Annotated in this window: 184 protein-coding genes and 13 pseudogenes (1 of these 197 cut by a window edge); 102 read left to right on the forward strand and 95 right to left on the reverse strand. The window is 72.3% G+C overall.

Features of this window, described 5'->3' with window-relative positions:
• A partial coding sequence (locus VE614_RS24150; RefSeq protein ID WP_324941970.1) for a sigma-70 family RNA polymerase sigma factor occupies positions 1-141 on the forward strand: 141 nt, incomplete at its 5' end.
• A 223-nt stretch (positions 142-364) separates the two neighbouring features.
• On the opposite strand, the gene VE614_RS24155 is transcribed toward VE614_RS24150, so the two are convergent.
• The 5 genes from VE614_RS24155 to VE614_RS24175 all read right to left on the reverse strand — a co-directional run bounded on the left by VE614_RS24155 (position 365) and on the right by VE614_RS24175 (position 3,689).
• Positions 365-844, reverse strand: coding sequence for an ATP-binding protein (locus VE614_RS24155; RefSeq protein ID WP_324940939.1), 480 nt, complete (start codon positions 842-844; stop codon positions 365-367).
• A 153-nt stretch (positions 845-997) separates the two neighbouring features.
• Positions 998-1,342 carry a MerR family transcriptional regulator gene (locus VE614_RS24160; RefSeq protein WP_324940942.1) on the reverse strand — a complete coding sequence of 115 codons (345 nt, stop codon included), beginning with the start codon at positions 1,340-1,342 and terminating at the stop codon, positions 998-1,000.
• 411 nt (positions 1,343-1,753) lie between these two features.
• Positions 1,754-2,281 (reverse strand): hypothetical protein, encoded by a 528-nt coding sequence (locus VE614_RS24165; protein WP_324940945.1) that lies wholly within the window; start codon positions 2,279-2,281, stop codon positions 1,754-1,756.
• A gap of 61 nt (positions 2,282-2,342) precedes the next feature.
• Positions 2,343-3,179, reverse strand: coding sequence for a hypothetical protein (locus tag VE614_RS24170; RefSeq protein ID WP_324940947.1), 837 nt, complete (start codon positions 3,177-3,179; stop codon positions 2,343-2,345).
• Between the two features lie 9 nt (positions 3,180-3,188).
• Complete coding sequence (locus VE614_RS24175; protein ID WP_324940949.1) at positions 3,189-3,689, reverse strand: hypothetical protein; 501 nt, start codon at positions 3,687-3,689, stop codon at positions 3,189-3,191.
• A 259-nt stretch (positions 3,690-3,948) separates the two neighbouring features.
• Between VE614_RS24175 and VE614_RS24180 the strand changes: the two genes are divergently transcribed.
• Together VE614_RS24180 and VE614_RS24185 are read left to right on the forward strand one after the other, a co-directional pair.
• Positions 3,949-4,311, forward strand: coding sequence for a hypothetical protein (locus VE614_RS24180; RefSeq protein ID WP_324940951.1), 363 nt, complete (start codon positions 3,949-3,951; stop codon positions 4,309-4,311).
• A gap of 301 nt (positions 4,312-4,612) precedes the next feature.
• Positions 4,613-5,449: a hypothetical protein gene (locus VE614_RS24185; RefSeq protein WP_324940954.1), complete on the forward strand. Its 837-nt coding sequence runs from the start codon at positions 4,613-4,615 to the stop codon at positions 5,447-5,449.
• Positions 5,450-5,627: 178 nt separating this feature from the next.
• On the opposite strand, the gene VE614_RS24190 is transcribed toward VE614_RS24185, so the two are convergent.
• Entirely contained in the window at positions 5,628-6,011 is a 384-nt protein-coding gene (locus VE614_RS24190; RefSeq protein ID WP_324940956.1) for an STAS domain-containing protein, read from the reverse strand.
• Between the two features lie 221 nt (positions 6,012-6,232).
• Between VE614_RS24190 and VE614_RS24195 the strand changes: the two genes are divergently transcribed.
• From VE614_RS24195 to VE614_RS24220, 6 genes and pseudogenes are all read left to right on the forward strand, one after another.
• Positions 6,233-6,712, forward strand: coding sequence for an ATP-binding protein (locus tag VE614_RS24195; RefSeq protein WP_324940958.1), 480 nt, complete (start codon positions 6,233-6,235; stop codon positions 6,710-6,712).
• A gap of 374 nt (positions 6,713-7,086) precedes the next feature.
• Positions 7,087-7,911: a hypothetical protein gene (locus VE614_RS24200; protein ID WP_324940961.1), complete on the forward strand. Its 825-nt coding sequence runs from the start codon at positions 7,087-7,089 to the stop codon at positions 7,909-7,911.
• A 61-nt stretch (positions 7,912-7,972) separates the two neighbouring features.
• Positions 7,973-8,338 (forward strand): phage holin family protein, encoded by a 366-nt coding sequence (locus tag VE614_RS24205; protein ID WP_324940964.1) that lies wholly within the window; start codon positions 7,973-7,975, stop codon positions 8,336-8,338.
• Positions 8,314-8,394, forward strand: a pseudogene (locus VE614_RS24210) (DUF3618 domain-containing protein); the annotation flags it as partial. The gene VE614_RS24205 and the pseudogene VE614_RS24210, both read left to right, overlap by 25 nt.
• A gap of 81 nt (positions 8,395-8,475) precedes the next feature.
• On the forward strand, positions 8,476-9,027 hold the full coding sequence (locus VE614_RS24215; protein ID WP_324942031.1) for a hypothetical protein: 552 nt from the start codon (positions 8,476-8,478) through the stop codon (positions 9,025-9,027).
• Between the two features lie 445 nt (positions 9,028-9,472).
• On the forward strand, positions 9,473-12,298 hold the full coding sequence (locus VE614_RS24220; RefSeq protein WP_324940967.1) for a SpoIIE family protein phosphatase: 2,826 nt from the start codon (positions 9,473-9,475) through the stop codon (positions 12,296-12,298).
• Between the two features lie 107 nt (positions 12,299-12,405).
• Here VE614_RS24220 and VE614_RS24225 read toward each other — a convergent pair.
• Positions 12,406-12,876 (reverse strand): annotated as a pseudogene (locus tag VE614_RS24225) (TetR/AcrR family transcriptional regulator); the annotation flags it as partial.
• A gap of 4 nt (positions 12,877-12,880) precedes the next feature.
• On the reverse strand, positions 12,881-13,360 hold the full coding sequence (locus VE614_RS24230; RefSeq protein WP_414719635.1) for an ATP-binding protein: 480 nt from the start codon (positions 13,358-13,360) through the stop codon (positions 12,881-12,883).
• Positions 13,361-13,515: 155 nt separating this feature from the next.
• On the opposite strand from VE614_RS24230, the gene VE614_RS24235 reads away from it, so the two are divergent.
• A complete protein-coding gene (locus tag VE614_RS24235) occupies positions 13,516-13,893 on the forward strand; it encodes an STAS domain-containing protein (RefSeq protein WP_324940970.1) in 378 nt (125 codons plus the stop codon).
• Between the two features lie 174 nt (positions 13,894-14,067).
• On the opposite strand, the gene VE614_RS24240 is transcribed toward VE614_RS24235, so the two are convergent.
• The 7 genes from VE614_RS24240 to VE614_RS24270 all read right to left on the reverse strand — a co-directional run bounded on the left by VE614_RS24240 (position 14,068) and on the right by VE614_RS24270 (position 57,993).
• Positions 14,068-14,583 carry a GNAT family N-acetyltransferase gene (locus tag VE614_RS24240; protein ID WP_324940973.1) on the reverse strand — a complete coding sequence of 172 codons (516 nt, stop codon included), beginning with the start codon at positions 14,581-14,583 and terminating at the stop codon, positions 14,068-14,070.
• A 98-nt stretch (positions 14,584-14,681) separates the two neighbouring features.
• On the reverse strand, positions 14,682-14,885 hold the full coding sequence (locus VE614_RS24245) for an MbtH family protein (RefSeq protein ID WP_132785699.1): 204 nt from the start codon (positions 14,883-14,885) through the stop codon (positions 14,682-14,684).
• Between the two features lie 104 nt (positions 14,886-14,989).
• Positions 14,990-34,918, reverse strand: a complete 19,929-nt coding sequence (locus tag VE614_RS24250) for a non-ribosomal peptide synthase/polyketide synthase (RefSeq protein WP_324940980.1) — start codon at positions 34,916-34,918, stop codon at positions 14,990-14,992.
• Between the two features lie 13 nt (positions 34,919-34,931).
• Positions 34,932-53,567 carry a non-ribosomal peptide synthase/polyketide synthase gene (locus VE614_RS24255; protein ID WP_324940983.1) on the reverse strand — a complete coding sequence of 6,212 codons (18,636 nt, stop codon included), beginning with the start codon at positions 53,565-53,567 and terminating at the stop codon, positions 34,932-34,934.
• A gap of 152 nt (positions 53,568-53,719) precedes the next feature.
• Positions 53,720-55,072 carry a serine hydrolase domain-containing protein gene (locus VE614_RS24260; RefSeq protein ID WP_324940986.1) on the reverse strand — a complete coding sequence of 451 codons (1,353 nt, stop codon included), beginning with the start codon at positions 55,070-55,072 and terminating at the stop codon, positions 53,720-53,722.
• Between the two features lie 84 nt (positions 55,073-55,156).
• A complete protein-coding gene (locus VE614_RS24265) occupies positions 55,157-56,365 on the reverse strand; it encodes a cytochrome P450 (protein WP_324940988.1) in 1,209 nt (402 codons plus the stop codon).
• An 875-nt stretch (positions 56,366-57,240) separates the two neighbouring features.
• A complete protein-coding gene (locus VE614_RS24270; RefSeq protein ID WP_324940990.1) occupies positions 57,241-57,993 on the reverse strand; it encodes a thioesterase II family protein in 753 nt (250 codons plus the stop codon).
• A gap of 254 nt (positions 57,994-58,247) precedes the next feature.
• Here VE614_RS24270 and VE614_RS24275 point away from each other — a divergent pair, with 254 nt between their 5' ends.
• A complete protein-coding gene (locus VE614_RS24275; RefSeq protein ID WP_324940992.1) occupies positions 58,248-58,964 on the forward strand; it encodes a S1 family peptidase in 717 nt (238 codons plus the stop codon).
• A gap of 125 nt (positions 58,965-59,089) precedes the next feature.
• Here VE614_RS24275 and VE614_RS24280 read toward each other — a convergent pair whose 3' ends face one another.
• Complete coding sequence (locus tag VE614_RS24280) at positions 59,090-59,968, reverse strand: NAD(P)-dependent oxidoreductase (protein ID WP_324940995.1); 879 nt, start codon at positions 59,966-59,968, stop codon at positions 59,090-59,092.
• A gap of 103 nt (positions 59,969-60,071) precedes the next feature.
• On the opposite strand from VE614_RS24280, the gene VE614_RS24285 reads away from it, so the two are divergent.
• On the forward strand, positions 60,072-60,662 hold the full coding sequence (locus VE614_RS24285) for a TetR/AcrR family transcriptional regulator (RefSeq protein ID WP_324940998.1): 591 nt from the start codon (positions 60,072-60,074) through the stop codon (positions 60,660-60,662).
• A gap of 93 nt (positions 60,663-60,755) precedes the next feature.
• On the forward strand, positions 60,756-60,911 hold the full coding sequence (locus VE614_RS24290) for a DUF6131 family protein (RefSeq protein WP_324941000.1): 156 nt from the start codon (positions 60,756-60,758) through the stop codon (positions 60,909-60,911).
• 103 nt (positions 60,912-61,014) lie between these two features.
• On the opposite strand, the gene VE614_RS24295 is transcribed toward VE614_RS24290, so the two are convergent.
• Both VE614_RS24295 and VE614_RS24300 read right to left on the reverse strand, forming a co-directional pair.
• Complete coding sequence (locus VE614_RS24295; protein ID WP_324941003.1) at positions 61,015-61,620, reverse strand: phosphatase PAP2 family protein; 606 nt, start codon at positions 61,618-61,620, stop codon at positions 61,015-61,017.
• 77 nt (positions 61,621-61,697) lie between these two features.
• Positions 61,698-62,753, reverse strand: a complete 1,056-nt coding sequence (locus VE614_RS24300) for a YihY/virulence factor BrkB family protein (protein ID WP_324941006.1) — start codon at positions 62,751-62,753, stop codon at positions 61,698-61,700.
• A gap of 369 nt (positions 62,754-63,122) precedes the next feature.
• Here VE614_RS24300 and VE614_RS24305 point away from each other — a divergent pair, with 369 nt between their 5' ends.
• The gene (locus tag VE614_RS24305; protein ID WP_324941009.1) at positions 63,123-64,133 is read left to right on the forward strand and encodes a hypothetical protein; all 1,011 of its coding nucleotides are present in this window, start codon (positions 63,123-63,125) and stop codon (positions 64,131-64,133) included.
• A gap of 299 nt (positions 64,134-64,432) precedes the next feature.
• Here the strand turns inward: VE614_RS24305 and VE614_RS24310 are convergent.
• Positions 64,433-64,651, reverse strand: a pseudogene (locus VE614_RS24310) (allantoin permease); the annotation flags it as partial.
• Between the two features lie 264 nt (positions 64,652-64,915).
• Here VE614_RS24310 and yidD point away from each other — a divergent pair.
• Positions 64,916-65,356: a membrane protein insertion efficiency factor YidD gene (yidD, locus tag VE614_RS24315; protein ID WP_324941012.1), complete on the forward strand. Its 441-nt coding sequence runs from the start codon at positions 64,916-64,918 to the stop codon at positions 65,354-65,356.
• Between the two features lie 13 nt (positions 65,357-65,369).
• Here the strand turns inward: yidD and VE614_RS24320 are convergent.
• Positions 65,370-65,768, reverse strand: a pseudogene (locus tag VE614_RS24320) (GNAT family N-acetyltransferase); the annotation flags it as partial.
• 18 nt (positions 65,769-65,786) lie between these two features.
• On the opposite strand from VE614_RS24320, the gene VE614_RS24325 reads away from it, so the two are divergent.
• From VE614_RS24325 to VE614_RS24335, 3 genes are all read left to right on the forward strand, one after another.
• Positions 65,787-65,993, forward strand: a complete 207-nt coding sequence (locus VE614_RS24325) for a hypothetical protein (RefSeq protein ID WP_324942034.1) — start codon at positions 65,787-65,789, stop codon at positions 65,991-65,993.
• 580 nt (positions 65,994-66,573) lie between these two features.
• The gene (locus VE614_RS24330) at positions 66,574-68,061 is read left to right on the forward strand and encodes an amino acid permease (RefSeq protein WP_324941015.1); all 1,488 of its coding nucleotides are present in this window, start codon (positions 66,574-66,576) and stop codon (positions 68,059-68,061) included.
• Between the two features lie 96 nt (positions 68,062-68,157).
• On the forward strand, positions 68,158-68,919 hold the full coding sequence (locus tag VE614_RS24335) for a ZIP family zinc transporter (protein WP_324941018.1): 762 nt from the start codon (positions 68,158-68,160) through the stop codon (positions 68,917-68,919).
• A 252-nt stretch (positions 68,920-69,171) separates the two neighbouring features.
• Here VE614_RS24335 and VE614_RS24340 read toward each other — a convergent pair whose 3' ends face one another.
• The 3 genes from VE614_RS24340 to VE614_RS24350 form a co-directional block, all read right to left on the reverse strand.
• Positions 69,172-70,341 (reverse strand): LacI family DNA-binding transcriptional regulator, encoded by a 1,170-nt coding sequence (locus VE614_RS24340; RefSeq protein WP_324941021.1) that lies wholly within the window; start codon positions 70,339-70,341, stop codon positions 69,172-69,174.
• A 42-nt stretch (positions 70,342-70,383) separates the two neighbouring features.
• Entirely contained in the window at positions 70,384-71,256 is an 873-nt protein-coding gene (locus VE614_RS24345; RefSeq protein WP_324941024.1) for a PfkB family carbohydrate kinase, read from the reverse strand.
• A 210-nt stretch (positions 71,257-71,466) separates the two neighbouring features.
• Entirely contained in the window at positions 71,467-72,468 is a 1,002-nt protein-coding gene (locus tag VE614_RS24350; protein ID WP_324941027.1) for an SIS domain-containing protein, read from the reverse strand.
• Positions 72,469-72,828: 360 nt separating this feature from the next.
• On the opposite strand from VE614_RS24350, the gene VE614_RS24355 reads away from it, so the two are divergent.
• The 4 genes from VE614_RS24355 to VE614_RS24370 are packed head-to-tail and all read left to right on the forward strand — an operon-like array spanning position 72,829 to position 76,775.
• Positions 72,829-74,148 (forward strand): ABC transporter substrate-binding protein, encoded by a 1,320-nt coding sequence (locus tag VE614_RS24355; protein WP_324941030.1) that lies wholly within the window; start codon positions 72,829-72,831, stop codon positions 74,146-74,148.
• Between the two features lie 28 nt (positions 74,149-74,176).
• Complete coding sequence (locus tag VE614_RS24360; RefSeq protein ID WP_324941033.1) at positions 74,177-75,064, forward strand: sugar ABC transporter permease; 888 nt, start codon at positions 74,177-74,179, stop codon at positions 75,062-75,064.
• Positions 75,058-75,894: a carbohydrate ABC transporter permease gene (locus VE614_RS24365; protein ID WP_324941036.1), complete on the forward strand. Its 837-nt coding sequence runs from the start codon at positions 75,058-75,060 to the stop codon at positions 75,892-75,894. The genes VE614_RS24360 and VE614_RS24365 overlap by 7 nt, the downstream gene beginning before the upstream one ends.
• A 29-nt stretch (positions 75,895-75,923) precedes the next feature.
• On the forward strand, positions 75,924-76,775 hold the full coding sequence (locus VE614_RS24370) for a sugar phosphate isomerase/epimerase family protein (RefSeq protein ID WP_324941039.1): 852 nt from the start codon (positions 75,924-75,926) through the stop codon (positions 76,773-76,775).
• Positions 76,776-77,421: 646 nt separating this feature from the next.
• Here the strand turns inward: VE614_RS24370 and VE614_RS24375 are convergent.
• Both VE614_RS24375 and VE614_RS24380 read right to left on the reverse strand, forming a co-directional pair.
• On the reverse strand, positions 77,422-78,408 hold the full coding sequence (locus VE614_RS24375; RefSeq protein ID WP_324941042.1) for an aldo/keto reductase: 987 nt from the start codon (positions 78,406-78,408) through the stop codon (positions 77,422-77,424).
• Positions 78,409-78,612: 204 nt separating this feature from the next.
• Entirely contained in the window at positions 78,613-79,017 is a 405-nt protein-coding gene (locus VE614_RS24380) for an STAS domain-containing protein (protein WP_324941045.1), read from the reverse strand.
• Between the two features lie 106 nt (positions 79,018-79,123).
• Here VE614_RS24380 and VE614_RS24385 point away from each other — a divergent pair, with 106 nt between their 5' ends.
• From VE614_RS24385 to VE614_RS24405, 5 genes are all read left to right on the forward strand, one after another.
• Positions 79,124-79,453 (forward strand): helix-turn-helix domain-containing protein, encoded by a 330-nt coding sequence (locus VE614_RS24385; RefSeq protein WP_324941049.1) that lies wholly within the window; start codon positions 79,124-79,126, stop codon positions 79,451-79,453.
• A gap of 155 nt (positions 79,454-79,608) precedes the next feature.
• Positions 79,609-80,019, forward strand: coding sequence for a hypothetical protein (locus VE614_RS24390; protein ID WP_324941052.1), 411 nt, complete (start codon positions 79,609-79,611; stop codon positions 80,017-80,019).
• Between the two features lie 414 nt (positions 80,020-80,433).
• On the forward strand, positions 80,434-80,649 hold the full coding sequence (locus tag VE614_RS24395; RefSeq protein ID WP_324941055.1) for a hypothetical protein: 216 nt from the start codon (positions 80,434-80,436) through the stop codon (positions 80,647-80,649).
• A 150-nt stretch (positions 80,650-80,799) separates the two neighbouring features.
• The gene (locus tag VE614_RS24400; protein ID WP_324941058.1) at positions 80,800-80,979 is read left to right on the forward strand and encodes a hypothetical protein; all 180 of its coding nucleotides are present in this window, start codon (positions 80,800-80,802) and stop codon (positions 80,977-80,979) included.
• Between the two features lie 243 nt (positions 80,980-81,222).
• Positions 81,223-81,636, forward strand: coding sequence for a hypothetical protein (locus VE614_RS24405; RefSeq protein WP_324941061.1), 414 nt, complete (start codon positions 81,223-81,225; stop codon positions 81,634-81,636).
• Between the two features lie 70 nt (positions 81,637-81,706).
• Here the strand turns inward: VE614_RS24405 and VE614_RS24410 are convergent, their stop codons facing one another.
• Both VE614_RS24410 and VE614_RS24415 read right to left on the reverse strand, forming a co-directional pair.
• Positions 81,707-82,894, reverse strand: a complete 1,188-nt coding sequence (locus tag VE614_RS24410) for a phospholipase D-like domain-containing protein (protein WP_324941063.1) — start codon at positions 82,892-82,894, stop codon at positions 81,707-81,709.
• A 242-nt stretch (positions 82,895-83,136) separates the two neighbouring features.
• Positions 83,137-85,095, reverse strand: coding sequence for a PA14 domain-containing protein (locus VE614_RS24415; protein WP_324941067.1), 1,959 nt, complete (start codon positions 85,093-85,095; stop codon positions 83,137-83,139).
• Positions 85,096-85,533: 438 nt separating this feature from the next.
• On the opposite strand from VE614_RS24415, the gene VE614_RS24420 reads away from it, so the two are divergent.
• Together VE614_RS24420 and VE614_RS24425 are read left to right on the forward strand one after the other, a co-directional pair.
• Entirely contained in the window at positions 85,534-86,076 is a 543-nt protein-coding gene (locus VE614_RS24420; RefSeq protein WP_324941069.1) for a GNAT family protein, read from the forward strand.
• Between the two features lie 188 nt (positions 86,077-86,264).
• Positions 86,265-86,972 carry an AAA family ATPase gene (locus VE614_RS24425; RefSeq protein ID WP_324941072.1) on the forward strand — a complete coding sequence of 236 codons (708 nt, stop codon included), beginning with the start codon at positions 86,265-86,267 and terminating at the stop codon, positions 86,970-86,972.
• A gap of 348 nt (positions 86,973-87,320) precedes the next feature.
• On the opposite strand, the gene VE614_RS24430 is transcribed toward VE614_RS24425, so the two are convergent.
• Both VE614_RS24430 and VE614_RS24435 read right to left on the reverse strand, forming a co-directional pair.
• Positions 87,321-88,010 (reverse strand): adenosylcobinamide amidohydrolase, encoded by a 690-nt coding sequence (locus tag VE614_RS24430; RefSeq protein WP_324941075.1) that lies wholly within the window; start codon positions 88,008-88,010, stop codon positions 87,321-87,323.
• 169 nt (positions 88,011-88,179) lie between these two features.
• A complete protein-coding gene (locus VE614_RS24435) occupies positions 88,180-89,052 on the reverse strand; it encodes a trypsin-like serine protease (RefSeq protein WP_324941078.1) in 873 nt (290 codons plus the stop codon).
• A 154-nt stretch (positions 89,053-89,206) separates the two neighbouring features.
• On the opposite strand from VE614_RS24435, the gene VE614_RS24440 reads away from it, so the two are divergent.
• The 3 genes from VE614_RS24440 (at position 89,207) to VE614_RS24450 (ending at position 92,618) form a co-directional block, all read left to right on the forward strand.
• Positions 89,207-91,168, forward strand: a complete 1,962-nt coding sequence (locus VE614_RS24440; protein WP_324941082.1) for an SMI1/KNR4 family protein — start codon at positions 89,207-89,209, stop codon at positions 91,166-91,168.
• A 111-nt stretch (positions 91,169-91,279) separates the two neighbouring features.
• Positions 91,280-91,504 (forward strand): hypothetical protein, encoded by a 225-nt coding sequence (locus VE614_RS24445; RefSeq protein ID WP_324941085.1) that lies wholly within the window; start codon positions 91,280-91,282, stop codon positions 91,502-91,504.
• A gap of 532 nt (positions 91,505-92,036) precedes the next feature.
• A complete protein-coding gene (locus tag VE614_RS24450; protein WP_324941088.1) occupies positions 92,037-92,618 on the forward strand; it encodes a GNAT family N-acetyltransferase in 582 nt (193 codons plus the stop codon).
• 115 nt (positions 92,619-92,733) lie between these two features.
• On the opposite strand, the gene VE614_RS24455 is transcribed toward VE614_RS24450, so the two are convergent.
• The 6 genes from VE614_RS24455 to VE614_RS24480 form a co-directional block, all read right to left on the reverse strand.
• Positions 92,734-93,240, reverse strand: coding sequence for a DUF6584 family protein (locus tag VE614_RS24455; protein ID WP_324941091.1), 507 nt, complete (start codon positions 93,238-93,240; stop codon positions 92,734-92,736).
• Positions 93,241-93,381: 141 nt separating this feature from the next.
• Positions 93,382-94,938 (reverse strand): serine hydrolase, encoded by a 1,557-nt coding sequence (locus VE614_RS24460; protein ID WP_324941094.1) that lies wholly within the window; start codon positions 94,936-94,938, stop codon positions 93,382-93,384.
• Between the two features lie 331 nt (positions 94,939-95,269).
• The gene (locus VE614_RS24465; RefSeq protein WP_324941097.1) at positions 95,270-96,334 is read right to left on the reverse strand and encodes a Gfo/Idh/MocA family oxidoreductase; all 1,065 of its coding nucleotides are present in this window, start codon (positions 96,332-96,334) and stop codon (positions 95,270-95,272) included.
• A gap of 95 nt (positions 96,335-96,429) precedes the next feature.
• On the reverse strand, positions 96,430-96,840 hold the full coding sequence (locus VE614_RS24470) for a hypothetical protein (RefSeq protein ID WP_324941100.1): 411 nt from the start codon (positions 96,838-96,840) through the stop codon (positions 96,430-96,432).
• 191 nt (positions 96,841-97,031) lie between these two features.
• Entirely contained in the window at positions 97,032-97,658 is a 627-nt protein-coding gene (locus VE614_RS24475) for a tryptophan 2,3-dioxygenase family protein (RefSeq protein WP_324941104.1), read from the reverse strand.
• A gap of 242 nt (positions 97,659-97,900) precedes the next feature.
• On the reverse strand, positions 97,901-98,704 hold the full coding sequence (locus VE614_RS24480; RefSeq protein ID WP_324941107.1) for a helix-turn-helix transcriptional regulator: 804 nt from the start codon (positions 98,702-98,704) through the stop codon (positions 97,901-97,903).
• A 110-nt stretch (positions 98,705-98,814) separates the two neighbouring features.
• On the opposite strand from VE614_RS24480, the gene VE614_RS24485 reads away from it, so the two are divergent.
• A complete protein-coding gene (locus VE614_RS24485) occupies positions 98,815-99,294 on the forward strand; it encodes a hypothetical protein (protein ID WP_324941109.1) in 480 nt (159 codons plus the stop codon).
• Positions 99,295-99,425: 131 nt separating this feature from the next.
• Here VE614_RS24485 and VE614_RS24490 read toward each other — a convergent pair whose 3' ends face one another.
• Complete coding sequence (locus VE614_RS24490; RefSeq protein WP_324941111.1) at positions 99,426-100,307, reverse strand: SDR family oxidoreductase; 882 nt, start codon at positions 100,305-100,307, stop codon at positions 99,426-99,428.
• A gap of 608 nt (positions 100,308-100,915) precedes the next feature.
• Between VE614_RS24490 and VE614_RS24500 the strand changes: the two genes are divergently transcribed.
• Positions 100,916-102,367 carry a phosphatase PAP2 family protein gene (locus VE614_RS24500; protein ID WP_414719651.1) on the forward strand — a complete coding sequence of 484 codons (1,452 nt, stop codon included), beginning with the start codon at positions 100,916-100,918 and terminating at the stop codon, positions 102,365-102,367.
• Positions 102,368-102,713: 346 nt separating this feature from the next.
• Here the strand turns inward: VE614_RS24500 and VE614_RS24505 are convergent.
• A pseudogene (locus tag VE614_RS24505) lies at positions 102,714-102,860 on the reverse strand (ABC transporter ATP-binding protein); the annotation flags it as partial.
• 126 nt (positions 102,861-102,986) lie between these two features.
• Between VE614_RS24505 and VE614_RS24510 the strand changes: the two are divergent.
• Both VE614_RS24510 and VE614_RS24515 read left to right on the forward strand, forming a co-directional pair.
• Positions 102,987-103,925: an aldo/keto reductase gene (locus tag VE614_RS24510; RefSeq protein ID WP_414719638.1), complete on the forward strand. Its 939-nt coding sequence runs from the start codon at positions 102,987-102,989 to the stop codon at positions 103,923-103,925.
• 20 nt (positions 103,926-103,945) lie between these two features.
• Positions 103,946-104,293, forward strand: coding sequence for a MerR family transcriptional regulator (locus tag VE614_RS24515; protein ID WP_324941117.1), 348 nt, complete (start codon positions 103,946-103,948; stop codon positions 104,291-104,293).
• 184 nt (positions 104,294-104,477) lie between these two features.
• Here the strand turns inward: VE614_RS24515 and VE614_RS24520 are convergent, their stop codons facing one another.
• Positions 104,478-105,290, reverse strand: coding sequence for a restriction endonuclease (locus VE614_RS24520; RefSeq protein ID WP_324941120.1), 813 nt, complete (start codon positions 105,288-105,290; stop codon positions 104,478-104,480).
• Between the two features lie 425 nt (positions 105,291-105,715).
• On the opposite strand from VE614_RS24520, the gene VE614_RS24525 reads away from it, so the two are divergent.
• Positions 105,716-106,225, forward strand: coding sequence for a DUF1772 domain-containing protein (locus VE614_RS24525; protein WP_324941123.1), 510 nt, complete (start codon positions 105,716-105,718; stop codon positions 106,223-106,225).
• Between the two features lie 26 nt (positions 106,226-106,251).
• Here VE614_RS24525 and VE614_RS24530 read toward each other — a convergent pair whose 3' ends face one another.
• The 5 genes from VE614_RS24530 to VE614_RS24550 form a co-directional block, all read right to left on the reverse strand.
• The gene (locus VE614_RS24530) at positions 106,252-106,479 is read right to left on the reverse strand and encodes a DUF6059 family protein (RefSeq protein WP_324941125.1); all 228 of its coding nucleotides are present in this window, start codon (positions 106,477-106,479) and stop codon (positions 106,252-106,254) included.
• Between the two features lie 136 nt (positions 106,480-106,615).
• The gene (locus VE614_RS24535; protein WP_324941128.1) at positions 106,616-108,220 is read right to left on the reverse strand and encodes a multicopper oxidase family protein; all 1,605 of its coding nucleotides are present in this window, start codon (positions 108,218-108,220) and stop codon (positions 106,616-106,618) included.
• Positions 108,217-108,660, reverse strand: coding sequence for a hypothetical protein (locus VE614_RS24540; protein ID WP_324941131.1), 444 nt, complete (start codon positions 108,658-108,660; stop codon positions 108,217-108,219). Before VE614_RS24540 ends, VE614_RS24535 begins: the two co-directional genes overlap by 4 nt.
• A gap of 211 nt (positions 108,661-108,871) precedes the next feature.
• On the reverse strand, positions 108,872-109,714 hold the full coding sequence (locus VE614_RS24545) for an AfsR/SARP family transcriptional regulator (RefSeq protein WP_324941134.1): 843 nt from the start codon (positions 109,712-109,714) through the stop codon (positions 108,872-108,874).
• Entirely contained in the window at positions 109,711-110,238 is a 528-nt protein-coding gene (locus VE614_RS24550) for a flavin reductase family protein (RefSeq protein ID WP_324941137.1), read from the reverse strand. The genes VE614_RS24545 and VE614_RS24550 overlap by 4 nt, the downstream gene beginning before the upstream one ends.
• Positions 110,239-110,684: 446 nt before the next feature.
• On the opposite strand from VE614_RS24550, the gene VE614_RS24555 reads away from it, so the two are divergent.
• The 14 genes and pseudogenes from VE614_RS24555 (at position 110,685) to VE614_RS24620 (ending at position 121,277) form a co-directional block, all read left to right on the forward strand.
• On the forward strand, positions 110,685-111,011 hold the full coding sequence (locus VE614_RS24555; protein WP_324941140.1) for a TcmI family type II polyketide cyclase: 327 nt from the start codon (positions 110,685-110,687) through the stop codon (positions 111,009-111,011).
• An 82-nt stretch (positions 111,012-111,093) separates the two neighbouring features.
• Positions 111,094-111,501 carry a cupin domain-containing protein gene (locus VE614_RS24560; protein ID WP_324941143.1) on the forward strand — a complete coding sequence of 136 codons (408 nt, stop codon included), beginning with the start codon at positions 111,094-111,096 and terminating at the stop codon, positions 111,499-111,501.
• Complete coding sequence (locus VE614_RS24565; RefSeq protein WP_324941146.1) at positions 111,498-112,775, forward strand: beta-ketoacyl-[acyl-carrier-protein] synthase family protein; 1,278 nt, start codon at positions 111,498-111,500, stop codon at positions 112,773-112,775. The genes VE614_RS24560 and VE614_RS24565 overlap by 4 nt, the downstream gene beginning before the upstream one ends.
• Positions 112,768-114,015, forward strand: coding sequence for a ketosynthase chain-length factor (locus VE614_RS24570; protein ID WP_324941149.1), 1,248 nt, complete (start codon positions 112,768-112,770; stop codon positions 114,013-114,015). The genes VE614_RS24565 and VE614_RS24570 overlap by 8 nt, the downstream gene beginning before the upstream one ends.
• A 56-nt stretch (positions 114,016-114,071) precedes the next feature.
• Positions 114,072-114,248: pseudogene (locus VE614_RS24575) on the forward strand (acyl carrier protein); the annotation flags it as partial.
• A 57-nt stretch (positions 114,249-114,305) separates the two neighbouring features.
• Positions 114,306-114,791, forward strand: coding sequence for an SRPBCC family protein (locus VE614_RS24580; protein ID WP_324941980.1), 486 nt, complete (start codon positions 114,306-114,308; stop codon positions 114,789-114,791).
• A gap of 5 nt (positions 114,792-114,796) precedes the next feature.
• Positions 114,797-115,534 carry an SDR family NAD(P)-dependent oxidoreductase gene (locus VE614_RS24585; RefSeq protein ID WP_324941152.1) on the forward strand — a complete coding sequence of 246 codons (738 nt, stop codon included), beginning with the start codon at positions 114,797-114,799 and terminating at the stop codon, positions 115,532-115,534.
• Between the two features lie 17 nt (positions 115,535-115,551).
• Positions 115,552-115,866, forward strand: a complete 315-nt coding sequence (locus VE614_RS24590; RefSeq protein ID WP_324941156.1) for an antibiotic biosynthesis monooxygenase family protein — start codon at positions 115,552-115,554, stop codon at positions 115,864-115,866.
• A 5-nt stretch (positions 115,867-115,871) separates the two neighbouring features.
• Positions 115,872-116,192, forward strand: a complete 321-nt coding sequence (locus VE614_RS24595; protein WP_324941159.1) for an antibiotic biosynthesis monooxygenase family protein — start codon at positions 115,872-115,874, stop codon at positions 116,190-116,192.
• Between the two features lie 14 nt (positions 116,193-116,206).
• On the forward strand, positions 116,207-117,442 hold the full coding sequence (locus tag VE614_RS24600) for an FAD-dependent monooxygenase (protein ID WP_324941162.1): 1,236 nt from the start codon (positions 116,207-116,209) through the stop codon (positions 117,440-117,442).
• A 9-nt stretch (positions 117,443-117,451) separates the two neighbouring features.
• Positions 117,452-117,916, forward strand: coding sequence for an anthrone oxygenase family protein (locus VE614_RS24605; protein ID WP_324941165.1), 465 nt, complete (start codon positions 117,452-117,454; stop codon positions 117,914-117,916).
• 46 nt (positions 117,917-117,962) lie between these two features.
• The gene (locus tag VE614_RS24610; protein WP_324941167.1) at positions 117,963-118,793 is read left to right on the forward strand and encodes an SDR family NAD(P)-dependent oxidoreductase; all 831 of its coding nucleotides are present in this window, start codon (positions 117,963-117,965) and stop codon (positions 118,791-118,793) included.
• A gap of 140 nt (positions 118,794-118,933) precedes the next feature.
• Positions 118,934-119,449, forward strand: coding sequence for a cupin domain-containing protein (locus VE614_RS24615; protein WP_324941170.1), 516 nt, complete (start codon positions 118,934-118,936; stop codon positions 119,447-119,449).
• A gap of 121 nt (positions 119,450-119,570) precedes the next feature.
• Positions 119,571-121,277, forward strand: coding sequence for an NAD(P)/FAD-dependent oxidoreductase (locus VE614_RS24620; RefSeq protein ID WP_324941173.1), 1,707 nt, complete (start codon positions 119,571-119,573; stop codon positions 121,275-121,277).
• Between the two features lie 205 nt (positions 121,278-121,482).
• Here the strand turns inward: VE614_RS24620 and VE614_RS24625 are convergent, their stop codons facing one another.
• Positions 121,483-122,268: an SDR family oxidoreductase gene (locus VE614_RS24625; protein ID WP_324941175.1), complete on the reverse strand. Its 786-nt coding sequence runs from the start codon at positions 122,266-122,268 to the stop codon at positions 121,483-121,485.
• Positions 122,269-122,524: 256 nt separating this feature from the next.
• Between VE614_RS24625 and VE614_RS24630 the strand changes: the two genes are divergently transcribed.
• The 4 genes and pseudogenes from VE614_RS24630 to VE614_RS24640 all read left to right on the forward strand — a co-directional run bounded on the left by VE614_RS24630 (position 122,525) and on the right by VE614_RS24640 (position 125,805).
• Positions 122,525-123,763, forward strand: a complete 1,239-nt coding sequence (locus tag VE614_RS24630; RefSeq protein ID WP_324941178.1) for an acyltransferase — start codon at positions 122,525-122,527, stop codon at positions 123,761-123,763.
• A 106-nt stretch (positions 123,764-123,869) separates the two neighbouring features.
• Positions 123,870-124,085, forward strand: a pseudogene (locus tag VE614_RS33795) (methyltransferase family protein); the annotation flags it as partial.
• A gap of 135 nt (positions 124,086-124,220) precedes the next feature.
• Positions 124,221-124,850: pseudogene (locus VE614_RS33800) on the forward strand (methyltransferase); the annotation flags it as partial.
• 307 nt (positions 124,851-125,157) lie between these two features.
• Positions 125,158-125,805, forward strand: coding sequence for a response regulator transcription factor (locus tag VE614_RS24640; RefSeq protein WP_324941184.1), 648 nt, complete (start codon positions 125,158-125,160; stop codon positions 125,803-125,805).
• On the opposite strand, the gene VE614_RS24645 is transcribed toward VE614_RS24640, so the two are convergent.
• The 6 genes from VE614_RS24645 to VE614_RS24670 all read right to left on the reverse strand — a co-directional run bounded on the left by VE614_RS24645 (position 125,786) and on the right by VE614_RS24670 (position 131,731).
• Positions 125,786-126,211 (reverse strand): ester cyclase, encoded by a 426-nt coding sequence (locus VE614_RS24645; RefSeq protein WP_324941186.1) that lies wholly within the window; start codon positions 126,209-126,211, stop codon positions 125,786-125,788. The genes VE614_RS24640 and VE614_RS24645 overlap by 20 nt on opposite strands.
• Before the next feature lie 11 nt (positions 126,212-126,222).
• Complete coding sequence (locus tag VE614_RS24650) at positions 126,223-127,887, reverse strand: NAD(P)/FAD-dependent oxidoreductase (protein WP_324941188.1); 1,665 nt, start codon at positions 127,885-127,887, stop codon at positions 126,223-126,225.
• 137 nt (positions 127,888-128,024) lie between these two features.
• Positions 128,025-130,256, reverse strand: coding sequence for an MMPL family transporter (locus tag VE614_RS24655; RefSeq protein WP_324941983.1), 2,232 nt, complete (start codon positions 130,254-130,256; stop codon positions 128,025-128,027).
• A 244-nt stretch (positions 130,257-130,500) separates the two neighbouring features.
• Positions 130,501-131,178 carry a permease prefix domain 1-containing protein gene (locus tag VE614_RS24660; RefSeq protein ID WP_324941191.1) on the reverse strand — a complete coding sequence of 226 codons (678 nt, stop codon included), beginning with the start codon at positions 131,176-131,178 and terminating at the stop codon, positions 130,501-130,503.
• Positions 131,178-131,501 (reverse strand): PadR family transcriptional regulator, encoded by a 324-nt coding sequence (locus tag VE614_RS24665; RefSeq protein ID WP_324941194.1) that lies wholly within the window; start codon positions 131,499-131,501, stop codon positions 131,178-131,180. Before VE614_RS24665 ends, VE614_RS24660 begins: the two co-directional genes overlap by 1 nt.
• Before the next feature lie 11 nt (positions 131,502-131,512).
• On the reverse strand, positions 131,513-131,731 hold the full coding sequence (locus VE614_RS24670; RefSeq protein WP_324941197.1) for a hypothetical protein: 219 nt from the start codon (positions 131,729-131,731) through the stop codon (positions 131,513-131,515).
• Between the two features lie 820 nt (positions 131,732-132,551).
• Here VE614_RS24670 and VE614_RS24675 point away from each other — a divergent pair.
• Positions 132,552-133,637 (forward strand): AraC family transcriptional regulator, encoded by a 1,086-nt coding sequence (locus tag VE614_RS24675; protein ID WP_324941200.1) that lies wholly within the window; start codon positions 132,552-132,554, stop codon positions 133,635-133,637.
• Between the two features lie 284 nt (positions 133,638-133,921).
• On the opposite strand, the gene VE614_RS24680 is transcribed toward VE614_RS24675, so the two are convergent.
• From VE614_RS24680 to VE614_RS24705, 6 genes are all read right to left on the reverse strand, one after another.
• Positions 133,922-135,739 carry a PQQ-binding-like beta-propeller repeat protein gene (locus VE614_RS24680; protein WP_324941203.1) on the reverse strand — a complete coding sequence of 606 codons (1,818 nt, stop codon included), beginning with the start codon at positions 135,737-135,739 and terminating at the stop codon, positions 133,922-133,924.
• A gap of 25 nt (positions 135,740-135,764) precedes the next feature.
• Entirely contained in the window at positions 135,765-136,634 is an 870-nt protein-coding gene (locus VE614_RS24685) for a hypothetical protein (RefSeq protein WP_324941206.1), read from the reverse strand.
• A 215-nt stretch (positions 136,635-136,849) separates the two neighbouring features.
• Positions 136,850-138,232: a cellulase family glycosylhydrolase gene (locus tag VE614_RS24690; protein WP_324941209.1), complete on the reverse strand. Its 1,383-nt coding sequence runs from the start codon at positions 138,230-138,232 to the stop codon at positions 136,850-136,852.
• 180 nt (positions 138,233-138,412) lie between these two features.
• Positions 138,413-139,171, reverse strand: coding sequence for a methyltransferase domain-containing protein (locus VE614_RS24695; protein ID WP_324941212.1), 759 nt, complete (start codon positions 139,169-139,171; stop codon positions 138,413-138,415).
• A complete protein-coding gene (locus tag VE614_RS24700) occupies positions 139,168-141,042 on the reverse strand; it encodes a prenyltransferase/squalene oxidase repeat-containing protein (RefSeq protein WP_324941215.1) in 1,875 nt (624 codons plus the stop codon). The genes VE614_RS24695 and VE614_RS24700 overlap by 4 nt, the downstream gene beginning before the upstream one ends.
• Before the next feature lie 48 nt (positions 141,043-141,090).
• Positions 141,091-142,341, reverse strand: a complete 1,251-nt coding sequence (locus VE614_RS24705; RefSeq protein WP_324941218.1) for a cytochrome P450 — start codon at positions 142,339-142,341, stop codon at positions 141,091-141,093.
• Positions 142,342-142,609: 268 nt separating this feature from the next.
• Between VE614_RS24705 and VE614_RS24710 the strand changes: the two genes are divergently transcribed.
• From VE614_RS24710 to VE614_RS24740, 7 genes are all read left to right on the forward strand, one after another.
• The gene (locus tag VE614_RS24710; protein WP_324941221.1) at positions 142,610-143,539 is read left to right on the forward strand and encodes a prenyltransferase; all 930 of its coding nucleotides are present in this window, start codon (positions 142,610-142,612) and stop codon (positions 143,537-143,539) included.
• A gap of 70 nt (positions 143,540-143,609) precedes the next feature.
• Positions 143,610-144,653, forward strand: a complete 1,044-nt coding sequence (locus VE614_RS24715; protein WP_324941224.1) for a type III polyketide synthase — start codon at positions 143,610-143,612, stop codon at positions 144,651-144,653.
• Positions 144,650-145,561 carry an SDR family NAD(P)-dependent oxidoreductase gene (locus tag VE614_RS24720; RefSeq protein ID WP_324941227.1) on the forward strand — a complete coding sequence of 304 codons (912 nt, stop codon included), beginning with the start codon at positions 144,650-144,652 and terminating at the stop codon, positions 145,559-145,561. Before VE614_RS24715 ends, VE614_RS24720 begins: the two co-directional genes overlap by 4 nt.
• A 101-nt stretch (positions 145,562-145,662) precedes the next feature.
• On the forward strand, positions 145,663-146,820 hold the full coding sequence (locus tag VE614_RS24725) for a nitroreductase/quinone reductase family protein (RefSeq protein ID WP_324941230.1): 1,158 nt from the start codon (positions 145,663-145,665) through the stop codon (positions 146,818-146,820).
• Positions 146,821-146,833: 13 nt separating this feature from the next.
• Positions 146,834-147,535 carry a class I SAM-dependent methyltransferase gene (locus VE614_RS24730; protein WP_324941233.1) on the forward strand — a complete coding sequence of 234 codons (702 nt, stop codon included), beginning with the start codon at positions 146,834-146,836 and terminating at the stop codon, positions 147,533-147,535.
• A gap of 523 nt (positions 147,536-148,058) precedes the next feature.
• Entirely contained in the window at positions 148,059-148,469 is a 411-nt protein-coding gene (locus VE614_RS24735) for a helix-turn-helix domain-containing protein (RefSeq protein WP_324941236.1), read from the forward strand.
• A 65-nt stretch (positions 148,470-148,534) separates the two neighbouring features.
• Positions 148,535-149,353 (forward strand): metalloregulator ArsR/SmtB family transcription factor, encoded by an 819-nt coding sequence (locus VE614_RS24740; protein ID WP_324941239.1) that lies wholly within the window; start codon positions 148,535-148,537, stop codon positions 149,351-149,353.
• Between the two features lie 98 nt (positions 149,354-149,451).
• Here VE614_RS24740 and VE614_RS24745 read toward each other — a convergent pair whose 3' ends face one another.
• Positions 149,452-150,693 (reverse strand): MFS transporter, encoded by a 1,242-nt coding sequence (locus tag VE614_RS24745; protein ID WP_324941242.1) that lies wholly within the window; start codon positions 150,691-150,693, stop codon positions 149,452-149,454.
• A 100-nt stretch (positions 150,694-150,793) separates the two neighbouring features.
• Here VE614_RS24745 and VE614_RS24750 point away from each other — a divergent pair, with 100 nt between their 5' ends.
• Complete coding sequence (locus tag VE614_RS24750; protein WP_324941244.1) at positions 150,794-151,879, forward strand: helix-turn-helix domain-containing protein; 1,086 nt, start codon at positions 150,794-150,796, stop codon at positions 151,877-151,879.
• Positions 151,880-152,110: 231 nt separating this feature from the next.
• On the opposite strand, the gene VE614_RS24755 is transcribed toward VE614_RS24750, so the two are convergent.
• Positions 152,111-152,791 carry a response regulator transcription factor gene (locus VE614_RS24755; protein ID WP_324941985.1) on the reverse strand — a complete coding sequence of 227 codons (681 nt, stop codon included), beginning with the start codon at positions 152,789-152,791 and terminating at the stop codon, positions 152,111-152,113.
• Between the two features lie 139 nt (positions 152,792-152,930).
• Positions 152,931-154,112: a sensor histidine kinase gene (locus tag VE614_RS24760; protein WP_324941246.1), complete on the reverse strand. Its 1,182-nt coding sequence runs from the start codon at positions 154,110-154,112 to the stop codon at positions 152,931-152,933.
• 264 nt (positions 154,113-154,376) lie between these two features.
• Here VE614_RS24760 and VE614_RS24765 point away from each other — a divergent pair, with 264 nt between their 5' ends.
• The 3 genes from VE614_RS24765 to VE614_RS24775 all read left to right on the forward strand — a co-directional run bounded on the left by VE614_RS24765 (position 154,377) and on the right by VE614_RS24775 (position 157,540).
• Positions 154,377-156,593 carry an MMPL family transporter gene (locus VE614_RS24765; protein ID WP_324941249.1) on the forward strand — a complete coding sequence of 739 codons (2,217 nt, stop codon included), beginning with the start codon at positions 154,377-154,379 and terminating at the stop codon, positions 156,591-156,593.
• Between the two features lie 66 nt (positions 156,594-156,659).
• A complete protein-coding gene (locus tag VE614_RS24770; RefSeq protein WP_324941251.1) occupies positions 156,660-157,202 on the forward strand; it encodes a VOC family protein in 543 nt (180 codons plus the stop codon).
• Between the two features lie 119 nt (positions 157,203-157,321).
• Positions 157,322-157,540, forward strand: a complete 219-nt coding sequence (locus VE614_RS24775; protein ID WP_414719640.1) for a helix-turn-helix domain-containing protein — start codon at positions 157,322-157,324, stop codon at positions 157,538-157,540.
• Between the two features lie 118 nt (positions 157,541-157,658).
• Here VE614_RS24775 and msrA read toward each other — a convergent pair whose 3' ends face one another.
• Together msrA and VE614_RS24785 are read right to left on the reverse strand one after the other, a co-directional pair.
• Complete coding sequence (gene msrA / locus VE614_RS24780) at positions 157,659-158,174, reverse strand: peptide-methionine (S)-S-oxide reductase MsrA (protein ID WP_324941254.1); 516 nt, start codon at positions 158,172-158,174, stop codon at positions 157,659-157,661.
• A 223-nt stretch (positions 158,175-158,397) separates the two neighbouring features.
• Positions 158,398-159,393: a peptidase gene (locus VE614_RS24785; RefSeq protein WP_324941257.1), complete on the reverse strand. Its 996-nt coding sequence runs from the start codon at positions 159,391-159,393 to the stop codon at positions 158,398-158,400.
• Positions 159,394-159,634: 241 nt separating this feature from the next.
• Here VE614_RS24785 and VE614_RS24790 point away from each other — a divergent pair.
• A pseudogene (locus tag VE614_RS24790) lies at positions 159,635-159,799 on the forward strand (cholesterol oxidase substrate-binding domain-containing protein); the annotation flags it as partial.
• Positions 159,800-159,974: 175 nt separating this feature from the next.
• Positions 159,975-160,028, forward strand: a pseudogene (locus VE614_RS24795) (hypothetical protein); the annotation flags it as partial.
• A 94-nt stretch (positions 160,029-160,122) separates the two neighbouring features.
• On the opposite strand, the pseudogene VE614_RS24800 reads toward VE614_RS24795, so the two are convergent.
• Both VE614_RS24800 and VE614_RS24805 read right to left on the reverse strand, forming a co-directional pair.
• A pseudogene (locus tag VE614_RS24800) lies at positions 160,123-161,052 on the reverse strand (DMT family transporter); the annotation flags it as partial.
• Complete coding sequence (locus tag VE614_RS24805; protein ID WP_324941259.1) at positions 160,962-161,525, reverse strand: GNAT family protein; 564 nt, start codon at positions 161,523-161,525, stop codon at positions 160,962-160,964. The gene VE614_RS24805 and the pseudogene VE614_RS24800, both read right to left, overlap by 91 nt.
• Positions 161,526-161,575: 50 nt before the next feature.
• Between VE614_RS24805 and VE614_RS24810 the strand changes: the two genes are divergently transcribed.
• Both VE614_RS24810 and VE614_RS24815 read left to right on the forward strand, forming a co-directional pair.
• On the forward strand, positions 161,576-162,220 hold the full coding sequence (locus tag VE614_RS24810) for a TetR/AcrR family transcriptional regulator (protein ID WP_324941262.1): 645 nt from the start codon (positions 161,576-161,578) through the stop codon (positions 162,218-162,220).
• 124 nt (positions 162,221-162,344) lie between these two features.
• A complete protein-coding gene (locus VE614_RS24815) occupies positions 162,345-163,514 on the forward strand; it encodes a serine hydrolase domain-containing protein (protein WP_324941265.1) in 1,170 nt (389 codons plus the stop codon).
• A 44-nt stretch (positions 163,515-163,558) separates the two neighbouring features.
• Here the strand turns inward: VE614_RS24815 and VE614_RS24820 are convergent, their stop codons facing one another.
• The 4 genes from VE614_RS24820 to VE614_RS33805 all read right to left on the reverse strand — a co-directional run bounded on the left by VE614_RS24820 (position 163,559) and on the right by VE614_RS33805 (position 167,061).
• Positions 163,559-164,272, reverse strand: coding sequence for a cation transporter (locus VE614_RS24820; protein ID WP_324941268.1), 714 nt, complete (start codon positions 164,270-164,272; stop codon positions 163,559-163,561).
• On the reverse strand, positions 164,269-164,607 hold the full coding sequence (locus VE614_RS24825; protein ID WP_324941271.1) for a metalloregulator ArsR/SmtB family transcription factor: 339 nt from the start codon (positions 164,605-164,607) through the stop codon (positions 164,269-164,271). Before VE614_RS24825 ends, VE614_RS24820 begins: the two co-directional genes overlap by 4 nt.
• 98 nt (positions 164,608-164,705) lie before the next feature.
• Positions 164,706-166,370 (reverse strand): sigma-70 family RNA polymerase sigma factor, encoded by a 1,665-nt coding sequence (locus VE614_RS24830; RefSeq protein WP_324941274.1) that lies wholly within the window; start codon positions 166,368-166,370, stop codon positions 164,706-164,708.
• Entirely contained in the window at positions 166,312-167,061 is a 750-nt protein-coding gene (locus VE614_RS33805) for a helix-turn-helix domain-containing protein (RefSeq protein WP_414719641.1), read from the reverse strand. The genes VE614_RS24830 and VE614_RS33805 overlap by 59 nt, the downstream gene beginning before the upstream one ends.
• Positions 167,062-167,156: 95 nt before the next feature.
• On the opposite strand from VE614_RS33805, the gene VE614_RS24840 reads away from it, so the two are divergent.
• The 6 genes from VE614_RS24840 to VE614_RS24865 all read left to right on the forward strand — a co-directional run bounded on the left by VE614_RS24840 (position 167,157) and on the right by VE614_RS24865 (position 174,137).
• Positions 167,157-168,335, forward strand: coding sequence for a S1 family peptidase (locus VE614_RS24840; protein WP_324941277.1), 1,179 nt, complete (start codon positions 167,157-167,159; stop codon positions 168,333-168,335).
• 183 nt (positions 168,336-168,518) lie between these two features.
• A complete protein-coding gene (locus VE614_RS24845) occupies positions 168,519-169,841 on the forward strand; it encodes a lipase family protein (protein ID WP_324941280.1) in 1,323 nt (440 codons plus the stop codon).
• 407 nt (positions 169,842-170,248) lie between these two features.
• Positions 170,249-172,240 carry a flavin monoamine oxidase family protein gene (locus VE614_RS24850; RefSeq protein ID WP_324941283.1) on the forward strand — a complete coding sequence of 664 codons (1,992 nt, stop codon included), beginning with the start codon at positions 170,249-170,251 and terminating at the stop codon, positions 172,238-172,240.
• A gap of 344 nt (positions 172,241-172,584) precedes the next feature.
• Positions 172,585-173,046, forward strand: coding sequence for an SPW repeat protein (locus tag VE614_RS24855; protein ID WP_324941286.1), 462 nt, complete (start codon positions 172,585-172,587; stop codon positions 173,044-173,046).
• 74 nt (positions 173,047-173,120) lie between these two features.
• Positions 173,121-173,282, forward strand: a complete 162-nt coding sequence (locus VE614_RS24860; protein WP_324941289.1) for a hypothetical protein — start codon at positions 173,121-173,123, stop codon at positions 173,280-173,282.
• Between the two features lie 120 nt (positions 173,283-173,402).
• Positions 173,403-174,137: a DUF2071 domain-containing protein gene (locus VE614_RS24865; protein ID WP_324941292.1), complete on the forward strand. Its 735-nt coding sequence runs from the start codon at positions 173,403-173,405 to the stop codon at positions 174,135-174,137.
• Here VE614_RS24865 and VE614_RS24870 read toward each other — a convergent pair.
• From VE614_RS24870 to VE614_RS24905, 8 genes are all read right to left on the reverse strand, one after another.
• Positions 174,056-174,892 (reverse strand): alpha/beta hydrolase, encoded by an 837-nt coding sequence (locus VE614_RS24870; RefSeq protein WP_324941295.1) that lies wholly within the window; start codon positions 174,890-174,892, stop codon positions 174,056-174,058. The two genes, VE614_RS24865 and VE614_RS24870, sit on opposite strands and share 82 nt — an antisense overlap.
• A complete protein-coding gene (locus tag VE614_RS24875) occupies positions 174,889-175,866 on the reverse strand; it encodes an SDR family oxidoreductase (RefSeq protein WP_324941297.1) in 978 nt (325 codons plus the stop codon). Before VE614_RS24875 ends, VE614_RS24870 begins: the two co-directional genes overlap by 4 nt.
• Before the next feature lie 205 nt (positions 175,867-176,071).
• Entirely contained in the window at positions 176,072-176,941 is an 870-nt protein-coding gene (locus tag VE614_RS24880) for an MBL fold metallo-hydrolase (RefSeq protein WP_324941300.1), read from the reverse strand.
• 109 nt (positions 176,942-177,050) lie between these two features.
• Positions 177,051-177,797 (reverse strand): phosphodiesterase, encoded by a 747-nt coding sequence (locus VE614_RS24885; RefSeq protein ID WP_324941303.1) that lies wholly within the window; start codon positions 177,795-177,797, stop codon positions 177,051-177,053.
• The gene (locus VE614_RS24890) at positions 177,794-178,105 is read right to left on the reverse strand and encodes a hypothetical protein (RefSeq protein ID WP_324941307.1); all 312 of its coding nucleotides are present in this window, start codon (positions 178,103-178,105) and stop codon (positions 177,794-177,796) included. Before VE614_RS24890 ends, VE614_RS24885 begins: the two co-directional genes overlap by 4 nt.
• Positions 178,106-178,182: 77 nt before the next feature.
• Entirely contained in the window at positions 178,183-179,886 is a 1,704-nt protein-coding gene (locus tag VE614_RS24895) for a RecQ family ATP-dependent DNA helicase (protein WP_324941310.1), read from the reverse strand.
• Between the two features lie 160 nt (positions 179,887-180,046).
• Positions 180,047-180,637, reverse strand: a complete 591-nt coding sequence (locus VE614_RS24900) for a hemerythrin domain-containing protein (protein WP_324941312.1) — start codon at positions 180,635-180,637, stop codon at positions 180,047-180,049.
• An 11-nt stretch (positions 180,638-180,648) separates the two neighbouring features.
• Entirely contained in the window at positions 180,649-181,848 is a 1,200-nt protein-coding gene (locus tag VE614_RS24905) for a hypothetical protein (RefSeq protein ID WP_324941313.1), read from the reverse strand.
• 262 nt (positions 181,849-182,110) lie between these two features.
• Here VE614_RS24905 and VE614_RS24910 point away from each other — a divergent pair, with 262 nt between their 5' ends.
• Both VE614_RS24910 and VE614_RS24915 read left to right on the forward strand, forming a co-directional pair.
• A complete protein-coding gene (locus VE614_RS24910) occupies positions 182,111-182,338 on the forward strand; it encodes a DUF5133 domain-containing protein (RefSeq protein ID WP_324941315.1) in 228 nt (75 codons plus the stop codon).
• A gap of 35 nt (positions 182,339-182,373) precedes the next feature.
• Entirely contained in the window at positions 182,374-182,892 is a 519-nt protein-coding gene (locus tag VE614_RS24915) for a DUF2716 domain-containing protein (RefSeq protein WP_324941318.1), read from the forward strand.
• 214 nt (positions 182,893-183,106) lie between these two features.
• Here the strand turns inward: VE614_RS24915 and VE614_RS24925 are convergent, their stop codons facing one another.
• On the reverse strand, positions 183,107-183,724 hold the full coding sequence (locus tag VE614_RS24925; protein WP_324941320.1) for a TOPRIM nucleotidyl transferase/hydrolase domain-containing protein: 618 nt from the start codon (positions 183,722-183,724) through the stop codon (positions 183,107-183,109).
• A gap of 194 nt (positions 183,725-183,918) precedes the next feature.
• Between VE614_RS24925 and VE614_RS24930 the strand changes: the two genes are divergently transcribed.
• Both VE614_RS24930 and VE614_RS24935 read left to right on the forward strand, forming a co-directional pair.
• The gene (locus tag VE614_RS24930; RefSeq protein ID WP_324941321.1) at positions 183,919-184,116 is read left to right on the forward strand and encodes a ferredoxin; all 198 of its coding nucleotides are present in this window, start codon (positions 183,919-183,921) and stop codon (positions 184,114-184,116) included.
• Between the two features lie 207 nt (positions 184,117-184,323).
• Positions 184,324-185,190 (forward strand): AraC family transcriptional regulator, encoded by an 867-nt coding sequence (locus tag VE614_RS24935; protein WP_324941324.1) that lies wholly within the window; start codon positions 184,324-184,326, stop codon positions 185,188-185,190.
• Positions 185,191-185,666: 476 nt separating this feature from the next.
• Here VE614_RS24935 and VE614_RS24940 read toward each other — a convergent pair whose 3' ends face one another.
• Positions 185,667-186,632 carry a helix-turn-helix domain-containing protein gene (locus VE614_RS24940; RefSeq protein WP_324941326.1) on the reverse strand — a complete coding sequence of 322 codons (966 nt, stop codon included), beginning with the start codon at positions 186,630-186,632 and terminating at the stop codon, positions 185,667-185,669.
• Between the two features lie 357 nt (positions 186,633-186,989).
• Here VE614_RS24940 and VE614_RS24945 point away from each other — a divergent pair, with 357 nt between their 5' ends.
• Positions 186,990-188,294 carry a phospholipase D-like domain-containing protein gene (locus tag VE614_RS24945; protein WP_324941328.1) on the forward strand — a complete coding sequence of 435 codons (1,305 nt, stop codon included), beginning with the start codon at positions 186,990-186,992 and terminating at the stop codon, positions 188,292-188,294.
• 58 nt (positions 188,295-188,352) lie between these two features.
• Here the strand turns inward: VE614_RS24945 and VE614_RS24950 are convergent, their stop codons facing one another.
• From VE614_RS24950 to VE614_RS24960, 3 genes are read right to left on the reverse strand one after another with little or no spacing between them, the layout of a single operon-like run.
• Positions 188,353-188,802 carry a response regulator gene (locus VE614_RS24950; RefSeq protein WP_086169979.1) on the reverse strand — a complete coding sequence of 150 codons (450 nt, stop codon included), beginning with the start codon at positions 188,800-188,802 and terminating at the stop codon, positions 188,353-188,355.
• Positions 188,799-190,394, reverse strand: coding sequence for a sensor histidine kinase (locus VE614_RS24955; protein ID WP_324941988.1), 1,596 nt, complete (start codon positions 190,392-190,394; stop codon positions 188,799-188,801). Before VE614_RS24955 ends, VE614_RS24950 begins: the two co-directional genes overlap by 4 nt.
• Positions 190,395-190,440: 46 nt before the next feature.
• The gene (locus VE614_RS24960; protein WP_324941332.1) at positions 190,441-191,667 is read right to left on the reverse strand and encodes a fused response regulator/phosphatase; all 1,227 of its coding nucleotides are present in this window, start codon (positions 191,665-191,667) and stop codon (positions 190,441-190,443) included.
• A 779-nt stretch (positions 191,668-192,446) separates the two neighbouring features.
• Here VE614_RS24960 and VE614_RS24965 point away from each other — a divergent pair.
• Complete coding sequence (locus tag VE614_RS24965) at positions 192,447-192,908, forward strand: ATP-binding protein (protein ID WP_324941335.1); 462 nt, start codon at positions 192,447-192,449, stop codon at positions 192,906-192,908.
• A 145-nt stretch (positions 192,909-193,053) separates the two neighbouring features.
• Entirely contained in the window at positions 193,054-193,374 is a 321-nt protein-coding gene (locus tag VE614_RS24970; RefSeq protein ID WP_324941338.1) for an ANTAR domain-containing protein, read from the forward strand.
• Between the two features lie 46 nt (positions 193,375-193,420).
• Here the strand turns inward: VE614_RS24970 and VE614_RS24975 are convergent, their stop codons facing one another.
• On the reverse strand, positions 193,421-194,377 hold the full coding sequence (locus VE614_RS24975; protein ID WP_324941341.1) for a helix-turn-helix transcriptional regulator: 957 nt from the start codon (positions 194,375-194,377) through the stop codon (positions 193,421-193,423).
• Positions 194,378-194,589: 212 nt separating this feature from the next.
• Between VE614_RS24975 and VE614_RS24980 the strand changes: the two genes are divergently transcribed.
• From VE614_RS24980 to VE614_RS25030, 10 genes and pseudogenes are all read left to right on the forward strand, one after another.
• Entirely contained in the window at positions 194,590-195,471 is an 882-nt protein-coding gene (locus VE614_RS24980) for a hypothetical protein (RefSeq protein ID WP_324941344.1), read from the forward strand.
• 639 nt (positions 195,472-196,110) lie between these two features.
• Positions 196,111-196,448: pseudogene (locus VE614_RS24990) on the forward strand (MerR family transcriptional regulator).
• A 227-nt stretch (positions 196,449-196,675) separates the two neighbouring features.
• Positions 196,676-196,879: a cold-shock protein gene (locus VE614_RS24995; protein ID WP_007383480.1), complete on the forward strand. Its 204-nt coding sequence runs from the start codon at positions 196,676-196,678 to the stop codon at positions 196,877-196,879.
• Positions 196,880-197,054: 175 nt separating this feature from the next.
• Complete coding sequence (locus VE614_RS25000; RefSeq protein ID WP_414719652.1) at positions 197,055-198,461, forward strand: DEAD/DEAH box helicase; 1,407 nt, start codon at positions 197,055-197,057, stop codon at positions 198,459-198,461.
• A 105-nt stretch (positions 198,462-198,566) separates the two neighbouring features.
• Positions 198,567-198,965 carry a CBS domain-containing protein gene (locus VE614_RS25005; protein ID WP_324941361.1) on the forward strand — a complete coding sequence of 133 codons (399 nt, stop codon included), beginning with the start codon at positions 198,567-198,569 and terminating at the stop codon, positions 198,963-198,965.
• 54 nt (positions 198,966-199,019) lie between these two features.
• Positions 199,020-199,310, forward strand: a complete 291-nt coding sequence (locus VE614_RS25010) for an SCO5918 family protein (RefSeq protein WP_324941364.1) — start codon at positions 199,020-199,022, stop codon at positions 199,308-199,310.
• 29 nt (positions 199,311-199,339) lie between these two features.
• The gene (locus VE614_RS25015; RefSeq protein ID WP_324941367.1) at positions 199,340-199,714 is read left to right on the forward strand and encodes a hypothetical protein; all 375 of its coding nucleotides are present in this window, start codon (positions 199,340-199,342) and stop codon (positions 199,712-199,714) included.
• Between the two features lie 128 nt (positions 199,715-199,842).
• Positions 199,843-200,319 (forward strand): DUF5994 family protein, encoded by a 477-nt coding sequence (locus VE614_RS25020; protein WP_324941371.1) that lies wholly within the window; start codon positions 199,843-199,845, stop codon positions 200,317-200,319.
• A gap of 80 nt (positions 200,320-200,399) precedes the next feature.
• Positions 200,400-201,020: a DUF7691 family protein gene (locus tag VE614_RS25025; RefSeq protein ID WP_324941374.1), complete on the forward strand. Its 621-nt coding sequence runs from the start codon at positions 200,400-200,402 to the stop codon at positions 201,018-201,020.
• 86 nt (positions 201,021-201,106) lie between these two features.
• Positions 201,107-202,624 (forward strand): hypothetical protein, encoded by a 1,518-nt coding sequence (locus tag VE614_RS25030; protein ID WP_324941377.1) that lies wholly within the window; start codon positions 201,107-201,109, stop codon positions 202,622-202,624.
• Positions 202,625-202,693: 69 nt separating this feature from the next.
• On the opposite strand, the gene VE614_RS25035 is transcribed toward VE614_RS25030, so the two are convergent.
• The gene (locus VE614_RS25035) at positions 202,694-203,110 is read right to left on the reverse strand and encodes a hypothetical protein (RefSeq protein ID WP_324941383.1); all 417 of its coding nucleotides are present in this window, start codon (positions 203,108-203,110) and stop codon (positions 202,694-202,696) included.
• Between the two features lie 405 nt (positions 203,111-203,515).
• Here VE614_RS25035 and VE614_RS25040 point away from each other — a divergent pair, with 405 nt between their 5' ends.
• Positions 203,516-204,544, forward strand: coding sequence for a bifunctional class I SAM-dependent methyltransferase/NUDIX hydrolase (locus VE614_RS25040; RefSeq protein ID WP_414719642.1), 1,029 nt, complete (start codon positions 203,516-203,518; stop codon positions 204,542-204,544).
• Between the two features lie 35 nt (positions 204,545-204,579).
• Here the strand turns inward: VE614_RS25040 and VE614_RS25045 are convergent, their stop codons facing one another.
• Positions 204,580-206,058, reverse strand: a complete 1,479-nt coding sequence (locus tag VE614_RS25045; protein WP_324941386.1) for an MFS transporter — start codon at positions 206,056-206,058, stop codon at positions 204,580-204,582.
• 279 nt (positions 206,059-206,337) lie between these two features.
• On the opposite strand from VE614_RS25045, the gene VE614_RS25050 reads away from it, so the two are divergent.
• Positions 206,338-207,000 (forward strand): maltokinase N-terminal cap-like domain-containing protein, encoded by a 663-nt coding sequence (locus tag VE614_RS25050; RefSeq protein ID WP_324941389.1) that lies wholly within the window; start codon positions 206,338-206,340, stop codon positions 206,998-207,000.
• 77 nt (positions 207,001-207,077) lie between these two features.
• On the forward strand, positions 207,078-208,754 hold the full coding sequence (locus VE614_RS25055; RefSeq protein ID WP_324941392.1) for a hypothetical protein: 1,677 nt from the start codon (positions 207,078-207,080) through the stop codon (positions 208,752-208,754).
• A 56-nt stretch (positions 208,755-208,810) separates the two neighbouring features.
• On the opposite strand, the gene VE614_RS25060 is transcribed toward VE614_RS25055, so the two are convergent.
• The 7 genes and pseudogenes from VE614_RS25060 to VE614_RS25090 all read right to left on the reverse strand — a co-directional run bounded on the left by VE614_RS25060 (position 208,811) and on the right by VE614_RS25090 (position 219,010).
• Positions 208,811-210,211 (reverse strand): NAD(P)/FAD-dependent oxidoreductase, encoded by a 1,401-nt coding sequence (locus VE614_RS25060; protein ID WP_324941395.1) that lies wholly within the window; start codon positions 210,209-210,211, stop codon positions 208,811-208,813.
• Between the two features lie 6 nt (positions 210,212-210,217).
• A complete protein-coding gene (locus VE614_RS25065) occupies positions 210,218-211,441 on the reverse strand; it encodes an MAB_1171c family putative transporter (RefSeq protein ID WP_324941398.1) in 1,224 nt (407 codons plus the stop codon).
• Entirely contained in the window at positions 211,438-212,052 is a 615-nt protein-coding gene (locus tag VE614_RS25070) for a toxin (RefSeq protein WP_324941400.1), read from the reverse strand. The genes VE614_RS25065 and VE614_RS25070 overlap by 4 nt, the downstream gene beginning before the upstream one ends.
• Positions 212,049-212,621, reverse strand: coding sequence for a hypothetical protein (locus VE614_RS25075; RefSeq protein ID WP_324941403.1), 573 nt, complete (start codon positions 212,619-212,621; stop codon positions 212,049-212,051). Before VE614_RS25075 ends, VE614_RS25070 begins: the two co-directional genes overlap by 4 nt.
• Positions 212,622-212,870: 249 nt before the next feature.
• Positions 212,871-214,640 carry a ThuA domain-containing protein gene (locus VE614_RS25080; RefSeq protein ID WP_324941406.1) on the reverse strand — a complete coding sequence of 590 codons (1,770 nt, stop codon included), beginning with the start codon at positions 214,638-214,640 and terminating at the stop codon, positions 212,871-212,873.
• Positions 214,641-214,642: 2 nt separating this feature from the next.
• The gene (locus VE614_RS25085; RefSeq protein ID WP_414719643.1) at positions 214,643-217,483 is read right to left on the reverse strand and encodes a carbohydrate-binding protein; all 2,841 of its coding nucleotides are present in this window, start codon (positions 217,481-217,483) and stop codon (positions 214,643-214,645) included.
• Positions 217,484-217,740: 257 nt separating this feature from the next.
• Positions 217,741-219,010 (reverse strand): annotated as a pseudogene (locus tag VE614_RS25090) (alginate lyase family protein).
• A 677-nt stretch (positions 219,011-219,687) separates the two neighbouring features.
• Here VE614_RS25090 and proP point away from each other — a divergent pair.
• Entirely contained in the window at positions 219,688-221,070 is a 1,383-nt protein-coding gene (gene proP / locus VE614_RS25095; RefSeq protein ID WP_324941409.1) for a glycine betaine/L-proline transporter ProP, read from the forward strand.
• A gap of 109 nt (positions 221,071-221,179) precedes the next feature.
• On the opposite strand, the gene VE614_RS25100 is transcribed toward proP, so the two are convergent.
• Positions 221,180-221,638 carry a nuclear transport factor 2 family protein gene (locus tag VE614_RS25100; RefSeq protein WP_324941411.1) on the reverse strand — a complete coding sequence of 153 codons (459 nt, stop codon included), beginning with the start codon at positions 221,636-221,638 and terminating at the stop codon, positions 221,180-221,182.
• 289 nt (positions 221,639-221,927) lie between these two features.
• Here VE614_RS25100 and rox point away from each other — a divergent pair, with 289 nt between their 5' ends.
• From rox to VE614_RS25120, 4 genes are all read left to right on the forward strand, one after another.
• The gene (gene rox, locus VE614_RS25105) at positions 221,928-223,364 is read left to right on the forward strand and encodes a rifampin monooxygenase (protein ID WP_324941414.1); all 1,437 of its coding nucleotides are present in this window, start codon (positions 221,928-221,930) and stop codon (positions 223,362-223,364) included.
• A gap of 255 nt (positions 223,365-223,619) precedes the next feature.
• Entirely contained in the window at positions 223,620-224,288 is a 669-nt protein-coding gene (locus VE614_RS25110; RefSeq protein WP_324941416.1) for a hypothetical protein, read from the forward strand.
• A 133-nt stretch (positions 224,289-224,421) separates the two neighbouring features.
• Positions 224,422-225,243 (forward strand): MerR family transcriptional regulator, encoded by an 822-nt coding sequence (locus tag VE614_RS25115; protein WP_324941420.1) that lies wholly within the window; start codon positions 224,422-224,424, stop codon positions 225,241-225,243.
• Between the two features lie 94 nt (positions 225,244-225,337).
• A complete protein-coding gene (locus VE614_RS25120) occupies positions 225,338-226,858 on the forward strand; it encodes a carboxylesterase/lipase family protein (protein WP_324941423.1) in 1,521 nt (506 codons plus the stop codon).
• A gap of 15 nt (positions 226,859-226,873) precedes the next feature.
• On the opposite strand, the gene VE614_RS25125 is transcribed toward VE614_RS25120, so the two are convergent.
• From VE614_RS25125 to VE614_RS25140, 4 genes are all read right to left on the reverse strand, one after another.
• Positions 226,874-228,316 (reverse strand): GH1 family beta-glucosidase, encoded by a 1,443-nt coding sequence (locus VE614_RS25125; protein WP_324941426.1) that lies wholly within the window; start codon positions 228,314-228,316, stop codon positions 226,874-226,876.
• A gap of 42 nt (positions 228,317-228,358) precedes the next feature.
• Positions 228,359-229,282 carry a carbohydrate ABC transporter permease gene (locus VE614_RS25130; protein ID WP_324941429.1) on the reverse strand — a complete coding sequence of 308 codons (924 nt, stop codon included), beginning with the start codon at positions 229,280-229,282 and terminating at the stop codon, positions 228,359-228,361.
• Positions 229,283-229,295: 13 nt separating this feature from the next.
• Positions 229,296-230,237, reverse strand: coding sequence for a sugar ABC transporter permease (locus tag VE614_RS25135; RefSeq protein ID WP_324941431.1), 942 nt, complete (start codon positions 230,235-230,237; stop codon positions 229,296-229,298).
• 90 nt (positions 230,238-230,327) lie between these two features.
• On the reverse strand, positions 230,328-230,686 hold the 3' end of the coding sequence (locus VE614_RS25140; protein ID WP_324941434.1) for an ABC transporter substrate-binding protein. 955 nt of this gene lie beyond the right edge of the window; only the last 359 of its 1,314 coding nucleotides appear in the window; the start codon falls outside the window, past its right edge; the stop codon is at positions 230,328-230,330.

The raw sequence follows: 230,686 nt of genomic DNA on the forward strand, positions 1-230,686 counted from the left end.
CAGATCATCCACTGGCGCTTCGTCGAGGAACTCACCCAGAAGGAGATCGGCGAACGCCTCGGCGTCTCGCAGATGCACGTCTCCCGCCTGATCTCCCGCCTGCTGGCCCGCCTCCGCGAGGGCATGCTCACCAACGCCTGAGCGCGGACGTCCCGGACCGATGAAGGCCCTGCCGCCGCCCGCGATCTCGGGCGGCGGCAGGGCCTTCATCGGTCCGGGTGAGACCACAGCGCGTCGACGGCGCTCAGGGCGGCTCTCACCGGGACCCGCCGCCTGTGGTCGTCCGGCACAAGCGGGCTTCCGTCCAGCCGGAGGATCCAGGTAGCGCAGTGCCTCGGGGCGGCGTTCAAAGCCGCTGATCGTTCTACAGGGGCTGGCGTCCGGTGATGGCGCCGCCGGGATCGTCGGCCAGGGCGATGCGGGCGGTGATGCGTTTGCCGACCGGCTCGCGCTGCGCCTCGAAGCCCTGGGCGACGGCCATCACGATCTCCAGGCCGTGCTGACCCACCCGGCCGGCGTCCGCGGCCCGGGCGATGGGCAGCGCCGGGTCGGAGTCCCACACCACGACCTCGACGGTGCCGCGGGTGACGCGCAGGACCAGCAGGATGGGGCCGGGGGCGTACTTGCGGGCGTTGGTGACCAGTTCGCTGACCACCAGCCGTGTCACGTCCATGGCGCGCTGCGACACGGGCAGACCGTGCTCGGACTGGAGACGGGTGAGGAAACCCGCGGCCAGGTGACGGGCCCGGGCGATGTCGGTGCCGCCTCCGTCCAGGGCCACCGTGGTCTGTATGGCCTGCTCGTCCGGCGCGGTGCCGACCTCGTCCAAGCGCCCTGATTCCATCGCAGCCGCCTTTCCTACCCCATTCACACCCACCGCTTACCCCCATATCCACGGGGAACGCCTCTTCCCCGCCACCGGCCCTCTCGCTCGAAGGGAGGTGGCGGATTCCGAAATGGCCGAGGGTGAGCGGCGTTCAGGTCGGGCCCGGCGCCATCAGGCCGAGGTCTTCGGCTGGGCCTGGGTGCCCTGGGTGCGCAGTTGCTCGTTGATGCGCTGGGCTTCTTCGAGCTGGTCTTCGAGGATGATGATGCGGCAGGCGGCCTCGATGGGGGTCCCCTGGTCGACGAGTTCCCGGGCGCGGGCGGCGATGCGCAGCTGGTAGCGGGAGTAACGGCGGTGGCCACCTTGCGAGCGCAGGGGCGTGATCAGGCGGTGTTCGCCGAGGGCGCGGAGGAAGGCGGGCGTGGTGCCGAGCATCTCGGCGGCCCGGCCCATGGTGTAGGCGGGGTAGTCGTCGTCGTCGAGGTTGTCGACGGGGCGGGTACTGCGAGGGTGCATAGACCTCTTCTTCCGGGGGGATGCGTCGGGGGGCCCGAGTGCCGTTCCGGCACCCGGGCCCCGAGCTTTCAACACCATCTACCGGCCGACAGCGCCGGCCTTGTATGTCCGCAGGTTCCGCCTGGGAGGGCGGGGCTGCGGGGATCGCGGATGCGTGACCGGGGACCACCTTCCAATCCGGGGCCTTGCGGTACCCGGGCGGACGTCCTTCCTCGCCCGGGCGATCCTGATGGCGTCTGCTCCTTACCTTCGGTTACTCGGTTGTACTGCTGGTTACCGCGGGTACTGCTCACGGCCCCTGGGGCCGTGTCCTGCTTGTCCTGCTCGCACGGGCAGTTCGTGTCTGCCGTGCCCACTTCGACTTCCTGAGTACAGAGAAAGAGTAACCCTGCTACGAGTCAATGTCTACTGTCATCGCGACAGATTTCCTTCATGGCTGATCACTGGCTGGGCGCGGGACATCTCCCCGGGCGCCGGACCTCGCCGGTCTCCAGCAGGCATCTGAGGTTCCAGGATGTCGATCGCTGTCTCGCGCTCGCCCGAGACGGCTTCCCGAAGGATCACCGCGAGGCCTTCCCGGGCCCGGAGCTGGCACTCGCGGTCCAGGTGCGTGCGGCCGTGCGCCTCCTCCACCGGGTGCGGGTCGCCCGCGACGAGATGCCAGAGGAACGTCACGAGGTACTCCCGTACGGCGTCCGGCAGTGGTCCCGCGAGTGCGGCGAGGATCACGCTGACGCCGGGCACCGCGGCCTCGAAGAGCCCGCCCCGGTCGATGAGGTGGCCCTCCAGGTCCGCCCCGGGCAACTCGTCGCCGGTCTCCGCCTCCAGCAGGCGCCGGAACAGGTCGGGAACGTGCTCCGCGCTGCCGCCGCACGCGCATCGCAGCCGTCCCCAGTCGAAGCGGTCCAGCTCCGCTCGCACCGCCCTGGCCATTCGCACAGAGCGCCTTCCCTTCTTCGGGTCCCGGCCGGTAACCGGTCGGTGACCGGCCGGGCGTCCGTCACCTGTCGAGCTGTACACCGTCCACGACATTGTCCTCCGGGAAGATGCGCTGGCAGGTGGAGCAGACCGGCTTGTCCTGCGGGATCCTGCCGAGTCCGTCCTTGTGGTTCACCCACTCCAGGGCCCGGGTGAAGATGGTCTCGTCGACCGTCCAGCCGGTGCCCACCAGGACGTTGACCTCGGCGCAGTTGCCCCGCCCGAGCAGGTGACGGCCACCTCGCCCGTCCTGGTGTTGACGGCCCACCCAGGTCTTGTCCTTGAGCTTGCCGGTGGCGCCGCGCATGGTGTCCGACAGCAGGCCCTGGGCCTCCGAGATGCGGTCGCCCAGGGACCAGGGCCCCTGCGGCGCGTCGATCTGATGGCGGACGAATACCTCGCAGGTGCCGTTCCGCGGGATGTGGAGCTGCCAGGAGAACGACGAGGTGCCGTCGCCGGCGGGGTGCGAGTAGGTGTCGTAGCCGTACTGCTCCTCGGCCTGGGTGTGCGACCAGCTGCCCTGTGTCGCCCGGCTGTTGAAGTCCGAGCTGTCGGCCAGCACGACGTGCCGGCCGACCGGGACGCCGTCGTCGGAGCGCGCCTTGAGGTTGCCCGACTGGTAGTACTCCCAGGTCATGGTGCGCTTCTGGGAGCCGCCCGCCGAGGTGAGGGTGTTCTCGGTCTGCTGGCCTAGCTCGTTGTACGTGTAGGACGTGGTGATGTCCCACGGGTCCTCGGCCGTCTCCGTCAGACCGTTGTCGTAGTACGTGTACTTGGTGCCGTTGCGGACCGACTGCCCGTCCGACGGCGGCGCCGAGACCTCGCTGAGGTTCCCGACCTCGTCGTAGAAGTAGAGCATGGTGTCCGGCTAGCGCGGGTCGTCCTTGTCGAAGGGCGAGCGCTCCTCCTTGACCCGGTTCAGCCCGTCGTAGACGGTCTCCGCGACGAAGTCGGTGTCGTCGTCGGTGGTGGCGACGCCGCGCGGGGTGATGCTCTTCGTCCGGTTGCCGACCTGGTCGTAGGCGTAGCGGGTGGTGCGGTAGGTGATGTCGCCGGAGGCGTTCTCGCTGACCGGGACCCTGGACTCCACCAGGGTGCCGCGCTCGTCGTAGGCGGCGAGCGACTCGTTGCCCTCCGCGTCCGTCTGCGCGATCTTCAGGCCGTCCTTGTCGTAGCGGACGGAGGTGGCCCATTCGAGCGCGTCGATGGTGCGCACGACCCGGTGGTTCAGGTCGTACTCGTAGCGGGTGGTGTAGTCGTCGGGGCTGGCCGTGGCGTTCTTGCGCGGGTCGACGACCTTCACGATGTTGCCGACCTTGTCGTACGCGAAGGACGCCTTGTTGCCTTCGGAGTCGACCGCCTCGGTCATCTGGTCACCGTCACGCCGCTCACCCGGGAAACGGCGGCTCGGCCCGGCGACAGCTTCACCACACAAACGGTGCCGGACCGTGTTGCGGCTTGCTGGAGGCATGTCATCCTGGAAGAGGTGAGCGACGCCCGCCGTCAGGCAGGGCCAGCGGACTCACCGCGTGACGACCGCGCTCCGCCCCGCCGCGAAGGCCAGGGCCGGGCCGGCGTCCGAGGTCTGCGGACCCCTCCCTGCGCACAGCGTCCGACAGGGGACTGTCATGCACTTCGACTTCAATGTGGACGTGCGGCTGACGGATGCGAACAATCCGGGCAGCGTGCAGTCCATCAACATGACCATCGGGTCCGCCCCCGCGGGCTCCGATCGCCTCCGCGGGGACTGGCGGGGCGTCCCGGGCTTCCTCCCCTCGTCCTCGGGTGAGTTCGACTGGGACGGACGCCAGGGGCATCGAGTCGTGTTCGCTTTCGACGGCCCGTCCGCCGGGTCCCGGCTGGTCCTGGGGCTGAACGACTTCGCCGCACCCGGCGGCGGCCTCCCGGGACGGGGCGCACGAGGAGGCGGGGCGGTGACGGATCCGGACAACCCGCAGTTCCTCGGGACCGTCCGATGGGAAATCACGTGAGCGAACCGAACGGGCCGCCCGGGCAAGCGGATCCGGTACGGCCCGGTCCGGGGCGGAACCCCAGGACAGCCTGAGGCAGTCAGGACCTGCCGGGTGTTCTGCCTCCGCGTGTTCTGCCCCCGCGTCCCACCGGTCCGGCCACCGGCCGGCACGTCGATCGCGCGGCTCACCGTGGGTACGCCCGTACCGCCCCGCACCCGGCGCAGGGTGTTCGGCCCCGCGCCCGCCCAGTAGCTGCCGGCGGACGTCCCCGCATACCGCGAACGGCCGGTGTACGCCTGACGGTCCGAGGAGGTGAGCCGTGACCATCACGGTGACGCAGACGAACTCACTGGACCGGGTGCTGCCGCATCCCGTCACCAACCCGGTGGTGAAACCGGTGCTGGTGGGCGGCTTCCTGGAGGAGGAGCCCCTGACGACGACGATCCACGACCTGCTGATGAGAGTGGAGAAGAACGGCCGGGTGTTCTGGGTCGGGGCGGCCGTGCCGTTCGGGACGCTCGACTTCACCCGGGCGCAGGTCGCGTTCCACCCCACCGTCATCCAGAACGGTCACGTCCACGCGGCCGACGCCGACTACCCCGCCTTCGCCAACGGCTGGCGCAACCACATGCAGCACCATGTCGCCGTCCTGGGCGGCCAGCTGGCCGGGGCGCGGCGCATGCCGCTGCTCATGCCGTTCACCACGATGGCAGCGCTCGGCGACCCGGCACAGAACGTGTTCGGCAGCGCGCCGGTCGACACCCTGAACGCGCTGCTGACCGCCGTACGGAACGCGTTCTCGCCCATCCCCCTGGGCCCGGTCCGGGCCACGGCGGTGGGAGTGTCCAGCTTCAGTTCCGGCATCGACGCGATGCGGTTGTTCATCCACGCGTTCGCCTCCTCGGGACTGCTGCGCGAGGTCATCGACTTCGACAGCCCCTTCCTCCTCTCCGAGAAGAGGAAGACGCTGACGCACGCGCCCGGAGCGGTCTCCAGCTGCTACTCGCAGGTGCCTGCCGACACGTCCCCGCCCCCGGCGGGCTACCGGTTCCTGCCGGCGCCGAGCTTCGCGCACATCACCAGCCAGCCCTCACCGCACATGGTCATCGGCCGGATGATGTACTACACGGCCATGATCACCAGCCAGATCACCTGAGGGCGGTCGAGGCCGGCGCATCAGGACGTCGGGACGGCAACCGAGCGCATGTCGACCGAGGGCGGTGCCGTGCCGGGTGAGAAGGGAGCCTGGCGGTGCGGATCGTCGTTCGTGCGCTCCTACCCCTTGACGGGGGCGAACCGAGCCACCGCCGCGTCCCCGGAGCCGACGAAGCCGATCAGACGCCAGGACCGGTCCGGGACGCCTGTGCGGCGTTCCCGGCAGCGAGGGCCTGGTTCAGGGTGGCGTACAGCGGGATGACGTCGTCGAGGCCGACGATGCGCAGGACATCGCGTACGGGCGAAGGGACCTCGGCCAGGCGCAACCAGCCGCCGCGGGTGCGGTTCGTGTTGTTCGCGGCGACGAGGACGTTGATGCCGCTGGAGTCCATGAACGTGACGTGGCCGAAGTCGACGACCGCGCAGGGGGCGGATTCGTGCTGAGCGGTGAGCGTCCGGCGGAAGGTGTCCGCCGTGGTGTGGTCGATCTCTCCGACCAGGGCGAGGACGTGGACGCCGTCGGCGGTGGTGTACTGGGAGATGGTCAGACGGGCCTGGGTCATGCCATCTCCTGTCCGGTGGAGGTGAGGTCTCGCTGCTGAGGTCACCGGCTCCACGCAAACCCACGCAGCGCCATGATGTCAACCGCGCTCCGAAGGGCGGGCTGAATCGGATATGCGGGGGTATCCGGCCGGTGGCCGTGCGATGCTCCGCGAACACAGCATGGGTTTCCTGCGGTGACCGGGTGAGGCAAGACAAGGCACGACAAGGCGAGGCGGGCCACATGGGGCTGACCGCGGGGGATGAGGGCCGAAAGGCCGAAGGCAGCGACCGGACGCAGGTGTCGGCCGCCTATGACGGCGGCTCCTCGTGCATCGGTGACGCCCGGCATCTGGCCACCGGCTTCCTTGCCGAGGTGCAGGCCGTGCATGGGCTGCCGGTGTCGGAGCGGGCGATGGGCATGACACAGCTGGTGGTCAGCGAGCTGGTCACCAACGCGGTGAAGTACGCGCCCGGCCCGGTCATGCTCGATCTGCAGATCGTCGACGGCGCTGTGCGGGTTTCGGTGTGGGACAGCGATCCGGTCCTGCCGGACGTCGCCGCGGCCGACCCGCGGCGAGTCGGGCGGCATGGCCTGGAGATCACGCTCGCCGTCAGCCAGGCGTACGAGGTCCGCCGTGAACCGGTCGGCAAACGCGTCACGGCGGTGATCGCGCTCACTGACGATCCGGGCGGGAACATCGCCGGCCGCACCGCCCTGTAGAGGGAACGGGTACCGCGCGAGCATGTCCAGGGGGTCTCGCCGCAGGACCGCGTCAACGTCGTGCTTCATACGGCGGTCGTCGACCGCGACATGACGCACTGGTCGACGGTCACCGGCGTCATGGGCCGCCCCGGCACCGGCTTTTGCCCGCCCGCAGCGCAAGCCGCCCTCACGAAGCGACCCATCGGACATTTTGTGTTGTTTCGATGGTGTGGTGATGGTTAGCCGGGGGGCTGGGAGGGACGCAGAGGCGCGAAGGACGGGTGTTGAGCTTCGTTCACGGCGCAGCGCGTTGTGGTGGGGATATCGACAAGGGTCCTCGGCCCGCGCGAAGGCTCCGCGGGCCCGGGGCGTGCCCCGAGGAGGAGCGATCCATGAGCGACAGTGACTACGGTGGCGCCGGGCGTGCTCAGCAGGTCGGGCAGACCGCACGGCAGGAGGCATCGGCCACGGCCCACCAGGCCAAGCAGGCCGGCGGTGAGGTTGTGGACACGGCTACCGAGCAGGTAAAAGCCGTAGCCGGCGAAGCGAAGGACCAAGCTCGCACGGTGGCTCGCGACCTGCGAGAGCGTCTCAGCGATCAGGCACAGAGTCAGACTCAGCGCGGAGCGGACACACTGCGGCAATGGGCGGACGACCTGGCCGGCCTGGCGAGCAATGCCGGGTCCGATTCCCCGGCCAAGAGCATGGTGGAACAGGTAGCGGACCGGGGTCACCGTGTCGCCGACTACCTGGACCAGCACGGCGCGGGGGGCGTTGTCGGGGACGTACAGGACTTCGCTCGTCGGCGGCCGGGCGCGTTCCTCGGCGGAGCGGCTTTGGCCGGGTTCGTCGTCGGACGGCTGGCCAAGGCCGGCAGCAAGGCGGCCGGCTCGGAACCGGGCCAGCCGATGCCGGGCGAGGGCGGCCGGGCGGTCGAGACGCTGCCGCGAGGCTACGGGATCCAGGCGGAGCCAGAGCCAGCGCCGGGTTATTCGCCGCCGGAGCCCTCGGTGTATCCGCCGCCGGAGCGGTCGGTGTATCCGCCGCCGGAGCGGTCGCCGTACGCGCAGGAGCCCTCGGCGTACCCGCAGCAGGAACGGTCGGCGTACGCGCCCCAGGAGCCCTCGGCGTACCCGCGGCAGGAACGGTCGGCCTATCCGCCGCAGGAGCCCTCGGCGTACCCGCCGAAGCCGCAGAGCCCGCCGCCGGAGGTGTGAGATGTCGTCGGTCGCACCGCAGCCTCCGCAGCGACGGAGGCAAGACGGCCAGGACAGCTCCATGAGCGAGCTGATGTCGGCAGTGACATCCGACATGCAGACGCTGTTCCGGCAAGAGGTCGAGCTGGCCAGGGCCGAGCTCCGCCAAGAGGCGTCGAAGGCAGGCAAGACCGCCGGGATGTTCGGCGGCGCGGGGCTGGGCGGTTACATGGTCGCCCTCTTCCTCTCGCTGACGGCGATGTTCGCACTGGACAACGTCCTGGATCTCGCCCTGGCCGCGCTCATCGTCACCGCGATATGGGCGCTGATCGGCGCCGTCCTGTACCACAAGGGGCGGCAACGAATGCGGACCATGTCCCCCAAACCGGAACAGACCCTGGAGACACTGAAGGAGGATGCGCAATGGGCACGGCACCCGACCGGATAAGGGCCGACATCGACAGCACCCGGGAAAGGCTCTCCCAGGACGTTTCCCGACTGGCAGATCACGCGCGACCGCGCCAGATGGTCCGGCGTCGCACCCGGCGCTTCCGCGGGGCGCTGTCCGGGGTGAGGAACCGCGTGATGGGCACCGCTTCGGAGATCACCGGCCAGGTCACCGACCGCACGCGCCAGGCCACCGGGGCGGTGCAGGAGACCACAGGGCAGGCCGCCGGCACGGCGCGCGAGATGGCCGGTCAGGCCACGGACACCGGCCGGCACGCCGCCGAGCAGGCCGGACAGGCCGTACGGCAGGCTCCGGAGCAGGCGGTGCGGCAGACCCAGGGCAACCCGCTGGCCGCCGGGCTGATCGCCTTCGGCGCCGGGCTGCTGACCGCATCCCTGATACCCGCCTCCCAGGCGGAGCAGCGGATGGCGGCGCAGGTGGCCGAGCAGGCCGGCGAGACGCTCGAACCGGTCAAGCAGGCCGCGGTGGAGTCCGCGCAGCAGCTGAAGGAGGAGACCGCCCAAGCCGGCAGGGAGGCAGCCGAAGAGGTCAAGAACGCCGCGGCCGAGGCCGCCCGCACCACCGCGGAAGAGACCAGGGCGCAAGCCGAGCCGGTCACCGAACAGGCCCGGCAGTCCGCGCAGACCACGGCTGAGGAAGCACGCGGGCAGACCCGCCCCGGCCCATAGGAGGTAGGAGGGATGCCGCCACACGGGCAGGACATCCAGTTGCCGCCCACGCGGCGTGCGGACCGCAGCAGCAGCGGGCCTGTACGCAGGCCCGCACCCGCCACACCATCAGGCCGGTCCTGCGCCTCGCCCGCCTTGCGCGCCTCGTCGCCGTGGGTCTCCCCCACGTCCGCGCCCGCGCGGCGGGCGAGCGCGCGACGAGCCGAGCGCCGCGGTGACGCCGGCCGCCTCGTCGGGGGCGGGGGCGGGCATGAGCGCGACCGGTTCCGCGGCCAGCCCTCCACCGCCCTGGACCGGACCGTCACCGCCTCCACCCTCCCCTTCACCGGACCGACGCCGGGAGATCCCGCCCGCGACCGCGCCGAGCGACACGCTCGCCCCGCCCATGCCCGCGGCTGAGCACCCACCGAAGCGGGCGTCCCATTTGTCCGATTATCCTAGTTCCGTGGAGTCGTATCCCCCTCCTCCGGGCAGCGACCACGGCGACCGGGTGCCGCCGGCTGCCGGAGTGCGCCCGGAAATTCTCGCTTCCTGGAAGCGCTCGCAGTCGCTCGGGATCGACCGCGAGCAGGCGGCCCTGCCGATCGAGAGTGACCTGGATCCCGACTCCCGGCTCATCAGGGCTGCCGCGCCCGTGCTGGCCCGCCTGTACGAGCGGTTCTCGGGCGTACCGGTGACCGTGGCGCTGGCCGACTCACGGGCGCGCATCGTGGACCGGTGGGGCGACGCGGCGGGGATACAGCTGATGGACGCCGCCTCCCTGGTGCCGGGCGCCAATGTCGACGAGCGGTTCATGGGGACCAGCAGCGTCAGCATGGTGCTGAGCACCAGGTCGCCGTTCGTGGTCGTGGGCCACGAACACTTCCTGCACGACCTCAAGGACCTGACCTGCATGGCAGCCCCGGTGCGCGACCCGGTGGGCGGTACCGTGCGGGGCGCGGTCAACCTCTCCGTACCCCGGACGCTGGCCGACCCCGGCATGGCGCTGGTCCTGCAGGACGCCACCGAACGCATCGGGGAACGCCTGCTGGAGCTGAGCACGGCCCGCGAGCTCGAACTCACGCACTCCTTCCGCCGGGCCATGGAGCGCGGCGGGCATGCCGAGCTGGATCTCGGCTCGGGCGAACTGTCCCGGCTCGGCGGACCACCGCCCCGGCTGGCCTCGCAGGAACGGCTGATACTGCTGGAAAGGGCCGTCGAGCTGATCTCCTCGACCGGTGAGGCATTCGCCGAGGTGCCGCTCGCGGGCAGTCGCGTGGCCGTACTGCGCCGACGGGAGTTGCACCACGGCGACGCGGAGGGGGCTGCGGTGGAGGTCAGCTTCGAGGACGCCGGCGGTGCGGGTACACCGAGCCCGGCCACCGCGACCGCCTCCGACGGCCGTCCTGTGCCGCTCCTGAACCGTCCCGCCGGGGCGGCGGGGGCGGGTGCCCCCCGTGCGACGGCGGAACCGCACGCCGCCGGAGCGACCGACGCGTGGCTGCTGCTGGTGGGCGAGCCGGGCGTCGGCCGGCTCGCCGCCGAGGCACGCGGGCGGCTGTCCCTGCTGAACGAGGCAGGCGTGCGGCTCGGCACCACCCTGGACCTGTGGCGTACCGCCGAGGAACTGGCGGAGATCGCCGTGCCGCGCTTCGCCGACCTGGTCGTCGTCGACCTGGCCGAAAGCGTCCTGGCGGGCGAAGAGCCACCGCCCGGCCCTCTGCGCCCCGACGTGGCACTGCGCCGGGTGGCCGCCTGGTCCGGCGAGGAGTCCCGTGACAGCCCGGCCGGCGGCGTGAACGAGCCGGCCGGCTACCCCGCCGGTACCCCCCAGGCACGGTGCCTGGAGACCGGACAGCCGGTCACGGACTCGGTCGTGACCGCCGCCCTGGCCGGGCGCCCGGTCGACGAGGTGCACCCCGTCGGCTTCCTCGGCGAGGGCGTGCACTCCTACCTCGGCGCTCCGCTGTCCGCGCGGGGCTCCGTGCTCGGCCTGGCAGGGTTCTACCGCCGCGGCAGGACGAGGCCGTACGAGCAGGACGACCTCACGCTGGCGGGCGAGCTGGCGGCCCGTACCGCGATCAGCATGGACAACGCCCGCCGCTACCGCCGGGAGCACCAGGCCTCCCTCACCCTGCAGCGCAGCCTGCTGCCGCACGCCCTGCCCCGGCTGAGCACCGTCGACCTCGCCTCCCGCTATCTGCCGGCGGACGCCCGGACGGGTGTGGGCGGCGACTGGTTCGACGCGATCCCGCTGTCCGGCATGCGCGTGGCGCTGGTCGTCGGTGACGTGCCCGGAAACGGGCTGCAGGCGGCGGCGACCATGGGCCGGCTGCGCACGGCGGTACGGACGCTGGCCGGACTGGACCTGATGCCCGAGGAGGTGCTGGCCCATCTGGACGACCTGGTCAGCCGCACCCCCGACGAATCGGCCGGCGAACAGGACCCGGCGACGGGGACGACCTGCCTGTACGCGATCTACGACCCGGTGTCCTCCCGCTGCACGGCCGCACGTGCCGGTCATCCGCCGCCCGCTCTGCTGACGCCGGGCGGGGAGGCGAAGCTGATCGGCCTCCCGGCCGGTCCACCTCTCGGGCTCGGCGGGATCCAGCCGTACGAGTCCGCCACCGTCGACCTGCCTGCGGGCAGCCTGCTGACGATGTACACCGACGGCCTGCTCAAGGAGAGCCGCGGGTACGAGGACACCGACGCGCGCACCGGGCAGCTGCTGGCCTCGCTGAACCGTGCCGGTCCGGAGCTGGAGGCCATCTGCGACCGCGTCGCGGACACCCTCCTGCCCGGCGGCCCGCACGACGACGTGGCCCTCCTGCTGGCCCGGGTGCACGCGCTGCCCGCTGACCGGGTGGCGTCCTGGGAGTTTCCGCCCGAGCCCGCGGTCGTGGCCCGGGCCAGGGCCCTGACCCGTGCGCAACTCGCCGCCTGGGGCATGCCGGAGCTGGAATTCAACATCGGGCTGGTGGTCAGCGAGTTGGTGACCAACGCCGTGCGGTACGGCGGCCGGGGCCCGGTGGGCCTGCGGTTGCTGCGCGACGACTCACTGATCTGCGAGGTGTCCGACCGCAGCAACACCTCTCCGCGCATCCGGCGGGCGGCCACGACCGAGGAGGGCGGGCGCGGCCTGTTCCTCGTGGCGCAGTACACCAAGAACTGGGGTGCCCGCTACATGCCGCAGGGCAAAACGGTGTGGGCCGAGCAGATTCCCCAGCGGGAGCAGCCCGCGCCGGAGACCGACGAGCAGGCACTGCTGGCCATGTTCGACGACCTCGGCTGACCCCCCGGTCCCGCCGTCGGCACGTACCGCATGGGCCGCATGCGCCGATGGGCCGTGTGGTCCGTCCGACGCTCCGCGGTTCGACGGTGTCGCGCCGCGTGCAGTCCGGCCGCGGCGACAGGTCGGCGTCCGTGCGGCTCGGTGGCCAGGGCGCGGTGGAGGGTGAGGCCTTCGATGAGGGCGTCGAGCCGGCGGGCGGTGTCCGGGTCGAAGTGCTTCTCCAGGTGGACGCGGCTGCGGCGCATCCACTCGTGGGTGAGTTCGCGGCAGGCGGGCTGGCGGGCGGCGAGGGTGTACAGCTCCTGGGTCAGCGCCAGGTCGCGTCCGCCTTCCTCGGACAGGGCGTGGACGAGGTCGGCGACGGCTTCACGGGCCTGGTCGGAGTCCGCCGGGACGGCCAGGTGGGCGTCGAAGACGGCGACGATGTGGTCGGTGAAGTGGCGGAAGGCTTCCCGCAGCGGGTCGTCCATGCCGCCGACGTGGTAGGTCATCGAACCCAGCGGCACTCCGGCACGCGTGGCGCTCTTGCGGTGGGAGACGCGCGCGATGCCTTCCTCGGCGATGAGGTCGAGGGTGGCCCGGCTACCGGGGCGGGCGTCCGGTGACGGCGCCGCCGGGGTCGTCCATCAGGGCGATCCGCGCGGTGATCCGCTTGCCGACCGGTTCCCGCTGAGCTTCGAAACCCTGGGCGACGGCCATCACGATCTCCAAGCCGTGCTGCCCCACCCGGCCGGCGTCGGCGGCACGGGCGATGGGCAGCACCGGATCGGAGTCCCACACCACCACCTCCACCACGTCACCGGCGATCCGCAGATCCAGCACCACCAGCCCGGGAGCGTATTTGAGGGCGTTGGTGACCAGCTCGCTGACCACCAGCCGGGTCAGGTCCACGGCGCGCTGCGAGACGGGCAGGCCTCGCTCGGCCCGAACGCGGGCGAGGAAGCCGGCGGCGAGGTGGCGCGCGTGGGCGATGTCCGTGCCGTCACCGTCCAAGGTCGCGGTGGTCTGCATGATCCGCTCGTGCGGCGCCGCATCGTCCTCACCCCAGGGAACTGCTTCCATCCCGGCCGCCTTCGCTACCCCGTTCACACCCCGCGCATACCCGCACCTGCCCGGGTCACGCCCACGCCCCCGTGTCGGATTCGCCGCACCAGGGCATCACCCGGTGTGAGGACGGCAATTCCGAGTGGAGGCCCGAGTGTGCCAGTATCACCACCATGGCTGAGGAACACAGAGTGGACACCGGGCATGCTGCGCAGTCGGGCCAGCTGACGGTCGTGGCCACCGCCGCCGACGGCATCCACGTGCTCACTCTGTCCGGAGAGATCGACCACCACACCGGCGACACACTCCGCCACGCCCTCGCCGTCCCGGACACGCCCGACCCCCGCGTCGTGCTGGACATGCACCGGGTCACCTTCATGGACTCGAGTGGCATCAACATCCTCATCGCCGCCCACCACGCCCTCAGCCGGGCCGGTGGCTGGCTGCGCCTGGCCGCCCCCACCCACTCCGTGAGGCGCACCATGAACATCGTCGGCGTCGACGAGTTCATCGACTGCCGCGAAACCGTGCGCCAAGCCCTCAGCAGCTGACCGTCCGCGAGGCCGGGCAAGGCCCCTCGGCCACTCACCGTCAGCTGCACGGCACCGTCGCCGCCGCCGTCGCCATTGCCCGCGCACGAGGCAGCGGCCGCCACGCCCGCCGGCGCGGCAGTGGATTCGCCGCAGCTACCGGCCGGCCGGCGCGGACTCCCCCGAGCCCCGGTGTCAGTGCGGGGCCGTCGTCGAGATCACCAGCAGCCTGGTCACGGTGCCGTCGTCGCCGGTCACGTCCCGCACGTGCCGGAAGCCCAGGCGGCGGCACATGGCGAGGCTGGGGGTGTTGTCGGCGCCGACCATGCCGTAGGCCTCCTTCAGGCCGAGGTTGTCGGCGGCGTGGCGCAGCAGGCCGCGGACCACTTCGGCGCCCAGGCCCCGCCCCCAGTACGGGGGTGCGAGGGCGGCGATCAGCTCGTGTCCGTCGACGTTGCCGGTCCTCTTCACCTCGGCATGCCCGACGAAGGCCTCCATCTGCCACAGGCCCCACACGTCGAACAGGCGTCGCGGGTAGACATCGGTGAGGATCGCGCGGAAGAGGCCGCGGATGTCCGCCTCGGGTGCGCGTTCCTGGCCCATCCAGCGGCAGACCTCCTCGTCGCGCAGCAAGTCCACGAAGGCGTCCTCGTCCTCGGGGCGGTAGGGGCGGAACGTGAGTCGTTCGGTGTGCAGGACCGGGGTGGTCATGAGGGCTCCCTCGGGACGGGCGGGCGGGCGAGGGCGGGCCGGGGCGCGTGGTTGAGGGCGCGCCCCGGCCCGGTGCTTCGTCGTGTCGCGCGAGCGCGTCAGGCGCCGGCGTTCTCCATGCGCTCACGCAGGCTGCGCGGACGCATGTCGGTCCAGACCTCGTCGACGTAGGCGGAGCACTCCGCCTCCGTGCCCTCCTTGCCGACGGGCTGCCATCCGGCGGGCACCTCGATGTCGACGGGCCACAGCGAGTACTGCTCCTCGTCGTTGCGCAGCACCTGGTAGCGGGTGTTCTCGTCCATGTCCGGCGGTCTCGCTCTCTCGGGTCGTGAAGGGTGTGAAGGATGGCTGGGAACGGCTGGTCGTGCGGTGTGCGGTGGTGGGGCGCGGCCCACGGGGCGGGGCCTCACCGGCGGTCGCGGGCGTGGTGGGCGATGTGGCGCAGGGCCTGGGCGAAGTCCTCGGCGACGGCGCGCACGGTGTCGGTGGCGTGCAGGGCGGGCCGGTGGTGCCAGGTGAAGGACAGCCGGCCGCGCTGGACCGCGCCGACGATCTCCAACGGGTGGGAGCCGCTGTCGCGCGGGTCGTGGTGCCGGCCGAACGAGCCGTGTTCCGCGCGCACCAGGCCGTCTCCGGGATTCTCGGGGCGGGCGTCCCACTGCCCGAGGTAGTTGAAGACGACCTGCCCGTGCGCGGCCCGTCCGAGCCGCTCGCGCACCTCGGGCGGGCCGAAGGTGCGCAGCGCGCCGAAGCCCAGCCCGTTGCCGGGCACGGCACGCAGCTGGCGGCGCACCGACTTCACCAGGGTCCGCCAGTCCCGGGCGGGCCCGAGGTCGGCGGGGTCGGGCACCTGGAGGGCGACCGGGTGGACGGTGGTGAACCAGCCGACCGTGCGGGTCAGGTCCACGTCGTCGAGGACGTCCTCGCGGCCGTGCCCCTCCAGGTCGAGGCGGACCTCCTCGCGGCCGGTCCAGCGGGCCAGGGCGAGAGCGAGAGCGGCGAGCAGCACGTCGTTGACGCGGGTGCGGTAGGCGGTCGGTGCGGCGCGCAGCAGCGCCTCGGTGTCCGCCTCGTCCAGTTCGACGGTGAGCGTGTCGGTGACGGCCGTCCGCGGAGCGGCCGATGTCTCGGCCGGCAGCGGTCCGGTGTTCACCGCCCGTTCCCAGTAGGGCAGTTCGTGGTCGAGTGCGCCGGACGCGACGTGCGCGGCGAGGCCTCGCGCCCAGTCGCGGAAGGAGGTGGTGCGCTCCCCCAGCGCGACGGGTCCGCCCTGGGCGGCCTGCCGGTAGGCGGCCTCCAGGTCGTCGCGCAGGATGCGCCAGGACACGGCGTCCACGACCAGGTGGTGGGCGACCAGGAGGAGGAAGGCGGGCCGGCCGGCGTCGCCGGTGAACAGGGCCGCCCGCAGCAGCGGGCCGCGTGCCAGGTCGAAGCCGGTGTGCAGGTCGTCGGCGGCCTTCTCCATCGCCGCGTCGGCCTCGGCGGGGGCCAGTCCGCCGAGGTCGTGACGGGTCAGGAGCCGGTCGCGGTCGGTGTCGGTCGTCGGCGGGTTGAACTGGTGCCAGCCGTCCTGGCCGGCGGTGAAGCGCATGCGCAGGGCGTCGTGGTGGTCGAGCAGGGCGTTCAGGGCCGTTTCCAGGGCGGCCGCGTCCACCTCGGCGGCGAGTTCGAGGAGCAGTGACTGGTTGAAGTGGCCGTGGCTGGCGCGCGGGCTGGTCAGGAACCACTCCTGGATGGGGGTGAGCGGCACCTCTCCGCTCACCGCTTCGTCCCCGGAGTGCCGGGGCGCGCCGGTGACGACGGTGGCCAGTTCGGCGACCGTCTGGTGGGTGAACAGGTCTCGGGTGGTCAGGTGCAGTCCGTCGCGTCGCAGCCGTGAGACGACCTGCATGCTCAGGATGGAGTCGCCGCCGAGGTGGAAGAAGTTGTCGTGCGCGCCGACGTCCGCCACGCCGAGGACGTCGGCCCAGATGCGGGCGATGCGGCGTTCGGTGTCGGTGCGCGGCGCCGTGTGCGGCCCGGTCGCGGTGTGCGCGGGGCCGGGTTCGGGCAGGGCGCCCCGGTCGGACTTGCCGTTCGGGGTGAGCGGCAGGTGCGCGAGCGGCACGAACGCCGACGGGATCATGTGCGGTGGGAGCAGCCCGGCGAGGTGGTCGCGCAGCTCGGGCACCGGCAGTTCCTCCGGGCCGCCCTCGGCGGGTACGACGTAGGCCACCAGCCGTCCGCCGGAGCGGCCGTCCGGGTCGCTGCCGCCGCCGCGCACGGTGACCACCGCGTCGCGCACCCGCGGGCTGCGGCGCAGCGCGCTCTCGATCTCTCCGGGTTCGATACGGAAGCCGCGCAGTTTGACCTGGTCGTCGGCGCGACCGGCGAAGCGCAGCTCGCCGTGGGAGTCCCAGCGGGCCAGGTCGCCGGTGCGGTACATCCGCTCGCCGGGCGCGCCGAACGGGTCGGCGACGAAGCGGGAGGCGGTCAGGCCGGGCCGGTTGAGGTAGCCGCGGGCCAGTCCGGGTCCGGCGACGTACAGTTCGCCGGTGACGCCGGGCGGGACGGGGCGCAGCGCCGCGTCGAGGACGTGGACGCGGGTGGCGCCGGCCGGGCGGCCGATCGGCGGGGCGCCCGTGCCCGGGGCGAGCGGGCCGGTCCAGGTGGTGACGACGGTGGCCTCGGTCGGGCCGTAGGAGTTGATCATCCGTCGGCCGGGGGCCCACCGTTCGACGAGGTGGGCGGGGCATGCCTCGGCGCCGACGATGAGGGTGCGCAGGTGCGGCAGGGTGCCGGCGGTCTCGGGGGCGACCGTGGCCAGGGCGGCCGGCGGGATCAGCGTGTGGCTGACGCGCCGCTCGGCGAGGACTTGGGCGAGCCGCTCGCCGACGAGCGGGCCTTCCTCCCCGGTGATCAGGGTGGCTCCGCTCAGCAGGGACACGCACAGCTCCAGCACGGAGGCGTCGAAGCTGGGCGAGGCGAACTGCAGGACCCGGTCGCCGAGGCCCGTGTCGTAGCGGTCGGCGGCGGCCGCGGCGAAGGCGGCGAGGCCGCGGTGTGTCACCGTCACCCCCTTGGGTGTGCCGGTCGAACCGGAGGTGTAGATCACGTACGCCGGGTGGCCGACGGTCAGCGCGGCCGTGCGGTGGGTGTCCGTGGGCGCGGTGTCCGGGCCGTCCGCGTCCCATACGGCGGCGGGGTCGTCCAGGACGAGCCAGGCTCCCGCGTCGCGCAGCATGAAGTCCCGGCGCTGCTCGGGATAGTCCGGGTCGACGGGCAGGAAGGCGCCGCCGGCCTTGGCCACGGCGAGCTGGGCCACCACCGTCTCCGCGCTGCGGGGCAGGGCGAGGGCCACGATCCGCTCGGGTCCCACACCCTGGGCGATGAGCCGGTGGGCCAGCCGGTTGGCGGCGCGTTCGACCTGCGCGTACGTCAGCTCGCGGCCGTCGGCGTCGGCCAGGGCGACGGCGTCGGGGGTGTGGGCGGCCTGCCGTTCGAACAGCTCGGGCAGGGTCGCCGCCGGGACCGGGCGGGCGGTGCCGCGTCCCTGGTCGAGGACGGCCTTGAGCGTCTCGTCGGTGGCGAGGGGCAGAGCTCCCAGGGGCCGGTCGGGATCGTCGGCGACGGCGGTCAGAAGCGTGCCGAGCTGGTCGGCCATGCGTTCGGCGGTGGCCGTGTCGAACAGATCGGTGTTGTAGGTGAGCAGTCCGTGCAGTTCCCCGGTGCCGGTCTCGGCGAACTCCAGGGTGAGGTCGAACGCCGCGTGCCGCAGCTCGGTGTCGATGTCGGTGACCTCGATGCCGGGCAGGTCGAGAGCGGCGGCCGGGGCGTTCTGCAGGACCACCATGACCTGGAACAGGGGGGTGCGGCTGGTGTCGCGGACCGGCTGCACCTCGTCCACCACCTGCTCGAACGGCGCCTCCTGGTGGGCGAAGGCGTCCAGTACGGTTCCGCGGACCTCGCTGAGGAACTCGGGGAAGGGGCGGTCGGGTTCGACGCGGGAGCGCAGGACGAGGGTGTTGACGAAGAACCCGACGAGGTGCTGGGTCTCGGCGCGGTCCCGGCCGGAGGTGACGGTACCGACGGTGATGTCCTCGCCGCCGGTCAGGCGGGCCAGGTAGGCCTGCGCGGCGGCGACCAGCGTGGTGAACAGGGTGGCCTGGCGGTCCCGGCCCACCCGGATGAGGCGGTGGGTCGTGTCGCGGGGCAGGACGAGGCGCACGGTGGCGCCGTCGTGGGTGCGCACCGCCGGACGCGGCCGGTCGGTGGGCAGGTCCAGCGTCTCCAGACCGGCCAGGTGCTCCTTCCAGTACGCGAGGTGGTCGTCCGTGCCGCGCCCGCGCTGCCAGTGGGCGTAGTCGGCGTACTGCACCGGCAGCGGCGGCAACTCACCATCGCTCCCGTCCACTTGTGCGCGGTAGAAGTGGGCGAGGTCTCCGGCGAGCACCCCCGTGGACCAGCCGTCGGTGACGATGTGATGCAGGGTCAGCGTCAGGACGTGCTCGTCGTCCGTGAGCCTGATCAGGCCCGTGTGCAGGAGCGGGCCGCGCCGCAGGTCGAAGGTGCGGGCGCGTTCGGCCTCCAGCAGTTCCGCCAGCCGGACCGCGCGGTCGCTGTCCGCGAGCGCCGACAGGTCGTGCAGGGTCGGGGGGACCTCCCGCGCCGGGTGGACGATCTGCACACCGTGGCCGTCCACCGCGTCGAACGTGGTGCGCAGCGCCTCGTGCCGTTCGACCAGGGCGCGCAGGGCCGCGGTGAGGGCGGGCACGTCGAGCCGGCCGCGCAGGCGCAGGGCCAGCGCCGTGACGTACTCGCCGCTGCCGGGCGCGAACTCCTCCAGGAACCACAGGCGTTGCTGGGCGTAGGACATCGGGGCGGGTGTGTCACGGGTGACCGGGACGATCGCGGCGGGCGGGGCCGCTCCGGAGCGTTCCCCGGTGAGCAGGGCGGCGAGGGCGGCGGGGGTGGGGTGGGTGAACACCGCCCGCGGGGACAGGCCGGTGCCGAACTCCTCGCCCAGGCGGGCGGCCAGCCGGATGCTGAGGATGGAGTCACCGCCCAGCTGGAAGAAGTCGTCCTCCACCCCGGGGCGCGGCACGGAGAGGACTTCGGCGAAGACGTCCGCGGCGCGGCGCTCGGCGTCGGTGCGCGGCTCGGCCGCAGCGCCCTGCCGGTCACCGCCCACGGGCTCGGGCGCCGGGAGCGCCGCCCGGTCGACCTTGCCGTTGCGGCTGAGCGGCAGCGCGGGCAGGGCGACGAACGCCGACGGGACGAGGTAGTCGGGCAGCGAGCGCCGGGCGAACTCCCGCAGCGCGGTGGCGTCCTCGGTGCCGACCACGTAGGCCACCAGGCGCCGGCTGCCGGGCCGGTCCTCGCGGGCCAGCACCGTCACGTCGGTGACGCCGGGGTGCGCCGCGAGGGCCGCCTCCACCTCGCCGGGCTCGACGCGGAAACCGCGGATCTTCACCTGGTCGTCGGCGCGGCCCAGGAACTCGACGGTGCCGTCGGGGCGGCGGCGGGCCAGGTCGCCGGTGCGGTACATGCGGCTGCCGGGGGGGCCGGCGGGGTCGGCGAGGAAGCGGGCCGCGGTGTCGCCGGGACGGCCCAGGTAGCCGCGGGCCACACCCTCGCCCGCGATGTACAGCTCGCCGGCGCAGCCCGGCGGTACGGGCCGCAGCCGGCTGTCGAGAACGTGCACGCGCAGGTCGTCGAGCGGGTGGCCGATGGGCACGGTGCCGGGGACGGCGGTCGCGTCGGTGAGCGCGAAGGACGTCGCGAACGTCGTCGTCTCGGTGGGGCCGTAGCCGTCCACGACGGTCAGGCCGGGGCAGGCGGCCAGGACGCGGCGCACGGCCGCGGCGGGCACCACGTCACCGCCGGTCCACACCTGGCGCAGACCGGTGAGGCAGTCCGGTGCGTCCTGCGCCAGCAGCCGGAAGAGGCCGGCGGTCAGCCACAGCGCGCTCAGGCCGCCGTCGCGGACCAGGCTCCGCAGCAGTGCCGCGTCCAGCGGCCGCGCGGGCGCCACGACGACGCAGCCGCCGTTGAGCAGGGGCGCCCACACCTCGAAGGTGGCGGCGTCGAAGGCCACCGGGGAGTGCAGCAGCACCCGGTCGCACACCCCGCCGGTGAAGCGGCTGTCGGTGGCGAGGGCGGCCACGTCACGGTGGCGTACCGCGACCGCCTTGGGTTCGCCGGTCGACCCGGACGTGAACATCACGTACGCGAGTCGGTCGGCGTCCGCGGGGGCGGGAGCGGGAGCGCCCGGCACCGGGGTGCGCGCGGCGGCGATGTCCGCGGCGGTCAGCCGGACCGTGGCGCCCGCCCGGTCGATCAGCGTGCGCCGGCGGTCCTCGGGGGCGCGGGCGTCCACCGGGACGTAGGCGCCGCCCGCCTTGAGGACGGCGAGCTGGGCGACGACGAGTTCGGCGCCGCGGTCCATCAGCAGCGCCACCCGGTCCTCGGCCCGCAGGCCGTCGGTGAGGAGCCGGGAGGCCACGGCGTCGGACCACTCGTCGAGGCGGCGGTAGGTCAGCTCCGTGTCGCCGTCGCGCAGCGCGGGCGCGTCGGGGGTACGGCGGGCCTGCCCGGCGAAGAGTTCGACGGGGCTGTCCGGCGCCGTCCCCCGGGCGGTGACGTTCCACCGCGCCAGCAGGGCGTGGTCGTCCTCGGTCAGCGGCTCCAGGCCGGTCACGTCCGCGTCCGCCTCGATGGCGTCGGCGAGGGCGCGCAGGACGACCGCGAGCCGGTCGGCGAGGCGTTCGGCCGTGTCCGGGTCGAACAGGGCGGCGTCGTAGGCGAGGTCGAGGCCGAGCCGGTCGCCGAGGTGGGCGCGCAGGCACAGCGGGAAGGTCGGCGCGTCGTCGGCGCGTACCTCCTCGACCCGCACGCCCGTGCGGGCCGTGGCGGACTCGTCGACGGGATAGTTCTCGAACACCACCATGCTGTCGAACAGCGACTCACCCGCCGGTATCCCGCTCAGCGCCTGGATGCGGGGCAGGGCGAGGAAGTCGAAGCGGCGGGCGTCGCTCTGCCGCTCCTGCACCTCCCGCAGCCAGGTCGCCGCTCCCCCGCCCGCGACCCGGACACGGGTGGGCACGGTGTTGATGAACATGCCGATCATCGACTCCACGCCGGGCAGTTCGGCCGGGCGCCCGGAGACGGTGGTGCCGAACACGACGTCGTCGCGGCCGCCGTGGCGGGCCAGCAGCAGCGCCCAGGCGCCCTCGATCACGGTGTTCACCGTCAGTCCGGCCCGGGCGGCCGTCTGCCGCAGCCGTGCCGAGACGTGCTCGTCCAGCTGCCGGTGCGCCACGGCGGCGGCGCGGGCGCGGTGCTGCTCGGCCGGTGTGCGGTCGTAGGGCAGCGGGGTGCGGGCCGGGAAGCCGGCGAGGAGGCCGGCCCAGTGGGTCTCGGCCGCGCTGTCGTCCTGGTCGCGCAGCCAGCGCAGGAAGTCGGCGAACGGGCGCCGGACCGGTGCGGGGGCCTCTCGGCCGCCGGTGAGCGCGGCGTAGCGCTCGCACACCTCGGTGAGCAGTTGTCCGGTGCTCCAGCCGTCCAGGATCAGGTGGTGGGAGGACCAGAGCAGCAGGATCTCGTCGCCGGGCAGCGCGGCCAGGGTGATGCGTGTGAGGGGTGCGGCGGTCAGGTCCATGCTCGCCGCGCGGTCGGCGGCCAGCAGTTCCTCGGTCCTGCCCGCGCGCTGTTCGGGCGTCAGTTTCCGCCAGTCCAGGTGGGTGACGGGCAGCTCCACGCGCCGGTGCACGACCTGCACGGGATGCGGCAGGCCCTGCCAGTGGACGCTGGTGCGCAGGGCCTCGGTGCGGTCGGCGACCTGCTGCCACGCGGCGGCGAAGGCCTGCGGGTCGGTCACCCCCGACAGTCGTACGGCCACCCGGTCGGAGTAGGCGCCCGCCGTGTCCACCAGGCCGTGGAAGAGCATGCCGGCCTGCAGCGGTGTCAGCGGCAGGACGTCCGCCACGTCCCGGCCGTCGCCCACGAGGCGGTCCAGCTCCGCCTGCCCGAGCCCGGCGAGCGGGAAGTCCGACGGGGTGCGGCCGCCCGCGCCGGGGCGGGCGCAGTGGGCGGCGATCTCACGCAGCGCCGCGCACATCTCCTCGGCGAGCGCGCGGACGGTGGACTCGTCGTAGACGGCCGGCGGGTAGGTCCAGCCGAGTTCGAGCCGGCCGTCCTGGACCACCCCGGTGATGTCCAGCAGGTAGGGCCGGGGGGCGTCGGGGTCGGTGTCGGAGCCGGCCGGGGGCAGGGCGGCGCCGTACAGGCCGCTGCCGCTGCCGCCGCCGTCGGCGTCCCACTGGCCGTGGTAGTTGAAGCCGACCCGCGGTGCCGGGGCACCGGCCAGCGGGCTGTCGGGCAGCAGGTGGCGCAGCGCGCCGTGGCTCAGGCCGCGCAGGGGCACCGCGCGCAGCTGCTCCTTGACCGAGCGCAGGATGTCGTGCCAGTCGGCGTCGGGGGCGACGTTCAGCGCGAGGGGGAACTCGGCGGTGAACCAGCCGACCGTCCGGGACAGGTCCACGTCGTCGAAGAGATCCTCGCGGCCGTGGCCCTCCACGCCGACCAGCACGCTCTCGCGCCCGCACCAGCGGGCCAGGGTGCGGCCGAGGGCACTGAGCAGGACGTCGTTGACCTGGGTGCGGTAGACCTCCGGGACCTGGCGCAGCAGGGCCTGGGTCGTCTGCGGCTCCAGTTCCACCGTGAGCGTGGCGGCGGTGCCGTGGGTGTTGGGGCCGGGCCGGCCGGCGGGCAGGCCGGCCGGGGCCGCCGCGGTCCGGCGCCAGTGGTCGAGGTCGCCGTCCAGGGCGCCGGACCGGGTGTGCGCCTCCAGCCTGGTCGCCCAGTGGCCGTACGCGGTGGTGGCCGGCGGCAGCTCGACCGGGCGTCCGGCGGCGGCCTGCCGGTGGGCGGTCTCCAGATCGGCCAGCAGGATCCGCCAGGAGACGCCGTCGATCACCAAGTGGTGGACGGTGACGAGCAGTTGCGCGGGCAGGTCCGGGCCGCGGTCCCAGATCAGGGCGCGCGCCACGCGGCCCTCGGCGGGGTCGAGCGAGGCGCGGGCCTCGTCCGCGAGGCGGGCCGCCTCGGCCTCCAGGGCGGGGCCGTCGAGGCCGGTCATGTCGTGGTGGGTGACGGTGCCGTCCGGGGCGTCGGGCAGGATCTCCTGGCGCCAGCCGTCCTCGGTGCGGCGGAAGCGGGTGCGCAGCGCCGGATGGTGGCGTACGAGGGCGTCCGCGGCGGCGCGCAGCGCGGACAGGTCGGTGCCGGGGGCCAGTTCCAGGCGCTGCGACATGGTGAAGCGCAGCGGGTCGCCGGGGTGGCGGCCGTCGAGGTACCAGTGCTGGATGGGGGTCAGGGGTGCCTCGGCGGGCGCGGTCGTCTCCGCCGTGACCGGCGCCGGCTCGGTGACGCGCAGGGCGAGTTCGGCGACGGTCTGGTGGAGGAAGACGTCCTTGGTGGTCAGCGCGAGCCCGGCCTGGCGGGCCCTGGCGACGATCTGGATGCTGAGGATGGAGTCGCCGCCGAGGGCGAAGAAGTTGTCCCGCGCGCCCACCCGTTCGACCCGCAGGACCTCCGCCCAGATCGCGGCGAGCGTCTCCTCGGTGCCGGGGCGGGGTGCCACGTACGTGGTGGCGGGGTCGGGCTGCGCGGGCGGGGCGGGCAGGGCGCGCCGGTCGGTCTTGCCACTGGTGGTGCGCGGGATCCGGGCCAGCGGCACGTACGCCGCGGGCACCATGTGGTCCGGCAGGGTGCGCCGCAGCGCGAGGCGCAGCTCGTCCGCGGTCGGGGCGGTGGGCCCGGCGGGCACCAGGTAGGCCACGAGCATGAGCCGGCCCGCGTGCTCGCGTGCCGTCACGACGGCTTCGGCCACCTCCGGGTGGGCGAGCAGCGCGGCCTCGACCTCGCCGGGTTCGATGCGGAACCCGCGGATCTTGATCTGCTCGTCGGCGCGGCCCAGGAACTCCAGCAGGCCGTTCCCGTCCCGGCGGGCGCGGTCGCCGGTGCGGTACATCCGCTCCCCCGGCGCGCCGAAGGGGTCGGCGAGGAAGCGCGCGGCGGTCAGGCCGGGGCGGTTCAGGTAGCCGCGGGCCACCTGCGCGCCGGCGAGGTACAGCTCGCCGGGCACACCGGGCGGCACCGGGCGCAGGGCGCCGTCGAGGACATAGGCGCGCAGGTTGCGGCCGGGCCGCCCGATGACCGGCCGGTCGGGGCGGTCGGTGACGCGCCCGTAGGTGGCGTCGACGGTGCACTCGGTGGGGCCGTACATGTTGTAGGCGGTGACGCCCAGTTCGGCGGCGCCGTACAGCTCCCGCCAGGTGTCCGGACCTGTCGCCTCGCCGCCGACGAGCAGGACGCGCGGGTGGTGGCGGCCGGGCTCGAGGAGTCCCGCGGCGAGGAGTTCGCGCAGGAAGGACGGGGTGACGTTGACCAGGTCCAGGCGTCGTTCGGAGATCTGTGCGCAGAACGCCTCGGGGTCCAGGCGGACGTCCTCGTCGACGAGGTGGACCTCCTGGCCGAGGGTGAGCAGCAGCGGGCCTTCCCAGGAGGTGTCGAAGGAGAAGGAGGCGCTGAGCGCGGCGCGCAGCCGCCGCCCGTCCGCGGTGTGCGGGGTGACGAGCCCTTCACGGTGGTCGTGGCAGAGGTTGACCAGGTGGCGGTGTTCGACGACGACGCCCTTGGGACGGCCGGTGGAGCCGGAGGTGTAGACGATGTAGGCGGCGTGGTCCGGGCGCAGCGGGGCCGGGCGGTCGCGGTCGGTGGGGTTGTGGGCGGGCAGCCGGTCCCATGGGGTGTCGCGCAGCGTGTCGGCGGTCAGCACGGTGTGCGGGGACGCGTCCGCGAGGAGACGGGCGAGGCGTTCCCCGGGCAGGTCCGGCTCCAGGCACAGCAGGGTGCCGCCCGCCTTGGCCACGGCGAGGACCGCCACCATCAGGTCGGAGGTGCGCGGCAGCCGTACGGCGACCACCCGCTCGGGGCCGACACCCTGGGCCAGCAGGTGGTGGGCGAGCCGGTTCGCGCGCTCGTTCAGGGCGGCGAAGTCGAGGGTGGCGTCCCGTGCCACCAGCGCCGTGACGTGCGGGGTGCGGGCGGCCTGCGCCTCGAACAGCGCGGGGAAGGTGGTCTCCGGGACGGTGAGGTGGGGTCCCCGCGAGTCCTGCAGCACCCGCCGCCGTTCGCCGGCGGTCATCAGCTCCAGCGTCCGTACGTCCCGGCCGGGGTCCCGCACCGCCGCTTCCAGCAGCAGCCGCAGCCGGGCGGCCAGGCGGCGGACGGTGTCCTCGTCGAACAGGCCGGTGTTGTACTCCAGGTGGCCGGTGACGCCGTCGTCGCCCTCCACGAAGTCGAAGGCCAGGTCGAAGGTGGCGTGCCGGACCGGCGGCAGGACCGGTTCGGCGTCCAGGCCCGGCAGCGCGGGGGCCTCGGCGCCCAGGTTGTGCAGGGCGACCATGACCTGGAACAGGGGGGTGCGGCTGGTGTCCCGCTCGGGCTGGAGGGCGTCCACCAGCCGCTCGAAGGGCACGTCCTGGTGGGCGAACGCGTCCAGGACGGTGCCGCGCACCTCCTCCAGCAGCGCGCGGAACGACACACCGGGGCGCACCCGGTTGCGCAGCACCAGGGTGTTCACGAACATGCCGACGACGTCGTGCAGTTCAGGACGCTCGCGGCCCGCGGTGACGGTGCCGACGGCGAAGTCGTCCTGGTCGGCCCAGCGGGACAGCAGGACCGTGCACGCGGTCAGCAGCGTCATGTAGAGGGTCGCGTCGGCCTCCCGGCCCCGCTCGCGCAGCCGGTCGGTCAGCTCGGCGGGCAGGGTGAAGGTCACGAGCGCGCCGTCCCGGGTCCGTACGGCGGGGCGCGGCCGGTCGGTCGGCAGCTCCAGCGGCGGTACGCCGTCCAGCTGCTCGCGCCAGTGGGCGAGTTGCCGCTCGGCCTGTTCGGTGCGGGCGCGCTGCCAGGCGGCGTGGTCGGCGTACCGGACGGGCAGCTCGGGAAGTTCGGGGCGGCGGCCTTCGTGGGCCGCCGTGTACAGCTCGCCCAGGTCCCGGCCGAGGACGCCGAGCGACCAGCCGTCGGTCACGATGTGGTGGACGGCGAGGGCCAGCACGTGCTCGTCGGCCGCCGTGCGGGCCAGGCGGGCGCGCAGCAGCGGCCCGGCCGCCAGGTCGAAGGGCGTGGCGGCCTCGCGCTCCAGCAGCTCCTCCAGCGCCGCCCGGGGGTCGGGTGCGGTGGTGAGGTCGTCCACGGTCAGGGTGACCGGGTGCGGCGGGTGCACCAGCTGCCAGGCCTGTCCGTCCTGTTCGGCGAAGGTGGTGCGCAGTGCCTCGTGCCGGGCGACCAGGCCGTCCAGGGCGGTGCGCAGGGCGCCCTCGTCGAGCGGGCCGCGCAGGCGCAGCACGGACAGCGTCGTGTGCTCGGTGCTGCCGGGCTCGAACCGGTCGAGGAACCACAGGCGCTGCTGGGCGTACGACAGCGGAGCCGGGGTCTGCGGGGCGGTCGCCGGTATCGCGTCGGCCCCGGGGGCGGGCGCGCCGCCGGCCGGTTCGCCCAGCTCGGTGGCGAGCGCGGACACCGTGCGGCGGGTGAACAGCAGCCTCGGGGAGACGTCGGGGCCGAACGCGGCGCGCAGCCGGGCGGTGACGCGGACGGCGAGGATGGAGTCGCCGCCGAGCGCGAAGAAGTCGTCCCCTGCGTGCACCTCCTCGACCCCCAGCACGTCCGCCCAGGCGGCGGCGACCGCCCGTTCGGCGGGGGTGCGCGGCGGGGTCCGGTCGGTGCCGGCGGCGTAGCCGTCCGCCGTCGGAGCGGGCAGGGCGCGCCGGTCGAGCTTGCCGTTGACGGTGAGCGGCAGCGCGTCCATCGGCACATAGGCGGCGGGCACCATGTGGGCGGGCAGCAGCCGCTCCAGATGGGCGCGCAACTCGGCCGCCGGGGGTGTCGCGCCGGCGGAGCCGACGACGTGCGCCACGAGCCGGCGGGTGCCGGAGGCGTCCTCGAACACGCCGACCGCGGCCTCGGCGACGCCGGGGTGGGTGTGCAGGGCGGCCTCGATCTCCCCGGGTTCGATGCGGTAGCCGCGGATCTTCACCTGGGCGTCCGCGCGGCCCAGGTACTCCAGGGTGCCGTCGGGCCGCCACTTCGCCCGGTCGCCGGTGCGGTACATGCGGCTGCCGGCCGGGCCGAACGGGTCGGCGAGGAAACGGGTGGCGGTCAGGCCGGGGCGGCCCAGGTAGCCGCGGGCCAGGCCCTCCCCCGCCACGTACAGTTCGCCGGTCGCGCCCGGGGGCACGGGTGCCAGGTCCGCGTCGAGCACGTACACGCGCAGGTCGGGGATGGCCACGCCGATCGGGCCGGCGGGGCCGCCCGCGGCGGTGGCGGGGTCGAGCGGGGCGTGGGTGACGTGCACGGTGGTCTCGGTGATGCCGTACATGTTGACCAGGCGCGGGGCGGCGGCCGGATGGCGTGCCCACCAGTCGGCGAGCCGGCCGACGTCCAGGGCCTCGCCGCCGAAGATCACCGTGCGCAGCGCGAAGCGGGCGCCGGTCCCGGGGTGTTCGGCGTCGGCGCGGATGAGCGGGTAGAACGCGGACGGTGTCTGGTTGAGGACGGTGACCTGCTCGTCGGCCAGCAGCCGCAGGAAGTCCTCGGGCGAGCGGGCGGTCTCCTCGGGGACGACCACGAGCCGGCCGCCGTGCAGCAGCGGGCCCCACAGCTCCCACACGGAGAAGTCGAACGCGTAGGAGTGGAACAGCGTCCACACGTCGTCCGGGCCGAAGCCGAACCACTGGCTCGTGCGGGTGAACAGCCGCACCACGTTGGCGTGCGGGATCACCACGCCCTTGGGACGGCCGGTGGAGCCGGAGGTGTAGATGGCGTAGGCGGGGCTCTCCGGGAGCGGCCGGCGGGCCGGGGCGGGGCCGGCGGCCGGGCGCCGGGCGAGGTCGGCCTCGGTGTCCGGGTCGTCGATCACCAGGACGGGCACACCGGTGCCGTCGGCGCGGGCCGCCGTGCCGGTGGTGGTCACCAGGGTCACCGGGGCGGCGTCGGCGAGGAGGTGGGCGATGCGTTCGGCGGGCGAGTTCGGATCGATCGGCAGGTAGGCCGCCCCGGTCTTCAGCACGGCGAGGACGGCGACGACCTGGTCGGTGGAGCGGGGCAGGGCGAGGGCGACGAACCGCTCTGGCGCGGCGCCGAGTTCGGCGAGCCGGTGGGCGAGGCGCCCGGCGCGTGCGTCGAGGGTCGCGTAGTCGAGACGCTCGGTTCCGCAGGTGACGGCGACGGAGCCGGGTGTGCGGGCAACCTGCGCCTCGAACAGGTCCACCAGCGTCTCGGCGGGGCGGCCGCGTTCGGTGCCGTTCCAGTCGGTGAGCATCCGCCGCCGTTCCTCGGCCGTCGTCCAGGCCAGGGCGCGCAGCGGCCGGTCGGGGCCGTCGGCCAGTTCGGTGAGCAGCAGGCACAGCCGGTCGGCGAGCGCGCGGACGGTCGCCGCGTCGAACAGGGCCGGGTCGTAGGCGAGGTCGAAGCCGAGGCGTTCGCCGTGGTAGGCGCGCAGGACGAGCGGGTAGTTGGTGGCGTCGCGGGAGGTCACCTCGGCCAGCCGGATCCCGGACCCGGCCGTGCGGGCCTCGTCGAAGGGGTAGTTCTCGAAGGCGACCATGCTGTGGAAGAGCGGGCTGCCGGACGGCACGTCGCTCAGCTGGGTCAGCTCCGCGAGCGACACGGCCGCGAACCGTCTCGACTCGGCCTGCGCGTCCTGGAGTTCGCGCAGCCACTGGCGGGCCGGGCGTGCGGCGTCGACGCGGACGCGGGTGGGCACGGTGTTGATGAACATGCCGACCATGGACTCGACGCCGGGCAGGTCGTCGGGCCGGCCGGAGACGGTGGTGCCGAACACCACGTCGTCCTGGGCGCCGTAGCGGGCCAGCAGCAGCGCCCAGGCGCCCTGCACGACGGTGTTGAGGGTGAGTCCGGTCTCGCGCGCGGTGCGGGCCAGCCGGGCCGACGTCTCCTCGTTCAGTCCGGCGGCGTACACGTCCGCGGAGCGGGCCTGGTGGGCGTCGCGCAGGGGGCGGTCGGCGGGCAGCGGGGTGGGGGCGGCGAAGCCGGCGAGGACGCCCTGCCAGTGGGCGCGTACCGCGTCGGGGTCCTGCTCGGCGAGCCAGCGCACGTAGTCACCGAAGGGGCGCCGCAGCGGCGGCCGGGGCTCGGCCCCGGCGGTGAGCGCCGCGTACTCCTCGCACACCTCGGTCAGCACCTGGGCCAGGCTCCAGCCGTCCAGGATCAGGTGGTGGGAGGTCCACAGCAGGTGCAGCCGCGCGCCGGGCAGCCGGATCAAAGTCAGCCGCATCAGCGGCGCGGCGGCGAGGTCGATGCCTTCGGCCAGGTCGTCGGCGCGCAGCCGGGCCAGGCGCTCGGCGCGCTCGGCCTCGTCCAGGTCCCGCCAGTCGAGGTGGGTCACCGGCACCCGTACGTCCCGGCGCACGACCTGGAGGGGCACCGGCACGTCCTCCCAGACCACGCAGGTGCGCAGGGCGGGTGTGCGGTCGGTGACGCGCTGCCAGGCGACGGCGAGGGCGCGCGGGTCGGCGACGCCGTCCAGCAGCAGGCCCGCCTGGTCGACGTAGACGTCGTCGGGGCCGCCGACCAGCCGGTGGAAGAGCATGCCTTCCTGGAGCGGGGTCAGCGGCAGGACGTCCTCCACGTCCCGGCCGTCGCCGACCAGCCGGTCCAGACGGTCCTGGTCGAGGCGGGCCAGCGGGAAGTCGGACGGGGTGCGGCCGCCGGCGCCGGGGCGGGCGCAGTGCTCGGCGATCGCGGCGAGCGCGCGGGTCATGCCGTCGGCGAGGGCGCGGACGGTGTCCTCGTCGTGCACCTGGTCGCTGTAGTGCCAGGTGATCTCCAGTTCGCCGCCGGTCACCACGGCGGAGACGTCCAGCAGGTGGTCCAGCGGCTCGCCGGGGGCGATGTCGCGGCCGGGGGCCTCGCCCGCCGGGGCGAAGTCCCCGCCGCCGGAGGCCTCCCACTGGCCGTGGTAGTTGAAGCTGATCTGCGGCAGCGGCACGTCTCGGAGGGCGCGGGCGGCCGGGTCGGGCGAGCCGAGGCGGGCCAGGGCCTCGTGGCTCAGGCCGTGCCGGGGAACGGCCCGCAGCCGCTCCTTGACCGCCTTGAGGGTGGCACCCCAGTCCGGCGCCCCCGCCGGACCGGCGGGCGCGAGGGTGACGGGGTACTGGGCGGTGAACCAGCCCACCGTGCGGGACAGGTCCAGCGTGTCGTCCTCGCGGCCGTGGCCCTCCAGCAGGACGGTCACCCGCTCGGCGCCCGCCCAGTCGGCCAGGACCCGGCTCAGCGCGCCGAGCAGCACGTCGTTGACCTGCGTGCGGTAGACCGCGGGCACCTGGCGCAGCAGGGCCTCGGTGGTGGCGCGGTCCACGCGGGTGCCGAGGGTGCGGACCGAGCCGGCGAGCGGGGTGCCCGGACGGTCCACGGGCAGTGGGGTGCGGGGCTGGGCGGCCTCGGCCGTCCAGTGCGCCAGGTCGGCGTCGAGGTCGCCGTCGCGCACCCGGCGCGAGAGGTGCGCGGCCCAGTCGGTGAACGGTGTGGGGACGGGCTCCAGCCGGATCGTCTCGCCTTGGGACGCCTGCCGGTAGGCCTCGGCGAGGTCGGCGAGGAGGATGCGCCAGGAGACGCTGTCCACCGCCAAGTGATGCGCGGTGACGAACAGTTGGGGTCGCTCGCCGGGACGGGACAGCAGGGCGGCGCGCAGCAGGGTGCCGGTCTGCGGGTCGAGGGCGGCGCGGGCGGCCTCGGCGGCCTGTTCGCGTGCGGCCGCCGGGTCGGCGGCGTGGGAGAGGTCGTGGCGGGTGAGCAGGCCGGTGGCCGCTCCCTCCACGGGGTGCTGGCGCCAGGTGTCCCCCGAGCGGGCGAAACGGGTGCGCAGCGCCGGGTGGTGGGCGACCAGGGCCCGCAGGGCGCGCTCCAGGGCCGGTTCGTCCAGGTCGTACGGCAGGTCCAGCAGCATCGACATGCTGAAGTGGCGCAGCGGGCCGTGGGCGGCGAAGAACCACTCCTGCACCGGCGTCAGCGGCGCCGGGCCCTGTTCGGCCGGCGGCCGGGGCGCGGGCACCTCGGCGGTGCGCACGGACGCGGCGGCGGCGAGGTCGGCGACGGTCTGGTGGCGGAAGACGTCCCGCGAGGTCAGGTGCAGGCCGGCCGCGCGGGCGCGGGAGACGGCCTGGATGCTGAGGATGGAGTCGCCGCCCAGCTCGAAGAAGTTGTCGGTGACGCCGACCCGGCGGGCGCCCAGTACCTCGGCCCAGACGCGGGCCAGCGTCTCCTCCTCGGGGGTGCGCGGGGCGACGAACTCCCGTTCGCGCTCGCCGCCGTCGAGGTCGGGGGCGGGCAGGGCGCGGCGGTCGACCTTGCCGCTGACGGTCATCGGCAGGGCGTCGAGCACGGTGAAGGAGGACGGCACCATGTGGTCGGGCAGCACCCGCCGCAGCGCCGCCCGCACCTCGCCCGCGGCGGGCCGCGCGGCGTGATCGGCGGGGACGAGGTAGGCGGCGAGCCGGATGTGGCCGTGCGGGTCGGTGACGGCGACGACCGCGGCGGCGGCGACCTCGGGCAGGTCCGTCAGGGCCGCCTCGACCTCGCCGGGCTCGATGCGGTGGCCGCGCACCTTGACCTGGTCGTCGGCGCGCCCGAGGTAGTCCAGGCGTCCGTCGGCGGTCCAGCGGGCCAGGTCGCCGGTGCGGTACATGCGGGCACCGGGCGGGCCGAACGGGTCGGGCAGGAACCGCGCGGCCGTCAGCCCCGGCCGCCCCGAGTAACCGCGCGCCAGCTGCGCACCGGCCAGGTACAGCTCGCCGCCGACACCGGGCGGCACCGGCCGGAGCCGGTCGTCGAGGACGTAGGCGCGCACGTTGGCCAGCGGCCGGCCGACGGTCGGGCGGCCGTCGCCCTCGATGCGGCAGGCCAGGGCGTCGACCGTGCACTCGGTGGGTCCGTAGAAGTTGTACGCGGCCACGTCCCGCCGCGCGGCCAGCTCCCGCCACAGGGCGGGCCCGACGGCCTCGCCGCCGAGCATGAGTACGCGCGGGTGGTGGCGCGGGTCGGTGAGCAGTCCGGCGGGCAGCAGCTGGCGCAGGTAGGTGGGGGTCAGGTCGAGGAAGTCGATGCGGTGCTCGACGACGTACTCGACCAGTGCGGCGGCGTCCAGCCGGGTCGTCTCGTCGACCAGGTGCAGCGGGTGGCCGTCGGCCATCAGCAGCACGCCCTCCAGCGAGGTGTCGAAGGAGAACGACGCCGTCAGCGCCACCCGAAGCGGCCCGCCGCCCGCCTCGGCGACGAAGCCCTCGCGGTGGCCCGCCAGGAGGTTCGCCAGAGACCTGTGTGCCACCGCCACGCCCTTGGGGCGGCCGGTGGAGCCGGAGGTGTGGATGACGTAGGCGGTGGTGTCGGGGTCGGGCGGGGTGAGCGGGCCACCGGTGGTGTCGCCGGCCTCCCGCAGTGCGGCTTCGTCCAGCACCAGCACGGGCCGCGCGTCGTCCAGCAGGAACCGCACCCGGTCCTCCGGCAGCGCGGGGTCCAGGGGCAGGTAGCCGGCGCCTGCCTTCCAGACGGCGAGGATGGCCACGATCATGTCGGCGGTGCGCGGCAGTCCGAGGGCGACCAGGCGCTCGGGGCCCGCGCCGCGGGCCACCAGGTGCCGGGCCAGGCGGTCGGCGCGCGCGTCGAGCGTCGCGTAGTCGAGACGGACGTCCCCGGCGACGAGGGCGGTGGCGTGCGGGGTGCGGGCCGCCTGCCGCGCGAACAGCTCGGGCAGGGTCTCCCCGGGAACGGAGCGCGCCGTGGCGTTCCAGTCCCGTGTCACCTGCCGCTCCTGTTCGGGTGAGAGCAGGGGCAGGGCGCCGAGCGGCCGGTCGGGGTCGGTGGCGACGCCGTCCAGCGCGCGCAGCAGCTGGTCCGCCATGCGCTCGGCGGTGGCCGCGTCGAACAGGTCGGTGCGGTACTCCAGCAGACCGGTCAGTCCGTCCCCGTCGGGGACGAACTCCACGCTCAGGTCGAACGTGGCGGCCCGCCGGGGCACGGCGACCGGGGAGGCGGTCAGGCCGTGCGGGTCGGGTGCGGCGGGCGGCGCGGGGTGCAGCAGGACCATCACGTCGAACAGGGGGTTGCGTCCCGCCTCACGGGTCGCGCCGACGGCCTCCACCAGCCGCTCGAACGGCGTGTCGCCGTGCGCGAAGGCGTCGTTGACGGTGTCCGCGGCGGCGGCGAGCAGCTCGCGGAAGGAAGCGCTCGTCTCGACGCGGGTGCGCAGTGCGACGGTGTTGACGAAGAACCCGACGGCCCGCTCCAGGTCCGTGCGCCCGCGTCCGGGGGTGAGCGAGCCGACCGTGATGTCGTCCTGCCCGGACCAGCGGGCCAGCAGGGTCTGGCAGGCGGCGACCAGAGCGGTGAACAGGGTGGTGTGCTGCTCGGCCGCCAGGTTCCGCAGCCGTGCCGTGGTGGCGGCGGGGACGGCGAAGGTGTGCACCGCGCCGGCGCCGGACTCCTCGCCGCGCCGCGGGCGGTCCAGCGGCAGCTCGGGTGCGACCGCCCCCGACAGTTTCTCCTTCCAGTGCGCCAGGTGGCGCTCCAGCCGGGTGCCGGACAGCTGCTCGCGCTGCCAGACGGCGAAGTCCGGGTACTGCGTGGCCACCGGGGGCAGTGCGGGCCGCGCGCCCCGGGCGAGGGCGTCGTAGGCGGCGCACAGCTCCTCCAGCACGACGCCCATCGACCAGCCGTCGGTGACAATGTGATGGGCCGTCAGCAGCAGGACGTGCGCGTCGGGCGCCTCCCGCAGCAGCAGGGCGCGCAGCAGCGGGCCGCTCCCCAGGTCGAAGGGGCGCTCGTACTCGGCCAGCAGAGCCGCGTCCAGGTCCGCCCCGGCCTCGCCGGGAGCCGTCAGGTCCCGGACGGGCAGCGGGAGCGGCCCGGCGGGGTGCACGGTCTGCGCGGGAGTACCGTCGGTCTCCTGGAACGTGGTGCGCAGCGCCTCGTGCCGCGTCACCACGTGCTCCAGCGCCCCGGACAGGGCGGTGTGGTCGAGGGCTCCGGTGAGGCGCAGCGCGACGGCGCTGTTGTAGCGCGCGTCGCCGGGGCGCAGCCGGTCCAGGAACCACAGTCGCTGCTGGGCGAAGGACAGGGGCAGCGGCCGGGTGCGGCCGGCGTGCGGGATGGCCTGCCGGGCGGCGGCACCGGGGGCGCCTGCGGCGGCCCGTCCGGCCAGCCGGCGGCGGAGCGCTTCCTGGAGGTCCTGCGGCAGGGCCTCGGCACGGTTTCGCTTCGAAGACGTCATGGTCGTCCGGTCCTCACCGTTCTTCGTGGTCGCTGTCGCCGCGTGCGGCGTCTTCGAGTTCGCTCAGCACCTGTTCCTCCACCAGGTCCGCCAGGGCGGCCACGGTGCGGTTGACCAGGACGTCGCGGGGCGTGAGGGTCACGCCGAAGGTGTCGTTGGCGCGGGAGGCGATGAGCAGGGCGCGCAGGGAGTCGCCGCCCAGGGCGAAGAAGTCGTCCTCGGCGCCCACGGTGGTCTCCAGCGCCTCCTCCCACAGGGCGGCGACGGCCTCCTCGGTGGGCGTGCGCGGCGGCACGTGCCCGGCGGTCCGCTCCCCCGTGTCGGGTACGGGGGCGGGCAGCGCGGCCCGGTCCGTCTTGCCGTTCTCGGTCAGCGGGAAGCGGTCCAGGGTCACGAACGCCGAGGGCACCATGGGGCCGGGCAGCGTGCGGGCGGCGAAGGCCCGCAGGTCCGCGGCGGCGGGCGGTTCGGCGCCGGGCGCGACGAGGACGTGGGCCACCAGGCGCGGCAGCCCCGGTTCGTCCTCCCGCACGCTCACCACGGCGTCCAGCACCGCCGGGTGGCGTACCAGGGTCGCTTCCACCTCGCCGGCCTCGATGCGGTGGCCGCGCAGCTTGAGCTGGTGGTCGGTGCGCCCGAGGTAGTGCAGTTCGCCTCGGGCGTCGCGGCGGACCAGGTCACCGGTGCGGTACATCCGGGTGCCGGGCGGTCCGAACGGGTCGGCGGTGAAGCGGGTCGCCGTCAGGCCGGGGCGGCCCAGGTAGCCGCGGGCCAGGGCCGGTCCGGCGAGCCACAGTTCGCCGGGCACGCCGTCGGGGACGGGGCGCAGGCGCGCGTCGAGGACGTAGGCGGCGGTGGCGGGCAGGGCGCGGCCGATGGGCGGCGCGCTGCCGTCCGGCTCCAGCGGGTCGGACCAGGTGGCGACGACGGTGGCCTCGGTGGGCCCGTAGGAGTTGATCATGCGGTGCTGCGGCGCCCACCGGGCGACCAGTTCGGCCCGGCAGGCGTCCGCGCCGACCACCAGGGTGCGCAGGTGCGGCAGGGTGCCGGGGGTGTCCGGCGGGAGGGTGGCGAGCGCGGCGGGCGGCAGCAGGGTGTGCGTGATGCGCGCGGTGCACAGGACGCCGGCCAGTTCCGCGCCGAGCAGCGGGCCGGGCGGCGGTACGACGAGCGCCGCGCCGTGCGGCAGGGACATGCACAGCTCCAGGACGGAGGCGTCGAAGCTGGGCGTGGCGAAGGCCAGCACGCGGTCCCCGGCGCGGACCTGGTAGTGCGCGGCCTCGGCGGCGGCGAACGCGGCCAGTCCCCGGTGGGTGACGACGACGCCCTTCGGGGTGCCGGTGGAGCCTGAGGTGTGGATGACGTACGCGGGGTCGTCGAGGTGCGGCGGGCGGACGCGGTCGGTGTCGGTGGGCCGGTGGCCGGGTGTGCCGTCGGGCGGCGCGGCGAGCAGGCCGGCGACCTCCTCGGCGGTGAGGGTGACGGCGGGGTTCGCGTCGCGCAGCATCAGCGTGACCCGCTCGGCCGGGTGGCCTGGGTCCACCGGGAGGAAGGCGGCGCCCGTCTTGGCCACGGCGAGCTGGGCGAGGACCATGTCCGCCGAGCGCGGCAGGACCAGTGCGACGATGTCGCCGGGTCCCGCCCCGCGTGCGATGAGCCGGTGCGCCAGCCGGTTGGCGCGGGCCTCGGCCTCGGCGAAGGTCAGCGTCGACTCCCCGGTGTCGAGGGCGGTCCGCTCGGGCCACCGGTCGACCGCGGCCTCGATCAGCGCGGGCAGCGTCGCCGGGACCGGCGGCGGCAGTTGCGGGCGGGCGGGGCCGTACAGCAGCCGGTGCCGTTCGCCGGGAGGCAGGACGTCGACCGTGTGCAGGGGTGTCCGGTCGTCCGTGCCGGCGAGCGCGGTCAGGACGTGCGTCAGCCGGTCGGCCAAGGCGCGGGCGGTGGTCTCGTCGAAGTACCGCGGGTCGTAGCCGAGTTCCACGCTCAGCTCGTCGCCGGGCGAGATCACCACCGTGAGCGGGTAGTTGGTCGCCTCGCGGGCGTCGAGGTCGTGCACGCGCACGCCGTGCGCGCCTGCGGTGGCGTCGCCGACCGGATAGTTCTCGAACACCAGCAGGCTGTCGAACAGGGAGGTGCCGGGCGGGAGTTCGCTCCACTGGTGCAGGTCCGTCAGCGGCACGTGGTCGAAGCGCCGGTCCTCCGCGCGGGCGGCCTGCACCTGCCGCAGCCAGGCGGCGCAGGGCGTGGACTCGTCCACGGTGACCCGCGCGGGCAGGGTGGTGATGAACAGGCCGGTGATGGTGTCCGCGCCCGGCAGGTCGGCGGGCCGGCCGGAGACGGTGGTGCCGAAGCAGACCTCCCGCTCGCCGCTGGAGCGCGCCAGCAGCAGCGCCCAGGCGCCCTGCACCAGGGTGTTGAGGGTGAGCCGGTGGCGGCGGGCGTACTCCGCCAGCCGGGCCGTGCCGGCCGCGTCGAGCCGCTGCGACAGCCAGGTGCCCGACCGGGCGGCGGCGCCCGGGGCGGGCCTGCGGTCGTACGGCAGCGGGGTGGGCGCGGCGTGACCGGCGAGTGCGGCCTTCCAGTGTTCCTCGGCGGCGGCGGTGTCCCGGCCTGCCAGCCAGGCCGCGTAGTCCGCGAAGGGCCGCCGCCGCGGCAGTCGCGGCCCGGTCCCGGCGGTGAGCGCGGCGTGCGCCTCCAGTACGTCCGACAGCACGTGGAAGACGCTCCAGCCGTCCAGCAGGACGTGGTGGAAGGTCCACACCACGCGCACCTCGTCCGGGCCGAGCCGGATCAGGGTGACGCGCAGCAGCGGGGGGCGGTCCAGGTCGATGCCGCGGGCGCGGTCCTCGTCGAGCAGCCGCCGCAGTTCGGTGTCCCGCCGCGCCGGGTCCAGACCGCTCCAGTCGAGCTGGGTGACGGGCAGGGTGACGCGGCGGTGCACGGTCTGCAGCGGGGCCGGGACCTGGCCCAGGGCGACGGCGGTGCGCAGCACGGGCGTCGCGTCCACGACGTGCTGCCAGGCGTCCGCCAGCAGGGCGGGCTCGCGCACGCCGTCGGCGACGAAGGTGATCTGCTCGACGTACAGGCCCTCGCCGGGCTCGTCCATGCCGTGCACGACCATGCCGGTCTGGGTGGGGGTGAGCGGGTACACGTCCGTCACGTCGTGCCCGTCGCCGACGAGCCGGTCGACGGCGGCCTGGTCCAGGGCGGCCAGCGGGAAGTCGGACGGGGTGCGGCCGCCCGCGCCGGGCTGGGCACAGTGCCGGACGATCGCGCGCAGTTCCTCCGCCGTCTCCTCGGCGAGGCGGGCGACGGTGTCGTGCCGGTGCACCCGGCGGGAGTACGACCAGGTGAACTCCAGCCGCTTGTCGGTGACCCGGCCGAGGACGTCGATCAGGTGCGGCCGCTCCGCCGAGCGGTCCATGCCGCCGGTCAGCCCGCCGTGGGGTGCGCGCAGCAGACCGCCGTCAGCCGCGCTCCAGTCCTGCTGCCCCAGGTAGTTAAAGCCCACCTGCGGCAGGCCGGGCAGCTCGCGTCCCGCCGTGGGGTGCAGGTGCCGCAGCGCGCCGTAGCCCACTCCCCCGCGCGGTACGGCCCGCAGGTTCTCCTTGACGGTCTTCAGCGCGGCCCCGAGGCCGGCGTCCCGCGGCACGTCGAGGCCCACCGGGAACATGGTGGTGAACCAGCCGGCGGTGCGGGACAGGTCGACGTCGTCGAAGAGGTCCTCGCGGCCGTGGCCCTCCAGCGCGACCACCACCCGGTCCTGTCCCGTCCAGCGGGCCAGGACCCGGCCCAGGGCGCACAGCAGGACGTCGTTGACGCGGGTGCGGTAGGCGTCCGGCACCTCCTGGAGGAGCCGGCGGGTCTCCTCGGCGTCGAGGGTCACCGTCACGGTCTCCTCGTCGGCGGCGGTGTTGGCGCCCGGGAGGTCGGTCGGCAGGGCGGTCGGGTCGAGGCCGCTCCAGTACGCGATCTCGTCGTCGAAGCCGCCGTCGGTGGTGTGCGCGGCCAGGCGCCGGGCCCAGTCCCGGAAGGAGGTCGTCTTCGCCCCAAGGTCGGGGGCCGTACCGGCGCGCAGGGCCCGGTGGGCGGTGTCCAGGTCCTCCAGGATCACCCGCCAGGACACCGCGTCGACGACCAGGTGGTGGGCGGCCAGCAGCAGGATGGGCGCCCGGTCGCCGTCCCGGTGGCACAGGGCGGCCTTGAGCAGCGGTCCACGCGCCAGGTCGAACCCGGCGCACAGGTCGGCGGCCACGGCGGCCGGTTCCTTCGGGGGGTGGTGCGCCTCCAGGTGCGGGTCCGCGCCCGGCGGGGTGCCCAGCTGGCGCCACCGTCCGTCGCCGTCCCGTTCGTACCGCATGCGCAGCGCGTCGTGCTGCTCCAGTACCGCCGCGAGGGCGGCGCGCAGCAGTGTCTCGGAGGTGTCCGGCGCCACTTCGAAGGCGACCGCCTGGGTGAAGCGGGCCGGGTCGCCGGTGAGGGTGTCGAACAGCCAGTGCTGTACGGGCGTGAGGGGAACGTCCCCGACCACCGGGCCCTGGTCGGCCGTGGCTGTGGCCGTGGCGGCCGGCGACTCACCGGCCGCCGCGGCGAGTTCGGCGATCGTCTGGTGCTGGAAGAGGTGCCGGGGCGTCAGGGCCAGTCCGGCGCGACGGGCCGCGGAGACGATCTGGATGCCGAGGATGGAGTCCCCGCCGAGCGCGAAGTAGTTGTCCGTCGCGCCCACGTCGGGCACGCCCAGCACCTGCGACCAGATCGCGGCGAGGGTCCGCTCGGCGGCGGTGCGCGGGGGCCGGGTGTCCTCCGTGGTGACGGCCGCGGACCACACGGGTTCCGGCAGGGCCCGCCGGTCCAGTTTGCCGGTGGCGCCCAGCGGCAGCCGCTCCAGCGGCACCACGACCGCCGGGACCAGATGGTCGGGCAGCGTCCGGGCGAGGAAGGCCCGCAGGTCGGCCGGTGCCGGGGTGTCGCCGGGGCGCGGCACGGCGTAACCCACCAGGCGTTTGTGGCCGTCGTGTTCCACGACGCGCGCGGCGGCCTCGGCGACCCGCGGGTGCCGGGCCAGCGCGGCCTCCACCTCGCCGAGTTCGATGCGGAACCCGCGCACCTTCACCTGGTCGTCGGTCCGGCCGAGGTACAGCAGGTCGCCGTCGGCGGTCCAGCGGACCAGGTCGCCGGTGCGGTACATACGGCTGCCGGGCGGGCCGAAGGGATCGGCGAGGAAGCGGGACGCGGTCAGGCCGGGCCGGTTCAGGTAGCCGCGGGCCACCCCGGTCCCGGCCAGGTACAGCTCTCCGGGCGCCCCGACGGGCACGGGCCGCATGCGGGCGTCCAGGACGTAGGCGCGGGCGCCGCCGACGGGCCGGCCGATGGGCGGGACCCGGTCGGGGTCGGCCGGGTCGCAGATGAAGCTGGTGGCGTAGACGGTGGCCTCGGTGGGGCCGTAGATGTTCATGACCCGGCAGCCGGGGATCGCCGCGCGCACCTGGCGGACGGCACGGGCGGGCAGCGCCTCGCCGGCCAGGACGACGGTGTCGGCGCCGACCCGCACGGTGTCCTCGGCCAGCAGGCGGCCGAGGGCGGAGGGGACGGCGCTGAGCAGCCCGGCGCGCCACGGCCCGGACCGCTCGGCGAGGGCCAGCAGGTCGCGGACGACCTCCACCCGGCCGCCCGCCAGCAGCGGCGAGAGGATCTCGAACACCGACACGTCGAAGTTGAGTGACGTGGAGGCCACCACGTGGGCGAGCCCGCGGCCGGTGAACTCGGCGGCGGCCCAGTCGGTCAGCGCCACCACCGAGGCGTGGGAGACGACGACACCCTTGGGCCGGCCGGTGGAGCCGGAGGTGTGGATGACGTAGGCGGGGTGGTCCGGCAGCAGCCGGGCACGCCGCTCGCCGTCACTCACGGGCGCGGCGGACGCGGCGGCCAGCCGCCCGGCGCAGGCCGGATCGTCCAGGGCGATCCGCGTGTACGGCCCGTCCGGCAGCCGTGCGGAGGTCTCCGCGCAAGTGATCACCGCGTCGGGTCGTACGTCCTCGAAGAGGAACGCGATGCGCTCCGCCGGGTGGCCGGGGTCGACGGGCAGGTAGGCGGCGCCGCTCTTGAGGACCGCGAGGAGCGCCACGATCAGGTCGGCGGTGCGGGGCAGGGCCAGGGCGACGAACCGCTCCGGTCCGGCTCCGGCCTCGATCAGGAGGCGGGCCAGGCGGTTGGCGCGCTCGTCGAGCTGCCGGTACGTGAGGTGGTCGGCGCCGGCGCTGACGGCGGGGGCGTCGGGGGTACGGGCGGCCTGGGCCTTGAAGGCGTCCGGGAGGGTGCGCCGCGGCAGCCTCGTCACCGGTCCCGCGAGGCGGTCCAGCAGGCGGCGTCCGTCGGCCGGTTCGAGCGGTGCCAGGTCGGCCAGGCGGCGGCCGGCGGCATCGGCGGCGGCGAACTGCGCCAGCAGCGTGCGCAGGCTCGCGCCGAGCCCTTCGACGGTGGCGGCGTCGAAGACGGCCGGGTCGTAGTCGAGGGTCACCGTCAGGTCGTCGCCGGGGGCGACGACCACGCTGAGCGGGTAGTTGGTGGGCTCCACGTCGCGTTCCTGCTCGACGGCGAGTCCGTGCCGGGCCAGGGCGCCCGCGTCGAACGGGTAGTTCTCGAAGACGACGATGCTGTCGAACAGGTTGGTGCCGCCGGGCACCTCGCTCCACGTCTGCAGCTGGGCGAGGGAGACGAAGTCGTGGCGCCGGGACTCCGACTGGGCGGCCTGCACCTCGCGCAGCCACTCCAGCAGGGGACGCCGCCCGTCGATCCGCAGCCGGGTGGGCAGGGTGTTGATGAACAGGCCCACCATGGAGGTCACGCCGGGCAGTTCGGCCGGGCGCCCGGACACGGTCGTGCCGAAGACGACGTCGTCGCCGCCGCCGTACTGGTGCAGCAGCAGCCCCCAGGCGCTCTGGAGCACCGTGTTGACGGTCAGTCCGGCCCGCTGGGCGGTATCCCTCAGCCGCGCCGACACCTCCTGTCCGAGGGCCACCCGCACGGTGCCCGACGAGGACGCGCGGTGGGCGTCGGCGGGGCGCCGGTCGCGCGGCAGGTCGGTGGGGACGGCGAATCCGGCGAGCGTCTGGCGCCAGTGGCGCTCCGCCCCGCCGGTGTCCTGGGCGGCCAGCCACTCCAGATAGCGGGCGAAGGGCGCCCGGTCGGGCACCTGCGGGCGACGGCCGGCGGTCAGGGCCGCGTACCGCTCGCACACCTCGTCGAACACCTGGGCGGCGCTCCAGCCGTCGAGCAGCACGTGGTGGAACGTCCAGACCATGCGCACCCGGTCCGGTGCCAGCCGGATCAGCGCCAGCCGCGTCAGCGGGGCCGCGCCGAGGTCGATCCCGGCCTCCCGGTCCGCGTCGAGCAGCGCCTCCGTCTCCCGCGCGCGCCGCTCGGCTGTCCACCCGGACCAGTCGTGGTGGGTGACCGGCACGACGGCCCGCCGCTCCACCACCTGGAGGGGTTCGGCGGTCTCCTGCCACACCAGGCGGGTGCGCAGGATCGGGTTGGCGTCCGCCGTGCGCTGCCAGGCCTCGGCCAGCGCGTGCGGGTCGGTGACACCGTGCAGCACGACCTGCACCTGGTTCACGTAGGTGCGGCCCTGGGGGTCCATGAGGCTGTGGAACAGCATGCCCGCCTGCATCGGCGTCAGCGGGTACACGTCCTCGACCCCGCGGCCGTCGCCCACGACCCGGTCCACGGCGGCCTGGTCGAGCCGGGCCAGCGGGAAGTCCGAGGGCGTGCGGCCGCCGGCCCGCGGGGCGGCGCAGTGCGCGACGATCTCCTCCAGTGACCGCAGCATGCCCTCGGCGAGGGAGGCGACGGTCTCCGCGCGGTGGCGGCCGCCGCTGTAGTGCCAGGTGATCTCCAGTTGGTCGTCCTCGACGCGGGCCACCACGTCCAGCAGGTGCGGACGCGGCGCCCCGGGGTCCTCCGCGCCGCCCAGACCGCCGGGAACGGCCCGGACCAGCGCGGCGTCGGCGGCGGACCAGTCGAAGCGGCCCAGGTAGTTGAAGCTGATGCCGGGCAGCGGCGCGGCGGCGAGCCGTTCGTCGCCCGCCAGGTGGCGCAGGGCGCCGTAGCCGGTCCCCCGGTCGGGCACGGCCCGCAGCTGTTCCTTCACGGCTTTCAGCGCGGCGCCCCAGTCGCCCTGGGGCAGCTGGAGGGCGACCGGGAAGAGGCTGGTGAACCAGCCGACCGTGCGGGACAGGTCGAGGTCGTCGAAGAGCTGGTCCGCGCGGCCGTGCCCCTCCAGTCCCACGGCCACGGTGCGGCGGCCGGTCCAGTCCGCCAGGACGCGGCCGAGGGCGGTCAGCAGGACGTCGTCGACGCGGGTCCGGTAGACGCCGGGGACCTGGCGCAGGAGGTCGTCGGTGCGCTGCCGGTCGAGACGTACGGTCACGGCGCGCAGGTCGGCGACGGTGTTGCCGCCGTCGAGGTCCACCGGCAGCGGTTCGGCGCAGTGCCGCGACACCTCGTCCCAGTGGGCGCGCTGCGCGGCGAGGTCCGCCTCGCCGGTGCGTCCGGTGAGCCGCCGCACCCATTCGCGCACCGACGTGGTGCGCGGCGGCAGCCGTACCGGCTCGCCGGACCGGGCCTGCCGGTAGGCGGTCTCCAGGTCCTCCAGCAGGATGCGCCAGGAGACACCGTCGACGATCAGGTGATGGGCCGTCAGCAGCAGGCGCGGGGTCCGGCCCTCGCCGGTGAAGAGGCGGGCGGCGATCAGCGGGCCGGTGTCCAGCCGGAAGCCGGTGTGCGCCTCGTGGGAGAGGCGGGCCTCGGCCTGCTCGGCGGCGTGGGCGTCCGGACCGCTCAGGTCGTGCACCCGCAGCAGTTCCGGAACCTCGGTGTCCGCGGCGGCGTACTCCTGGCGCCAGGTGCCGTCCGCCGCGCGGTTGAAGCGGGCGCGCAGGGCGTCGTGGTGGGCCCACAGCGCGGCCAGGGCGGCGCGCAGCGCGCCGGGGTCGACGTCGTCCGGCGTCTCGACGACCACGGACTGGTTGAAGTACTCCGGGCGGGGCGGCTGGGCGTCGAGGTACCAGTGCTGGATCGGGGTGAGCGCGACCTCCCCGGACACCGGGCCGGTGCCCGCGACGGTGGTGCCGGCGCCGGTCGCGGCGGCGGCCAGGGCGGCGAGCGTGGGGTGGCGGAACAGGTCTCTCGGGGTCAGGGCGAGCCCGGCGGTGCGGGCGCGGGAGACGACCTGGATGCTGACGATCGAGTCGCCGCCCAGCATGAAGAAGTGGTCGTCGAGGCCGACGCGTTCCACGCCGAGCAGCTCGGTCCAGATGCCGGCGAGCACCCGCTCGGCGTCGGTGCGCGGCGCGCGGTAGGCGGTGCCGGCCGCCGCCGACCACTCGGGTTCGGGCAGCCGTCGCCGGTCGACCTTGCCGTTCGCGGTCAGAGGCAGCTCCGCCAGGGTGACGAACGCGGCCGGGACCATGTAGTCGGGCAGCTCCCCGGACACGTGGGCGCGCAGCCCGTCCGCCTGCGGCACGGCCGCGCCGTGGGCCGGCACCAGGTGGGCGACCAGGCGTTTGCGTCCCTCGTGCCGTGACACCGACACCACCGCCTCGGCGATCGCCGGGTGGGCGGTCAGCCGGGCCTCGATCTCGGCGGGTTCGACGCGGAAGCCGCGGATCTTGATCTGGTCGTCGACGCGTCCCACGAAGTGCAGTTCGCCGTCGGCGCTCCAGCGCACGATGTCGCCGGTGCGGTACATGCGCCCGCCGGGCGGCCCGTAGGGGTCGGCGAGGTAGCGGGCCGCGGTGGCGCCGGGGCGTCCGGCGTAGCCACGGGCCAGTCCGGCGCCCGCGAGGTACAGCTCTCCCGGCACGCCGGGCGGTTGCGGCTGGAGGGCGCCGTCCAGGACGTAGACGCGGGTGTCGTCCAGGGGGCGGCCGATGGGGAGCGTCGCGGGCAGCGCGTCACCGGGGCGGAAGACCCGGCGGGTGGCGAAGGTGGTGGCCTCGGTCGGGCCGTACACGTCGACGACGGTGAGGTCCGGGCAGGCGTCCAGCACCCGCCGCACCGCGGCGCCGGGCACGGCCTCGCCGCCGGTCCACACCTCCCGGGCGCCGCGCAGGCAGGCGGGGTCCTCCTGGGCGAGCAGGCGGAACAGGCCCACCGTCAGGAACAGGCAGTCCACGCCCTCTTCGGTGATCGCACGGCGTACGGCGGCGGCGTCCAGGTCGCCCGGCGGGGCGAGGACGGCCGTGCCGCCGCGCAGCAGGGGCACCCACAGCTCGTAGGTGGAGGCGTCGAAGGCGTGCGGGCTGTGCACCAGGACGCGGTCGTGCCCGGCGAAGGCACGGTCGAGGGCGAGCGCGGCGACGTCCCGCTGCCGCGCGGCCACTCCCTTCGGGGTGCCGGTGGAGCCGGAGGTGAACATGAGGTACTGGACGTTGTCCGGGTGCGCGCGCGGCACGGTCGTGAGGTCCGTGGCCGCGGCGGTGTCGTCGTCCGGGCGCAGCACGCGTCCCTCCGGGAGGAGATCAGCGGCCGTCTCCTGCCACTCCTCGTCCGTGAGCAGCAGGCGGGCGCCGGCCTCCGCGAGCATGGTGCGCAGCCGTTCCCGTGGTGCCCGGCCGTCGAGCGGGACGTACACGCCGCCGAGGCGGGCGAGGGCGATCTGGGTGACGACGAGGGCGGCCGAGCGGTCCATCAGCACGCCGACGGCGACCTCGGGGCGCACCCCGAGCCCGGCCAGCCGGCCGGCCAGTGCCGTGGCGCGGGCGTCGAGTTCGCGGTAGGTGAGCCGCTCGTCACCGGCGAGCAGAGCGACGGCGTCGGGGGTGCGCTCCACCTGCGCGGCGAAGAGGTCCGCGGTGGTCGCCGCGGGGGTGCCGGTGGCCGTGTCGTTCCACTCGTGGAGGACCTGTTCGCGGCGGGCGGCCGTCAGGAGGGGCAGGCGCGCGGGGGTGCGCCGCGGCGTCGCGGCGAAGCCCTCCAGCAGGACGGTGAGGTACTCGGCCATCCGCTCAACGGTGGGGGCGTCGAAGAGGTCCGGGTCGTAACCGAGGCGCAGGGCGAGTTCCGTGCCGGGGTAGGCGACCAGGCTGAGCGGGTAGTTGGTGGTCTCGATGCCGTCCAGGCCGGTCAGCCGCAGCCCGTGCGCGGCGGCGAGATCGTCGTCGACCGGGTAGTTCTCGAACACCACGATGCTGTCGAACAGGGCGGCCCGCTCGGGCAGATCGGTGTACGCCGTCATCCGGTGCAGCGGCACGTGGTCGTGGCGTCGGTCCTCGCTCTGCTCCTGCTGGAGCCGGGCCAGCCAGGTGAGCAGCGGCTCGTCACGCGGCACGGTCACGCGGGTGGGCAGGGTGGCGATGAACAGACCGGTGATGGCGTCGGCCCCGGGCAGCTCGGGCGGCCGCCCGGAGACGGTGGTGCCGAAGACCACCTCGGCCCGGCCGGCCTGACGGCTCAGCAGCAGCGCCCAGGCGCCCTGTACGAGGGTGTTCATCGTGAGGCCCGCCGTCCTGGCCAGGCCCTCCAGTGCTTTCGTGGTGGCCTCGGGCAGGGTGACGCGCACCGCCCGGGTCGACTCCGCGCGGTGGCTCTCGCGGGGCTCCCGGTCGAAGGGCAGCGCGGTGGTCTCGCTCAGGCCGTTCAGGCGGGTCCGCCAGTGCCGTTCGGCCTCGGCCCCGTCGGCGCGCTCGCGCAGCCAGGCGACGTAGTCACGGAAGGGGCGCCGGTCGGGCAGCGCGGTCTGCGCGGCGCCGGACAGTCCTGCGTGGCAGGCGAAGACGTCGGAGAGGACCTGGAACAGGCTCCAGCCGTCCAGGATCAGGTGGTCGAAGGACCACACGACGCGCACCGCGCGGTCGGAGACGCGGGCCAGCACCAGTCGCTGGAGCGGGGCGCGGGTCAGGTCGACACCCCGGGCACGGTCGCGGTCGAGCAGGTCGCGCAGCCGCTCGTCCTGTTCGGCCTCGGACAGGCCGCGCCAGTCGGGCAGTTCCACCGGTACGGCGGCTTGGCGCTGCACCACGAGCAGCGGCTCGGGCACGTCCTGCCACACCACGCGCGAGCGCAGCACCGGGGTACGGTCCGTGACCCGCTGCCAGGCGTCCACCAGCACCGCCGGGTCGGTCACGCCGTCCAGGACGAACGTCAGCTGCTGGAAGTACACGCCGCGGTCGTCCTGGGAGAGCCGGTGGAAGAGCATGCCGGCCTGGGTGGGCGTGAGGGGGTGGACGTCCTCCACGCCGGCGGGGTCCTCCCCCGCGATGCGGTCGACGTGGGTCTGGTCGAGCCGGGCCAGCGGGAAGTCCGAGGGGGTGCGTCCGGCGGCGCCGGGGCGGGCCGCGTACCGGGCGAGAGCGGCCAGCGCGTCGGCGTAGCGTTCCGCGAGGTCCGCGACGGTCTCCGCACGGTGCAGCTGGTCGGAGTAGTACCAGGTGAACTCCAGGCTGTCGTCGTCCAGCCGCCCCACGACCTCCAGGGGGTGCGGGCGCGTCGCCGACGGGTCGGCGTCCAGCTCCAGCGGCCGGGCCAGCCCGCGGTACAGGCCCTCGGAGGTCTCGGACAGGCCGAACCGGCCCAGGTAGTTGAAGCTGATCTGCGCGCTGGTCGCCGGAAGCGGTACGCCGTCGCGGCCCGGCAGGGCCAGGGCGCCGTGGCCGATGCCGTGCCGGGGCACCGCGCGCAGCTGCTCCTTGACCTGCTTGAGCACGGTGTCCCAGGCCGCCTGGGGCGGGACGGCCAGGGCGACGGGGTGGCGGGTGGTGAACCAGCCCACGGTGCGGCTGGTGTCGATGCTCGCGAAGAGGTCCTCGCGGCCGTGGCCTTCGACGTCCACCAGCACCCGGTCGTGCCCGCTCCAGCCGCACAGCACCCGGCCGAGGGCGGCGAGCAGGACGTCGTTGGCCTGGGTGCGGTACGTCTCGGGCAGGGTCCTCAGCAGCACTTCGGTGTCCCGGGGACTCAGACGCACCGTCACCGAGCGCTGGGAGGCGTAGGTGCCGGTGCCCTCCCGGTCCGCGGGCAGGGCGGCCCGGGCGTCTTCGGTCTCCCGGGTCCAGTACGCCTTCTCGTCGTCGAAGCCGCCGGCGGCGGCGTGCCCGGCCAGGCGCTCGGCCCACTGCCGCATCGGTGCCGACTTACGGGGCAGCGCGGTCGCTCCGTCCCGGCCCTCGCGGCGGGCGCGGTAGGCGCGGTCGAGGTCTTCGAGCAGCAGGCGCCAGGAGACTCCGTCCACGACGAGGTGGTGGACGGACAGGTGCAGGAGGGGCGGCCGTCCGGGGCCCCGGTCGTGCAGGACGGCGCGCAGCAGCGGGCCGCGGCTCAGGTCGTACGGGCCGAGGTGCGGGGTGTCGGTGTCCGGGCCGGTGTGGCGTGTGAGGTGGCAGCGCACACCCGGGCCGTCGATCAGCCACCGTACGCCCGCGTCGTCGGTGAGGAAGCGGGACCGCAGCGCGTCGTGGTGGGCGAGCACGTCGCCGAGGGCGGCTTCGAGCGCGCTCTCGTCGACGTCGGCGGGCAGTTCCACCGAGAGCGTCTGGGCGAAGTGCCCGGCCCGCTCGGCGGCGCTGTCGAAGAGCCAGTGCTGGATGGGCGTCAGCGGCGCGGTGCCGGTCGCCTCGACGGGGGCGGAAGGGGCGGCGGGTCTGCGGCTGCCCGTCTCGTCGGCGCGGCGGGCCAGGGCGGCGACCGTCTGGTGCCGGTAGACGTCCCGCGAGGTGATCGTCAGGCCTGCCTGCCGGGCCTGGGACACGACCTGGATGCTGAGGATGGAGTCGCCGCCCAGCGCGAAGAAGTTGTCGTCCGCGCCGACCCGCTCGACGTGCAGGACGTCGGCCCAGATGGCGGCCAGCGTGCGTTCGGTGGGGGTGCGGGGCGCGACGTGGCGTGTCGCGGGTTCGGCCGGCGCCGGGTCGGGGAGCCGGCTCCGGTCCAGTTTGCCGTTGGGGTTGAGCGGCAGGACGGGCAGCACCACGACGACCGAGGGGACCATGTAGTCGGGCAGGGTGCGCCCGAGTTCACGGCGTACCGCCTCCGGTTCGACGCGGGCGCCGGGGGCGGGGACGACGTATCCGGCCAGGCGGCGGTGGCCGTCCCCGTCGCGGACGGTGGCGGCGGCCTCGGCGACGCCCGCGCAGCCGCGCAGGGCCTCCTCGACCTCGCCGAGTTCGATGCGGAAGCCGCGCACCTTGACCTGCTGGTCGATGCGGCCGAGGTACTCGAGCTGGCCGTCGGCGCTCCAGCGCGCCAGGTCGCCGGTGCGGTACATGCGGTCCCCGGGGGCGCCGAAGGGGTCGGCGACGAACCGGGCGGCGGTCAGGCCGGGGCGTCTCAGGTAGCCGCGGGCCAGCCCGCCGCCGCCGAGGTACAGCTCGCCCGTGACGCCGGGCGGCTGGGGGCGGAGCAGACGGTCGAGTACGTAGGCACGGGTGCGGGCGACGGGACGGCCGATGGGCGGGGCCTGGTCGGGGACGGTGCCGTCGGCGAACCACGCGGTGGCGTAGACGGTGGCCTCGGTGGGGCCGTAGATGTTCGCCACCTCGGCCGAGGGCATGGCGTCCTTGATGTCCCGTACGGTCCGGGCGGGCAGGGCCTCGCCGGCCAGGACGACGGTGTCCGCCTCGACGGCGCCGTCGCCGCCGAGCACCCGGGAGAGCACGGACGGGACGCCGCTGAGCAGTCCGGCCCGGCGCGGGCCGTCGGGGAGGGCGGGGAGATCGGCCAGGGCGGGAAGGCCGGCGACCACCTCGACGCTGCCGCCGGCCAGCAGGGGGCACAGCAGCTCGAAGACGGACACGTCGAAGTTGAGGGAGGTGGACGCGATGACGTGGGAGAAGCCGCTCGCGCCGAACGTCTCCCGCGCCCAGGCGGCCAGCGCGGCCACGCTGCGGTGGGTGACGACCACGCCCTTGGGCCGGCCGGTGGAGCCGGAGGTGTAGATGACGTAGGCGGGGTGCGACGGGTGCAGCGGTCCCGTCCGGTCGGCGTCGGTCAGGTCGGTGTCGGTCAGGTCGGAGGCGTAGGCGGCGTCGGCAACGGCACCGGCATCGGCACCGGCATCGCCGGACTCCAGGTCCTCCAGCAGCAGCGGCTCGCGGTCGTCGGGGAGCGCGTGCGCCGTCTCCCGGGTGGCGAGGACGAGGGCGGGGGCCGCGTCGGCGAGCATGAAGCGGATGCGCTCGGCCGGGTAGCCGGGGTCGACGGGCAGGTATCCGGCGCCGGACTTCAGTACGGCCCACAGCACCGGCAGCAGGTCGGCGGTGCGCGGCAGGCACAGTGCCACCAGGGACTCCGGGCCCGCGCCGCGCGCCGCGAGGAGCCGGGCGAGACGGTTGGCGCGCCGGTTCAGCCCGGCGTAGTCCAGCCGGGTCCCGCCGCAGGTCACGGCGATCCGGTCGGGCGTCCGGGCCGCCTGCTCCTCGAACAGCGCCGGGAGCGTGGCACCGTCGGCCCCGTCCTCGGCGGGCGTGGGAGGGTTCCAGGAGTCCAGGAGCGTGCGCAGCTCCTCGTCGGACAGCAGCGGCAGTTCGGCCAGCGTCCGGTGCGGGCTGTCCGTCATACCGTCCAGCAGGCGGTGCAGCTGCCCGCACATCCGGGCCACGGTCGCCGCCTCGAACAGGTCGGTGTTGTACTCGACCGTCAGCTCGCAGCCGCCGTCGGCGCGCGGCGCGAACTCCAGCACGAGGTCGAAGCGGGCGGCCGGGCGGGGCAGCGGATGTTCCTCGACGCGCACCCCGGCCGCCGGCGCCGGCCGGGCGGGCGCCGCCTGCTGCACCACGAGCACCTGCACGAGCGGGGTGCGGCCCGGGTCTCTCGACGGGGCCAGTTCCTCGACCACCCGGTCGAAGGGCACGCCGTCGTGGGCGAAGGCGTCCAGCACGGTCGCGCGCATGGTCTCCACGAACCGGTCGACCGTGACGGCGTCGTCGACCTCGCCACGCAGGACGACGGTGTTGGCGAAGAAGCCGGTCACGTCCTCCAGTTCGCGGCGGTCCCGGCCGTTGGTGACGGTACCGAACGCCACGTCCCGCTGGCCGGAGTAGCGGGAGAACAGCACGGCCGCCGCCGCGGCGAACACGGTGAAGACGGTGGTGCCGCGGCCTGAGGCCAGCTGCCGCAGCCGGTCCACCAGGGGGCGCGGTATGTCCTGGCGGTGTGCCGCGCCCGCGGTGGTGCGCACGGCGGGGCGGGGCCGGTCGGTGGGCAGTTCCAGCTGCTGGAGGCCGGCCAGGTGGCGCTTCCAGTAGGCGAGGTCGTCGGCGTCGGCGTCGGCGGTGCGCCGCTCGCGCTCCCACAGCGCGAAGTCCGGGTACTGCACGCCCGGCCGGGGCAGGCCGTCCGGTTCACCGGAGGCTTCCGCGCGGTAGAGCGCCGCCAGGTCCCGGGTCAGGACGCCGACCGACCAGCCGTCGGTGACGATGTGGTGCTGGGCCAGCAGCAGCACGTGGTCCTCGGGTGCCCGGCGGACGAGCAGCGCCCGGGTCAGGGGTCCGGTCGTCAGGTCGTGGGGGCGGCGCAGCTCCTCGGTCAGCAGGCGCTCGACGGCCTGCTCCCGCCGGTCGGCGGGCAGGTGTCCGACGTCGGCGGTGCGCAGGGGCAGCACCGCCTCGGCGGCGACCAGCTGGACGCCTTGGCCGTCGACGGTGGCGAAGGTCGTGCGCAGCGAGTCGTGCCGGGCGGCGAGCCCGTGCAGAGCGCGTTCCAGGGCCGGCGTGTCGAGCGGGCCGCGCAGCCGCAGCGCCACACCGGTGTTGTACTCGGTTCCGCCTCCGGTGAGGTCGTCGAGGAACCACAGGCGCCGCTGGGCGCTGGAGAGCGGGACGGGCTCGCCGCGGGGGGCGGGGGGGATCGGCTCCGGCGGGGCGGCGGCGGCCGGCTCGGCGGCCAGCGGGGCGAGCGCGGCGACGGTCCGCGCGGTGAACACGTCGCGCAGGGAGAGCCGAGCGCCGAGGGCTTCCCGGATCCGCGTCAGGGTGCGGGCGGCGAGGATCGAGTCGCCGCCCAGGTCGAAGAAGTCGTCGGTGACACCGACGGAGTCGACGCCGAGGACATCGGCCCAGATCGCGGCCAGGGTCCGTTCGTCGTCGGTGCGCGGCTCGACGTGCTCCTCGGTCCGTGCGCCGCCGGGGGCGGGCAGCGCCCGCAGGTCGATCTTGTGCTGCGGGGTGAGCGGCAGCGCGTCGAGGACGACGACGGCGGAGGGCACCATGTGGGCGGGCAGGGCGGCGGCGAGGGCGGCTCGCAGGCGGGCAGGCTCGGGCCTGCGAGCCGGGTCGGCGGGGGTGACGTAGCCGACGAGCCGGCCGCGGGCGGGTTCCTCGTCGCGGACCACGACGACGGCCTCGCGGACGTCCGGGTCGTGGATCAGGGCGGCCTCGATCTCGCCGGGCTCGATACGGAAGCCACGCACCTTGACCTGGCGGTCGGCCCGGCCGAGGAACTCCAGCTCGCCGTCCGCCCGTTGGCGCACCCGGTCACCGGTGCGGTAGAGCCGGGCTCCCGGCGGTCCGAAGGGGTGGGCGACGAACCGGGCCGCGGTCAGGCCGGGACGGCCCAGGTAGCCGCGGGCCAGCCCGTCCCCGCCCACGTACAGCTCACCCTCGGTGCCGGGCGACACCGGACGCAGCGTCGCGTCCAGTACGTGGGCCTCGGTGCAGGGCAGCGGGCCGCCGATGCCGGGGGTTCCGCTGCCCGCGGTCAGCGGTCCCGTCCAGGTGGCGACGATGGTGGCCTCGGTCGGCCCGTACGAGTTGATCATGCGGCGGCCGGGTGCCCACCGGTCGACGAGCGCGGCCGGGCACGCCTCGGCCCCGACGATCAGGGTGCGCAGGAACGGCAGGCCGCCGATGCGCGCCGGGTCGGGCAGCGTGGCGAGGGCGGCGGGGGGTATGAGGGCGTGGGTGATGCGGTGCTCGTCCAGGACGGCGGCGAGTTCCTCGCCCAGCCAGGGCCCCTGCGGCGGGACGACCAGCAGGGCGCCCGACAGCACGGAGACGCACAGCTCCAGTACGGAGGCGTCGAAACTGGGCGAGGAGAACTGGAGCACCCGGTCGCCCGGGCCGGCGGCGTAGCGCTCGGCAGCCGCGGTGGCGAATCCGGCGATGCCGCGGTGGGTGACGGTGACGCCCTTGGGAGTGCCGGTGGAGCCGGAGGTGAAGATGACGTAGGCCGCGTGGTCGGGGAGCGCGCGGTTCGGGAGCGGGTCGGCGTCCTGGCCGCCGCCGTCCAGCAGCGCGCGGACCCGGTCGAGGTCGTCCAGGACGACGGCCGGCGCGGCGTCGGCGAGCATCAGCGCCCGCCGTTCGGCCGGATAGCCGGGATCCACGGGGAGGAAGGCCGCACCGGTCAGGGCCACAGCCAGCTCGGCGGCGATCAGTTCCATCGAGCGCGGCAGGACCAGTGCCACCGTCCGCTCCGGTCCGGCGCCGCGCGCGGCGAGGTGGGTGGCGAGCCGGCCGGCCCTCCGCGCGAGTTCCCCGTACGACCAGGTGCTCCCGCCGTCGGTCACCGCGGGGGCGTCGGGGTCGCGTGTCACCCACCCGGTGAACAGCTCACCGAGCGGGGTGTGACGGGTGGCGTGGTCCGCGCGGGCCGGCGGGACGGTGCCGGGCGGCGCGGAGGCGGGCACGGCGGGGCGCTGGGCGTGCAGGTCCGTCATCGGGGTGCAGTCCTTCGGCGTGGGACGGCGCGCGGACCCGGCGCGCCGGTCTCGGGCGGCCATCGGGGCACATGGGAGGGGTGCGGGGGTCCTTGCGTACGGGGGCGGGTGCGGGGCGCGGGGCGCGGTCGGACGGTGCCGGTGCGGCGCGGTCAGACGGAGCCGGTGCGGCGCGCGGTGCGTCCGGAGATCTGCAGGCGGTCGATGGCCCCGGTGGCGGGGTCCCGGTGGAAGCGACCGCCCGGTTCGACCCGGCCGGTCGCCGGGTCCACCAGGTCGTAGGACAGGTCCGCGTGGCACAGCAGCGGGATGGGGTAGTCCCCGTCGACGGACAGGGTCGGCTTGCCGTCCCCGTCGAGCTTGACCGCGTACTCGGTACTCCCGTTGCGGTAGGTTCCGGCGCAGTCCGGGAGCGGTACGGCGGGTCCGCGGTGGACGTCGGCGGCCGGGGTGGCGGGCACCCGGATGCCGGTGAGCCGGGCGAGTTCCGCGGTGAGGTCGCGCCACAGGGCGGTGGCAGCGCCGGCGTTGCCGGTGAAGGCGACGACGACGCCGCTGTCCGGGTCCGCCCGCAGGTGGCAGGAGGTCCCCTGGGCGTTCCCGTCGTGGCCGCACCACATCCGGCCGTCCTGCCGGAAGAGGGCGAGGCCCAGGCCCCAGGAGTCGGCCAGGGCACCGGGGTCGGCGGCGGGTTCGGGTCGGCGCATCAGGTCGGCGACGGTGGCGGGCAGCACGGCGGACCGGCCGACCACGGCCCGGCCCAGGGCGACCAGATCCTCGGCGCTCGCCAGCAGGGCTCCGGCCGGGGCCTCCACCGGGGCGAGGTTCTGGTGGGCCGGGCGCACCAGGCCGGTGGCCGTGTTGAGGGCGTGGCCGGTGGCGACCGGCCGCGCGGAGGTGGTGTCGCCGAGGAACGCGGGGACGATGCCCAGCGGCTCCAGGAGCATCGCTCCGAGCGCCTCCTGCCAGGTCATGCCCGTCACTTCGGACAGGACGCGGCCGGCGGCGACATAGCCGGCGTTGGAGTACGAGAAGCCGCTGCCCGGCGGGAACAGGGCGTTTCGCGCGGTGCAGACCGCCGAGAGGTAACGGGAGACGGTGGCGCCCGCGGCGCTGTCGGAGTCGGGTCCGGTGGGCAGGCCGGCGGTGTGACTGAGCAGGTGACGCACGGTCACCTCGGGTACGTCACTGAAGACGGGCAGCAGTTCGACGACGGGCTCGTCCAGGTCCAGGTCCCCGTCGTCGGCGAGGAGCAGGAGCGCCGCGGCCGTGGCGACCTTGGTGACGGAGCCCAGGGGGACGGCCGTCTCCGCGGTGAACGGGGAACCCGTCAGGGCGTCGGCCGTCCCGGTGTGCACGCTGAGCAGGTGCGTGCCGGTGTGGACGGCCAGCTGGGCGCCGGGCACGCGGTGGGCGCGCGCGAGGGAGTCGAGGCGGTTCCTCAACTCCAGGTGCGGGGAGGTCGACGGCCTGTCGGCGGCCGGAGCGGCGGTCGGGTACGGCATGGGGAGGTGACTCCTGGTGAGTGCGGGTGCGGGGGGACGCGGCCGGCCCGCGGGTGAGCGGTGCGGGACGTGCGCGTCGACGCGTTACGGCCTGGTGACGGCGATCGGCAGGTGACGTACGCCGACGATGACGGCCGGGTTCTGGTACGTGACGTCGTCATACGAAGGCACCGCGAGGGTGGAGAAACGTTCCATCAGCATCTGCAGCGCGATACGCGCTTCCAGCCGGGCCAGGGGGGCGCCGAAACAGAAGTGGATGCCGTGGCCGAAGGTCAGATGCGGATTGGGGCTGCGGGCCGCGTCGAAGACGTCCGGGGAGGTGAAACGGGAGGGGTCACGGTTGGCGGCCCCCAGGTGCACCATGAGCAGGGTGTCGGCCGGGAGGTCATGGCCGCCGAGCACCACCGGCCGGGTGGTGCGCCGCCCCAGTTCGGGGAAGGGCGGCAGCCAGCGCAGGACTTCCTCGACGGCGTCCGGTATCCGATCGGGGTTCTCCCGCAGTGCGGCGAGCGTGCCGGGATGCCGGTCGAAGGTGACCACGGCGTTGCCGAGCAGCGCGGTGGTGGTGATGTGCCCGGCGACCAGCAGCAGGGCGACGAACCCGACGATCTCCTGGTCCCTCAGCCGCGTTCCGTCGACCTCGGCGGTGAGGAGCCTGCTGGTGAGGTCGTCGCCGGGATGGGCACGGCGGTGCCGGATGTGGTCCAGCACGTAACCGTTCATCTCGCGCACGGTCGGGGCGATGGCCTCCAGCGCGCGTTCCAGGTCGGCCATGTCGAGGCTGTCGCCGAGCTGGTCGCCGCCGAAGAGGGTGGCTGCCCACTCCTGGAACAGCCTGTGGTCCTCGGCGGGGATACCGAGGAGTTCGGCGATCACGATGATCGGCAGCGGGTAGGCGAGGGTGTCGACCAGGTCGAACCGGTCGCGGTCGGCGACGCCGTCGAGCAGTCGCGCGCAGACGGCCTCGATGCGCGGAGCGAGCCCGTGGACCACTCTGGGGGTGAAGGCCTGGCTCACCAGGGTGCGGAGTTGGCGGTGTTCCGGCGGGTCCATGCCGACGAAGTTGCCCTGCCGGAAGGCCTCGAAGTCCTCCTGGGTGGGGGCGATCGGCGTCATGTCGGAGGAGTACGTCGCCGGGTCGGCGAGTACGGCCGAGACACCCTGGTGGTCCACGACATGCCACTGCCGCCGGTCCTCGTCGTACGTCACGGGGCCCGCGTCGCGTAAGGTCCGCCACCGCCCGGGTAACGCGTCCAGCGGCGATTCGGCCGCGGTCAGTTGTGTGCTTGTCACCGTTTCTCCTTGGGTGAGAACGCGCGGGCCCGGCGGTGGGTCACCGACGGTGCCGTGGTTCGCCGCGGGCAGCGCCGGCCGTCATGGGAACGGCCGGCGTGGCACCGCGGGGCAGCTCTCGCTCCGCGCCAGGTGGCCGATGCGTGGCCCGGCCGGGCCGGCCGGCTCGGGAGCGACCCGGCCGGGCCGCCCGCTCGTGGAAGGCCGACCCCTGGGAGGTCAGCAGACCTGAGGGCAGATTCCGGACGGCGGTGCGGCGGTTCCGAGCGGTCCGGACGCCCGCCGAGCGGCGGACAGGCCCGCACGTGCGCAGCCTGGCAGCACGTGCCCCGGGCACCAAACAGACACCACCACATCCCCCAGTGACTTCTCCCGCGCAGCATCCCCGCGCGGAACTCCCCTGTCCCACGATTCAGCACTTCAGGTGCCAAGAACGCGCTTCGACTCGATCCATCCGGGCCGAGTGCGCTCACAGTTTTCACGTTGGGTCACGCGATGGCAACCCCCCGAAATCGAAGGGGAGACGGCCCTTCGGGCAACCCCCTGAGAAGGGCGTGTATCCCGTCGTGCCACGACCAAACCTGTTGGCGCGGAAGTGAATTGACACGGCCTCGGCACCTCGGCGTTCGGCCGCCGTCAACCCCGCGTCCTCCGCCTGGATCGCCGGTCGACGCACCGCCGGTTTTCGGACAAGTCAGGTGATCGTTCCGCCGATCCCCGCCCGGTTTCCCGGTCCTCGGAGGTGCCACGGCCCGAGACCGACCCGGCGCGCGCAGGAAACCACCGCCGCGCGCGGTCACCCGCGCGCGCGGGCGCCCATCAGCGGAGTCACAGCAGCTCGGCGAGCCTCCGGCACGCCGGAGGCTCGCCGCCGGTCACCGATCGCCGATGTCGGCGCACTGGGTGACGAGCCCCACGACGGTGTCCGGATGGTCCGTCAGGAAGAAATGTCCGCCAGGGAGGATTTCCAGCCGGAAGCCGGCCGTGGTGTGACTCTTCCAGGCTGCGGCCTCCTCCGGGGTCACCTGCGGATCCCCGTCCCCGGTCAGGCAGAGGACGGGGGTGTCCACCACCGCCTCGGGGACCGGCCGATACCGGGCTACCGCCCGGTAGTCACTGCGTACGGCGGGCAGTACCAGTTCCATCAGGTCCGGACTGCTGAAGATCGCCGCGTCGGTCCCGCCGAGACGCGCGAGGTGGTCGACAAGATCCTGGTCGGAATCGAACGCCGGGGTCTCTCGCCCGGCCGACGGGGCGGCACGGCCGGAGACGACGAGGCGGCAGCGTGCGGTCAACCGGTCGCTCCCGAGCCGAAGCACCGACTCGAAGGCGACGGACGCCCCCATGCTGTGACCGACGAGCACGAGCGGCACCGGCTCCGCCGCCCAGCGCCGCAGGGAGGGCAGCAACCGCTCGGCGAGGCCCTCGACGGTCGTCACGAACGGTTCACCGAAACGCTCCTGCCGCCCCGGGTACTGCACGGCCGCGACGTCGTACCCGTCGGGGAACCGCCACGCGAACGGCGCGTAGAACGAGGCTGCGCCTCCGGCGTGCGGAAGGAACAACACACGCGCGCGAGGCTCCGCGGCACCGCGCAGCGGCTTGATCCAAGGGTCCTTGCCCTCCATCGGCGTTCCGCCCCTTCGTCGTATGGCCGAGCCCGTCCCCCGGCGGCCCTCTTCATCTCCCCCGCCGGGTGCCGGACATAACACCACGTTATGGCCAAGAGATAGTCCCGCTTTCACCGATCCTTCGGGATGCTGAGTCGCGTCCACCTCGAACCGCCGCCCTCGACGCGGACGTTCGCCGTGGTCACGGCCCTGGTGGGCCGTCACTCCCCACACATACACGCCCCCCGACGTGTCTTCCGAATCGAGGAACCTTGCGCATATCGAGGCTCGTGCCCGCTCTCGCCGCCGCAGCGATCTCCGCCCTCGGGCTTCTCGCCCCCACCGCCACCGCGGCACCGGCGCCCCCGGCCACCACGGCTGCCCAGCCCATCATCGGCGGCGGCCAGGCCACCAGCGGCCCGTGGGCCGCCCGACTCCTGTCGAACGGCAGAGAGACCTGTTCGGCGACCATCATCGCGCCGACGTGGATCCTCACCGCCAAGCACTGCGTCACCGGCGGCGGGCTGTCGTTCCGCATCGGCAGCCTGGACCAGTACAGCGGCGGCACAGTGGCGAACGGCGTGCAGACGTACACCCACAGCGCGGACCTGGCGCTCGTCCGTCTCGACCGTTCCGTGTCGACGACCTACGCCCGCCTCGGGCAGCCGGGGTCGGTGAGGGTCGGTCAGAACGTGCAGGTGTACGGCTGGGGCGCCACCTCCCAGTGCGGCTCGGAGGCCAACTGCCAGTCGCGGTACCTGAAGGTCGCCAACGTCACGGTCACCGGAGGCTGCGGTGACGCCTACGGCGGCTCGGCGATCTGCGCCCGCCGAGGTGACGGCATCACCGCCGGCGGCGACTCCGGCGGCCCGATGATGGCGAGCGGCGTCCAGGTGGGTGTGGCATCCACCAGCGACCGCCAGACCACCACGGCGTACACCAACGTGACGGCGTACCGCTCCTGGATCCAGTCGATCGCCGGCGTCTGACCGTCTACCGCCTCCCGGCGTGTGGCAGGCCCCTCAGCGCGATGCGCCGAGGGGCTTTCGCACGTACCCGGATGAGCACCGATCCATCGGCTCCCCGGCCGAGGTGCTGCCCAGGGGGCGCCCGCCTACGGTGCCTCGGCGGTCCGTGCCTCGATCGCCCGCAGCACGGCGATCATGTCCTCGCCGCCGTGCCCCCGCGCCACCGTCTCCTCGAACAGGGAGTGGCAGACGTCCAGGAGCGGTGAGGCGAGGCCCGCCGTGCGGGCCGCCTCGGCGATCAGCCGGTTGTTCTTCAGCACGTCCAGCGCCGCCGCCTGCACCGCGAAGTCGCGCTCGCACAGCTTGGGCGACTTCATCCGGGACACGCCGCTCGCCATCGGGCCCGCGTCCAGAACGTCCAGGAAGAGCCGGCGGTCCAGACCCTGCCGTTCGGCGAAGTGGAACGCCTCGGCCAGCCCCGTCACCAGGGTGATCAGAAAGAGGTTCACCGACAGTTTCATGAGCGACGCCCTCGGCGCCGGTCCACACACGAACGTCTCCCGGCACATCGGCGCGAGCAGCGGCCGTACGGCGGCCACAGCGCCTTCCTCGCCGGCGAGCATGGCGACCAGCTGCCCCCGCTCCGCCGGCACCCGGGAACCGGAGACGGGCGCCTCGACGTACCGGCCGCCGACCGCGCGGATGCCGGCCTCCAGAACCTGCGAGTACTCGGGCGAAGTCGTCCCCATGTGCACGACGGTCCGGCCCGCGACCCGGGCGGCGAACCCGGGTGTGCCCCGGGCGAGCACCGCGTCCACCGCGGGCTCGTCGGCGAGCATCAGCAGCACGGTTCGCGTCCGCGCGAACACCTCGGCGGCGTCCGGCGCGACCTCGGCCCCGGCCGCCCGCAGGGGCTGGGCGCGTTCCGGAGTGCGGTTCCACACCACCAGTGGGGTGCCGGCGGACGCCAGCCGCAGGGCCATGGGCCGGCCCATCACTCCGAGACCGATGAATCCGACAGGCACGACAGGCCCCCTTCGCGCCACGCGCCGACTATGACAGACGTCATAGTAGCGGCCTCTATGACGGCGGTCATAGAGTGCGGAGCAAGAGGAAGGGAGGCCGGTGATGACTCGGACGCGGCCCGGACCGCGGGAACGGATGGTCTTCAGCGCGGCCCAGCTCATCCGGCGGGGCGGGGTCACCGCGACCGGTATGCGCGAGGTGGCCGCACACGCGGACGCACCACGCGGCTCGCTGCAGCACTACTTCCCGGGCGGCAAGGAACAGCTGGTCAACGAAGCACTCGCGTGGGCCGGCCGGTACGCGGGCAAGCGGATCGCCCGCTTCCAGGCGGGGCTCGACCAGCCGACGCCGAGCGGCCTCTTCGCGGCGATGGCCGCCCAGTGGACCGACGAGTACACCACGGACGGCTTCGAGGCGGGCTGTCCGGTCGCCGCCGCCACCGTCGACTGCGCGTCCTCCGGCGACTCCACCCGCACGGCGGCGGCAGCCGCCTTCGCGACCTGGCGGGCACCCCTCGCCGACGCGCTGACGGACATGGGAGTGCCCGCGGCCCGTGCGGAGTCGCTGGCCACCTTGATGATCAGCACCCTGGAGGGCGCGATCCTGATGGCGCGCGCCGAACGGGACGTACGGCCCCTCACCACAGCCGTCCGCGAACTCGGCCCCCTCCTCGACGCCGCCGTACAGTCCTGACACCCGCTCCAGCACACCCGTGGTGGTAAAAACTTCCCAAAAGGGGTACTGCGGTCCACAGTGGTAGCAGCACTGTCGTCATTGGAGGCGGTCATGCTCCTCCTCGGAATCATCCTGCTGGTCGTTGGATTCCTCACCGGTATATCGATCCTGTGGACAATCGGGATCATCCTGGTAGTCATCGGCGCGATCCTGTGGATCGCGGGATCCCTGGGACACTCGGTCGGCGGCCGCCGGCACTACTGGTGACCCGTCCCCCGACGACACCGCAGCCCCCTCGGGGGCTGCCCCGCCGGCCACGGGAGGCCGCACACCGGATCGGCACACCGCCGGCATCGGCCACGGAGTCCCGTCACCGTGGCTTCGGCAAGATCTCTTCGAGTCCACTCGGCCCACCTGCCGGGGACTGCCGGATCCAGCGGCGCAGGATCAGGCGGGGAGCACGGCGGGTGAGCCAGGCGGTGGCCAGGCCGATGACGGCTCCGGCGGCGACGTCGCTGGGGTAGTGGGCGCCGCTTTGCACCCGCTCGAGCGCCACCATGGCGGCGGGCACCGCGCACGCCGCCCCTGCGGCGGGCCATGCGGGTGCCACGGCGGCGGTGAACGCCACCGCGGCCGCGGTGTGCCCGGACGGGAAGGAGGAGGAGTCGGGGCGGTCGTCGACCTCGTCGTGAGGGAACCACTCCTTGGGCGGCCGGGGCCGGTCGGCCAGTTGCTTGCACAGGCCGTTCGAGATCAGCTGCGCGACCACCAGGGCGGTCACCCCCGCGGCCGCCGCCCTGCGCCCGCGCCATCCGCCCAGCGATGCCATCACCGCTGCGGCGCCGCACCACAGCTTGGTGCTCTCAGCGGCCTCCTCCACCGCTGAGAGCGCCTTGCCGACGCCCGGCGGGATACGGGAAGCCGCCCGCTGCGTCACCACTCGGTCGACCTCGCCCAGCTCCATCGGCATTCTCATGAACTGCGTGTATCCCACAGTGCGCCGAAGCAAGCCGCCGTGGGCCTGATCAACTCGCCCGGCGTGCCGCGCGCCGGTCACGCGTCGTCCAGCCGGCGCACATCCTCTTCGTCCCACGTCCGGGTGTCGCGCGGCTCGGTGTAGGGCTCCCTGCCCGGCGGCAGCCCGCCCGCGATGGCCCGCTGCCGTACGATCTCCGCGTCGAACTCCAGGCCCAGCAGGATGGCCAGGTTGGTGATCCACAGCCAGACGAGGAAGACGATGACGCCGGCCATGGTGCCGTAGGTCCTGTTGTAGGACGCGAAGCTCGCGACGTAGATCGCGAACCCGGCCGAGGCGATCATCCAGAGCACCAGGGCCAGAGCGCTGCCGGGGGTGATCCACCGAAAGCCCTTGACCCTGGCGTTCGGGCTCGCCCAGTACAAGATCGTGATCATGATCGTGACCAGGACGACCAGGACGGGCCACTTGGCGATCGACCACACCGTCAGCGCGGTGTCCCCGATGCCGAGAGCCTGCCCGGCCCGGCGGGCCAGACCGCCGGTGAAGACCACGATCAGCGCACTGATCACCGTCAGCACCATCAGCGCGACCGTCAGCGCGACGCGGATCGGCAGGATCTTCCACACCGGGCGGCCTTCCGGCATGTCGTAGACGGCGTTGGAGGTCCGGATGAACGCGGCGACGTAACCGGAGGCCGACCAGACGGCCAGTGCCAGGCCCGCGATCGCCATGACGGACCCGACGCCGGCGTTCCCCTGAAGCTGCTCCACGGCCCCGGTGATGATGGCGCGGGCCGCGCCGGGGGTGAGCTGCTCAAGGTTGTCGAGCACGGTGTCCGTGGCCGACTCGCCGGCGATGCCGAGCAGGGAGACGAGCACCAGCAGCGCCGGGAACAGCGACAGCACGCCGTAGTACGTCAGAGCCGCGGCGCGGTCGGTCAGGCCATCGTCCCTGAACTCCCGCGCGGTGCCCCTGAGAACGGCTCCCCAGGCCCGCTTGGGCAGCTTCGTGGGCGCATCCGGTCCCCGACGCTCCACCTCGGGCCCGGGACCGGCCTCCTCGGGCGTCGGCACCTTGGATGCCCGCGCCCCGTCGCCGCCGTGGTCCCCTGGAAGATGCAGCCTCGCCATATCTTCCTGGTAACCCCGAAGGCTCCGCATACGCCGCCCGGGAGCGCCCAACACGCCCAGCACGGGCGGGATCCGGCCGGGGCCGGGCACAGCCAAGGGCCGGTGGCGGACCAGGACGGAGGACCACGGTCCTGGACGGGCGTCGTCCCGCGGTCGCGGCCGCGGCCGGCGGAGTCGGCGGGGTACGCGGGGCCCCGCGGCCCACCGCGTCGAATCGGCGGGGCAACCATTCGGCGGCGTCACGGGTCTTGCCAACGATCACGCCGTGATCGCACTGACGAGGAGACCATCATCACCGCGATACGTAAGACCCTGACCGCCACCGCAGTCGTCGGCGCCGTCCTGGCGGGTTCGGCCGCCTGCGGCACCGTGGAGCAGCTGTCCGCCGGGAAGAAGCTCGACGAGGCCTTCGAGAAGCTCGGCAACGAGAAGTCGATCTCCTTCGAGTTCGGCCTCGACACCGACGCGCAGAGCCTGCGGGCGCTGGACTCCTCGACGGGCTCGGAGCCCGGCGACGAGTTGCCCGACGAGGTCGCCGACCTGCTCACCGGCGCGAAGATCAGTGTCACCGTGCAGTCGAAGAAGCCGCTCGACGAGTCCGGCGAGAAGGACTACGTCGGCATGGCCATGAAGGTCAGCACCAAGGACGGCGACCTCATCGAGTACCGGGTCATCGGTGACTACACCTACATCCGCTCCGACATGGACTCCCTCGGCAAGGCGATGGGCGCCCCCCTGCCGTCGGCGAAGGACCTGCCCCCGGAGGCGGGCGGGCTCAAGGATGTCCTTGAGGGCAAGTGGGTGAAGATCGACATGAAGGAGATGGAGAGGACCGCCGCCGAGATGGGGGCGGAGCCCGGCGCGAAGCCCTCGCCGGAGCCCACCCTCGACGCCAAGACTCAGCAGCAACTGCTGGAGGCACTGCGCGAGACCATCGCCCGCGAGGTCGACTTCAAGAGCGCCGGTGACAAGGACGGCTCCGAGCACATCACCGCCACGGCTCCGTTCCGCACGCTGGTCACGGAGTTCTTCGACGAGATCCGTCCGTTCGCGAAGAAGTTGCCGCCGGGCGCGGAACTGCCCACGGGCAAGGACTTGAAGGACGCCCCGAACACCAAGGTCACGGCCGACTTCACGCTCAAGAACGGCGAGTTGACCGAGGTGCGCGTCGACCTTGCCAAGCTGGCCGAGAACGCGAAGGTGAAGAAGCTGGGCCTGGTGGTGCGGATGAGCGAGGGCTGGACCCCCACGGCCCCGGCCGGCGCCACCGAGCTGAACATCGACGAGATCATGGGCGGGTTCGGCGCCGCGATGATGGAAGCGGAGGGTGGCGGCGGGGATGGCCTCCCGGAGGAGGACTTCCCCGAGGACGTGGCATAGGCATGCGTCGGGACGGGCGCGCGAGGGGCGAGGCGAATCCGGGCGCGCCATGTGGGGCACCACAACTTTTCGGCCGCCGGGCCGAGAAGGGCCTCCGCCGGCCCGCCGAGCACACCGCGCGTGCGCGTCCACGGCACGGCTACCGTCTCACCCCTCCCGGGCTCGGGCCTGGCTCACCCTGTGCTCAGCAGTAGGGCGTCCACGACGGGCGGGCAGGCCTGACCGATGCGCGGCCGGGCGGCCCGGCCGGTCCGCGGGCCCTCGGACAGCGCCTCCGCAGTGCTGCTCGGCGGTCGGGCGACCGCTGGAGCCGCCGGCAGCACGTGGTCGCCCGTGGTGTCGGTGCTCAGGCACAGGGAGCAGACGACCGCGTCGTGCGTCGGGCAGGCGGCCACGTCCGGGCGCTCGAACTCCTGCCGGCACACGTGGCAGCCGTAGGTGACGGCGCTGGGGTTGCCGTCTGCGTCCAGGAGCGGCTCGGCGATCCCGTCGTCGCCGCGCCGCAGGTAGTACTTGCCGCCAGAAGCGCGGCCAGCAGGTCAGCGTGCCGCCCTACGTCAACGAATGGTGGGCCTGCCTGCCGCAGTACGGCGGCTTCATGAGCAACCTCTGCCTCACCTCGCCGGAGAATCAGGTGCCCGGGGTGCCGGTGTGCTGACGGCCGGGCGAACTCCCCGCCGAGGGCCGGGGTCCAGCCGACCGGTCACCTGCGGCCCACCTCCGGATGCCCCTGGCCGCCCCTTCGTATGATCTTCCGACCGTGACGGGGAGGATGGAACATCATGGCGCGAAACCGGAAACAGGGCCGCAGGAACGACGCGGACGGCGAGAAGGACGAGGGCTGCTGCGCGGGGACGCTGGACACCCTGACACACCCGTGCTGCTGCGGCGGCGTGTGGACGCAGGCCGCCGTGCTGCTCGCGGTGCTGCGTCCTTCGCTCGCGGCCGCCGGCCACGGCGCGGACCCCGCCGCGCCCGTTCCGGGCGGGCGGGTGGCCGCCGCGATGTACCGGTTCGTGCGGCACTACCGCGTCGCGGTCAGTCCGGCGCGCCCGGCGTGCTGCCCGTACACCCCGACCTGCTCCACCTACGCGGTCAAGGCGCTCCACCGCCACGGCGCCCTCCGCGGCAGCCGGCTGATCCTGGCGCGTCTGCTGCGCTGCCGCCCCGGCGCCGCCCGACGCCGGGGCTCGTACGACCCGGTGCCGCCGAGCCGCGGCTGACGCCGAGCGCCGGTCAGGTACCTGCCTGACCGGCTCCTGATGCGCCGTAGGAGAACTCGTATCCGGTGAAGTCGGCGACGTGGACGTATCCGAGGCGCTGGTGGAGGGCGTTGCCGGTGGCATCGGCCGGGTCCGCGAACAGGACGACGTCCGTCGCGCCCGCGGTCAGCGCGGCCCCGCTCACCTCGGCCGTCTCGGCGCCCGCGTAGCCGCGGCCCCGGAGGTGGCCCGGGGTGTGGACGGGGTCCACCCGCACCATGCCGCCGACCATCGACGTGGAGCCCGCCAAGGAGACGGGAATGCCGTCCGGGGTCTCCCGGAACGTGAAGTGCTTGTCGGCGAAACGTGTGTCGGCCCAGGAGCCGGCGTCGATGGCGGCGATGGAGGTGTCCTCTCCGGCATCGACGCAGAACGCCGCGCGGAGTGCCCCATGGACGCCGAGGACCTGCCCGAACTGTCCGAGGAGCGGCTCGACCTGGCCGCGTACGGGCCGCGGGAGGCGGTCGCGGTCGCCCTGGCCCGCACCGCGGCGAACGTGGCGGGCCACACCTTCACCTCACTCGGGAACCACTTCTTCGCCGTCACCGACGAGCGCCTTGCCGCCACCGGAACGACCGAAATCTCGACGCGGCCGTGACGGACATCCGCGGCGGCGCGGGCTGGCTCCAGGGCCTGGTGGAGCAGGAGACCCGCGACGAGACCATGCGGTCACTGGCCCAGTCGTACTTCGAACGGCTCGGGCTCCAGATCTGGCACTACGGGCAGCCCGACTTCATCAGCGGCGTGATGGGCCTGTACGAGGTGCGGGTGTACTTACCCCGGACGCACCATCACGCACGTCGCACCCGGCGTGGTGATGGGCGCACCCAGGTGACGCACGGGGCGCGCGGCGAGGGGCGGTGCGTCGGCCGGGCCGAAGCTCAGGGTGGGGTTCGCTCAGCGGATCCTCAGATCCGGATAACGATCCGGTCACCACCTTGCACCATTCTCCGGAATCAGGGGAGTTTGTCCGTTGCCCTGCGCGGTCGGGGTCACAGGCAGTCGTCACTCCGCGTGATACACCTTCCCGACCGCCTGCCGGACGACACCCATGACCGCGCAGGGGCGCTGAGCCGGCCGACCGCCGGTATGCAACTCCAGCAGTGTCCGGGGGATCGGAACCCGATCTGCCGCCGAGAACGGCGCGGGTCGGTATGGAGCGGAAAGGCGCACCACCCATGACCTCAGTGCGGGTCGACAAGCACAGCAACGGCGACGGAGCCCCGGGAGGCGTTCCCGAGGAGGGCTACGAGCGCGGCCTCGGCAGCCGTCAGGTCCAGATGATCGCGATCGGCGGCGCCATCGGCGTGGGCCTCTTCCTGGGCGCGGGCGCGAACATCGAGAAGGCCGGCCCCAGCCTCATCCTCATGTACGCCCTGGCGGGCGTGATCGTGTTCTTCATCATGCGGGCGCTCGGCGAGCTGCTCCTGTACCGACCGGTGTCGGGCTCCTTCGCGGAGTACGCCCGTGAGTTCCTCGGTCCGTTCTTCGGATTCGTGACCGGGTGGACGTACTGGCTCATGTGGGTCGTCACGGGCATGGCGGAGCTGACGGCCGCGGCGATCTACGTGAACTACTGGTTCCCCGGGATTCCGCAGTGGGTCACCGCCCTGGTCTTCCTGGTCGTCCTGTACCTGGCCAACCTCATCTCGGTGAAGATCTTCGGCGAGGTCGAGTTCTGGTTCTCGATGGTCAAGGTCACCGCTCTCGTCGGCATGATCGTGATCGGCCTCGGCGTGGTGACCCTCGGCTTCAGCCAGGCCGGTGACACCGCCGCGGTCTCCAACATCTGGGCGCACGACGGCATCTTCCCCAAGGGCATCGGCTCCAGCCTGATGACCCTCCAGGGCGTCATGTTCGCCTACCTCGCCGTCGAGCTGGTCGGTGTCACGGCGGGCGAGTCGGAGAACCCGGAGAAGACCCTCCCCAAGGCCATCAACACGCTGCCGTGGCGGATCATCGTCTTCTACGTCGGCGCGCTCAGCGTGATCCTCATGGTGGTCAAGTGGACCGAGTTCGAGGCGGGCGTGAGCCCCTTCGTCGCGGCCTTCGCGAAGATCGGCATCCCGGCGGGCGCGGCGATCGTCAACTTCGTCGTGCTGACGGCCGCGCTGTCGTCCTGCAACTCCGGCATGTACTCCACCGGTCGTATGCTGCGGGGCCTGGCGGCCAACTCCGAGGCGCCGAAGGCACTCGGGAAGCTGAGTTCCACCAAGACGCCGGCCATCGGCATCACCCTCTCCGCCGCGCTCATGGGCATCGGTGTGGTCCTCAACTACGTCGTCCCCGAGAAGGCCTTCGGATACGTCACCTCGGTGGCCACCGCGGCCGGCATCTGGACCTGGCTGATGATCCTCGTCAGCCACATCCTCTACCGCCGGGCGGTCGTCGCCGGCCGCCTTCCGGCCTCGTCGTTCCCGGCCCCGGGCGGCACCGTGTGCAGCTGGATCGCCGTGGCGTTCCTGCTCATGGTGACCGTGCTCATCGCCATCGACCCCGACAGCCGCGTCTCGCTGTACGTGGGTGCCGGCTGGGCCGTGTGCCTGGCCATCGGCTGGGCGGTCCTGAAGGGCCGCAACCCGTACCTCGCGGCCGGCGGCGTGATCGCCGACGGCGACGGCGACGGCGGGAAGCCGATGGAGACGGCGGGCAGCCTGCGGGACTGACGCCGGCCTCACCCAGCATGGCGCCTCTGGCATCCACGCCAGGGGCGCCGTACCGATGCCGACATCCAGTGGTCCGCCGCTGGGTACTGGTAGCGCATGATCGATGTGGTGCAGGCGGGACTGTGGGGACTCGTGGCGGGGTCGGCGCTGTTGCTCGGCGCGGTGATCGGCTTCGGGCTGCGGGTGCCGCAGACGGTGATCGCCATGGTGATGGCGTTCGGCGCCGGGGTGCTGATCTCCGCGGTCTCCTTCGAGCTGGTCGCCGAGGCGTACGATCAAGCCGGGCTGGCTCCTGCAGCGATCGGTACGATCATCGGCGCGGGCGCCTACACCCTCGGCAACCTGTGGCTGGCCCGTCGTGGTGCCCGGCACCGCAAGCGCTCGGGCCGGCACCTGTCGCACGCGCAGCCGTCCGAGGCGCAGCAGGGCGGCTCCGGGCTGGCGCTGGCGCTCGGGGCACTGCTGGACGGGGTGCCCGAGTCGGCCGTGATCGGAGTGAGCTTGCTGGACGGCGGCGCGGTCAGCCTGGTGACCGTGGTGGCCGTGTTCATCAGTAACGTCCCGGAAGCGCTGTCGAGCTCCGCGGGGATGAAACGGGCAGGCCGGAGCAGGACGTACGTCTTCGCCGTGTGGGGCGCGATCGCCGCCGCCAGTACCGTGTCCGCCGTCCTCGGCTACACGGTCGTCGGCGCCTTCTCCCCTGCCGTGATCGCTGCCGTCACGGCAGTGGCGGCCGGAGCCATCCTCGCCATGATCGCCGACACGATGATCCCGGAAGCCTTCGCAGACGCCCACCTGGCCATCGGGCTGGTCACGGTCAGCGGATTCCTGGTCTCGTTCGCCCTGTCCCACGCGTGAACGGCGCCCGCCCGGCGGCGGAGGGCAGGCCTGCCTGCCCCTGTCCCCCGGGGTCCAGCCAGGGCCGGTCGCCGTGAGGTGGGTGAGCGCACACCGCCGGCGGCCCTCGCGGCGCGCGAACACGTCCGTCGCCCACTCGTCGGCATCGAACCGCTGCCCGCGGTGGTGCGCCGCGTTCGTCATCCGCCCGGTCGCCGCAGCCGTGTCCGGTCGTCGGCCCAGCCTGACAGCGTGACCGATCCGGCCAACTGGTCAGCCGTACCGACGGGGCCGACGAGAACCGGCCGGCGACCTGCTCTGTCCGTCGCTCACCGGAGCCCTCGGACCGGGGCCGGGCGGCGCAGCCACCGACGAGCGTTCCACGAGGCGGGTGCGCAGTGTGTGCATCTCGCGGCGGGGCTCGGCTCCCGCGAGGACGTCGAGCAGCACCTCGGCGGCCGTGGACCCGAGCTGGTGCACCGGCTGCTCGATCATGGTCAGCGGCGGCGACATGACCGCGGCCCAGGCGCTGTCGTCGAACCCGATCAGGGACACATCACCGGGGCAGGTCAACTCCCGTGCGCGGATCGCGCGCAGCGCGCCGGTGACGCCGTCTGTCTCGGTGCAGAACAGCGCGGTGACACGGTCGGGGAGGTCGAGCATCCGGGCGACCTCCCGGGCCGCCCGTTCCTCCACCTTCGGCCCCACCATCACCAGTTCGGGGTCGAAGGGGATGCCCGCGTCGTCGAGCGCGTCGAGGTATCCGCACAGGCGCTCCCCGTCGGTCCACAGGTTCCGGGAGGCGGCGGCGATCAGTTCCCGCCGGGTCGCGGGAGCCTTGTCCACCGGCGGCCCCCAGACGAATCCGATCCGCCGGTGACCGGCCGCGACGAGCTTCTCGACCGCCTCGCGCGCCGCGTCCCGGTTGTCGATGACCACGGCGTCCAGATCGAGCGAGGGCACCGCGCGGTCGACGAGGACCACCGGAATCCCGCGGTCGAGGGCCGTGCGGATGTGGCCGACCGAGGAGCGGTCGACCGCCGCCGACGCGACGATCATGCCGTCGACGCGCTTGTCGATGAGCACGTTGGCCGCCGCGACCTCCTCGTCGACCCTCTCGTACGTACTGACGACCAGCGTGTCGAATCCGCGGGCGCGGGAGGTGTCGCAGATGCCGCGTACGACTCCCGCGAAGAACGGGTTGCCGATGTCCGCGACGATGACTCCGAGGGTGTGCGTCACCCCTGTCGACATGCTGCGGGCCAGCGCGTTCGCGCGGTAGCCGAGTTTCTCGGCCGCGGCGAGCACCCGCTCCTTCAGCTCCGGGCTGACGTATCCGTATCCGCCGAGCGTGCGGGCGGCGGTCGCCCGGCCGACCCCGGCCTCCGCGGCCACCTCGGAGATCGTCGGGGACGCCGATGGGCGGGGCCGCTCTCCTGACATCGCTCGGTACCTCGCTTCTCGTGATCGACGGCTGTCCACATGCTAGACACAGCCGGTGGGCCGGCCACGGCCGAATGCCGCCTCGGTGAAGCACTGGTCATGGGCGGCCTCCGCCCCGTCGTACAACGCGCGCTCCAGCTGGTGGCGGTCCGGCGGGGTCGGCCGTCGCCAACCCGAGCGCAGCAGCGAGACCACGAAACCGGCGAGGAAGGCGTCACCGCAGCCCATCGTGTCGATGATGGGCGCCCCGTCGTTCAGGGGGCGGGCCGGCGCCGCCACGGTCGTGCGGCCGTCGTGGGCGACGGCGCCCTCGGCGCCGCGGGTGGCGAGGGCGAGGCCGGCGCCGCGCCGCACCGCCTCGGCCAGCAGGTCCCGGGTGGCCGTCTCGTCCAGGTGGGAGCAGGACAGCAGCACGAGGTCGGCGTACGGGCAGACCCGGTCCAGGTAACCGGGTGTGCGGTACTCCTCCTCGCTGGAGAGGTCGAAGGTCGTGAGTGTGTCGAGGCCGGCGAGCTTGGGCAGCTCGCCCTCGCTGCCCGAGTACACGCTGGAGTGCACCACGTCGAAGGAGGAGACGTAGGCGAGCAGGCCGCTGTCGAGGACCAGCGGCTCGCGCACGGTGACGCCGCCTCCGTTCCAGCCGAGGAAGACACGGTCGCCGGAGTCGACCCGCAGGGTGGACACGCCGCTCTCGCCGTCGCGCACGGCGCAGCGGTCGACGGCCACCCCGGTGTCCGCGATGGCCTCGCGCAGGAAGCGGCCGAGGGCGTCGTCGCCGAACACCCCGAGGTAGGCCGCCTCCATGCCGAGGCGTCTGGCGTAGACGGCCACGTTCACGCTGTTGCCGCCCGGGTAGTCGATGCCGCGGTCGACGAACCGGTCGACGATGTTGTCGCCGAAGCCGAGGACTCTCATGGGTTCTCCTGTGCGCTGGCCCGGGACGCCACGGGGCGGGGGCACGGACGGGCGCCCGGCACCGGACTCGGTGCCGGGCGGATGCGGACTGCGGAAGCGGGACGGCGGCCGTGCGCCGGAGTCCTCGGGCGGGACGAGGGCGCCGCGCCGGGTCGCGCCGGCCGCTGCCGCCGGAGTTCTCCCCGATGCGGCAGCGGCCGGCCGCGCGTCTCAGTAGTCCATGACGCGGTAGTAGCGGCGCAGGTCCAGCGAGTGTCCGCGCACCCGCTCCAGGTGCTTGCTGACCCGGCCCATCACGGTGTCGAGCACCAGGGGTGCGAGCAGGCCGCGGAACTCCGGGCTGATGCCGGGCAACGCGTAGTCGCGGGTGTCGAAGACGGTCACGTCACGGGAGACGCGCTTGGCGAAGGCCTCGACCCGGTCGGTCAGGGCGCGCGTCTCGTCCTCGCCCTGGAAGACGAGCACGCTCGTGTCCTCTTCGAGGAGTTCCAGCGAGCCGTGGAAGAACTCGGCGCTGTGCACCCGGGTGGTGCGCAGCCATTGCATCTCCTCGAGGATGCACATGGAGTACAGGTAGGTGAACCCCCACAGGTTTCCGCCGCCGACGAGGAAGTGGTAGTCCGTGTCCTTGTGGGCCTCGGCGAATGCGGCGGCCGTCGGCTCGGCCTGCCGGGCCACGTCGAGGAGGATGCCGGGCAGTCCGGCGAGTTCGCCGGCGAGCTTCTCGTACCCGTCGAACTCGCCCCGGCGTGCGAGCAACCGGCCCATGAACAGCAGCATCTGCGGGTCGAAGGGCCAGGCCTTCGGCTCGGAGACGAGGGCCACGTCCACGCTCCGCGCGACGGGGGACTCGGCGTAGCCCGTGAACGCGACGGTGCGAGCCCCCTTCGCCTTGCAGTACTCGATGGCCCGGAGGCTGTCCTCGGTGGTGCCCGACACCGAGGTGAAGACGGCGACCGAGCGCTCGCCGAGCGTCGCCTCGGCGCCGGTGACCAGCTCCGCGGCGATGACGGCGTGGACGGGCAGCGTCGAGATGCGGCGTGCGAGCCGCTCGTACGGCCACATCTGGGCGTAGGTGCCGCCGGCGCCGACGAGGAAGAGGTTGTCGAAGCCTTCGTCCGTGAGGCGGTCGGCGAGTTCCTCGATCCGGGGGCGCAGGGCCACCGTGCTCGCCAGCTGGGAGAGGAATTCCGGCTCGTCGAATCCGAGCATCTTCGCGTCCTTTCGGGAACGGGTGCGGCCGGCGGCGCTGAGCGACCTGATACCGGTATCACGCGGGCCACACGCTGACACAGCGCACCGGCGGCGTCAACAGCGGTGCGCGGCCCATCGGTTCGCAACCTGCTCGGCAGTCGCCGTTGACCTGCACGTTTCTTCACCCGAAGAAAGCGAAGCACCCCGAGGGCCGACCCACCCCCGCGCTTTTGCACAGAAGATCTTCACTCTCACCCTGGTACCGGTATCAGATTCTCTGTACAGTCGCCGCACGCCAGCGGCCGTCTCCCGGACACCCGCAGCGGATCCGACGTGCCCGCGCCTTCGGCGGGCCCTCCCATCGACGAAAGGACGCCCATGCGCGTACGTGCACTGACGCGGTCCGCGGCACTCCTCGGGGCCTCGGCACTCGTCCTCACCGGCTGCTTCGCCGGACCGGCGAAGGGTCCCGCGGCCGACGTGACCGCGAAGCCGGAGTACTCCGGCACCCTGAGCGTCCTCACCAAGTTCGCGGGCGAACCCCTGGAGCCGTACTTCGAGGACCTCGCGGCCGCGTACGAGCGCAAGCACCCGAAGGTGAACGTCGAACTGATCCAGGAGACCGACCAGAGCATCAAGGACAAGACGAAGACGCTCACCGCGTCCGACGCCCTGCCCGACATCTACTTCACCTGGACGGGCAACTGGGCGGAGAACTTCATCCGCGGAGGCCGCGCGGCGGACCTCACCAAGGTGATCGGCCCCGGCACCGCGTGGGGCAGGACCTTCGGCGGGCCGGCCCTGTCGGCGTTCGCCCGCGACGGCCGCTACTACGGCGTCCCGCTGTACAACAACGGCAAGTTCATGGGCTACAACAAGTCCGCCTTCGACAAGGCCGGCGTCGACGTGCCGAAGACCTTCGAAGAGCTGATCGCCACCTGCCCGGACCTGCGCAAGGCCGGCTACGAGCCCATCGCCTTCGGCAACAAGGACGGCTGGCCCGCCCTGCACTACCTCCAGCAGCTCTTCGCCCACAACGTGCCGGCCGAGGTCCGCGAGGCCGACTACGACCCGAGGACCGCCACCTGGGACGACCCGGGCTACCTGGTCGCGCTGGGGCAGTTCAGGACCCTGGTGTCCGGCTGCACCGACACCGGCCGCGGCACCAACGGCGTCCTCTACACCTCGGCGCAGGAGGCGTTCGGGCAGGGCAAGGCCGCCATGTACTACCAGGAGATCCTGGAGTTCGACAGCACCACGTCCGGCGGCACACTCAAGCCCGAGGACCTGGGTATCTTCCCGCTGCCCGCCGCCGCGCGGGCCAAGGGGGACCCGAAGGTCGTCGAAGGGGCACCCGAGGGCTATTTCGTCAACGCACGGTCGCCGCGGGCGGCTCTCGCCGTCGACTTCATGAAGTTCGTGACGAGCACCCCCAACGCGAAGACCCTGTCCGCACCGCCCTACGGCCAGCCGAGCACCGTGGTCGGCGCGGTGACGCCGCAGACGTCCAGCAAGGCCGTCCAGGAGGGCATCGCCCTGGTCAACGAGGCCCCGCGACTGGCGGGCTGGCTGGACATGGTCACCGCGCCGGAAGTCGCCGACGCGTGGCTGGCCGGTGGCGAGGCCCTCATCAGCGGCAGCAAGTCGCCCGAGCAGGTCATGGACAGCGTGCGCCGGGCCTCCGACTCCGCCCAGTGACCGGCGCGGGCTGAAGGGAATCAATCCGGTGCGCACTCTGTACCGAAGAGCAGCCGGGCTGGTGTGGATCGTACCGGCCCTCGTCCTGCTCGCGGTCTTCGTCTATCTCCCGCTCGTCCAGAACTTCGGGTACTCCACGCTGACGTGGGACATCTACAGCGGCAGCCAGGAGTTCGTCGGCCTGGACAACTACCGCGACCTGTTCGGTGACCCGGTCTTCTGGACCTCCTTCACCAACAACCTCTGGTACGCCCTGCTGTCGGTCGTCTTCCAGGTCTTCGGTGCCCTGCTGCTCGCCGCACTCGTCGAGAGCATCCGCAGTACGCGGTGGCAACGCGCCCTCCGGACGATCTACTTCATCCCCTCGGCGATCTCCCTGACCGTCGCGGGACTGCTCTTCTACTTCGTCTACGAGCCCAACCTGGGCCTGCTCAACCACGTCTTGGAGGCGGTCGCGCCCGGCACGTTCGACCACGCCTGGCTGGGCCAGGAGAGCACCGCGATGACGGCGGTCATCGCGATGAGCCAGTGGCAGGGCTTCGGCTACTCGACGCTGCTGTTCGCCGTCGCCATCCAGCGCATCCCCGCGGAGCTCTACGAGGCGGCCGCCCTGGACGGCGTCGGGCCGGTCCGCCGCTTCTTCCAGGTGACGCTCCCGCTCGTCCGGGAGATGACCGGCCTCATGGTCATGGTCACCGTGTCGGGTGCCTTCCAGGTGTTCAACGAGGTCATGGTGATGACCAGCGGCGGACCCGACAACTCGACCCACGTGCTCGGTACGTGGCTGTACCGCAACGGATTCGTACGCAACGACTTCGGCTACGCCGCGGCCATCGGCACGGTGATCTTCGTGATCACCCTCACGATCGCGATGGCGCAGCTGTGGTTCACCCGCAGAAGAAGGGTGGAATGGTGAGCCGTCTCGGCTTCCTCGGCGTGCTCGCGCGCCTGTTCATGTGGGCCTTCCTGCTGAGTCTCGCGGTGGTGGTGCTCTATCCGCTCCTGTGGATGGTGCTGAACGGGTTCAAGACCAACGCCGAGCTCTTCGGCAACCCCTTCGCGCTTCCCACCGACCTCAGCTTCGGCAACTACCGCGACGCGTGGAACCGCGGCGTCAGCGACTACCTCGCGACCAGCCTCCTCGTCACCGTGACGTCCACCGTCGCGACCGTCTTCATCAGCGCCTGGGCGGCGTACGGACTGACGCGGGTGGACATCCCGCTCAACAAGGTGCTCACCGCCGTCATCCTCGGCGGCCTCATGCTGACCCCGACCGTCGCCCTGGTCCCGCTGGTGCGGATGTTCCAGTCGCTCGGTCTGTACAACAGCTTCTGGGCGCTGCTCATCCTGTACACGGCCTTCCGCGTCCCCTTCACCACCTTCCTCATCCGCGCCTACATGATCGACCTGCCGCGCGAGGTGGACGAGGCGGCACAGCTCGACGGGGCCGGCCGCTGGACGGCGTTCTGGCGGATCATCCTGCCCATGTGCAAGCCCATCATCACCTCGACCGTCCTGCTGCACGTGCTCTTCGCCTGGAACGAGTACCTGTTCGCCATGGTGTTCACCAACGGCAGCGACGTGCAGACCCTGCCGGTCGGCCTGACGAGCCTGATGAGCAAGCACGGCACGGACTTCCCCGTCGTGTTCGCCGGCATGGTGATCGCCGCGGTCCCCGTCGTGCTCCTGTTCCTCTTCGGCCAGCGCTACATCGTCAAGGGACTGGCCGACGGCATCGGCAAGTGAACGACTCCCCGCCACGAAAGGAGAACCGCGTGCCGATCGCCCGTCCGCCGCGGCTGACCGGATCCAACTTCGCCTACCAGCACCTGCCGTTCGACACGTTCCTGGACGACGCGGTCGCCCTCGGCCGCGAGAGACTCGAACTGTGGGGCGTCGCGCCGCACCTGCACATTCCGCAGGTCGGCACCGGGGAGGCACGCGACCTGCGCCGCCGCATCGAGGCACGTGGCCTCTCGGTGTACTGCCTCACGCCCGAGCAGGTGATGTACCCCGTCAACGTGGCCTCCCCGGCGGGCTGGCTGCGCGCGCAGAGCATCGCCATGTTCCGCCGGGCGGCCGAACTCTGCGCCGAACTCGGCGCCGAGAAGCTGCTGCTGACGCCCGGCCGGGGCGGCGAGGACGAGCCCGTGGACGCCGCCTGGCGCCGCTCGGTCGACGCGATCGGTGACATCGCCGCCTATGCGGACAGGCTGGGCGTGACATGCGTACTCGAACCGCTCCAGCGCGTCGAGTCGAACCTGGTCAACGACTCGCGCACGCTGGCCGCGATGCTCGACGAGATCGACGCCGACCGGCTCGGGGCAGTGCTCGACACGGTGACGATGGCCGTGGCCGGTGAAGCCGTCGACGACGCCTTCGCCGCGCTCGGCGACCGTATCCGCCATGTGCACCTGATCGACGGCCGTCCCATGGGGCACCTGGCCTGGGGCGACGGCGAACTGCCCCTGTGCGACTACCTCCAGGCCCTCGAACGGCACGGCTACGACGGCTGGATGACCTTCGAGCTGTTCGGCGACGGCTCGTACGCGCTCGATCCGCAGGCGGCGGTGGAGCGGTGCGACGCGGCGGTACGCGAGTGCGTCGGCACCGGTCCCGGGCAGTGACGGCGCGAGCCGGCAGCGCCGCCTGTCGAGGCCGCCCGACGGCTCGGCGGATCAGGTCCCCACGCTCTCGGGGCCGAGGCCGCGCAGGACGTGCGTGGCGGCCCGTTCACGGTACGCCGGGCCGGTGACGAGCAGCTCGTCGTGCGGCCCGAGGCCACCGTGCGGCCGTCTTCGAGGACGACGATCCGGTCGGCGTGCCGCACGGTGGCGAGACGGTGGGTGATGACGAGGGCCGCGCAGTGCCGGGTGGCCGCGCTCAGCGCCTGGGTCAGCACCGTCTCGTCGACGGCGTCCAGGTGCGAGGTGTGCTGGTCGGCGCAGACGTGAAGAAACCCCGCCGCTGGTCGGCCAGGGGCGGGGTTCTCGTGCGGAGCGCCGGGCAGGCCTTGCACCTGCATTTCCCCGCAGGAAGCGGGGTGTCTTTCCTTAGACGACCAACGCCGGAGGACAGCCGCCGCAGCGGACCGTCTCGCAAGATCCACTATAGGGCAGTTCCGTCCGCGGCGCACCCCGGGCCGCACCCCGCCGACCGTTCGGGACCGGCTCACCGGGCGGGGAACCCCTCCGGAGCGAGTCGGGAAGGCCTTGCGGGGCGCGGCGAGCGCGGCCTGGCCGGGACCCTCGCCTCGGGTTCCCCGTCGTGGGGTCAGCGGTTGACGAAGGTGAGGCTGGCCGCGTCGTAGCGGGTGCCCGCGACATGCTCGGTCGGGGCGGCGGCCTCGACGGCGGCGAGGTCCTCGGGGGACAACTCGACCGTCAGGGCCGCGAGGTTCTCCTCCAGGTACTGCTGCCGCCGGGTGCCGGGGATCGGCACCACGTCGTCGCCCCGGTGCTGCACCCAGGCCAGGGCGAGCTGGCCGGCGGTGACCTTCTTGGCCTCGGCCAGCTCGTTCAGCTTGGCCACGATCGCCAGGTTGCGTTCGAGGTTGCCGTCGGCGAAACGCGGCTGGCCTCGCCGCACGTCGTTCTGCGCCATCCCCTCGACGGACCGGTAGCGGCCGGTCAGGAAACCGCGCCCGAGCGGGGAGAACGGGACGATGCCGATGCCGAGTTCGCGGCAGACCGGGACGATCTCCGCCTCCAGGTCGCGGGTCCACAGCGACCACTCGCTCTGCAGCGCGGCGATCGGGTGCACGGCGTGCGCCCGCCGGATGGTCTGCGCGCCGGCCTCGGACAGCCCGATGTGACGGACCTTGCCCGCCTGCACCAACTCGGCCATCGCGCCGACGGTTTCCTCGATGGGCACCCGCGGATCGACCCGGTGCTGGTAGTAGAGGTCGATGTGGTCGACTCCGAGACGACGCAGCGATGCCTCGCACGCCTCGCGCACATAGGCGGCGTCACCGCGGATCAGGGTGGGCTCGCCCAGGCGGTTGGCGAAGCCGAACTTCGTGGCCAGTACCACCTCGTCGCGCCGCCCGCTGATCGCCCGTCCGATCAACTCCTCGTTGTGCCCGAAGCCGTAGAAGTCGGAGGTGTCCAGGAGGCTCACCCCGAGGTCGAGGGCATGACGCAACGTCGCGATCGACTGCGCGTCGTCCGTGGCGCCGTAACCGTGGCTCATTCCCATGCAGCCCAGGCCCTGGGCGGAGACCGCCAGCGCGCCGAGGTGCCGGGTGGGGATCGTGGTCATACTGCTGCTCCTGGGCTCGTCGCGAGGTCTGCTGCCCAAGACGCTAGAGATTAGAGCGCGCTCCATGTCAAACGGATCGACGTCGCCCGTGACCATGACCAGCGGAGCGCCGGGTCCGTGACGGATACGCCAGGGCGTCCACCAGGTCAGCGCTCGGGGGCCAGGGAGGGTGGTCAGGGCTGCGCCGACCGCTCGGACCGTCGCTCAGGAGACGGCGGCTTCGTCCACCGTCTCTCGGATCACCAGAACGGTGTCGACTCCGGTGATGGCGCACAGTCGCTGAAGCTGCCGCGACGGCGCAGCCACGCGCAGGGCGCCTGTTTGGTGGGTGAGGATCAGCAGGTTCAGGAGCGTGGAGTCGGCGAAGGTGATGGCGGAGGCGTCCAGAACCACCTTCGGATGCTTTCTGACCGCGGCTCCCAGCGCATCCGCCAGAGGCGTGATCGAGTGGATGTCGTAGGAGCCGTGCGCGGCGACGACCCAGGCACCGCGCCATTCGTACTGAATCACCGCGGCCCCTTCCGGGGCGTGCTCGGTGGCCTGCTCCGGCACCGGCTTCCCACCGACGTCGCTCATCAGCCTTGGCATGACGGCCTCATCCCAGGACACCTCGGGCTCCTTCTGTGACTCTCCCCCGCGGAAGCAGGTCAGATGTTACACGAAAACTATGTCATGCATCCGGGTTCAGGCAACGACGTCTTCTAGAATGCGGTGCATGGTTGGAGTGCCCGAATCTCACACCGGATGGACGTTCATCACCAGCCACGCGCGCGTACTGGCGACCATCGCCGACAATCCGCACGTCCGGATCCGTGACATCGCTGCCCGCTGCCGACTCACGGAGCGCGCCGTGGCGCGGATCATCTCCGATCTCGAACGGGACGGTTACCTCTCCCACACCCGGGACGGGCGAACGAACACCTACCGCATAGAGCCGGGCAAGGTGCTGCGCCACCCGGCCGAAGCCGGCCTCTCCGTGGCCTCCCTGCTCTCCCTGCTCGTACAGGACGAGACCGAACGCGTCAGGGAACCGGTCGCCCAGTAGTGCCGCTCGCCCACCCGATGGCCGGATTTCGGCGGCCACTTCCAGGTGTGCGCGGATCGAGCCGCCGCTTCCGGCCGGACGCCGAGCGGGGTGAGGGGGAACCGGGCCGGGACCGCACTTGACCTCAACCATGATTGAGGGAGAACGGTTGTGCCATGACCACTTGGGACGACACGATCCTCCTCTTCCGGAACACCATGCGCATCACCGAGGGGCATGTGGAGGGGTTCCGCCTTGCCATCGCCCGAGCTGTGGCGTTCGCAGAGCAGCACGGGCCGCAGTTGATGGTGCAGACCTTCTTGGACGAGGAGCGGATGCTTGCCCACAGCTTCCAGCTCTACCGGGACTCCGACGCGGTCCGCACGCACTGGAAGCTGGCGGACCCGTACATCCAAGAGGTGATGAGGCACTGCCGGGTGGAGCGCTTCGAGGTGTTCGGTGAGCCGGATGCCGATGTGGTGGCGGGCGTGCGTGCGGCGCTCGGTGAGCAGTGTGCGCCTACGTTCAGCCCGCGAATCGCCGGCTACGTCCGCTTCGCCACGGCGCCCCAGGCCCGGCCCCGGTGAAGCGCGGCCGGGCCGCCACCCGGCAGTTGCCAGGCCTGACAGGCAGCCTGCCGCCAGCCCGACGGCAGCGGACAGCCTCCCCGGATACGAGCGCACTGGCGGAAGCGGAGAGCGTTCCGGTCACCGCCCCGCCCTCATGGTGGCCGGCCCGCTCCCCGCCCGGCCAGTGACCGGGCCTCAGCGCCCGCCTGGCAGCTCCGTGCTTCTGTGGGATCGCCAGTGCGGTCAGCGTCACACCGCCCGCCGTCGCGAGCACACCGGCAGCGAGGAATGCGTAGTTCCCGTCGCCGGCGCCGGCCGCCAGAACGCCGCGTCTGGTCTACGGCGCACGGCCACGGCCGCCCCCGCGACGTCGCCTACCTCGACCGGCCCTTTCGGCGGGCGGCTCCGAGCGTCTGGCCACACCCTGGTGGCATGGCCTCCGATCAGCCTGTCACCGTGTATCCGCCGGACGAGTCCGGCGGCCGGCGGGTACGCGCGGGCGGGGCCATCCTGGGGCTGGCGTACTCGGTGCAGGACATCGCCCGGCTCATGCAGGAGGCCGGACTCCACCACTGGGACGAGATGGACGTGGTCCGCAGCGCGCTGATCGAGTGGCGCGGGGGCGGCCCCGACGTCTGGACGCGCTGAGTCGACGACGGCCGTGGCGCCCTCCCCTGCCGGAGAGATCTGGAAACACGAGACGACGGCAGCGCAATGAGAGACAGTTGAGGTGCAACAGACTTGCCGTTCTCCGACCCACTGCGGCTCGGAATGGCCCGGGGAGGGCTGCCACCGGCCATGTCGCCGATCGGCGTCGGCAACGTGCTGCGCGACGTCTGCCCCGGAGCCCTCTCCCGGTGGGTCAACCAGCCGCCGGGAGCGAGGAGTTCGTCACTCGCCGACGAACTCCAGCAGAGCCTGCGCCTCCTCCTGGAGGGCATGGCCTTCACGACGGCTCCCGCCTCGGCGTCCCGCTGATCCTTCTCCGACCTCTCGCCGGCCGGCCGATGCGCGGGGACGCGTGGGCGGTGCGGAGAAGGGTAGCCGGTGCGTCGTCGGCCCACAGGCGGGTGCCGGAGTGTCTGCCGAGGGAGGGACCGAGCATGGCGGTGACGGCGGGTATCGGGCGGGCCGCCTCGAGCGGCAGCGACGGCGACGAAGCCGCCTTGACCGGCTCCATGCGCTGTACGACCACTGACGTCAGAAGAAGGAGAGTCCGCGGTGACGGAAAGCCCGAACCAGGCTGCTGACGAGACCACTGCTCCCGCCGTCGACACACACCTGGAGATCCTGCTGCGACTGGTCGAGGCCCAGCCCGATGCCAGGATGGCGATCTGCCTGACCACCCCGGGCGGCATCATCGGTGGACACCTGGTCGCCGCCCGGTCGTGGGCGGAGCGCTGGGAGGATGCGGTGCGGGAGTCCGGCGTGACCCAGCAGGCCGCGCCGATGGCGCAGCTGCCGCAGATGGTGCAGGCGGCACAACCGCACGGCGACGCCTCGGACCGAGGCCTGCACCGGTTCCTTCACCTGGTGGACGTCACCTTCATGTCCGTTCCCGGCGCTCCCACCTCACCGGTGTGGCGCGGACGGGTCAGTGACATCTGCGGATGGTCGCTGGGCGCTCCGTCCTGACCGCCGCCCGCGGCCGAGGCCGGTGCCGCCCAACCGCTCGCCCGCCGCGTCCTGCGACCTGCCCGCCGGTTCACAGGAACCGGCGGATGGGCAGGACGGCCGTCTCCCGCAGGCGCTGCAGGGCGGCGCGGCGCTTCCAGCGCGCCGGATCGATGGCGGTGCTGCGTTCGAGGTCGGCGTCGAAGTCCCGGTCCAGGCCGGCGGTGAACTCCTGGTCCAGGACGGCGAGCATGACTTCCTCGTCGTGGTCCATGGAGCGCCGGTTGAAGTTGGTGGATCCGGTCAGCGAGGCGACGCCGTCCACGGTGATGATCTTGGCGTGCATCATGGTCGGCTGGTACTGGTGGATCTCCACGCCCGCGCCCAGCAGGCGGGCGTAATGGTACTGGCCGGCCAGTCGGCAGGCCCGCTGGTCGGTGTGCGGTCCGGGCAGCAGGATCTCCACCCGCACTCCGCGCTGTGCGGTCGCGCACAGCAGGTCGACGAAGTAGGTGTCCGGCGCGAAGTAGGCGGTGGCCAGGCGGAAGCGCTGCTCGGCGGAGGTGAGCATGACCCGGATGAGGGTCTGCATGTCCTGCCAGCCGAAGCTGGCGGAGCCGCGCACGACCTGGACGATGGAAGACCCGGGCTGGGCATGTTCGGTGAACCGGTCCCGGTCGTCGTAGAGCTCGTCGTGGGATTCGGCCCAGTTCTGGGCGAAGGCCGCGGCGATGCCGTCCACGGCGGGGCCGCGCACCCGGACGTGGGTGTCGCGCCACTCACCGGGGTTGCGGGCGTCGCCGCACCACTCCTCGGCGATACCGACGCCACCGGTGAAGGCCGTGTGCTCGTCGACGACGAGCGCCTTGCGGTGGCAGCGGTGATTCTGCTTGAACGGCGACAACCACAGCGGTTTGCGGAACCAGGCGAGCTGCACCCCGGCGGCGTCCATCTCGTCCAGGAGGCCTTTCTCTATCTCCTTCGCGCCGAAGCCGTCCAGCAGCAGCCGTACCCGCACCCCGGCCCGGGCCCGGTCGGCCAGGGCGGCGGCGAAATCGCGTGCTATCTGCCCGCGCCAGTACACGAACGTCATCATGTCGATCGTGTGCTCGGCCGCCCGGATCGCTTCCAGCATGGCGGGAAAGATCTCATCGCCGTTACGCAGTGCGACGAGGTCGTTCCCCTCCGTGGCGGCGACGCCGATCAGCCGTTCCAGGCGGCGGCGCAGCCGCTGGATGCCGGCCTGGTCGACGCCGGAGCGCTGTTCAGCGAGGGTCATGCGCGGTCCTTAATCGGGATAGCGTGCCTGCTCGGGTACGGCCTTGCGGACATCGCCGGGCGCCCGGGAGTGTATCCCGACACCCGACACCCGACACCCGACACCCGACACCCGACACCCGACACCCGACACCCGACACCCGGCTCCCCGGCTCCGTCTCGTCCAGCTCCCAGTGGTGCCGGCACCCGTCACGCCGACAGGGGGCCGGAGGTCGTGCCTCCGGCCCCCTTGGCGTTTCCGGATCAGGTGCCGGGTGTGGCCGAGACCTCCGGCGACAGCTCCGACTCCAGGCCGGCCGCGTTGACCACGGACACGGCGAAGTAGTACGGACGGCCGTACTCCGGGGTCCGCACCCACAGGTCGGTGTTGGGCGTCGTGTGGACGTTCTCGGCGTTGTCCTTGGTGACGCCGGGCTGTGTGGAGACGTAGACGCGGTATCCGGTGATCGCCGGGTCTCCCGGGCCGATCGGCACGGCGGCCCAGACCAGGTGGACCTGCGTGGCGGTGGCGTCGACCTCGTACACCGTCGTGGACGGGGGTGGCTGCGGCGCGCTCACCGTCGGCAGCACCGGGGCGGAGGCGGGGGACCGTACGTCATACGCGGAGTGGGCGACGACGGCGTAGCGGTAGTCGCGCTCGTCGGCGGCGACCGTGCGCTCCAGGGACTTGGCGGTGGTGGTGGCGTAGACGTTCGCCGGGTCGCCGGTGTCCACGGTGGCGCTGCGCGAGCGGTACACGGTGTAGCCGGAGACCGGGACGTAGCCGCCCTGGTCCCACAGGAGGGTGAGGTGGTCACCGACGATCCGGGCCAGGCCGACGGAGGGCGCCTTGGGCGCGGCGTTCGGGCCGACCGACCGGGCGGCGGTCACCCGCGCCGACGCCGACTCGTTGCCGGCCGCGTCCACGGCGGTCACGTAGTAGGTGTAGGGCTGCCCGGGGTCGCCCGTGATGTCGCGGTGGTTCCAGGTGGTCGTGGTGCCGAGCCGGGTTCGCGGGCCGGCCGACGACGAGGCCCGGTAGACGGAGTAGCGCACGGTGTCCGGGTTGCTGCCGGACCAGCCCAGGGTGACCCCCGTGTCGTCCTGGGAGACCGCTTCCAGGTTGTTCGGCGCGGGAGGCGCGACGGTGTCACGGGTCGCCCACACGACGGACGAGTACGCCGACGCGTTCCCGGCCGCGTCCAGTGCGCGCACCTTGTAGGCGGCGGGAACGTCGACCGGGGCGTCCAGGTCGGTGTACGCGGTTTCCCGGACCGTGGCGATCCGTTCGTAGGGGCCGCTCTCGGCGGTCGCGCGGGCCACCTCGTAGGAGACCGCGCCCGCCACGGCGGTCCAGGCCAGCGAGTTGAAGTCCCGGCCCGGGGTCGCCGCCGGGTTCCGCGGGGCCCCGGGCGCGGTGCGGTCGGCGGTGGTCACGCCCTGGTCAGCGGTGCCCTTCGACGTGTTGCCGGCCTTGTCGTGGGCGCGGATCTCGTAGTAGTACGTCGCGCCGGTCGCCGGCAGGGTGGTGTCGGTGTAGGACGTGGCGGTGGTCGTGGTGAGCTTCGTCCAGGTGCTGGTGCCCTTGAGCCGGCGGTGGACGCCGTACCCCGCGAGGTCCATCTCCATGTTCCTGGACCAGGTGAGCTTCGCCTTGTTGGTGGCGGAGTCGTAGGTGACCTTGGCGCCGGTGGGGGTGAGGGGGGCGACCTTGTCGACGGTGGCGCCGGTGCGCGGCGCGTAGGCGAACTTGACGTTGGCGGTGCCGGTCCAGTTGACGAAGTCGACGCGCAGGGTGTGCTTGCCGGACGGGATCGTGACGTTGACCGTCTTGCCGACCGTCGTCGAGACGTTCTTCCACAGGTCGATCTTGCGGACGCCGTCGAGGTAGACGCGGACACCGTCCTGCGCGGCGGCGGAGAAGGTGAACGGGCCGCCGGAGCCGAAGTCGCGGGTGACGGTCCAGCGGACGCCGAAGTCGTTGCCGGGCAGCCCGGTGGCGGGGGCTCCGGTGCCCCAGTTCTGGCTGATGGCGCTGTCGCAGTCGGTCTTCTTCGGCGTGCCGGCGAACGTGGTGTTCGCGAAGAACTGCCGCGTGAAGACGGGGGAGGCACAACTCGTCGCGGCGGCGGCGGGCGCGGCCACGGCGGTGAGCAGGCCGCCCGCGGTGGCGAGCACGACCGTGGTGGAGAGAGCGACGGTCGAGTGTCTGGCTGGGTTCATGCGGTCCTCTGATCGAGATGTGCGGGAACGAAGGCACGGAAGCCGTCGCAGAGGTCCGACTGATCCGGAATGCGTTTGGTTGTACGGCACTTGGCGCACACCTCGCTCGGCGTCCCGGGCCACATCGGCACTGGCGTCGGCCGCGATTCCACGTGGTGCCGCGCCGCGGACGGGCCCGCCGCCCGCGGTTCGAAGGCCGTGCCGCCAGCCGCCCGGAGTCACCATCAGCGTCACCCCCTTCGGCGGACCGAAAGGGGAACGACACCCTCCGGTCCTCCCCTCCGGTCCTCCCCTCCGGTCCTCCCCTCCGGCATACACCCTCCCGCACAACCGACCCGCCCGCTGGGACACCACTGGAGACGACCCCATGGTCGCGTCCGCAACGGCAGAAGCCTTATTGGTTTGCCGCCGGCCGGCCCGGTCGGATAGGAAGCTCGCATGCTTGAAGGCAGCAAGGTCGGGCTCAGAGCCCGGCACGAGGACGACATCCCGGTCCTGCGGGCCGAGCTCTACGACGACGTGGTCAACGCCGCGCGGGCCGAAGGCGGGCCGTGGCGGCCGATCACGCCCGGCTCGAAGGATCCGCGGCTCGTGGTGGACGAGAAGAACCAAGGGCTCGTCCAGTTCTCCGTGGTGGAGCTGAACGGCGGCACGCTGGCCGGCACCGCGACGCTGTGGGGCATCGACAACCACAACCGGTCCGCGCACATCGGGCTGGGGCTGCTGCCGTCCTGCCGCGGAAAGGGCTACGGCACCGATGTGGTCGCGGTGCTGTGCCACTACGGTTTCGTCGTACGCGGCCTGCAGCGGCTGCAGATCGAGACGCTGTCGGACAACGCCGCGATGCTGCGCTCCGCCGAGCGCAACGGCTTCGTCCGCGAGGGCGTGCTGCGCTCCTCGGCCTGGGTGATGGGCGAGTTCCTGGACGAGGTGCTGCTCGGGCTCCTCGCCGAGGAGTGGAAGCAGGCGTCGAAGGGCTAGGCAGCCGTGTCATGCAGACCTTCGACGTCCGCTCGGCCCCGGGCCAGGAGCCGGTCGTCTACCACGCCGAGCCCGCCCCCCCCCAGCAGCGAGGCGCTCACCCTGCTCGGCTCACTGACCGCGACCTCCCGTCGGGCGTCCGAGTCGGCGGGCGGCGCGGCCGACGCGCTCTGTGAGAGACTCTCCAGGTGATCATCGAACGTGCGTACGCATCCGGAGGTGGCCGGGACGACGGGGAGTGGCCATGGTCCGTGCCCTGCGTGCGTCAGCTCCTGGCAGAGGGACTGCGCTTCACCAGGCCGGTGACCTTTCTCGTCGGTGAGAACGGCTCCGGCAAATCGACTCTGGTCGAGGCCCTCGCGGAAGGGTTCGGCCTGGATTCCTGGGGTGGCTCGCACGACTGGCGTTACGCCAGCCACCGGCCCACATCGGTGCTGGGCGAACGACTGCGCTTCGACGCCGCGCCGCGGGGCCGTTCCATGCTGGGCAGCTGGTCCGCCCGCAAGGGCTTCTTCCTGCGCGCCGAGACCGCGTTGGACGCGCCGGACCGGGAAGGGTTCGCGCCCGATTCGCTCAGCCACGGAGAGGGCTTCCTCGCCGCGTTCCGAGGCAAGTTCCACCAGCCGGGGCTGTATGTGATGGACGAGCCGGAGGCCGCGCTGTCCTTCGCCTCCTGCCTGGAACTGCTCGGCCATGTCGATCAGCTGGTGAAGGCCGGCGGCCAGGTCGTCTGCGCCACCCACTCGCCGCTGCTGACCGCGCTGCCGGGTGCGGACGTCATCGAGGTCGGCGAGCACGGCATGCGCCGCGTCGCGTGGGACGAGCTGGCCCTCGTCGACCACTGGCGCCGCTATCTCGCCGACCCGCGGTCCTACCTGCGGCACATCCTCGACTAGCGGCAGCCGGCACACACGGCAGGGGTCGTTCCCGCCCGGCAGGACCAACACTTGCGGCGCGCCCCCGGCGGGCAGATCTGCACCGGCGAGTACGACCGCTTCGCAACGCCGTGCGCGACGTGAGAGCGGCCGGCCAGGCCCTCGCTCCCGGCCGCAGCACCGCCGGCGAGGCCGCCCGGGGCAGCCTCGGCATCGTCCGGCTCACCTCGGCCGAGCGCGCCGGCCTGCCGGCCACAGCGACACCGGTACCCGTGAGTGGGAGGAGTTCGGCCCGCTGCGACGCGGCGGCCTCACCGCGGACCGGAGGTCCGGCACCACCGCCGGGGTACGCGGCGAAGCGATCGTGCGTCACATGGAGCCGAGGCTAGGCCGGGCGGCGGCGCGTACGGCGCGGTGGACGGCGCGTGCCACACGCGCACCCCACACCGAACGGGGACCGGCGAACCCATGGACCTCGTCGCCGCCGCCCGGCGTCCGGGCGGCGACGCACACCGCGTCCGTGGGAGTCCCGGAGCAGTCGTACCCGGCACCGAGCAACGCCTGCACCTTGGCCTCGGTGGCGGTGGCCACGGCGTTCACCAGCGCCGCGTCGGTCAGCGCCACCGGAACCGCGACCACGATGTTGATCGTGCCCGGCGCCGCGGTGGCCGTACCCTCCGCCGGGGAGGCGGCCCAGCCGCGCACCCCGAGCCCCGCCGTGACGACCGCTTCCACACCGCCGTCGCACGCGTGACCGTACGCCCGGACGTCGGCGGCCGTCATCAGCCCCACTCCCGGCCCGCGCACACCGGCATCGCGTGCCATCTCGGCGAGGTGCCGGTCCGGGTCGGTGCGCCGGTAGCCGTGCGACACCTGGGCGTTGAGAACCCAGGAGCGATCCCCGATCCCCCCGCCGAGCACGGCGCTGCTGATCATCCGCCAGCCGTCGCCCGCGCGCCACAGCAGACTGTGCAGCCGCTCGCCGCTCTCGACGCGGGTCAGCTGCCGCACCCGCGGCAGACCGATGGCAGGGCGGGGCGGGGGCAGCACGGCGGTCACCGGACGGGTACTCCTTGCGAGGCGGGGACCGGTTGATCCTACGCCGCGGCGTCCCGGCCGCGAGGAAGCGGCCGGGGCCGGCAGATCCGCCCCGCAGCACCGTGCGCCGCGCCGGGGCACCCCGCGGGCGCGGCCCACCACCGGCACGCGGCCCGGAGTACTTCGGCGTCTACGGCAGTTCGACGTACGGGGCCAGGAAGTCGCGCGCGCCCGCGGTGTCCAGGCGGTACGTGACATTGGTGGCGTAGCACGGGCTGTCGCCGGTGATGGTCGTCGACGCGAGGACGCGCTTGCCGCCGATGACGGCGAAGTTGGGTCCGCCCGAGTCGCCGTAGCAGGCACCGCCGTTGCCCTGCGGTGCGGTCATGGCGAGGCGCACCCAGGCGTCGTTGAGGGCGTGGAAGCCCACCGGTGCCTTCATCCGGACGCCGCCGCCCGGGTGGGTGTGGCCGCCCGGTCCGCGTACGGCCTCCTGGGTGCCGTATCCGGCGACGACCCAGTCGGTGGAGTCGAGCCGCTGTGGTCCGAGCGCGCCGAGCTGGTCCGCGCTCGGCAGCGTGGCGGGCGTGAAGGACCAGCGGGCCTTCATCTTCGCGGCGGGCAGTTCGACGACAGAGATGTCGTGCGTGTCGGCGGCCGGGCCGGGGTAGCCGGGGTGGCTGCGGGCCGTGCCCTCGACGGCTACGGCTCCGGCCTGGGCGGCGGGGTCGCCGGGGTACTTCTTCGCGGCGGCGTCCAGTCCGGCCTGGACGTCCTGGTCGAGGGAGACGTGGAACCGTACGTTGTCCGGCCAGTCCGTCGTGCAGTGGGCGGCCGTCAGGAACGTGTCCGCGTCGATCATGGTGCCGGAGCAGACCCAGTCGACCCGGTCCGGGGTGGCCGGATCGCCGTCGTCGTCCCAGGTGGCCACGAGGGCGCCGACCTCGGTGCGTTCGGGGGCGGGGGCCGCGTTGTAGGAGTTGATCCCGGACGAGGGCAACGCCGTGGCGAGGACGGTGGCGCAGGCGGCCGCGGTGACGGCGGTGGCGCGTATGGCGGTCAAGAAGGACCCCTTCGCTGGGTGTGGATCGGGTGTTCCTCCTGTGGGGGTGGGTGCATTGAAGCGCCTGTGATCGCGTGCGGCAAGACCATGGGCCGGACACCCGGGGGGCGTTCGGCTCGTGGCACTGTCAGTGCCGGGTGGCAACATCGGGCTCATGACGGACACCACGGCATTCGACTGGCGGTCCTTCCTGCTCAGGTGGAGCGCGGAGTGGGCCGATTCCCTGCCGGACAGCGAAACGCGGAGCGAGGGCGACGAGGCCGCGCGGCAGGCCCGGTGGCTGGGGTTCCCGCCCGCCACCGAGGAGCGGATCACGGCCATGGAGGAGCGCCTCGGCAGACGGATGCCACCGTCGTACCGGGAGTTCCTCAGGGTCAGCGACGGGTGGCGGCACGCGGGCGGGTTCGTGTGGCTGCTGGCCGGGACCGCGGACGCGCACTGGCACGACAACGAGTCGGGACTCGCGGAGGTGTTCGAGGAGTACCTGGACGAGGACGCCGGGCCCGAGGAGCGGCGGGAGGCGGACATCTGGCGGCGCGGGCTCCAGCTCGATGTCGAGTCCGACATCACCCACGTCCTCATGGATCCCGAGGACGTGGACGAGGACGGTGAGTGGGCCGTGTACACATGGGCGAGCTGGCGGGCCGCGCCGCCCGAGCGGCACGCGAATTTCCTCGCGTTCATGCGGGACATGTACCGGGAGACCCACAGCCTGCGGGCGCGCGGGAGGGACGGAGAGCCGGAGTTCGCCAACGACACGACGCGGGAGCTGGACGCCCTGGTGGAGGAGGCGCGGCTGGAGGCGCTGCGCGGCGGCTGGGAACGGGCCGTGCAGGCGCTGGACGAGGCCAAGGAGTACGGCAGACCGCGGGCCGCCGGCCTGGGTGACCAGATACGCCGCCTGCTCGGACAGACCCACATGGTGTACTTCGAGGACGTGGTGACGGACCCGCGGTACGCGCCCGATCTGCTGCCGCCGCTGGTCGCCGAGCACGCGGCGCACTCGTACGGGCACGACTCCACGCTGTCGTTCCATCTGCGAGGCGCCGACGACGACCTGATGGCACTGGCGTACGCGACGCTGGAACAGGTGCGGAACGGCACGTACCGGTACGCGCCGGCCGGACCGTTCGGCGAAGCGGTCGAGCGGGCGCGGGAGCTGGCGCGGTGGGGAGACACCGACGGGGCATGGCGAACGCTGAGGAACGCTCTGCCCCGCTGGGAGCCGCTGGGCCCGGACCACCTGGCGCCGCTGGGGTGGCTGGCCGATCCCGTGCTCGGGCCGTTGCTCACCGCTGAGCGGGGCCGCGAGCTGCTGTCCACTCCGAGAGGCGGGCAGACGGGCGAGGCACCGGGACCGACGGCCGGACTCGACCCGGGCGACCTGTCCTGGCTGGCGGAGCCGGACCCGGGCAACAACCGCACGTCCTACCGGTTCGTCCTCGTGGAGGGAGTGGCCCCGGAGGAGTTGCCAGGACGTCTCACGGACGCGGACGGCACGGTGCTGACCGAACCCATGACCTACTGGGAGGCGCGTCACAGGTCGCGGCACAACCGGAGGAAGTTCTCGGCGTACGACGACAGGGCACTCATGGCGGTGGGCCGGGCCGGCACCGGCTGGAGCTTCGCCTTCGACGGCGACCCTGCCCCGTTCGACCCTCAACGGTTCGTCTCCCCAGCCGCTTCCGCCAGCGCGGGCACCCGCGCGGTGGTGGTCTGGAGCGGCCTGAGGGCATCCCACGGGGAGCCGTTCTTCCACCTCTCGGTGGCCCGCGACGGCGCCGAAGAATACGCCTTCACCTACGCCGACGGAGAGATCCGGCACAGCGGAGAAATACCTCGGGCGCTCCACCCGAGCCGGTTCTTCGACGGCCTGGAGAACGGCGCCGAGGCGGAACGGCCTTTGCTGGAGACGCTGACCGAACTGTTCGGTGCCCGCCTGCCGCGTCACGCGATCGTGAACGGGCGGCTGCACACCTTCACCACCCGGTCCTGGACACGGCCGCCCAGGGACGGGGAGACGTACGCGGTGATCTGGATGCTTCGGTCAGCCGAGGAGCAGGCGGGCGGGGAAGGGACGGGGAACGAGGGGCCGGGAGGGCCGGGAATCAGATAGAGACCGGGAAGAGGGGACGGTGGTCGATCTCTTGACACGCTCGCCGAATTTCACGACACCGGCTCAGACCCTGCCCCCACCACCAGCGGCGCTGCGCGTCGTTAACCAGGCATGATCAATGAATCGTCGGTTCCCGAACTGGCACGAAGGTACGGACTCACTCAGCTCACCGCCCAGTACGTGCTCGATCTACGGGCCCGTCTGACGGAAGAGCATCCCGATGACGCGGATGCCCAGGAGAAGGCATTCCTCGAGGCCGTGCGCAGTGGGTGGGCGCAGGGTGAGCCGTGGGCGCAGGAGTGGGCCGAGGCAGCTGTGAAGCAGGGCAGGGCGTGAACGGGCTGACGGCTGCGGCTGAGGGGCTCGGCTGAGCTGCACACTGCCGGGGCTCAGCACGGGCCGCCCAGACCCGACGCGGGCGACGGTCGGCGCCGAAGGAATGTGTGGTCGTGAAGGACGGGAGGCCCGGGGAGCACTGCCCCCTCCCCAGGCCTCCCGTGCGAGCCCACGTGCACAGCCGTCGACACGACCACCACACGATGCGCCTCGCAACACCACCACCGGGGCGGTCGGCGCACCAGGCGACTACCTCGGCATAGCGGAGGAAGGGGGGAGAGCCCCATCACGGATCCTCAGGTGCTCCCCATCGATTGCGTCGATCGAGTCGACCTAGTGTTCCCGCATGGGAACACTGCCACAGGTGCCTACCCTCATATGGCCGGCACCCGTACCCGTCGCTCGGCCCGGACGCCAGGCCGGAAGGCGTGGTGTCGCACGACGACGGCCGCCGCCGCACCGGCCGCTGTCGTTGCCGCAGCCACCTGCCCGAGGTGATCCGGCGAGCACCGGCCTGACGTACGCTCGCGGCATGGAGGAAGCTGTGGCAGGTGTGGGTGAGCCAGGCGTGGCCGGGGACATCGTCTACCGGTTGGCGCGGCCCGAGGACAGCGAACCGATCGAGCGGCTGGACGGGTCGTTCACGACGGATTCCGTGTTCGAAGTAACGGCTACGGGCGAAGGGTTCAGGATCCGTGAGACGCCGGTGGATCCCCCGATCGACAAGGTCTTCCCCGATGAAGAGGACAGCGGGGACGAAGAAGACGATCCCGGCCTGACCCGGACAGTGGTCGCCTTCGACGGGAAGGAGTTGTGCGGGTTCGTCGAGACCGCCTTCAGTCCGTGGAACGGTCGTCTGACCATTTCCGATATCGAGGTGGCACCGGAGTGGAGAGGCAAAGGGGTGGGGCGGACTCTGATGCGTCACGCCCTCGACTTCGCGCGGGAGTGCGGAGCGGGGCATGTCTGGCTGGAGGTCAGCAACATCAACGCTCCCGCCATACGCGCCTACCTCCGGATGGGATTCGTCTTCTGCGGGCTGGACACCTCGCTCTACGAGGGCACGCGGTCGGCTGGGGAACAGGCGCTCTTCATGTCCCGACAAGTGCGCTGACCAGCGGACGCGACTCAGTACGCGCTCGCCTCCGGTCACGCGGTCTCCTGCTGCTCCTCGGGAGTTCCCTTGTGGCCGGCCACCGCCAGGCCGGTGGTTCTGCCCTGCCGGGGCGTCAGTCGAAGAGGGCAACGAGGCCGTTCACCCAGATCGCGAGGAACGCCAGAAGAGCTACCAGGCATCCGGCCCCTGCCAGGAAGCCGGCGAACGAGCTTCCGCTGCCTTCCTCCTTCCAGGCGGACGGCGTCGTGTCCCAGTCCACGGGGTGTCCCACGGCCTCCGAGCAGGCCATTCGTACGGCTGCCAGTTGCTCTTCGGCGAAGGCCGTCTGGGCAAGCGACTCAGGGCCTCGCCAGGCAAGTGCCCGCATGCGCTGCGGAGCTGTGCGATACCTCGCTTCGAAGGCGGACGTCTCCGCCGCGTCCCGGTCCTGCTCGAGATACATCCAACGGCCCGCTTCCGCGGGCTCTCCGTGGAGACGGTAGACCTCGGCCAGGCGGCGACGAAGCGTCAGATCGTTCGGATAGGACGACACCAGCCCGCGCAGACGCTGGCGCGCGACGGGAATCCGGCCGGCGGCCAGATCCGCATCGACTCGGGCAAGGGTGTCTCTCAACGGCATGAACGTATGATCGGGTACCGCGGTCGCCACCGTCGACCGGGTTTCACGGACAGCCCTCGGCGCCGGTCCGTTGCCGGTGCGCCCCTGCCGGACGTCCCCGGTTCCGCACCGTCCTCCTGATCAACCCCCGGACCCTCCTTGTCACCTGGGTACCGCGCCGGTGCGGGTGAAGGTGCCGAGTCCCTCGGCGTTCAGGTACTCGACGGTGAAGGACTTCGCGTCCGGGGTGAAGGTGACCCCGGTGAGACCGACGGCGTTCTCACCCGCCGTGCGGAAGCTGAACGTGTCGCCGTCGTAGTGCGCGAGCCGGTACGTCTGGGGCCGCGGACCGAGTTCGAGTGTCAGGGCACCGTCCTCACTGGCGACGATCCGGGCCCGCCCGTAGTAGTCGCTCTCGTACGTGCCCGCGTAGGTGTCGGCGGCCTTCGCGGGGGCGGCGTCGGACGGCGGGTGGGCGTAGTCGGTCTTCGAGCGGCCCGCGTCCGCCTCCTGCTGGTACAGCGCGTCCACCAGGGGGATCCAGTCGCGGCTGATCTCGCCCGTCTGCGCGATGTCGAAGAAGTCGAGGGCGACGGCGTCGGCGACCCCGACCGGTGAGGTGTTGGTCAGGACGACGATGCCGAGCTGTTCGCCGGGCAGCATCGTGACGTTGGTGTGCGCGCCCTGGGCGAACGCTCCGGTGTGTGAGAGCCTGAGCCGGCCCTGGTCGTCGTAGCTGACGTTCCAGCCCAGGCCGTAGAAGCCGGTCCGGCCGGCCGGGGCGTGGGGCGGGTTGGCCACCGCCTCGGGCCAGTGGGTGCGCTCCAGGGCCTCGGCGTCGATGATCTGCCTGCCGTCGAGCGTGCCATTGGCGAGCTGGAGCCGCAGCCAGGTCGCCATGTCACGGGCGGTGGAGCTGACGCCGCCGGCGGGGGACTGCGCGTCCGGGTCCCGCAGGAACTCCGCCTTCCAGGTGCCGTCGGCGGTCTTCACGTGGCCCCGGGCCCGGTTGGCGGCCTGCGCGTAGTCCTCGAAGCGTGAGCTGGTGGAGTTCATGCCGGCCGGCTTGTAGAGGGTGTCGGCGGCCAGCTTCTCCCAGGGCACGCCCTTCTCGTCGGCGACGGCCTGGGCGGCTGCCGTCAGGCCGAAGTTGGTGTAGGCGTAGCCGGCGCGGAACGGCGTGAGGGGTTCGTAGCGCAGGTGGGACAGGATGTACGCGCGGTCGTAGCCGAGGTCTTCGAGGAGGTCCCCGGCGTGGTCGGGGAGGCCGCTGCGGTGCGAGAAGAGGTCGGCGACCGTCACGTGGGAGGTGACCCACGGGTCCTTGAGGCGGAAGTCCGGCACGTTCGGCGCGACGGGCTTGGTCCAGCCTTCGACGCCCACGGCCCCGGAGACGACGGTGGAGGCGATCGGCTTCGAGACGGAGGCGAGCTGGAAGACGGTGTCGGCGTCGACGGCGGCCCTTTCGCCGGCCTTCCGGACACCGTAACCCTTCAGGTGGAGCACCTTGCCGTCGTGGACGACGGCGACAGCCACGCCCGGGGCGCCGGTGCGCTTCATGGCCGCCTCGACCACACCGTCGAGCCGGTCTACGGCCCGCTGCACCTCCGCGTCGTCGAGCTGGGGCGGCGGCTGGGGCGGGGGCGGCGAAGGTCCCGGTGCGGTGACGCCCAGCAGCGCCGTCAACCCGGCCGCGGCAATCCATCCGAGAGGGCTCACATCTCCATTGAACGGCTCGCGACGCGGTCTGTCGCGCGCTGCCGCCAGGCCGAGAAGGTCACCCTCCGTCCCGCTCCCGGTCTCACTGCCCTCCAGGTGTCATCGACGCCGACCGCCGGCGGAGACAGGGGATGTTCTGACGATCACCTTGGACCTCTCCCCCGCGCGGATCTGGTCGCCCTCGCAGGTGGCGGTCCACCCGTTCGTGGTGCGGTGCAGCCTCACCTCCGCGGCCCGTGCCGGCCCTCCGGCATCGGTGGTGATCTCGAAGTCGTCCCAGTGACCTGCGGCTCGGCCGGATCACCGTTGTCACCCCGGAGCGACTGGCCGGTCACAGCCCGGGAAGGGCGGGCATCGGGATCGGGCGGGAGCCGTTTGCCAGTGACCGCGCGCCGATCACACCCACCAGAGAAGCGGCGACAGCGGACCGTACGGGAACCAGCGGCGGCTTGCCCTCCTCCACCGTGGCCCGGAACGCCTGGAGCAACCGCACCGTCCCCTCGGATGCGCGGTCCACCGGCTCGCCGTCGAGCAGGTGCCGGGGCGGGAGGCGTTCCTCGTCACGGGTACGGCCGTCCGGTGCCGCCCAGCCCTCGGTCCTGACCCGCACCGCCCAGGCTCGCTCGCCGGGTGCGCGGACCGACTCGGCCAGCGCCCTGGTACCGCGCACGGACACCCAGCTCCAGTGGCTGTCGGGCTCGCCCTGGAGAAAACCGTGCCGGGTGAGGGCCAGCGCCCCCGAGGAGAGCCGGGTCGCCATGACGACCGCGGCACGCGGGTCCGCTTCGTCCACCACGAACGCCGTCACCTCCACCGGCGACGCGTCCGTGAGCGCAAGCACCGGTGAGAGGGTGTGGGTGCAGTACGCCGTGGGCGGGATCCGCCCGCGCCAATGGGCGGGGTCGCCGACCAGCGCGTTCATATCCTGCGGGGACATACCGTGGAGATAGTCGGCTTCGATCAGGCTGATCCGGCCCAACTCGCCCGCGTCGACCGCCTCCCGGATGAGACGGACATGGGGATGAGCCACGTAGTTCTCGGCGAACGAGTATGTCGCCCGCGACCGGTCCGCCGCCGCGATGAGTTCGCGGCCTTCCTCGTGACTCGCGCACGCCGCGGACTCGGACAGGACGTGCACTCCCCGTTCCAGGAAGGCGATGGCGAGCGGCGCGTGCTCGTCGAAGTCGTTGGCGAGCACCACCGCGTCGAGATCATGGTCCAAAAGGTGCGCCCACGTCTCCACCACCGCGGCGCCGGGCAGCTCCGCCCGGGCCGCCGTGCGGCGCTCAGGGTCGCGGTCACACGCCGCCACCACCGTCATGCCCACCCTGCGACACCACATCGCCAGGTGGAGTCCCATCCTGAGGCCTACGACTCCGACTCGCACAGAAGTCATCCTCGGGGAAGGACCCCATCCGGTCGCAACCGCTTTTCCCGCGCGGAACCATGGCTCCGGATCGGCGCGGTCAGTCCGCGTCGAGGCGGGTGAGATCAAGAACGGCGCCGCTCGTAGCGGAGCGCCGCCCCCGTGACCACCGCGCCGGCCCCCTCCCACAGGCCCACCCCGAGGAAACCGGAAGGGGCGCGGCCGGTGACCACTGCCAGCGTGAAGACCGCGAAGGTCAGCAGGCGGAAGGGGACGGTCCAGCGGAAGAACGCCTTCCAGTCGGCCAGGGAGGCGAGCACGTAGTAGACGCCCATGTTGAGCGCCGCCATGGAGGACGCGGTCAGGAAGACCACAGTGTGGTCGCCCTCCGCGCGCCGGGATCCCGCGGGAGGGGCGAAGCCCATGAGCGCGAGCAGAGCGTCCGGGGCGATCAGCCCCACCACACCCAGAGCGGCGGCGAGGACGCCGAACACGGCTATGGTCCAGCCGGACGGGGAGCGGGGCAGGAGCTGCACGAAGTCCTCCGGGGATCATGGGAGTTGTCCGGAAGCACAAGGGGACCCACGACGCAGGTGACCTGAGCGGAGTCCGGCAGCAGTATGCCGGCGAGAGGCGCCGGTCCCAGGGGCGCAGGCGCGCCTCGCACCTCGTGCATCCAGCAGCGCTCATACTCCCCGCGCGGAGTGGGTGAGAGAAGGGTTCCGCGCTACCCGCGCGGTGGCAGGTCGATCCGGGAGCGCAGGTAGGCCAGTCCTGAGGTTCCGCCTGTTCCGGGCCGGTCGCCGATCATGCGTTCGACGAGGAGGAGGTGCCTCGTCCGCCAGCGGGTCACCGCCGCCCGCAGCGACCAGAGTGCGTCAGCGGCTTGCCGCCCTTCGGTCTGCCCGTCGCCGCTCTGTTCTTGCCCTTCGCCGCTCTGTGTCTGCCCTTCGCCGCCCGCGGAGCCGAGGCAGTCCGGCATGGCGATGCGCCGGAACAGTTCGGTGAACTGGCTCGACTGGGCTCCGCTCGCGTTGCCGAGGAGCGGGCGGAACGAGGCGAAGCTGTCGGGGGCGAGGTGGTCCAGCAGCGCGAGGTGTGCTGCGAGGACGTCGACGACCGCCGTGACCCGGCGCAGCGACGTGGCGGCCCCGGCGTCCTGACCGGAACGCGCCTGCCGCGCGGCCCTGTCCAGGTCCACGAGCGCCTGGCTCACCAGCACTTCGGCGGACTGGTGGACGGTGATGAAGAAGTGCTCGTCCGCCCACTGCGCGGGCCGGTCCTTCGGGCTTCGGGGTTGCTGAAGGTCGAGGAGATCGGGAAGTTGCAGATAGCAGGCGTAAGGCGTCTCCATGCCCCGATGGTGACCGATCCGGGCGGCGGGACTCCCTGGCGCCGCCGGGCCGCTGTCCACGTCACCCGATCGGTCCCCTTGCCCGCCGGCTCGCCGGTGCCCGCCGGCCCCACGGTCTCCCTGACCGTAGCGTTCCGCGGGGCCTCCTGGACGTCCTCGGCCGGGTACGCGACCAGCGCCGGCGCACCCGCCCCGTACGCGTGGTTCGCCGTGCGGTCGCTCCGGCAAGTCCTCCGTACGCCTCAGACTCGGCTGCGGCGCAGCAGGGCTTCCGTGGGCTCGTCCATCGGATAGAACGCTTCCACCGCCAGCTCGGACAGCGTCACGTCCGCCGGGGCACCGAAGGTGGCGATCACACTGAACAAGGACATGTCCCCGTACGGTGTGCGGACCCGCAGCGGTACGGCTATGCCCATGGGATCGACATCGACGCGGTTGGTTTCGCACGTCATGCCCGGTGGGGCCGGATAGCCGGCCACCTCTTCGTACAGGTCCCGCAGGTCGCGGTGGCCTGTGGCATTGACCTGGTGGAGGAGACGGCTGAGGGCGTGAGCGCGGACTTCGGCGAAGTTCAGGCAGTGCGACGCCAGGCCGTCGGGGTGGAGGATCAGCCGCATGACGTTGGCACCGGGCTTGGTCAGGTGCGTCGGGACGAGGTCGAGGAGGACGGACATGGCGAGGTTGCAGTCGACGACGTTCCAGATTCGGTCGATCACGGCCGCCGGGTAGGGGTTGTGGCCCGCCAGCATGGTCGTCAGCGCGGAGCGGACCATCGCCATGCGGTCGCTGTCCAGGGGCGTCTCCCCGTACGCGGGAGCGTAACCGGCGGCCAGCAGCAAGCCATTGCGGTCGCGCAGGGGAACGTCGAGGTGTTCCGCGAGCCGTAGCACCATCTCGCGGCTGGGCCGGGCGCGGCCGGTCTCGACGCACGACAGATGACGGGTCGAGGTGCCCGCCTTCAGCGCCAGATCGAGCTGGCTGAGGTTTCTGCGCTGCCGCCACTCCCTCAGCAGCAGGCCCACGCGGGGCGGTTCGTCCGTCTGCATGGTTGCACGGTAGTGCGTGTATGAGCAGGGACATGACCTGAGAGGTCATGGATCCCGTGATCTGTGCCGTGCCACGGTGGGTGCGTCGATCCACCAGGAGGAGATCAGCGATGACGCACACCGTGCCCACGACCGCCACCGCCGCGCCCACGTCCGACGAGGCCGGATTTCTGCGCCTGGTGCTGCGGGTCGACAGCGTGAGCACCGCCGTGATGGGGCTCGTGCTGATCGCGGCCTGCGTACCGCTCGGCTCCGCCACGGGGATGCCGGTGGCGTTCTCGGTCGCGTTCGGCATCTACCAGCTCGGCGGGGCGGCCGCGCTCGCCTTGATCGCGGCCTATCCGGTGATCCCGCCCGGGCTGGTCCGGGCCGTGATCGCGGTGAACGCGGCCTCAGCTGTCGCCTGCGTAGCGGTGGCCTTCGGTGACATGGTGCCGCTCACCGGCTTCGGCGTCGTGTTCATGCTGATCGGCGCGATCGTCGTGACCGTCTACGCGACGCTCGAGTACGCCGGTCTGCGGCGGATGACCGCCGCGGCACGAGGCGTCGGCGCGGCCGGCCAGCCCCGGGGGGCGCGGGCCCGCATGTAGAGGATCGGGGTCGCGGAGCCCATGAGCCGACCAGTTCCACCACGGCGTGGCGCGTGGGGCCCTACTCGTCGCGGACGCGGTCCGGCTGGCCGGCCAGGCGGCCGGCCAGTCGGCGCAGTGGTTTCCGCGCGTTACGGCAACGGCGTGCCGCCCGTCGCGTTGACGATCTCCGCGGTGATGTACGACGCCTCCTGGGAGGCGAGGAAGACGTAAGCGGGGGCCATCTCGGCGGGCTGGGCGGGCCGCCCGATCGGCGCCTGCTTGCCGAACTCCTGGGTGTCCGGCATGGTCGCCGGGATCAGCGGAGTCCACACCGGCCCGGGCGCCACGGCGTTGACGCGGATTCCCCGGTCGATCACCATCTGCGCCAGCCCCTGGGTGAAGGTGACGATCGCGCCCTTCGTCGTCGCGTAGTCCAGCAGGTGCGGACTGGGCTTGTAGGCCTGTACCGAGGTGGAGTTGATGATGCTGCCGCCCTTCCGCATGTGCGGCAGAGCGAACTTGCACAGCCAGAACATGCCGTACAGGTTGGTCCGCATCACCCGGTCGAACTGCTCGGTGGAGATCGCCTCGATGCCGTCCGGCTGCGACATCTGGTACGCCGCGTTGTTCACCAGGATGTCGATCCGGCCGAACTCGTCCACGGCGCGGTCCACCAGGGCCCGGCAGTTCTCCTCCTCGCGCACGTCGCACGAGACGGCCACGGCCCGTCGCCCGGCCTCCTCGACCAGCCGGACGGTCTCGGCGGCGTCCTCCTTCTCGTCCTCCAGGTGGGCGATGAGGACATCGGCCCCCTCCCGGGCGAACGCCAGCGCGACCGCCCGACCGATGCCGGAGTCGCCGCCGGTGATCACGGCCTTGCGGTCCGTCAGCCGGCCGCTGCCCCGGTACGAGTCCTCTCCGTGGTCCGGGGGCGGGTCCATGGGCCCGGTCCAGCCGGGGTGCGGCTGCTCCTGATCGGGGAAGTCCGGCTGCGGGTGCTGCTCGGTGGGGTCCTGCTGCTGCTCGGTCACGGGGTAAGCCTCCTTGTCCGCAGGTTCGACCGGTGTGGTTCCCGGTACATGACGGCCTGCAGTCGAGTACCCACGACATCGCGATGTCGATCAGGTCTCTCGAATCGAGGCCGGCTCGAACGTCAGCCTCCTGCCGCCGGCACCTGCTGAAGCCAACCACCGCGGCCACCGCCGCGAACACCGCCACGCCGGTGAGGGCGGCCGGCAGGGTGAACGGATCAGGCCGGGCTCACCGAGTCCGCCGCCCGGCCCGGCCCGCACGCTGATCGCGGCGGCGACGGCGGGCCTCAGTGCTGGTGGCCGAGCTGCCGCGGCCGGTCCCTGATCTCGCGCCGCGTGATCTTGGCGCGGCGTCCCCCCAGCGCGCGGGGGCCGGACGTCACCGACCGGCCACCCGGCAGGAGCCAAGGCCTCGGTATCTTCTCGGGCGGTGGCCGGATCGGCTCCAACGGCTCCGTTCCGGGCTACGAAACCGTGACCGTCCATCCGCCCTCTAAGGAAGAGACCCTGGTACGCACCCGGACACCGCCACGCCCCTCCGTTAACATGTTCGGACTCGCGACGACACCCCCTGTTACCCGCCCCTAACCGAAAAATTGGTCAAACAATTGATACCTAGAGCATCGCGGGTGTTTTCGCGCACAACAGGCAGAAACACCTTCTCCGCATGGCATCGGCCCAGGGTGGTCCTGTGGGCCACAGCGAGCGTGGTGACCCTCGGATTCCTCGTCGCACTGGAGATGGCCGCGCGCCGCTACGGCGTATCAGGACCGATCACCAACCAGGCGCGAGAAGTGATATTCCCACCCAAATCGGGCGGCCTGCTGTACGCCAGCATGGCGTTGATGATGGTGGTGCTCACCTGGCGGCAGCGGTTCGCCGCGCTTGCCGCCGCGATCGGCATCGACGTCACCTTCTCGCTGGTCCGATGGGCGGCCGACATCAGGATCACCGAAGGCCACCCCTTCGGCAACGGCGCCCTGTGGGTGATGCTGGGCTGCGCGGTCATCGCCGTCACCCGCCGCACCGGCCGCGATCGCGCTCTGCTGCTGAAGGGCGTCGGGCTGGGCCTCCTGCTGATGACCGGCCGCAAGACCGGCGACACCTGGCTGCTCATCACCGCGAAGACCCGCCCGGACGTGCTCGACCCCTACGTCGCGATCGCCGATCACGCGCTGGGCAACCCGTCCTGGCTGGTGGGCCGGGCCGTCGAAGCCACGGGCGCGATCGGCTTCAACTTCCTCGACTTCGTCTATGGTCAGCTCCCGGTGGCCGGGGTCCTCGTCGCCCTGTACCAACTGCGGCACGTGGCCATCGAACGCCGCTTCCCCCGTCATCACGTGGTGCGCAGCTTCCTGGTGATCGGCCTCCTCGGACCGACCGTCTACATGATCTACCCGGTGGTCGGGCCGATCTTCGCCTACGGCACCGGCACCGAGCACTGGGCCGCGGTCAGCGTGTGGGCGGACGCGTGGCCCACCCGGCAATGGGCGGTCGCGCACCTCTGGCCGGCGACGCCGCCGCCGATCAGCATCCCCCACCCCATCCCGTTCGACGAGATGACCCCGCGCAACTGCATGCCCAGCCTGCACACGGCATGGGCCACCGCGATCTTCCTGCACACGCGCAGAGCCCCGCGCGCCCTGCGTTACGCGGGCACGTTCTGGCTGGTGGCCACGCTCTGCGCCACCCTCGGATTCGGCTACCACTACGGCGCCGATCTCATCGCCGGTGTGGTCTTCGTGCTCACGATCGAGGCGGCCCTGCGCTCGTACGACCGCGGCTGGGACCGATCCGGACTCCAGCTGGTCGCCTACGGCACCGCGGTCTTCGTCGCGCTCCTGGCGTCGTACCGCTATCTGCCGATGGAGATGGCCAGGCATCCGTGGCTGTACGGGCCCCTCCTCCTGCTGGCCATGGCCTCGGTGATCTACGGCTACGCGCGAACCACCACCCGGTGGGAATCGAAAGCCACGTCCGCCAGCGATACGGAGCTTCTCATTCCGCAGCAGGCGTCCCAGCCATCGGTGCCCGACGTCGTCGACGCCGGGCGCGGCTGACACAGACCCGTGTTCAGACCTCGATGACGGGCACTCGAACACCCATCCCAGCCAAGGAGGTTCGATGCCCATGACCGACTCCGTCGCCTACAAAGGGCTCGGGTTGATGCCGACGTGGTTCACCGTCCTCGTCATGGTGCTGGCCGCGATCGGGATCGTCCTGGCCATCCGGCGGGGACGCTGACGTCGGCCGGCCCGAAGCGAACGCGGACCGCGCAAGGACGGGCTTGGCCCCGCCCGTCCCCGGTCCTCAGCCGCGCCTCCCGGCGAAGAGCAGAGGCACGTCGTCCGTGACGCCGCCCGAAACCGGAGCGGCCCCGGCCGGACCCGGGCCCGTCGATACGGTACCGATGATCACCAGGCGGTCGGCCGTCAGCTGCATCTCGCTCATCGGCGTGGCCGGGTCGCCGAGCAGCGCCCCGGCCACGCCCAGGCGCTGGGCCATGCCGGGCGCGTAGGTACCGGCCCTGCGTCGCGCCGCCTTGGCCGGGCCACTTGGGAGACGGGTCGAGCGGGCACGTCAGACGTCTCGGTCACTCCGCCGCTCGCCGACAGCGTCGGATGTGGACGGCGTACCGCTCTTGATCTGGAGCGCGCTCCAGATCCGAGGATGGACCACATGAACACCACAGACCACCAGATCGTCCTCGGGACGATGGACTTCGGCACCCGCGTCCACCCCGACCGGGCCTTCGCGATCCTCGACTCCTTCGTCGCCGGCGGCGGTGTCTGGCTCGACACCGCGAACTGCTACTCCTTCTGGACCGACCCCAGTGGCGTCGGCGGTGCCAGCGAGCGCGTCATCGGCTCGTGGCTCAGAGCCCGCCCCGGGGCGCGCGACGCGGTGCGGATCGCGACGAAGGTCCGGCACAACCCGCTCGTCCCGCACTCCTGGCCGGAAAGCGCGGAAGGACTCTCGGCGCGCGCCATCCACGCCGGTGCGGAGGAGAGCCTGGGGCGTCTCGGAGTCGACCACGTCGATCTGCTCTGGGCTCACGCCGAGGACCGCACCGTGCCGTTGGAGGAGACGGTCGGTGCCTTCGGCGAGCTGGTCACGAAGGGGGTGGCCCTGCGGGTCGGGGCGGCGAACCATCCCGCCTGGCGCGTTGAGCGCGCCCGGTCGCTCGCTCGCGAGCAGCGCGTGGAACCGTGGACAGCCCTGCAACTGCGGCACTCACTCGTCCAGCCTCGCCCGCTCACCCCGCTCGCGGAGGCCGGCCACCGCATGCTCACGGCCGAGGACCTGGATCTCGCACGGTCGGAAGGGCTCGCCGTGTGGTCGTACAGCTCGTTGATGTGGGGTTCTTACGTGCGCGCGGACAAGCCGCTTCCGCCAACCTATGATCACCCCGGAACGGCCCGGGTGCTCGCGGTCCTGGACGATGTCGCCGGCGAACTCCAGGCCACGAGGAACCAGGTCGTCCTCGCCTGGCTGATGCGGCAGGGAGTCGATCCCATCGTCGGCGCCAGCCGGGTGGAGCAGATCGAGCAGGCACTCGCCGCACGCCATGTGCGACTTGACGACGAACATCTGGCGCGTTTCGCCGAAGCGCGGTAGGCAGTCACACGAGGAGTCCCATGGCCACCCTTACCCCGGCAGCGGCCGCCGACCGCACCGGCGTCTCCATCGACACGCTGCGCTACTACGAGCGCGAAGGACTCATCGGCCCGATTCGGCGCTCCGCCGGCGGGCACAGGGTGTACACCGAGGACGATGTCTTCTGGATCGGCCTGGTCACATGCTTCCGCGAGGCCGGTCTCGGCATCGCGGACCTGCGGGGGTTCGTCGCCATCCTGCGCGCCGAGCGGCCTCCGCAGGACCGCGTCGCCTTCCTCCGCGAGCACCGTACTGCCCTGGAACAGCGGGTGGCGGCACTGCGCCGGGCCATGGAAGTCCTGGACGAGAAGATCGCCTACTACAGCTGAGCCGAGCGCCGGGAAGGCCGCCCCGCTCAGTGACGCGGAACGGCTTGATCATGCTCTTCGCTCGCTCCAGGGAGGTTCGCTCACAGATGGTCACCGTCCTGGCCGCACAGATGGTCACCGTCCTGGCCGAGCGCCACCGTGCCGCGGATCTCCGCCGTCGGCGGCGGGCTCGGCCGGGTGAGGCTCAGCCGCACTCACCGGGGCTGCCGCCCGGCACGACCGCCCACGGTCCCGCCACCAGCCCGTCGCTCCAGTCCCGCAGGAACCGGTGGTTCACGCACACTATTCCGCACTGCTCGGCGTACTCCTCGGCCGGCGCGGTGAATTCGCTGGTGGTGACGACGACGGCCACATCCGCCTCATGAACCGTGTAACAGGTGCCGCCGAAGCGCTGCAGCTCCTGCGAACCGACCTTGTTGTCGGCCCCGTAGCGCTTGCACTGGATGACGAGGCGGCGGCCGTCGGGCGCCGCCGCCACCACGTCGGCGCCCAAGTCCCCCGCCCCGCCCACGACCTGGACCTGCGAGCAGCCGTCCCGCACGCACAGGTCCGCTATGGCCTGCTCGAACGCGTCGGCGCTCAGGGCGGCATAGTCGACGACCACGGTCGTCGCCTCGCCCAGGCCGCCCTCTGCGTCGCCCCCTCCCCCGTCGCCCGGTGCGTGGACGACCCTCCCGGTGTCGTACGCTGCGTCGTCGTCCAAGGCGTCCAGCGCGGTCACCGTTGCCTCCTCCAGGGCTTCGGTGGTGCGGCGCGCGATGCGTGACACGGACATCCGTCTCCGGTTGCGCCGCCACACCAGGACGCACGCGACGCCGCCGAGCGACAGGATCACCACCCAGGCGGGCCGCCGCTCGGCCACGTCCACGGCCGCACGAGCCAGCAGCCCCGCCAACACCAGAACCAGGGCGCTCAAGCCGAAGAAGACGGCGGTCGCCCGCAGGTCGAAGGGGCGCTCACGGTAAGGGAAGCGCCTGGGGCGCTCGGGCACGGCCACCGATCTCATTCCTCCCTCGTATCGGAACGAAGACCACTCACGGCGTGTGCCCGCGATCTGATCGTTTACCGCCGAACGGGTGAACAGGCGGGACGTCGCGGTGCAGGTCTGCGGCTGCTCGTTCTCGGCCGTCGAAGCTCCGGCCTCGGCCCGGGCCATGCTGCCCGACCTCGCCGCGCAGCAGCGCGCGCAGCGATCAGGGCTCTGCCTGAGGCGGCGGTCACCGACCTGCCGGGTGGCGCCGCGGAGGAACTCGGTCGCGTCGTCGCGCGAAGCTGATCTCCTGACGCGAGGGATACGCGAAGCCCTCCGCCATGTCGGCACCGATTTCGTGAACCGGCGTGGGTGGAACGAGAGTTGAGGTCGCGGCGGATATCCTTCCGTCCCGGACCGAATGGAATCCGGCAGAGGGAGACGTCTTGCGTGTGCGCTGGGTGAAGGGAATCGCGCTGACCGCCACCGGTCTTCTCGCCGGTGCCTTCGGCTATGGGGCGGTGAATCTCGCACCCACCTTCTGGGAGGTGCCGATGGACATGCGGCTGTCCTTCCACGCCGAACTCATGAAGATGAACTCGCCGGTCATGCAGACCGCCATGGTGACCTCGATGCTCAGTTCGCTGGCGCTGGCGTTCGTCACCCGCGGCCGGGAGCGGCTGCTGGCCGGCGGGGCGACGCTGCTGGCCCTGGCCTCCTTCCTCCTCACCCGGTTCGGGAACGTGCCGATCAACGGCCGCATCAAGGAGTGGGCCGTGTCCTCGCCGCCGGCCGACCACGTGGAGATCCTGGAGCGGTGGGACATGTTCAACCAGCTGCGCACGCTGTCCGCGGTCCTGGCGCTGGTGCTGCTGGTGATCACGGCCGTCGGCCGGTTCGAGGACCGGCGTCCGCCGGGCGAGGAGGAACAGCGGGTGGCGCCCGCAGACAGTGCCGTGTGACGGGGCGTGGGCCGCTGCGGCGCGGTTCATCCCCGCTCGGCCCGTCCGTGTCCCTTCGGATCCCGCTCCTCCGCCAGCCGGTGGGCGAGGGCGTACTCCGTCGCGGTCAACGGTACGCCGCGGCAGAGGCGTTCGGGATGTCCTGGTGCGGGTCCGGCGAGTTCCGGTGCCGGCGGGTACATGTACACCTCGCCGTACGCGATGAGCGCATCCGCGAGGAATCGCAGCAGGCCGCGCAGGGGATCACACACCACGAGCCATGGTGTCCCAGTCAGCAAAAGCGCCGGTAAAACGTGGTCCGGGGCGGTTGTTCCCCCTCGTCGAGGGGGAACAACCGCCCCGGTGTCACCGCGTCATGGGGCCATCGCGGTCCGTCGCGGTCCGTCGCGGTCATTCCACGACGAAATCGGCCATCATCGCCATGTCCTCGTGCTCCAGGTTGTGGCAGTGGAGCATGTAGGTCCCCGCGTAGTCGGTGAAGCGGATCGCCACCTCCACCGCCTCGGTGGGAAGGAGATCCACGGTGTCCTTCCAGCCCACGTCGTAGGCGCCCGGATCGCCATGGTTGCGGGAGAGCACCTGGAAGTGGTTCAGGTGGACGTGCACCGGGTGTTGCAGGCTCGTGGTGAACCGCCAGATCTCCAGCTGTCCCCGTTTGGGGCGGGCCAGCGCGCGGCCCGGCCGGTAGCCCTCGTCGTTGATGGTCCAGCCGTCCTCGCCCATCCGGAAGTGGAAGTGGCGGGTGGTGACGGCCTTGGCCGGGTCGAGCCGTTCGATGCGCGAGAGCCGGTCAGGGACGCGGGAGTCGTCGGCGCTGGTGGCGCGGACGACGTCGAACGCCATGACGTCGTGGGCGGTGCCGTCTGCGAGCGTGTTCACCAGCCGGACGCGCGTGCCCGGCTTCCAGCGCGCGAAGTCGACGACCACATCGAAGCGTTCGCCGGGGCCGAGGCGCACGGCGTCGTGCCGCACCGGCCGCTCCAGCAGACCGCCGTCGCTGCCGATCTGGACGAACGCGTCACCGCCGGACGGCTGGGGGTCGAACTCCAGGCGGTACGGGCGGGCGTTGGAAGCGTTGAGCAGACGCAGCCGGTGGCGCGCCCCCTCGGTGCGGTGCACCGGCCACGGCGCGCCGTTGACCAGGACCACGTCCCCCAGCACCCCGTCCATGAACTCGTCGGTCACCCCGGGCCGGCCGAGGTCCGGGTCGATCAGGGGGTAACGGAACGAGCCGTCCTCCTCGAAGGACCGGTCCGTGATCAGCAGGGGCAGCTCACGGTCGCCCCGGGGCAGCGGCAGCCGGTCCTCCTCGTCGTCGCGGACCAGGTGGAAGCCGGCGAGCCCGCTCCAGACGCTGAGGCCGGTCCAGCTCATCCGGTGGTCGTGGTACCAGAGCGTGGCCGCGCGCTGCCGCATGGGATACGTGTAGGTGCGCTCGGCCTCGGCCATGCCGCTGACGCCGCTGTCACCGGTGTGACCGCTGTGACCACCGTGTCCGGGCATGCCCTCCATCATGGCCTTCATGGCCTGCTCGGCGCTGATCCTGCCGTCCGCGGGGAGGATCACGTCGATGGGATAGCCGTCGCTGTCGGCAGGGGTGTGACCGCCGTGCAGATGGACGACGCTCGGCTGGGGGAGCTCGTTGCGGTGCCGGACCTGGGTGCGCCGCCCCGAGCGGGAGACCACGGTGGGTCCGGGGAACGTCCCGCCGTACGTCCAGGCGGGCGTGCGCAGCCCCGGCAGGATCTCCAGGTCCGCGACCCGCTGGGTCATTTCGTACACGTCGGTGCCGCCGCCGGAGCTCACCGGGTCCAGTACGTCGGGGACGGGCAGCGGCACCTGGTACGGCTCGGGCAGTTCGGCCCGCGAGGCCAGGATCCGGCCCGGGCTGGAACCTTCCGCCCGGCGCAGGGCGCTGCCGATGAGGGGCACGGAGACGGCGGCGAGCGCGGCGGCGCCCACCGCCGTGCCGCCGAGGAACTGACGTCGCCTCATGAGACGGGCTCCGGCTCACGTCCGGCCTCGGTGGCGCTGCGGGGCCCGGCGGGCAGGGACATCGTCCAGGCCCGCATGACGAGCACGGTGACGGCGCACGCGATCAGCACGCCGAGTGTCACATGCACGGCGACGATCCGCTCCATGCCGAGGAACATCTGCAGCACCAGCGCGACCAGCATCGCCACCGAGGTGGCCACCGGCCGTATCGGCCCTCCGGCGCGCCGCAGCCAGATGGCGGTGCCGAGCGTGAGCAGCGCGGCGACCATCATCACCCCGGCGTTCATGTCGTGCATCTCCAGCGAGTCGTAGTCGCCGCTGATGTAGCCTCCCGCGAGCCCGACCTGCAGCAGCATCGCCAGGGCGAGCAGGGTGGCCGCGGCACGGTGGGACGCACGGGCTCGGTGCGCGCCCCGCGCCTGAGGGGACAAGTTCGTCATCACTCCGCTTTCTGGGCGGGATCGCACGGCGGCGGACCACGGCGTGGGTCGCGGATCCGTCCCGTCACGGCCGCCGTCGGTCCCGTCCTCGAACTCTCCTGACGGGCGGGCGCGCCCGGACCGCATGCGTGCGGCACCTCGCGAGGCGCGACCACCGCGAGTCTCGCACCGTGGGACGGCGCTGTCTTATCCCGAATTGCTGCACTTGCCGTCAGGCGGTGGCTCTGGCCCGGAGCCGCAGGGCGGCGTCGCCGTTGAGGACGGTCTGGTGGGCCAGACGCAGTTCGAGACCGGGCTCGATGCCCAGCTCCTCGATGAGCCGGCCGCGCGTCAGCCGGTAGGCGGCGAGGGCGTCGCCGCTGCGTCCGCTGTGGTGCAGGGCGACCATGAGGCGGGCGCAGAAGCCCTCGTTCAATGGCTCCTCGGCCACCAGGCGGCTGAGTTCGCCGACGAGTTCGAGGTGCCGGCCGAGCAACAGGTCGAGGTCGACGCGTCGTTTGAGCGCCGTCATCCACGCCTCGTCGTACTGCACGGCGGTCCCGAGCAGCGCCGGGCTCTCCCGCAGGTCCTGAAGGGCCGGTCCGCGGCGCAGCGCGAGCGCCTCCCGGTACTGCCGCGCGGCCAGTTCGTGGTGGCCGGCCTCGGCGGACTCGGCGGCCAGCGCGCACATCCGGTCGAAGCACACCGTGTCCAGGACCCCGTCGTTGACCTGGAGCTGGTAGCCCGGTGCCCGGGTGCGCAGCGTGCACCAGCGGCCGTCGAGGCCGTGCTGGATGAGGAACTTGCGCAGCTGGGAGACGTAGACCCGGACGGCGGCCAGCGCGGTGGCGGGCGGGTGGTCGCCCCAGAGTTCGCTGATCAGCGTCTCGTTGGAGACGGTCGCGTTGGGCCGGATCAGCAGGGTGGCGAGCAGCTGCCGCAGCTTGTGCTGCGGGAGCGGGACCTCCTTGGCGTCCACCATGATCTCCAGGGGGCCCAGCAGCCGCAGGGCGACCGTGCGCGGGGTGATGTCCTGTGCCCCGGCGGCCGGCGAGTGGTCGACGACGACGGTCATGCGGGGACCTCCAGCCGCGGGTGGGCACTGCGGAAGAACGCCAGTGGTGGTTCCTCGCGCAGCAGTCCGAGGTCGACGACCTCGCCGAGCACGATGGCGTGGTCGCCGCCGGGGACGATGTCGTGGACCCGGCAGTCGAGGTAGCCCAGTGAGTCGGCGATCAGCGGGGATCCGGTCGCGCCGCTTCGGTGGGCGAGTCCGGCGAAGCGGGCCGTGTCGCGGGCGGCGAACGCCCGGCACAGCTCCTTCTGGTCGGAGGCGAGGATGTTGACCGCGAACGCCCCGGCCTCCCGTACCGCCGTGAGCGCCCGGGAATTCCGGTGGACGCAGAACAGGACGAGCGCCGGCGTCAGAGACACCGAGGTGAAGGAATTCACGGTGAGTCCCGTGGGTTCCCGTTCCGCCCCCTGGAAGGTGATCACCACCACGCCGGTCACAAACCGTCCGCACACTTCGCGGAGCGTCTCTCCGTCAATGGATGCGGGGACTTCTTCCTTGGCACCGGGAACGGTCAGACTGTCCACTTCTACCCCCTATGAATACCGCATACGTCGCGTCGTACAGAGCACTGCGCGGAACCTGAGCAAGAGCGATGCGGCTACCGGGAGCCTAACTACGGGTTGTTCGGATCGCCTACGTCCCAAGGGATGAGAGAGGGAGGTACTTTCGTCCGAAGGGCCCGTACCTCAGCAGGGGTCGGTGTCGCATCGCCGCTGGTCGCGCCGGTGCGGGGCGGGGCCGGCGCCGGTCTTCCCACGGGGCCGACTGGGCAATCCAGGAGAGCCGGCGCCGGGCCGGGGCGCGGCTCGCGGCGCTCTTCCCGGCCGCCGGACACCCCTTCATGGTGCACGGGTGAACCGAATGCCCCCGTTCCCCTTCGGCTTTTTCCTGCCCTCATCGATGCTTTACCGGCCTGCGCGACGCTGATGCGGCCGCCCCGAGCGGTGTCCCCAGACCGGAGGGAAAGAGAATGCGCAGCACCCTCATCGTGGCCCGCATGAAGCCGGACTCGGCTGCCGATGTGAAGCGTATATTCGCCGATTCCGACGCCGGTGACCTGCCCCACCTGATCGGCGTGCGGGAGCGGCGGTTGTTTCGCTTCCACGACCTCTATATGCATTACATCGCGTCGGACGACGAGGTCCGCTCCTCTCTCGCCGAGGTGCGTGACCATCCGCTGTTCCAGGACGTCAACGAGCGGTTGAGCGCGCACATCACCGCGTACGACCCGCAGACCTGGCGCGGTCCCGAGGACGCGATGGCGCACGAGTTCTACACCTGGCGAGCGGACGGCTGACCGCCGCGTGACTCTCGCCCGCGTCGGCGACGACGAAGAAGCCGGTCCGGGGGGAGCGCGGGCACGAGGAGAGGAGGCCGGCATGGCAGCCGGCGAACGAATGACCAAGATCTCGGCGAAGGACATCGCGCCCAACCGGCGGCGTGGCGGGGATCTGCGCACGCTGCTGAGCCCCGCCACGGCGGGCACCACCTCCGGCTTCATGGGCGTGCTGACCCTGGAGCCGGGCGAGGTGGTCACCGAGCACCACCACCCGTACTCCGAGGAGTTCCTGTACCTCGTGAGTGGTGAGATCACGGCGCTGATCGACGGCGCCCCCGTCCCGCTCACCGCGGGCGACGCGCTGCATCTGCGGAAGAACGTGCGCCACCGGCTGGAGAACCACGGGACGAGCCCGGCCTTCATGGTCTTCCAGCTGGGCCCGCTGGCGCCACGCCCCGAACTCGGGCATGTGGACACCGAGCCCCTGCCGGATCAGGAGTCCGTATGAGCCACCGCAAGGCCGTCGTCACCGGCATCGGCGTGGTCGCGCCCGGTGGCATCGGCACCAAGGCGTTCTGGAAGCTGCTCACCGAGGGGCGGACGGCGACCCGTGCCATCACGCACTTCGACGCCTCCGGCTATCGCTCGAGGATCGCGGCGGAGTGCGACTTCGACGCCGCCGCGGCCGGTCTCACGGCCGACGAGGCCCACCGTATGGACCGCTGCTCGCAGTTCGCGGTGGTGGCGGCCCGGGAGGCGCTGGCCGACAGCGGTACGGCGACGGACGACGTGCCGGCGCACCGCATCGGTGTCGCGGTGGGCAGCGCGGTGGGTTCCACGGTGACCCTGGAGCGGGAGTACGTGCGCGTCAGTGACGGCGGCAGGCGCTGGGTGGTGGACGCCTCCGACCCCTTCGCACACCTGTACCGGGCGCTGGTGCCCAGTGCGCTCGGCGCCGAGGTGGCGTGGGCGGCCGGTGCCGAGGGCCCGGTACGAGTCGTGTCGACGGGCTGCACCTCGGGGCTGGACGCCGTGGCGCAGGGGGCCCGGTTCATCGAGGACGGAGAGGCCGACGTGGTCGTGGCCGGTGCCACCGACGCGCCGGTGTCCCCGATCACCGTGGCCTGCTTCGACGCCATCAAGGCCACCTCGCCCAACAACGACGACCCCGCGCACGCCTCCCGCCCCTTCGACCGGGACCGCGACGGCTTCGTCCTCGGCGAGGGCGCCGCCGTGCTGATCCTGGAGGAGGCCGGGGCGGCGCGCCGTCGCGGCGCCCGGGTCTACTGCGAGGTCGCCGGATACGCGCAGCGCGGCAACGCCTTCCACATGACGGGGCTGCGCCCGGACGGCGTGGAACTCGCCGAGGCGGTGCGCGTGGCCCTGGACCGGGCCCGGCTGCCGGCCGAGGCCGTGGACTACGTCAACGCCCACGGTTCGGGCACCCGGCAGAACGACCGGCACGAGACGGCGGCCTTCAAGGCGTCGCTCGGGGAGCACGCGTACCGGGTGCCGGTCAGCTCGATCAAGTCCATGGTCGGCCATTCGCTGGGTGCCATCGGTGCCCTGGAGCTGGCGGCCTGCGCCCTCGCGATCGAGACGGACACCGTGCCGCCCACCGCCAACCTTCGTACGCCCGACCCCGAACTCGGCCTGGACTACGTGCCGTTGATGGCTCGTGAGCACCGTACCGACACCGTGCTGAGTGTCGGCAGCGGATTCGGGGGCTTCCAGACGGCCGTGGTGCTGACCGCTCCCCGTCCGGCGGTGCGCGATGCCTGACACGGTCACGGCCGGGCGGCGCGCCGTCGTCACCGGGATCTCGGCGATCGCCCCGTCCGGCACGGGAGCGGAGGAGTTCTGGCCCGCGGTGCTGGAGGGCCGTAACGCGCTCGCTCCGCTGAGCCGGTTCGACGCGGCCGGCTTTCCGGTCCGGGTGGCCGGGGAGGTGGCCGTCGACGATCCGGTGCCGGGAGTGGATCCCCGGCTGACCATCCAGACCGACCGCTGGAGCCAGTTCGCGCTGCTGGCCGGCGAGGAGGCGTTGCGCGACGCGCGGGTGCGGCCCGGCGACCTCCCGCCCTTCGGCATGGGCGTCATCACGGCCTCGTCGTCGGGGGGCAACGCCTTCGGGCAGCGGGAGATCGAGGCGCTGTGGTCCAAGGGCCCGCGCCATGTGGGCCCGTACCAGTCGATCGCCTGGTTCTACGCGGCGACGACCGGCCAGCTCTCGATCCGGCACGGCATGAAGGGCCCCTGCGGGGTCGTCGTCGCCGAGCAGGCCGGCGGACTCGACGCCATCGCCCAGGCCCGGAGCGCCCTGGTGCGGGGCGATGCCGCGATGGTCCTCACCGGGGGCACCGAGGCACCGCTCAGCCCGTACGCGCTGACGTGCCAGTCCACGTCGGGATGGCTGAGCGGCGGCGCCGACCCGCGGCGCGCCTATCTGCCGTTCGACGCGGCCGCCCGTGGCCATGTGCCCGGCGAGGGCGGAGCGCTCCTGGTCCTGGAGGCCGCCGACGCCGCCCGCGAGCGGGGCGCGGACCGGCCCTACGGCGAGGTCGCGGGGCACGGGGCGACATTCGACCCCCGGCCGGGAACTGCGTCGTCCGGTCCCACCGCGCTGCGCCGGGCGGTGGAACTGGCCCTCGCGGACGCCGGGGTCGTACCCGGGGACGTCGACGTGGTGTTCGCCGACGCGGCGGGCGTCCCCGAGGCGGACCGCGCCGAGGCACGGTGTCTGGCGGAGGTCTTCGGGCCGCGCGGTGTGCCCGTGACCGCGCCCAAGGCCGGCTACGGCCGGCTGTACGCGGGGGGCGCGCCGCTCGACGTGGTGACCGCGCTGCTCGCCCTGCGGGAGCAGGTGATCCCGCCCACGCCCCGCGAGGTCGTGCCGGACTCCGGCCACCGGATCGACCTGGTGACGCAGCCACGGGAGACGCCGCTGCGCACCGCCCTCGTGATCGCCCGCGGCTACGGGGGCTTCAACTCCGCGCTCGTCGTCCGGGCGGTGGCCCGGTGACGGGCCGCCCCGCACCACCCCACCCAGTCACGCTTCCACGCGCGAAAGGACCGACCATGACCGTGCCGCCCCTCACCTACGAGGAGTTCCTGACGATCGTCCAGCGCTGCACCGGCGTTCCCACCGAGGTGCTGCGGGTGGACAACCCCACCATGACCATCGAGGACATGGGGGTGGACTCGCTGGGTCTGCTCAACGTCCTCACCGAGGTCGAGAACCGCTACGACATCCGGCTCGACGCCGAGGGCGTCACCTGCTTCCCCGAGATCCACACCCTGATCAACGAGCAGCTGCGGCCGGCCGCCGCCCGCACCGAGAACAGCATCGTCATCGACGCGCCGTTCGACCTGGTGTGGGACATGACCAACGACGTGGCGAACTGGCCGAACCTGTTCAGCGAGTACGCCTCGGCGGAGATCCTGCACCACGAGGGCGACACCGTGCGGTTCCGGCTCGCCCTGCACCCGGAGGAGGACGGCAAGGTCTGGAGCTGGGTGTCCGAGCGGGTCATGGACCGTGCGAACAAGTACGTCAAGGCCCACCGCGTCGAGCCGGGACCGTTCGCCTTCATGAACATCCACTGGCACTACCGGGAGACCGGCGCCGGGGTGGAGATGCGCTGGGTGCAGGAGTTCCACATGAAGCGGGAGGCCCCCCTCGACGACGAGGGCATGGCCGCGCGCATCAACACCAACTCCAAGGCGCAGCTGGCGCTGATCAAGGAGCGGGTGGAGTCGGCGGCCCGCAGCCGCGCCGGAGCGGCGGCGGGACGGTGAGCGCGGTGGACTACGCGCTGAAGGGCCGTCATGTGCTGGTCACCGGGGGCACCCGGGGCATCGGGCGCGCCACGGTGCTGGCGCTGGCCGCGCAGGGCGCCTCGGTGACCGCCTGCCACGTACGGGAGGGCCGTCAGGCCGAGTCGCTGCGGCGCGAGCTGGACGAGCAGGGTTTCCAGGGGTCCCTGGTGCGCTGTGACATCACCGAACCCGAGCAGGTGGAGCGGCTGGTGACCACCGCCCGAGAGACGCACGGGTCCATCGACGCCGTGGTGAACAACGCCGGGGTGATCAGCCATCTGCCGCTGGAGGAGCTGTCGCCCGGGGAGTGGCACCGCATCCTCGACACCAACCTGACGGGCATGTACCAGGTGATCCGCGCGGCGCTGCCGTATCTCGCCGAGGTCGCCTCGATCGTCAACGTCAGCTCCGCCGTGGCGCACCACGGGATGCCCGGCGCCGCGCACTACGTGGCGTCCAAGGCCGGGGTGATGGGCCTGACCCGGGCGCTGGCCAAGGAACTCGGGCCGCGGGGGGTGCGGGTCAACTGTGTCGCCTCGGGCCTGGTGGAGACGGACCAGATGCAGGCGGTCACCCCGGAGGGGCGGGCCCGCTACGAGCAGATGATCTCGCTGCGCCGGCTGGGCCGGCCGGAGGAGATCGCGGACGTGGTGCTGTTCCTGGTCTCGCACGCCTCCCGGTACGTCACCGGGGCCACGCTCGACGCCGACGGCGGCATCTGACCGAAGGAGCCGCGCCCGTGCTGCGCACCGTACTGGAGATGAGGGTCCGCGAGGGACACGAGGGCGAGTTCCGGGCCGCCTGGCTGGAAACGGCCCGGGCGGCGGCGCGGCTGCCCGGCAGCGTCGGACAGACCCTGTTGCGCGACCCGGACGACCCGCTCACCCATCTGATCATGGCCGACTGGGCCGACCCGGCCTCCCTGGAGGCCTTCCAGAGGAGTCCTGAACGCGCGGAGCTCAGCGCCCGCCTGGAGGCGTTCCGCGCTTTCGCCCACAAGCGGGTGCTGGAAACCGTCGCCCACGTCCCCGCCCCGCCCACCGAGGAGAGGTAACCGTCATGCCCGTACGTGTCATGGTGTCCGCCCGCATCGAGGAGAAGGACCGGGAGGCCTTCGAGGAGGCGTACCGCTCCGTGGCCGCGGCGGTCCGCGGCACCCCCGGCCACCTCCGCGACGAACTGCTGCGCGACGCCGAGGAGCCCGGCCGCTACGTCCTGCTCGCCGAGTGGGAGAGCGAGCAGGCGTTCCGCGCCTGGGAGGACGCCCCCGGCCACCGGGAGACGGCGGCGCCCATGTTCCCTTACTGGAGCGGCGGCGGCATCGAGCGGCGGATCTACGATCTGCGCGTCCGGCTCGACAGCGTTCCGTCGCACGGCTGAGACGGACGGCTGTCATGGCGACCATCCGCAAGGCACTGGTGATCGGGGCCGGCATCGGCGGGCTCACCACGGCGGCGGGCCTGCTGAGGCAGGGCATCGAGGCGGAGGTGTTCGAGGCGCGCCGGACTCCGGGACTGCTGCTGACCGGCGGCGGTTTCATGCTCTGGCACAACGCGTTCCTGGCCCTGCGCCGGATCGGGCTCGACGAGGCCGTCGCCGCGGACTCCGTCCGGATGCGCTTCCACGAGTTCCGCTCGGACACCGGCAGGCGGCTGGCGCGCTGGCACCTGGACGGGCCGTCGGAGCGCTGCGGGGCGCCGGCCTGCGCCCTGCGGCGCTCCACCCTGCACAAGGTGCTCACCCACGCCGTGGGCGACCACCGGATCCGGTTCGGTTCCCGCCTCACCGGCTGGGCCGAGGACGACGAGGGGGTGACCGCGCGCTTCGCGGACGGGTCCTCGGCCCGCGGTGACGTGCTGATCGGCGCGGACGGGCTGCGCTCGACCGTGCGCGCGCGGATGCGGCGCGGCTTCGAACCGCCGCCGCGGTACGCGGGCTATACGGCCTGGCAGGCCATCACCCGGCTGCCGGGCGAGTCCCTGGTGCCCACGGGCACGTTCTTCAACCTGTGGGGCAAGGGCGGCCTGCGCTTCCTGTACTGCAGGCTCAACGAGAACGAGGTCTACTGGGACGCCATCACGAGCGACCGGGCCGCGACCGGCCTCGACACCCTGCGCAACAACCGTCGCGACGAGCTGGCCGCCGCCTACCGGCACTGGCCGGAGCCGGTCGGCCGGATCATCGCCTCCACCGACGAGGAGGCGATCCTGCCGGTCGCCATCCACGACCGTCCGCCGGGGGGCGGCTGGGCGCACGGCCGCGTCGTCCTGGTGGGGGACGCCGCCCATCCGATGACGCTCAACCTCAGTCAGGGCGCGGGACAGGCCATCGAGAGCGGTGTGGTCCTGGCCGGCATGCTCGGCCGGACCCCACCGGACGAGGTCCCGCGGACCCTGCGCGCGTTCGAGGCCGCCCGCCGGGAGCGGGCCGCGGACATGGTCAGCACGTCGTGGCGGATCGGCACACTGGGGCTCGTGCACAGCACGCCCCTGTGCCGGCTGCGCGACCTGATGATGTACGTCTTCTTCGACACCGTCGCCCGCGGCCAGAGCTACGGGCTGATGCTGGACGACCGGCTGGAGCGCGGCCCTGAGCTGCCGGTGGCCGGCGCCACCGGCGGGGCCGGGTGAGCGCGCCTCATGCTCACCCCTGCGCTGGCCACCGTGTTCGTGCTGTGCACCGGGGTGCTGGCCGGCGCCCTGGTCGCGGTCGAGCGGGCCGTCGTACCGATGCTGCTGCGCCTGCCGCGCCGGACGTGGTCCGAGGTGCACCGGCTGCTCGACCCGGGATTCGACCCGCTGATGCCGACGGTCAACAAGGTCGCCCTGGCCGCCGGGCTCGGGCTGTCCTTCCTCGCCCCCTCGGCGGCGGCCAAGGCCGCGTTCGCCGCCGCGCTGGCCTCGGTGGGGGGCGTAGCCCTGGTGTCGGAACTGCGCAACGTACGGATGAACCGGCGCATCGACGCGTGGGCCGAGGCCGGAGAGATCCCGGACGGCTGGGACACCCTGCGCGCCGACTGGGCCCGGGCCAACCGGCGGCGCACCGCCTGCGCGGTGCTCGCCTTCTGCGCGGCCCTCGGGGGCTGCTGGCTGGCATGGGGATGAGTGACCGATCGACGAGCGAGGGCCAAGGAGCGGAGGAGATGATCCGGTGAACACGGCACACGCCGAGAGTGAGGGCGAGGAGTCGGTGCCGCGCGGCGAGGTGACCGACACGGGAGCGGAGTTCAGCGGCCGGGTCGCGCTCGTCACCGGCGCGAGCCGTGGCATCGGCGCGGCCACCGCCCGGCTGCTCGCTGCCCGCGGCGCGCGGGTGGCCGTCAATTACCACAGGAGCGCGGACCGGGCTCGCGAGGTGGTGGACTCGATCCGGCGCAGGGGAGGTCACGCGGTGGCGGTGCGGGCCGATGTCACCGACCCCCGGCAGGTCCGGGACCTGGTCGCCGGCGTCACCGCCGAACTGGGGCCCTTGGACGTGCTGGTGCTGAACGCGGCCGGTCTCGGCGCTCACGAGGCACGGATCGCTCCCGCGACGGAGCTGGAGTGGGCGGACCTGGAGCGGGTGGTCACCCAGCAGCTCAAGGCCCTCTTCCTCACCACGCGCGCCGTGCTGCCCGGCATGACGGAGCGGGGCGACGGATCGATCGTGGCGGTCGGGGCGGCGCTCGCCCGGCGGCCCGCGCCGCGGTTCCTGCCGCTCGCCGTCGCCAAGGCGGGTGTGGAGGCGGCGGTGCGGACACTGGCTCTGGAGGCGGGGCCGGCCGGTGTGCGGGTGAACGCCGTCGAGCCGGGCCTCATCCTGACCGAGCTGGCGGCGCACATCCCCGAGCGGCAGCGTCGGGCGGCCGCCGAGCGGGCCGCGGTGCGCCGCAACGGGACGCCCGAGGACGTCGCCGAACTCATCGCGTTCGCGGCCTCCCCCCGCGCGTCCTACCTCACCGGCGGCTGTCTGCTGGCCGACGGCGGCACGGCGCTCGTCTGACCGGGCTTTTCCCCTGTTTATCCGGCTCTTTATCGGCCGCTGGTGTGCTGGCGGGGACTGCTGAGGGCGATGCCCACAAACGCATCCGCGAGAGGGACGCACGCGCGCGAGAAGCGCATCCGCGAAAGGAAGGGAAGAACGTGTCGAAGACCGAACGCAAAGTGGTCGACCGGGACAAGACCGAACCCGTCTGCTGGTTCGGTGAGGAGGGCCGGTTCCTGCTGAACGCGGAGGACACCGGCGGGCTGTACAGCTTCTACCAGATCACCACCCAGCCGGGCAGCGGCCCGCCGCTGCACGTGCACGAGACGGCCGACGAGGCGTTCTTCGTCAACAAGGGGCGCTACGAATTCGAGGTCGGCGGCGTCACGGAGGTGATCTCGGCCGGCACCGTTGTCTACGGTCCGCGCGGGGTGCCGCACCGGTTCCTGAACGTCGGTGACGAGGCGGGGCAGTTGCTGGTCATCCACACCCCCGGCGGTGTCGAGCACTTCTTCCGCGGGCTGTCCGCGCTGGTCGCGAACGGGCGGCCGGACTGGGCCAAGATGCAGGAGCTGGCGAACAGTCACCAGATCCGCGGGTTCCAGCCGCCGCCGGGGGCCCACGGCGACCTGGGCGGCCCGCCGCCCGGCGCGGCCCGCGGCGACCGGGGCTGACCCCTCTCGCGGCGCGGGTGCCCCGGCGCGCGCACCCGCCCTGTCCGGGGCACCGCGGTGCGGCGCGGTGCCCCTTTCCGTGTACACCCTCACCCCCACTCCACCGACCTGGGAGGACCACATGCCAGGACCGCTGTCCGGTCACCGCCCCCGACCGCGCGTCGTCGCGCCCCGCCGGCACGACGTGATCATCCTGGGATCGGGCATCGCCGGCTCGACCCTGGGTGCCATCCTGGCCCGGCAGGGCGCTTCCGTCCTGCTGCTCGACGGCGGCACCCATCCCCGCTTCGCCGTCGGCGAGTCGACGACGCTCTACACGCTGAAGGTGTTCCGGCTCCTCGCCCGCCGCTACCAGGTGCCCGAGCTGGAAGCGCTGACGTCGTACGAGGGCTGCCGGGACGAGATCGCCCCGACGTGCGGCACCAAGCGGCACTTCGGCTTCATCCGGCACGAGGAGGGCAAAGAGCCGGACCCGGCCGAGTTCCTGCAGTTCAGTCCGCCCTCGAAGGTGCTCCAGACCAGTCATCTGTTCCGCCAGGACACCGACGCCTACCTCTTCCACACCGCGATCGGCTACGGCTGCGACGTGCGCCAGGCGTTCCAGGTCGAGGACGTCGAACTCGCCGGCGACCACGTGGCCGTGGTCGGCAGGGGCGGGGAGCGCCACGAGGGCCGCTACCTGGTCGACGCCAGCGGCTTCCGCTCCCCCGTCGCACACCGGCTCGGGCTGCGCAAGCCGCCGGGGGCGCTCAAGCACCACTCGCGCTCGATGTTCACGCACATGATCGGGGTCCGGCCGACCGATGCCTGTCTGCGCGTGGGCCCCGAGGACGCCCCGCCCATCCCTTGGGTGGAGGGCACCATGCACCACATCTTCGAGCGCGGCTGGTTCTGGTCGATCCCGTTCAACAACGCGCCCGGGTCGAAGAACCCCCTGGTGAGCGTCGGGCTCACCCTGGACGAGCGCCTGTACCCCAAGTCGGAGGACCTGAGCCCGGAGGAGGAGTTCCGTCGCTTCGCGGCGCGGTTCCCCGCCGTGGAGCGGCTGTTCACCGAGGCCCGTACGGTACGGCCGTGGGTGTCGGCGGGCCGGATCCAGTACGCGTCCGAGCAGACGGTGGGGCACCGCTGGTGCCTGATGTCGCACGCGGCCGGCTTCATCGACCCGTTGTACTCGCGCGGTCTCACCAACACCGGCGAGGTCATCAACTCGCTGGCGTGGCGGCTGCTGGAGGCGCTGGCCGACGACGACTTCGACGAGGAGCGGTTCCGCTACGTCGACGAGTTGCAGCAGGGGCTGATCCGATACAACGACGAGCTGGTCAACTGCTCGTTCGTCTCGTTCGCGGACCACGCCCTGTGGAACGCGGTCTACCGCGTCTGGTGCGCGGCCGAGGTGCCCGTCAACCTGCGCTTCGACCGGTTCACCGAGCGGTTCATGGACTCCGGTGACGACGGGGTGCTCCGGGCGATGGAGCAGGCGGCGTACCCCGGTCTGCCGGTGCCGGGGTCGCACGGCTACAAGGCGCTCTTCGACGAGATGGTGCGGGTCTGCGACGCCGTCGACCGGGGCGAGCGCGCCGCCGCCGACGCCGGCCGTGAACTGATGCGGACCGTGGCGGACGCGCCCGTGGTGCTGGACCACCTCGGGCTGCGCGACCCGGCCTGCCGCTTCGTCTACCCCAAGCCGGAGGATCTGCGGCGGATGGCGCACTGGCTGCGGCACGAGGGCCCGGACGAACTGCGCTATCTGACCACGGGAGTCGATGTGCGCGGGGTCGCCCTGCCGTCGGCGCCGCGGGGGGAGATGGCGCCGGTTCCGCAGTGAGGACGGCGTCCCGTCCGTGACGGGACGAACGAGCGGGTGGCTCCCCGGCGACCGGTCGGGAAGCCACCCGCTCGTGCTGTTCAGGAACCCGACCGGTCGAGGAGCCACCGCTCGTGCGGGCGGGGCCGCGGGCCACCCGGGGTGGCGAGGGAGACCGGGCAGCCTGGCCGCGGCCTCGCGCCCGGAGCGCCGAGGACCGGAGCGGTCACGCCTTGTGGACGCGGCGGATGACGGCGCGCACGACGGAGCGCGGCATCGCCCGCATCAGCGGCAGCCGGACGCGGTAGGCGAAACCGGGGACCACGGACTGCCGCCCGGCCGCCACCGCCTCCAGGCCGGCCCGCGCGACCTCGTCCGGCGTCAGCCAGTTGATGTCCGGGAGGGTGTCGGCGGACACCCCGGCCGCCTGGTGGAACTCGGAGCGGGTGAGGCCGGTGTGCACGGTGGTGACGTGGACGCCGTGACGCTCGACCTCCATGGCCAGGCTCTCCCCGAACGAGGAGAGGAACGCCTTGGATGCGGCGTAGGTCGCGGAGCGCGGTTTGGGCAGCACGGCGACGAGCGACGACACGTTCACCACACCACCGGCGCCCCGGGCGATCATTCCGGGCAGGCAGGCGCGGGTCAGCCGCAGCGGGACCACGGCGTTGAGCACCGCGGTGTGCAGCTCCCGCTCGGCCGGCAGCTCCGCGAACGCCCCGGAGCCGCTCGATCCGGCGTTGTTCACCAGCAGTTCGACGGGGTGCGCCGGGTCGGTGAGCCGCTCTTCCACGGTGGCGAGCCGGCCCTCGTCGGTGAGGTCGGCCGCCAGCACCTCGACCCGGACGCCGTGCCCGGACTCCAGCTCCGCGGCGAGTTCTTCGAGCCGGTCACCGCGACGCGCGACGAGCACGAGATCCACGCCTGCCGCCGCGAGCCGGCGCGCGAATCCCTCGCCTATTCCGCTCGACGCCCCGGTCACCATCGCCGTCCTGTAAGGGAATTCCCGCATGCCGCCCCTCGATTCGTCCGGAAATTGAGGTACGTGCACGAGACTAGCCGCAGCGCCCTCACATCAAAAGGGAATTCAGTCGGTCAATTACCGGCCGAGGCCGGTTTTATGGCTGCTTAACGGCGGGTTCATCGGCCGGTGCTGCAATGCTGCTGCACGCTTGGGCCGGTGTACGGCCACTTTATCCGTCGCCACCCGGAATTCCGGGGGCCGACGGCCAGTCCGCTCCCTTCACCGTCACCGAATGGCTGGTGCCATGACTTCATCCGCCTCGCGGCCCGGATCCCCGCCGGTTCCGCCCGCCACCGCGCCCGCGACCCCGCCGGGCACCCGGCTGAACTCGCTGACCGGCCTGCGCTGGGTCGCGGCGCTCGCCGTCTTCCTCAACCACCTCACCACCCTGCTGCCGCTGCCGCACACCGATGCCGTGTTCGCGCTGGGTGCCTCCGGGGTCACGTTCTTCTTCGTGCTCTCCGGCTTCGTGCTGACCTGGACGTACCTCGAGGGCGACCGGGCCGGCGCCTTCTACGGGCGCCGCTTCGCCCGGATCTGGCCGGTGCTCGCGGTCGGCGCGCTGCTGCCGCTCCTGCTGCAACTGCCCGGCGTGCCGGACGGCGAGACCGACAGGGCCGTCCTGATGGCGGTCTCCGCGGTGCTGCTCTTCCAGGCGTGGGTGCCCAGCTGGATCCTCGGCGGCACCAGCCCGGTGACCTGGTCGCTGGCCTGCGAGGCGTTCTTCTACGCGCTCTTCCCGTTCATCGCCAAGGCCACCCTGCGCCGGTCCCTGCGCTGGCTGGCCGGGGCGGCCGTGGTCCTGGTGCTGATCGGCTGGGGCATCAAGGTCTGGCTCTGGGAGGCGTATCCGCCGCAGGCGCGCCCCTCGTTCACCGGCATGGACGGGCTCATCTTCGGTGTGTACTCACCGATCGCCCGCGTCTGGGAGTTCCTGCTCGGTGTGGTGGCCGCGGCGGCCGTCCGCAAGGGCTGGCGCTCGCCGCTGGGAACCGGTGCCGCCACCGGGGTGCTGGCGGCGGGACTGCTGGTGCTGTGGCTGCTGCGCGACGAGACCTGGCGCGCCTTCGTGGTGTACGACGCGCTCGGCCAGGTGACCGCGCCGCTGTACGCCCTGGTCGTGGTCGCGGTGGCGCAGCGGGACCTGTCCGGCCGGTCCTCGTGGCTGAGCACGCGACCCATGGTCTTTCTCGGTGAATGGTCGTACGCGTTCTATCTGCTGCATTTCACCGTGCTCTTCGAAATCGCGTCGGCGGTCTTCGACCGGAAGAGCCTCATCGAGTTCTACATGGTGCCGGTGGAGGCGAGTTGGTCGAACGCCGGATGGGCGCTGCTCGCCCTCGTCATCACCACTGCGCTGTGTGCCCTTCTGTACCGGTTCTACGAACGTCCGCTGGAACTCTGGCTGCGTGTCCGCATAGGCCGCAGAAACGCACCGCGTGTCGAATCCACCGGTCTGGAGCCCCAGCGGAATCCGGTGTGAGCGGCCGCCCCGAACGACACAGGGAAAGCGAGGATGAGCGGGGATGACCATGCCGGAACCAGGTGCCGCCCGCCGGCCGGGAGCACTTGAGGACCCCTACGACGTGATGCTCGTCGGGTGGTCGTTCCTCCGGAGCAGACTGCTGACCGCCGCTTCGGAGCTGGGCGTCTTCACCGCTCTGGCCGAGCGGCCGCTCGACGGCGCGGAGCTGTCCGCCCGGCTCGGTCTGCATCCGCGTGCCGCCCGGGACTTCCTGGACGCGCTGGCCGCGATCGGGCTGCTCACCCGGACGGACGGGCGGTACGGCAACAGCCCGGCCGCGGCCCGGCATCTGCTGCCGGACCGGGACGGCTTCGTGGGCGGCTTCCTGCGGATGACGAGCGAGCTGATGGGGAACGATCCGCAGGCGCTGACCGGGCTGCTGCGCACCGGCAACGCACGCGGCCAGAACACGGCCGGGGAGGTGCCGTTCACCCGGATCTTCCGCGACCCGGAACGGCTGCGGCTGTTCCTTTCCGCCATGGACTCCTTCAGCACGGCGATCGCGGACGGGCTCGCCGCGTGCCTGGACTGGGCCCGGTACCGCACCTTCAGCGACATCGGCGGGGCGCGTGGCAACCTGGCCGCGCGCCTGGCCGCCGCCCACCCCTCGCTCACCGGCACGGTGCTCGACCGGCCGGCGATGAAGGCGCACTTCGAGGACCTGGTGGCCGAACGGGGCGTCGGGGACCGGCTGGACTTCGTGGGCGGGAACTTCTTCGTGGACGACCTGCCGCCGGCGGACGTGGTGATCCTCGGCAGCGTGCTGCACGACTGGCCGGACGAGCGACGGCTGGAACTGCTGCGCCGGGCGCACGCCGCCGTGCTCGACGGCGGCTGCCTCGTCGTCTACGACACGATGCTCGACGACGACCGGTCCCGGCCCGAGTCCCTGCTGCTCAGCCTCGTCATGATGACGCAGTCCGCTCAGGCGGGCGGCTTCTCGCCGGCCCAGTGCCGGGAGTGGGTGACGCGGGCCGGGTTCACGGTGCAGCGGACCGTCTCGCTGCCCGCGCTCACCACCGCGGTGGTGGCCCGCAAGAACTGAACCCGCCCGCACGCAGACCGCTCCCGCCCCGGGACAGAAGAGGTCCCGGGGCGGGAGCGGGCGCATCCGCCCGTGCTTGGGTTCGTGGTTTTCCGGCCCGGGGACCGCAATCCCGGCCCGAGCGCGTTGACGGCGCGGGCGGTGCGGGCCGGCGCGTCGCGTACGCGCCGCTCTCGCGGCGGGCGCGGCAGCTTCCGGCGGGCGCGGATTCGCCAATCTGGGATAAGCGCCGATGTGGATCCGACGGGGCGGGGCCACTCTATTCTGTCTGCAAGGTCGGCACTGTCCATTACATCCGGGGGAATACATGTCAGGCTCGGCTCGCACCACCGTCCTGCTCGTCGATTCGCACCCCATCTCGCTCACCGGACTGCGCACCATTCTCGAGCACTATCCTGATCTCCAGGTGACCGGCGAGGCGACGGACGGCGAGACGGCGGCCGCCCGGTACCTGGAACTGCGGCCCGACGTCGTGGTCATCAACTCCCATACGGACACCGATGCGGCGGAGGTCGTCCGCCGCGTCGGCGCGCCGGCCGGCTCGCAGGCGTCAGCGCGGGCGACTCCGACCATGCTCGTCCTGATCGACGACGTGGCCACGGTGGCGGAGCGGATGCCGCTGCCGGGGGTCAAGGGTCTGCTCTCCAGCCGCAGCAGCTCGCAGGAACTGGCCGCCGCGGTCCGCATCATGGCCACCGGGCGTTCGCTGCTGATTCCCACGGCCCGCCCGGGCCGGCGGAGTTCCCCACTGGAACAGCTCACGGACCGGGAACTCGAGGTGTTCCGGCTCATCACCCGCGGGTACACAAATGCCGAGATATCCGCGGAATTGACTCTGAGTCAGAGCACCGTGAAGTCCCACATTCAGAAAGTAATGGAGAAGCTGGGGCTCCGCAACCGCGTGCACGCGGTCATTTTCGCCTACGAGAAAAACATCATTCATTCTGGCTCGTAGCGCGCAGTTGGGACACGACCTTCCACAGGTCGAACACATTGCGGTCCTCCACCACCAGGCCGTCCTCGATCCGCCACAACTGCACCCCCTCCGAGGTGATCGGGCGCCCGGTGGGGGCGATCCCGGCGAACTCGCCCACATGTGTGGCCCGGGTGGTGAACCAGGTCGCGACCCACGGCCCTTCGGCTATCTGGAGCCCGACCTCGACGATGAGGCCGGTGAAGGCGGCGTGCCGCCGCCGTACGCTCCGCTTGGGGCCCTCGGGGCCGACCGGTTCGCCGCCCAGCAGGAAGCCGGGGGCGAAGACGCGATCGGCCACGTCGACATTGCCGCGGGTCCATCCCTCGTCGAACCAGTAGCGGGCGAGCGCCTTGTTGGCGTCCTGTACGGTCACGTCCTTCCGCACGGCCGTCTCCCTCACCGGTTGCCGGCCGTGGCCGGGGACTGGGCGCCCGCCCGGCGCAGCGCGGCCAGGCTCTCTCGGCCGAGCGAGCCGAGTTCGGGCAGGGGGGACGCGGCCGCCCATTCCAGGAATGCCCTCACGTCCCGGCGGTCGGGATAGATGAACCGGCGGTCGACGTCTTTCCATCCGAATCCCGGGGAGACCGCTTCGCTTTCCCGTACGAGCCGCAGTACGCGGTCGGCGGCCGTGTCGCCGTCGATGAGATTCGATTCGTAGTCGAGGCACGCTCGTTCGGTTCCCTGGAGCAGCTCTTTGAAGGCGTCGCTGTCGGGCCACCACAGGCCGGTGTGCGGCGCCTTCTCCAGCCGCTCGAAGACGGTGGCGTCCCGGTCCTCGCGGAAACGGCGCAGGGCGTTGTTGATGCGCAGGGTGCCGGGGGTGTTGCCGCTGCCCCAGACCCGGAAGACCGCGTCCCAGAGGCGGAAGTGGGAGAAGGCGATGAAGGAGCAGTTGACGAGGGTGTCGTTGTGGTCGAGCAGTCCCTGCTCCAGCTCTTCCACGTAGCGGAAGCGCTCCTCGTCGAAGTCGTCGTCGGCGAGGGCCTGCAGCACCCGCGGGGCGAGCGCGTGGATGATCTCGAAGGTGTTGGACATGCCGCGCGAGTAGAGGGGGTCCAGAAAGCCGGCGGCGTGCGACATCAGGCACCAGCGCGGGCCCACGGTGCGCCGCGAGGAGTACTGGAGCCTGCCGGTCGACACCCACTCGCGGACCTTGCGCGCCCCCTGGAACTGGCGCTCCACGGCGGGGAACCGCGCCACGAGCCGGGCGAACTCCTCCTCGGGGCTGATGTCGTCCGGCTTGGGGTACAGCCGCGGGTCGAGCGTCACTCCCACGCTGCACAGCGGGTTGCGGGAGAGTTCGTGGTTGTCGAAGGGGATGATCCAGAACCAGCCCCGCTCGAAGAGGTGGTGCATGGTGCCCTCGTGCCAGGGCACCGGCGGGCGGGTACCCTCCGGGGCCCGTACGACGTCGTCGAAGGGCCGCACCCCGATCATGTGGGTGAACAGCGAGCGCGAGTGGTGCCGGAACCGCGCCGGCTGCTCACGCAGCCCGAAGTGCTCGGCCAGCGGCGAACGGAACCCGCTCGCGTCGACGACGTAGCGGGCGCGGACCCGGTGCTCGTCCGTGCCGGTCAGGGTGGCCCCGGCGGCGTCGAACTCCAGGTGGGCCACGCGCCACTGCTGGCGGCTCTCGCAGCCGTACCCCACGGCGACCCGGAAGAGGTAGGCGTCGCTGTCCTGCCGGAAGAGGTGACTGGCCGAGGTGAGGGCGTCGGGGATGACGAACTGGTGGGCCTCGGTGGGGTCGGGCTCCTGGCCGGGGCGGTGCAGCATGAAGCCGAAGTGCCGTTTGCGGCCGAAGGTGTTGCTCACCTGCTCGTTGATGGTGGTGGCGTCGGCCAGCGCCTCGAACTCCGGGATGTCGTACCGCTCGGCGAGCACCTGGAGCCAGGCGACGAGCTGGGGGATCATCGACTCCCCCACCGCGAACCGCGGGTGGGTGGCCGCGTCGGCGAGCAGCACCTTCGCACCGCTGCGGGCCAGGACGGCGCCCAGGGTGGATCCGGCGATCCCCGATCCGAGGATCACCACGTCGTAACTCGGCCGTTGTGTGGACACGTGTCGGTTCCCTTCGCAGGAGGCGGATGACGGACGGCGCCGTGCGCTCGCGTCCGCGCGACCACCTTGACCCACGCCGATGAAGGCCGGAGAAAGCATGTGCAAGCCACCGCGCCGGGGCGCGGTGGCTCGCCCGGTCAGACCCGGCCCTGCTCCCGGGTCCTGGCGGCGGGGTCCTCCGGCGCCCGCGCGACGCCCCGCCCCGCGGCGTCGGCCTCATCGGCGGAGGTGGGCCTTGGGCCGGCTGTCTCGGCGGGGGATGTGACGAGCAGCCGGCCCAAGGAGCGCGGGAACCACCAGTTGGATCGTCCGAGGAGGGTGACCAGGGCCGGGGTGAGCAGGCCCCGGACGACGGTTGCGTCGACGATGATGCCCGCCGCCAGCGCGGTGGCGAACACCTTCACGTCGGTGATCGGGATGCTGGCCAGGGCGGTGAAGGCCAGGAACAGGATGAGCGCGGCGGAGGTGACGAGCCGGCCGGTGCGGCTGATGCCGGTCACCACCGACGGCACGACGGTGTCCCGCACTCCCTCCTTGGTCAGGTCGAGATGGGTCTCCCGGATGCGGTGCAGGATGAACACCTCGTAGTCCATGGAGAGGCCGAAGAGGAACGCGAACACCGCCATGGGGACCCAGATGGTGATGGCGCCGACGGCCGGGGTGTCGAAGAGCAGCTCGCTGCCGTAGCCCTTCTGCCAGATGAGGACGACGGCGCCGTAGGCGGCGCAGGTGGACAGCGCGTTGAGCACCAGGGCCTTGATCGGCAGCACCACCGAGCGCAGGGTGCGGGCCAGCACGATGAAGGTGATCAGTCCGACGAAGAGCACGATGAGTCCGAGCCCGCCGTAGACCGCGTCGATGAAGTCGGCGTCCTGTGCGGGGCCGCCGCCGGCCAGCACGCCCGGCGTGTCCCGCGCGGTGTCCGTGACCTCGGTGACCGTGTCACGGCCGCTGTCGCTCGACGGGTCCTCGGTGGTCCATACGTCGACGATCCGCTGACCGTCCCGCGTCCAGTCGGACGGCGCGACGGAGCCCGCGACGCCGTCGATGCCGCTGAGCTTGTCGTTCATGGCGTCCGCGCCGTCGGCGCCGAGAAGGACCTCGACCGGGCGGGCGATGCCCTCGCCGAAACCGGCGTCGACGATCCGGTCGAAGGACTTGGCGGGCTGTCCGCCCTGGGCCAGGGTCGTGGTGGCCGGCTGGCCGAGGCTCAGGGACAGCACGGGCGCGGCCAGGGCCACCAGCACGGCGCCGCTGAGGAGCGCGGACAGCGCGGGGCGACGGGTGGTCAGCTGGGCGATCTTGGTCCACATCTTGCTGTCGGGGCGGTGCCGTCGGCGCGGCCGGTCGAGCTTGTCGCCCCAGGAGTAGAGCAGCACGGGCAGCAGGGTGAGCGCGACGGCGACGCTGACGAGCGGGATGAGCAGACCGGCGTAGCCGACGCTGCGCAGGAAGGGCACGGGCAGCACGACGAGTGCGGCGAGGGAGATCGCGACGGTGGCGCCGCTCAGCGCGACAGCCCGGCCGGCGCTGGCCACGGAGCGCACGATGGCCTCCTTGCGGGCCTCGGGCTCGGGGCCGTCGGCGCCGGGCTTGTTGCGTTCCTCGCGCCAGCGGGTGACGACGAGGAGCGCGTAGTCGATCGCGATGCCGAGGCCGATGAGGGCCACCAGGTACTGGACGATGAACGAGACGTCGGTGATGCCGGTGACCCCGCGGACCAGCAGGAACGTGGTGGGGATCGCGGCGGCGGCCATCAGCAGCGGCACGATCGCCAGACCGCTGGCGAAGACGAGGGCCAGCACGACCAGCGCGCCCACGGCTCCGATCAGGGTCTCGTAGACCGGGCTGCGCTGGGCTCCGCTGTCGCGGCCGGAGAGCACGGGCTGTCCGGTCAGTTCGACCTGGGCGCCGGCGATCTTCGTCTGCTCGACGGTCTTCTTGATGGCCGGGAGGGACTGCTCGTACGGCGCGTTGGACGGGTTGGCCGGCGGGTAGACGAGCGCGACCGTGGTGCGCTTGTCCTCCGACAGCAGCGCGTCGCCGCCCGTGGTCGCGTACGAGACGCTACGGCCGCCCTGCGGGGTCACCCGGGCCACCAGGTCGCCCCACTGCCGGCGGACCTCGGAGCTGTCGGCGGTCGTGCCCTCGGGAAGGGTCACCACGAGCAGCAGCGGGGCGTTCTTGCCGCCCGTCTGGGAGAAGCGCTGGGCCAGCGCGTCGTTCGCTTCCTGGGCCGGCTTGTCCGGGAGCCGCGACTCGAAGGTGAGCTTGTCGATCGTACTGCCCGACATGGCTCCCCCGGCGAGGGTGAGCACCACCCACACCAGAGCCACGGCCCATCGGTGAGCGAGCACCCACCGTGTCATGCGCTCCACGGCACCGACCTCCTGTAGTGACACTATTCTGTAGCCACGCTACTTATCGATGCCCAACGTAGCGGCCTGATCAGGGCACCGCAACCGCGAAGGCGCTCCCTGACGGGCTCAACTCACCTTTCGCGCACAGCACTTGACCCCCGACAGCAGAGAGCCCCGTGCGGGGCGACCAGGGAGGTCGCCCCGCACGGGGAGCTCTCGGGGAAGGCGGCGTCAGCCGTTAGGCGCGGGCGCGTCAGACCGTGTCCACTCCCCGCACAACCGAGACGAAGCGCTTGAAGTGCAGACCGAAGTAGAGGGCCGACAGGACGGTCAGCGTCGCCGGTACGGAGACCATCGGCCAGTCCAGCGACTCCGGGTGCGACAGACCGCGGTTGAGCAGCAGCAGCACCAGCGCGCCCAGGGTGCACAGCAGCCCGGAGAGAGCGGCGAGGGTACCCGTGGTGACGGTGTCGTCGCGCCGCCCGACCGCCGCCCGGATGCCGGCGCCCTTGCGGAGCCCGGAGAAGGCACCGGCCAGGCAGATCACACAGCCGAAGGCCACCAGGGAGATGCCCATCAGCAACAGCGGCGGATGACGCACCGCCCAGGGACCGGCCGGCCCGCCGAGCAGGGCGACCGCCCAGGTGACCGCGAGCAGCGGCAGCACGCACACCGCCCGCAGCGACAGGCGCTGCGCGCTCAGCCGGAGCGTGGCGTCGTTGTACGCGCGCGCCACCTCTCCGGGCGGCCCCCACTCCCGTACCGCCCGTCGCGCGGCCTCCTCGGCATCGCCGCAGTCCTCCATGTTGCCCTCGACCGCACACTGCAGGCCGTCCATCACCTCGTCGAGGATCGCGGCCCGGCGCGAGCCGTCGCCGACGAGGTGCTTCGCCAGCCGGTCGGTGTAGCCCTCGAGAACTCCCGCCTCCATCAGGCTTCGCCTCCCAGTACGACGGAGATGACCGAGGAGACCTCCCGCCACGCCGTGCGCTTGTCGGCGAGCGCGCGGCGGCCCGCGGCGGTGAGGTGGTAGTTGCGGCGACGCCGCCCGTTGTGGCGGGACCACTCGCTGCCGACGAGACCGGCGGCCTCCAGCCGGTGCAGGGCCGGATAGACCGTGCCCGTCGGCAGGTTGATCGCGTCCCCGCTGCGCCGCTTCAGCTCCTCGATCACCGCGTAGCCGTGGAGTTGGCCGGGCTCCAGCACGGACAGCAGCATCCCTTCCAGGTTCCCTCTCAGGGTTTCCGCCTTCATGTCTAACCACACTACACATCGGGGACCGCGCGGGACACGGTCGCGGAGACCGGGACGAACAGCGCGGCGCCGGTCACCGCCCTGTTGACGGGCCGGTACTCGTACCCCTTCACCTGAGGCGACTGTGGCTCCTTCGCCGGGGAGGCGGGCTGCGTGCGGGCGACGACCACGGTGAGACGCTCGCCGATCGGCAACCGCCACAGCCCGGGCGGCACCACGTGGGCGCGCACGACCGCCTTGACCCCCTTGCCCGCCTCGGCCGTCTCGACCGTCTCGGCCGCCGACGGCCAGACCCCGATCTCCAGCCGTCGGCCCGACCGGCTCTGCAGGCTCTCCGCGCGCCGCCTGCGGCTTGTCCCCGGTCCGGTCGATGCGGACCTGCGACCGTCCGCGCTCGGCCGGCGCGATGGTGTCGATCAGCCCCACGGTGCCGGCGGAGCCGAGGGCGCACCCGTCGGCTCGGACTCGCTCTCGCGGCCTTGCCGTGTCCTGGGGCACAGCGTCTCCTCCGGGTTTCGGCAGGGCAGGGGCGAGACCGGCCTGATCGCCTCGCGTCGGCCGTCGCGACGATCGTAGGAACCCGCCCCGCCCCGCCGCGACTTCGAGATTGCTCGACTTCGCGCGGTGGGGAGCGGGTCGTGGGCGCGGGCGGCACGGCGCTCCGGGTGGCCGAACTGCCGCGACCTGCGGAAGGAACCGCCAACGCCCCGTCCCGGGTGGCGACGTCGTCCAACGCTTGGACCCGGCCGCACAGGGCGTTCCAGTACGTGCGGCTCGCAATCCCTGGGACAGCGCTTTTCCGGTGACCAGGCCGCCCGGGGAAGCTCCACTCTCGAAAACCTGGCGACTCGCAGCACGAGGGATGCGCCGTGCGCCGTGCTCCGCTTTCCCGGCCGCGGCTTTCTCATTCACGGGTCTTTCCTTCTTCCCGTCCCGCCGTCGAAATCAAGGACCCTGTACCAGCAGGAGTTGAGCGGGGCCGCTGGCGGGAGAGCGATCGGCATGTCCGGTTCTTCGACGCGTGGGATGTTGTCCTGGGCAGGGGGGCGGATGGACGACCAGTCCCGGCCACTGGGCGTGGCGGCCGGCGGCAAAGGCGGCAACGGGTACGTCGCAGCGCGCGAACACGCGCGGCGCGGAGCGCAGGCCGCCGCCCGGCTGCGCGCCGAGACGCCCGTGATGTGCGCCGAGGCTCACACATTCCCCACCTCATCGAAGGACGAGGAAGACATGGCAGCACGCCGCGTTGAGGGCTTTTCTCCGAAGCTCCATCAGTCAGACATGCGGCCACATCACCCAGCCATCACAGAGGGAGCCCACAGAATGGAACACCTCGCACAAGGCGCGGTCATCACCATCCGCGAGCGGTTTTACGAACCCCTCAGCCTGGATGACCTCGCCCGCTCTGTGATGGCGAGCAAGTTCCACTTCCTTCGGGTATTCCGCCGTATCACCGGTGTCACCCCCGGCCGTTTTCTCAGCGCCGTCCGCCTGCACGAGGCGAAGCGTCTGCTGGCCGACACCTGTCTCAACGTGGCCGACATCTCCGCGGAGGTCTGCTACAGCAGCACCGGCACGTTCTCCCGCCGGTTCACCGCGTCCGTCGGCCTCTCCCCCACCCAGTACCGCAGGATGTCCCAAGGGGAACGCTCCGAGCATCCGGGCATCCTTCCCCCGGTCGCGCCGGCCGGCCCACTGGGTTCTGTCTCCGGCACCGTCCACGTGATGGGCACACCGCTCTCCCCTCTCTGCATCGGCGCCTTCGACAGCCCTGTCGTACAGGGGCGGCCGGTGGCCTGGTCCACGCTCGACGGCGCCGGGCCCTTCTCTTTGAACAGCGTGCCCCCGGGCATCTGGTACCTGCACGCCGTCGCCCTGGGCGCCCACACCGCCGACGACTTCTCCAGCGGGCGTCCGCTCCTGGTCGGCACGGTGGGTCCGGTACAGATCACCGGCGGCACCCATGTCCGCCTGGACATGGCGGTCCAGCCGGAGGACTGGACCCGCCCGCCGGTGCTCCTCGCCCTGCCCGGCCACGATCCGCTGCCCGGGCAGCCGTCCCCCGGCCCCCTTCCCCGGCGGTCCGCCTTTCCCGCGCCGGTCTCTGGCTATCGGCGCGCCCTGGCGACCGCCTGACCGTGCTCGTCCCGGAGTCCGTGCCATGGCGGGGGTGGCCGACGGGCCAGCGGGCCGCGGGCGTTCGTCGCCCGCGGCCGTCGCGCGTGAGCCTTAGTCGTCGGCCGCGATGTGGTCTCCCATTGTTCTCGCCCAGAAGCAGGCACACCTGATGACGCCGGATCAATTCACCACCATACGCGCTGAATTAGGCCGACAGGAGCCCTGATTTCAGGGTCATCCAGTTTATAACCCGTTTGCAGCTTCCCCCCATTTCCGGGGAAACCAGGTACATCAGTGAGGGGTCACGTCCGGTCGGCGGCGGCGAATCGGGAGAGGTGCAGCGCCACGCGCCGCACCAGCCGCTTCTGATGCGCTTCGGCCTTCACCGCGCTGATTCCGAAGACATGACGGCCCGACGCCACCGTCGCGTGGGCGACCGGGACCGCTTCGAGGCCCACTCGGTTGGTGTAGAGATAGACGCCCCGCCGCGGTTGAGTGATCTCCGCTGTGGCGCACCTCCCCAGTGCGGGGTGGCAGCCCCAGGGCACGCCGCTCGCCGCGTAGGTCCGGGCGGCGCGCTCGTCGGGCGCCACCCATCGCACGGTGACGGTGAAGATGTCGCCCTCGGCTCCGGATTCCGTGGCGAAGCGGCACTCGCTCGGGTGCGGAAGCCGGGTGCCGAACACGGTACGGCTCCCCTTCACAGGCAGCCTGACGTAGTCCCGGCCCAGTTCCGAGAGGAAACCGGCGCCGAGCAGTCGGCAGGCGTCGGGCCAGTCCTCCCGCTTCGCTCCTGCCAGTGCGGCGAGTTGCTCCGCGGCCATCGCCCGGTGGGCGGGCCGCAGGGCCGTGTAGACGGTGCCGTCCCGCTCCTCGCTGCGGACGATGAGCAGATCCCCGCTCATGCCCACGAACGTCCCCGCCACCGGCCAGGGAACGCGGGCGCTCTGCCGTCCCGCGAAGTCGGTGAGGCTGCTCGCGCCCGGCCCTTGAAGGCGGGCGTCTCCGACGGACCAGCGCGTGTTCCCGCCGTACGCGCCGTCGGCGTCCACGGAACCGACGATCGCCTCGCTGGTCAGATCGTTGCCGTACGCGAACCCCTGGGTGCGTTTCCACAGAGGCGTCCCGGTGCCCGCTCGTACGGCGTGCAGGGCATGTGCGCGCGACCCCGAGGCCGCCGTGGCCGTTCTGCGGGGCTGCTCCGACAGATACACCACCCCCTGTGCCCGTCCCACGGGCCACATTTCCGTCTGCCGGTTCCCCTTTCGCCGGAGGACTTCCTCACCGGAGTCGGTGAAGACCCGGGTGTCGTTGTCGAGGAGCACGCCGATGGCGTGGCCCGCGGCGTTGAGGCGAACGGACTCCCGCCAACGGCCCACCCGCTTCTTCCACAGGATCCTCCCGTCGGCGGGGTTCATCACCTTCAGCTCCGCGAACGTACCCGGGCAGCTGCTGAGGAAGACGATGCGCGTCGGCGTCGTGACCGTCTCGTAGGGGCGGTTGGGCAAGCCGAACTCGTCGTACGTGTACCTCTCACACCGTCTCGGCACCGGCATGGGCTCGCTCCAGCGGGCCGTCCCCGTCCGCGGAGCGAGGCCCACGAGCCGGCCGTCGGCCGTCTCCAGGACAGGCCCCTGACCCGGCAGGAAGGGCAGGTTCCCCGGCCAGCCGCGGCCTCCTCCCTCCCGCGCGGTCGGGTCCGCCCTCCGCTGCCACAGCTTTCGTCCGGTCCCGGAATCGTAGGCGCTCAGGGACGGCGCGCCGCGGAACTCCTGCTCCGCGGCGAGGACCACGCCGTCGGAGAACCCCACCGGCGCGAAGTGGGCCGCCGTACTTCTCAGGGTGGAGAGGCGGTGTCCGTCGCGCGTGTCCACGATGCCGATGGTCTCGCCCCGCGGTATCGCCAGCAGCCGGTCGCTCACCGCTGCCGGCATGTCGGCGACGTCCAGCGCCCTGCCGGGCACCTGCGACGTCCACGCCACTTCCAGGGTGTTCGGGCGCTCCAGGGGCCCGTCCGACGTGCCGCTGCCGCCGTCACCGGCCAGCGTCGCCAGGAGGCCGACGCCGAGCACGAGTCCGCACCCGGCCTGCCAGATGTCACGAGCGCGCTCACGCGCCATCCCGCTCCCCGTTTCTCCAGATCGGTCAGCATCCCTGCGCCGCGGGCGACCAACGACAGGGCCGCGGGTCCTCGGCCCGGCGGTAGACGCCGCCGGGTGACCCCTCGTATACGGCGCCGTACCGCGCGGCGAAACCGGTCACCGCGTACCGGCCGCCCCGCGGGGCGGGGACGGTCAGCGTCGCTTCCTTCCCGCTCCGCACATACCGGATGAGCAGCCCGAACGCCCGGGAGCCGCGCTCGGCCCGGAACGTCGCCGACAGATTCACCTGTTCTTCCGGCCGGAGCGTGATGACCTTGTCCCGGAAGTACGGCTTCGCGGAGTCCCTGTCCGTCATGAAGACGGGCGCCGGGCGGTCCAGGTCCGCGAACAGCTGGATCTTGGACTCTCCTCCGGCGCCGGGTTCGCACAGCAGCGTTCCGGCGAACGGCGGGCCGGCCCGGGGCGTCGTCGGGACGATGTCGATCGACGTGACGGTGAGCGACCTCGCGCCCCCTTCGAGCGTGAGACCGACTACCAGTTCACCGGCTCGGGCGCCGTCGTTGCGCTGGACGACGGCTTGCACATCGCCGCCGGACGCCAGCTCCGCGCGGTCCTCCGGCGAGGAGACCCGCCGCGGCAGAGCCGTGCAGCCCGCCTCGCTCTCCTGCCGGGCGGTCACGTCGAACGGCGCCGGGGAGGCGGTTCCCGACGGCGCGCCCGCCCCGGTCGGGGTGGGGCTCGGCGCGGACTCGCCGCTCAGGCCCAGTACGTCGAGCGCGAGCGCGGTCAGCACCGCACCGATCACGGGGATGAACACGCCGAGCCAGAGCAGCCTCGTATGCCGCTTCCACCACGGTTCGGGGGTGTCCGGCGGCGTCGGCGGTCGCGCGTGCGTGCCCGTACGGGCACGCACGCGGAGCGTGGTCCGGTTCCTCAACGCTCCCCCCGGCGAGTGGCGAGTCCTTTGTGACGGTGAGTCAAGTCCCTTCTCAAGGAGCATCGTCGGAGAATCCGACGTCCGTCGACACCTTCACCAGCCTCACACACATCATCGTCCGTCCCGGTCGGCGGACGGGTTCGGGAGCGCTCCCGTTTCGGGAGCGCTCCCATGGTGCGAAGGGTGACCGGTCAGCTGGTCGGGAAGGTGTCGGGGGTGCTGATCCGGCTCTTGAGCAGTGCCCCGGACTCGGTCAGCACACCGCCGCTGCTGTAGTCGGTGCCGTTGCAGGTGCCGGGCTTGAAGGCCGCGCTGCCCTCGTTCGCGTCGGAGTAGGTCCAGTTGGCGTAGCCGATCTTCAGCCGGTCGAGCAGGTCCAGCCAGGCCGTGCTGCTGGCGCGGTCCACCGCTCCGCCGCCGGTGTAGGTCACCGTGCCGAACTCGGTGACGAACAGCGGCAGCTTCGTGGCCGCCCGGCTCACCGCGGCGCGGTAGTTGTCCTGGTGGCTGGCGGCGTAGAAGTGGAACGCGTACATGATGTTGGTGGCGTTGACCGGGTTGTTGATGATCTCCGTCTCGTCGGAGCCGTCCGAGACGCCCAGCGAGGACCAGCCGCGGGTGCCGACGATGATGACGGCGTCCGGGTCGGCGGCCCGGATCACCGGGATGACCTGCTCGGCGTAGCTCTTGACGGCCGCCCAGCTCACGCCGTTGGGCTCGTTGGCGATCTCGTAGATCACGTTTTTCTTGCCGGCGTTGCGGGCGGCGACGGACGCGAAGAACGTCTTGGCGCGGTCGAGGTTGTAGTTCGGGTCGCCCGGCGTCAGCGTGTGGAAGTCGATCATGGCGTACATGCCGCGCGCCTCGGCCATGTCGACGAGACTGTTCACACGGCTGGTGAAGCCCGCCGGGTCGGTCTCGTAACCGCCCTCCTGCACATACATGGCGACGCGCAACAGGTCGGACTTCCAGTCCTTCGCCAGCGCGTCCAGGGACGCGCTGTTGTAGCACTTGCTGAACCACTGGATGCCGTGCGTGCTCATGCCGCGCAGCTGGACAGGGCGGTTGTACTGGTTGCACAGGTTCACGCCGCAGACGTGGAGCTGCCCGTTGATTCCGACGGGGGTGCCCGGGCCGGGGTCCGGGCCGGGCGGGGGCTCCTCGCCTCCGACGGAGCCCGTGCACGTCACGCCGTTGAGGGTGAAGGCCGTGGGTTTGGCGTTGGCGCCGGTGAAGGTGCCCGTGAACCCCAGGTCGGTCGCCGCGCCGGTGGCCAGCGTGCGGTTCCAGTCCACGTTGGTGGCGGTCACGGCGGAGCCCGACTGCGACCAGGTCGCGTTCCAGCCCTGGACGACCTTCTGTCCCGCGTCCGGCAGGGTGAACCTGAGCGTCCAGCCGGAGACGGGGTCGCCCAGGTTGGTGACCTTCACGCCGGCCTGGAAGCCGCCCGTCCACTGGCTGGTGACGGTGTATTCGACCTTGCAGCCGGTGGCGGCCTCCGCCTGCGGGGTGGCCAGTGTCGTGAGACCCAGGGCCGTCGCGCAGGTCGCCAAGAGTGCGAGGGTGCGTTGCACAGCGTTCCTCCTCGTGCGAAGCGGAATCGGAATGGGAGCGCTCCCAAAACCCATCGGCCCGAGACCGTACACCGGTGCGAGGACACTCGTATAGGCATTCGACCGTGGAACCGTGCTCCCGCGCGTGTCCGCTGGAGCATCGTCCGGCGCGGGCGGTCGGCCCCGTCTCTCCGGAACTTCCTAGTCGGCCTGGGGCTTCACCCCGGAGACCCCGTACAGGATCTTCGTGAACGTGCCGCTGCGCAGGCGCACGTCGTAACCCCGGCCCAGCGACCAGGAGACGAGGTCGCGGACGTGGGGTACGACGCCGAAGACGTCGACGGGGACGCCGTTGGCCGCGCACGCCCCGGCGAGCCGGTCGGGGGCGATGAAGAAGCGGTGGTCGTGGGTGCCCTTGGGGGCGGCCCAGGTCAGGGGGAGGCCCTCGCCCAGGGTGATGACCGCGATCCGCGCCAGGAGGGTGTTCGAGATGGTGTCCATCACGAGGGTGCCGCCGGGCTTGAGCAGGCGGCAGCACTCGGCGACCACGTCGAAGGGGCGCTCGACGTGTTCCAGGCAGTAGCCGGCCACCACGACGTCCGCGGAGCCGTCGGGCAGCGGGATGTCGTGGATGTCGTGGATCAGGACCTCGTCGACACCGTGCCGCAGGGCCACCTCCGCGCTCTTGGTGGACACGTCCACGCCGATGTGCCGGTAGCCCTTGTCCCTGATGTGCGGGTGGAGGAGCCCGCCGCCGCAGGCCACGTCGAGGAGTACGGCGCCGGGGCTGCTCGCCGGGGGAACGTGCTCGGCGCGGGCCCGCGCGCCCCAGTGCAGGATGGCGAGCGGGCCCCGGCGCTGCCACCACAGGGACGACCAGGTGTCGTACTCGGCGGGCTCGGGCGCCTCGCGTGTCCCGGTGGCCGTGCGGGCCTCGGGGGTGGTGGGGGTGCTGGTCACCGTCGTCCCTCCTGTTCCGCCGCGTGCAGGGCGATCGCCCAGAGGACGTGCGCGTCCGTGCGGATGTCCGCGTGGGGGTGAGCGGTGGCCGGGCGCTCCCCCGCGCCGGTCCAGCCGCCGTCCTCGCTCCGGCGGCGCAGCAGGAAGGCGACGGCCGCGTCGAGGCGCGGTGTGTCGCGGACTCCGGTGGTGTGGGCGGCGATCAGGCACCGGGCCGTCTGCGCCACTGCGCTCGGGCCGCTCACCGCGGTGGTGCCCGGGGCCCGTCCGGTGGCGCCCGGGGCGGGCGAGGCGCCGTCGCTCCAGCCTCCGTCCGGGTTCTGCCGCTGGTAGATCCACTCCATCGCGCCCTCCACGGCGAGGTGCCCGGCTCGCAACCCCACCGCGTCTAGTGCGAGGAGGACTTGGGTGGTGGCGTGGAGGCGGCCGTCGCGGTGGTCCTCCCAGAACCCCTCGATGGCCTGTTCCGCGAGCAGCAGGCGCACGGCCCGGCGCACGGCGGGGTGCCAGGCGTATCCCTCGGCGCAGAGCGCCTCGATGACGTGGGCCGTCACGGACGGCGAGGGGACGTCGTCGGCGGCTCCCGGTCCGGCGGCCAGGGCCCGTCGGGTCGGCAGGGAGCTTTGGCGGACTCCCCGGCGCGACCAGCCGCCGTTCGCGGACTGCCGCTCCAGGAGCCACCGGACGCTTCGGGAGACGGCGGTGTCCGTCTCCCGGGAGCGTGGCGCGCCGACCCGGTGGAGGGCGGTGAGCACCAGGGCGGTGGCGTCCACGTCCGGACGGGGCGCGGGGACGCCCCGGTCGCCCAGCCGGTCGAGCGCGCGGTCCACGACGGGGTCGGAACCGGCCCGGTCACCCGCCGCGGCCAGGGCGCGCAACGCGAGGGCGGTGTCCACGGCGGTGGAGGGGTGGGCGGGCGCGTGGTGGGTGTCGTTCCCGGAGTCATGAGGTCGGGCCAGGGCGTCCAGCGCCGCGCGCGCGGCGGGGTGCCGGGTGCTGTGGCCCAGGGCCCACAGGGCCAGTACGCAGACCGCCGTGGCGGGGCCGTCGCCGCCCCATCCTCCGTCGGTGTCCTGCCCGTTGAGGAGCAGGTGCTCCGCCGCGCTCAGTGCCCTGCGACGCAGCGGGCGCGGGGACAGCCGGGCGAGGGTGTGGGCGGTGCGGAGCACGGTGGTGGCCGCGGCCCCGCGGAGGGCGGTGAGCGTGCTCTTCCCGGCGTGTAACGAGGTCACGTCGACGGGGAGTTCGCGTACGGGGCGTACGGCCCCGAGGATGCCGACGGCGGCGGCGAGGGCGCGGAGCGGGGGGTCGGAGTCGTCGGCGGCACCGGGGGCCCAGGAGGGCAGGAGGAGCAGTTCCGGGGGCATGGGCGCGGTCCTGTCCCAGCCGACGGCTCCGGTGAAGGCCAGCCAGAAGCGGGCGGGTTCCGCGTCGGCGGCGTCGATGCCGCCGTGCCGCCGGGCGAACCGCGCCGCGTGGTCGAGGGCTGCGCGGTCCTCGGCGTGGCCGATGAGTTGCAGCGCGACGTGCGTGAGCAGGGTGGAGGAGAGGTCGGAGGGCTCGCCCGCGCGCAGGGGGAAGCCTCCGTCGTCGTTCTGCCGGACGACGATCCGGGCGCGCTGCTCCGCGACGCGGCCCCGGTCGACGGCGTCGAGGAGATGGTGCACGAGGACGTCGACGGCCTCCCACCGGGTGGTGGCCGCCGCGGCGTCCCCGGTCCAGCCGCCCTCCTTGTCCTGCTGGTCGGCCAGCGCGGTGCGGGCGGCGGCGAGGGCCGCGTGCGTGGTGCGTCCGTCCGCGTGCGCGCCGTCGTCCTCGTCCTCGCGTCGGTGGAGCGGGTGCGGCGCGGTGTTCTCGGTGGCGGCGTCCACAGTGGGGCGGCCTCCCTGTTCGTCGTTGTCCGGAGGTGGTCACTGGCGTCACCAGCTGACGGGCAGCCGTTCGGGCCCGCGGAAGAGCAGGCCGGTCTGCCATTCCACGGCCTCGGGCTCGCAGGCGAGCCGCAGCTCGGGCAGCCGCTTCAGCAACAGGCCGAGCGCGACCTGGAGTTCCATACGCGCCAGGGGCGCGCCGGCGCAGTGGTGGGGGCCGTGGCCGAAGGCCAGGTGGCGGGGAGCGGGGCGGGTGAGGTCGAGGCGGTCGGGTTCGTCGAAGACCTCGGGGTCGCGGTTGGCGGCGTTGGTCGAGGTCAGCACGGGCCGGCCGACGGGTACGATGCCGCCGCCGAGTTCGACGTCGGCCGTGGCGTAGCGCGGATAGGCGGCCGAGACGGTCAGCGGGGTGAACCTGAGCAGTTCCTCGACGGCGTTGGGGAGCAGTGCGGGTTGTTCCTTGAGGAGCGCCAGCTGGCCGGGGTGGGTGAACAGGACGTAGGCGAAGTCGGCGATCTCGTTGGCGGTGGTCTCGTAGCCGGCGATGAGCAGCACCATGCACAGGAAGACCAGTTCGTCCTCGGACAGCCGGTCGTCCTCGTCGCGGGCCTGGACCAGCTCGCCGATGAGGTCGTCGGTGGGCTCGGCGCGCCTGCGCTGGACCAGCTCGCCCATGTAGGCGAGGAGTTCGGACATGCTGTCCGTCCGTGCCTGTCCGCCGTCGCCGCCGACGAGCCGGTTGACCTCGGTGATCCAGTGGTGGAAGCGGTGGCGGTCCTCGTAGGGGACGCCGAGGAGGTCGCAGATGACGCCGATGGGGAGGGGTACGGCGAAGTCGCGGACGAGGTCGGCGGGCGGTCCGGCGGTGATCATCGCGTCGAGGAGTGAGTCGGCCAGCCGTTCGGTCGCCGGGCGCAGCCGTTCGGCGCGCGAGGCGGTGAACGAGGCGGCGATGAGGCGGCGGATGCGGGTGTGGCCGGGCGGGTCCATGTCCATCAGGCCGAGCGGTACCAGGTCGGGGGTGACCCGGGGCTGGTCGAGGCCTTCCGGTACGGACCGGCGGAAACGCGGGCCGGCGAACACCGACTTGACGTCCTCGTAGCGGGTGACGAGGAGGCTCGGGTCGCCGTAGGGCATGCGCACCGGGCACAGGGGTTCGTTCTTCCGCAGGTGCTCGTAGAGCGGGTGCACATCGAGCGCGGTGCATGGTGTGAACGGATAGGGCCTTTCCCCTCCCGGCTTCTCCCGCTCGGCCGTTTCCTCCACACGGACCGCGTCGCCGTGCCTTCCGCCGCTCATGCCTCACCTCCATTGTCCGGAAGTTCACTTGTCGTTTTCACCGGGTCGATCGCGGCGGATATTAACAGTCGGTGCGGGGCGCCCACAGGGACAGAGTTGTCCCCACCGGACACGGGTGTCTCTGGACGTGCGGACGGTGCGCAACTTCAATCGGAATAGGCGTCCGGAAGTCGGCAGGGTCGCCGCCGTCGCCGCTTTTCCACGCTCGCCGACATGTCTCACGGATCCCTTTCCCATGGGTGTCCGCCGTACAGGGGGAGATTTCGGCATGCCGGAATTTCGGTCGGAAGGTTCCGCGCTCCCGTCCGTCGCGCCGGTGGTGGCGCGCCGGCCCGCCCCTGTGCGGGCCTGGATATCGGCGATGGGGCTGCAGATGACCGTGGTGGTGCTGCTGCAGGTGATGTTCGCGCTCGCCGTGGCCCGTCAGCTCGGCACGCTCTCGACGGGCCGCGCGCTGCTGACGCTGGCGCTGTTCGTGCCGGAGTCCATCGCCCGGCGGCTGCTCAACGACTACGACGACTACCAGCGCGGCGTGGACGTGCCGGAAACGGCCCGGCGGGGCGGCGCCCTGGCCTTGGGGTTGTCCATGGAGCGGGTGCGGGCGGTCGGTCTGGTGTGCTTCGTGACGGGGATCGTGGCGCTGGGCTGGCTGCTGTACACGACGAACCCGTGGTCGCTCCTGGTGCTTCCGCTTTCCTTCGGGATGCTGGTGTATTCCGGTGGCCCCGTTCCCCTCGGGCACCGCGGGCTCGGCGAGCTCATGGATTTCGTCATCAACGGTTTCTACGTGGTGGCCGTCGTGATCTGGGTGAATGTGCACCAATTCACTTTCGAGGCCGTGATGGCGGCCACGGCGGCGGGGTTCCTGTTCACCGCGACGATGTTCCACAACGATTTACGGGACAGCGTGGAGGACTTGCGGGCGGGAAAGCGGACCCTCGCGCACGCGCTTTCACCGCGTGCGTCCAAGATGTGGTACGCGGTGTTCGTGCTCGCGCCCTATCCGTGCGTCGCGCTCATCGCGTACGCGTTCGACTCACTGCGTTTCGCGGCGCCTCTGCTCACGCTTCCCCACGCAGTCTGGCTGGTGGTCGGGGTCACGCGGTCCCGGCTCGGGGGCACGATGCCCTCGTGGATGAACCTGCCACGGCTCCTGGCGTCGTTCTTCGCCCTCCTCGCGCTGGCCGCGTGGGTCTGACTCCCCTCCCGTCACGGGCGCACCGCTTCAACCGTCCCCATCGTTCCGACGAGGCCGAGGTGGTTACCGAATGTCCGTCCTGTGCCGTCCCGCGGTGCGGTTCCCCGAGCACGAGGTCACTCTCAAGGACACACTGGAGACGGCACGCCGGCTGCACGCGGACCATCCACGACTGGACACGGCGCTGCGTCTCATCGAGAACACGGGGGTGCGCACCCGGCGTGTCCTCCAGCCTCTGGAACTGACGCTCCGCCACCCGGGGGTGGTCGTGCGCACCGGCCTGTACTGGGAGGCGGTGCGGACCCATCTGCCGGGCCTGGTCACCGAGGCGCTGGAGCGGGCGGAGGTGTCCCGTGACCAGATCGACGCGGTCACCTTCGTGTCGTGCACGGGCTTCACCATGCCGTCGCCGATCGTCTGGATGATCAACGAGCTGGGCTTCTCCACCCGCCTCGACCAGATTCCGCTGGCCCAGCTCGGCTGCGCGGCGGGCAGCGGTGCGATCAGCGCCTCCGCCCGGTACTGCCGGGCCCATCCGGACCGCAACGTCCTGATCGTCGCCTTCGAGCTGTGCTCGCTGTGCTACCAGCCCACCGACACCGACGTCGGCGCGCTGCTCTCGGCGGGCCTCTTCGGCGACGGCTTCGCGGCGGCGGTGATGCGCGGCACGGCCCGCGCGGGCCTCAGGATCGAGCGGTCCGCTTCCGAGACCGTCTCGAACACAGCGGAGTGGATCTCCTACGACGTCCGGGAGACCGGCTTCCACTTCCGGCTGGACAGCCGGGTGCGGCATACGATGCGCGAGGTCACGCCGGCGATCACCAAACTCGTGGAGGAGGCGGGCTGGAGCACCGGAGAGCTGGACTTCGTCCTCGCCCACGCGGGCGGTCCGCGCATCCTGGACGACCTCACGCGGTTCCTGCATCTCGACCCGGCGCTGCACCGCTTCAGCCGGGCGGCGCTCGCGGAACACGGCAACACCGCGAGTGTGCTGATCTTCGATTCGCTGGCGCGGTTCTGGGACGACGGAGCGGCGGTGCCGGGTGCGCGCGGTGTCGTCGCCGGGTTCGGTCCCGGGGTCAGCGCCGACTTCTCCCTGGGGGTGGTCCTGTGAAGGACGAGCGAGGTCCGTTCGCGTCCACGCGCGCGTGGGGCGCGCCGCCGGTCGTACTGATCACCGGCTGTTCCTCCGGCATCGGCCGGGCCGTCGCCGAGCGGGCGGTGAGCGCCGGCTTCACCACCGTCGCGACGGCCCGCAACCCGGAGACACTGCGGGAGCTGGAGGCGGCGGGCTGCGTGGTGCGTGCCCTGGACGTGACGGACGACGCGGCGCGCCGCCGGGTGGTCACGGAGCTGGAAGAGACGTACGGCGGGGTCGACGCGCTCGTCAACAACGCCGGTTACGGCGAGTTGGGGCCGTTCGAGGAGGTCCCGCTGGACCGCTGGGACCAGCAGTTCCGGACCAACGTCTACGGTCCGGTGGCGCTCGCCCAGCTCGTCCTGCCCGGGATGCGGGCCCGCGGGCGGGGCCGCATCGTGAGCGTCAGTTCCATGGCGGGCGAGCTGGTGCTGCCGGTGGGCGCCGCGTACCACGCGAGCAAGTTCGCCCTGGAGGCCGCGATGGAGGCGCTCTGGCTGGAGGTACGCCGCTTCGGTGTCGAGGTGAGTCTCGTGCAGCCGGGTGCCGTGAACTCGCGCTGGGGCGACAATGTCCCGGCCCTGAAGGAGTACGCCTCCGGTGCCTACGGCGAGCTGGTGACCGAGATGGCGGAGCAGATGGCCAAACGGCTGCCGCGCGGTGCCTCCGCGGAGTACGCGGCCTCGGTGGTGCTGCGCGCGCTCACCGACCGTCGCCCGCGCCTGCGCTACCGGGTGGGCGTCGACGCGCATGTCCTGCTGCCGCTGAGCCGGGTGCTGCCCGCCCGGGTCTGGACGGCGTGGGTGCGCAAGCAGTTCCCCTCGATGCGCCGCCCCGCGCCCCGGCCCGCCCGGCCCCCGGCGCTCGACGGCACCCGCCCGTGACGGCGACGTCACGACCCGGCCGTGACCTCCGAGCGGTACGCGCCAAAGCCGCCCGGCTCAGGTCCCTCCTACGGCACGGCGACAGGGGTTCCCGGCTGGCGGTGGCCGGGGTGCCGCTCTGCGCGGCGGGGCTGGCCATGGCGTTCCGCGGGCCCGCTCGGGCGCACTGGCGCACGCTCGCGCTGACGCACGGTGCGCTGGGGCTGGCCGCGGCCGTCGTGGAGCCGTCCGCGCGGCACCGGCCGGCGAGCCGGGACGACGTCGCGGTGGCCTTCCGGGTCGGCGCGGGGATGGTCGCGGCGGGCACGCTCGTCGACGCGGTGGCGCGGCGCGCCGTGCCTCGGCTCGCCGCCGATGCGACGGCCCTGCGCGCGTTGACCGTCACCGCCGGACCGGTGCGGATGTGCGCTCATCTGCTGCTGGTGGTCGCCCCCGCCGAGGAACTGTTCTGGCGGGGCCTGGTGCAGGATCGCCTCACCCGGCGGCTGGGCGCCGGGCGGGCCGCCGCCGTGACCACCGTGCTGTACGGCCTGGCCCATGTGCCGGCGGGCAACGCGGCGGTGACGGGGGCCGCCACGGGCCTCGGCGGCGGCCTGTCGCTGCTGCGTGCCCGGGGCGCGAGCCTCGAACGTCTCGCACTCGTGCACGCGTTCTGGGTCGTGCCGACACTGCTGGGCGAGCGTCTGCGGCGCGCCGAGGGCACCCACCGCGGCCGTACCGCACCACGCCACGCCACCACCACCGCCGCCACCACCACCGCCGACCAGGAGGACCTCAGCATGACGACGATGCCGCGCGCGGGCCGGGCCGGGCGGCGAGTGACCCGGTGGAGCCGGTTCGTGCAGCTCGCGAACAACGCCGTGCACATCGCCCTGTACGAGCGGACCGGGGGCCGGCTGGGCACGCGCATGCTGGGCAACCAGGTCGGCATCCTGACCACCCGGCGGCCCCGCGACGGGCAGCCGTACTCCGTGCCGCTGTTCACCTTCCCCGACGGGCCCGACGTCATCGTCGTCGCGTCGTACCGAGGGTCGGCCGGCGACCCCAGGTGGTATCGCCATCTGCTGGCCGACCCGGACGCGGTCCTGCGCGTCGGCGACCGGGTGCGGGCCGTACGCGCGCGCGTGCTGGAGGGGGACGAGCGGGCCGCGGCGTGGCGGCACGTCGTGCGCCGCTTCAAGGGGTACGAGGAGTACCAGCGCCGCACCACTCGGCAGCTCCCCGTGGTACGGCTGTCCCTGCGGCCGGAGCAGGACTGAGGTGCCCGTCCCCGTGGAACCCACCGTTCCCTCCTCCCCCACGGTTCCCTCCGTCCCGTCCGTTCCCGCCGATCCTTCCGTCCGGGCCGGCCAGGCGCTGTACACGCGCTCGTTCCTGCGCGCGTACGACACCCTCGTGTACCGCGTCAACTCCCCGCTGACCTGGCGCTGTCCGAAGGCCCGGCTCGTCGCGCTGTACGACCGGCACGTCTCGGCGCGCCATCTCGACATCGGCGTCGCCACCGGAGTGCTGCTCGACGAGTGCCGGTTCCCCGTTCCGATGCCGGACCTCACGCTGATGGACCTCAACCCCCACTCGCTCGCCACCGCCTCGCACCGCCTGCGCCGCTACGCTCCCCGGCTCCACCGGGCGGACGTGCTGCGGCCGTGGGGGCTGCCGGCCGGGCTCGTGGACTCCGTCGGCATGTTCCACCTGCTGCACTGCCTGCCGGGGACGCTCCAGGACAAGGCCGTGGTCTTCGAGCACGCCCGGCAGGTGCTGCGCCCGGGCGGCACGCTGTTCGGCGCGACGATCCCCGGGACGGGCGTCCGCCACAACCGATCGGCGCGCTGGCAGCTGTCCCTGGCCAACCGGCGCGGGATCATGTGCAACCGGCGGGACCGGCTCGAGGACCTCGACGCCGCCCTGGGCAAGGTCTTCAGCGACCATGAGGTGACGGTCGTCGGGTCGGTCGCCCTGTTTTCGGCGCGTTGACCCGGGACCGGAATTCCCGCGAATGGCCGGCGAGGCACTGTTCCGCGCGTTCACCGTTCGGATTCGGTCAACCCGCCCGGCGCACTGGACCGTCGCCCCATCGTTGTCTACCGTGACCAGAACGACAGCCCCAATTCTCCATGCCCGACGGCAATTTCACATCTTCTCGTTGCAGCGTCGTTCACGAACGTCGTTCACGACGGCTGCAGGCCCTGATGCCACCGCCCGAGAACCAGTGGCCGCCCCCGCCCACGGCGCGCCCGCTCACCGGGCGGGCCCGAAGAGGACGATCGCGAGGGGGAACTCTGTGTCTGGGCTGAGCAGGACGGACGTGACGCGCGCGCTCCCGGCACCCACGGAGGGCAGGCGGACGGGTGAGCCACGCCCCGCACCGCCGCGCCCGCGGAATCGGGCCGACCGGATCCATCCGACCGAATTACGCGGCACCGGAAAGGCGCCGGATTCCGGAGGCGTCGCGCTTTCCCCCGGATTCCCTGATTCCGGCGCCGCGGAACACAGCGTCATGGATTCCACGACACGGGAAGTCCCGGAGGGCGGCACCTCGCCGGAAAGGGAATCCTGCGCCACGGCGGACACGCAAGCACCGCCCAAAGGGCAGGCGGACTTCGAGGACGCCTACGAGGCCGCCCGGATTCTGTCGGGCAAGTGGGTGTTCGCCGTCCTGCTCCAGCTCGCCGAGGGCCCGCGATACCACAACGACCTGGCCCGCTCGGCGGGCATGCCGGAGAACAAGCCCCTGGACCGGGCCCTGCACCGCCTGCTCCACACCCGCATGGTCGACCGCACGGTCCACAACGTCGGCGGTTCGGCGCCCCGGGTGCGCTACCGGCTGACGCCGCGCGGTTACTCCGTCCTGCCGATCATCGACGACCTCGCCGGGTGGTGGCGCGCGACGGAGACCTCCGACCGCTGAGCCCGGATGATCAATACCGGAATATTCCTTGACGGGAATATTCCGGTAAGTGAATACTCTGCGCCATGGATCGGATCGCATCAGCGCTGGGGGACGCCGCGCGGTGGCGCATCGTCGAGCTTCTCGCCGAGCGGCCCCGCTCCGTGGGTGAACTGGCCGCACTCGCCGGGCTGCGGCAGCCGCAGACCACCAAGCACCTCCAGACCCTCGCCCGCGCGGGCCTGGTCACCGTCTTCCCCCTCGGCCAGCGCCGCGTCTACGCGGTGGAGGCGGCCCCCCTCGCCGCGCTGGGACGCCGTCTCGGAGAACTGGCCGAGACCATCGAGGCGCACGCGGGCGACCGGGACGTCATCGCCCGGTACCGCGCCGCCGTCGAGGCGGACTCCGCGGTCGCGGACCGGGAGCGCTGGGCGGACGGCCGTACCTTCTCGTTCGAACGCGTACTGACCGCGCCCCGGGACGTCGTCTGGCGTCACTGGGTCGACCCGGACCTCCTGGCGTCCTGGTGGGCGCCGCCGCCGTTGACGGTCACCGACTGCGTCCTCGAACCCGAGCCGGGTGGCCGCGCCGTCCTCGACTACCGCGACGCCGAGGGGCAGTACCACTCCGAGGGCCGGGTCCACGCCGCCGAGGAGGCGCAGCGCCTCGTGTTCGACCTGTCGGTGATCGAGGCCGGCGCCGTGGCGTTCACCGGTCACTACGACGTGACCCTCACCGACGCCGAGGGCGGCACCCGCCTGATCCTAGGACTGCGGATCACCGGGACGGCCGTCGACGCCGTGCCGTTCATCGCCGGCATCGAAACCGGCTGGGCCCGGGTGCTCGGCCACCTCGCCGACGCCGTCGGCTCGTTCCGGCGCACCACCGCGCCACACGACGAGTGAAGCGGAGCACACTCAGGACCGACCAGACCGCACGCGCACCGTGGTGTACGACCGCGCACCCTGACCGCGTACCGGGCCGCGGTGGCAAGTCCGCTCGATCACTTGACGGACAGCGGCGGCATGGCGTCGGCGGCGGGCACGTCACTCTTGTCCCGCGTCCGGGCGACGGCGCCGGCGGAGAGGAGCGTCACGGCGGCCAGGCTGCCCCAGAGGGCGGTCGGGCCGCGGGGGGCGAGCGTGGTGATGACCGCCGGGGAGACGGCGAGGCCGAAGCCCGTGGAGAGTTCGAAGCGGGCGACGGCGCGGCCCAGGAGACGGTCCGGGGCGAGGGCGGTGACGAGCGCGGTGGCACTGCCGGCGTAGATGATCTCACCGGCGGTGCAGACCACGGACACCGCGGCGACGGCCGGGGCGCCCCAGCCGGGTCCCAGCGAGGTGGCCGCGAGGAAACCGGCGTAGGAGGCGGCCAGTACGACGCCGGCGAGAGCCAGCACGGTCCGCCGGGAGTAGCGGGACAGCAGGACGGTGACCGGAACCTGGAGGGTGACCACGAGCACCGTGTTGGCCACGAAGATGGCCGCCGACCACACCGGGGAGGCGTCCAACTGCGTCACCAGGATCAGCGGGAGTGCGATCTCGGGCACGTTGAGGCAGAAGACGTAGACCACGTTGGCGGCCAGCAGCGCGCGCATCGCGGGCGCGGGCCCGTCGCCCTCTTCCCCGGCGGGGGCAGGGGCCGTACGCGCGCGCAGGCGAACCGACCACGCCAGGGCCGCCGCCGCGAGATACGCGAGCCCGGTGACCGCTGCCAGCGCCCGCAAGGCGGTCGTGCCGCCCGCCAGGCACACGGTGGCGATGAGCGCTCCCACGCCCAGCCCGGCGTTGCGCAGGGCGCGGCCCGCCGCGAGGGCGGTGTCGCGTTCGCGGCCGTGGGTGACCGTGGCCACGAGAGCGGCGTGGGCGGCCGGCCAGGCCTGGTTGCCGATGCCGAGGAAGAGCGCCGCCGCCGCGAACAGCCAGACGTGCCCCGCCGGCGCGGCCAGGAGCAGCGCCACGCCCAGTACCCGGACCAGCATCGACGCGGCCACGACCGTGCTGCGCGCGCCCCGGTCGAGCCATCGGCCGACAGCGGGCGTGCACACCAGACCGGCGACGACGGCGACCGTCATGGCGGTGCCGGTGACCGGCGCGGACAGCCGCAGCACCGTCACCCCGTAGAGCAGGAGAAAGGGCCGCAGCAAGCCGGTGCCCAGGGCGTCCACGGCCAGGGCGACGGCGTAGCGGGGGCCTCCCGAGGCGCGGACGAGGGCGCGGGGCCGGATCTTGGTGAGGGGTGCCATGCGATCAGACGGTGGGCTCGGCCGCCGGGCCGGGCACGTGGGTTGACGGACTCCGTCAACCCACGCCGTGGTCGGCCGCGCGGCCCGCGATGATGAGCGGATGACGTTGAGGATCGACATCAGCGGCCTGCCGCCCGAGCGACTGCGGTTCGCCGCATCCCCGCTGGCCGAGCTGACCGCGATGCTGCACGTGCTGGCCGAACCCGGGCATCATCCGCAGCTCGCCGGCTGGGCCGCCGACGTCTGGGCCGGGCTGCGGCCGGAACTGGCCGAGCGGTTGCGGGAGGCGGAGTTCCTCTGGCGTTCCTCACAAGCCGACTTCCTCTTCCCCGCCCGGCCCCGTCCGACCCTCGCCGAGGAGCTGGACGACGTGGACCGGATCGACGACGAGACGTATGTGACCGCCGCGCTCGTCACCACATGCGGCGGCAACCGGGCCCACTCGGCCGCGCCGTCGCCGCTCACCGACGCGACCGCGCGCGAGCGGGCCCTGGAACTGGCGCAGGCCCGGGGCGCTCGGCAGGAGGCGTTCGCGGAACGGCTGCTCGCGGACCCGGCCGCGGTGCGGGCGCGGGTGCGCCGCACCCTCGAACAGTGCGGCGAGGCCTTCTTCGACGCCGCCTGGGCGGGCGCCGCGGTACGGCTCGCCACCGATCTGCGCCTGAAGAACGACCTGCTGGCACGCCAGGGCATCGGGGCGGCGCTCGCGGCGGTGTCCGGCGCCATCACCCTGGCACCGGACGGCGACTGCGTCATCGTGGACAAGCTGCAGGACAAGGCGACCGCCGCCCACGGCACCGGCGTCACCTTCATCCCCAGTGTCTTCAACCACCCGCACCTGGTGGTGGTCCACGCTCCCGGCTGGCAGCCGGTGGTGCAGTATCCGGTGACCGAGCCGGCCCCGTCGGAGCCGGTGTCGCTGGAGACGGTCACGCTACGGCTGGAAGCACTCTCCCACCCGGTACGGCTGCGGCTGCTGCGCACCCTGGCCCGCGGCCCGCACACCACCGGCGAGCTGGCCCACATCTGGGAACTGTCGGCCCCCGAGGTCTCCCGCCACCTCGCCGCTCTGCGCCGCGCGGGCCTGCTCACCTCCCGACGGCACGGCCGTTACGTCCGCTACACCCTCAACCTGCCCGACCTGACGGCGCTCGGCACCGACCTGCTGGCGGCCGTACTGCGCTGAGCGCTTCGCCGAGGAGGACCCCTGCGACTTCCGGGAACGCTTCAACCGATCGGTTGGTCGCGGACGAGCGTGATGGCCGATGCCCCCGGCGGCCGCCACGGACGAATCCTGACGCAAGCAGCGGCTGTTCGTGGCCCTCGCTCTCGTCGGCAACCCGTGAGCGGTCATCCTCGACGAGCTGACCACGGGACTCGACCCGCGCTCCCGGCAGTCAGCCCGCCGAGCCGGCGCTCAGCCTCTTCCCCCGGCCTCGACCAGCCCCGTCTCGTAGGCGGCGATCACGGCCTGGGCCCGGTCGCGGACGGCGAGTTTGCCGAAGACGTTCGTGATGTGGTTCTTCACGGTCGACACGCTGATGTCCATGGTCCGGGCGATCTCCGCGTTGTCGAGTCCCGTGGCCATCAGCCGCCACACTTCCGTCTCGCGCGGCGTCAGTTCGGCCACGCCGCGGGCGACGGGCGGATCGGGGCGCCGAGGGGCCCGCACGAACTCGGAGATCAGCCGGGACAGGAGTCGCGGGGCCACGGCCGCCTCGCCGGTGTGCACCACACGGACCGCGTGCAGCAGATCCTCCGGCGAGACGTCCTTCGGCAGGAATCCGGAGGCGCCCGCACGGAGCGCGGCGACCACGTACTCGTCCATGTCGAAGGTGCTCAGCGCCAGGACCCGGCAGCGGGGCAGTTCGCGAGCGAGGCGTTCCGTGGCGGCGACACCGTCCAGGACCGGCATGCGGATGTCCATCACGACCACATCGGGGCGCAGCCGGTGGGCGAGGGCCACGGCCTCCGCGCCGTCGCCGGCCTCGCCCACCACCTCGACGGCGGGATCGGAGCGGAGGATCAGGGCCAGTCCGCGGCGCACCAGCGGCTGGTCGTCGACGATCAGCACCCCGATGGCCCGCTCGTCCGTCATGCCGCCCGTTTCCCCGTCCGCCACACGGCTCCTCCGCTCTTTCCGCACTTCCCGCACATCGCCCCTTCGCTCGTCGCCCGCGTCGGCCCCGGCCTGGGCCGTCGCTGCGTCCTGCGCCCCGGTCACAGCGGCGCCCCGGTCACAGCGGCGCCCTCTCGTCGGCTGTCAGCGGCAGCCGGGCCGACACGTGGAACCCGCCTTCGTCCAGGGGCCCCGCCCGCAGCGCCCCGCCGTGCAGCATCACCCGCTCCCGCATGCCGATCAGGCCATAGCCGGCCCCGTCGGTGAAGCCGGCGTCCGCGCCGCGGCCGTCGTCCGCGACGTCCACCACCAAGCCGTCCGGTGCATAGGTCAGCCGTACGACCGCCCGCGCTCCGGAGCCCGCGTGTCTGCGCGCGTTCGTGAGCGCCTCCTGGACGATCCGGAACACCGTCAGGCCGAGGCTCGGCGGCAGCGGGCGGTCCTCGCCCCGCACCTCCAGGACCGTGGGCAGCCCGGCCCGGCGGGCCTCGGCGACGACCCGGTCCAGGTCGGCGACGCCGGGCTGGGGTGCCGTCGGCTCCTCGTCCGCCTCGTCCCCGGCCCGCAGGACGTCCAGCAGCTGCCGCATCTCGCGCAGCGCCATCCGCCCCGCCCCTTCCAGCGTCACCAGCGCTTCCCTGGCCGCCTCCGGGTCGCGGGCGAGGACGCTGCGGGCGCCTCCCGCCATCAACTGCATGGTGGTGATGTGGTGCGCGACGATGTCGTGCAGCTCCCGCGCGATGCGCCGACGCTCCGCCGCCACCGCCCGGTCGGCGAGCAGCCGCCGGTGGGCCTCGGCGTCCCGGTGCCAGCGGTTCACCACGGTCGCGGCGAGCACCACCAGCAGCGCTGCGGCCACGGTGCCCAGCACGTCCACGAGCGGCGGTCGCGGCCACGACTTCTGGCCCACCATCGGTCCCGCCACGGCGGCGAGCGCCGCCGCCGCGGCGACGGCCGGGCGGTGGCCGCGTACGACCGTGTAGAGCCCGACGGTGACCGCGGCGCTGAAGTGCTGTGCCATGGGAACCGTCAGGTTCAGGGCGATGCCCAGCAGCAGAACGGCCGCCAGGACCAGCAGCGGCGCGCGCCGCCGGGCCAGCAGCGGCAGCGCCGACACGACCGTGAGCACGCATCCGCCGACCGGGACGTGCCCGAGGTCGTGCTGGCTGCTCAGGGTGAATCCGATCAGGTCGATGCAGGCCGCGCCGACCGCCACCAAGGCGTCGTTGCGGGTCCACGGCAGCGCGTCACCGCGCCGCCGGGTCCCCGGGGCCCCGGGCCCGGGGCGCGTCATCGGCATCGTGGTCCTCTCCCCCAGCCGTCCCCGCCGACCGCTGCCGGTGCGCCACGACTGTCCTTGCGGATCAAGTCTCGCACCGGTGTCCCGCACGCATCCAGGCCCTCGGAACGAACCCCGGCCAGGACCAGGGTCCTGGTCCCGGATCCGGCCGGGCCCTGCTCCCGGGCCGTATCTCGTCCCTCGCACCGACGAGGCACGCGATCCGCGCTGATGAGCTGAACGGGTGCCGGGAGCCCGGCATCACCGCCACCGCCGGAGGACGACGTGATCCGTGCCCTGACCGGGTTCTCGACCCGCAGCCCATGGAAGGTCATCGCCCTGTGGGCGGTCCTGGGTATCTCCCTGACCGTGCTCGGCCAGGCCTTGGTCCACCGGGTCACACAGGCGCAGAGCGGCGACTTCCTGCCCGCGACGTACGACTCGGCGGCCGCGCTGAAGACGGCCGAGGAGCGGTTCGGGGTGAAGCCCGACAGCAATGCGACGACCATGCTGGTCGGCCGGTCCGACGGCGAGCCGCTCACGCGGGCCGACGAACGGCGTATCGACGCGCTCGCCGGGCAATTGGGCAGGCGCCACGTCGAGATGCCGAAGCCGTCGGACGACCGGCCCACGTTCCTGGCCGAGGATCACTCCCAGACCCCCCGGGTCGCACCCGCCATGGTGGCGCCCGACCGCAGCTTCGCGCTGTTCTCGGTGCACCTGACCGGCAACTCCACGGATCCCGGCATGCACGACCTCTACCGCGCCGTCCGCGACCGGGCGGAGGACGAGTTCGCCCGGGCCGGGATGCGCACCGGGTTCACCGGCGGCCTGGCCGACCTCGTCGACACCACCGAGGCGGAGGAGACCACCGCGACGGTCGTCGGCCTCGTCATGGTCTGTCTCATCGCGCTGATCCACGTCCTGGTGTTCCGCAGTGTCCTGGCGGCGTTGGTGCCGCTGCTCGCGGTCAGCGTCGTCGGGGGAGCCGCCGCGGGGGTGGTGGTGGGCGGCGCCCTGCTGACGGGCATCACGCTCGACACCTCCACCCCGAGCCTGATCAACGTGGTGCTGATCGGCATCGGCGTCGACTACTTCCTCTTCCTCCTCTTCCGCTTCCGGGAGGAGCTGAGGTCCCGCCCCGAGTCGTCGGCGCGTACGGTCGCGGCGGACGTGAGCGCCAGGGTGGGCACCGCGATCACCTCGGCGGCCCTGACCATCGTCGCCGCCTTCGCCACCCTGGGCATCGCGTCCTTCGGCCAGTTCCGGGTGCTCGGCCCGGCCATCGCCGTCGCCGTGCTCGTCATGCTGCTGGCCACCCTCACCTTCCTGCCCGCGCTCCTCTCGGTCACCGGGCGGGGCATGTTCTGGCCCTCCCGCTCCCTCGAGGGCGAACCCCGCGCCGGCGCCGCGGGACGCGTCGGCGGGCTCGTCGCCCGCCGTCCGTTCCCGCTCGTGCTGGCCTGCCTCGCCGTGCTCGGCGCCCTGGCCGCCGGACTGGCGGGCCTGCGGATGGACTTCGGCCAGGCGCCCGCCTCCCACGACACCCCTGCGGCGGCCACCGCCGCCGAGATCGGCCGCGCCCTGCCCGCGGGGGTGTCCGACCCGGCGACCGTCTACGTCGTCACCGACACCGGCCGCTCCCTCACCTACCGCGACCTCGGCCCCCTGCGCCGAGCGCTGGCCGGGGTCGACGGCGTCGGACGGGTCGGCGACACCGTGCTCGGCAAGGACCGCGCCGCCGCCCGCGTCGACGTCTACCTCACCGCCGGTTCACAGAGCGAGCGCGCCCGCGACCTCGTCTCCGGCCCGCTGCGCGACACGGTCGCCGAGCACACCCCCGCGGGGACACAGGCCCACGTCGGCGGCACGGCCGCGATCTTCGCGGACATCTCCGACGCCGTGGACCACGACCTGAGGATCGTGTTCCCGGTCGCCGCCGCGCTGATCGCCCTCATCCTCTTCCTCCTGCTGCGCAGCCTCCTGGCCCCGGCCGTCCTCATGGTCGCCGTGGGCCTCGGCTTCGCCGCCACCCTCGGCGCCTCCGCCCTCCACTTCCAGCACCTCCTCGGCGAACCGGGCGTCAACTTCGTTCTGCCGCTGGTGCTGTTCCTGTTCGTGGTCGCCCTCGGCACCGACTACAACATCCTGATCAGCGACCGCATCCGGGAGGAGATGGAACGCCCGGGCCCGGCCCGCGCCGCGGTGGCCCGCGCGGTGCGCCACACGGCTCCCGCGATCGCCACGGCGGGTGTCGTCCTCGCGGCGTCCTTCGGCAGCCTCGCCGTCAACGCGGCGCCGTCCACACAGCAGATCGGCTTCGCGACGGCGCTCGGCATCCTGCTCTCCGCGTTCGTCCTGTCGATCGTCCTGGTGCCCGCGCTCGCCGCGCTCCTCGGCCGGAGCCTGTGGTGGCCGATCCGTCCGGACCGCAGCCGCGCCGGCCGTCCCACCGACCGCACGGTGACACCCGATACCCGGCGCGACCGGCTCCCCCTCTAGGACAGTTTCTGACCTGTACGGCGCCTATCGTCACCGTTGACAGCCAATCCCAACAGGAGGACCGCCATGCCTGAGCAGACCGGCTCGACACCTCAGGGCTACACCACCGTCGCGCCCTGGGTCGTCACCGACGACACGGGGGCCTTCCTCGACTTCGTCACCCAGGTGTTCGGCGGAACGGAGCTCGCCCGGGTACCGACGGAGGACGGCTCGATCGGTCACGGTGAGATCCGGGTCGGCGACACCGTCGTACTGGCCTTCGACCGACGCGCCGACTGGCCCGCCCTGCCCAGCCTGCTGCGCGTGTTCGTCGCCGACGCGGACGAGACGTTCTCCCGGGCCCTCTCCGCCGGCTCCCAGGTGGTCACCTCTCTGTCGGACAACGCCTTCGGACAGCGCGGAGGGCGCATCCGGGACCCGTTCGGCAACATCTGGTGGGTGCTCAGCCACCTCGAGGACGTCTCCGAGGAGGAGATGTGGAAGCGGCTCCAGGATCCCGTGTACGCCGAGGGCATGCGGGTGGCTCAGGAGACGCTCGACACCGAGCTGAGCGGCAGGAGCCAGGGACGCAGCAGCGCGCCCGTCAGGACGACCGGCCCCGGCCGCTGATCGGATCGGGCCGAGGGCGGGCAGACACCCGCGGCGTCCTTGCCGCTTGGTGACTTCTCTCTTCTCTCCGGGGTAGTCGACGATCACACCCGGACGTCGATCACCGAAGGAGACGTGTCGTGGACAAGGGGAAGCAGATCACGGGTACGGCTCGTGCGGAACTCGCGCGCGAGATGAAGAAGCAGTACGAACAGGGTCTGTCCATACGGGCCATCGCCGAGGCCCACGGACGGTCCTACGGGTTCGTGCACCGTGTCCTCACCGAGGCGGAAGCGCCTCTGCGCAACCGGGGTGGGGACCACCGGCGGCTCGAGGAGTCCGGCCGGGCGAAGGGGTGACGGCGGGACCGCCGGCCGAGCGCGACCGACCGGCCGGCGGCTCGCCCGTCCAAGACCCGCCCGTCCACGGCCCGCCCGGCGACGGCTCCGCCCGCGGCCACCGCACGTGCGCCGGTGGTCAGGACTCGTCGCGCCGGGGCAGGCGCCAGTCCGGGCGCGGGAAGTGGCAGGTGTAGCCGTCCGGGTAGCGCTGGAGGTAGTCCTGGTGCTCCGGCTCGGCCTCCCAGAACTCCCCGGCCGGCTCCACCTCGGTCACCACCGGTCCCGGCCACAGCCCGGACGCCTCCACGTCGGCGATGGTGTCCTGCGCGACGCGCCGCTGCTCCTCGTCGACGTAGAAGATCGCGGAGCGGTAACTGAGACCCACGTCGTTGCCCTGCCGGTTCCTCGTGGTCGGGTCGTGGATCTGGAAGAAGTACTCCAGGATCGTGCGGTAGTCGGTGACCGAGGGATCGAAGACGATCTCGATCGACTCCGCGTGCCTGCCGTGGTCGCGGTAGGTGGGACGGGGCTTGTCGTTGTCGCCGGTGTAGCCGACTCGCGTGCGCACCACTCCGGGCAGTGACCGGATGAGCTCCTGCATGCCCCAGAAGCACCCGCCCGCCAGCAGCGCCCTCTCCTCCATGTCGCTCATGAGCCTCGCCTCTCTGTCCGCGCCTGTCCGCTCATGACCCAGCCTCGCACACCCCCAGTCGGCGCAGCACGCCGCACGGGAGGCCGGCCCTGAGCCCGGGCCCGGAACCCGGAGCCTTCGTCGGACCGCTGGGGATCCGGTGAGCCCGTACCGGAACAGGCGCCGACCCGGGCCGGCTCCACGCCCGGGTCGGTGTTCGTGTGCGTACTCCGGTCAGCGGCTCCTACGAGGTCTGGGCCTTGTCGTACAGGGCCTTCGCGTCGTTGCCGAAGTACGGGCCGAACATGCGGTTCGGCAGGAACGTGTAGCCGAAGCTGTTCACGGAGACCTGCAGGCCCGCGCCCGTCGACTCGCTGAAGCCGGTGAACCAGGGGCCACCGCTGGAGCCGCCGGTCATGTTGCAGGCGAGGCTGTGGTCCTGGGAGAAGAGGAAGTCCTTCGAGCTGTTGCCGCTGCAGTAGATGAGTTTGGAACCGTCGTACGGCGAGGCGGCCGGGAAGCCGAAGGCGTACATGGGCTTGTTGTAGCCGCCGTTGAACTGGATGCCCTGCGCGCCGACGACCGAGGTGAGCGTCTGGCCGTTCAGCGGGGCGACGACCGCGGCGCCGATGTCGAAGTTGATGTCCTCGCTCGCCTCCCACTGCGGGGTGGTGAGCGTCTTGGTCGCGGTCCACTGGCCGTACGGCGCGCTGCCGTTGTCGTAGGCGGGCACGAACACCCAGTTGGTGTGCCAGCTGCCCTGGTACTTGACGCAGTGCCCGGCGGTGATGACCGTGCTGGCGTTCTGGCTGGTCACGGCGTTGCCGGAGCAGGAGGCGGTACGGCCCTGGAACGTGAAGAACACCCGGCCCGACGTCTTCACGACCGCGCCGCCACCGGTCCACGCACCGCCGGCCTGCGGGAAGGAAGCGGGGGCGGCCGTGGGTTCGACGGTCGTCGTCCGTCCCTCGGCGGCCCTCGGGGCCTTCAGCCGCTGGGCGGCCTGCGGGGTCAGCAGGAGATCGAGGGGGGTGGCGCCGCGCATGCGCTCGGCAGTCCAGAAGGTACGGGTCTTGTGCTGCTCGGCGAGTGGGATGGTGCGGGCCGGTAGAGAGCGTCCCGAGGTGGCCGAACCGGTGTCGGGGGCTGCCGCGTTGGCCGACCCGGCCTGGACGAGGCCGCCCGTGAACAGGGCTGCCAGAGCCAGCAGGATGCCCGGGGCGGTGCGATGGCGTCTCACGCATGTCTCCTTCTGCCGTGCCCTGACGTGGGTGTCCGGGCAGGGTGGGGGTACGAAGAGCGGTGCGGATAGACGTGCGTGTGGCAGCGTGCCACGGAAATTCTCGACTGTCAGGGCCGCGTCAGCACATATTTCACCGAATCCAGGACTCGGCCGACGACTGGAGCTTGCTACAACCGCTGGCGTGAAATGACCGCGGGGCTCCGGTCGTTACGTTCGTGTCCCCGGCCCGGCGGGTGCGATGCGCGCGGTGGCCGCCCCTTCGCCGACTTCCTGGACCGCGGCGGGCGGGGCCGAGGCGATCTGGTTCGCCTTCACCGACAAGCCGTGGCTCAAGGTCTGGAGCGTCACGCCCACCCGGCCGCTGTCCTCCCGCGCCGTCACCGAACCGTACAACTACCCGTTCTCCGACAGCGTCTCCGGACCCCTGGCGCGCCTCGTCGGCCGGATCGTCGCGGTGAGGTGCTCACCCACCTGGTGGCCGGCGGGCTGCGCTCGGGCCTCTGGGAGCCGTCCCGGGCGCTGCTTCACTGTCCACGGACGACGCGGCCTGGGCCGATCGCGCGGTGATCACCCGCCGCGTGCCCGGCAGTCATCGGGCGGGCGGCGGTCAGGGCCGGGTCGTAGCGGTCGCCGTCCTCGACCGCTGCGACCCCCACAGGACCTTCGGCACGCCGTTCCTCGACCGCCTGCTGAGCCGGGCCGGGCCGGGCCGGTCAGGACCACCGCGTTGCCCGCCAGGATCAGCAGCACGCCCACCAGGTCGCGTCCGGTCCAGCGGAAGCCTTCGAAGACGGTGGAGAGCAGCAGGGCGACGACGGGGAAGAGCAGGGTGGCGTACGCCGCGCGCTCGCCGCCGATGCGTCCGAGCAGGGTGAGGTAGGCACCGAAGCCGATCACGGAACCGACGACGGCGAGGTAGAGCAGTGAGCCCGTGTACCGCAGGGTGGGCTCGAAGGCGGGCCCGTCCTGCAGGATCACGGCGAACGGCGCCATCAGCAGTGGCCCGTACGCCATCGCGTACCCCGTGCTCGGGATCACCGGGACACCCGCGGCCTGGGTTCTGCCGGAGAGCACGTTGCCCAGGCAGAACACCACGGTGCCCAGGAGCGAGAGAGCGATGCCCCGGCCTGTCCCCGAGGAGAGGTCCAGGCCGCTGAGTTCGGGCCAGAACACGGTGCCGATGCCGAGCAGTCCCACCGCACCGCCCGCGAGGACCCGTCGCGCGACGGCGCGGTGGAGGAACAGGCGCGCGAACACCGTGTTCACCAGCAGCGACATGGCGAAGATGAGGGAGACAAGTCCGGTGGTGAGATGCTGCTCGGCGAAGTAGAAGCAGACGAAGTTGGTGGAGAACATCAGCGCGCCCATGGCGGCGAACCAGGCGTGGACGCGCGGCGGATAGCGCAGGGGGTGGCCGCGCAGGACGGCCCACGCCAGAGTCACCGCGGCGGCGAGCGCGAACCGGTAGGCGATCGAAGCGGTCGGATGGACCTCCCCCAGCTGCCCTTTGATCGCCAGCCAGGTCGAACCCCAGATCACCACCGTCAGGGCGTACAGGCCACCGTTCACAGGTGGCTCTTCTCCGCCTGGGCGTGCCATTCGGGAGCGAGGACCGCCCAGAGCTGCGTGTCGTGGCGCACGCCCTCGTACGGCCATGCCTCGCGTCGTACGCCCTCCAGCGTCATGCCGAGCCGCCTGGCCACCGCCGCGCTGCGGTCGTTGTCGGCCCGGCAATGCCATTCGGCGCGGTGCAGGCCCCGGGATGTGAACGCCCAGTCGAGCAGCGCGCCGCACGCGCGGGTGACCAGGCCGTGGCCTTCGGCGGACGGCTCCAGCCAGCAGCCGATCTCACAGGATCCGGCGGCGGCGTCGAGGTGGGTGAACATCACGCCGCCGGCCAGCACCCCGCCCCGCCAGATGCCGTAGAGGCGGGCGCCGTCGCCGGCCTGGCGTTCGGCATAGCGCCGGAGCGTGGCCCGCGCCCCGTCCAGGTCGTCGGTGACGAACGCGGGCCCGACCCATGGCCGTATGTGCTCACGGGCCCGGTCCAGGTGCTCGGCGAACTCCTCGGCATGCCAGACCTCCAGCGGACCGAGGCGGGCGCCGTCGCGCAGTGGCAGCGAGAACATAGGGCCTCTCCATTCACATAACAAGCGTTACGGCAATGTACCCTGGCGGCATGCCACGCTCCAAGGGAGATCACGAGGCCCGTCGGCGCGACGTCTCGGAAGCGGTCTGGCAGGTGATGGCCACGCGCGGCTTCGCCGGTCTGACCCTGCGCGCCGTCGCCGCCGAACTCGGCGCGACCACCGGCCTGCTCACGCATTACTTCCCCACCAAGCAGGCCCTCGTGGCATACGCCCTCGACCTGCTGGAACAGCGCACCGCCTCCCGCCCCCGCCGCCACGCGGGCAAAGGCGTGGCCGCCCTGCGGAACGCACTCCTGGACATCCTGCCGCTGACCCCCGAGGCCACCGACAGCAATCGCATCTGGGTCTCCTCGTGGGACACCGCGCTGTCCGCCCCCGGCCTGAGCGCCGAGTACGCGCGCAAGTACGCCCGGAGCCGGGACAGGCTGAGCGAGCGGGTGGCCGCGGCCCAGGAACTCGGCGAACTGCCCCAGGGCGACCCCGCGCGGATCGCGGCCGGCGCCCAGTCGTTCATTCTCGGCCTGGTGGTCCAGTCACTGTTCGACCCGGTGACGTTCCCACCCCGACGGCAGGTCGAACTGCTGGACGACTACCTGGCCGCCCTGACCGCCGGCGCGGAACCGTCGACGCCCCCTCGGAATGCCGCCGGGGATCGCGATCCGTCTTCCGACTGACCTTCCACACCCCGGTCGTATTTCCGCATGTGCGCCATATGATCGATTGCCCAGGGATGTTGGTGGTTCGTCAGGAGCGGTCGGCACCGATGTGTCTCCCGCGTACCGAGGGAGGCTGGTGCACATGTCGAGACGCCTGCGGACGGCGCTGGTGGGCGTGACCGTGATCGCGGCGGCGGGTACGGCCCTGCTGACCACCCCGGCGGCCGCGGCGGGCGACGGGGCGGCCGGCACGGGGAGGCCCGGGCACGGCGCCACCCAGGCCGCCATGGACACGGCCGTCGCCGCGGGCGTGCCCGGAATCGTCGCCGAAGTGCGCGGCACCCGCGGGGTGTGGAGGGGCTCCTCGGGCGTCGCCGACCTCTCCACCCGGCAGCCGCGCGGCCACCGCGACCAGTTCCGGGCCGGGAGCGTCACCAAGACGCTCGTGGCGACCGTCATGCTCCAGCTCCAGGCGGAAGGAAAGGCCGACCTCGATGCCACGGTCGACCACTATCTGCCCGGACTCGTGCGGGGCAACGGCCACGACGGCACGAAGATCACGGTCCGACAGCTGCTGAACCACACCAGCGGCATCTACAACTTCACCGACGACACCACCTTCGCGAAGAAGGTGATGGGCATCGAATTCCTGGAGACCCGCTACGACGACTGGACTCCTCAGCAGGTCATCGCCCTCGCCCTGGAGAACCCGCCCCAGTTCGAGCCCGGCACCTCCTGGAAGTACTCCAACACCAACTACCTCCTGCTCGGCCTGATCATCGAGAAGCTGACCGGCAGGCCGTACGCCGAGGAGATCGAACGGCGCGTCACCCGGCCGCTCGGGATGCGCTCCACCCGCTTCCCCGGCACCGACCCGCACGTCCCCGCGCCCACCCGGCACTACTCCACCTTCGCCGAGGACCCGGGCAAGACCTACGACGTGACCGAGCTCAACCCGTCCTGGGCCGGTGCGGCGGGCGAGATGATCAGCAACACCGCCGATCTCAACCGCTTCTACACCGCCCTCTTCCGCGGCGGTCTGCTGCCCCCCGCCCAGCTCCGGCAGATGACCACCACGCTCTCGACCGAGGGCAACCTGCCGCGCCAGCGCTACGGTCTCGGCCTCATCGAGTACGAGACCACGTGCGGGGTCAAGGTCTGGGGCCACTCCGGCGGTATCCACGGCTCGACGACTCAGGCCTTCGGCACCAGGGACGGCCGCCACATGATCACCCTGAATTTCAACGGCGACTGGGTCGGCGGCGGCAAGAACGTCGTCTCGGCCGAGTTCTGCCCGCCTCGCGGTGCGTGACTCGTCCGACGCAGCCGGCGCTGTCTCCGGCGGGCGGGACATCCTCAGTCGCAGCCGGAACAGCAGCCGCACGAGTCGGTCTCGGCAGCGGTGGACGGCGTCGCCGCCCCCGCGGGCACTGCGCAGCAGCCCTTGCCCTGCCATGCGTCACGCCCTTCCTTGAGGGCGACGGCGGCGATGAGGAGGGCGGCGACCGGGTCGGCCCAGGACCAGCCGAGGGTGGCGTTGAGGACCAGGCCGAGCAGCAGCACGGCGGACAGATAGGTGCACAGGAGGGTCTGCTTGGAGTCCGCCACCGCCGAGGCGGAGCCGAGTTCGCGTCCGGCACGGCGCTGGGCGGCGGACAGGAACGGCATCACCGCGAGGGAGAGGGCCGCGAGGACGATGCCGGGGATGGAGCGTTCGGCCTCCCCGGTGCCGGCGAGCGCGCGGACGGCGTCGACGGCGACATAGGCGGCGAGGGCGAGGAAGGAGACGGCGATGATCCGCAGGGTGGTCTTCTCACGGGCCTCCCGCACCTGGTGATCGCCCGCGGAGAACTGCCAGGCGACCGCGGCGGCGGAGGAGACTTCGATGATCGAGTCGAGGCCGAACCCGATCAGCGCGGTGGAGGAGGCGAGAGCGCCGGCGGTGAGGGCGACGGCCGCCTCGACGACGTTGTACGTGATGGTCGCGGCGACCAGCAGCCGTATCCGGCGGGCGAGCGCGTCACGCCGGGCCGGGGTGGGCCCCGGGGACAGGGATATGTCCGCGGTCATCGGCAGCAGTCCTCCTCGTCGGCGTCCGGGCACGTGCGGTCGGACTCGACGGCGACCACGGCCGCCCGCAGGTCGTCCAGCGCCTGCCCGAGACGTACGTCGGCCAGCTCGTAGCGGGTACGACGACCGTCGGGGAGGGCGACCACGAGACCGCAGTCGCGCAGGCACGCCAGATGGTTCGACAACCGGGTCCGGGAGACCCCGAGGGCGTCGGCGAGGTCCGCCGGGTAGGCCGGGGCCCGGCGGAGGGCGAGCAGGATGCGGCAGCGTATCGGGTCGGCGAGCGCGCGGCCGAACCGGGCCAGCACGTCGATGTCGTCAGCGAGGGTCAGCACACCAGGAGAGTACACGAAAACCTGAATTCAGGAAGTCATGGACTCTCGGCGGCCGCGCCTCCCGCCACCCCCCTCCCCCTCCCCCGCCGCCGGCCTCCTCAACTGCCCTGTTCCGCACCGAAGTTCTGGGTCCACCAAGGCCCACCCGAGCCGTCGTGGACGCCCACGCCGATGTCCTCGAACGAGCAGTTGAGGATGTTGGCGCGGTGACCGGGACTGTTCATCCAGGACTCCATCACCGCTTCCGGAGTCTGCTGGCCGCGGGCGATGTTCTCCCCGTAGGTGGACCACGCGTACCCCGCGGCGGTGGTGCGCTGTCCGGGATCGGCGCCGTCCGGGTTGGTGTGGTCGAAGAAGTCGCGGGCCGCCATGTCCTCCGAGTGGCCCTGGGCGGCCCGGTTCAGCTCGGGGTCCTCCGCGAGCGGAGCGCAGCCGGCGGCCGCCCGTTCCTTGTTCACCAGCGCGACCACCTGCGCGACGGTTCCCGTCGGGGCCTGCCGCGTCACTGAGGTGCTGGGCGCGCTCGGAGCCGGTCGGGCGGCGGACGGCCGGGCCGACGGCGCGGTCTTCTCGGCGGGGCTCTTGGAAGGGGCCGCCTCCTTCGAAGGTGACGCGGACGGCGACGCAGACGCAGACGCAGACGCTGACGGAGACCGGACGGCCGACGCGGAGGCCTCGGCGGCGCCGGGGTCCGGGCGTTCCACCGCGCGGGCACCGGCCGTACGCGCGGCGCTCGCCCGCTCCGGACCGGTCCCGGAGTCCGTGCCGAAGTACCACAGACCGCCGCCCACTACACCGGACACCACCACGGCACCGGCGACGGCGCGCCGCCGGACGCGCCGTCGCCGACGCACCTGGCTGCGGGAGGCAGTCCGGCCCGGCGCCGCGCGGTGTCCGGCGCCTTGGGCCGAGCGGCCATGGCCGGGAGAGGCGGCCGGCGGGGACGCCGAGCCGACCGCGGCCATCCCGCCGGAGGGGGGAAGCAGCCTCTCCCACAGCGCGGGCGCCGCCGCGACCAGGGCCAGCCCGGCCAGCAGGCCCTCCGCCGGCATCAGCCCGCTCCACAGGCCGGAGCAGAGCGCGCAACCACGCGCGTGCCGGGCTATTCGCTTGCGCCACAGCGCCGAGGGGCGGCCGTCCCAGGTGGCCAGGACTCCCGTCAGTTCCGCACATCGCGGGCGCGCGTCGAGCGCGCGGACGACCACTCTGGCCGCCTCCAGCTGTGCCTTCATCCGCTGCACCCGCACCGCCGTGTGCCGGGGCGAGAGCTCCAGAGCGGCGGCCACCTCGGAGCGCGTCAGCTCACCGGCGCACTCCAGCCACCAGAGCGACAGCAGCCCTCGATCGTCGGGCTCCAGCCAGCGGGTCGCCCGCGCGGTCTCCTGGCGCTGACCGGACAGCTGCAGCTGCACGATGGTCAGGTCGACGAAGTCGGCCCCGGGGTCGGCGAGATCCTCTGCCTCCTCGACGGCGCCCGGGGCCGACCGCCGGCCGTGCCAGTGCGCCCGGACCTGATTCATCGCGATGGCCACGAGCCAGGAGCGGAAGTTCTCGGGGGCGCGCAGACCGCCCAGCGCGTCGAGTGCTCGCAGCATGGTGTCCTGCACGACGTCGTCCACGTCGACGGAGCCGTTCAAGGCACGCCCCACGACGTTGTAGACCAGCGGGAGGTGGGCACTGATCAGGGCGTCCTGGGCCGCCGGGTCACCGCTCTGCGCAGCGGTCACCAGTGCCGCCGACTCCCTCGTGCGCTCTGTACTCATGGCAAGCTTCCTCGTCTTCGACGCCGGACGTTGCTGTCCGCTGCATGGGAGATCGGCCGGTGGGCCCGGGATAACAGATTTTTCCTGACGCGGACTCCGCTCGTACGTCCGTGCGAGAGACGTCACATCCCCGGAGGGCGGCGCACCCGCGGGGTGACGGAGTCAAGGAGGGCGTCGCGGCACGGGCACGCGCGGACGACGTGATGCCTGCCGCGGCCGCTCCGTACGACGGTGAAGACACGGGCGAAAGCCCTGGCCCGCGGGTAGCTGCCGCAGGAGCACGGCCGACGGCCGTCCGTCCCGGACGAGGTCGGGGAGTGATCCCGGCCTGCTCGGTCGGCCGTACCCGCCGTCCGACCGGTTCGAGGAGCTGGACGCCGACTTCGGCCTCCAGCCGGGAGGGCTGCCGGGAGACGGACGAGGGGGCGCAGGGCACCGCGTCCGCGAGGGTGCCGCGGTGCTTGACTCCAAAGCGCCGGGCGCGTCCCGGACGGTGCACCGCGCCCTCGCCGAGCGGGCCGCGAGCACCGAGGGCGCGGGCGGGAGCGCGACCGGGCTGACGCTCGGCGTGCCCACCGCCTGGGCAGCCGCTGCGGCGGAACAGCCATGCCCCTCCTCGTCCTCCCCCAACGGGCAACAGCACAGCCCCCAGCCCAGGCAGTTCGCGCATTGGCATGGACCTGATAGCCATCCCTCGCTAGGCTCTGGCCGCATCACATGAGAGCGCTCTCAGACTGCGGTTGTTCCACCCCCACCCCACGGGAACGACGAAGGGCAGCGACTTCCATGACACGCAACAGATTCGCGCAAGCCTGCGTGGCCGCGCTCCTGCTGATCGGCAGCTGGTCCGCGGCCGGCGCCCTGCCCGCCTCGGCGAGCGACGCCCCCTCCCCAGCCGCCTCAGCGGCCTCAACCGGGTCCGCCTCGGCCTCCCCCGGCCTGCTGCGGGCCATGCAGCGGGACTTCGGGCTCTCCCGCGCCGAGGCCGAGGCGCGGCTCGCCGCCGAGCGCCGCGCCACCGAGCTGGTGCCCGAGGCCCGCGAGACCGCCGGGGCCGCGTACGGTGGCGCGTGGTTCGAGGCGGAGAGCGGGAAGCTGATCGTCGCGGTCACCTCGGACGCCGGCGACTCGACGGTCCGTGCCCTGCGCGCCTCCGGTGCGGACGTCCGCGTCGTCGAGCACAGCGCGCGCCTGCTCGACGCGGTCAAATCGCGCATCGACCGCCTGAACGCCCCTGCCGGTGTGAGCAGTTGGTCGGTCGACCCGGCAGCCAACACCGTGGTGGTGAACGTCGTCCGCGACCAGCGGGCCGACTCCGGCGTCCGCCGGTTCGTCACCGAGGCCCGGAAGGCCGGTCCGGTCACCGTGCGCACCGTGCGGGCCGCCGCACGGACCTTCGCGGCGGGCACCGTGGGCGGCGACCCCTACTACACCGGGAACGTCCGCTGCTCGATCGGCTTCTCGGTCCACGGCGGCTTCGTCACCGCCGGGCACTGCGGCGGGACCGGCGCCGGAGTCAGGGGCTGGGACGGCTCCCACATCGGCACGTTCCAGGGCTCCTCGTTCCCGGAGAACGACTACGCGTGGGTCAACGTGGGCAGCGGCTGGTGGACGGTGCCCGTCGTGCTCGGCTGGGGAACCGTCCCGGACCGGCTGGTGCGCGGCTCGGCCGAGGCTCCGATCGGCGCCTCCGTCTGCCGCTCCGGCTCGACGACCCACTGGCACTGCGGGGCCGTACTGGCGAAGAACGAGACCGTCAACTACAGCCAGGGCGCGGTGCGCCAGATGACGAAGACGAGCGTGTGCGCCGAACCGGGCGACTCCGGCGGGTCGTTCATCAGCGGCGACCAGGCGCAGGGCGTCACCTCCGGCGGCTGGGGCAACTGCTCCGGCGGGGGTGAGACCTGGTTCCAGCCGGTCAACGAGATCCTCAACCGCTACGGGCTGACACTGCACACGGCCTGACCGGGCGGCACGCAGCGAGCGGGCCCTGCCGGGCGACCGGCGGGGCCCGCCTCTGCCTGCGCACGGCGACCGCGCGCCCCCGCCCAATAGTTACCAGCCCGTAACTTGCACAGGCGTTACCGCGGGTAAATGAGCAGTGCTAGTTTCCGGTTCACTCACCTGCCACCGAGCGAGGAGTGAACCGTGAGCCGTATCGGCACCGTGCTGACGACCGCCGTCGTCACCACAGCCTGTGTCTGCGTGTCCGCCCCGCCCGCCGCCGCGAGCGACCCGGTGGTGTCCCGCGGCATCACCATCCCCGCCTTCTACACCCCGCCCGCCCAACTCCCCACCGGCAACGGCACGTTGATCCGGCACGAGCCACTGCCGCTGAGCCTCGCCCTGCCCGGTCTCGACGGCCGCCCGCTGCCCGGCACGGCCACCCGCCTGATGTACACGTCCACCGACTCCAACGGCGAGCGGGTCGCCGTCACCGGCGCCTACATCGAGCCGTCCGCGGCGTGGCGGGGCGACGGCCCCCGCCCCCTGGTCGTGGTGGGCTCGGGCACCATGGGCCAGGGCGACCAGTGCGCGCCGTCGTTCTCCCTCCAGCACCCGCTGCTCCTCAACGGGCAGACCCTCTCCGTGGGCTACGAGATCCTGGCGGTCTACCGCCTCCTCGCCACCGGCGCGGCCGTCGTCGTCACGGACTACGTCGGCCTCGGCGCGACCGACCGGCTGCACACCTACGTCAACCGGCTGGACCAGGGACACGCCATGCTGGACGCGGCACGCGCGGCGCGCTCCGTGCCGGGCGCGTCGGTCACGGCCGGCTCCCGGGTCGGCATGTACGGCTACAGCCAGGGCGGCGGCGCCAGTGCCGCCGCGGCCGAACTCCAGCGCACCTACGCCCCCGACGTACCTCTCGCCGGCACCTACAGCGGCGCGCCGCCCGCCGACCTGACGGAGGTCATGAAGGGCATCGACGGCAGCGCGCTGGCCGGCGCCCTGGGCTGGTCGATCAACGGGTTCGCGCAGGCCGAACCCGACCTGCGCGAGGTCATGGAGGCCAACGTCAACGCGACGGGCCGGGCCGCGCTCAAGGACATCGAGACCACCTGCGTGGGAGACGCGATCCTCGCCTACGGCTTCACCAAGAGCACGAAGTGGACGTCGAGCGGGAAGTCCCTCGCCGAGGTCATCGCGGGCGAGCCCCGCGCCCAGGCGGTGCTCGACAAACAGCGCCTCGGCGCACTCACCCCCACGGGTCCGGTCCGGCTGGCCACCGGCGTCCAGGACGACATCGTCCCCCATGCCCAGTCCCGCCGGCTGGCGGTGGACTGGTGCCGCAGAGGCGGTGACGTCACCTACAAGCCCGTCATCCTGCCCGACCTCGGCGACAAGATCCTCACCAACCATATCGCCCCGCTGATCACCGACCAGGGCGACGCGGTGTCCTGGCTGACCGACCGCCTCGCCGGCAAGCCCACCGGGTCCAACTGCCCCACCATGCCGGTGCAGCCCTGATCCCCACGGTCCCGAGAACGCGTCTCTCCTCCGGCGCCCGGCCGGCGCGAGCGTCCAGGTCCAGCTCCGGCGGCAACGCGGGGTCCGGGTCCTCCTCTCGGACCCCGGGCGCCTCGGACGCGGGGGACACGGCCACCTGGGCCAGGGTCCGGGCGGACAAGGCCACCTGGGCCGGGATCAGGACGGACGTGGCCCGGTCCAGCCCGGCGGGCCGTGCTCGGCGAGGCAGCCCATGACGGCGGGGTCCGCGACCGCGTCACCCCGCCCCGGTACCGACGCGGCACCCGCCGGTCCCGTTCCGGACGTCAAGAAGCGCGGTCACGACAACCGCCGGTCGAGTGGTTTGGAACTCTCGTCTGTGTGAAGGCGGCTCCCGGGTACGGCTCGTCCCCCAAGAGTGGTGCGCCATGAGCCCATATGACGCCACGAGCGATGAGCAGCACACTTCGGATACGTCGCTCGACAGCCCGCTCCCCTCACGCCGCACCCTGGTCACCGCCGCCGGTGCCTCCGCGCTGGCCGCCGGACTCACCGCCGCCTCCGCCGCTCCCGCGACCGCCCTCAGCCCTGGCACCGCGCCCTCGATCGCACCGGCCGCGTCACCACCCGGTGTGGGCAGCGAGGCGTACACCACGGTCGCGCGCGCCATCGTCGTCCACGACCAGCACGACAAGCCCCTCACCCCCGCGTACGTGAACGTCGTCGAGCACGGGCTGCCGCCCAGCCGGGGGAAGGGGACGAAGCGGGTCCTGGTCGTGGGGGCCGGGCCGGCGGGGCTGCTCGCCGCCGACCTGCTCAACCGGGCGGGCCACGATGTCGTCGTGATCGAGGCCAACGGCAACCGTGTCGGCGGACGCATCAAGACGTTCCGCAAGGGCGGTCACGAGAACGGGGTGCAGCCCTTCGCCGACCCCAGGCAGTACGCGGAGGGCGGGGCGATGCGGCTGCCCGAGAGCCATCCGCTGCTCATGACGCTGCTGAGGAAATTCGACCTGCCGCGCCAGGAGTTCCTGCTGGTGGACGTGGAGGTCGAGAACCCCACGCAGCGCGCCAACCGGACCTGGATCCACGTCAACGGCGTCCATGTGCGCCGGGCCGACTACGAGAAGAACCCGGAGAAGGTCAACGACACCTTCGGCATCACCGGCCCCCACCGCACGAAGACCGCTTCCGCCATCCTCGCGGACGCCCTCGAACCCGCGCACCGGCTCATCCGGGGCAAGGAGGGGACGGCCCTCGTCAACGGGTGGGTGGAGGTGCTGAAGAGGTACGGCCACTGGTCCATGTACCGGTACCTCACCGAGGTCGCCGAGCTGGACACCAGGACCATCGACCTGATCGGCACCATCCAGAACCTGACCTCACGCCTGCATCTGTCCTTCCTGCACAGCTTCCTGTCGAGCGCGCTGATCGACCCGAAGACCAGATTCTGGGAGATCAAGGGCGGCACCGCGTCGTTCGTCGACGCGCTGTACGCACCCGTGAAGAGCAAGGTGCGGCTCGACAGGCGCGCCGTACGCATCGAACGCGGCGGTGGCAAGGTCAGGGTGCACACGGTCTCCGAGGACTGCCAGACCGGGCACGGCGGTGTCACGGAGGTCTTCGAGGGCGACGAGGCGATCATCACGGTTCCCTTCTCCGGGCTGCGCCATGTGGCCTTCGACCCTCCGCTGGGCTACGGCAAGCGCCGGGCCATCACGGAACTGCACTACGACGCCGCGACGAAGGTGCTGCTGGAGTTCTCCCAGCGGTGGTGGGAGTTCACCGAGAAGCAGTGGAAGCAGGCACTGAACTCCATCGAGGACGGCCTGTACGAGAAGTACCGGGCGGGCCGGGTCGACGACGGCAGGTATCTCGGCGCGCACAAGTCCGTGAAGGACCTGGGGGTCACGGTCCCCGACGCGTACAAGAGCTGTTTCGCCGCCTTCCGGCCCGCCGCCGGTGACGACCCGGAAGCGGCCCACGTCCGTGGTGGCGGCTCGGTGAGCGACAACGCCAACCGCTTCATGTACTTCGAGCACGCCCATCCGATGGAGGGCAGCGACGGAGGGATCATGCTCGCCTCCTACAGCTGGGCCGACGACGCCCTCAAGTGGGACGCGTACGCCGACGAGGAGCGGTATCTGCGGGCGCTCGCCGGAGTGCAGGCCGTGTTCGGCCGCCGCTGTGAGGTCTTCTTCACCACCAAGTGCAAGACGCAGTCGTGGATGCGTGACCACTACGCCTACGGTGAGGCGTCGGTGCTGTTCCCCGGCCAGCACACGGAGCTGTTCCCCGACATCCCGACCTCGGAAGGGCCGCTGCACTTCGCGGGCGACCACACCTCCATCAAGCCGGCCTGGATCGAGGGCGCCCTCGAATCCGCCGTCCGCACGGCCCTGAAGGTACACACCGGCTGACGGCCGCGGCGGGGCGCCCGATGTCCGCCCTCGCCCTCCTGCCCGCCGGGAGGTCGCACCGGGCGCCCCGTCCACCGTGACACCGTTGTCGTCCGTAGTCCGCACGGCAGGGGACCCGGCGCGGCGTGAGCGCGGCACCTCACCGCCGCGTGCGGCGGAACCGGGGCCCTGCGGTCGCTCGACCGGCTGGTGTGTGAGCCACGGGCCGCCGCCTGATCGACGCACAGCTTTCGCCGCGCACGATCGGAATGCGCGCGTTCTGGGTTCGGCCGGGGAGTGGTCGGAGCGCGCAGGGTGGGTACCCGGCCAGGGCTCGGGGACCTTGCGCCTCGGAGGTGACAGGAATGACAACCTCTCCCCACTCGTCCATGGAGACCCACCCGGACCTCATCGACATGCGTGCGCGCCACGAGATGGCCGAGCGCGCGGCGACCACTCCGAAAGCACAGGCCGTCGAGACCATGGCGCTCCTGACGGGTCTCTACCTGGCGGCATCGCCGTGGATCGCCGGCTTCAGCGGCCTCTCCACGCTGGCCGTCACCAACCTGATCGTCGGCATCGCGTACGCGCTGCTGATGAGCGGTGGCTTCGGCCGTGCCTACGAGCGCACCCACAGCATGGCGTGGGCCGCCTGTGCCCTGGGCGCGTGGACCATCGTCGCCCCCTGGGTCGTCGCCGGTGACGTCAGCACCACCAGGAGCATCGTCAACAACGTCATCGTCGGCATCATCGCCCTGCTGCTGGGGCTGGCCGCCAGTGCCGCGGCGCGTGCACCGCGCTCAGCCGGGTCGAACCGGATGAGGTGACGGCCTGAACGAACGGCGCCGCGCCGACACCGACCGGCCCTCGCACGAACCCGACAGACCAAGGAGGAAGCACGGTGACCGTGCCCGAGGAGAACCGTCCGAAGACGACCGCGACGGACAAGGTCGTGGAGTCGAAGGACACCGGCCGGGAGTCACGGCAGCCCGGCGCCACCGGCCGCTCCATGCGCGAGGCGATGGAAGAGGCGGGGATCCGGAAGGACGCCTGCGAGAAGTAGGAGCCGCCTTCCCCCTGCCGGAACCAGGCTGTGACCGCCCCGCCCTCCCCGCGTGAACCGCGTGGAGGGCGGGGTTCTCCATGACCGTTTCCGCTGGTCATGGCGGGGGACTCGGCGAGCGTGGTACAGCAGGAGGCGGAGCAGCGCGTGGGTGTCCCGGTGCTGCGGGCCGGCTGGGTGCGGCAGACGTTCGTCCACTGGCGGTACCCGCCGGACGTCGTCCAGGCACTGCTGCCCGAGGGGCTCGTCGTGGACGAGTACGAGGATGCGGCCTGGGTGGGTCTCACCCCCTTCGTCATGACGGGCGTACGTCCTGCCCTGGTGCCGGCGGTGGTGCCGGGTCTTCCCCCGTTCGCGGAGACCAATCTGCGGACCTACGTCCGGGACCGTGACGGGCGGGACGGACTGTGGTTCCTGACCATCGAGGTGGCCTGCCCGCTGATGCTGGCGGCTCAGGCCGTCGGTGTTCCGTACCACCCCGGCATCCTGCGAGCCTCCACGGCAGGCGACGCCGTCCGCTACGAGGGGTCACGGCTCGGCGGCGGTCCGTCCTACCGCCTGCTCGTCCGTCCCGGCGCCTCCCTCCGCCCGGCGGCGCGGGACATCTGGCTGACCTCGCGCTGGCGGGCGTACACCCGGCGGCTCGGCCTGCTCTGGGAGACGCCGGTCGAGCACGAGCCCTGGCCGCTGGCGGACGCGACGATCGACGCACTGGAAGAGACCCTGACCACCGAGGTGGGCCTCCACGCCCCCGCGGGCGAGCCGCTGGTGCACTACTCGGACGGGGTGCGGCGGGTCCGCGTCGGGCCGACGCTGCCCTGCTCCCGCTCCTCCCGTGTCCGCTCCGCCTCGTAGCGGAGCCCGGCCGCCGGCAGCAGCGTCCTGGTGATGCGCGCCAGCTCCCTCGGCGCCCCGTGGTTCAGCGCGTGCCCGGCACCGGGCACCGAGGCCGAGCGGCCGTCCGGGAGCAGGGCCGCGACTTCCTCGGCCCAGGCGCGGGGCACGATGGGGTCACGGGTTCCGCGCGCCACGACGACCGGGGTGCGCAGGTGGTGGAGTTTCCGTTCGACGGGGTCGTGCAGCCCGTACCGGTAGGTGCGCCAGGCACGGCGTACGCCGCAGTCCAGGTAGCTGGCCAGCAGGGCCGGCGCGAGCGACGGGCGCTCCCGGCGGGCGTCACGCAGCAGCCGCGCCACCTGGATCGGGGTGGACCGGGCGGCGCGGTCGAACGTCGGGCCGTTGAGGACGGCGGGGCCGACGAGTTCGGGCGCGTGGACGGCCAGGTCGACGACGACCTGACAGCCGAGCGAGTTGCCGACCAGGAGAGCCGGGTGCCGTCCGGTGGCCCGCAGCCAGTCGGCCAACGCGCTCGACAATCCGCGGATGTCCAGCGCCCGCGCCGGGCCGGGGGTCCGGCCGAACCCGGGGAGGTCCACCGCGACGGTCCGGGCGTGGGGGGCGAGGGCCCGGGCGAACGGCAGCCAGTAGCGGTAGGAGCAGCCGAGACCGTGGACGCACACCACCTCGGGGGCATCGGGCGGCCCCAGCACGGCTGCGTGGACCCGGGTGCCCGCGGCGGCCGTGAACTCGTGCGCGTCCCAGCCGCTCAAGGCGTGCGGACCCGCCGTGCGGCACCCGCCGCCGCGAGCGCGAGCACGGTGGCGGCGGTGAGTCGGCGCAGCCCGGTGCGGCGGCGTCCGTCCCAGCCGCCGTGCACGGCGCCCTCGCCGGCCGCGGGGACGTGCAGGTTGCCGGGGCCGGCCGGAGCGGGCTCCTCGCGGGACAGGTGCGTACGGTCGACCTGCCGGGCCATCATCCGCTCCGCGAGCCCCGGCGACATCCGGGACTGGATGACCAGGGACCGGCCCGTCGGTCCCACCACGACCTCCCGCCGGGGCGCCCGTGCCAGGTCCACGATCGTCCTCGCGACCCGCTCCGGGCTGTGGACCGGGGGCATGGCCCGCGGCCTGCGTCCCGTGTAGTTCGCGGCGTGCTGGAACAGCGGGGTGTCGACGGTGGCGGGCAGCACCGTGCACACATGGACGTGCTTCGCCTTCTCCAGCCGCAGTTCCTGGCGCAGGCTCGCGCTCAGCGCCCGGACGGCGTGCTTGGACATGCCGTAGGCGTGGGTGTACGGCTGGCTCACGACTCCGACGATGGAGGAGACGTTCACGAGCGTGCCCCGGCCCTGCTCGCGCATCAGCCTCAGGGCGGCGCGGGCGCCGTGCACGTACCCCATGACGTTGACGTCCAGGACCTTGCGGAAGTCCTCCAGGGGCACCTGCTCGAACGGGCCGAAGACGGTCACGGCGGCCGCGTTGACCCATACGTCGACGCGGCCGAAGCGCTCCACCGCGCGCCGGGCGAGGTCGTCCACTGCGGCGGCGTCCGTCACGTCGGTCGGTACGGCGAGAGCCTCCGCGCGACGGTGGCTCTCGCACTCGCGCCGGACCGCCTCCAGCGCGTCGGCCCGGCGCGCCGCCAGCACCACGGCGCAGCCCTTGCGGGCGAAGGCGAGGGCGGTGGCCCGTCCGATGCCGCTGGAGGCACCGGTGATCACGACCACGGAATCACGCACACGCATGTCGGCCCCTTTCGCACCCGTCTTCCACACCCGTCGGATGTGCCACTCAAGCACCGCACGGCACTCCGCACCGCTCGGCGAGTGCCCCATGGGTGCTTCCATACGCCAGAACGGGTGGCCCGTCCGGGCGGGCCGGTTCCACGGAGCGGGGGCCGGTGGCGTCCTCCGGGCAGCCGACCTGCCGGCCGTCCGCCGGCCGGTGGTCTCAGGGCGAGGGGTCGACGACCGTCGGGGCCGCTCCGGGGGCGGGGCTGATCCACGCCCGCCCGCCGTGCCCGCAGTGGACGAGACGGTCGCCGAGTCCGAGCGCGTCGATCTCGCCGAGGAACGCGGACAGCGGCGAGCGCATCACCGTGTAGTCGCCGTAGTGCACCGGCAGGACCCTGCGGGGGCCGAGGCGCCGGGCCAGTTCCGCGCCCTGGGCGCCGTCCATGGTCACCACAAAGCCACCCGGAAGGCGCGTGCCGCCCAGGTGCAGTACGGCCAGGTCGGCGGCCGGGAAGCGGCGGGCGATCTCGTCCAGGCCGTCGTACACCAGCGTGTCGCCCGAGATGTACAGCCGCAGCCGGACCGGCCCCCCGGCGGGGCCGAACTCCAGCATGCTGCCCATCACCGGCGGCAGCAGGCCGCGCAGCAGCGCGTGCCCCGCGTGGCGGCCGGGCAGCGCGGTGACCCGCACCCGGGCGGCGCCGCGCTGGAGCGTGAGCCCGTGCCAGGTGCGCAGCCCCGCGGTGCGGGGAAAGCGGTGTGCGACCCGGAGCCGGCGGGCGGCGTGCGGTGTGGTCAGCACCGGCACCGAGTGGTCCAGGTGCCTGCGGGCCCGGCGGTCCCAGTGGTCGCCGTGCAGGTGCGAGAGGACGATCCCGTCCAGGCGGGGCAAGTCCCCGATGTCCAGGGCCGGTTCGGTCAGGCGGCGGCTCAGGAGCCCGTAGCCGAGGTAGGCGTACTGTCCGCGGTGCAGGAAATTGGGGTCGGTGAGCAGGGTGAGCCCGCCGTAGCGGAGCAGGACGGTCGCGTTGCCGATGAGGCGGATGCCGACCGCGCCGTCGGTGGTGTCGTCCGTGATCCCGGTCATGGCCGTCCCGTCCGGGCGGGGTGGGAGGCCGCCCCGTCCACCGCTCGTCTCCCGGTTCCTCCGGGTGCACGGAGTACCCCTGGCCACGCTGGTCACTCATCGCGCTCGGTCACTCGGGCTGCCGCCCTTGGCGTCCTTCGCGGGAGCCGCGGTAGGCGGCCTCGCGCAACCGGCTCAGCCAGGCCGTGGGACGCAGTTCGGGGAGGCAGTGCAGGTACGGGTCGTACGACACCGTGCCGCTCTCCGGCAGGGGGTGCGGCGCGGTGGTGAGGGTGAGGGTCGCGAAGGAGCGCCAGGGTTCTCCGGGGGCGGCCGCCCGCAGGTCGAAGCGGAGCGGTGCGCGGGCCAGCGCCTGCCGCAGGTCGGGCAGGGAGACACCCACCGGCCCGTGGCCGCCGCGCACGGGGAAGGCCGCCAGGACGCGGGCGCGGTGCCCGGTCCGGTAGGCGACCAGCGTCGAGTAGGGACCGGTCAGGGCGTCGTGCCGGAGCAGCGGGAGGTGCCGGCCCAGGCGGCCCGCGCGGCTGGAGGTGAGCAGCAGGTCGAGCGGCGCACCGGCGCCGTCGGCGTTCTCGACCCGCAGGGCGAGGCCCAGGCCGTCCGGCAGCCGCCCGGGCAGGCCCAGCGCACGCGACCAGCGCACGGTCACGGCATAGGTGCCCGGCCGGTCCAGCCAGGGGACCCGCCATCCTCCGTCGCCGGGCACCTCCAGCGTTCCGGTGCACGTCACCCCGGCGGGGTGCAGCGCCGGTGCCGCCCTGCGCCGGGCGACGCGCCGGGCGAGCGCGTAGGCCGCTCTCGTCCGGGCGGTCGTCCGGGCGGTCCGCTGGGGGACGCGGGTGGGCTGCCGGGTCATGACGTCGGGCGGATGACGGCCCGCACGCAGCCGTCGGTCTTGTGCTTGAACATGCCGTAGGCCTTGGGTGCCTGCTCCCGCGGGAGGGTGGGGGTGGCCAGGTGCGCGGTCGTCAGCTCTCCGGCCGCCATGCGCTCCGGGAGCATGGGGATGTACCGCTGGCCGCGCATCTGCGCGCCGCGCCCCGTGAGCCCCTTGTCGACCACCGCGCCGAGCGGGAACTTGTCGCCGGACAGCCCCGGCCCGGCCCTGCGCACACCGACGACCGCGGCACCGGCCAGGGGCAGGATCCACGACGCGCGTTTCATCACAAGGTCTCCGCTCGGGACGTGGCTGTCGGCTGTCGTGCGGCGAGTTACCCGGCCCGTCGGTACGAAACGGGGGGTCAGGCGGCCGGCCCGTCGTGGCGGGGCCCGCGCACCACCGTGAGCAGGTCGTCGCGTCCGGCCACCGCGTCCAAGGCCAGCGTGCGGTAGCCGGCCTGGTCGAACAGGACGGTGATGCGGTCCCCGTCCTCGCTCAGCACCGTGCCCTCCCCCCACCGCTCGTGCCGCACCTCGGACCCGACGGGAAACGCGGCAGCCGCGGGGTGGGCGGGCCGCTCCCGGCCCTCGTGCTCGGCGCCCTCCTCGTCGCAGAGGTCGCAGTTCCCGCACGGCCCCTCGTACTCCTCGCCGAAGTAGCCGAGCAGGAAGTGCCGTCGGCAGCCGGTCGTCTCGGCGTACGCGCGGGCCATCTCGACCCGCGAGCGCTCCGTCTCCCGATGCGCCCGCGCCGTCCGCGCGGCCCGCTCCACCGCCTGCCCGGGCGGCACGCCCGGGGCGGGGCGCACCTCGCCCTCCTCCCCCGTGGCGACGGCGTCGGCCTCCTCCAGGAGGTTGACCGCGGCGGTGACCCGGTTTCTGGACAGGCCCGTGTCCTGGCGCAGTTCGTCCAGATCGGCGGGGTCCTCGCGGTGGTCGTGGACGGCGTCGGCCACCTCGGAGAGGGTGTCGCGGCCGGGTGCGCGGGCGGCGAAGAAGGTCTGCATCCCGGTGTCCTGCGGGCGGTAGTGCAGGACGGCGAGGGCCGGGTGCCCGTCCCTGCCGCAGCGGCCGATCTCCTGGTAGTAGGCGTCGAGGGAGCCGGGCAGCGCCGCGTGCAGCACGAACCGTACGTCCTCCTTGTCGATGCCCATCCCGAAGGCCGAGGTGGCCACCACGACGTCCGCCGAGCCGGCGAGGAAGGCGTCGTGGATCCGGGCGCGCTCGGCGGCCCGCAGTCCCGCGTGGTAGGCCTCGGCGGACAGGCCCAGGGAGGCCAGCTCCCCGGCGTAGTACTCGGTGTCCTTGCGGGTCGCGGCGTAGACGATGCCCGGCTTGGCCTGGGCGGCAGCCCCCTCGACGACGGCGCGGCGCCGGTCGTCGTCGTCCTGGAAGCGGCGGACCTCCAGCCTGATGTTCGGCCGGTCGAAACCGGTCACCATCACCTGTGGATCGCGCATGCCCAGTCGCTCCGCGATCTCCCTGCGCACCGGCGGCGCGGCCGTCGCGGTGAGGGCCAGGAGCGGCGGTCTGCCGATCCGGCGTACCGCCTGTTCCAGGCGCAGGTAGTCGGGGCGGAAGTCATGGCCCCAGGAGGACACGCACTGGGCCTCGTCCACCACGAACAGGGCGGGGCCGGTGTCGGCCAGGCGCTCCACCACCTCGTCCTTGGCGAGCTGCTCGGGCGCCAGGTACAGGAGGCGGGCCTCGCCGTGGCGTACGGCCTCCCAGGCGGCCTCCGTGTCCGCCGCGCCCAGGTCGGAGTTGACGGCGACCGCACGCGGGGCACGGTCACCGTCGGGCAGCCCGGCGATCTGGTCGCGCTGGAGGGCCAGCAAGGGCGACACGACCACGACCGGCCCGGACAGCATCAGCGCGGGGACCTGGTACACGGCGGACTTGCCGGACCCGGTCGGCATGACGACGAGTGTGTCCTCGCCCTGGAGTACCCATTCCATGGCGGTGAGCTGCTCGGGCAGCAGGGTGTCCCAGCCGAAGACCTCGGCGGCGGTCGCCCGCAGGCGCGCCGCCCGGTCCCGCTCCGTCCGCCGACGCTTGCCTGCCACCGCCCACTCCCTTCGCTGCCGGACGCGGACGCGCGGGCCGGGGCCGGCTGAGCTGTCCGCGGAGCACCGGGTACCCGCGCCGCCCGGATTCACCTGCGGGAACACCGAACAGCAGGGGTGCTCCCGCAGGTGAGCCTCTCGGCATCGGGCGGGCGGTGTCTCAGCCCTTGCCCATGGCCTTGCGGACGGCGTCCTTGGTGCGGTCCATGAGGGCGGCGACGGGTCCGAGGGCCAGGTTGGCCGCGCCGGACTCGACACCGGGGTGCGGCCGCGTCGGGGCCATGGCCTCCGCGGCCTTCACGGCCTTGGCCATGGCGGCGAGGTCGGTGACATCGGTGCTGCGGCGGATGTACGAGAACTCGTAGCGCTCCTCCTTGCGGGCGTGCTCCTGCACCTCGGTGCGCAGCGCCCGCAGCCGCGGCAGGAACTCGGGGTCGTCGGTGTCCATCTCGTCCAGGGCGGCCAGGGTCTCCTTGGCCGCCCTCTCCTCGGCGAGGCGGTCCTCCACGATCTGCTGACCGCCCGGCATCGACCGCCGGGCGAAGGGGTGGACGACCTCCTCCTCGGCGGTCTCGTGGACGGCCAGCAGACGCACCAGGTGCCGGAAGGCCTCGCGGCGTTCCTCGCCCTGCGTCCGCTCGACCTCGTCGAAGAGGTTGCGGATGTCGCCGTGCTGGCGCATCAGCAGCGCGACGACGTCCAGGTCGTCGGCGTGGTCGGCGCCGCCCTGCGGGGTGTGGAGCTGGGACATGGGGGGCCGCCTCACTTCTCGCGCATCGCGGGATCGGGGTGCTCGCCCTCGGACTGCACGCGGTACTCGCGCCCGAACATCTCCTGGTGCTCGGCCATGACCCGCTCGCTCGGCGGCTCCTCGCCGCCGTGGAGCTGTTCCTGCATCTTCTCGAACCGCTCGTGCGCCTCCCGCACATAGCCGGCGCCCAGGGTGGTCAGGTCCATCTGGGTGTCCAGCAGCTCGCGCAGGTACTGCTTGTTCGGCTCGAAGGTGAGCACGTTGGGCAGCTCCGGGGCCAGGACCTCCTGCGGTTCCCGCCCGTCGAAACGGCGCATCAGGTCACAGGCGGTGTGCAGGTGCTCCAGCTCCATGTTGAGGTGCAGCTCCCAGATCGCCTTGACCTTCGGATCGCTCTCCTGCTCCATGAAGGAGTAGTACAGGTAGCACTCGTTGTACTCATGGTTGACCAGCTGCTCCCACCAGGTCTCGCCCGGATCGACGAGCGACTCGTAGTGGGTGACGTGTTCCTCCTCGATGAGCCCGATCTCCTGGTAGAGCTGGCGGGCGATCGGCTCCATGTAGGTGGGACCGGTGTTCATGTAGAAGTTCATCGTCTGCTGCTCCGCCGACAGGATCGTCAGCGCGTGCAGCTTAGACAGCGGGTTCGTCTCGTCCTTGGCGTACGGATCGCGGACGTTGTCGGCCGGGTGGCGGTGGTGGTACTTCGTCGGCCGGCCGGGCATGACCTCGGTGAGGTTGTCGACGATCGACTCCGCCTTGCGGTGCTCGATCATCTCGTACAGGTTGGCGTACCGGTACAGGTGGTCGAAGTCCTCCAGCACGCCGAACTCGTACGCCTGCTTCAGGTACGGGTCCGGCTCCATCCGGGCCACCCACGCCGTCAGGTCCACCGCGACCTGCTCATAGGCGATCGTCGTCTCCAGCACCGACGACACACCGGGCAGCAGCCAGTTCACGACCTTCTGCTGCTGCGCCTCGATGTAGCGGGTCTGCGCGAGCTGCCGCTTGACCTCGGGGTCGACCGTGTTGCGGGCGAGCTGGTGGCTGAAGAGGATCGCCTCCACCTCGATGCCGTTCATGGTGATGATCCGGCACCGGGTGTAGGGGTCGCAGCGGTCGGGGTCGATGGGCTGGACGTTCAGCTCGCGCCAGTTGCGCAGCTGGCGGTCCAAGGGGATGCCGCGTTGTTCGAGCGGGTTGAAGGTCATGAGGGGTGCCTCCTGAGGCAGGGCAGCTCGTGCGCCGGCGGGTCCCCCCGCCTCGGACGCCGAGCACAGGTTCGCCCCGAGTCTCGTCGTGCCCGCCGCGTTCCGGTCACTCCTGCTGGTCCAGGCGGGTGTGGTTCCCCCGGCCGGGTCAGCAGGGGTGGCGGTCCCGGTCGATCCGCGTGCGGGGGATTACCGGCCGGGGCGCGGGGCAGACGGGTCGCTGTACGACCCATGTGAGTGGCGGCGACAAGGGAGACACCCGATGCTGATGGCACACCCCGCGGTTCTGCAGAACCTGATCGAGCAGTACGACACGCTGCGCATCCTGCACGCCGAGGACGGCAGCCCCGAGGTGCAGCAGCGGATGGACGACGTCGCCTACACGCTGTGCGTGGCGACCGGCACCCGTGATATCGACGCCGCTCTCATCGCCGCCCGCCATCGACTGCCCGGTGCCCGCCCGGAGGACGACTCCCTGCTCACCGTCTGACCGATGACCCCCGCCGGCCTCGATACGATCATCGGATGAGGGAAGATTCCGTGAGCGTGCTGTCGGAGGCCGAGCATCGACGTGTCTGGGAGCGCTTCTCCGCGGACTTCCGCTTCCAGCCCGGCATGAGTCCGCTCACCTGGCCGGCCATCGAGGAACCCCCCGCGTCGATCACCTGGAGCCTCGCCCCGCTTGACGACGACCCTGGCCACGCGCGGCTGGACCGCCTGACCGCAGTCGTCAAGCAGGGGCTGGCCACCTGCGCCGGCCCGCGGGGCACGCTGTACGCGCTGGACTGGCAGCACACGTCGTACCGCTTCGCCCCGATGGAGACCGGCGGCCCGGGGCAGCCCCCCTGGCCCCTGAGCCCCTACCCCGACGGGGACTACTGCGTCTACCTCTCGGAAGACTTCCGCACGGGCAGCTTCGGGCACCCCTGGGAGGAATCCCTCTGCCTGTTCGGTGCGGAGCTCCTGGACGCCGTGTCGACGGAGGTCGACCAGGTGCTCGGCCCTCCGATCCGCAGGTCCGGGCAGGCGGCGGGCCCGCGCTGACGCCAGGCTGAACGGATCCCGCATCCACCGGCCCGCGGCGGGAACCCCTCCGCCCGTGCACATCGCGCCCGGCGCCGACCTGGTGCCGGTGGCCGCGGATGTCTCCCGGGAGGAAGGCGCGGCCCGGGTGCGGGAGTTGCTCCCGCGGGTGGACGTCCTCGTCAACAGCCTCGGTGTCCGACTCGATCCTTCCCTGACATCCGCGTCCACCAGGTCAGAGGGTGGTGAGCAGACCGTCCAGTGGGGCGGGTACGCGGTCGGAGTCGAGTGCTTCGACGAGGACACGGCCGTAGTGGATCTTGCGGCCCTTCTTCGTCCCCAGGAAGCGCCGCAGCTGCTGCTGTGCGGTGCGGCCCTGCTGGGCGGGCTGGCGCAGGAAGGTCCGCAGGGCGCGCAGGTCGCCCTCCGCCCGTACGAGTTCTTCCACCCGTGCCGCGCCCAGCGCGCGAATGAGTTCGTCCTCCAGATCCGCCGCGCAGACGAAGAAGCCCTGCGGTGCCGCTCCGGCCAGCTCGAAGCCGCGCGTGTAGTAGCGGCGCTCCGCCTCGTCGCACAGGCCCGTGAGGCGAAGGCCCAGGCCGGGCGAGCCGAGGAGGCGGGCGAACCGCCCCACGCTCATCGCACCGCCCATCGGCAGCACGCAGACTCCTTCGGCCGCCAGGTCCCGGCCGTGCCGCGCGGCCAGCGCGCCGACCGCCGCCGCGTCGCTCGGACCTTCGAGCAGGACGACCGCGCGCGCGGGCAGCCGCGCGGCCAGGTCGCGCGCGGGGTCACCGGGCCCGCCGGCCGCCCACGCGACGACCGCGTCCCGGAACGACCCCATGTCCGCCATGGGACGAGTCTCCGCCGCGCCCGGCCATCGCGCGAGGGGTTTTCGTCAGGCGGCGGTTTCGGCCTACCGGGTCTTCCTCGCCGCCATGGGCGGTGCGCACACCGTCGGCGGCGCGGAGAGCGTGGTAACCCACGGTGAACCCGTCAGTCGTGCCGGCCGGGCCGAAGGCAGCCGGCCGAGGAGAAAGGACGACCATGAGGATCACCGTCGACCAGGACAAATGCTGCGGCTCCGGGGGCTGCGTCATCGCCGCGCCGGACGTCTTCGACCAGCGCGACGAGGACGGCATCGTCGTCCTCCTCGTCCCCGAGCCCCCGGCGGACCAGCTCAAGGCCGTACAGGGCGCGGCGGCCGTGTGTCCCTCCGCCGCCATCGCCCTCGACGGCGAATGACACGCTGAACCGCTCCCGGCGCCGGCCGGGGCGGGCTCAGCGGCCCGGCCGCCCGGAGCGCGGACGGCCGGGCCGTTCCGCTCGCGCACCGCTGCTCCTCAGTCTCCGGGCGGCCCGCGCACCTGACCTGATCGGGCACAGGATGTCGGGTCCGGCGACGTGCCCGCCGCCTAGCGTGGTGATCACGAAAGAGGAAGGGGACCGGGAGTGCTGGACCGTCTCAACCAGGCCCTGGAGCACATCGAGCGCCGCCTGGACCAGCAGGTCGACGTGGCCGAGCTGGCGCGCATCGCGGCCACGTCGGAGTACCACCTGCGCCGGATGTTCTCCGCGCTCGCGGGGCTGCCGCTGTCGGAGTACATACGCCGCCGTCGGCTCACCGTCGCGGGTGCCGAGGTGCTCGCCGGGCGGGAGTCCCTGCTGGACATCGCGGTGCGCTACGGCTATGGCTCGGGCGAGGCGTTCGGCAGGGCGTTCCGCGCGATGCACGGAGTCGGTCCGGGCGAGGCCCGGCGCAGCGGCGCCACGCTCGTCTCCCAGCCCCGGTTGTCCTTCCGCCTCACCATCGAAGGGAGCAGCAGTATGCGCTACCGCGTAGTGGACAGGCCGGACTTCGACGTCGTCGGCCTCAAGACCCGGGTGCCGCTGGTGCACAGCGGACCGAACCAGGCGATCGTCGACTTCGTCCGCGGGATCGATCCGCAGGTGCTGGAACGGCTGGAGAAGCTGTCGGACACGGAGCCGCACGGCATCCTCGCGGTCTGCGACGACCTCGACCCCAGCCGTGCCGAAGGCACCGAACTCGACTACTACCACGGGGTGATCACCACGGCGGCCGCCCCGGCGGGCACCACCGTGCTGTCCGTCCCGGCCGGCACCTGGGCGGTCTTCACCACCTCCGGACCGGTGCCGCGGGCCATCCAGGAGCTGTGGCGGGACGTGTTCACGGAGTGGTTCCCGGCCAACCCGTACCGCAGCCGCCCCGGCCCCGAGATCCTGCGCACCCGGCTCTCCCCGGACAAGACCGAGGCCGACGCCGAGCTGTGGCTCCCGGTGGAGCGGGAACAGGGCTGACAGTCACTCAACAGGCCGAGCCCACGGCCCCCTCTCCCTCGGTGCACACTCCGTTGTGGGACGTGACCGACCGAGGCGGCCGTGGGTGCTCGTCACGGTCGTGACCGTCGTGGCCGGCGCGGACGCCGGGACGGCCGCGACCTCCCTCAGCCTGCTGATCTCGGCCGCCGCCGGGCTGTTCACCTGCACCTGGCACCGATCGCGCCGCGGGTGGACCGAGGAGGCAGCGGCCAGGCGGAGGCCGGCGACCACGTCCGGGGGCCGGGCGCACGGTCTCCGGCCGGGACGTCCTGGGCGACCCCGGCACGGGTAGGACGATCCCGGCGATCCTGCTCGTACGGGAACTCCCGCGCGCCCCGGAACCCGGCGAGCCCGTCCCCGTCCCGCTGGACCCGGCCCCGCGGAACCCACGCCGCGGACCGCTGCCGGGCTCCTGGTCTCAGCCGCGCTCGTGGGCGCGAGCGCGCGATCCCGCTTCAGAAACGATCCTGCGCAAGGGCGCGGAACTCGGTCGGCGTCATGCCGGTCGCCGTGCGGAACGCGCGGGTGAACTCCGAGGCGCGGGGAAAGCCCCAGCGCGCGCCGATCGCCGCGACGGGCCGGGTGTCGTGCGGGTCCGCGAGATCCCTGCGACAGCGGGACAACCGTTCGCGCCGGATGACGTCGCCCACCGTCGTTCCGTGTGCCTGGAAGACCCGATGGACCGTGCGCGGGGAGACGCAGTGCGCCTCGGCCACGGCAACCGGCCTGAGGTCCGGGTCGGGCAGGTTCCGGACGATGAACCCCACCATCTCGTGGTAGAGCGACGAGCTCCGGGATTCCGCCGGCAGCGCCGACGCCTCCTCCACATGCCCCGCGACGACCGCCGCAGCGAGGTCCACCACGGTCGTTCCCAGCCGGATCCGGTCGCTGCCGGTCAGCTCGGCCTGCGATGCGGCCAGTGTGGTGAGCATCTGACGGAACACCAGCTCCATGCCTCGGGTCGGCCGCAGAGCGATTCCGCACACCTGTCGGACCACCCGGTCCGGTAAGGGCATCAGCCCCCTGGGGAACTGCAGGAGCACACAGCTCGACCAGGGGCCGACGTCGACCCAGCCCTGGAACGGCCGGGAGCTGTCGTACAGCACCATCTCGCCCGGCCGCAGGGCCGACTGATGACCGGCCTGCTCCACTCCCTGCCGCCCGGAGCTGATCAGCGCGAGCTGGCAGAACTCGGGGTCCGACTGGCGGATGAGGCGCGCCGAACGGTAGGAGACCAGCGGGGCGTACGAGATCGTGGACAGCTGAACCGCGCCCAGCTCCATCGCCCGTATCCGGGCCCCGAAGCGTTCCGGGTCCGGGAACCGGAAGCGCTGCGTCACCATCGCCAGTGCCGCGGTCTCCGTCCAGGCCGTCGTCCGGTCGGCCGACGGCAGGTCGGTCGTGTCCAGCACCGTCCTCATCGTGAGATCCCCCGACGCTCATCGGTACATAACGGTCGCACGAAGTGTGAATCAGGAGATCCGCAGAGGACAGGGGCCTTTGCGTCAAGTACTCGGCGGGGGCCGTGGGGCGGATCGGCCGGTTCCCGGCTGGCGCTGAGTGCACATCGTTCGGCGCTCAGCGCGCATGACGCGGCGCGGGCGACGGGCCAGGATGCCGAATGACCATCCAACCGACATGTACACCTCACGGTCAGCATCTCCGTGTCGGGGGGAGGCGCGGGGGCCCGCGCGGGCCGCGACGGTGGCGGCCGTGCGTGCGCCGACCACCCGCGTCACCGAGGTGACTTCATCGATCGATCTCCAAGAGGTTGACCCATGTCTCACGCACGCACGTTCCGAATACGCCGCGGCGCTCGCCCGCGCCTTCTCGCCCGCGCCCTCACCACGGCCCTGCTGATGGCGGTCGCGCTGGTGCTCGGCGGCGCTCCGCAGGCCACAGCCCTGTCCAAACCGGTGATCAACGGACCGGTCTTCAACGACCCGCTGGGCACCGCGGACCAGCAGAAGGCGGTCTTCACCCAGCTGATCGCGCTGATCGACGCCACGCCGGCCGGCCAGACGATCCGCGGCTCGATGTTCGAGTTCGGCGACCAGGAGGTGGCCGACGCGCTGCTCGCCGCCCATCGGCGCGGCGTCGATGTGAAGCTCGTCGTGGACGACTCGACGTACGTCGACAGCGCGGGCAAGCAGTACGCCAACCCCGCCTACGAGTCCCTGAAGTCGGGGCTGGGCGCCAACGACACCGCCCGTTCCTGGGTCGTGGTCTGCGACGACCGGTTCGAGGACAACGACGGTGTGGACGACGTCAAGCGGGGGTGCCTCGCCGTGGCGCCGCCGGGACCGGCGTACAACCACAACAAGTTCTTCGTCTTCTCCAAGATCGGTCCCTTCGACGACGGCACCTCGTACTCCAAGGTCGTCTTCCAGACGTCGTCGAACCTGTCGAACTGGTACAAGGTCGAGTCGTTCAACGACGCCGTCACCTTCTCCGACAGCGCCGTGTACGACGGGTACGCGAGCTACCACGAGAAGCTGCGCGCCGGGCGCCATCTGGCGAGCGGCAACAACAACGTGTACTTCTCCACGCCCACCGGCTCCACCTACCGCGGCTACTTCTTCCCGCGCGGCGACTCCTCGTACAACAACCCGGCCACGGACACGATCGTCAACGCGCTCGACGAGGTCTCCTGCGCCTACACCGGCACCGACGGCAAGCGCCACCAGACGGACATCCGGATCGTGATGCTGTACTTCAACGACTCACGCATCCAGGTGGCCGACAAGCTCGCCGCACTGCGCGCCCAGGGCTGCTGGATCGACATCGTCTACGCGTCCGCCGAGTCGCAGGTGAAGTCCACGCTGACCGGCGCGAACATCCAGCACCGCGCCTGCATGATCCCCAACGGGCCGGGGATCGACGTACGCCCGCACAACAAACAGATACTGATCGACGGCGACTACAACGGCGACATCACGCCGCGGGTGTACACGGGCAGCGCCAACCTGATCGGTTCCTCGCTGCGCTCCGCCGACGAATCGCTTGTCCGGATCACCAGCGCGGCCTACCACGCCAAGTACCTGTCCACCTTCTACAAGATCCGTTCGGCCTGCAGCGCCTGACCTGCGGCGGGAGGCGGTTCGCGGAACGGTGACGGTGACCGTTCCGCGAACAGCCGTATCAGCCGATGCGGCCGGGCAGGCGGACGACCTGGACGAAGAAGTCGTCGATCTGGCGGACCGCGGCGATGAACTGGTCCAGGTCCACCGGCTTGGTCACATAGGCGTTGGCGTGCAGCTTGTAGCTGCGCAGGATGTCCTCCTCGGCCGCGGAGGTGGTGAGGATGACCACGGGGATGTGCGCGAGGTCCGGGTCGGACTTGATGCGCTCCAGCACCTGACGGCCGTCGTACTTCGGCAGGTTCAGGTCGAGCAGGATGAGATCGGGCCTCGGTGCCTCGGTGTGGTCGCCGCGCCGGTAGAGGAAGTCCAGCGCCTCCTCGCCGTCCCTGACCACGTGCAGCGTGTTGCCGATCTTGTTGTCCTCGAACGCCTCGCGGGTCATCAGCTCGTCGCCCGGGTCGTCCTCGACGAGGAGGACGTCGACGGGGGTGGCGGCGGGGGTGGTCATGTCAGGGCCTTTTCCTCGGTGAGCAAGCCTGCCGGAGTGTCGGCGGTGACCGGCAGGGTGAAGCAGAAGCGGGTGCCGCCGGTGTAGGCGGTGTCGATCCAGATTCTGCCACCATGGTGCTCGACGATCTTCTTGCACAGTGCCAGACCGATACCCGTACCACCGTAGGCGTCCCGGCTGTGCAGCCGCTGGAAGATGACGAAAACCTTCTCGGCGAACTCCTCCGGGATGCCGATGCCGTTGTCCGTGACGCTCAGGCTCAGATGGGCCGGATCGTCCGGGTCGGGCTCGCAGGTGATGGTCACGTGCGGGGCGGCCTCCGGGCGGCGGAACTTGAGGGCGTTGCCCACCAGGTTCTGCCAGAGCATGGTCAGCAGGGTCGGGTCCCCGACCACCTCGGGCATCTCCCGCGGACGGTCGACCCGCGCACCGGACTCCTCCACGGCCGCCCCCAGATTCGCGAGGGCCTTGTCCAGCGCCGGGCCCAGGCCGACGCCGACCCGTGCGTCGTTGAGGCGCCCGACGCGGGAGAAGGTCAGCAGGTCGTTGATGAGCACCTGCATGCGCTTGGCCCCGTCGACGGCGAAGTCGATGTACTGCCGGCCGCGGTCGTCGAGCTGGTCCCCGTACCGCTTCTCCAGCAGCTGACAGAAGGACGCCACCTTGCGCAGCGGCTCCTGGAGGTCGTGCGAGGCGACGTAGGCGAACTGCTCCAGTTCGACATTGGACCGGCGCAACTCCACGGCCTGGGCGTTCAGGTCGGCGGCCTGCCGGGTCAGCGTCTTCTGCTGGTCGTGGGAGGCGTCGAGTTCGGTCACGATACGCCGGCGCATGCCCTCCACGTCGTTGGCCAGCGCGGTCAGGTCGACGGGGCCTCCGCCGGTGATGACGTACGAGAACTCCCCGCCCGCCACCCGCCGCGACGCCCCGCGCAGCGCCTCCAGCGGGCGGGTCACCAGCAGCCGCACCAGGACGGCGAGGGCGACACCGGTCAGCAGGAAGACGGCCACCATGCCGGCCAGCACCGAGTCGCGCAGGGTCCGCTCGTGGGCGAGGCGGTCCCGGAGGCCCCGGACCGTATCGTCCAGCCGGGCGCTCTGCTCGGCCAGCCGGCCGCGCACGTGGTCGAACTCCTTCTTGCCCCGTTCGGCCATCCGCTGGTCGATCGGCGCCCGCTCGCCGGGGGTCACCGAGGCGGCGAGGGGTTCGGCGTAGACGCGCCGCCAGTCGGCCGCCTGCTTCTCGACCGCGCGCAGGTCGGCGAGCAGCCCGGGCCGGTCACCGATGAGGGCGCGCAGCCGGGCGGCGGCGTTCCTCTCCTCCCGCTCGCCCTCGGTGTAGGGAGTGAGGAACTGCGGGTCGGCGGTGATCGCGTAGCCGCGGATGCCGCTCTCCTGGTCGATCAGGGCGGCCTGGAGCCGGTACGCCTCGGTCTGGGCAGGCTGGACCCGCTCGAGCAGCCGGTCCGTCATGTCGGCGGTCCGGTCCAGGAGGTTCGCGCCGATCACGGTGCCGACCACGACCAGCAACGTCATGAGCGACAGCACCAGATAGAACCAGCCCTGCACCGTCAGCCGGCGCCCGCTCCACATGCCGACCGTCTCCACCGCTCTCTCAGACACCACTCGTCCCACTCGTTCAGTTCCAGCTCAGATGGACAACGGCTACGTCGTCGGCCAGGCCGCCCCGTTCCTCGGCGAGTTCCTCGGCCCTCCCGATCAGACGGTCCACGAACTCCTCCGCGGGCAGGCCCGCCGCCTTGCGCGCGAGGTCCAGCAGGCCCTCCTCGCCGAGACGTTGCGGTCCCCTGCTGACATGCCCTTCGAAGAGGCCGTCGGTGAAGAGGACCACCGAGCCCCCCGACGGCACCGGCAGTTCGGCGGTCGGCCAGCGGGCGCCGCCGGGGAGCATCCCCAGCGCCGGCCCGCCGGGCACCTCGACCCACTCCACGTCGTCGCCGGTGCGCTGGAGCAGACCGTGGTGGCCCGCCCGTACGACGCGGGCCCGTTGTTCGCCCGGGACGGCGGCCAGGCTGACCAGGGTGGCGAAGACCTCGTCGCGGGCCCGCTCGGCGACCAGCAGTTCCTCCAGCCGGCTCATCTGCTCCGCACCGGTTATGCCGCTCAGCACCAGGGTGCGCCAGGCGATCCGCAGGGCCACGCCCAGGGCCGCCTCGTCCGGCCCGTGCCCGGAGACGTCGCCGACCAGGGCGTGGACCGTGCCGTCGGCGCGCTGCACGATGTCGTAGAAGTCACCGCCCAGCAGCGCCTGCGCCCGTCCTGGCCGGTAGCGGGCCACGACCTGGACGCCTTCCTCGGTGTGCAGCAGTGGGCGCGGCAGCAATCCCCGTTCCAGGCGGGCGTTCTCCTGTGCCTGCATCTGGCTGGCCTGGAGGGCCACCGCCGCCTGCTCGGCCTGCTTGCGCTGGATCGCGTACCGCACGGCCCGCCCGAACAGCTCGGGTTCGACCCGGCCCTTCACGAGATAGTCCTGCGCGCCGGCCGCGACCGCGGCGAGCCCGGTGTCCTCCTCGGCGAGCCCGGTGAGCACCACGACGGCCACGTGCTCGGCGCGCGCCTGGAGCAGGGAGACCGCCTCCAGGCCCCGGGCGTCCGACAGGTGCAGGTCGAGCAGGACGCAGTCGGGCACCTCGGTGGCGAGCACCTGGGAGGCCTCGGTCAGCGACCGGACCCACCGCAGGCGCATCTTGAGGGCGCTGTCGGCGACCAGTTCCTCGACGAGCAGCGCGTCGCCGGGGTCGTCCTCCACGAGGAGGACCGACGGCTCCGGCCGTTCCCACCCTGCCTCGGCATCCGCCTGGGCCGCTCTCACCAAATCGGCAGCCCCAGCCTGTGACGTCACCATCGTCCCGACCTTCCCCGCCCCGTGCCCGCCGCCTGTCGTACGGCTTTCCCGCCCGACGGCGGTCGAGCATACGCAGAGCGGCGATTCGATCTTCACCAGTCACCCACATGATCGCCGGGTTGCCCGCGCCGCGATCACCGGCCCCCGGCCCGCGCCATGAGGCGGCGGATCCGGGAGGGTTCAGCGGCGGACTCCCGAGGGCCCGCAGTGCGCGGCGGCGACGCACCGGAGCCGAAGGACTCTCCGGCCCGGGGGGTCGCCGACCGACGGACTCGGCCCGGCCCGCCGAGCGGACCGCGCGCTTCCGTGAGTGCGTTCACTGTACGGGCAGGTCGGACCGCCGGCCCTCACCCTGCCCTATGGGTGCCGCCGGCGAGGAGGAGGGGCGGCCGTCACAGGGCGGCCGGGCACCGGTGGCCGGGATGCCCCGCGGCACCGCCAAGACAAGATCCCGCGCGTCCGGCAGCGCCGTGGCTCCCCTGTCAGTCGTCACCGACGTCGTCATCGTCCGCCCATCCGAGATTCCGGTTGTCCTGTCGGCGCCTACCCGCAACCCTCGGCCCCATGCCGCCGGGATCAACTTCGAACACAGGTTCACAAATGGGGCGGGATCCGGACGGGACACGGCGTAACCGGGACATTGGCCACGAATGTCCGACAGCCGGAGGGATGTGTTTCTCCGGTGACACCCCTGGCTCGCGGCGCTCGGGGTATGCGGAAGGGACGGCACAGCGACCCGCGAAAACCAAGAGCCACCACCCGCACACGAGGAACTCTGCATGGAGAACTCGCTCAAGCAGCAGGCGAGGAAAGTCCAGGCGGCGGCCGGCGATCGCCGCCCCCTGGGCCTGACCTGTACCTGGGAGCACACCGTCCCCGACATCGCCGAGGCGCGCCGCGCCGTCACCGACCTGCTGCGGCAGGTCGGCCGGCCGCCACGACGGCGGGTCGCCGAGAACGCCTGTCTCGTCGTCAGTGAACTCGTCACCAACGCCGTACGCCACGCCCCAGGGCCCTGCTCCCTGGTGCTGAACGTGAGCCCGGACGGCCGATGGCTGCGGATAACCGTCCGGGACACCTCCCCCAGCCTGCCACGGGTGCAGCCCCGCGACCCCGGCCGGATCGGCGGACACGGGCTTCACCTGGTGCGCTCCCTCAGCCTCCGGTTCCAGGCCACGCCGCGGCCGACCGGGAAGGACGTCACCGCCACGGTGTCCCTCAACGAAGCGGATCACGGCTGATCACCGCTGAGCGGTCGGGCAGGCCTCCGTTTCGTTTTCCGGATCGCCGAACCGGAATCTTTTCGTTCTGGAGGCCGCTGCCACCGCCTGATCAGGGCATCAGCGCGATGAACGACAGGCCGACTCAGCAGGGAGCGGGCCCACCATGCGTCAGCAAGAGGACTCCGTGCGCAGGATCATCGCTCTCCAGGAGGAAGTGGAGCAGCTGAAGCACGCCGTCGTCTCCCACGCTGTCGTGGACCAGGCCATCGGAGTGGTGATCGCCTACGCCGGTCTGCCTCCCGAGCCGGCGTGGGACGTGCTCAAGGAGGTCTCCCAGCACACGAACACCAAGTTGCGGGAAGTGGCGGAACACATCGTGCAGTGGCCCCGGTGCGCGTGGCTGCCGCCGGAGATCCGGCAGGCCCTCGACGCCTCGCTGGAGCGTCACCGGCCGCGGACGCCCGAGCCGGGAGACGAACGGTGATCTCCGCGGGGCCGGGCCCCCTCCGGTGCGGGTCGGAGGAGCGGGCTCAGCCGCGGAGGGTGTCGGACGGGCCGGTGCCGTAGGCCTCCCGGTAGAGCGCGGCGAAGCGCCCGGCGTGCGGGAAGCCCCAGCGTGCGGCGACCTCCGCGACGGTGACCCCGCCCAGCGGGTGCGCCTCCCGCAGTTCCTGATGGGCGTGCGCGAGGCGTACACGGCGCAGATAGGCGAGCGGCGTGGTGTCCAGGTGGCGACGGAAGGCGTACTGCAGGGCGCGGATGGTGACGTGGGCGGCGGCCGCGATGTCGGCGACGGTGAGGGGCTGGTCGGCGTGGTCCTCGATGTGCGCGACCGCCCGTCGAAGGGTCGCCGTGTGGGCGTCGGTCCGGTCCTGGGCGGTCGGATCGGTGTGCGCGGTGTTCGGGAAGGCGGCCAGCACGCTCGCGGCCAGCAGCTGACTGCCGGCCGAGGCGATCAGCGGCTGACCGGCGGTGGCCGGGTCGCCGAGGACATGGTCGCGCAGGTACGTGATGGTGTTCTTCAGCTGGTGGGCCGCGGCCGGCGAGTGCGGCCGGTGTCCCGTCAGCCGCACCGGCCCCGGGGCCGGCTTCGGCCCGCCGGCGGCGACCTGGTCCAGCAGCGCCGGGTCCAGCATCGTGATGTTGTAGCGGGCCGTGCAGACCCGCCCCGCGTACGGCAGGTCAGGGGGAGCGAGGAGCACCATGTCCCCGGGGCCGAAGTCGTCCCGTACCCCTTGGTACACATGGTCCTGGAGGGTCCCCTCGTGCACCAGGCACAGGCAGATCCGTCCCAGGGGCTCCACCGCGTAGCTCATGTCGAAGCCCAGCTCCAGCTCGTCGACGCTGACCGACGGCATGGTGTCCCGGCGGATACGGGCGGGACTGCTCTCCGGGGTGCCGCTGCTGATCGTCATGCGGGCGTACGCCTGGCAGAGGAACGCCTCCGTCGCCTCCAGGTCATCGCTGTCGAACACCAGCGAGCCCATCACATCACCGCCCGGCCTGCATCGGAAAGTCCTCCTCGCGTACGACGTTACCTCCACGCCTGCCCCGAGCGGCCACGAGGCCGATCACCCCGGCGGCTGCCGGTCGTCTGATCCGGCGTGCGCTGCTGACTGCGGAAGCGCGCATGTTCCCCTCATAGAAGGGCACTTGGGGCAACGAACACATACAGACACAGGCTGAGAGGAGCCTCTTGATGGCCAGGTCAGTCAGCGGCGGCAGGATCGGGGCCTTATCCGTCGCCGGAATTCTCGCCGGCACGGTGCTCGTCGGCTGCGGTGACGAGGGCGGCGACACGGCCGGACCCGCGAAGGGTTCCCCCACCCCGGGGAGCGCCGGCGCTCGGGAACCGGGCACGCAGGCGGTGCGTTCCGCCTACGAGAAGACGGCCGAGGAGGACACCGCGCGGGTGACGCTGAAGGTACGGACCTCCGCCGAGGGCACTTCGGTGACCGCGAACGGCAAGGGCACGGTCGACCTCGACGACGGGGACAGCGTCATGACGGTCACCGCGGAGGGACAGCGGATCGAGCAGCGCGTGATCGACCAGGTGCTGTACCAGAAGCCTCCGGCCGGGCAGGCGCCCGGCGGCAAGCCATGGATCAAGATCGACCTGAAGAAGGTCGCCGCCCAGCAGGGAGCCGGCGGTCAGTCCATGAACGACCCGGCCCGCTCCGCGGCGCTCGCCAGGGCCATCGACGACAGGGACGTGACGAACAAGGGGTCGGCCGAGATCGGCGGCGTCGCCACCACGCGGTACCACGTGACGGTCGACGTGGCCAAGCTGCCCGACGGCGCCCAGCTGAGCAAGCAGCTCGGCCCGGCCCTCCCGATGGACATCTGGCTGGACGACGAAGGCCGCATCCGCCGCCAGCAGGTGGACATGACCGTGCAGGCGCCGGCCACCCCCAAGAGTGGCGCCGGCGCGAAGACCGCGACCGGACCACAGCGGATGACGGTGCGGACCGTGCTGGAGTTCAGCGACTTCGGCACCGAGCTGGAAGCGGACGCCCCGCCGGCGCGTCAGGTGACGGACATGACCGACGAGGCCGTCGAGCAGGGCGGCACCCGGGCCTGACCCGGCGTCCGCGGCCGGCATTCGCGCCGCTCAGCCGTCCGGCTCCATCTGCTCGCGGGTGCCAGCGGGGACCAGTGGGGACCAGTGGGGACCAGTGGGGACCAGTGGGGACGCGATCCGGGGCGCGTCCCGGCCGACGGCCGGGACGGCCGGGACGGCCGGGGCGGTGTGGTCGGCAGGCGCGCGCGGCCCGGCGAGAGGCGGCGGAATCCCGTGCGCCGGCTCGCCACCGGCCCGCGGCGCCTGCGGACCCATCGCCGCGACGAACAGCGGCACACGCCCGCCGTGGAACCGGCCCCGCGCGTCCTCGGCTCGGCCGGTCCCGCCGCCGGCGTGCCGCCCCGGACCTCCAGCTCCCGCAAGGACAGGAGCGCGGCCCCGCTCGGGCGCCCGGCTTCGCATCGATCGCCGGCTTGGCGGACTGCACACGCCTCCGCCTCGTCATCGCGCCGTGGCGACGGCCTTCGGTTCAGCGGACGAGCGCGCCGCCGCGGGCGGCGGGAATCTTCGCCCGCCGGAGCACATATCCAGGTTCGGGAGCGATAGGGTCGTCCTCTCAGGCGGATGGCGCTCAGCCATCGGAGCAACGGGTGTCCATGCGCCCGCCCTCCCCCGCCACGTCCGCGGAACAAAGGTGCCATGCCCGCCGAGAACTCGCCCGTAGCCGGCAACCTCGACGATGACCACTACCCGGCCTACACCATGGGGCGAGCCGCGACATACTCGGCACCACCCCCGCCTTCCTGCGCGCCATCGGTGAGGCCGGGCTGGTCACGCCGCTGCGGTCGGAGGGCGGCCACCGCCGTTACTCCCGCCGCCAGTTGCGCATCGCCGCCCGCGCCCGCGAACTCGTCGACCAGGGGACCCCCGTCGAGGCCGCCTGCCGGATCATCACGCTCGAGGAGCGGCTCGACGACACCCACCGCGAGAACGACGAAATGCGGCGGAACCTGACGGATGACGGTAGGGATATCTAACGTCGCCGCTGCAGAATTACCGCGCCGGACGGGACGAGGATTAATCAGGCATGGGATTTCCCGGCGACCTGTGTTAGCGTAGTCGCAGTTGCAGTTTTGGTTACCAGAGACTTGTTTTCTGTACGGAGCTTTCCGGGACCTTCCAATCTTTCCGGAGGGGTGATCATCGCGGCGACTCGGAGTTCGCAAAGTGCGGATTCCGGCACTGCCCCCAAGGGAGATTCAATATGGCATCTGGCACCGTGAAGTGGTTCAACGCGGAAAAGGGCTTCGGCTTCATCGAGCAGGACGGCGGCGGCGCTGACGTGTTCGCCCACTACTCGAACATCGCCACCTCCGGCTTCCGCGAGCTTCAGGAGGGCCAGAAGGTGACCTTCGACGTCACGCAGGGCCAGAAGGGCCCGCAGGCCGAGAACATCGTTCCCGCCTGACGCTGACGCGAACCGAACGTGGCCGGGGCCCGCACTCTTGGGGTGCGGGCCCCGGCGCATTCACGTTCCCGCGCGAGCGGTCCGACATCTCCTCCCGCTGCGCGCCAGTACTTTTTCTCCGGCTCATTCTTGTGAATCCTCGTGCGGCCGTACGCCGCCCGGGTGGAATTCCTCGATACGTGCCGCATCGAGGAAGGTTCGTATGAACCGCACCCGTAGTCACGGCAGCCGCTTCCGCACCCTGCGCTCCCCCCACCGGACCGAGTTCGCCCTGCCGACCACATCGACCGCGGCCTTGCCGGCGGTGGAGCGGTTCGCCGAACTCGACATGCCCCAGCGTCTGCTCACCACCCTCCAGGCCCGGGGGATGGCCGCGCCCTTCCCCATCCAGGCCGCGACCCTGCCGAACGCGCTGGCCGGCCGCGATGTGCTGGGCCGAGGACGCACCGGCTCGGGCAAGACCCTCGCCTTCGGCCTGCCCCTGGTGGCCCGGCTGGACGGCCAGCGGGCCGAGCCCCGGCAGCCGCTCGCCCTCGTCCTCGTCCCCACCCGGGAGCTGGCCCAGCAGGTCACCGCCGCCCTCACGCCGTACGCCCGGGCCCTGCGCCTGCGGCTCGCCACGGTGGTGGGCGGCGTCTCGATCAGCCGGCAGGTACGGGCCCTGCGGGACGGCGCAGAGGTCGTCATCGCGACGCCGGGCCGTCTCAAGGACCTCATCGACCGCGGCGACTGCCGTCTGGACCAGGTCGGCGTCACCGTCCTGGACGAAGCCGACCAGATGGCCGACATGGGCTTCATGCCCCAGGTGACCGCGCTGCTCGACCAGGTGGGGCCGGACGGCCAGCGACTGCTCTTCTCGGCCACGCTCGACCGCAACATCGACCTTCTCGTACGGCGCTACCTCCACGATCCCGTGGTCCACTCGGTCGATCCGGCGGCGGGTGCCGTCACCACGATGGAGCACCACCTGCTGCACGTCCACGACGCCGACAAGCACACCGCCGTGACGGAGATCGCCGCTCGCGACGGACGGGTGATCCTGTTCCTGGACACCAAGCACGCGGCGGACCGGCTGACCAAGAAGCTGCTGTCCGTGGGCGTACGCGCCTCGGCCCTGCACGGAGGCAAGTCGCAGCCGCAGCGCAATCGGACGCTCGCCCAGTTCAAGGACGGCCTCGTCACCGTCCTGGTGGCCACCAACGTGGCGGCCCGCGGCCTGCACGTCGACGACCTCGACCTCGTCGTGAACGTCGACCCGCCCGGCGACCACAAGGACTATCTGCACCGCGGCGGCCGCACCGCCCGCGCCGGACGGTCGGGCACCGTCGTCACCCTGGTCCTGCCCCACCAGCGTCGCGCGGTGGACCGCCTGATGGCGGACGCGGGCATCAGGCCGCACGCCGCCCGGGTCGCCCCGGGCGACGCCGAGCTGCATCGCATCACCGGCGCCCGGACGCCGTCCGGCGTACCGGTCGTCCTCGCGACCCCGGTCGCGGAGCCGCCCCGGCACGCCGGGGCCGCCAGGCGCGGTCGGGGCGGGCGTGGCCGCCGCCCGTCCGCACGCGCGCCCCGCCAGCCCTGAGCATCCGAAGACCAGCAAGCACGGAAGACCGGAAGATCCGAGTGGAGTCGGCCCGCCGTTGACGAGTTGAAGCAGAGACGCCCGGCCGTCGAAGAGGAGAAGCCCTTGCCCCCCGTCCCTCCCCAGCCCCGCACGATCCTCGGCACCGGCCTGACCGCCGGTGACGCCATGGACGCCTCCGTGCCGCAGGTCGACGACCGCACGACGGTCGACGTGGCGCTGTCCGTACTCATCGGCGCCCGTGTCACGCACCTGCTGCTGCGGGACGACGACGGCCGCTGCTCCGGCCTGGTCACCCGGGCCCAGCTCGCCGCCCACCGTGGCGGATCGTGGTTCATCGACCGGACCCGGCTGCGGGACATCCCGTTCGACGGCGGGCCGTTCACCGCCTCCACCGCCGTCCTGGACGACGCGGAAGCCGCCATGCGGATCCGTACGCTCGACGTCTCCCCCGTCATCGACGACCACGGCTACGCCCTGGGCGTGCTCGCCCTGCCCCGCTGACCCCCTTCGTCCACCCCCAAATCGGCGTCTCTCACCCAACCCTGTCGAGGCATCATGCGCTGTGTCATCGCCCGTTTCCCCTTCGACCTGATCAAGAGCGAGGTCGAGCAGTCGATGGAGGGCATCAAGCCCGAACCCGTCACCGGTGTGTCCGTGACCATCGGCCGTCGCACCTACCCCGTGAAACAGGTCGGGGAAGTGATCACCAAGCAGGACCGCCGTGACTTCACCGCGGACGAGGTGCGCAGAGCGCTGACCCGGCTCGGTTTCGTCTGCCACGAAGCCCCCGTCGCCGCACCGAGTCCGTGGAATGTCCGAGACGTCGGCGGTCCGCAGGGCTCGTAGCGCGTCTCCCTGGGCTAGGCTCCACAGGCATGGCGCACCCTGACGATCTGCTTCTCGGCATCGCCGAAGCGGTGGAGTCTCAGCACAGCAGTCGGATGTCCCTCACCGTGGTGGTCCCCGGAGCCGTCATCACCGGACGGCTGGCCCCCGAAGCCCTGTGGAAGCAGCGCGTGGCGGAGGTACTGCGGGACTCGACGGACCTGCGGCACTTCGCGGGGGTGTTCTCCGCACCGGACGGCGACGACTCGCCGCCCCGCTCCGGCCGGCCCACCCACCTCCACTTCCATCTCGCCCGGATCCTCCAGGGCAGCGTCGGCATCCCGGACACGGGTGGGATGTACCGCGTAGCCCTGGAGGATGTGAGCGCCTGGACCATCGGGGACATCCGCTACTCCGACCAGTGAGCCCCGACGGCGGGCCGGACGTACCCTTGCTGCCACCGAGAACATTTCGGGCAGCGCGTCCACGGCGGTGCCGTTCCCGGCAAACGACAGAGGCGGACGGCCCGTGCCGTCCGGGACGGGATCGCATCATGGACGTCACCGGAAAGCCGGCAGCGGGCAGCGCTCCGGGGGGAGCGCATACGTACCGGATGCCGGAGCCCCGGCTGCTGCTCACCGCGAGGGGCGGCCAGGGCCCGCTCGACGGGGCCTGGTGGCCGCGCTGCGACGCGCTGGAGCTGGAGTTGCCGGCGCTGGTCGGCGCGCTGGATCCCGGGCTCGGCAGGGTCACCAGGGTCACCGTCGACACGGCCGCCTGGCCGGATGCCCCGCGTACGGTGCTGGTACCCGGTCATGTGATCGCCGTGTCCCTGTCGGGGGTGGTCACCGAGGCGCACGCCATCACGCTGGACTGCGGCACCGTGGGGCGCTGGGAGTTGCTGGTCGTCCCGCCCGCCGAGCCGGTGGCGGCGGCCCGCTGGCTGCTCGCCACCGCCGCCGATCCGGGGAACGAGCTGACGGCCGCCGCCATGCTGGCCCTGGCCGAGTCCGGCTTCGGCGGCGCCTGAGTCTCCGCGCCGGTTCGATGACACCGCGGCGGTCGACCGCGGCCGACGGCAGTGTCAGTGGCGTGCCTTAGATTCGCCCCATGAGTTCCTCTCTGAGCGTCTACCTGCTCGACGTCGCCGCCACGCGTGCCCTGGTCGGCTCCCGCGACGATCAGTTGCTGGAGGTGATCCGCGACACCTTCGGGGACGACCTGGCCCGCGACGACGACTATTTCAGTCACGCGACAGCCCAGGGTGCCCCCACGGCGTACGAGGCGCTGCACGCCGTCGTCCACGGCGGGCCGTTCAGCTCGGACGAGGACCACGCCTTCCAGTACGGCTACGCCTACAAGCGCCTGTGCTCGCTCACCGGCTCCTTCCTGGACAACGACTGCTTCACGCCGCACCGGGGAGACTGGCTGTCGGTGGTCGACCAGGGGCTGAAGGCTCTGGGTATCACCGCCGTGTCCGTCGAGGAGTTCGGGTACGGCGGTCTGCCCGCTCCGCTGCCGTACACGTTCACACCGGGGTGCGGTGAGTGGACGCCCGATCAGATATCCCAGGCGCTCGACCAGTTCGAGGCCACCAAGCGGGCCGTCGACGAATCGGGGCAGGCGCCGCCGCTGGAGCCCGAGGTCGTGGAGGCCGTCATGCAGTGTCTCGGCTGGATGCGGCACGCGGCGGAGCGGCCGGGCTTCGGCGTCATCGGCTTCCGCTCCTGAAGTCCCGGCGCACTGCGGTGAGTCGGCCCCGCGGGGGTACGAAATCCGGGAGCCGTTGCGGCGGCGGCCGGACAGGATGGGGGCTTGTGAATCGTGTCCATGTCCTGTGCGGACTCGCCGCCAATCCCGCCCTGCCTTCCGAGCTGATCGACCGGCTGATCGACATCGCGGACGCCGGCCTGGCGGGCGACCTCGCCGGCCGTACGGACCTCAGCCGGGCGCAGGCGAGCGCGCTGGCCGCACGCGGTGAGGAGGCCGCCGTACAACTCGCCTACTCGGCCGGGTTGCGGGCCGACGACGTCGACCCCGTGAAGCAGCCGCGGGCCGCGCTCGCCCTTCTCGACGAAGGTGCGGGCCGGGCCGAGTGGGCGCGGCTGTTCGCGTCGGACCCGGACGTCGTGCACCGGGAGAAGCTGGCCGCCTGCCCCGGTCTCCCGGCCGATGTGGTGGAGACGCTCGCCGCCGACCCGGACCCGCGCGTCGTCACGGAGCTGGCGCTGTGGACGACAGCGGACGTCATCACACGGCTCGCGGAACACCCTCATGCCGAGGTCCGGCGCGCGGTGGCGGCGAACCAGGCGACGCCCTCGGCCGTACTGGGGATGCTGATCACCGGGGAAGGGCTCGCCCCCGCCCGGCAGTGCCTGGTCTGTGACCGTGAGCAGCCGCCGTTCGTCCACGACCCCCACTGCCCGCGGCGGGACTGCGGCCTTCGCGCGGGTGCCGCCTGCGACGGCTCGCACCGGTCCACGGTGCACGAGATCCAGCAGACGGCCCTCCGGAACCCGGCCACACCGACCGCGGCGGTCCTGGGCTTCGCCGACCACCGCTCGGCCCTGCTGCGCACTGAACTCGCCGCCCGGCCCGACCTCCCGCCACACGTCGCCGGGCGCCTCGCCGACGATCCCGTTCCTGGGGTCCGCGCCACCGTCGCCGGGAATCCGGCGATCGACGACGCCCTGATGCGCGCCCTGGCCACCGACCAAGGTGCCGACGTGCGACGGAGCTTGGCACACAACCCGCGTGTGCCACTCGACGTCCTCGTCGGCCTGGCCGGTGTCGTACGGATCGGCCCGACGCTGCTGCCCCGCATCGCCGCCGCCTCCCCGGCGGAGGTCGTGGAGCTGGCCGCGTCACCGAACCCGGCGGTACGCACACTCGTGGCGACACGCCGAGATCTGCCCGCCGAAATCCGCGACGCGCTGGCCGCCGACCCCGACGCGAAGGTCGTCAAGTCCGTCGCACCGCACCCGGGCCTGTCCGAGGCCCGGCTGCGCGCCATGGTGGACCGGCATGGCGTCCAGGTGGTCGCCCGCGTGGCGGCCAATCCGGACGCCTCCCCCGCGCTGCTGGAAGACCTGTCGCGCCACCAGCCCCCGGTGAAGAAGGCGTTCAGGGAGATCGCCCGGCACCGTCACGCCACGCCGCCCGCGTTGCTGGCCTGCCTGACGGACGACCGGGCCGGACCCCTCGCCGCCCGCCACCCCGCCCTGCCGCCGCACATCATCGTGGACCTGCTCGGCGACGAGGAGGGGTCGGTGGCGGAAGCGGCAGCGGCCAACCCGTCCCTGCCGCTGTCCGTGATGGCGGCGCTGGTGCCCTAGCCGCCACCGCCGGCGATGGGATCGTCCGGGGTCCGCCGACGCCCAGCGGCGATCAGGCGGGGCGCTTGATCATATTGACGATGCCGACCGCCACCACGGTTCCAAGGACCCAGCCCAAAATAACGCCCTGAGCTGGGTGAAGCGGCATCCGAGGAGATAGATCGCCGGTGCGTGCGCCTGTTCCAGATTGACTGATCCGAGTTCGCAGTCCGTGAGTTCCAGCGGACACCGCAGCGTCGCGGCCTCGAAATCCAGCTCTCCAGTGATCCGAGCTCCCCGCAAACGCAGACGGTGTGGCTTCTCCGGGAGATGGATGCCCATCGCCAGCTGACGGATGAGGTCCGCCGGCACCTCCTCGGCCGGTCGAGCGACCACTTCCTCGCCGGGCACTACGGCATCCCACAAGCGCCTCTCGATACCGGAGGCACCCCGCCGCGTGTGGATTTTGCGTGTCACCGGAGACTCCAACGGGACGATCATCAGCACGTCATGACTCGTCTCGATCCTTCGCCGGCGCGCCGGGGCCCGCTACGTCTCAGTCCCGCCACTCCCCCGACCAGGTGATCTCCGGCTCACGCATACGCCCGTACGAGTCAAGAGTTCGGCCGGCTTGGCGAGACCCAGTCCGTCCGCATAACGTCGTCCGCCCGCCCCGGCGGCCTTCGTGGTCTGGGGCGGTCCGGACCGCACGGGTGCTGATCGGAGTGCGGGCCCGGCGGAGAGAATGCGCACATGACTGCGCAGCCGACCAACGAGCAGAGCTGGATCCTCTATGGCCAGCGTCAGCTGGATCACGGGTACGCGCCACCGGTGCCGGATCGCCTCGACTGGGCGTTCTAGCCGGGTGTCGGCCCCGGTGCCGAGATCCTGGGTGACCTGCGGGGCAAGCGCGTGCTCGACGTCGGGTCGGGGCCCGGTCACCACGCCGTGCATCTGGCCCGCGCCCATGGCGCCCTGGTGGACGGGATCGAGCTGTCCCCCACTCAGCACCGGCGTGCCATGGCCGGCCACGGCTCCGAACCCGGTGTGCGCTTCTTCCGCGCCGACGTCGCCGACCATCTGCGTCATGCGGAGCCGTACGAGGCGGCCTACGGTGTCCGGTCCTTCGGCTGTATCGATCCGCACCATCTGCTGCCCGCGCTGCGGGACGGCCTGGCCGATGGCGCGCCCCTCGTCTTCTCGGCCCTGCACACCGACAACGAGGGCCACGGCCCGTCCGGCACCGTCGCCCCGCGCCGGCAGGTCATCCGGCTGCGGGAGGAGGAACCGATCCCGATCGACATGTGGGTGCTCACCCCGCAGGTGTGGGAGGACCTGCTCGCCGAGCACTGCTTCGTCGTCGAGGCGGTGGAGCTGCTGCGTGCGCCGGAGTCCGGCAATCCAGTGGTGGTCCAGGTCGTCAGGGCGAGGCGTCTGCCGCGCCCGGGACCGTCCCGGGTCTCCAGCCGCCCCCGCACGCACCGTCCGCCGGTCCCGCATGCCGCCGTGGGGGCCGGAGCCATCGTCTACGGCGAGCGGGGGCTGCTGCTCGGCCGCCACCGCCGAGGGACTTGGGAGCTTCCCGGGGGGAGCGTGGAGCCCGGCGAGAGCTTCGAGGACACGGTCGTGCGCGAACTCGCGGAGGAAACGGGACTCCAGGCGCGCCGCGACGATGTCACGCTCCTCGGGACACTGGTCGACCGGGTGGGCGAGGTGCCGCGCGTCACCGTCGGGGCCGTCGTCACGGCCTGGCAGGGCGAGCCCGCCGACCAACCGGACGAGAGCGTCGGAGAATGGAGGTGGTATCACCTGGACGATCTCCCTCAAGGACTGTTCGTCTGCTCCGCGCAGATCCTCACCGCCTGGCGCCCGGATCTGCCCATCGACCGTGCCCCGGCGCACTTCACCCCCTTCCGCACGGACGGCACCACAGCGCGGTGAACCGCGTCGCGGGGTCGTGACGCGACGGCGGTGCGTCAGACCGTCGGCATTCCCCCGCCCTGGAGCCGTTCCAGGTCGGAGGGGCGGACCTGGATGACGAGGAGGGCGATCACCGCGGCGAGCGCGGTGAAGATCGCCGCCGTGCTGAAGGCGGCGGAGACGCCCGAGGTCAGGATCTCGTCGGCCCACGGCGGCGGGAGCTGCCCGGTGCGCTCGAAGCGCAGCCGCTCCGCGGGGGTCGCCTGGGCGAGGAATGCGGGGATCTGCTTGGCCGCCTCGTTGCTGCTGGCCGTGCCGAACATGGTGACCAGGATGGACAGGCCGAGGGAGCCGCCCACCTGCTGGGTGGCGTTGAGGAGGCCGGAGGCGGCGCCCGTCTCATGGGTGGCCACGTTGGACAGCGCCATCAGGGTCAGGGACACGAACTCCATGCCCATACCGAGGCTGAAGACGAGGATCGGGCCGAGAACGCTGCCCGCGTACGTCGAGTGGACATCGGTCAGGGTCAGCCACGCGAGGCCCACGGCGGCCAGCAGCGCGCCCGTGACCATGAACGGCTTGGGCCCGTACCTCGGCAGGAGGTGGGACGCGAGCCCGGCGCCCACCGCGATGACGGCGCTCACGGGGAGGAAGGCCAGCCCGGCCTGGAGCGGGCTGAAGTCCAGCACGTTCTGGACGAAGAGCGTGAGGAAGAAGAACATGCCGAAGATCGCGGCGGCGAGGCTGAGCATCATGCCGTACGTGCCCGCCCGATTGCGGTCCGCGAACATGTGCAGGGGCGTGATCGGCTGCGGGGAGCGCCGCTCGAGCAGGATGAACGTCACCAGGATGACGACGGCCGCGCCGAACGCCCCCAGGGTGAGCCCGTCCCGCCAGCCGTCCTGCGCGGCCCGGATGAAGCCGTACACGAGCAGCACCATGCCGACGGTGGAGGTCAGCGCGCCGATCAGATCGAAGTGCCCGGGGTGACGCTCGGACTCCCGGATCCAGCGCGGGGTGGCCAGCACGATGAGCAGCCCGATGGGAACGTTGACGAACAGCACCCAGCGCCAGTTCAGCCACTCGACCAGCATCCCGCCCGCCAGCAGCCCGATCGCGCCGCCGCCCGCCGAGACCGCGGCGAACGCCCCGAACGCCCTGTTGCGTTCGGGCCCTTCACGGAACGTCGTACTGATCAGGGCGAGGGCGGTCGGGGACGCGATGGCGCCGCCGACGCCCTGCAGGGCACGGGCGGCGAGGAGTTGCCAGTCGTTCTGGGACAGGCCGCCGAGCAACGAGGCCAGGACGAAGAGGAGAACGCCGAAGACGAAGACGCGCCGTCTGCCGAGGATGTCGCCCACCCGGCCGCCGAGCAGCAGCAGTCCCCCGAAAGTGAGGGTGTACGCGTTGACCACCCAGGACAGGCTGGTCGTGGAGAAACCGAGCGAGCGCTGGATGTCCGGCAGCGCGATGTTGACGATGGTGATGTCGAGCACCACCATCAGCTGACAGGACGCGATGACCAGCAACGCCATGCCCCTCCCACGGCCTTCGCCCCGCTCCTTGTCCTGCGGGGCGGCCCGTGCTGCGCGAGTGGGCTCGGGATTGCTCATGGCATCGCGCCGTGGGGGCGGTGGATCGTGACTGGTTCCCGCCAGATCCGACCCTACGCCGCGGCGGAACGGCCCACCAATCGATCACGGAGCCGGGCCCCCACCGAGAGTCGGCGACGGTCACAATGAGTAGGTCGGCCGGAGCGCCGGCGGCGCCCCTTGAAAAGCTCTCACCTCTGCTCACAGGGAGACCCGATTCGCATGGCCGTCATCCACCACACCGTCCTCAAGCCGAGCAAGCTGGAACTGCTCACCTCCTGGCTGCCCTCCCGGCCGTGGTACCGCGGCGGGGCGGGCGCACCGAGGTTGACCAAGGCCGGCGGGTTCCGGCTGGACGATCCACGGGGTGCGGTCGGGATCGAGTTCATGGTGGTCACCGACACCGCCGGCGCCGATCCGGCCGCCTACCTGGTGCCGCTGACCTATCGAGGCGAGCGGCTCGACGGAGCGGATCACGCTCTGGTCGGCACCATGGAGCACGGAGTGCTGGGACGGCGCTGGGCCTACGACGGCTGCCACGATCCGGTGCTGGTCGCCCAGTTGCTCGCGCTGATCGAGGGCCACGCGCAGGCCCAGGACCAGAACGCCAGCGACACCCCCGACCGGGACGTCACACGCTCCCGCACCGGTGACGGCTCTCTCCTCACGGACTTCTCCGCGACCGCCACCACCGCCGACGACCGGGAGGGCACCGAGCTGACTGTCGCGCCCCGTACGACCCTGCGCCTGCACCGGGTCCTGCGGCCCGCCCCGGACGGCCGTCCCGTCCTCCCCCAGGGAGCGACCGGCCATGTCGCCGGTGCCTGGAGCACGCCGGAGGGCTCCCGCGCGCGGGGACTGTTCGCCGTCCTGACATCTGGATGACCATCAGATGGCCACTCCGTATACTCCGCCGGAGCACGATCCGTCCGCACACCCGGCCAGAGAGTCCGCCTGCCGTCATGAAGAATTCCCTGCCTCCACTGTCTCCCAACTACGCGACGCAGAAAAACCGAGCCTATAAGGAAAGCGTGGAGGTGCACGGGAAGTGGCCGGTGGAGTTCCAGTTCCGCCCGGCGCAGGGAGACCGCCGGCACCTGCTGGTGGTCTTCTCCTCCGTGGGCAGCAAGTACGGATTCGGCAACGCGCTCGAGAGCGTCAAGTGCAACATCCTCAGGATTCGCGATCACTTCGACGACGGGGCCTCGTACTATGTGGCCAGGAACATGGACTTCAGCGTCACGGATTCCATACAGGCGCTGATAGAGGACTATATGCGGCGGCTGCGGGTGACCCGGGACGAGGTGACTCTCCTGGGCGCTTCGAAGGGCGGCAGCGCCGCGCTCTATTACGGCCTGAAGTACGACTACAAGAACATTGTGGCGTCGACTCCGCAGTACTTTCTGGGAAGTTACTCGAAGGGTCACGGCCAGCTCGGAGACGCCGTCCTGGGCGAGGGCCAGCCCGATGAGAACGTGGCCGTCCTTGATGCCGTCATGAAGGATCTCCTCGACCAGGACGCGGATCTCAAGCGGAACATCTATCTGGTCTCCTCCCCCGGTGATTACCAGTACGAGCAGGAAGTCAAGCACTATCTCCCGGCGCTGCGGGAATACGAGAACTTCAATTTCCTGTTCGTGGAATCGCCCACGGTGCGCCGGCACGACGAGGTGGTCCGGCAGGCGCTGCCGTCGATCCTGAGCATCGTGTACTCCCTCACCGAGGGCGTCGCACCCCGGTGGGGAGACGTCCGGACAGGGAACTACTCCGCGGACCCGGAGGAGGCCGCCGAGTACCTGGCCGAGCTGCGGCAGCGCAACACCGCCCTGGCCACGCTCAACCGCGCCGTGTTCACGGACGGCAGTCTGGAGCTGAAGGGGCACGCCTTCCTGCCGGGCGAGTCGCCCGACGGCCCGGCGGAGGAGACCAAGCGGCTCGTCCTGGAGAAGGACGGCGAGACCTGGGTGTACCCGCTGGAGACCACGAAGGAGATCAGGCTCTACCGGGATTACTTCGACGAGTATTTCTGCGAGTACGCCATGGGCGGGTTCGCCTCCCAGGGAGATCTGACCTTCACCGAGCTTCCCCAGGGCACCTACGACGTGTCCGTCTGCATCACCAGCGAGGACGAGGGGATCGAGCGGCGGACCCGGCTGATCTCACAGAACGCGGTGGACCGACGCCAGGTCTGCGGCGACTCGGAGCTTCTCTTCCGAGGTGGCAAGGGCGGCCTCAAGCTGGTCAAGCGGAGCATCATCGGTTTCGATTCCGAGGGCGTGTCCTTCTCCGCCGAGAAACTGGAGGAGAAGGACCGGAAGCTCCACGCGGAAGGTGTCTTCTTCGTGCCCGGAAGGAATGCCGACCGCGACGCGCACGCCTTCTACTACCTGGTTCTCCAGGGGAAGACCGGATGTCACTCTTTCCCCCTGAGCGTGAAGAAGAACCCGGACGCCGTACGGCCGCACAAGCAGCCCGGCGACCTCGGTAACTACGACTCCGGATACTTCACCACGGGGCCCGGCGGAGTGGACGTATCGGATCTTCCGGCGGGCAGGTACAGCGTGCTCGTGTCGATGAGCGCCGGCGGTGCCCTGTTCACCAAGAAGGCCGGGAAGATCACCCTGAAGAAGACCCGCTGACCTGGCGAAAGGCTGGCCGGCCGACGTCGGCCGGCCGGCCCCCCACCCCCGGCAGGTCATCCGACGGCGGCACGCCGTTCCGGCTCGGTCAGCGGCGGGCCCTGGAGGAAAGGTTTCTTCGGACCGAAGAGCATGGGGATGATCATGCCGGGTGAGAACAGCCGGGCGGGCGGCTTCTCCAGGCTCATCACGTCCAGGAGGGCGGCGAGGGCGCGCGGGTTGCGCGCGCCGGTCTCCACGCAGCGGTCGACGAAGGCGGCGAGGTACTTCTCCAGCGCCGTGGGCGGGGTGTCGGCCGCGCCCGGGTAGAAGATGTCCTGCCCGACGGCGAGGTCCCAGGCCGCGGCCACGGGGCGGGCGGCGGCGCGCTGCAGTCGGCGCGCCGTGCCGGGCGCGGTGATGTCCGTCGTGCGGAGGACGGCGCGGACGGCGAGCGCGCACTGGGCGGCGACGGTGAGGCCGTGTCCGTAGACGGGGTTGTAGCTGGCTATGGCGTCGCCGAGGACGGTGAAGCCGTCCGGCCAGCGGGCCGACTTCTCGTAGTAGCGGCGGTGGTTCGCGGTGCTGCGCGTGGTGGCGACGTCGCCGATCGGTTCGGCGTTCTTGAGCAGTTCCCCGATCACGGGGTCGCCCAGCCCGAGGGCGAAGTCGACGAACGCGTCCGGATCGCCGGTGGGTTCCGCGCCGCGTGTGCCGGAGAGGGTGACGATCCACCGCCCGTTCTCGACGGGCAGCACGATGCCGCCCCGGCCGGGGGCCTTGGCCGGGTTGGCCTGCACGTTGACGAGCGGGAAGACGGTGTCCGCCGTGGCGCCGGGCGCGCGGTAGAGGCGGGTGGCGTAGGCGACACCGGCGTTGACTTCCCGCTCGGGGACCGGCGGCAGGCCGAGCGCGGTGAGCCATTGGGGGGCGCGGGAGCCGCGGCCGGAGGCGTCCACGACGAGGTCGGCGGTGAGGGGGCGCTCCTCGTTCTCGACGCGCACGTGGACGCCGGTGACGCGAGAGGCGTCCCCGATGAGTTCCAGGGCGTTCGCGCGGGGCAGGAGGGTGATGCGCTCGTCGCGCAGTACGCGGGCACCGAGGCCCGCGTCGAGCAGCGGACGCGAGCAGACCAGGTTGCGGTGATGGGTGGCGGTGAAGCGCCGGAACCAGACCTCGTTGGGGGCGCGCGAGACCATGTCGCCCATGATGTGCGCGAGGCGGGCGCCCCGGGCCACGATCTCGTCGGTGACTCCGGGAAGCAGCTCGTCGAAGGCCTTCACGCCGCCGCTCCACACGAGATGCGCGTGACGGGACTGCGGGACACCGCGCCGGGGTTCGGGACAGGCCGGAAGGATGTCACGTTCGACGACCGTGACATCGGCGAACTCGGCGAGGGCGGCCGCGGCGAAGAGGCCGGCGGCACTCGCGCCGATGACGACCGCGGTGGGCCGGCGGCTGGTGGATCTGTCGGTCATGTGCGTTCACGCTTTCTGTTCATCGATGTGGCCGGCCCTGTCCGGCCGAACCGCCGGCCCGGCCCGCACCGCCTGTCGGCGGACGTCCTCGAGGGCGCGGGGGCGGCTGAGGCTGCGGGAGATGGCCTCCAGGTGGTCGGTGATGTCGTGACCGACCTGGGAGGGCCGCTCGCCCGGCTCGCGCGGGGCGCCGTTGCCGTAGGAGCTGAGTGCCGCCTGGAGGGCGACGGCGCCGGCGAGGCCGCGGGCTCGTGTCTCGTCGTGGCGGGCGGACGCCGCCTGGTGGGCCCTGCGGTACAGGTCGTGGTCGAGGTGGGGGGCGAGACGCAGCAGGCCGTCATGGATGTGCTGCTGGCGTTGCAGCAGGCGCAGGTCGAGGGGGGCGAATCTGCTCACCCGGGCCCGGACGGCGGACGGGGCCACGTCGTCGATGACCCGGGCGAGGGATCGCAGCCGCCAGTAGGCGAGTTGTTCGCGCGGCCAGGTCTGGAGGAAGGGCCCGATGACGGGAAGGATGAAGCCGATGGCCACCAGGGTCGCGCCGAGGATGGCGAAGGGAGGAGCGAGGTACGTGGACAGCCAGTCCCAGTCGGTGCCCGTCCAGCGCGCCGCGACCGCCGTCAGTTTGGCCAGGGCGTAGACGACCCCGAAGGCGTAGCCGGTCTGGAGGAAGAGCAGTCCCGTTTTCAGCCATCGGGCGCTGACCTGGTAGATCCAGGTCCAGATCATGTAGGTCGCGACGAGCGTGGAGATGAGGAATGCGAGCAGGTACAGCAGGATGTGCTCGCGCATCCACGGGGTGGTGGCGTAGTGGGTGTCCAGGTCGTAGATGCGTTCCTCGGACACGTCGGCCAGAAGGAACGTGATCCACAGGGCGGTGATGGTGCCCGCGTGGATCGCCCAGACGGAGCGGACGCGGCGGCGGCGCCGGGGGGACGGTTCTTCCCGCCATGTGATGATCATGGCGAGGCAGGCGCCGGAGAATCCGGTGAGCAGCGAGTACGACCAGGGGGCCGCGAAGTTCGGCACGCCCGTCACGGTGTTGATCGCGTGGATGCTCGCGGGAGCCACGGACAGGAAGACGCCGGAGGCCCACAGCAGGACCAGCCAGGTCGCGCGCGCGTCCGGATTGCGCCACGACCGTACGAAGGTGGGGAACTTCGCGCCGAGCCCGGCCAGCAACAGCACGGTGGGCAGGGCGTAGGGGAGGTGGACTTCGGTGAGGCTCATCCGAGGATCTGCCCGCCGCGGTGGCTGAGGGAGAGGTTGATCCGGCCTTCCACCGTGGTGGGGTTGACCGGGCCTCTCGCGTGCCGGCCGGCCATCCAGGCGCGGACCTCGCGGCCGAAGAGCAGACCGAACGTCTCGGCGTCCACCTCGTGGTCGTCCGCGGATCCGGCTCGTCCGGCGATGGTGAGCAGCGCGTGGCGCGGGACTTCCTGCGAGGCGAGGATGGCCTCCGCGGCCCGCCGCAGGAGGTCGGGGGTGGCGGGCCGGGCGGCGAACGCGCGGGTGGCCGCGGGCAGGCCGGCGATGTGGTGCGGGCACTCTCCCTGCTCCTCGTGCCACAACTCGTGGCCGAGGATGACCAGTTGGGCCTCCGGGACGGCGCGCTCCTCCACGACGATGATGGAGCGGTCCCCGCAGTCCAGGCGCATGCCCGAGACGGGGAGGTCGTCGGGGAAGGCGCGCAGGGCCAGTTGCACGGGCCGGCCGCGGCGGACGCTCATCGCCCGGCAGAAGCCGTGCATGACGGTCGGGGGGTCCGCGGGGCGCTGGATGATCTTCGAGGCCTCCTTGCCGAGGTAGGCGAGGAGAGCCTTCATCGCTCTGGTGCTCACCGGTCGGTGTCCTCCTTTCTGGGCAGCACCGAATGGATGACTCCCTCCAGCAGCCGGTCCAGCGCCTCGGGTGTCAGGGAGCCGTGCCGGCGCAGGTCCGCGGCCCGGACTCCGTACTTTCTCAGCAGGGCTTCGACGGGGTCCTTCTCCGGGTTCTCCAGCTCGGCCAGGACGGGCAGCAGGGCGCGGTTGAGCGCCTTGTCGGCGGGGGCGGTGAAGAACGCCTCGCCGTCCTCCAGGCCGAAGAACTCGGCGAGTTTGTGCAGGTGCTCGATGTTGGGCACCTTCTTGCCTTCGAGGATGAGGCGGGCCCACACGTCCGAGACGTTCAGGTCGCCGCCGACCTCGGCCGCGAGCGCCGCCATCTTCCTGCCGGTGCGGCGCAGGTTGGCTTCGGCCAGGACGCGGATGCGCGCGGAGAACCGCTGCGGGACGGTGTCGTCGGGCGGGGCGGCTCCCCGGAGCAGCACGCGGACCGTCGGCTCGGGCAGCGCGGTCCTGGCCGCGAGGTCCCGGGTGTCGAGGAGCGCGGACCGGTCCAGGTCCTGCTCCTGGATGAGTTCTTCCAATCGCCGGACCGTGTCCGCGAGTTGCGGTGATGCCGCCACCAAGGTGCTCCTCGGGCCATGGAGGTACGAGATCTCTGGCGCTGCCCGCACTCTACGTGCCGTCGCGACTTCCCTCAACGATCGTTTACCAGCCGAAAATCATCGTTGACAGAGCAGGGGGACACGGCGATCAGGGCGTGTGGGCGGACGGACCGTGGGGGCGTCCGGCCGACGCGGGCCGGACGCCCCCACGGGGTGTACGGGATCGGGTCAGCGGCGTGCGGGTGCCGGGAAGCGGGCCGCCCAGTGCGCGGTGCGGTCCAGGTAGGCCGTCTCCGCGGCCGGGCCCGTGCGGCCGTAGGCGCCGTCGTAGGTCCGGTAGCCGTGGCCGGCGGGCGGGGTGGAGTCGGCCGGTTCGATGGAGCTGCCCTCGTGCCACTCGTTGAAGGAGGTCACCGACACCCACGTCGGTGAGCCGCCGATGGCCGGATCGAGGGCGTTGGTCCACTGGCGGTCGTAGGCGGCGCCGTCCGTACTCCAGGTGTCAGGCGACACGCCCTCCTTCTGCGCGGCGTCGAGGATCCCCCGGGCGAGCCGGTCCTCGTAGCTGCCCCTCCCCCACCAGCTGGTGACCACCACACCGGCACCGGAGCGGGCGGCCCACTTCATGTGCTGGGCCACGGCTCCGGTGAAGTCGCCGGAGTCGCAGGGGCTGAGAGCGGGGTAGAAGTCGGCGCCGACGGCGTCGGGCGGGGTGTGGCCGCCCTGCTGCCAGTGCCGCCAGCCGCCGTTGACCGCCGGGCTGCCGTACCACGGGTAGTGGAACAGGTGCACGCTCGGGTTGAGGGTCGTCGTCGGCTGGGTGGACAGGGTGAAGGTGTCGATGTCGAAGAGGGCTCCGCTGCCGCCCGTGAACCTCAGGACCAGCGGGCCGGAGGCCGTGCCGGTGAGCGCGGTCGACACCGTGGTGAACGTCTCCCAGCCACCGGTCACGGGTACGCGCACCGAGCCGAGAAGGGTGCCGGTGGCCGAGCCGGAACGGATCTCGACGGTGCCGCCCGCACCGGCCGAGGACACCCGGGCGGTGAAGGACCGGGCGCCGGCGGTGGACACGGAGGAGTAGGCGGCCCAGTCGCCGTTGTCGATGTAGCCGAGGGTCCGGCCGCCGCTGGCCGGGGCGTGCGCGGCGATCTGGACTCCGGAGCCGGAGCTGAACGACTCCGCCTCCACCTGTGCGGGGCCGGAGGGGGCGGAGCAGTCGGCCGGTGCCTGCCCGGCGGCGTAGCGCACGGCGCCGAGCAGCAGGGTGCGGAAGGCCGGGTCGCCGTAGGACTCCGCGGTGTGGCCGAGCCCGGTGTAGAAGGCGCGGCCCTTGCCCTGGGTGTGGCACCAGGTGATGGGGTGGTCGGCGCCCATCTCGCCCCCGCCGTAGGTGCTTTCGTCGAGCGTCTGGAGCACGCGGACGCCGGGGCGCGGGTTGGTGCGGTAGTTGTACCACTCGTCGGTGCGCGTCCAGGTGGCGCCGAGGTGCGCGGTAGCCGGGTGGGTGCGGTCCTCGGTGCGGACGGTGGCCTGCTGGACGGCGGGGTGGCTCTTGAAATAGGCGCCGACGAGCCGGCCGTAGTAGGGCCAGTCGTACTCCGTGTCGGCCGCCGCGTGCACGCCGACGAAGCCGCCGCCGCCGTCCACGTAGGACTCCAGGGCGCTCTGCTGGGTGTCGTCGAGGACGTTGCCGGTGGTGTTGAGGAAGACCACCGCTTCGTACGAGGCGAGGTTCGCGGGGGTGAAGGCGGCCGGGTTCTCGGTGGCCGTGACGGTGAAGTCCCCCTGGGTGCCGAGGGCGCGCAGGGCGTCGATGCCGGCGGGGATGGAGTCGTGGCGGAATCCGGCGGTGCGGGAGAACACCAGGACGTCGAAGGCGGCCTGGGCGTCGTCCTGGTCCGCCTGGGCCGTGGCGGCGGGCGCGGCCAGCGCGCAGCTCAGGGTGAGCGCGAGGGCGGTCAGGCCGCGACGGGCGGCCCGTCGGGTCGGGCTGGACATGGTCATCGCCCCTTTCGTGCCGCGGTGGTGAGGGTGAAGGTGTCGACGTCGAAGAGGGCTCCGCTGCCGCCGGTGAAGGTGAGGAACAGCGGTCCGGACCCGGTGCCGGAGAGGGGCGTGCCGACGGTGGTGAACGTCTCCCAGCCGCCGGTCACGGGGACGGCCACCGTGCCGAGCACCGGCCCGGTCGCCGACCCGGAGCGGATCTGCAGGGTGCCGCCGGCCCCTGCCGAGGAGACCTTGGCGGAGAAGGCGGAGACGCCCGCGGTGGACACGCCGGCGTATCCGGCCCAGTCGCCGTTGTCGATGTAGCCGAGGGTCCGGCCGCCGCTGGCCGGGGCGTGCGCGGCGGCCTGGACTCCGGAGCCGGAGCTGAACGACTCCGCCTCGTGGGTCGTGCCGCCGGTGGCGCCGGTGGCGAAGGTGAACGCGTCGACGTCGTAGAGGTTGCCCTGGCCGGCCGGTCCCCGGAAGACGAGGTACAGCTCGGTGGTGCCCGCGGGGGCGGTGGTCAGGCCGGTGGAGACGTCGGTGAAGGTGTCCCAGCCGCCGGTGACCGGCACGGTGGCGGTGCCGAGGAGGGTTCCGGCCGGGGAGCCGGCGCGGACCTCCAGGCTGCCGCCGGCCCCCGCGGAGGAGACGCGGGCGGTGAACCTGGTGGCGCCCGCGAGCGCGTACGGCTTGAAGGAGATCCAGTCGCCGTTGTCGGTGAAGCCGACCGTCCGGCCGCCCTCGGCGGCGCCGTGCGCGGCGGTCTGGATGCCGGACTGGGCGCTGAAGTGCTCGGCCTGGCGGTGGCGGGGCTGGAGGGTGCGCACCGAGTGGCCGGTCAGTCCGCCGCCGTCGGTGTACTCGGCGTCGAAGACGCCGTACAGGTTGGCCGCGCTGTCGTGTTCGCCGTCCTGCGGGACGGTGATGGTGCCGGTGCAGCCGTTCGCGGAGGTGATGGCGTGGGTGTGGCTGTCGTGGCCGAGGAGGTAGGTGACCTTCACCTTGGCGCAGTCGACGGTGCCGTCCTCGGGGTCGGTGACCTGGACCCGGAAGGGGACGGTGTCGCCGAAGGAGAACAGCCGGCCGTCGGCGGGTGCCTGGAGGGTGACGGTCGGCGCGGTGTTCCCCGCGGTGATCACCAGGCTGGCCGTGCCGGTCAGCCCTTCGGGGTCCCGGACGGTGAGAGTGGGGCGGTAGGTGCCTTTCACGGTGTACGTGTGACTGGGGTCGGCCTCGGTGGAGCTCGCGCCGTCGCCGAAGTTCCAGTGGTACGTCAGGGCCTTGCCCTCGGGGTCGGCGCTGCCCTGGGAGGAGAACCGCACCGTCAGCGGCAGCGCCCCGGAGGTCTTGTCGGCGGCGGCCTTGGCGACCGGGTTGCGGTTGCTGCCCGCGATGTACTCGACGCGGTACAGCGCCTGGTTGTTGCCCCCGGTGCCGTAGTCCAGGACGTACAGGGCGCCGTCCGGGCCGAAGTCGGTGTCCATGACCTGGGTGCCGTTCCAGGGGAAGTCCTCGATCGTCCCGTAGGAGCCGTCGGACTTCACCTCGACCGCCTTGATCCACTGGCGTCCGTACTCGGCCGCGAGGAACCTCCCGTCCAGCGACTGGGGGAACTTCACGGGTGAGCTGAGGTGCGGGTCGTAGCGGTAGACCTCGCCGCCCATCGGGGACTCGGAGCCGCCGCCGAACTCCGGGGGCGATCCGTCCAGGCCGTACTTGATCCAGCTGGGCTCGGCCGGGGGCAGCTTCGACTGGCCGGTGTTGCGGAAGGAGTTGTTCACCGGTCCGGCCGCGCAGTCGTACTTCGCCCCGGAGGGACCGCTGGGGAAGGTGTACTCGTTGTACGTCTCGGCGGCCGTGTTGGTGCCGGTGCAGTAGGGCCAGCCGTAGTTTCCGGGGCCGGTGATCCGGTCGAACTCGACCTGGCCCCCGGGGCCGCGGTTCGCATCGGTGCCGCCGGCGTCCGGGCCGTAGTCCCCGAGGTAGACGATTCCGGTGGCGCGGTCGACGGACATGCGGAACGGGTTGCGGAAGCCCATCGCGTAGATCTCGGGCCGGGTGTTCGCGGTGCCGGGGGCGAAGAGGTTGCCGGCCGGGACCGTGTACCCGCCGTCGGCGGTGGGCTTGATGCGCAGCAGCTTGCCCCGCAGGTCGTTGGTGTTGCCGGAGCTGCGCTGGGCGTCGAACTGCGGGTTGCGGCCGGCGCGTTCGTCGATCGGGGCGTACCCGGCCGAGTCGAAGGGGTTCGTGTCGTCGCCGGTGGTCAGATAGAGGTTCCCGGCCGCGTCGAAGTCGATGTCACCGCCGACGTGGCAGCACTGGCCGCGGTCGTTGGGCACGTCGAGGACGACCTTCTCGCTGGCCGGGTCCAGCGTGTTGTCGGCCCTGAGCGTGAAGCGCGAGAGGTTCAGGTGCCCCTTCCACGGGGCGAAGTCGGCGGCGGTTCCGGTGACCGGGGCGTCGCCCGCCGGGGTGCCGAGCTTCGGCGAGTAGTACAGGTAGACGTACCGGTTGGTGCGGAACCCGGGATCGGCGGCGATGCCCTGGAGGCCTTCCTCGTCATGGGTGTAGACGTCGAGTTTGCCGGCCACCTTGGTGTTGCCGGCGGCGTCGGTGTGGCGGACCGTGCCGTCGCGCGCGGTGTGCAGGACGGAACGGTCGGGCAGTACGGTGAGCGACATGGGCTCACCCAACTCGGCGGCACCGGTGGCCAGTTGCACCTGCTGGTAATCGGCGGGCGGGATGACCTGCGGGGCGGCTGCCGCGAGCGGCGGCAGGGCCATGGCGGATCCGGACAGGGCGAGGGCCAGTGCGGTGAGCCATCCGAGCCCTGCGCGAGGGCGCTGAGACATGACAGAGCTTTCCTTCCTGACGTGGGGGAAGTCAGGCAAGGCGCGCGCCGGCCGCGCTTGCCGCGTGCATCAGCGGTGCTCTTTTGCAGAGTATTTGCGTGTGTCGCACATGGGATTGCCATGCTCTGCGTATCCCTTGCACTGTGGCGGCGGGCCGAATGATTTGTCAATGCCCTGTCAAAACCGGTGCCCGGGCCCGCGTTCCGGTGGGGCGGCGACGCGCGCCACCCCGCCGGGTCCGTCCGGCGCTCCGCGCCTCAGGACACGTTGTCGCCGTGGGTCAGCGTCTCCCAGGCGACGAAGAGGTCGTTCGTCCCCATCGGGCGCCGGACCAGGGTGTAGGCCTGAGTGTTGGTCATGACGTTGCCGAGCCGGTTGTGCAGGGCGTTGTAGCCGACCTCGGTGACCGGGCCGAGGCCGCGCTCGACCGTGCCGCCGCACAGCCAGGACGGCGGGTCGTTCAGTTCGTAGGTGGCGTGGAAGCCGAGGGCGTGCCGGATCCGCTCGCCGAACTCCGGGTACAGATCCTGGCCTTGGATCCGCGAGGTCTCGGCGACCTGGGCCATGGCCGCGATGCCGTAACCGGTGTGGGTGAAGTCGCGGCAGGTCTCCTGGGAGAGCCCGTTCACGAACGTGGTCTGGTGGTGCCAGTAGCCGATGATCTCGTCCCGGGTGTCACGTCCGTCGCCCGGCTTGGTGCGGGGCAGGGCACCGTCGGAAGTGAGGTAGACGTAGGCGGGCACGCGGTTGCGGAAGAGCGCCACGGCCCGGTCGTAGACGGCTTTGTCGTCGAGGAAGACACCGATGCCGATGATGGCCTGGATCATGCTCAACTCCCAGTTGCCGTTGGAGTTCGAGCCGTTCTGGATCTCCGGAGTACACGGTGCGGAGCATGGTGGCGAAGCGGCCGGCGTTCGGCCAGTTGCCGTAGGCGTGCTTGATGATCTCGGCGGCCTTGGGCCAGGAGGAGGCGGCCCAGGCGGTCTGCAGCGGCGCGTTGCTGTTGGTGTGGTCGCGAAGGGTGGCCGACCAGGCGTCCATGATCTGGATCGCCTTGGCGGCGTGCGCGGCGTTGCGGGTGACGTACCAGGCCAGGGCGTGGGTGTACGCGGCGATGGCGTCCTCACGCTCGTCCGTGCAGCCGTAGTTGGGGTTCGAGTACGAGCCGCATTCGACGACGGCGCGCGGGTGCGGTGGGTACGAGAGAGAGGCGTACCGCGAGTTCATCATCTGACGGAATGCGGCGGCCTGCGGGGCGGCGCCCGCGTCGACCCGGGCGCGCAGGGTGTCGAGCTGGACCCGGCTCACCCCCACGCCGGGGTGGGCGAAGACGGCAGGGGCGGCCTGCGACGCGGGGATGGCGGACTCGGCGGCCTTCAGGACGCCGGGGGTGGGCTCGGCGGCGGAGGCGGTCTCGACACCGGGGCCCGGGGCGGTCCGGCCGGCCGCGGCCGGTGCGGCGAGGACGCCCGCGAGCAGGGCGCCGATCGCGGCGAGAAGGGCGGGCTTGAGAGCTCTGATGCGCACAGGGGAGGCCTTTCTGCCGACATGGTGTTCACGTTCGTGAACAATGCTTGGAGCTGTGAATGACCTGCTGGCTCCGGAAGCTAGCGAGACGCCATGTGCACGTCAAGGTCTAGACCTGCATCAGCCTCGGACGTCGACCCACCGAGGCAGGGCCGGGCGCCACCCGAGGCTCAGCAGGTCGACCGCGACGGCCCAGCCGGCACCGCGACGGCCGAGCCGGCACCGCGACGGCCCAGCCGGCACCGCAACGCCCGAGCCGACCGAGCCGACCGCCCGCGCGCGAGTGACCGTTTCCCGCAGGACAGTGAGTCCGAGGAGCGCGGGAACGGCCCGGCGAAGTCGACGAAGCCGTAGCGGACCGCGGAGGCAAGCGCCGGGTAAGGCACCCATCCGCCTGGGCGACCGGCACCGCCACGGGATTCCGCCGCGAGTTGGCGCACCGCGCCGCGGACGGTGAAGGCGGGTCCTGCGCGCGAGATGCCTCACACGGAGATCGCGGACGAGCCGCCCCGAGACGGGCGGGCGTGCCTGGACATACGCCATTTCGGCACACAGGGTCACAGATCTCCCACTCTGCGCGAGCGGGCAAACGGCGCCTATCGTCGCCTTTCGGCCCGCCGACAGCGCCGCCGCGCGGACCCGTCCCTGTTCCCGTCGAAAGGTAGGCGAGCGAACTCTTGTCGACTGTCACAGTCGCCGCTCCCCCGTCCGCATCGCAGACCCGCCCCGCGCGCACCCCCGAGGCCACGGTCACCGACCCCGCGCTCGTCCGGCGCGCCGTGAAGGCGGCAGCGCTGGGCAACGCCATGGAATGGTTCGACTTCGGTGTCTACAGCTACATCGCGGTCACGCTCGGCAAGGTCTTCTTCCCCTCGGGCAACCCCACCGCCCAGCTGCTGTCCACATTCGGCGCCTTCGCCGCGGCCTTCCTGGTCCGTCCGCTGGGCGGCATGGTCTTCGGGCCGCTCGGCGACCGCGTCGGCCGGCAGAAGGTCCTCGCGCTGACCATGATCATGATGGCGGCCGGCACCTTCGCCATCGGCCTGATCCCGTCCTACGCGGCGATCGGCGTCGGCGCGCCCGTCCTGCTGCTGGCGGCCCGGCTGGTCCAGGGCTTCTCCACCGGCGGCGAGTACGCGGGGGCTTCCACATTCATCGCCGAGTACGCCCCCGACAAGCGGCGTGGCTTCCTCGGCAGCTGGCTGGAGTTCGGCACGCTCGCCGGGTACATCGGCGGGGCGGGACTGGTGACGTTGCTGACGGCCGTCCTGTCGGCCGACGACCTGGTGTCGTGGGGCTGGCGTCTGCCGTTCCTGATCGCGGGGCCCATGGGCATGATCGGCCTCTACCTGCGGATGCGCCTGGAGGAGACCCCGGCCTTCGCGGCCGAGGTCGAGAAGGCGGAGGCCGCCCGGCCCGAGGTGCCGCTGCGGGAGATGATCACCGGCCAGTGGCGGGCGCTGCTGCTCTGCGTCGGCCTGGTGCTGGTCTTCAACGTGACCGACTACATGCTGCTGTCGTACATGCCCAGCTATCTGACCAGTGAGCTGCACTACGACGCGACGCACGGGCTGCTCGTGGTCCTCGCCGTGATGGCGCTGATGATGATCGCCCAGCCGTTCGTGGGCGCGCTGACCGACCGGGTCGGACGCCGCCCGGTGATCGCGGCGGGCTGCGCCGGCTTTCTGTTCCTGTCCATCCCCGCGCTGCTGCTGATCCGGGACGGCAGTCTGGCCGCCGTCGGCCTGGGCATGGGCGCACTGGGTCTGCTGCTGGTCTGCTTCACCGCGGCCATGCCCGCGGCGCTCCCGGCACTGTTCCCGACCCGGGTCCGCTACGGCTCCCTGTCGATCGGCTTCAATGTGTCCGTCTCCCTGTTCGGCGGCACGACCCCGCTGGTGGTGACGGCTCTGATCGGTGCGACCGGCAACATGATGATGCCCGCGTACTACATGATGGCCGCTGCCGTGATCGGCGGTTTCGCGGTGTGGCGCATGGCCGAGTCGGCCGGTCGTCCGCTGCCGGGTTCGGCTCCCTCGGTGGAGGCCCCGAAGCACTGAGCGGCCGCCCTTCGCACGGCCGACACCTGAGCACGCCGCCATGCGATCCGCCCGCTTGCCCCACGCCGATGACCGGGGGCGGCGGGCGGCGCTCGTCGCTCTCCGGCCTCTACGGGGCGCAGGCCTCGGCGATCGACAGGCTGTTCTCGTAGAGGTGGTGCCGGGTGATCCGGCCGTTCTCGACGGTGAGGCGCAGCGCGAACGGGCCTTCGAAAGACTTCCCCGTCGCCCGTACGGTGCCCGACACGTGGCCCATCAGGACGGCGTCGGTGCCGTCGACGAGGAACGTCTCGACGCAGGCGCGCGCGTCCTCGGGCACGGTGTGCGCCATCAACTCGTCCGACTGTGCGGCGCACTCCGCGGCGGTGGACCGCGGGCGTATCCACGGCACGCCGGGGTTCTCGGCGAGCTGCCAGTCGACCTCGTCCGCGAACAGTTCGGCGAGTCTCGCGGTGTCCCCGGCCAGCCGGGCCGCGAGGAACTCCCCCACGACGGCCCGAGTGGCGTCGGCGACCGCTCGCTCAGGGGCTGACGACATCGCCTCGGCGGCGGTGGAATTCACGGACATGACGCTCTCCTCGCTGCTGCGGACCGATCCAGGGGTACACGGACGATCCTGCGCGACGCGGGAGCAGGGGTCGATTACCCCGCAGGTAATGAACTCGGGTGACGGCGCGGGTGATGCGCACGGGCAATGAGCCGGAGTGGTGCGCGCGAGAGACAAAAAACAAGGCAAGGAGGTCGCGTACGGACTCCTTGCCACTCTCAACGTATAGCGCACCGGGGGCTTGCGGCAAGGCCCCATCGATGCCGCAGAATCACCGGCCTGAGCCAGGACCTGCAGAAATGGGATTGTCGTGACTGACGTGATCATTGTCGGTGGTGGACCGACCGGACTCATGCTGGCCTGCGAGTTGCGGCTGCACGGTGTGCGCACGCTCGTGCTGGAGAAGCTGGCGGAGCCGACCCGGCAGTCCCGGGGGCGGGGCCTGCACACGCGCAGCGTCGAAGTGATGGACCAGCGAGGACTGCTCGACCGGTTCCTCGCGGTCAGCGAGCGGTTCAAGGTCGGCAGTCTCTTCGCCGGCGTGGCCAAGCCGTGGCCCGACCGGCTGGACACCGCGCACCCCTACGGTCTCGCGACCGCGCAGATCGACACCGAGCGGCTGCTCGCCGGGCGTGCCGTCGAGCTCGGCGCCGAGATCCGGCGCGGCAGCGAACTGACCGGGCTGAACCAGGACGAGCGCGGGGTGACCGCCGAACTCGCCGACGGCACGCGGCTGCGCTCCCGCTACCTCGTCGGCTGCGACGGCGGCCGCAGTACGGTGCGCAAGCTGCTCGGCGTCGGCTTTCCCGGTGAGCCCGCCGAGGTCGAGACGCTGCTCGGGGACATGGAGGTGACCGAGGACGCGGCGACGATCGCCGCCGTCGTCGCGGAGGTCCGCGAGACCCAGCTGCGGTTCGGTGCCGTTCCCGACGTGGACGGGAACAAGGGGGTGTACCGCATCGTCGTACCCGCCGAGGGAGTGAGCGAGGACCGGGCGGCCGTGCCGACGCTGGAGGACTTCAAGTGGCAGCTGAGGGCCTACGCCGGCACCGACTTCGGAGTGCACTCGCCGCGTTGGCTGTCCCGGTTCGGTGACGCCACCCGGCAGGCCGAGCGCTACCGGGTCGACCGGGTGCTGCTGGCCGGCGACGCGGCCCACATCCACCCGCCGGCCGGCGGGCAGGGGCTCAACCTCGGTGTCCAGGACGCGTTCAACCTCGGCTGGAAGCTGGCCGCCGAGGTCAACGGGTGGGCCCCGGAGGGACTGCTGGACACCTATCACGCCGAACGGCATCCGGTGGGCGCGCAGGTGCTGTCCCACACCCGCGCCCAGATGGCGCTGATGAGCGACGACCCCAGGTCGACGGCGTTGCGGGAACTGTTCTCGAAGCTGCTGGACTTCGAGGAGGTGAACCGCTACGTGACCGAGGTGATCACCGCGGTCGGGGTGCGCTACGACTTCGGCGAGGGCCATGACTTGCTCGGCCGGCGGCTGCGGGACGTAGCACTGAAGCGGGGTCGCCTCTACGAGCTGATGCACGGCGGCCGCGGGCTGCTGCTCGACCGGACCGGACGGCTTTCGGTGACGGGCTGGTCGGACCGGGTCGACCATGTCGTCGACATGAGCGACGAACTGGACGTGCCCGCGGTGCTGTTGCGGCCGGACGGCCATGTGGCGTGGGTCGGTGAGGAGCAGCGGGGCCTGGAAGGCGGCCTGGCCCGGTGGTTCGGTGCCGCCGCCGGCTGAGCCGGTTTCTCTTCTGTGAGAGAAGGAAAGTCGGGTGCCTGCCATGGTGCGAGCGGCACAACGTCGGACACGGACACTGAAGGGTTACGTCGGCTCGGCGGCCCGGCGACGTACAGGATCTGGCCGTACTATCGCTATCTCACGCTGCATGGCAGCATGTGCGGCCAACTGGCCACCAGCGCGTCGAGAGACGCTCTCGGCGCTACCCGCCTGTGCGGGCAGGCACTGCCGCAGCCGAGGAAAGGTTCAACCGTCATGCCCGAGAACACCACGGCACCCAGCGACCTGGCGTCGCAGTACGCCGCCCAGGTAACGACCGACCTCGAACGCAACACCGAGGAACAGAAGCGCATCAGCGCGGAAATCGACGCCCTTCAGGAACAGCTGGCCGTGCTGCAGCGCGACCACGCCGTGCTGGTGACCATGCAGCGGGCGCTCGGTCTCGCGCCGGCCCCCGCCGAGACCGAGCCGGCGTCCGACGCGGCCACCGTGCCCGCTCCCCGCAAGAAGGCCTCCACCTCCGCCTCCGCCTCCGCTTCCGCCTCCACGAAGACCAAGCGGACGCGAGGCAAGAAGACCACTGCCGCGCCCGCCGGTGCCAAGGCGGCCAAGCAGGCCACCCGCAAGGCCCCGGCCACCGGCCGGAAGCCGGACCAGCCCACCCTCGTCGACCTGGTCCGCGGCCACCTCACCGACGTGAGCGAGCCCCGCTCGGCCGCCGAGGTCGCCACCGCGCTCGGCCAGTCCCACCCCGAGCGGAACGTCAAGACCGCCGTCGTGCGCACCACGCTCGAAGGGCTCGTGGCGAAGGGCCAGGCACAGCGGTCCAAGCAGGGCAGCTCGGTCTACTACACCGCCGCCGACCCGTCCGCACCGGAGCCCCAGCAGCCCGCGGTCACCGAACAGCCTGATCAGTCTGCGTGAGGCCGGCCGCGCCGTCCGTCCACGACTGGGCGGCGCGCAGGGCGGACCGGGGCTCTGCCGCAACGACATTCCCCGCGGCGGGCGAACCGTTCTTGACCCTCACACCGTGTCAGGCGGTCAGCTCGGAGACATCATGTTGACCATCGGAGACTTCGCCCGCCACGGTCGCGTCTCGGTCCGGATGCTGCGTCACTACGACGCGACCGGGCTGCTGCGCCCGGCCCATGTCGATCCCGCCAGCGGCTACCGCTACTACACCGCCGCCCAGCTGGCCCGCCTCAACCGGGTCATCGCCCTCAAGGACCTCGGCTTCACCCTTCAGCAGGTCGGGGACATCCTGGACGAGAAGGTCAGCGCCGAGGAGCTGCGGGGAATGCTGCGGCTGCGCCGGGCCGAACTGGAGACGGCCGTGGCCGCCGCGCGGGCGCGGCTGGTCCAGGTCGAGGCGAGGCTCCGAGCGATCGAGAGCGAGGGGCACATGCCCACGAACGATGTCGTCATCAAGAGCGTCCCGGCCGTCCGGGTGGCCGAGCTGACCGCGACCGCCGAGAGCTACGAGCCGGAGCACATCGGCCCGGTCATCGGCCCGCTCTACGAGGAGCTGTTCCGGCTTCTGGAGGCGGCCGGTGTCACGCCCACGGGACCCGGCGTCGCCTACTACGAGGACGCCCCGGAGGGAGGCGGCAGGATCCGGGTCCACGCCGCGGTCCGGGTCTCCGCCCCGCTACGGGACGGCGACTTCCGGGTTCTCGACCTCCCGGCCGTCGACCGGGCGGCGACGGTCGTGCACCGCGGCTCGATGGACGCCGTCCTGCCGACGGCCCAGACGCTGGCCCACTGGATCGACGCCAACGGGTACCGGACGACGGGGTATCCCCGCGAGGTGAACCTGGAGTGCCCGGAGAACCGTGACGACTGGGTGACGGAGCTCCAGGCGCCGGTCGTCCAAGGCTGACCAGGGACAAACGAGTTGCTCCGCGCCGGTGGGCGTGGTGAGGATGAGGCTCGGAAGATCGACCAGGTTGTGAGGCTCATCCATGCACGTCACCGTGCCCACCACTGCAGGCCAGGTACGCGGACGCCGGACGGGCGAGGTCACGGTGTTCGCCGGGATCCCCTACGCGGCCCCGCCGTTCGGGCCGCGGCGCCTGCGACCGCCGGAGCCGCCGGAGCCGTGGGCGGGCGTACGCGACGCGTTCGCCCACGGTCCGGCCGCGCCCCAGCCCGGCTACCTCCCCGCCATGGCCGCGCTGCTGGGGGAGGCCGGCGAGCAGGGGGAGGACTGTCTCAGGGTCAATGTGTGGACGCCCGCCCCGGGCCGCACCGGAGGCCGGCTGCCGGTCATGGTGTGGATCCACGGGGGCGCGTTCCGCAACGGCTCCGGCTCGCTGCCCGCCTACGACGGTGCGCGGCTGGCCGCCGAAGGCGTCGTGTGCGTCACCCTCAACTACCGGCTCGGCGCCGAGGGCTTCCTGCTGCTGCCCGACGGTACGGCCAACCTCGGTCTGCTGGACCAGATCGCCGCCCTGGAGTGGGTCCGCGACAACATCGCCGGCTTCGGCGGCGACCCCGACGACGTCACCGTCTTCGGCCAGTCCGCGGGTGCCATCAGCATCACCGCCCTGATGACCATGCCGCAGGCCCGGGGCCTGTTCCGCCGTGCCATCACCCAGAGCGGCGCCGGGCACCACAGCCACCCCGAGGAGATCGCCCGGCGCGTGACCGAGCGGCTGGCCGCGCTGGCCGGCGCGGAGCCGACGCGCGAGGGGCTGGCCGCCGTACCGCCCGAGCGGCTGATCTCCGCCGACCGCGCCCTCGGCATGGAGATCGCGCGGGCGGAGGACCCCGGTCAGTGGGGCGAGTCGGCGGGCGGCGGCACCACCGTGCTGCCCGTGGTGGACGGCACCACACTCCCCCGGCGGCCGATCGACGCCATCGCCGACGGGGCCGGCGGCGGCATCGATCTCCTCACCGGTGCGACGACGGAGGAGTTCCGCCTGTTCCTCGTCCCGTTGGGCATCGCACCGCGCATCACGGACGAGGTCCTGCACGGTCTCCTCGCCGGGCTCGGCCTCGACCCCGTCCGGGCCCGCGCGGTCTACGGCGCGGCGAACCCCGGCGCCTCCCCCGGCGATCTGTTCTCCGCCGTGATGTCGGACCACGCCTACCGGATTCCCGCCCTGCGCGTGGCCGAGGCCCGTGCCGCGCGCGGAGCGGACACCTTCGTGTACGAGTTCGCGTGGCCGTCACCCGCGCTGGACGGTGCCCTCGGTGCCTGCCATCTCGCCGACGTGGGCTTCGTCTTCGGCAATCTCACCGGCCCGCTCGTCGGCTCCGGCGCCCCACCGGAACTGTCCGACCGTATGCGCCGGGCATGGGTCTCCTTCGCCCGCACCGGCCGGCCCGGCGGTGGCGGGGCGTTCGGAGGCGCGCTGCCGCACTGGCCGGCGTACGGCGGGCGGCGGTCGGTGATGCGGCTGGGTGACGGCGCGCCCGCCGTGCACGACGACCCCGGCGCTGCGACGCGCGGGCTCTGGGAGGGCCTCCGGCTCCCCCGGGCCGTCTCCTGAGCGTTGTCCGCCGGGTCAGGCGCCGGGGAGGACGCCGGTGCGGGCCACACGGGAGTACCAGCGGGCGCTCGCCTTGGGGATGCGGGTGCCGGTCGGGTAGTCCACGTACACGGCGCCGAAGCGCTTGCTGTAGCCGTGGGCCCATTCGAAGTTGTCCAGCAGCGACCAGAGGAAGTAGCCGCGTACGTCCGCGCCGTCCCTGATCGCGTCGTGGACGGCGGCCAGGTGGCCGCGGAGGTAGTCGATCCGCTCCGGGTCGTCGACGTGGCCCTCCGGGTCGGCGTAGTCGTGGAAGGCCGCGCCGTTCTCGGTGATGATCAGCGGCAGGTGCGGGAAGTCGGAGGACAGCCTCCGCAGCAGCTCGTACAGGCCGCTCGGGTCGATGGCCCAGCCCATGGCGGTGGTGTCGCCCGGGGGCTGGTGGAAGGCGACCTCGTCGGCGCCCGGCCAGGGGCTGTACGCGCTCCTGCCGTGCCCGTCGGAGGTGTGGGTGCCACTGCCGTCGGCCCGTGAGACGAGGGTGGGCGAGTAGTAGTTGACGCCGAGGAAGTCCAGCGGCTGGTGGGCCGTCGCCAGGTCGCCGTCGCGGACGAACGACCAGTCGGTCAGGGCGGCGGTGTCCTTGAACAGGTCCTCCGGATAGGCGCCGCGCAGCATCGGGCCGGTGAAGACCCGGTTGGCGAGCGCGTCGATCCGGCGGGCGGCGTCGGTGTCGGCGTCACTGCCGGTGCGCGGGCGGACGTGGTGGATGTTGAGGGTGACCGAGCAGCGGGCGTCCGCGCGGAGCCGGTCGCGCAGGGCCTGTACGGCCAGACCGTGGCCGAGGTTGAGATGGTGGGCGGCGCGCAGGGCGGCGACCGGGTCGGTGCGGCCGGGGGCGTGCACGCCGGAGCCGTAGCCGAGGAAGGCGCTGCACCAGGGCTCGTTGAGCGTGGTCCAGGTCCGCACCCGGTCGCCGAGGGCGTCGGCGGCCAGGGCGGCGTACTCGGCGAACCGCTCGGCGGTGGCGCGTTCCGGCCAGCCGCCCGCGTCCTCCAGCTCCTGCGGCAGATCCCAGTGGTAGAGGGTGGCGACGGGCTGGATGCCCCTGTCCAGCAGCGCGTCGACGAGACGCCGGTAGAAGTCGAGGCCCTTCTGCACGGCGGGGCCCCGGCCGGTGGGCTGGATACGCGGCCAGGCGAGGGAGAAGCGGTAGGCGCCGACGCCGAGTTCGGCCATGAGGGCGACGTCCTCGCGCCAGCGGTGGTAGTGGTCGGTGGCGATGTCACCGGTGTCGCCGTTGCGTACCCGGCCGGGGGTGCGGGCGTAGGTGTCCCAGATGGACGGGGTGCGGCCGTCCTCGCCGGCGGCCCCCTCGATCTGGTACGCGGCGGTCGCGGTGCCCCAGAGGAAGCCTCTCGGGAAGGTGCGGGAGGCGTCCGGGGCGGACGCGGTCTGCTGCTGTGCTGCGGTGGCCACGGAGGTCCTTTCGGTGAGGAGGGGTGTGGGGGGGGACGGGGGTCAGCCCTTGACGGCGCCCTGCATGATGCCGCTGACGATCTGCCGGCCGAAGACGAGGAACATGGCCAGCAGGGGCAGGGTGCCGAGGAGCGCGCCCGCCATGATCAGGGACTGGTCGCGGATGTAGCCGGCGCTGAGCTGGGTGAGGGCGACGGGGACAGTCGGGTTGGTCATGTCGAGCACCACGAACGGCCAGAAGAAGTCGTTCCAGGCGTGCACGAACGTGATCATGAACAGGACCGCCATCGCGGGGCGGGCGACCGGCAGCACGATGCTCCAGAAGACGCGCAGCGAGTGCGCGCCGTCCACCCGGCCGGCCTCGACCAGCTCGTCCGGCAGCGCCTCGGACAGGTACTGGCGCATGAAGAAGACGCCGACCGCGCTCACCAGCGTCGGGAAGATGACCGCGGGCAGCTGCTGCGACCAGCCCAGCTCGGACATCATCATGAACAGCGGGACGACACCGAGCTGCGGCGGCACCATCATCGTGCCGATCACCAGCATGAGCAGGACGTTGCGGCCCTTGAAGCGGAGTTTGGCGAAGGCGAATCCGGCGAGCGTCGCGAACATCACCGTGGACAGGGCGATGACCCCGGCCACGATGGTGCTGTTGATCATGGCTTTGCCCATCGCCGCCTCGTCCCAGGCGCGGGCGAGGTTGCCGAACAGGTTCGGGCCGGGCAGGAAGGGCGGCGGGGTCTGGCTGACGCGGGTGTTGTCGGTGGAGGCCGCCACCATCGTCCAGTAGAGCGGGAAGATGGACAGGATCGCCGTGACGGCGAGCAGGACGTAGGCGAGCGGGCCGGCGTGGTGCTGGCGTCCGGCGCCCTGGCGCAGCAGCCGGCGGCCACCGCGGACGGTGCTCTTCCTGGCGGGGGTCCGGGCGGGGGCGTCCGTCCGGACCGGGAGGCTTTCGGTGGTCATGGCGGGCTCCTGGTCAGGACGTACGGGCCGAGCGCAGCCGCCGGATCAGGCGCTGTGCCACGAAGACGAGGACGAGCAGCAGGAACATCGCCCAGGCGACGGTCGCCGAGCGGCCCATCTGGTAGTTCTTCCAGCCCTCCTCGTACAGCAGCAGGCCGAGCGTCTGGTACTGGTTGTCGGCGCCGCCGGAGACCCCGTTGGGCCCCTGGCCGAAGATCAGCGGCTCACCGAAGAGCTGGGTGGCGCCGATGGTGGAGAGCACGATGGTGAAGACGATGGTGGAGCGGATCCCCGGCACGGTGACGTGGGTGAACTGCTTCCAGCGGGAGGCGCCGTCGATGGCGGCGGCCTCGTAGCGGTCGGCGGGGATGGCCTGCATGGCGGCCAGGTACAGGAGCGCGTTGTAGCCGGTCCAGCGCCAGATGACGATGGTGGAGATCGCGATCTGGGCGGGCCACTTGTCGGCCTCCCAGTCCACCGGGTCCAGGCCGACCGAGCCGAGTGCCCAGTTGATCATGCCGAAGTCGCGCTCGAAGAGCATGGTGAAGACGAGGGCCGCGGCGCCGACCGAGGTGGCGTACGGCACGAGCGAGGCGACGCGGAAGAACAGCGAGCCGCGCATCCGGTAGTTGAGCAGATGGGCGAGGCCGAGTGCCATCAGCAGCTGCGGCACCGTGGAGATGACCCCGATGGTGATGGTGTTCCCCAGCGCGTTCCAGAACCGGGAGTCGTTCCACAGCTCGGCGTAGTTGTCGAACGCCACCCACTCCATGACGTCCAGGGTGGCCAGTTCGACCCGGTGCAGGGAGATCCACGACGTGTAGACGAGGGGGTAGAAGCTGAAGGCGGCGAAGACGATGAAGAACGGCGCGACGAACGCGTAGGGCGCGCCTTTGACGTCGACGCGGTGCAGCAGCGCGCCGCGGCGCCGGGGGCGGGTGGTGGAGGTGGCCACCGCAGGGGTTCCTTCCTGGAAGCGTACGGATGGGCCGGGGGCCCGGGCCCGTCGGCGGACGCGGGCCCGGGCGGCCGGTGCGGGCGACGGTCAGCCGACCGCCTTCTCGATGCGCTCCGCGGTGGTCTCCCAGGCCTCGTCGCGTGCGGTGCCCTGCTGCTCGATCAGGGTCAGCCCCTGGGAGAAGGTGTCCTTGATCGTGCCGTCCTTGCGGCCGAGGACCTGCTTGTCCGGGATCTCCTGGGCGGCGGCGCCGAAGATCTCGCCGATCGGGGCGTTGTCGAAGTACTCCGAGGTGACCTCCTTCACCTCGGGGCTCTCCAGCGCCTGCTGCGAGGACGGGACGCTGCCCTGCTTCTTGAAGATGTGGGCCTGCTGCTCCGGAGCGGTCAGCCAGGCGACGAGCTTCTTGGCCTCCTCCTTGACCGGGCTCCGCTCGACCACGCCGA

Origin of the sequence: Streptomyces sp. (genome assembly GCF_035645055.1) — a bacterium.
Lineage (GTDB): Bacteria > Actinomycetota > Actinomycetes > Streptomycetales > Streptomycetaceae > Streptomyces.

Bases quoted from the DNA above. Each gene is read 5' to 3' on its own strand.
- VE614_RS24535 (WP_324941128.1), bottom strand. From the start codon at position 108,220: ATGAGGCGACGTCAGTTCCTCGGCGGCACGGCGGTGGGCGCCGCCGCG.
- VE614_RS24705 (WP_324941218.1), bottom strand. From the start codon at position 142,341: ATGAGCGGCGGAAGGCACGGCGACGCGGTCCGTGTGGAGGAAACGGCC.
- VE614_RS24325 (WP_324942034.1), top strand. From the start codon at position 65,787: ATGGACGCCGAGGACCTGCCCGAACTGTCCGAGGAGCGGCTCGACCTG.
- VE614_RS24545 (WP_324941134.1), bottom strand. From the start codon at position 109,714: ATGACCGTCGTCGTCGACCACTCGCCGGCCGCCGGGGCACAGGACATC.
- VE614_RS25020 (WP_324941371.1), top strand. From the start codon at position 199,843: ATGGACGTCACCGGAAAGCCGGCAGCGGGCAGCGCTCCGGGGGGAGCG.
- VE614_RS24205 (WP_324940964.1), top strand. From the start codon at position 7,973: ATGAGCGAGCTGATGTCGGCAGTGACATCCGACATGCAGACGCTGTTC.
- VE614_RS24630 (WP_324941178.1), top strand. From the start codon at position 122,525: ATGACTTCATCCGCCTCGCGGCCCGGATCCCCGCCGGTTCCGCCCGCC.
- VE614_RS25130 (WP_324941429.1), bottom strand. From the start codon at position 229,282: ATGACCACCGAAAGCCTCCCGGTCCGGACGGACGCCCCCGCCCGGACC.
- VE614_RS24750 (WP_324941244.1), top strand. From the start codon at position 150,794: ATGACGTTGAGGATCGACATCAGCGGCCTGCCGCCCGAGCGACTGCGG.
- VE614_RS24605 (WP_324941165.1), top strand. From the start codon at position 117,452: ATGCTCACCCCTGCGCTGGCCACCGTGTTCGTGCTGTGCACCGGGGTG.
- VE614_RS25015 (WP_324941367.1), top strand. From the start codon at position 199,340: ATGGCGCACCCTGACGATCTGCTTCTCGGCATCGCCGAAGCGGTGGAG.
- VE614_RS24245 (WP_132785699.1), bottom strand. From the start codon at position 14,885: ATGGACGAGAACACCCGCTACCAGGTGCTGCGCAACGACGAGGAGCAG.
- VE614_RS24735 (WP_324941236.1), top strand. From the start codon at position 148,059: ATGGATTCCACGACACGGGAAGTCCCGGAGGGCGGCACCTCGCCGGAA.
- VE614_RS25115 (WP_324941420.1), top strand. From the start codon at position 224,422: ATGTTGACCATCGGAGACTTCGCCCGCCACGGTCGCGTCTCGGTCCGG.
- VE614_RS24950 (WP_086169979.1), bottom strand. From the start codon at position 188,802: ATGACCACCCCCGCCGCCACCCCCGTCGACGTCCTCCTCGTCGAGGAC.
- VE614_RS24570 (WP_324941149.1), top strand. From the start codon at position 112,768: ATGCCTGACACGGTCACGGCCGGGCGGCGCGCCGTCGTCACCGGGATC.
- VE614_RS24455 (WP_324941091.1), bottom strand. From the start codon at position 93,240: ATGCCGTTGAGAGACACCCTTGCCCGAGTCGATGCGGATCTGGCCGCC.
- VE614_RS24855 (WP_324941286.1), top strand. From the start codon at position 172,585: ATGACAACCTCTCCCCACTCGTCCATGGAGACCCACCCGGACCTCATC.
- VE614_RS25025 (WP_324941374.1), top strand. From the start codon at position 200,400: ATGAGTTCCTCTCTGAGCGTCTACCTGCTCGACGTCGCCGCCACGCGT.
- VE614_RS24875 (WP_324941297.1), bottom strand. From the start codon at position 175,866: ATGCGTGTGCGTGATTCCGTGGTCGTGATCACCGGTGCCTCCAGCGGC.
- VE614_RS24565 (WP_324941146.1), top strand. From the start codon at position 111,498: ATGAGCCACCGCAAGGCCGTCGTCACCGGCATCGGCGTGGTCGCGCCC.
- VE614_RS24755 (WP_324941985.1), bottom strand. From the start codon at position 152,791: ATGACGGACGAGCGGGCCATCGGGGTGCTGATCGTCGACGACCAGCCG.
- VE614_RS24680 (WP_324941203.1), bottom strand. From the start codon at position 135,739: ATGGCGCGTGAGCGCGCTCGTGACATCTGGCAGGCCGGGTGCGGACTC.
- VE614_RS24540 (WP_324941131.1), bottom strand. From the start codon at position 108,660: ATGACGAACTTGTCCCCTCAGGCGCGGGGCGCGCACCGAGCCCGTGCG.
- VE614_RS24395 (WP_324941055.1), top strand. From the start codon at position 80,434: ATGGCCTCCGATCAGCCTGTCACCGTGTATCCGCCGGACGAGTCCGGC.
- VE614_RS24850 (WP_324941283.1), top strand. From the start codon at position 170,249: ATGAGCCCATATGACGCCACGAGCGATGAGCAGCACACTTCGGATACG.
- VE614_RS24350 (WP_324941027.1), bottom strand. From the start codon at position 72,468: ATGCTCGGATTCGACGAGCCGGAATTCCTCTCCCAGCTGGCGAGCACG.
- VE614_RS24905 (WP_324941313.1), bottom strand. From the start codon at position 181,848: ATGACCTTCAACCCGCTCGAACAACGCGGCATCCCCTTGGACCGCCAG.
- VE614_RS24240 (WP_324940973.1), bottom strand. From the start codon at position 14,583: ATGACCACCCCGGTCCTGCACACCGAACGACTCACGTTCCGCCCCTAC.
- VE614_RS24665 (WP_324941194.1), bottom strand. From the start codon at position 131,501: ATGAAGGCGGAAACCCTGAGAGGGAACCTGGAAGGGATGCTGCTGTCC.
- VE614_RS24555 (WP_324941140.1), top strand. From the start codon at position 110,685: ATGCGCAGCACCCTCATCGTGGCCCGCATGAAGCCGGACTCGGCTGCC.
- VE614_RS24890 (WP_324941307.1), bottom strand. From the start codon at position 178,105: ATGAAACGCGCGTCGTGGATCCTGCCCCTGGCCGGTGCCGCGGTCGTC.
- VE614_RS24415 (WP_324941067.1), bottom strand. From the start codon at position 85,095: ATGAACCCAGCCAGACACTCGACCGTCGCTCTCTCCACCACGGTCGTG.
- VE614_RS24385 (WP_324941049.1), top strand. From the start codon at position 79,124: ATGGTTGGAGTGCCCGAATCTCACACCGGATGGACGTTCATCACCAGC.
- VE614_RS24995 (WP_007383480.1), top strand. From the start codon at position 196,676: ATGGCATCTGGCACCGTGAAGTGGTTCAACGCGGAAAAGGGCTTCGGC.
- VE614_RS24230 (WP_414719635.1), bottom strand. From the start codon at position 13,360: ATGGAAGCAGTTCCCTGGGGTGAGGACGATGCGGCGCCGCACGAGCGG.
- VE614_RS24155 (WP_324940939.1), bottom strand. From the start codon at position 844: ATGGAATCAGGGCGCTTGGACGAGGTCGGCACCGCGCCGGACGAGCAG.
- VE614_RS24980 (WP_324941344.1), top strand. From the start codon at position 194,590: ATGGCCAGGTCAGTCAGCGGCGGCAGGATCGGGGCCTTATCCGTCGCC.
- VE614_RS24475 (WP_324941104.1), bottom strand. From the start codon at position 97,658: ATGGAGACGCCTTACGCCTGCTATCTGCAACTTCCCGATCTCCTCGAC.
- VE614_RS25045 (WP_324941386.1), bottom strand. From the start codon at position 206,058: ATGGCGTTGCTGGTCATCGCGTCCTGTCAGCTGATGGTGGTGCTCGAC.
- VE614_RS24390 (WP_324941052.1), top strand. From the start codon at position 79,609: ATGACCACTTGGGACGACACGATCCTCCTCTTCCGGAACACCATGCGC.
- VE614_RS24600 (WP_324941162.1), top strand. From the start codon at position 116,207: ATGGCGACCATCCGCAAGGCACTGGTGATCGGGGCCGGCATCGGCGGG.
- VE614_RS24170 (WP_324940947.1), bottom strand. From the start codon at position 3,179: ATGCTCTACTTCTACGACGAGGTCGGGAACCTCAGCGAGGTCTCGGCG.
- VE614_RS24830 (WP_324941274.1), bottom strand. From the start codon at position 166,370: ATGAGTACAGAGCGCACGAGGGAGTCGGCGGCACTGGTGACCGCTGCG.
- VE614_RS33805 (WP_414719641.1), bottom strand. From the start codon at position 167,061: ATGGCTATCAGGTCCATGCCAATGCGCGAACTGCCTGGGCTGGGGGCT.
- VE614_RS24560 (WP_324941143.1), top strand. From the start codon at position 111,094: ATGGCAGCCGGCGAACGAATGACCAAGATCTCGGCGAAGGACATCGCG.
- VE614_RS24160 (WP_324940942.1), bottom strand. From the start codon at position 1,342: ATGCACCCTCGCAGTACCCGCCCCGTCGACAACCTCGACGACGACGAC.
- VE614_RS24740 (WP_324941239.1), top strand. From the start codon at position 148,535: ATGGATCGGATCGCATCAGCGCTGGGGGACGCCGCGCGGTGGCGCATC.
- VE614_RS24930 (WP_324941321.1), top strand. From the start codon at position 183,919: ATGAGGATCACCGTCGACCAGGACAAATGCTGCGGCTCCGGGGGCTGC.
- VE614_RS24625 (WP_324941175.1), bottom strand. From the start codon at position 122,268: ATGCGGGAATTCCCTTACAGGACGGCGATGGTGACCGGGGCGTCGAGC.
- VE614_RS24290 (WP_324941000.1), top strand. From the start codon at position 60,756: ATGCTCCTCCTCGGAATCATCCTGCTGGTCGTTGGATTCCTCACCGGT.
- VE614_RS24330 (WP_324941015.1), top strand. From the start codon at position 66,574: ATGACCTCAGTGCGGGTCGACAAGCACAGCAACGGCGACGGAGCCCCG.
- VE614_RS24175 (WP_324940949.1), bottom strand. From the start codon at position 3,689: ATGACCGAGGCGGTCGACTCCGAAGGCAACAAGGCGTCCTTCGCGTAC.
- VE614_RS24300 (WP_324941006.1), bottom strand. From the start codon at position 62,753: ATGGCGAGGCTGCATCTTCCAGGGGACCACGGCGGCGACGGGGCGCGG.
- VE614_RS24345 (WP_324941024.1), bottom strand. From the start codon at position 71,256: ATGAGAGTCCTCGGCTTCGGCGACAACATCGTCGACCGGTTCGTCGAC.
- VE614_RS24595 (WP_324941159.1), top strand. From the start codon at position 115,872: ATGCCCGTACGTGTCATGGTGTCCGCCCGCATCGAGGAGAAGGACCGG.
- VE614_RS25060 (WP_324941395.1), bottom strand. From the start codon at position 210,211: ATGACCGACAGATCCACCAGCCGCCGGCCCACCGCGGTCGTCATCGGC.
- VE614_RS24440 (WP_324941082.1), top strand. From the start codon at position 89,207: ATGACGGACACCACGGCATTCGACTGGCGGTCCTTCCTGCTCAGGTGG.
- VE614_RS24915 (WP_324941318.1), top strand. From the start codon at position 182,374: ATGAGGGAAGATTCCGTGAGCGTGCTGTCGGAGGCCGAGCATCGACGT.
- VE614_RS24960 (WP_324941332.1), bottom strand. From the start codon at position 191,667: ATGGTGACGTCACAGGCTGGGGCTGCCGATTTGGTGAGAGCGGCCCAG.
- VE614_RS24760 (WP_324941246.1), bottom strand. From the start codon at position 154,112: ATGCCGATGACGCGCCCCGGGCCCGGGGCCCCGGGGACCCGGCGGCGC.
- VE614_RS24255 (WP_324940983.1), bottom strand. From the start codon at position 53,567: ATGACGGACCTGCACGCCCAGCGCCCCGCCGTGCCCGCCTCCGCGCCG.
- VE614_RS24180 (WP_324940951.1), top strand. From the start codon at position 3,949: ATGCACTTCGACTTCAATGTGGACGTGCGGCTGACGGATGCGAACAAT.
- VE614_RS24420 (WP_324941069.1), top strand. From the start codon at position 85,534: ATGCTTGAAGGCAGCAAGGTCGGGCTCAGAGCCCGGCACGAGGACGAC.
- VE614_RS24510 (WP_414719638.1), top strand. From the start codon at position 102,987: ATGAACACCACAGACCACCAGATCGTCCTCGGGACGATGGACTTCGGC.
- VE614_RS25050 (WP_324941389.1), top strand. From the start codon at position 206,338: ATGGCCGTCATCCACCACACCGTCCTCAAGCCGAGCAAGCTGGAACTG.
- VE614_RS25100 (WP_324941411.1), bottom strand. From the start codon at position 221,638: ATGTCCGTGAATTCCACCGCCGCCGAGGCGATGTCGTCAGCCCCTGAG.
- VE614_RS24940 (WP_324941326.1), bottom strand. From the start codon at position 186,632: ATGAGGACGGTGCTGGACACGACCGACCTGCCGTCGGCCGACCGGACG.
- VE614_RS24640 (WP_324941184.1), top strand. From the start codon at position 125,158: ATGTCAGGCTCGGCTCGCACCACCGTCCTGCTCGTCGATTCGCACCCC.
- VE614_RS24655 (WP_324941983.1), bottom strand. From the start codon at position 130,256: ATGACACGGTGGGTGCTCGCTCACCGATGGGCCGTGGCTCTGGTGTGG.
- VE614_RS24715 (WP_324941224.1), top strand. From the start codon at position 143,610: ATGTCCGTCCTGTGCCGTCCCGCGGTGCGGTTCCCCGAGCACGAGGTC.
- VE614_RS25085 (WP_414719643.1), bottom strand. From the start codon at position 217,483: ATGTCTCAGCGCCCTCGCGCAGGGCTCGGATGGCTCACCGCACTGGCC.
- VE614_RS24925 (WP_324941320.1), bottom strand. From the start codon at position 183,724: ATGGCGGACATGGGGTCGTTCCGGGACGCGGTCGTCGCGTGGGCGGCC.
- VE614_RS24365 (WP_324941036.1), top strand. From the start codon at position 75,058: ATGGTGAGCCGTCTCGGCTTCCTCGGCGTGCTCGCGCGCCTGTTCATG.
- VE614_RS24910 (WP_324941315.1), top strand. From the start codon at position 182,111: ATGCTGATGGCACACCCCGCGGTTCTGCAGAACCTGATCGAGCAGTAC.
- VE614_RS24660 (WP_324941191.1), bottom strand. From the start codon at position 131,178: ATGGAGGCGGGAGTTCTCGAGGGCTACACCGACCGGCTGGCGAAGCAC.
- VE614_RS24675 (WP_324941200.1), top strand. From the start codon at position 132,552: ATGGACGACCAGTCCCGGCCACTGGGCGTGGCGGCCGGCGGCAAAGGC.
- VE614_RS25080 (WP_324941406.1), bottom strand. From the start codon at position 214,640: ATGTCCAGCCCGACCCGACGGGCCGCCCGTCGCGGCCTGACCGCCCTC.
- VE614_RS24770 (WP_324941251.1), top strand. From the start codon at position 156,660: ATGCCTGAGCAGACCGGCTCGACACCTCAGGGCTACACCACCGTCGCG.
- VE614_RS24445 (WP_324941085.1), top strand. From the start codon at position 91,280: ATGATCAATGAATCGTCGGTTCCCGAACTGGCACGAAGGTACGGACTC.
- VE614_RS24235 (WP_324940970.1), top strand. From the start codon at position 13,516: ATGGCTGAGGAACACAGAGTGGACACCGGGCATGCTGCGCAGTCGGGC.
- VE614_RS25010 (WP_324941364.1), top strand. From the start codon at position 199,020: ATGCGCTGTGTCATCGCCCGTTTCCCCTTCGACCTGATCAAGAGCGAG.
- VE614_RS24465 (WP_324941097.1), bottom strand. From the start codon at position 96,334: ATGACTTCTGTGCGAGTCGGAGTCGTAGGCCTCAGGATGGGACTCCAC.
- VE614_RS24215 (WP_324942031.1), top strand. From the start codon at position 8,476: ATGGGCACCGCTTCGGAGATCACCGGCCAGGTCACCGACCGCACGCGC.
- VE614_RS24260 (WP_324940986.1), bottom strand. From the start codon at position 55,072: ATGCCGTACCCGACCGCCGCTCCGGCCGCCGACAGGCCGTCGACCTCC.
- VE614_RS24745 (WP_324941242.1), bottom strand. From the start codon at position 150,693: ATGGCACCCCTCACCAAGATCCGGCCCCGCGCCCTCGTCCGCGCCTCG.
- VE614_RS24485 (WP_324941109.1), top strand. From the start codon at position 98,815: ATGACGCACACCGTGCCCACGACCGCCACCGCCGCGCCCACGTCCGAC.
- VE614_RS24200 (WP_324940961.1), top strand. From the start codon at position 7,087: ATGAGCGACAGTGACTACGGTGGCGCCGGGCGTGCTCAGCAGGTCGGG.
- VE614_RS24410 (WP_324941063.1), bottom strand. From the start codon at position 82,894: ATGACCCTCGCTGAACAGCGCTCCGGCGTCGACCAGGCCGGCATCCAG.
- VE614_RS24965 (WP_324941335.1), top strand. From the start codon at position 192,447: ATGGAGAACTCGCTCAAGCAGCAGGCGAGGAAAGTCCAGGCGGCGGCC.
- VE614_RS24840 (WP_324941277.1), top strand. From the start codon at position 167,157: ATGACACGCAACAGATTCGCGCAAGCCTGCGTGGCCGCGCTCCTGCTG.
- VE614_RS24515 (WP_324941117.1), top strand. From the start codon at position 103,946: ATGGCCACCCTTACCCCGGCAGCGGCCGCCGACCGCACCGGCGTCTCC.
- VE614_RS24340 (WP_324941021.1), bottom strand. From the start codon at position 70,341: ATGTCAGGAGAGCGGCCCCGCCCATCGGCGTCCCCGACGATCTCCGAG.
- VE614_RS24945 (WP_324941328.1), top strand. From the start codon at position 186,990: ATGTCTCACGCACGCACGTTCCGAATACGCCGCGGCGCTCGCCCGCGC.
- VE614_RS24805 (WP_324941259.1), bottom strand. From the start codon at position 161,525: ATGTTCTCGCTGCCACTGCGCGACGGCGCCCGCCTCGGTCCGCTGGAG.
- yidD (WP_324941012.1), top strand. From the start codon at position 64,916: ATGGCGCGAAACCGGAAACAGGGCCGCAGGAACGACGCGGACGGCGAG.
- VE614_RS24900 (WP_324941312.1), bottom strand. From the start codon at position 180,637: ATGTCCCAGCTCCACACCCCGCAGGGCGGCGCCGACCACGCCGACGAC.
- VE614_RS24970 (WP_324941338.1), top strand. From the start codon at position 193,054: ATGCGTCAGCAAGAGGACTCCGTGCGCAGGATCATCGCTCTCCAGGAG.
- VE614_RS24880 (WP_324941300.1), bottom strand. From the start codon at position 176,941: ATGACCGGGATCACGGACGACACCACCGACGGCGCGGTCGGCATCCGC.
- VE614_RS24295 (WP_324941003.1), bottom strand. From the start codon at position 61,620: ATGAGAATGCCGATGGAGCTGGGCGAGGTCGACCGAGTGGTGACGCAG.
- VE614_RS24250 (WP_324940980.1), bottom strand. From the start codon at position 34,918: ATGACGTCTTCGAAGCGAAACCGTGCCGAGGCCCTGCCGCAGGACCTC.
- VE614_RS24815 (WP_324941265.1), top strand. From the start codon at position 162,345: ATGTCGAGACGCCTGCGGACGGCGCTGGTGGGCGTGACCGTGATCGCG.
- VE614_RS24885 (WP_324941303.1), bottom strand. From the start codon at position 177,797: ATGACCCGGCAGCCCACCCGCGTCCCCCAGCGGACCGCCCGGACGACC.
- VE614_RS24375 (WP_324941042.1), bottom strand. From the start codon at position 78,408: ATGACCACGATCCCCACCCGGCACCTCGGCGCGCTGGCGGTCTCCGCC.
- VE614_RS24975 (WP_324941341.1), bottom strand. From the start codon at position 194,377: ATGGGCTCGCTGGTGTTCGACAGCGATGACCTGGAGGCGACGGAGGCG.
- VE614_RS24195 (WP_324940958.1), top strand. From the start codon at position 6,233: ATGGGGCTGACCGCGGGGGATGAGGGCCGAAAGGCCGAAGGCAGCGAC.
- VE614_RS24480 (WP_324941107.1), bottom strand. From the start codon at position 98,704: ATGCAGACGGACGAACCGCCCCGCGTGGGCCTGCTGCTGAGGGAGTGG.
- VE614_RS24450 (WP_324941088.1), top strand. From the start codon at position 92,037: ATGGAGGAAGCTGTGGCAGGTGTGGGTGAGCCAGGCGTGGCCGGGGAC.
- VE614_RS24820 (WP_324941268.1), bottom strand. From the start codon at position 164,272: ATGACCGCGGACATATCCCTGTCCCCGGGGCCCACCCCGGCCCGGCGT.
- VE614_RS25110 (WP_324941416.1), top strand. From the start codon at position 223,620: ATGCCCGAGAACACCACGGCACCCAGCGACCTGGCGTCGCAGTACGCC.
- VE614_RS24955 (WP_324941988.1), bottom strand. From the start codon at position 190,394: ATGTGGAGCGGGCGCCGGCTGACGGTGCAGGGCTGGTTCTATCTGGTG.
- VE614_RS25065 (WP_324941398.1), bottom strand. From the start codon at position 211,441: ATGAGCCTCACCGAAGTCCACCTCCCCTACGCCCTGCCCACCGTGCTG.
- VE614_RS24190 (WP_324940956.1), bottom strand. From the start codon at position 6,011: ATGACCCAGGCCCGTCTGACCATCTCCCAGTACACCACCGCCGACGGC.
- VE614_RS24810 (WP_324941262.1), top strand. From the start codon at position 161,576: ATGCCACGCTCCAAGGGAGATCACGAGGCCCGTCGGCGCGACGTCTCG.
- VE614_RS25055 (WP_324941392.1), top strand. From the start codon at position 207,078: ATGAAGAATTCCCTGCCTCCACTGTCTCCCAACTACGCGACGCAGAAA.
- msrA (WP_324941254.1), bottom strand. From the start codon at position 158,174: ATGAGCGACATGGAGGAGAGGGCGCTGCTGGCGGGCGGGTGCTTCTGG.
- VE614_RS24270 (WP_324940990.1), bottom strand. From the start codon at position 57,993: ATGGAGGGCAAGGACCCTTGGATCAAGCCGCTGCGCGGTGCCGCGGAG.
- VE614_RS24285 (WP_324940998.1), top strand. From the start codon at position 60,072: ATGACTCGGACGCGGCCCGGACCGCGGGAACGGATGGTCTTCAGCGCG.
- VE614_RS24710 (WP_324941221.1), top strand. From the start codon at position 142,610: ATGCCGGAATTTCGGTCGGAAGGTTCCGCGCTCCCGTCCGTCGCGCCG.
- VE614_RS24400 (WP_324941058.1), top strand. From the start codon at position 80,800: ATGTCGCCGATCGGCGTCGGCAACGTGCTGCGCGACGTCTGCCCCGGA.
- VE614_RS24335 (WP_324941018.1), top strand. From the start codon at position 68,158: ATGATCGATGTGGTGCAGGCGGGACTGTGGGGACTCGTGGCGGGGTCG.
- VE614_RS24355 (WP_324941030.1), top strand. From the start codon at position 72,829: ATGCGCGTACGTGCACTGACGCGGTCCGCGGCACTCCTCGGGGCCTCG.
- VE614_RS24620 (WP_324941173.1), top strand. From the start codon at position 119,571: ATGCCAGGACCGCTGTCCGGTCACCGCCCCCGACCGCGCGTCGTCGCG.